Here is a 230,023-nt window from a genome sequence, read left to right as displayed (position 1 = left end):
GTCAGCTGCGGGCAGGCCGCGAGCAATTCGATGACCAGCGTCCCGCACGCGTCCAGCAAGTGCTCACAATTGTCGAGCAGCAGCAGCATCTTTTTTTCGCTGAAGAACCGCTGCAGCAACTCCATCGTGGAGCGACCCGGCTGATCGGGCAGGCCTAGGCTACGGGCCACGGTCACCGGTGCTACCGCCGAATTGGTGATCGGTGCCAGGTCGATGTACCACACCCCGTCATAAAACTCGCGCGTCAGCAGTGAGGTGAGTTCCATCCCAAGACGGGTCTTGCCCGCTCCTCCGGCACCGGTCAAGGTCACCAGCCGGTTCTCGACCACCAACTGACGCAACTCCGTCACCTGTGCCTGGCGCCCAACAAAAGTCGTCAGCTGGGCCGGCAGGTTGTGCGACACCGCGATCTGGCGGACCCGAAGCGGCGGGAAGTCGTTGCGCAAATCCGCGTGGCACAGTTGCACGACGCGTTCGGGGCGTGGCAGATCACGCAGCGGATAACTGCCCAAGTCGGCCAGCCACACACCGTCGGGTAGCCGATCGACAATCAACGATTCGGTCGCGCTCGACAACACCGTCTGCCCGCCGTGGGCAAGGTCGCGCAGTCGCGCCGTGCGGTTGATGGTGGGGCCCGCGTAGTTGGTGTCGTCGCGCAACTGTATTTCGCCGGTATGTATCCCGATGCGCACCTGGATCGGCGCCAATGGGGCCCGCTGCAGCTCCAGCGCGCATGCCACCGCGTCGGACGCCCGGGCGAACGCGGCCACAAAGCTGTCACCCTCGCCCTGTTCGAGCGGCCGCACCCCGTCATGAAGGGCGACCGATTCGTTCACAGCCGTGTTCAGCCGAGCGAGCGCATCGGTCATCTGCGCGGGCTGGGTTTCCCATAGCCGCGTCGAGCCCTCGACATCGGCCAACAGCAACGTCACCGTTCCGGTCGGCAGCAAATCGCTCACGCCAAAATCGCTCCAGGTTAGCGGAGGTTTCTTCACACTTTGGCTCATGCTAGCCAGGATCGCGTCCTCGGCGAGGCAAAACATCGGCCATAGCGCGCAGTGCAGCATCGACCAGCACCGGGATCTACGACCCCCCGGGCGCACATTTACGCGCTGCGGCGGATGGTCTTCGTCTCCCGCTCCCCGATAGTCGACTCAACGCCGACCGAGGAGACCGCCATGACCACCGTCCAAACCAGCGAGTGCCCGAGCGTGTTCGACGCCGGGGTGCCCTTCTTTTGCTATGACCACCTCACCGATCCCGACGAGGCGCACCGCGCCATCGCCGCCGCCCGTGAGCAGTCCCCGATCGCCATGGGGCCGCGTGGGCCGGAGGTACTGGGCTACGAAGTGGTCCACCAGGTGCTGCGGGATCCTCGCTTCATCACCGCCCACGGCCTCGGACTCGACCTGCAAGGCGTCACCTCCGGCCCGTTATGGGACAGGGCGACCGCCAACATCCTCGGACTCGACGGTGCCCAGCACCACCGGCTGCGCCGGCTGGTATCCAAGGCGTTCGCGCCGCGTGGTGCCGAGCGGCTGCGTTCGCTGATCGTCGAGGTGATCAACGGCTTGGTCGATCCGCTGACCGAGGTCGGGCACTGCGACGTCGTCTCCGACATCTCCCGCCGCTACCCCACCCCGATCATCTGCGCCCTGCTCGGTGCGCCGCCCGAGGACTGGCAGCTGTTCTCCGACTGGACCGACGACATCAAGAAACTGTTCGACTGGAACGTCGCCGAGGACGGTCCGGCGATCCTGGCCGCCTGGGACCAGCTCGACGCCTACCTCGAAGACCTGATCGCCCGCCGGCGCGCATCACTGACCGACGACCTCGTCTCAGACCTCATCCGCGCCGAGGACGACGGCGACCGGCTCACCCACGACGATCTACTCATGCTGTGCGGCACGCTGCTGGGGGCCGGCACCGACACCACGCGCAACCAGCTCGCGGCGGCGGTGCAGGCGCTCTGCGCACACCCCGACCAATGGGCGTTGCTCGCCCGGCGTCCCGAGCTGGCGGCCAACGCGGTTCACGAACTGATGCGTTACTGGCCGATCATTCTCGGCACCATCCGGCGGGCCGCCGAAGACGTCGACCTGGCCGGTATTCGCATCCCCGCAGGCACGCTCGTGCTGGCCAACACCGCCGCGGCCAACCGCGACCCGAGTGTCTACGACCGCCCGGAGCACCTCGACATCACCCGCGAGGGCGCCGCGCCCATGCTCACCTTCGGCGGCGGCGTGCACTACTGCCTCGGCGCCCACCTGGCGCGCTTGGAACTGACAGAGGCGCTTCGCGTCATCACCCAGCGCATGCCCAATCCCCGCGCAGCCGGCCCCGCGCGGTGGAGGGCCATCACCGGCATCACCGGGCCGACCACGGTGCCGCTGGAGTTCGACACCGGGCACTGAGGGAGTCCTATTAGGCTCGTCAGCCATGACCAACTGGACCGCCGCAGACCTGCCGTCGTTCGCCGGGCGCACCGTGATCGTCACCGGAGCCAACAGCGGGCTCGGCGCGGTGACCGCCCGCGAGCTGGCGCGGCGTGGCGCCACGCTCGTCATGGCGGTCCGCGACGTTCGCAAGGGCGAGAAGGCCGCGCTGCAGATCCGGGGTTCGCACACCGGCCCGGTCGAGGTGCGCGCACTCGACTTGCAGAATCTGTCGTCGGTGCGGGAGTTCGCCGACGGCGTCGACAAGGTCGACGTGCTGATCAACAACGCGGGCATCATGGCCGCCCCGTACGCCCGGACCGTCGATGGGTTCGAGAGCCAGATCGGCACCAACCACCTCGGCCACTTCGCCCTGACCAACCTACTGCTGCCCAAGCTCACCGACCGGGTGGTCACGGTGTCGTCGATGGCGCACTGGCCGGGGCGGATCAGCCTCGACGACCTGAACTGGGAGCGGCGGCGATACTCGCCCTGGCTGGCCTACAGCCAGTCCAAGCTCGCGAACCTGCTGTTCACCAGCGAGCTGCAGCGACGCCTGGACGCGGCCGGTTCGACGCTGCGCGCACTGGCCGCCCACCCGGGCTACTCGCACACCAACCTGCAAGGCGCCTCGGGCCGCAAGCTGGGCGACGCGCTGATGTCGGCCGTCACCCGGGTGGTGGCCACCGACGCCGACTTCGGCGCCCGGCAAACGCTGTACGCGGCCTCGCAGGACCTGCCGGGCGATACGTTCGTCGGCCCGCGGTTCGGTCAGACCGGTCGCACCCAACCGGTCGGGCGCAGCCGTCGGGCGCAGGACCCGGCGATGGCGGCGGCGCTGTGGAAGCTGTCTGAGCAGCTCACCGGCACCAAATTTCCGCTCTGAGGTGCGGATGCGCTAACCTGACCGGGCGTCACGGCGAGGGTGGCTGGCCAGCCAGCACCGTTATCGACGGAGACCGACGAACTGTCGCGACCCCGGCCGTGCCCCCACACTCAGGCATTGAGCACACAGGAGCGACACGATGGCCAAATCCGCAGGCAACCAACTCACCGCCACGGTGCGAACCGAGACCGGCAAGGGTGCGTCCCGCCGGGCCCGCCGCGAAGGCAAGATTCCCGCCGTGCTCTACGGCCACGGCGCCGACCCGCAGCACCTCGAGCTGCCCGGCCACGACTTCGCGGCCGTGCTGCGCCACGCGGGCACCAACGCGGTGCTGACCCTCGACATCGAAGGCAAGGAACAGCTGGCGCTGACCAAGGCGCTCGACATCCACCCGATCCGCCGCACCATCCAGCACGCCGACCTTCTCGCAGTGCGCCGCGGCGAGAAGGTCGTCGTCGAGGTCAACGTCGTCGTCGAGGGCGACGCCGTTCCCGGCACCCTGGTCACCCAGGACACCAACACCATCGAGATCGAGGCCGACGCCATGTCGATTCCCGAGCACGTGACGGTGTCGGTCGAGGACGCCGAGCCGGGCACGCAGTTCACCGCCGGGCAGATCGCCCTGCCGCGGGGCGTCAACCTGATCTCCGACCCCGAGATGCTGGTGGTGAACGTGGTCACCGCGCCGACCGCCGAGGACCTCGAGGAAGAGGGTGCGGGCGAGGTCGCCGAAGCCGAAGCGGCCCCCGCGGAAGAGGAAGCGGGCGAGACCGAGGCCGCCGCGGACGAGTCCGAGTAGGCGGACCGCAACGTGGCCGAGCCGTTGCTGGTGGTCGGCCTCGGCAATCCAGGAGACAACTACGCCCGCACCCGGCACAACCTCGGGTTCATGGTCGCCGACCTGCTCGCCGAACGGCTCGGCTCAAAGTTCAAGGTGCACAAGCGTTCCGGCGCCGAGGTGGTCAGCGGCCGGCTGGCGGGGCACTCGGTGTTGGTGGCCAAGCCGCGCTGCTACATGAACGAGTCCGGCCGCCAGATCGGGCCGTTGGCGAAGTTCTACTCGGTGACGCCGGCTGACATCGTCGTCGTGCACGACGACCTCGACCTCGACTTCGGCCGCATCCGGCTCAAGATCGGCGGCGGCGAGGGCGGCCACAACGGGCTGCGCTCGGTGGCGTCCGCGCTGGGCACCAAGGAGTTTCAGCGGGTCCGCATCGGGATCGGCCGACCGCCGGGACGCAAAGACCCGGCGGCGTTCGTGTTGGAGAACTTCACCGCCGCCGAGCGCGGCGAGGTCCCCACCATTTGCGAGCACGCCGCGGACGCCACCGAGTTGCTCATCGAGCTGGGGCTGGAGCCGGCGCAGAACCAGGTCCACGCCTGGTAAACGTCCCGCCGTGTGGGCGGTCGGCGCGGCCTAGGTGACCAGGGTGGCGGAGTGGGACCGGCGCAGCTTGCCCGACGGTGTCTTCGGGATGGTGCCCGGCCCGAGCACCACGACGTTGCGCGGCCGCATGTCGACCTCGGCCACCACCTCGCGGGCGACCTGGTGCTCGATGCGGCGCACCTCGGCGGGGTCCTGCCAGGCGTTGGACTCGACCGCGACGGCGAACGTCTCGCGTGAGTGGCCGGCGTCCAGGCGCACCGCGACGGCGCAACCGGGCCGCACCCCCTCGACGCGGCTGGCGGCCCGCTCGATGTCGGTGGGGTAGATATTGCGGCCCGCCATGATGATGACGTCCTTGACGCGGCCGCACACCACGACGTGACCGTCCTCGGTCATGTAGCCGAGGTCGCCGGTGTCATACCAGCCGTTTTCGTCCTGCGCCGGGATGAAACCGCCCATGGTCAGGTAGCCGGGCGTCAGCGACTCCCCGCGCAGCTCGATGACACCGACGCCGCGCGGCGGCATCACGTCACCGTTCTCGTCGATGATGCGCGCCTCGAGGTCCTGCAGGAGCGGGCCCAGTGTGGCCAGCCTGCGGGTGTTGCCCTTGGTGGCGGGCACGGCGCGGCGCAGGGCGGCAAGCAAGTCGGCGTCGACCTCGTCGACGACCAGACCAGCGTCGCACTCCGAGAACGACACGGCCAGCGTGGTCTCGGCCATCCCGTAGGCCGGCAGGATCGCCGACGGCCGCAGCCCGTACGGCTTGCCGGCGTCGAGCAGGTCCTCCACGTCGGCGGGTTCGACGGGCTCGGCACCCGAGAGCGCGAAACGCAGGGTGGACAGGTCGAAATCGCCGGGCTTGGCGTTGCGGCGCAGCCGCTTGGCCAGCAGCGCGTAGGCGAAGTTGGGCGCCGCGGTCATGGTGCCCTTGTACTTGTCGATCAGCTTGGCCCACAGCAGCGTGTCGCGCAGGAAGTCCATCGGCGTGACCTTGACCAGCTCCGCGCCGAAGTACATCGGGATGGTGAGGAAGCCGACCATGCCCATGTCGTGGAAGCAAGGCAGCCAGCTGACCATGACGTCCTTGTCGACGTCGTACTGGGCGCCGATGAACATGGCCTCGGCGTTGGAGTGGATGTTGCGGTGGGTGATCTGCACGGCCTTGGGCGATCCGGTCGATCCGGACGTCAGCTGCATCAGCGCCAGGTCGTCCTCGCCGACCTCGATCGGGTCGATCGGCTCCGAGGCCAGCAGGTCGGCGACGGTGAGGACCTTGACGCCCTTCTCCTCGAGCACCGGGATGGCCATCAGGAAGGGCTCGGAGACGATGACGGCCTTGGCCTCGATCATGCCGATGACGGTCATGGTGTCCTCGGCCCACACGACCAGGTCGGTGCGCGGCGTGGGCTGGTGCAGCATGGTCAGGCTGGCCCCGCGCATCCACAGGCCCTGGGCCGTCGGGGCGATCTCCACCGGGAAGCCGGCGAGCACGCCGACCGCGTCGCCCAGGCCGATGTCGGCGGCGGCCAGGCCGCCCGCGATGCGACGGGCGCGTTCGTGGACCTCGCCCCAGGTGTGCCGGACCGGTTCGTGCGGTTCACCGGTGACCATGCCCGTCGTCGCGTTCCGGGCATTGCGATACATCTTCGCGGTAAACCTGCTCACGCAAACCTCCTCGATTCCGGCGCTTGGCGCAACGCCCGGGATTTCATATTCCGCCCACTGGGTAACGCTTCGGAACAGGCGCGCAAACACAGTCGGGCAGCGGTTAGGTCTCGAATCGGCGATGAGTCGGCTACCTGCCGTTCGGCCGGCGCATAAGCGCGAAGCGGGCCCGAAAACCGCCGGTGGGCCCGAAGCATCAGTCGCCCGCCGGAGACCCCGGCGGACGACGATAATGAGTGATCTTGCTCAGCGCGACTCGTCACCGCGCATATCTTAAACTCCTCTTAGGGAACAGCCCAAACGAATGCAAATTTTGGGTTGTTTTTCACACTTCGGTGGGCGTCGGCACCACACGCGCCCCCACGACCGGCCCACTGGCGACCCGTACCGTGCGGCAGACGCCCGCCCCGGACAGCTGGGCGCCCACGTCGACCGCCGAGGCGGCCGAGGCGCACAGGAAGGCGCATGTCGGGCCCGAGCCGGACACGATGCTCGCCAGCGCACCGGCCTCGACCCCGGCGTGCAGGGTCCGGCGCAGCTTCGGATTCAGGCTCACCGCGGCCGCCTGCATCTCGTTGCCCAGCAGTGACGCCAGCTGTTCCGGGTCGCCCGCGGCCAAGGCCGCCAGCACCGGGCCCGGGCCGGCAAGCCGCGGCGGGTCCCCCGCCTCCCGCAGCCGGTCCAGCTCGACGAACACCGCCGGGGTCAGCAACTCGCCGTCGGCGAAGGCCAACACCCAGTGGAAGGTGTTGCGCGACAACACGGTGGCCAACTCCTCGCCGCGGCCGGTGCCCAGCGCGGTGCCGCCGTGCAGGGCGAAGGGCACGTCGCTACCCAGCCGTGCGGCAAGCATGCGCAGGTCGCGCCGGGGCACGTTGAGCTCCCACAGCGAGTTCATCGCGACCAGCACCGCGGCCGCATCGGCACTGCCGCCGGCCATCCCGCCGGCCACCGGAATGGATTTGTCGATCATGATCGACACGTCGGGCGCCCGGCCGACGTGTTCGGCCATCAGTTCGGCGGCCTGCCAGGCGAGGTTGCGTTCGTCGGTGGGCAGTGTGTCGGCGCCCTCGCCGACGAGCTCGAGCGACAGCACGTCGGCGTTGCGGACCGTCACCTCGTCGAGCAGGGAGATGGCCTGGAAAACGGTGGTGAGCTCGTGATAGCCATCTTCGCGGCGGTCGCCGACCGCCAGATAGAGGTTGACCTTTCCGGGCACCCGAACGGTGACCGACCCGGTGGGCACCCACTGGGCGGCGGTATTGCCGTCAGATGCGGACACCGCAGCAGACTATCGCTGCCGCCGGTCAACTACACGCAGCGGCGCCGCAATCAGCTCGGGGAATGCTGCTGTTCGGCCGCGGGCGGCCCGGCGGTGGCGGTGGTGTCGGCCGGGTCGGCCGATCGCCTCAACAGCCGCACAAAGTCCTCAATGGACAGGGTCTCACCGCGACGGGCCGGGTCGATGCTGGCGGCCAACAGCCTGTTCGCCGACTCGTTGCCCGAGCCGGCCCACTCCGCGAACGCGTTGCGAGTCGTCTTGCGCCGCTGCGCGAACGCGATGTCCACCAGCTGGAATACCTGACGCCGGAAGGCTTCGTCGGTGGGCCACCGCGGGGTGGCGTGGCGGTCGATGCGAACCAGCCCGGAATAGACGCGCGGAATCGGCCAGAAGACCGTCGGCGACACCATGCCGCAGCGCCGAACCGCGCCGAAGAAGCGGACCTTGACGCTTGGCACGCCGTATTCCTTGCCACCCGGATCGGCGGCCAGCCGTTCGGCTACCTCCGCCTGCACCATGACGGTCACGGTCTGAATGGACGGGAATTCGGCGAGCAGATGCAAGATCGCCGGCACCGCGACGTTGTAAGGCAGGTTGGCGACGACGGCGTTGGGCTGGGCGGCCAACTCGTCATTCCGAAGTGTCAGGACGTCGCGGTTGAGCACGGTGAGCCGGTTGATTTCGCTGCGCGAGTGCTCGGCGACGGTTTGCGGCAGCCGATCGGCCAGCACCGGGTCGATCTCGACGGCGGTGACGGTGGCGCCGCGGTCGAGCAGGGCCAGCGTGAGTGAGCCCAGTCCGGGGCCCACCTCGAGGACGTGGTCGGAACGGCCGATCCCGGAAGTCGAGACGATCCGGCGGACCGTGTTGGCGTCGTGGACGAAGTTTTGCCCGAGGGATTTCCGTGGGCGAAGGTCAAGTTCTTTGGCAAGCCGCCTGATCTCGGTGCGACCGAGCAGCCGGATGGTCAGTTGGCACCAGCTCTTCCGCTGCACACCGGCCACGCGCCCCAACCCTGGCGCTCTCGGGTCACCTCGGCGATGGTGATCTGTTCTTCGCGGGTGGCCAGGTCGGCGCGCGAAGCGAACCGCAGCCCGCCGTTGCGCTCCCAGGTGCCCTGGTCGAACTGGACACCGCCGTAGTAGCCGTTGCCGGTGTTGATCGCCCAGTTCCCGCCGGCCTCGCAGCCCGCGATCGCGTCCCAGATGGATCCGTTGGTGACCGGTGGCACATCGGTGCCGGGCCGGGTGCCCACCCGCACCACGGCCTCACGGGCCGGGGTGATCACGGTGTTGGCGATCGGCAACCGGCCGGTCTCGACCCCGTTGACCGTGGCCACCGCGAACGTGACGTCCTGGGTGCCCGGGGCGCCCGGGTCTTCGACCACCTGGCGACTCATGTTCATGTCCGGGTCCTCGACCCGACGGGCATTCGGCGGCAACGGCATCCGCTCGGTAACCCGCTGGATCCGGTTACGGGTCACCTGGATTTCCATGCCGTCGACGATGGGCGACGCCGCGTTGGGCACCGCCTGATCCCCCTCGAGGAGCGGCGCGCCGGCGGCGCTGAGCAGCCCCCCGACGTTCGGTGCCGGCAGGTGGACCGTGCGGGTCGCGCCGCCGTCGTTGATGCGGACCGTCTTCGCGCTGACGACGGGCAGCGCCATCCCGGCCAGCGGGACCCGGCTGCCGCGGGAGGCCGCCGCGGGTGCGGTGTCGGTCATGGCGAGTTGGGCCAGCGCCTCGTCGACGGTCGACGCCGTCGTCCACACCTGCCTGGTGTCGTGGCCGTCCAGCGAGATCTGCAGCGGCCGGCTGCGCCGCAGCACGATGTTGGCGGCGTCGTGCACCTTGACGTCTCCGGCGGGGTACAGGTCGTCGCGCTCGTCGACGGCGAAGCCGTTCTCTTGGACGATGTCGATCACCCGCGACTTCATGGTCGTCACCCGCATCGCGATCCCGTCGACGGTCAGCGTCACGGTCTTAGCCGCGGAGACCGCGTACCCACCGGCGAATGCCAGAACTATTAGCAGTCCTCCGACAACGAGCCGCAACATCGGAGATGGGGTCTGATGAAGTTTTGTTAATACAGTCAACGCGCGTCTATCCCGACCACAGCAAGCTCTCCAACGACCTAATCAGCACCAAGCGACAAATAAGGGCCCGTAGGCCCTACCCTTTCGATCACAAGACGGTAACGAACCGGCCAATGTTGAGCAACTCCGGCGCGAGTTTGCTTACGGAATCGCCAAGTTCGGCGTGTTAACCGTGGTCCAGTCCGTAGACCCGCCTCGCGTTGTTCGTGGTGGCCTGTGCCAGCTCTTCGGCTGGACGACCGACCAGTTCTGCGACCGCTCGCACAGTATAAGGAAGGCAGTACGGCTCGTTCGGCGCCCCGCGGTAGGGGTGCGGCGTCAGGAACGGCGCATCGGTTTCCACCAGCAGCTGTTCCAGCGGTATCAACGGAACGGCTTCCCGCAGGTCGCGGGCGTTGCGGAAGCTCGCCGTCCCGGACAGGCTGAGCCACCATCCGGCGTCCACGCAGCGGCGGGCCATCGCGGCATCCGACGAGAAGCAGTGGAAGATCACGGCGTCGGGGGCGCCCTCGGCCGCCAGCACGTCCAGCACCTCGGCGTCGGCGTCCCGGTTGTGGATCATCAGGGGTTTCCCGCACCGCTTGGCCAGGTCGATATGCCATGCGAAGGCTTCCCGCTGCGTCTCCGGGGCCGCGCAACCGTCCAGGCGCCCGGGCCAATACAGGTCCAGGCCGGTCTCGCCGACGGCCACCACCCTGGGATGCGCCACCAGCCGCTCGATCTCGGCGCGCGCGTCGTCGTCCAGCGCGTCGGTGCGGGTCGGATGCAGGGCCACCGCGGCATACACCCGCGGATCCCATTCGGCGGCCCGGGTCACCCACCGCGCCGAGTCCAGGTCGTCGGCGATGCTGACCACCGCCCTCACCCCGACCGCCGCGGCGCGGTCCACGATGGCGCGCACGTCCTCCGCGTCGCGCGCACCGCAGGCGTCGAGGTGGGTGTGGGCGTCGACCAGGGGTGCCAGCGGTTCCGGCGCGGGCGGGGCTTCTCGTTCTCGTCGGTTGGAGCTCACGCGCACACAATAAGGTGGACTCTCGATGAGGCCCTTCTACGTCACGACCGCGATCACGTATCCCAACGGCGATCCGCACGTCGGGCATGCCTACGAGTACATCGCCACCGACGCCATCGCCCGGTTCAAGCGACTCGACGGCTTCGACGTGCGTTTCCTGACCGGCACCGACGAGCACGGCCTGAAAATGGTCGAGACGGCGGCCGCGGAAGGCGTACCGACCGCCGAGCTCGCGCGGCGCAACTCCGACGCGTTCCAACGGCTGCAGGAGAAGCTGAAAATCTCCTTCGACCGGTTCATCCGGACCACCGACGCCGACCATCACGAAGCGTCCAAGGCGATCTGGCGGCGGATGGAGGCGGCGGGCGACATCTACTTGGACAGCTACTCCGGCTGGTACTCGGTGCGCGACGAGCGTTTCTTCGTCGAATCCGAGACCGCCCTGGTCAATGGGACCCGGGTCGCCGTCGAGACCGGCACGCCGGTGACCTGGACCGAGGAGCAGACCTATTTCTTCCGGTTGTCGGCGTATGCCGACAGATTGTTGGCCCACTATGACGCGAACCCGGATTTCATCGCCCCCGAGGTACGGCGCAACGAAGTGGTCAGCTTCGTCTCCGGCGGCCTGCGCGACCTGTCGATCTCGCGCACCTCATTCGACTGGGGCGTGAAGGTGCCCGATCATCCCGACCACGTCATGTACGTCTGGGTCGACGCGCTGACCAATTACCTGACCGGGGTGGGCTACCCCGACACCCAGTCGGATTTGTTCCGGCGCTACTGGCCCGCCGATCTGCACATGATCGGCAAGGACATCATCCGTTTCCACACCGTCTACTGGCCGGCGTTTCTGATGTCCGCCGGGATCGAGTTACCGCGAAGGGTTTTCGCGCACGGGTTCCTGCTTAACCGTGGCGAGAAGATGAGCAAATCGGTGGGCAATATCGTTGACCCCGTTGCCCTGATCGATACCTTTGGCGTGGACCAGCTCCGCTACTTCCTGTTGCGGGAGGTCCCGTTCGGCCAGGACGGCAGCTACAGCGAAGACGCCATCATCACCCGGATCAACACCGATCTGGCCAACGAGCTGGGCAATCTGGCCCAACGGTCGCTGTCCATGGTGGCCAAGAATCTGGACGGAGTGGTGCCGGTCCCCGGCGAATTCACCGCCGACGACACCGACCTGCTCGACATCGCCGACGGCCTGCTCGATCGTGTTCGCGCCGAATTCGACAGTCAGGCAATGCATCTGGCGCTGGAGGCGATCTGGCTGATGCTGGGCGCGGCTAACAGATACTTCTCGGCTCAGCAGCCGTGGGTGCTGCGCAAGAGCGAATCGGAAGCGGACCAGAAGCGATTCGCGACAGTGCTTTACACCACGTGCGAAGCGGTTCGCATCGCGGCGCTGTTGATTCAGCCGGTGATGCCCGGCTCGGGGGGCAAGCTACTCGATCTGCTCGGCCAACCGCCCGAGCGGCGCAGCTTCGACGCCATCGGCACCCGGCTGGCCCCCGGCACGGCACTGCCGGCGCCGACCGGCGTCTTCCCGCGCTACCAAGTCGACTAGCCGCCCCGGCTCCGGCCGCTGTCAGCAATACCAACTCGCACTCACGTTCGTGCCAATAGCAACGCTAGCGCTCATATCGGCGCTAGCATGGGCGTATGGCTATCGAAGACCGCAGGGCACGCGAACGGGCCGCCCGCCGTCGGCTGATCACCGCCACGGCGCGCAAGCTGGCCGAACAAGAAGGTTGGGACGCCGTCACCACCCGCCGGCTGTCCGCCGAGATCGAATACAGCCAACCGGTGCTCTACAAACACTTCTCGGGCATGGAAGACATCGCGGCGTCGGTCGCCGTCGAGGGATTCGGCGAACTCGCGGACGCGCTCCGCACCGCGCGACAGGGCGCCACCGACGGCCGGGACGCACTGGCCCGAGTCGCCCACTCGTTCATCGGGTTCGCCCGTGACAATCCCGCACTCTTCGACGCGATGTTCACCCGCACGACAACGCTGCGGTTCGCCGCCGCGGACACCCCTGCCGAGCTGACCGCGGCCTTCGCCGAACTGCGGGCGGCGGTCGATATGGTCGCGGGCACACGGGACCCCGACACGCTGACCGAGGTGGTGTGGGCCGCCCTGCACGGCCTGGTCACCCTCGACCGCAGCGGCCGGTTGCGCCCGGACCAGCACGCCGGCCGGGTCGACATGCTGATCAGCGGGTTCTGCGACGCCAGCACACGGACGAGGTGAGGCGGTCACGCCGGCTCCAGACGCCGTCGCAGCTTTCCGAATCGAGTGCCCAAACAGGACGGCCCGCCATGTTCTGCGCGCTCATCTGGGCGAAGACCTCGTGTATAGCCTATGTTATGCGCCATAATCGGCCGGTGGAGCGACGACGTAATCGGCAACATGAGGATTCGCCGATGACGACCTTGAAGCAGCTGCCGGCACTTGTTGTGCTCGAGCGGATCCCGATTCCCGTCCTGGCCATCGAACATGACGGCGCCATCTTGTTTTCCAACGCCGCGTTCGCCGAGATGATGGGCTACGAGCCCGAGGAGGTCTTGTCGCTCCGGTTCCATCAGATCTTCCATCAGGCACCGGCCTCGGAATCGTTGTTATCGGTCGTTCACTCCCTGGCGAACATGGTCGTCGAACTGGCGCACAAGGACGGCTCGGTCGTGCGGGCCCTGATGAGCAAGTCGGCAGCGATGCGAGCCGACGACCAATTCGTCCTCGCGGCATTCCAGGATCTGACCGAGCAGTTGTGGCAAGACGACCGCTAGCCCTTCAGCAGCTGGTCGCGGCGGCCGTCTCGCGCCGTCGCGGGTAGTGGCCCGGCAGGCCGCCGGAGACCATCAGCCGGAAGTGGCCGAACGAGGCGTCGCTGGCCACCGCCAGGCGCGGCAACGCCAGCGGGTCGCACCGGCGATCCGCGAAGCCCGCCGTGGTGGACAACGCCCAGCGGATGCCGCGACGACGCAGCACATCCTTGGCCCGGTTGTCGAAATCCTGCGGTCGGCCGTTGGGGTAAGCGAAGACCCTGGCCGCACAACCGATCTCGCGTTCGAGCGCCGCGCAGGAAGCAGCGATCTCCCGCTCGACCTTGTCGTCGTCGCAGCGGGCCAGGATCGGGTGGGTCACCGAGTGCGGATGCAGCGTCACCAGGCCGTCGCCGACCATGGCCCGCGCTTCGTCCCAGGTGAGCATCCGGAACGGACCCCCGTCGCCGTCGTCGCGGTGCCCTAGGGCACCGAGAATCCCGTCCAGGGCCGCGATGCGGTCCCCGTCGGCCAGGTCTTTCAATCCCTCAACCGCGGCGGCGTAGGCGTTGCCGCGGTTAGCGCTGCCGTCGAGCGAGCAAACACCGCGTCCCAATGCGGCTAGGTCGATCTCGTTCGCGGCGGTGCGGGCGATCGCGAGCCAAAGCCGGTCGGGCCACAAGGTTTCGCCGCTGTCCATCGAGCCGGTCGCCACGAACACCGCCGCGGGCAGTCCCAGCTCGCGCAGCACCGGGACCGCGTGCGTGGCGAGGTTGCGGGTGCCGTCGTCGAACGTGATCGCCAGCGCGCGCGGTGGCAACGTCCCTTCGGCAAGCCGATCGAGCGCCTCCTCCAGCGGAAGAACGTTGAAATACCTACGGATGTACTCCAATTGACGGCGGTATAGCGCCGAGCCGAGCACGTGCCGGCAGACCGGTGAAAGCGGTTCGTCTTCCACTCCGTGGAACATCACGATGGCGACCGCATCGCGGTGCCGCCGGCGCGCGAACGCCGGCACGCCGGCGGCGCAGAGCAGTCCGGCCGCCACGTTCTTGACGGCCGGGCGCGCCGCCAAGTCTCTCACTCGTGCCATCAGGCGCCAAACGCTAGCGGCGCCGCCATGATTCGCGCCTGGTGCGCCACACGATCACGCCTGCGCCGACGATGGCTACGGCGATCCAGCCTGCGCCGAACCACCACAACCAGCCGAGATCGGAGTGGCTCTGCGACCCCGCGGCCGGACTGGCCATGGGCGAGTGTTCGACGGTCACCGGGTCCTGTCCCCCCGGTGCGGACACCACTGCGACGCCTTTGAGTCGTTGCCAGCGCTTGTTATCGGCGTTGAGCCATCGGAGCAGCTCGTCGAGCTGCGCCGGCGCGCCGTTCGAAGTCGCCACCAACAGGGACCTGCCCCGGTCGAAAACCGTTTGGAGAGAGGCAAACCGAAGATTCGGGTCCAAAGCGAGCTTGGCTGGCTTACCGTCGGATTGGACGGCGTTGACGGTGATCGGCCCGCTGGGCCCCGCGGACACCGGCAGCACAACATTGGAGTGGTTCCACCCGTCGGCGGAAATCAATATCGCGGGATCCGACGAGTCGATCGCCTGCTGCACACTCGTGACCGTGGTGTAGATCGGCACGGAGCTTATTCGCTGTAGGCCCACCACGAGATTGATCGCCCGCACGGTGTCGATCAACGAGTGCGGCTCGATGCCCACCTGCACCCGGGGCATCAATGACTGTGGCACCGACTGAAAGCCGTCCGGCACCGGCGGTGCGGCGGGACTGCTCTGTATCGTGCTGTCGCCGTTGATGTTCAACGTGAGGAGCTGATTGCCGGGCCCGGCAGTGTAGAAGTCACCGCAATGTCCGACGTTGGCCGCGACGTCGAGAACCAGGTCAAGGCTGGTGTACCGCTGCAGGAGTCGGTCCGGCACGTCGACCCAGCGGTCGATGGTGCCATGGCCGTCGGTCGGCCAGTGGTCGATGGTCTCCGGGCCGACCGCCACGGCAATCTGGCCGGCGACATTGCCCGGTGTCGGGGTGTAGGAGCCCTGGAGATGCACTCGCAGGTCGTGCACGGATCTGCCGAACCTGGTCTGGTCCAGTCCAATCGACAGCCGCGGTTGTAGCGACGTCGCATTGACGGCGGGCTGCCCCAATTCGCGCAGCGCGACGCTGTTGCCGGGCTGCTGCAAGCTGGGCTTCAGTTGTTCCACCGCCGCCTTGGAAGACAGGGCCAGCTGCGACACGTCGTTGAACAGCACGGCAGTGTTCGATTCGTCGGACTGGCCGAGCGGACCCGACATCAATAGCCACGGCACACCGGCGGCGCCCTGCAGGGAAAGCCCGTTGTCGGGGCCCTCTTTGACGACGATCTGACGTTCCAGCGCTTGCGGCGGCGTCGGCGGCGCCGCCTGTCCTTCGGGCAACGGCGTCACGGAAATCTCGGGGGTTTGCCTGCCGTAGTGGCTGGCCACGGACGCGGCCAGTTGAATGGCGGTGTCGGACTCGTTAGCGGATGGCGATTGCGGCAGAAAGATGGACAGCTTCCGCAGCACCGGTGGCAGGAAATGCGCCACCGTGGTGGGCGGCAGTTCGACCCCCGTGTAGGTGATCGATCCGTTGGTCAGGCGCAGCGGGCTTTCGGGGTACAAGCAATACCCGTCGAGCGGCACCAGGTAGGAGCGCAGTGTCACCGTCAGCCAGTTGTCGTTGACTTCCGCTCCGGCCAGCGGAATGACGAGCGGCGTCTGATCGGCGGAGGGCAGGTTCAGTCGCGCAATGGTGCGCTCGCCCTGCGTCACGGTGATCAACCCCGACCGCATGTTGATCGGAAGCTCGACGGTGGTGTTCACCGCTGTGGGTGTCAGCCCGTGCAGCACGGGCACGGTCAGCTGCTGGCTGCTCGTCAAACCCCAGAACTCCAGGGTGGGGGCGGACCCGATGTCGGTCAGCGACAGGGTCGGCGAGTCGGCCGCCGTAGCCGGGTCGCCGGGCGCACCCCACGATGCCGGGGCGCTGATCACCAAAAATCCAGCCACAGCGGCCAGCGCAACCGCTTTGCCCAGACGTCTCGGGTACATCACCGAAACAGTATGCATCGTTGGATGCGCGTCAAGCCCCACTTACCGAATCACCGTCTACAGGACCGCGAAAGAGGGTGTGGCACATCCGGCCCGACCTTCGGCACGCGGAGCTCCAGCCGATCAGGCCTCCGTGGGGGCGTCGGTGCGGGCGGCAACGGCCGGGGCATGGCGCATCATTTCGCGACCGAGGAATTGCTGGAAGTAAGGGAGTGACGCTTCCGTGACGGTGCCGGGCAGCAGGAGTTCCAATATCTGGCGCAGGCGCCCGGCGATGTCGACGCCGACGCCCCTGTTCGCGTCATGACGCGCTATCGCATTGGACACCAACCGCGTTCCGAACATCGCCCCGACGAGGAACTCGGAGAGCACTTCGGGGTCGACATCCTGGCGAAGGTCTCCTTCGCTGATCGCTCTCCTGGCCTCCTCAGCGATCTTCGCTGCCAGGTCGGCGTAGAAGACTGCGGCGGCCTCGTTCAATCCGCTTAAGGCAGAGGCCAATTGCTCGGCGGTGCGAACCATCTTGTCCGAATTCAGCACTTCGACGATGGTGAAGGCGCCGTGCAATAGGTTCTCCAGCCCCGGCGATGACGACCCACACACGTTCCGGAAAGCGGCGAGAAGAGCGTCGGAGCCCTCCTTGAGGATGTCCGAAGCCAGCGATTCCTTCGAATCAAAGTGGTGATACAGGGCGCCCTTGGTCATGCCCGTCCGCTCGATGATCGCCCCCCACCCCGCGGCCGCATATCCGACTTCGCCGAACACCTCGATCGCGGCATCGAGAATCTTGCGCCGAGTGGCTTCGGATCGGACCTGGCGCGGCATCGTATTGCTCCTCCAGATCCGCGATGAATGCGAGAACGCCGTCACTCTGGTCTCACATCGACCGGCAAGACGTCCAAGATTAGCAGCCGCGGCCACCGCGAGCGTGCCGTCCGGCCGGCCTCGCTGCTGTTACGGCGAATCCTCTTCGGTCGAACTGGCGTTGACGGCGAGCGCCGCACGCCGCCTTAGGAATTGGCGGAAGTAATCGGTTCGGTCCGGTTGCAGGATGCCGCCCAGGATGAGGATCCAGCATTTCTCCAGGTCGAGCAGGAATCTTTCCGGGTCGTCCAGATTGCTGGTTTTCCGCAGCCCCATATGCAGGGACACCATCAGGCGGCCGACGTCGTGGGGATCGCAGTTCTCGCCGATGTCGCCCTCGTCGATGGCCTGCTGGACGACCCCCGACAGGGCTTCCACCCATCCGCTCAGCAACGTGTCCTGCAGACCCTCCGGCTGCCCGACCGACTCGATCAAATTCAGGCCGGCCCTGACCAGATCCGTCTTGATGTCTTGAACCGCGATCAGGTACGAGAAGTCGATGAGGGTTTCCAGGCCCGAAAGCCCCCTCGTCAACAGGTCTTCCACCGCTACGGTGGCCGCGGCGATCTCCTTGTCGATGAGCTCCACCGCCAGGGCGTGTTTCGACTTGAAGTGGAAATACATCGCGCCTTTGGTCAGCCGAGCCTCGGCCAGGATGTCGTCGAGACCGACGTCGTGATACGGCCGGCGCGCGAACTGATGGGAAGCGGCCCGCAGAATCTGTCGCCGCGTCGCGTCGGCGCGTCCGTCGGTCGAGTGGGTCGTCATCGGGAACCGAGCTCAGTTCTCATCGGCCGCGCAGACGCGGCCCTCATGTGAAGGCGTGAACCCGGCAGGAATGCCGGGGCCTCCCACGTCGGGCCGGACAACGCGAGCGTCCTCGTCGGGGGTTGCGACCCTGACCTGGTCGATCGCCATCAGGTTGATGAGCAGGGCATACACCTCGGTTCTTCGGCGGTCTGAAGCGAAACCGACCGGCCACCCCCGGGCAGTATTTGGGCCGTTTCTGAGATTAGCAGCCGGAGGCGCCCGACTTGACGGTCCCGTAAATACCTGTAGTACTGATCACAGTAGCTTTACAAACTATTAGTATGTTTTATACGCTATTATCAGTTTGTCAGTTTGTAGCCTGGAACGCCCCAAACCCACGATTCAGGCACTTGAGCAGCCAATACGCCCCGTCCCGGGCCACCTGCAGGTTGTGAGGAGACGTAGATGCCGGTCGTGACCACGAGGCCACGTGCGCGGGCAGCGTCAACAGGTGGACCACCAGGGAAAGGACTAAGTGCCTTCGCCACCGCAGGCGAAATACTCTTCGCTAGCCGCATGGTCTTATTCCATACTTTAAGTATGTTTGGTTGCGGAATGCCGGTGCTGCAGTATGGTGCGCCCACCGCCGAAGCCGATCTGCCTCCTTCTGGAGTCAGCGGGGCTTCGCGCGCGGCGAGCGGGGCCGCCGATCAGGGCAGGGCCTGAAGTGATCGATTTCGGCGCGTTTCCCCCGGAGTTCAACTCCGCGCGGATGTATGCCGGTCCCGGTCCCGTCTCGCTGGTGGCCGCCTCGGTGGCCTGGGACGGCCTGGCCGCCGAATTGCATTCCGCCGCAAGCTGTTACCGGTCGGTGATCGCGGGATTGACGACCGGACGCTGGATGGGTCCCTCGTCGTTGACCATGGCGTCCGCCTTCGCTCCCTACATGGCGTGGACCGCCGGCGCGGCCGCGCGGGCGGCCGAGGCGGCGGGTCAAGCCAGGCTCGCCATCGAGATCTACGAAGCCGCCTTCGCGATGACCGTTCCTCCCCCTGCCGTCACCGCTAACCGGGTCCAGCTCGCGACGCTGATCGCCACCAACTTCTTCGGCCAGAACTCGGCGGCGATCGCGGCCACCGAGGCCGAATACGGCGAGATGTGGGCGCAGGACGCCACGGCCATGTACGCGTACGCCGCGGGTTCGGCCACCGCGTGCGAGGTCACCCCGTTCAGCCCGCCGCCGGACGTCACCAACCCGGCGGGGGTGGCCAGCCAGAGCAGCGCCCTCGCCCAGGCCGAAACGTTGACGGCGACCCATACTTCGCTCTCGAACGTGGTGTCATCGGTGCCCAACGCCCTGCACGGGCTTTCGTCGCCGATGATCGCCAGCACCCTCAGCGACGCTGGTGCCGGGACCGCGAGCACCGTGACCAACTCGGCCAGTTCGTCGCTCATGTCGAGCCTCGTATCCAGCCTCCCCAGCTCCCTTCCCACCTACTTCATGGCCGCAGCGACCCCGCTGTACGGCATGTCATCCATCCTCGGCATGGCTCAAACCGGGCAGGGCTTGGCGAGCGGCGCGATGGCGGCCACCAACGCTGCGGGCGCTGCCGCCTCGGGGGCCGCGAGCGCCGCCGCGGGCGCGGCAAGCGCGGGCGCGGGCGCGGCAAGCTCGCTCGGATCCGGCGTGATCGGCAGCCTGGGCAGCGCGGCCTCGCTGGGCCCGCTGGCGGTGCCGGCCAGTTGGACCAGCGTGATCCCGGCGGCGCACAGCGCCGCTTCCGCTTTGCCGACCATCAGTCTCGCTGGTGCCAATACCCCGCCCAGCATCATGGGGTCGCTGCCGCGCCTGGCCGCCGCGTCGGGCAAGAACCTTGGGCCCCGGTACGGGGTCATCCCCACCGTGATGACACGCCCGCCGTCCGGTGGATACGCATAGGCCAACACATGAACCGACCAAGCACTCGTTACGGAAGGAGCGGTGAGTGAAGTACACGCCCACCCAGATCGCCGGCGTGACGATCGTTGACCTCGAACCGCAACGCGACCACCGCGGCTTCTCCTCCCGTTCCTTCTGCGCCGACGAATTCGCCAGCCGCGGGCTAACTTTCGATGTCACCCAGACGAATATCTTCTTCAACTACACCCGTGGCACCGTGCGGGGCCTGCACCATCGAGTGCCGCCGTACGCCCAAACCCAACTGGTCCGCTGCACCCGCGGCGCGATCGCCGCCGTTGCGGTGGACATCCGCCCCGGGTCGCAGACCTACGGCGACCACGTGATGGTCGAGCTGAGCGCGGACAACTACCGGGCGCTGTTCCTGCCGCCGTTTGTCGCGCACGGCTTCCAAACTCTGATCGACGACACCGAGGTCAGCTACCACATCAGTGGTGAGCGGGCGCCGTCCGACGAGCAGGGATTCCACTGGAACGACCCGGAATTCGGGGTTGTGTGGCCGCTGCCGGTCACGGTCATCTCCGAGCGAGACGCCAGTTGGCCATCGCGAACGCCGACCTTCACGCCAATCGAGAGGGCAGCGTCATGTCTAAGCCGTTGATGACCCGGGAATTGGTGGATGTCGTGCACGCCGAACCGGGGCCGCACAAGCGGGGGCCTGCCGGCATGATGCCGTCGGCTCGCCACCAAACCAGCGCTTTACCCATCACCGCCGCTCCGGCGCCCTCCCCCGCGGGGAATGCCGTCCGGCGCTGGCAGCACCAGTATTCGCAGCACCTGCGCATCAGCGACACCGTGATCGTGTGCGCGTCGGTGTTGCTCGCGCAGTACGTCCGATTCGGCGAAATCGCCAACACCTCGGGTTACTCGGACGTCGTGATGACGATGTTGTCATTCCTGTTCGCGGCGCTGTGGCTGTCATCGCTGGCGGTATTCCAAACGCGCTCACCGCGAGTCATCGGTGCCGGCATCGACGAGTACCGGCGCATCGGCAGCGCGTCATTCTGGACGTTCGGAATCATCGCGATGGTGACTTTGCTCGCAAAGGTCGACCTGGCCCGCGGTTATCTCGCCATCGCGCTTCCCGTCGGTACCATGGGCTTGCTGGGGAGTCGCAGCCTGTGGCGCAAGCACATCCGCCAGATGCGCGCGAACGGCCAATGCCAGACGACGGTCCTGGCGATCGGGGACCGCCAGGCGGTTTCCCACCTTGCCCACGAACTGGCGCGCAACCCGCTCGACGGTTACGTCGTGGTCGGTGTCTGCATTCCCGGCTACGGGAGACCGCGGGGCAATACCCTCACCCTCAGTGGCCGCGCGGTGCCGATTCTCGGTGACGTCACCGACGCGGTGGCCGCGATTCAGCGCTGCGGCGCGGACACCGTGGCGGTCACCCAGACGGATCACTTTGGGATGCACGGCATCCGAGAGCTGATGTGGCAGTTGGAGACGATGGACGTCGACGTCGTGGTGTCGCCCGGGGTGATGGACGTGGCGGAGACGCGGTTGACCCTTCGGCCCACCGCCGGCATGCCGTTGCTGCATGTCGAGAAGCCGCAATACGAAGGGACGCAACGCTTTCAGAAGCAGGTCTTCGATTTCCTCTTCTCGCTGGCGGCCCTCATCGGGACAGCGCCCATTCTCATCGCAGCGGCTATCGCCGTCAAGCTCACCAGCAAGGGTCCGGTGTTCTACCAATCCGAACGGATCGGCATCGACGGTAAGCCCTTCAGAATGCTCAAGTTCCGGACCATGATCGACGGTGCTGACACACAGGTCGAGCACCTATTGGCGCTGAACGAAGGCGCCGGCGGCATGCTGTTCAAGATGCGCCAGGACCCGCGCGTCACTCCCGTCGGCAGGATTCTGCGCAGGTTCAGCATCGACGAGCTGCCGCAGTTCATCAACGTGCTCAAAGGCGAGATGAGCGTCGTCGGGCCACGCCCACCGTTGCGGCGCGAAGTCGAGAACTACGACGGTGACGTCAAGCGGCGGCTGCTGGTGAGGCCGGGCGTCAGCGGATTGTGGCAAGTGAGCGGCCGATCCGACCTGTCCTGGGAAGAGTCGGTGCGGTTGGACCTGTCCTATGTCGACAACTGGTCGATGTCGGGTGATCTCATGATCATCGCCAAGACGATTAAGGCCGTTCTCACCAGTCACGGCGCATACTAGGGAGTCATGACTGAGCCGACGACCCCTGGTGCGGTCGTCCCATCGGTACCGCTCTCGCGGATGGCTCACGCGTTCTCGATTCAACTGATCTGCCGGGCACTGGGGATGCTGGCCTCGGTGGTCTCGGTGGCGATGACGGCGCGTTATCTGGGTCCGGGCCGCTACGGCCAGCTCTCCATCGCGGTGCTCTTCATCGCCGTGTGGACCAGCATGGCCGATCTCGGTATCGCGACCGTGATCGTGCGACGCGTGACCTCCGGCCAAGGTGACCTCGAGCGTCTGGTGCGCGTCAACAGCGGCATGGCCCTGATCTATTGCGTTCCGCTGGCGTTGTTGGCGGCCGGGTCCGGCTTGCTCATCTATCACGACGCCGACGTCCGAGTGATGCTCGTTGTGCTGTCCGGCGCGCTGCTGATGCAGACCATGACGACGCGGTTCGAGCCGGTGTTCTTGGCCACCGTCCGGTTCTCCGCGGTGGCCATCTCCGACGTCGCCGGCCGTCTGGCCGCGCTGGCCATGGTCGCCTGCCTGGTCGCGGCGCGGGCGGACGTCATCTGGTTCGCTGTCGCGCAACTGATTCCGCCCGCCCTGCAATTGGTGATCCAGGGCACCGCGGCGATGCGGCAGATTTCGGTGCGCCCGGTCTTCGCGCCGCGGGAGGCCGCAGATCTGTTGCGGGAAAGCCTGCCGTTGATGGGCTTTCTGGTCGTCGGACTTCTGTACTGCCGCGCCGACGGGGTGATCCTGTCCCTGCTGAGCACCCACTCCGAGGTGGGCGTGTACGGGTTGGCCTTCACGATCGCGTTCAACACGATCGTGGTGTCGCTGGTCTTCCTCAAGTCGACGCTGTCGACGGCGACCGAGCTGTTCTCGCGTGACGTCGCCGCGTTCGCCGCCTTCCTGCGCCGCAGCGTGGAGCTGATGTACTTCGTGGCGGTCCCCGTCGCGGTTGTCGGCGCGCTGTTGGCCGGACCGTTGATCGGATTGTTCGGCGACAAGGCGTTCGTCGCCCGCGGGACGCCGACGCTGGCGTTGCTGTTCGTCGCGGCGGCCCTGCGATTCGTCAGCGGCACGCTGGGCCAGGGTTTGGTCGCCAGCCATCACCAGCGGGTCTTGCTCTGGCTGACGGTCGCCACCCTCGCGCTCAACGTCGCGCTCAACGTCGCGCTCGCCGGGCGGTTCGGCGCCGTCGGCCCCGGCATCGCGCTGGTGTGCACGGAGCTCTTCAACCTGGCGGTCAGCAGCTGGTGGCTGCGCCGGCACTGCGGTTACCGTACGCCCGTGATGTTCTTGCTGCGGGTGCTGATACCGACGGGAGCCAGCGTCGCGGTGGTGCTGTTGCTCCGGGGTCACCACGTGGTTCTCGTCCTCGCGATCGCCGCCGTTGTCTACCTGGCCACCAGCGCCGCGGCCGGCCCGCTGCGCTGGTCGGACTTGGCCTCCTTGCGCCGAAATCAGCTGGCGGCATGAAGGGTGAATTGGACCGGCAATATCTGAAGAGCCCGGTCGGCGGCGCGGCCGCGCTGCCGCCCATCCGGTCGATCGCCGTGCTGATCGTGGCCGGTTGCGGCCACGACACACTCGAGAGGTGCCTCGCCGCCGTCGCCGAGCAGCTGCCCGGGCTGCACGTCTATGTCTACGAACCCGGCGACCGTACGGAACTGGCCGCCCGACACCCGCGCGTCCACTGGGTGTCGGGCACGGCGAAAATCAGCTTCGCCGAGGCCTTCAACGCCCTGGTGGAGCGTGCGCCGAGCGACGCGGATCTGCTGCTGCTCGACGCCAGAGGCCGCCTGCTGGGGGCGTTGACCCGCACCCGCGAGTTGCTGCGCCAGCCGCGGGTGGCCGCGGTTTCGCCGATGGCGCGCGACGACACTGCACCCGGCTGGAGGCCGTGGGACATCGCAACGCGCCGCCGAACCCTGGTTCGCGAGCTGGCCGCGGGCAAGCGGCGCGGCTCACCGATTTCACGCCGTTATGCCCGCCAACCGGCCGAATCACGAGGTGTGGACGGCGAATTGGATGCCACCTGTCTGGCGATCAGCCGCGCGGCCTGGAACACCGTCGGCGGCTTCGACGAAGAGTTTCTCGGCTTCGAAGCGGCGGCGGACTGGCAGGCGCGGGCCCGCGCGGCGGGCTGGCGGATGCACCTGGCCGATGAGATCGGCGTCGACCGCTCCGGTCTCGGCGACGACGAGGGCACCGCCGCCGAGCGCCGCCGCGAGCGGGATCTGGCGCGAGCCGATACCGCGCTGCTGCTCGAGCATCAGCACAGCGTGCACCACGCGGACGCGTATCTGGCCGGTACCACCGTGCTGCGGCGGTCACGGCGGACCGCTCACGCCGGCCGCCGCAAGGACCTGCCCGCGATCGTGATCACCACAAACCGCCTGGTCTACGGCGGTGCCGAAAGGCAAAAGGCGTTGCTGGCAACGGAGTTGGATCGCCGGGGTTACTCGGTCACCATCGTCTGCGTGCAACGGTTCGGCCCAATGGTCTCCGAGATTCCGGACACCGTGCGCGTGGTACGCCAGCCCTGGTGGGCGCCCGTCGTCGATATCCCCGAAGGCCCGGCGGTGCTCGTCACCGCCGACACCAACACGGAGGCGGGATTCGCCACACTGTGGCGTGCGGGCGCGGCCGGCCGACGCTGGTTGGTGGCCCCGCATGTCCCGCCCGAGGAGGACCGGCCCATCTACTCGCGGCCGCTGACCGCCGCCATGCGCCGCGCCGACGGCTTCATCGTGCTGGCCCAACGGCATTGGGACATGCTGGTGGCCCAGCACCGGCTATCGGGACGGCACTTCGTTGCGCCCAACGGCGTCGCCCTCGCCGGTGACCCGGCGCCCCGGGTCCGCACCGCCGGTGAGCCGCTGCACTTGGTCATGCTCTCGCGCATCGTCGAGCACAAAAACCCGCACCTGCTGATCGAGGCGCTCGGCGACCTGCCCGATATGCCTTGGCGGCTTTCGATTTTCGGTGACGGCCCGGATCGCGAGAGGTTGCAGGCGCTTACCCCGGCCGGGTTGTGCGATCGGGTGCAGTGGCGGGGATGGTCGGCCGGACCCGGGCCCGCGCTGGCCGACGCGGACCTGCTGTGCGTCCCGAGCCGGTCCGAGGCATTTCCGTTGGTGATTCTCGAGGCGATGGCCCGGGCGGTTCCCGTTGCGGCGTCGGCGATTTGCGCCGTGCCGGAGATGCTCGATTTCGGCAGGGCGGGATTTCTGGTCGAGCCCGTGTCGGTGGCGGGATGGCGGGAGAGCCTGACCCGAATCCTGGCGGACCCGGACGCATTGCCGTCGGTCGGGCGACGAGGCTTCGAGCGGATGCGCAAGCACTACACCGTGGAGGCGATGGCCGACGCCTACCTCGACGCGATCAACGCGGTGCTGTGAATGCGCGCCGGAGAAAATTACTCTCGCGCAACGCCCTACCGCTCGTATCGGAGGATCTTGGCCACGGTGCGGGGCGACGTCTTGTGCTGTCCGAACCCGCTGTACAGGAAATACCTGGGCTCCACGTAAAGCTGTTCGATGTCCGTCGGCACATCGGCGAAGTACTCGGACAGGGCGGTGTCGATGAAGAACGCGTCGGAACCGGAGTGGGAGTTGCAGCAGACCAGGCGGTAGTCGAAGCGGGCGAACAGCTCGGCATAACTGCTCAGTGACGCCCCGAAATAGTCGTCGGACTGCCACACGTGCTCGGGATCGTAGGCGATCTGAAACTTCACCGGCGGGGGGAACTTCCCGTTGTATTCGACGATGAAGAGTTTGGGACGGATGCCATCGGCCAGGAGTTTCTCGACCAGGTAGATGTCGTTGCCGTCCAGGTCGAGGGAAACCACGTCGACCCCCGCGGCGTCGATCCTCTGCAGGCAGGACCGGCCCAGCGCAACGATATTGTCCGCGGTTATCCACGCCTTCTCGTAGGCGAACCGCGGGTGGTTCTCGACGGCCACGGCCAGGTCCTGTCCCCCGATCCAGAAGCCCTTCCAGCCCAGGGCCGCAAGGATCAGGGTGTTGTTCTCCGTCCCGTCGCCCACACCGAACTCCGCGAAGACACCGCCGTCGAGCCGGCCGATACGGCGCAGGATCTCCAGCGTTATTCCGTCCTCATCGGTCGCCGAAAAACACTTCTTGCCCGCGCGGTTGAGCGGGTTGGGATGGTTCGCCTTCAGCGACTGGGAATGATCGAAAAGGATCAGATCCTTGAGCTGGTCCCGCGTTTCACTGCCGAGAATGCGCCGGACCTTCTGCCGGAGCGTCTCTTTCGGCGGCGGTGTAGCGCTTCTGGCCATCGGAGACCAAAGCTATCACGGCCCCGGGCGACTATTCCCGGCATTCGGTGAATAGCGGTGCTGCACAACGCCCGTCCGCGCCGAAATTCGGCGGTGATTTGCTTGCCGATAGCGTCGAAGGTGCCGTAGGTTCTCCATTGTCCCGGTGTTTGCTCAAGGCGCGGGTCATGCTCGGGAGGGTTTGATAGGCATGTTCTGCCGCATCTGCAATTCGAGCACCAGTCTGGCGTTCACTCACCAGATCCTCGCCAAATACGACTGCAAGTACTACCTCTGCGACAACTGCGGCGGTCTGCAGACCGAAGAGCCGCATTGGCTGGACGAGGCCTATGCCAGCCCCATCGCGGCGGCGGACACCACCATGCTGTGGCGCAATCAGTATCTTGCACGGGCGATGTCGGTGCTGCTGTACTTCTTCTTCGATCGCCGCGGCCGGTTTCTCGACGCGGCCGGGGGCTACGGTGTTTTCACCCGCCTGATGCGGGACATCGGCTTCGACTATTACTGGACCGACAAGCACTCCCCCAACCTGACCGCGCAAGGCTTCGAGGCGGACGCGGGTCCGGGCCCGCCGTACACGGTGGTCACCGCCTTCGAGGTGATGGAGCATCTCGCCGACCCGGTCGGATTCGTTGCCGAATTGCTGGAGACCACGGGCACCGACTCCATCGTGTTTACGACCGAACTCTTCGACGGCCGGCCCCCGCCGCCGGAGGAATGGATGTACTACGCCTTTGCCACCGGCCAGCACATCACCTTCTATCAGAGATCGACGTTGGCGTTCATCGGAAAGCAATTAGGCATGCAGTTCCACACCTCCAAAACGCGGTGGTGGCAGCTCGGGGGCATGGGGCTGCACATTTGGACCCGGGCGGAAATCAATCCGCTGGCCTGGCGGCTGCTGGCCTCGCCCCGCATCACCGGCCTCCTCGAGGGCCTGCCGCGACGCGCACTTCAGACCCGGATGTGGACCGACGCCGACGTCTTCCTGAAGGCCGACAACGAGCAATGAAATCGCCCCGGGTGCTTTGGCTTTCGCCCTGGACACGGCCGGCGGTGCGGGTGCAGGCCGAGGGGCTGCTGCGGCGCGGAGCCGACGTGTTGCTGGTGACCTCCGACCGGCACCCCGAGTCGGACGCCGCCCGTGAGTACGAGCTGGTGCTCGATCCGCGGTTCAAAAGCGCCGCGACTTGGGTCCCGACCTTCAAGGCGTGGCGCCGGATCCGTGAGTTTCGACCCGACGTCGTGATCGCCGAGATCGTCCGCGATCCCCGCTGGATCGCGTTGGCCGGGCAGGTTCCCCGCATCCAGGTGGTGCACGACGACCGGCCGCACGACCCCGACGAACGGGTCCCGTCCTACGAACGCGCGGTGTTCGACCGGTGGGGCGCCCGCTCGGCGGCCACCATCACCTACAGCCAGTACGTCGCGGCAGCCGTCGCGGCGCGCCGCGACGTCGCGGGCACCCCCGTGTATGTCGTGCCGCTCGCCAGTGATATTGACCCGCAACGCGTTCCACCATTCGTGGGCCCCGAGGGACGCCGGGATTTCGTCATGTTCGGCCGGCTCAACCCGTACAAGAACGTCGACGTCGTGCTCGAGGCGTGGCAGCGCCATATCGTCGGCGGCGGCTGGCGCGGTGACAACCTGGTGCTCATCGGCGACGGGCCCCTGGACCCCGCCGCCCTGCCCAAACACACGCGCTGGCGCAACGGCAGCTACCGCTACGCCGACGTCATTCCGATCCTGGCCGCCGCGAAAGGTTCGGTCTCGCATTATCGGCGCGCGTCGCAAAGCGGCGTGCAGGTGCTCTCCATGCAGCTGGGTGTGATGCCGATCGTGTCAACGTCCGGTGGTCTGCCCGAGTACCAGCCTCCCGGCTGTCCCCCGATCGGTGTCGACGATGTCGCCGGGCTCGCCGCCGCCTTCGACCTGCTGGCCGACCCGTCGGTCGCGGCGCAGCGCGGCGCCGAGGCGGCGCGCTACTACGCGCAGCATTGCGACGTCGACATCGTCGCGGAGCGCTTTTTGGATGTCATCGCCCGGGTGCTGGCCAGTCGGCGCTGACCTGCCTACGCCGTCCTGGGATCTGAACGCTCACAGGCCATTCGAGCCTTCTTAAGGTGATCGGCGAGCCGGACACCCAACGCAATGCCCAACAGGGTCGGGTTGGCCTGGCTCGACGTCGGCAGGACAGACGTGCTCGCCACGTACAGCCCGCGCACGCCGTGAACCTGCAAATCTGGGTCGACGACGCCGCCATCGGGAGTGTGCGACATGCGCGTCGTTCCGGCCTGGTGGTAGCCGGCGTGCCCGGCCAAGAACACGCGCACCGCGCCCTCGACGTCGTCGGTCAGCCACTCCACGCGCCCGGCGCCGTGGCGGCGGAGGTGTTCATCGATCGCGGCGATGGCCCTGCGCACGCTTTGGTAGTCGTCGTCGGAGAAGTGGATATGAGTGCGGATCCTGCGCATGCCGAGGGCGTCGCGGTCGTCGGCAAGCTCGACGCGGCTCTCCCAATGCGGAAGATGCTCGCCGTGGTAGTGCAGCAGATATCGATTGTCCGCGCTCTTCACGAAAAAGCCCGGCGCCTTGCGGCCCCTGCGGACGAAGCGGGCATAGGAGAACGTGATCGCAAACCGGATCGACGGGAACAGGTCCCGCACGATGTTGCGCAGGTGCGCGAGGATCCGCGGCGGACCGTCGGTTTGGGTGTGCTTCGCACGGATGGCCTCCGCGAGCAGGAAGCGGCCGATCGGGGAGATCAGGGTGAGATAGACGCCGGAAAGGATGCCGCTTCCATGCCCCGGGTCGCTGATCGGCGGATTGACCAGCCACACGGCGGCATTCGGCAACCCGGCGTCGCGCTGCAGACCCGGATCGAGGGTGAAGCGCCGGCGCACGTACACCCCGTCGCCGTCCCGCTCGTAGGCGTAGCTGACCTGATCGGTGGTGAATTGCACGCGCGCGACCCGGCCTTCGACGTGCGACATGTACCAGCGCCCGAGGTGGCCGCCCGCGTTTCCCAGACCCGCCGGGTGATGGCGGTCCGAGGCGAGCAGCAGGCGGGTCGCCTCCAAACCACCGGTCGCGATGACGTAATCCGCGGCGACCACGCTCCCCTCCCGGCCGTCGAGCGTCTTGACCACGAGGTGGTCAACGGAGTCACCGGCGGGTGCCGTCACGATCTCGGTGCAGGTAAGGCCGGTCCACACGGTCAGGGCGGACGCATCGTGCAGCGCCGCCCGGTACTCGCGGCCGAAACGCGTTGGTAGTGCCCAGCGCTCGAGATCGGTTGTGCGCACGTCGCCGTCGGGCAGCCCGGCGATCAGTTCCCGCTGCGCAAGCTCCGGAATCTCCCGCGCGTTGAATGCCGCCCGACCACACGCCGCCCAATCACAGGCACGCTGCAGGTAGGGCTCGACGTCGTCGTATCGGATCGGCCAGGGCGCCTGCGCGGTGAGCGGGCGGTCCTCGAAGTCGATGGGGTCGAACTTGACGCAGCGGCCACCCCAGAGCGCCGTGGTCCCGCCAACCTGCCGACGGATCATGAGCTCACTGCGCGCATGGAGATCGTCGTCCTGCCGGGAATCCAGTGCCGACAACTCCTGGGCCGCTTCGTCTTTGCCTTCCAGCCCGCTCTCGATCAACGCCACCTGGACACCGGATCGCGCGAGTTCCAGCGCCGTCGCAATGCCGATCGCACCGGCCCCGACGACCACAACGTCGGTCCGGATCGTCATGTTCGGGGCGAACTCCCGGGGGCCACGGATCACGCGGCAGCACCCCCACGCACCTCCGCCACCAGAGCGAGGAACCGCTCCAGGGTCTCCGGTTCCGGCGGCGCCGAGACCGCACCGGCCGCTTCGGCGACCCGGAGGGGGTCGGTGGTGCTGTAAAGGATTGCGCGGCAACCCGTTGCGACGGCCGAGGAGCCGAGGATCAGCTTGGACAGCGCCCCGGGAGCGAGCGGATCGAGCTGGAGGGTCTGGCGCCAGCGTCGCGCCAACTCCGCGTCGGCCCGCAACGCGTTCGAGAGTGCCGCGTACGAACGTTGCAACACGCCGAATGCGAGATCCGCTGGGCGCGGCGGCGGATGGAACAGGTCGGCGCGCACCTGGCTCACCCCTTCCGGCGCGAAGGACGCGGCGAAGTCCGTGTCGAGCCCCTCGTCCTGTGAGACACCCCAGGCGCGTATCTTGCCCTGCTGGCGGGCACGTTCAAAGAATTCGCGAAGTTCACCGCGGGCCACGGTGTCCCCCGGCCGTGGGCCGTGAACGAACAGGATGTCCACGTAATCGATGCCCAGCGCCACGAGACTCTCGTCGAGGCTGCGGGCCGCGGTGACCGCGTCGTACACGCGGGCGGTTTCGGGTGTCGCCTGCTGCCGCTTGACGGCGCGCCGCAGCGCCGGCGCCTTGCGCAGCAGTGCCCGCGCCGGAGCCTGAAACCGGCCGAGGCGCCTCGCCATCCCCCCGACGTCGATGCCGAATTTGGTTGCGACGGTGACGGTGTCGCGCGGGACCGTCCGCAGGAACGCCCCCAGTTCCGCCTCCGCCCTGCCCAGGCCATACATCCGTGCGGTGTCGAAGTGCGTGATGCCGCTGTGCACCGCGGCGCCCAGCACGGCCATCCGTTCCCGGCGGGACGGCGACTGCATCAGACCGCCGCATCCGAAGCCCACAGCGCTCACTCTCAGCTGCGACCCCTCGAGCTCAACTTGCTCTAACACCGCAGCCCTCGTAAATCCGGCGCAGCTCCGCGTCGATGATCCGCGGGCTCCGTGTCGCCGCGATGTGTTCCTGACCGCGACGCCCGTCACGCTCGGCCAGCTCCGGGTCACGCAGGTACCGGCCGATCGCCGCCGCCAACGCGGACGCGTCACCGGCGGGGACGAGCATGCCCGCGTCCGAGGCGATCTCCGGCGTGCCACCGACCGGAGTCGCCACGAACGGCCGCCCGCCGGCGAGGGCCTCGGTCAGGATCATCGGCATTGCCTCGGAGAACGACGGCAGCGTCACCACGCGGACCGACCGGAGTAGCTCGCGGACCCGGTCCGGATGTACCGGGGGCTCGACGCTGAGACGCTCGGTTGGCGGCGGCGTGTAGTCGTCGACGACACCGACTATGCGGCAACGCCCTTCGATGCCCTCGGCCAGCAGCAGCCGCCAGGCCGAGACCAGCGTGTCGACGCCCTTGCGGCGACCAATGGTGCCGGCGAAAAGCACGACGGGCGGTGTCGAGCCGGCCCCGGGCGCGTCTCGATCGATGACGACCGGGTTGGCCACGATCGACACCGGCACCGCGGGCGCAACCCATCTCGCGGCGGCACGCGCTTCCTCCGACAAGACGATGAGATGGTCCGCCTTCCTCAGCGTCGAGCCCACGAAATGGGGGTGCGACCGGGAGAATTGCGGAAAGTCGGAGCCGTGGATGGTCACGACGACCCGGAAGCCACGCGCCCGCGCGAGGCGGATCAGCGGCCCTTCGCGCAGCCAGGCGCCGCCGTTCGACATATGGAAGTGCACGACGCCCCCGCGCGGCGCCCGGGCCAGCGCGGCCCCCGCGCGCGCGGTGAGCCACAGATTCTTGGCGTGGTGGCGCCCGTTCCACGTCGACAGGACGCGAATTTCGTCGGCACCGATCCTGTTGTCGCGGATGACTCGTATCACGGACTGCGTGCCGCCGAAGCTGTACATGTCGGGCCCGACGTGAGTGACCGCAATCATTTTCCGCCGGCAGCGGCCAGCGCCGGCGCCGCGTCGGCGTCCGCCTGGTCCGCTTCGGAGTTCCTGTGCCGTAGACCGGCGAATCCCATGGCCGTTCCGAGGGCCAGCCCCAAAGCCAGTGCGTCCATGGGCATTTCGGGCAATGGCCAGACCGCGGATATCGCGAGCAGACCGGCGCAGACCGCCGCGCTGATCTTCGCCGGCATCGTCGCGCAGCGCAGCGCCCGGACAATCGGTGTCAACGCGATCCAGGCGAACGCCGCCATGCCCACGGCCCCGGCCTTGGCCAGCCACCATTGGTAGAAGAGGTGGGAGTAGGTGGGGCCCAGCGTCCAGGCGAAGGCCTTCGGATCGTTGCCGGACGGCAACTGGTAGGCGTAACCCAGGCCGTGGCCGAACACCGGCGCCTGGGCGATCGCGGCGTTGAGCCGCGCGACTTCCCGCAGCCGGTCCAGTGTCGATTCGTCGGTGGCGAGCGCACTGGCCGAAACCCCGCCGAACACCCGCTGATTGAACGCGGTGAACTGGTCGCTGAGCCACGACCCCGCCTCCGACTGCTGCAGCAGGAACAGCGACGCCGGCAATATCAGCGCGGCCACACCCGCGCTGACAGCGGCCACGGCGGCCGTACGCCGCAGGGCCCGCCAGCCGAAGTTGGCGAAGAAGGCGACGGTCGCGCCCACCGCCACGGCGATCAGCGTGTTCCGCGAGAAGGCCAGCAGCGAAATGATCAGCGCCGGCGGGCCGAAGGCCAGGAACGTCATCGGCCGGACGCGACCGATAATCGACGCGGCGACCAGCGCGGTGAGCGCTGCGGTGGCCGGCGTCTGGGTGGATAGGACGATGCGGAGGGCTTGACCTGCGCCCGTCGCGCCCTCCAGGCTTTCGGCCCGGCCGGCCAGCCGGATGGCATGCAACGAACTGAAGATCGCCATCGCCGCCGAGAACCACAGCGTCACGACCATCACGCGCATGCAGAACTTCAGGTAGCCGCCGTACACGATCAACAGCGCCAGCACGAACCCGATGACCATCTCGATCAAAGTCGTCGATTCGTGTAGCACCATCGTGGCGTCATGCCCCATCTGAAACCCGACCACAGTGAAATACACGACCGTCAGCACGAACATCCCCGGCAGCAGGAAATCCTTGAACCGCGGTCTGACGATCGGGAGGAGATAGCCGGTCGCCAGCACCGCGGCTACCTGGTACGCGTAGATCGCCACCGGCCCAATCACTTTGCCGATGTGCAATCCCTCCGGCAGCGCCGCGAACGCCAGAAACAGCGTCACCCCCGCCAGCCCCTCGCGCTTCACCCAGTAGACAACCAGGCAGAACGTTGCGGCGATGAGCAACACTCCCTCGGTGGTTCGGCGCACCGCGAGCACGCCAAAGACGAAGCAGCCGAACAGGAATACCGTCAGCAGGACACCGTCTACTGCCAGGCGGGGGCGACCGGGCAGGTAGGGAATCACGCCGGCCCGCCGACCTTCGCCCGATAGGTCTTGGCCGCGGCCCTGATGTGCAGGGACGGCCGGGCGTCGGTCAGCACGGTGCCGACCACCTGTGCACCGGCCGAGCGCAAGGCGGTCAGCGCGTCGTTGAGCTCGTCCACGGTGGTCCGGCGCGCCCGCACCACGAGGACCGTGGCCGACACGGCGCCCGCCAGCAGGCCGCTGTCCGGCGTCGCCAGCACCGGCGGCCCGTCGACCACGATCCGGTCGAAGCTTGACGACAAGTCCAGCATCACCCTGTCGATCACCTCCGGCAGAAACGCGCTGCAGGGCGGGGTCTCGCGGCGGGCGGACCGGGACGCGAGGATGAACAGCTTGGCGATCGGCGTCGGCTTCACGGCTTCCGCGGCGATCTCGGGGCTGGCCAGCGCGTTGGCCAGCCCCTCCCCCGACTCGACCCGCAGCAGACCGGCGATCACGTGCCGGCGAGTATCGCCCTCGACGAGCAGGACGTCCTCGCCGACCTCGGCGAGGGCCAGCGACAGGTTCAGTGCCGTGGTCGTGGTCCCCTCCCCACCGAACGGCGCCGCCACCAGCACTCGGCGGGCGTCGGGGCCGATCGCCCTGAGCAGCCGGGCGCGCAAGCCCCGCACGGCGTCGTCGAGGGCGGAGTCGACGCCGAACCGCGGGGTGTTCCCGCGCCTGCCGGGCAGCTCGGCCAAAGTCGGCAGGCCCGAAAGCTGTTCCAGCTTCTCCCGGGATCGCACAGTGCGATCGCTGGCCTCGCGGGCCACCGCCACCGCGATGGCCAGCAGGATTCCGGCGACAAATCCCATCGCCATGTTGCGCACCGGCACCGGCGTCACGGGGTGATCGGGCACGCGCGGCGCTTCCACCACCCGCGCCCTCGCCACCGGCATGGGCTTGGCCGCCGGTTGGCCGGGCGTTTCCGACGGTGGGGCCGCGGGTGGATTCGGCTCGCCGACGTCGGGCCGCGAACCGGGCGTCACCGGCACGGGCCGGCCGTTCGGACCCGTGGTCGCGCCGAGCGTCGGCACCAGCGCGGCGAACTGATCGGCCATCGCTCCCGCCAGGGCCGCGGCGCGGTTCGGGTCGGTGTCCTTGACGGTGATCGTGAAAAGCTGGGACTTGGCGGTGTATTTCACCTGAGTTTGGGTCACCAGGGCGTCCGCACTGATCGGGGCTTGCAGCTGGTTGACCGCGCGCTCCGCCACCGTCCGGCCGCCCGCGATCTGCGCGTAGGACGACAACCGTTCCTGCGCGGTCAGCGTGCCGTTGTACAACTCGGTGAGGTCGGTGGCACCGGGAAAGGAAATGAGGATGGTGGCCGTCGACTGGTAGTGCTTCGTCTGCAATGCCGTGACCGCCGCAGCGCCGATTGTGCACGCCAGCAATGCCCCCAAGGCGAGTTTCCAATGCGTGAGGAGGGTCCGGACAAAGGTGCGGAAATCCATCCACTAACCTCTCTGGGGCGACGCCACGCCAATAGCGTCGAATTGATTTGCCTTACACCCGCCGCGCAAAGCCCAGTGCACATTATGCAGCACTCGCCACGCAGCATCGTCCTAATCGCAACCCGTTCTCGCCCCCCGCTTGGAAGCATTTGCTGGCGCCCACGATCATTGGCGCGGGGCGGAAGTCAGCGCCTCGCGCGGGATGTCGAGGGTCGCGAGCGGATACCCCCCGGATTCATCGCGTCCGGAGCGGGCCAGCCGCATGGGTGGATAGTTCACCACATGCGACGCGTCCGGCTTGTGCTGTTGCCAATCCACGGATGCGCGCAGCGTGTAGTGCCCAGGCGCCAACCCCGCCAGGTCGACGGTCACCGATTCGGTGAACGACGCCGGGACAGGTTGATTACCCGAGTTCTCCCCTGAGGGGACCAGTTTGTGCAGGGCCACGGCTGTCGGCAGCGTGCGGACCACCGCGCCGGAGAAATCCACCAGCCGGTAGCTGGGCACCCATTTCTCCACCGCCCCGGCGCTGCCGTAGTTGGTCCAAACCACCGATATGGTCGCCACGCGATCGCGAAACGATTCCGATCCCGGCCGCGCTTCCACGGAGTAGCGATAGCCGGCCGACACGTTGGCTTGTGCCCACAGCAGGTACAACGCCGGGTCCATCGGGGTGTTCGAATCCACGGCCGGGAAGTTGAAACTCGACGTCATCGACACGTGGTACTTCACGACGTCGCGCAGGCCCTTCTCGTAGTACGACCGCGCAGTCGTCCCGTCGGGCAGCTGGCACCATTCGGTGATCACCAATGCCGAGGCCAACCGGTCTTTCAGCTGGCCGACGACCGGATCTTTCGTGTGCACGTAGTACGAGCCATCCGACTCCGCCCACACGGGCAACGGCGCGTACACGCCGAGGCAATCCGAGCGGATGCCCACCGGCGCGGACACCTTCTTGGTGACATCGTCGGCGAGCAGCTCGCGAACGATCTCGGGATTCAGGGCGGTGGTCACTAATCGCGTATGGGGGAACGCGTTCACGTTCGCAGCGACGAGCTGTCCGATGGCCGCTTTGGTGATGCTCTGATCACGAAACTGGCTGTAGTAACCGAGCTTTGCGATGCTCTCTTCCGGAGAGGGACCCGGTGCCCCCAGCGTGTCGCGCAGATAGGCGATGTGATTCTCGCTGAAGTCCCCGTAGCCGGAGAACTCGAAAACGCTGAGCCGCTCGTCGCCGTCATAGCGGCGACCGAGCGCGGCGAGCAGCTGCCCGAAGGCGTTCAGGTACGCGGGGTCATTCCAGTTCGGCACCACGTGCGCCACCCCGGGTGTCCACCAGTATCGTTGCGGCCCCGTGTAGCTGGTGGACGCGGAGCGCATCCAGTCCGGGATGGCGATGTTCGTGTTGTTCGCATAGGTGGCGTCGCAACAGGAGTTGTAGGCGAACACGCGAAGCGTGAGCCGCATGTTCCTGCTCGCGAGCTTCGCCAGCGCGTCGTCGATCACGCTGAAGTCGAACTTGCGATCGTCGGGCGCGTCGGCGGGCAGCGTGTTCGGGTCGGTGGGCTGCAGCTGCCGCCACGAAACGCGCAAGCTGCCGTCGTACGAGGCCGGCCACGCCGGATACCGCTGCTGCGCGGAATTGCCTTGCGGGAAAAGCGGCATCATCAGGTCTTCGTACTGCCCGCGCAGCGGATTCGCTACCTCCTGCACGCTGAGCGGGATGGCGGGACTGATCACGGCGGACAGCGGATCGGGGGCGCTGTGGCCACCGCATCCGCTCAGCACGAGCGCCGAGCACGCGACGATCACCGCCGTCCACTTCCTCAGTTTTCGGACCATCGGTGCGATGCTAGATGGCGCTCGTCGGCAACGCCTTGAGGTCGGCCAAAAACGGCATCGGCAGCCACCGCGCGGCCAGCAGCGCTTCCATCTCGTCGCCGGGGACGGGGCGCGACAGCAAAAAACCCTGCGCCCGGCGACACCCGTGCTGCATCAAAATCATTGCCGCGTCCGGTGTTTCAACTCCCTCGGCCACCACTTCCAGGCCGAACGCCTCGGCCAGCCCGATGATCGCGCGAACGATCGCCAGATCACCGGCGTTGTTGCCCAGATCCCGCACGAATCCGGTGTCGATCTTGAGCATGTCGACCGGCAGGGATTTCAGATGCGACAACACCGCATAACCGGTGCCGAAGTCGTCGATGGCCAGCTGGACCCCGACTTCCTTGAGCTCCGCCAGGGTTTTTCGAGTGGTATCGATGTCGTGGACCACGGCGCGTTCGGTGATTTCCAGGCACACCGAGCCGGCTCCGATGCCGAACTCGTCTATGGTGTCGGCGACGCCGCGCACGAAGCCGCGGCTGATGAGCTGGATGGGCGACACGTTGACCCGCATGACGGCCTCCCGGCCGACACCGTTGGCCTGCCAGCGACTGAACTCGGCGCATGCGTTGCGCAGCACCCAGCGGCCCAACTCCATCGCCAGGTTGGTCGATTCGGCGATCCCGATGAACGAATCCGGCAGCAGCAGCCCCCAAATCGGGTGCCGCCACCGCACCAGCGCCTCCGCGCCCACGATGGCGCCCGTCGACAGGTCGACCTCCGGCAGGTAGTGCAGCAGCAACGCCTCGCTGCCGATGTCGCCCTGCAGATGCAGCTCGATGTCGTTGCGGAACGCGCGTTTGAGGGACATGTCATCGGTGGACACCGCAATCTGGTTACCGCCACCGCGTTTCGCCGTCAGCACGGCCTCGTCGGCCCGGCGGAGCAGGTCGGTGCAGTTGTCCAGCCCCGGAACACCCACCGCGAGCCCGATGCTGACCGTCCGGCTGATCACGTGGCCGCCGATGGCCAGGCGCTCGCACAGCATCGCCGAGAGGCGACGGGCGAACGACTCGGCGGCTTCCGGCGCCATCGGCTGGTCGGGCACGACGACGAACTCGTCCCCGCCCAGCCGGGCGATCGTGCTGTTGGGAGCGCAGATCCGGATGCGTTGCGCGAAGACCCGGATGAACCAGTCACCGGCGGTGTGGCCGAGGTAGTCGTTGATCGGCTTGAGCCGGTCGAGGTCGAGGTACAGCACCGCGATGGGCCCGGGGCGTCCCGCCAACAGCCGTTCGGTCAGGTGCGCGACCAGGGCACGGCGGTTGTACAGGCCGGTCAGATCGTCGTGCTCGGCGAGATAGCGGAGCTTTTCTTCGGCCGCGATGCGCGCTTGCACCTGCGCGAACAGCGCGGCGACGGCCTCGAGCGTGTTGATCTCGTCTTGCTCCCACTTGCGGGCGCCGAACTTGACGAAGCCGAGCAAGCCGGTGGTGGTCTCACCCGAGACCAGCGGTGCGGCCGCCACCGAGGGCGAGGCGGCCACTTTGGCGCCGCCCAGCCGGCGCCGAACATAGCGTTTCGACTGCGCCGGCCGGATCACCACCGGTTTGCGGCCGTGCCCGCACTGTGCGAGGACCGACTCCGCGATGTCCAACTGGGCGAAGGCCGTCGGATCCGGATCCGCGGCGTCCGGCCGGGGTGGCCACTCGGCGACCAGCGCCGAGGCCCGGGTCTGCGGGTCGAGGTGTCGCAAGAAGCTGGCGTCCACGTCGAACTGCTCGACGAGTTGCGCGAGCACCTTTTGGCTCACCAGGGTGGCCGTGGCTGCGGTGGCTTCCATCAGCTGCGTGGCGACGGAGGTGACGACCAGGTCCAGGCTGCGCGGCACGGTCTCCTCCGATACGGGCATGCATCCCAGCCGGGCGGGGGACGGTCTCGATGCGTATCCCGTGTTTACGCGGACCCGGGCAGGTCACGATCGGTTTCAGTCAGCAAAAACGTATCACGCAATACCCGCTTCATCCGGGCTAACGAGCAACTTGTGCGGCGCTGGTAGACGGTGACAAAGGCGCTCCTTGCGGGCCGCTGCGCGTCATTGACCGGCGGTGGAGGCGTCGCTCGCGATGTCGAGCGTGGCGATCGGATACAGGCCGGAACCGTCGCGGCCGTCGCGGGCCAGCGCCATCGGCGCGTAGTTCACCACGTGCGAGGCGCCCGGCTTGTGCTGCTGCCATTCCACGGACGCGCGCAGCGTGTAGTGCCCGGGCGCCAGGCCCGTCACGTCGACGCGCACCGACTCGGTCGACGACTCGGGAACCGCCTCCTCGCGTGACTGGCTGGAGTCGTCGTGCGACAGCGTCTTGAGATTGACCGTCGCCGGAATGGAGCGGACCACCGCTCCCGAGAAATCGACCAGCTTGTAACCGGGCGCCCATTGCTCGGTGGCCGCCGCCGAGCCGTAGTTGGTCCAGACGACCGAGATGGAAGCCACCTTGTCCCGGATGGACTGCGATCCCGGCTTGGCCTCCACCGAATACCGGTAACCGGCGGAGGTGTTCGCCTTGGCCCAGAGGAGATAGAGCTTGGGGTCCATCGCCGACGTCGCATCCCGGTCGGGGAAGTCGGCGCTCGCCGTCATCGAGACGTGATACCTGACGACGTCGTGCAGGGCCTTCTCGTAGTACGACCGCGGGTCGGTCCCGTTCGGCAACCGGCACCACTGGCTGATCACCAGCGCCGAGGTGAGCCGCTGCTTGATCGTGTTGACGGCGGCGTCATTGAACCGCACGTAGTGCGAGTCGCTGGACTCGGCCCATTCCGGCAGGGGGGACTGCACCCCAAGACAATCCGCGCGGACGCCGACCGGTGCGGACAGTTTTTTGGTCACGTCGTCGGCGAACAACTCGCGGACGATCTCCGGATTCTCGGCGGTGACCACCAGTTGGGTGTGGGGGAACGCGCCGACGTTCGCCGCGACCAGTTGCCCGATGGACGCTTTGGTGATGCTCTGATCACGGAACTGGCTGTAATAGCCCAACTTCGGCATGCTCTCGTCCGGCGCCGGCCCGGGGGCACCGAGCGCGTCACGCACGTACGCGAGGCTGGTCTTGCCGAAATCACCGTATCCGGAGAACTCGAACACGCTGAGGCGCTCATCGCCGTCGTAGCGCCGCCCGAGCGCGGCGAGCAACTGCCCGAAACCGTTCAGGTAGCCGGCGTCGTTCCAATTCGGGACCACCTGTGCCACACGGGGTCCGGAACCGTTCGGCGTTGCGGGATAGCTGGTGGCCGCGGGGCGGATCCAGTCCGGAATCGCGATGTTGGTGTTGTCCGGATAGGAATCTTCGCAACAGGATTTGTAGGCGTACACGCCAAGGGTCAGCCTCATGTTTCGGCTGCCGAGTTTCGCCAGCGTGTCGTCGATCACGCTGAAGTCGAACTTGCGGTCGTCGGGAGCGTCGGCGGGCAGCGTGCGCGGGTCGACCGGCTGCAACTGCCGCCACGAAACCCGCAAGCTGGCGTCATCCGAAGCGGGCCAGGCAGCGTACCGCTGCTGCGCGGAATTGCCTTGCGGGAAAAGCGGATTCAAGCCTTCTTCGTACTGGCCGCGCAGCGGGTTTGGGATTTCCTGAGCGGTGGGCGGAATGGCCGGACTGACCATCGCGGACAGTGGGCCGGGATCGCTTTTGCCACCGCATCCGCTCAGCACCATCGCCGTGCACACGACAGCGGCCAGCGCGCTCTTCCTCGTCTTCACGCTTGCTTCTCCCAACACACACCGGTGCCCACTGAAGTGGCCCCATACTGCCTGGGTTTTCCGGTGCGTGTATCCGACGCGGGGCAGGTCACGAATTGGCGTAGCGCAGCCTAACACGCACGGCCCGGGCCGCCCCGGGTCCGACGCAGTGCGGCCCTGCCCCGGAAGCGGCTCCCGTGAGACGCGTCACAATGTGGGCGGGCCTGTCACGCTCGGCCGGCCTGCGGTGTCTCGAGGGCATCAGGCCCGTGAGAACAGGAGACAGCAATGACCGAGGTGGCCGCCCAGAAAATTCATGTCGTCGTGGTCGGAGGCGGATACGCCGGAACACTGGCCGCGAACCATCTACGTCAACGTCCGGACATCGACATCACCCTGGTGAACTCCCGCCCGGTCTTCGTGGAGCGAATCCGCCTGCATCAGTTGGTCACCGACACCGGCGCCGCGACCGCCGACTACGCCACGTTGCTGGGCGAGGGCATCCGATTGGTCGTCGACACCGTCGACCGCATCGAGGCCACCGCGCGGCGGGTCCTGCTGTCCTCGGGCGCCGAGCTCGACTACGACTACCTGATCTACGCGGTCGGCAGCACCGGCGCGACACCGGTGGCGGTGCCCGGATTCGCGGACTTCGCGTACGCCGTGGCCGACCTGGAAAGCGCGCAGCGGTTGCGCTATGCGCTCGTCGACCTGCCGCTGGCCGCGCCCGTCACGGTCGTCGGCGGCGGCCTGACCGGAATCGAAACCGCTGCCGAGCTGGCCGAACAGGGCCGCCAAGTGACCCTGGTGTGCGGCGCCGCGCTCGGGCCGTCGCTGAGCAAGCGGGGCCGGCGCTCGGTCGCCAAGCGCCTGCGCGGCTTCGGCGTCAACGTGCTGGAGTCCGCGGTGGTGACCGAGGTGCGCTGGGACGCGGTGGTGCTCGCCGACGGCGCTGTGCTGCCGAGCGCGGCGACCATCTGGACGGCCGGATTCGCCGTGCCGGACCTGGCCGCGCGCAGCGGGCTGAGCACGGACGCGGTGGGCCGGCTGCTCACCGACGAGACGCTGACCAGTGTGGACAATCCCTACGTCGTCGCGGCGGGGGACGCGGCCGCGCCGTCGGGACAGCCCCTGCGGATGAGTTGCCAGGCCGCCGGGCCGTTGGGCGCGCAAGCCGCCAACACCGTGCTCAGCCGCATCGCCGGAACCGCCCCGGCCCCGCTTAGCCAGGCGTTCGTCGGTCAGTGCATCAGCCTCGGCCGCACCTACGGCACGGTGCAGCTGTCGCGCACCGACGACACCCCGGTGAACATGGCGCTGGGCGGCCGGACGGGCGCGTCCATCAAAGAGGCCATCTGCAAGGGAACGCTATGGGCCATCCGGCGCGAGGCCGCCAAGCCCGGCTCCTACCTCTGGCTCAAGGGCGGCAAGAGGCCCGCGCAGGCACCGGCCGAGATCGCCCTGCGATGACGCGCCCACCGGCCGGCAGTGAGCACGCGGAAAGGTTCACCGTGCTGCGGCCGCTGCTGTTCACCATCGCCTACGAGATGCTGGGCTCAGCCACCGAAGCCGACGACGTGCTGCAGGACAGCTATCTGCGGTGGGCGGCGGTCGACCTGTCGACGGTGCGCGACACCAAGTCGTATCTGGCCCAGCTGGTGACCCGCCAGGCGCTCAACGCGCTGCGCGCCGACGCGCGTCGCCGCGAGGACTACGTGGGGCCGTGGCTGCCCGAGCCGCTGCTGCTCGACGAGCAGGATCCCTCCACCGATGTCGTTCTGGCGGAATCGATTTCGATGGCGATGCTGGTTCTGCTGGAGACGCTGAGCCCCGACGAGCGGGCGGTGTTCGTATTGCGCGAGGTGTTCGGCTTCGACTACGGCGAGATCGCCGAGGCGGTGGGCAAGCCGGCGCCGACGGTCCGGCAGGTGGCGCACCGGGCGCGTGAGCACGTACGGGCGCGGCGGAAGAGGTTCGACGCGACGGACCCGCAACGCAACGAGCAGATCACCGCCCAGTTCCTCGCGACGGCCGCCAGCGGCGACGTGGAGACGCTGATGACGATGCTCGCGCCCGACGCCACCTGGACGGCGGACAGCGGCGGCAAGGTGTCCGCGGCGCGCCGGCCGGTGGTAGGCGCCGATCGGGTGGCCCGGGCCATCGTCGGCCTGATCCGCAAGGCGACGGAGCTCGCGGAGTTCCGCGTCGACATGGTGACGTGCAACAGCGCGCCGGCCGTGCTGCTCTACCTCGGCGATCACCTCGAAGGGGTGATCACGCTGGAAATCGCCGACGACAAGATCACCAACTTCTACGTGACGCGCAACCCGGACAAGCTGGTGGCGCTGGCGACCGCCCGTGACGTCAGCCGCGGCTAGGTGACCGCACTTCTGTCAAGCTAGGGCGGTGCGTATCGACCGGCTCGGCGACCTTGGCGCCGCACCCCAGGTGCTGCGCGCCGTGGGCGACGCCACGGCACGCCTCGGGCTGCCGCCGCCGGCCGCGCTGACCGGCGACTGGTTCGGCGCGCTGGCGGTGATCGCCCCGAGCGTGCCGGCGCAGCCGGTCGATCCCGGCGCCGCCTTCGCGGTCCAGCTCGACTCGCAAACGGTCGACTCGCAAGCGGTGGGCGGCGGCTGGATCGGCTACCTCTCCTATCCCGATCCCGGCGCCGAGGGCGGGCCGAACCGGATCCCCGAAGCCGCGGGCGGTTGGACCGACTGCGTCCTGCGCCGCGACCGGGACGGGCGGTGGTGGTACGAAAGCCTGTCCGGCGCGCCGATGCCGGACTGGCTGGCGGCCGCGCTGGCGACGGCGCCGCCACCGGGGCGCGACTGCCGGATCGACTGGGGGCCCGCCGATCGGGCGGCTCACCGCGACGGGGTGCTGAACTGCCTGGAGGCCATCCGCGCCGGCGAGGTCTACCAGGCGTGCGTGTGCACGCACTTCACCGGTACGGTCTCGGGCGCCCCGCTGGACTTCTTCGCCGACGGCATCGCCCGCACCTCCCCGGCGCGGGCGGCGTATCTCGCCGGGCCGTGGGGCGCGGTGGCGTCGCTGTCCCCGGAGCTCTTCCTGCGGCGGCGCGGCACGCTCGTGACGTCCAGCCCGATCAAAGGCACCCTGCCCCTGGACGCCTGGCCGTCGGCGCTGCGGGCGTCGGCGAAAGAGGTGGCCGAAAACATCATGATCGTGGACCTGGTGCGCAACGACCTCGGCCGGGTGGCGCTCGTCGGCACCGTGACCGTGCCCGAGTTGTTGGTGGTCCGGCGCGCCCCCGGCGTGTGGCACCTGGTGTCCACCGTGTCGGCGCGGGTTCCCGTCGAACTGCCGACGTCGGCGCTGCTCGACGCCGCCTTCCCGCCGGCCTCGGTCACCGGGACACCCAAACACCGGGCCCGCCAACTGCTCTCGCAATGGGAACCGCATCGTCGCGGAATATATTGCGGCACAATCGGTTTGGCATCCCCCGTGGCCGGGTGCGAGCTGAACGTCGCCATCCGTACGGTCGAGTTCGACCCCGCGGGTGGCGCCGTGCTCGGCGTCGGCGGGGGAATCACCGCCGACTCCGATCCCGACGCCGAATGGGCCGAATGCCTGCACAAGGCGTCCCCCATTGTCGGGCAGCCGCGCATCGCCGCCGCGTTCTCGGCCGGCTGACCCTCACGCGCGGCGCGACTGCAGGACCGCGTCGTAGAGCTGGCGCGAGCGCACGCCCGGATTCGCGTCGGCCACCTCACCGCAGGCGTCCTTGACGCGCGCGCCGTCGGCGACCAGCTCCTCCACCTGTGCCACCAGCGACGGCAGGTCGGCGCGTGGGGTGGCGCCGGCCAGCACGACGGTGATCTCGCCAAGCACCCCGTCGTCCGCCCACGCCGCCAGCTCGTCGAGCGATCCGCGCACCACCTCCTCGTGCACCTTGGTCAGTTCCCGGCAGATCGCCGCGCGACGGTCACCGCCGAGTCGGTCGACGGCGTCGCGCAGACACGCGGCCAACCGGCGCGGCGATTCGAAGAACACGCACGTGCGCCGCTCGTCGGCCAACGAGTCCAGCCAGGTCCGCCGCGCGGCCTTCTTGCGCGGGGTGAAGCCCTCGAAACAGAACTTCTCCGCCGGCAGGCCGGACAGGGCGAGCGCGGTCATCACCGCCGACGGGCCGGGGAGACAGGTCAGCGGAAGGTCGGCCTCCACGCACGCCGCAACCAGCCGGAAGCCGGGGTCGCTGATCAGCGGCATCCCGGCATCGCTGACCACCAGCACCGTCGCGCCCGCCTTGAGGGCGGCGATCAGCGAGTCCACCCGGGCCGCCTCGACCCGATCGAACAGGCTGATCACCCGGCCGGAAATGACGACGTCCAGCGCTTTCGCCAGCGTGCGCACCCGGCGGGTGTCCTCGGCCGCCACCACGTCCGCGCCGGCGAGGGCGGCGATCAGGCGGGGCGAGGCGTCCGACGGCTGGCCCAACGGGGTCGCGCCCAGCAACAGGCGGCCAGTGGTCATGACGGACAGCCTACGATCGACACCGATGTCCGCCCCGCCCCGCGAAGCGTCCTTGAACGTAGAAGATGCCGGCCCGGAGCGTGTCGTGCCCGTCGTCAGCCCGGGTCCGATGGTTCCGGTGGCCGACTTCGGGCCCACCGATCAAATCCGCGGCTGGGTCGTCACGGGCGTGATCGCCGTACTGGCGGCGATCACCCGATTCCTCAATCTGGGTTCGCCGACCGATGCCGGCACACCCGTCTTCGACGAGAAGCATTACGCGCCGCAGGCCTGGCAGGCGCTGCACAACCACGGGGTGGAGGACAACCCCGGGTTCGGCTTGGTGGTCCATCCGCCGGTCGGCAAGCAGCTGATCGCGATCGGCGAGGCGATCTTCGGGTACAACGGCGTCGGCTGGCGGTTCACCGGCGCCCTGCTCGGTGTGGTGCTGGTGGTTTTGGTGATGCGGACCGTCCGGCGGATCAGCCGCTCAACGCTGGTCGGCGCCATCGCCGGCGTGCTGGTGATCTGCGACGGTGTCAGCTTCGTTGCCGCGCGGACCGCGCTGCTCGACGGCATCCTCACCTTCTTCGTGGTCGCGGCGTTCGGCGCGCTGATCGTCGACCGGGATCAGGTGCGTCAGCGCATGCACGTCGCGCTGCTTGAGGGGCGCGCCGCCGAGACGGTGTGGGGCCCGCGGCTGGGGGTGCGCTGGTGGCGCTTCCTGGCGGGCGTCCTGCTCGGGTTGGCTTGCGGGACAAAGTGGTCCGGGCTGTATTTCGTGGTGTTCTTCGGCGCGATGTCGTTGGCGTTCGACGTGGCGGCGCGGCGCCAGTACCAGGTGCCCAACCCGTGGCGGGGCGTTTTGCGGCGTGACCTGATCCCCACCGCGTACGCGCTCGCGCTCGTCCCGTTCGCGGTGTACCTGGCCAGTTACGCGCCGTGGTTCGCGTCCGAGACGGCGATCGATCGGCACGAGGTGGGCCAGTCGATCGGCCCCCACTCGGTGGTGCCGCTGCCCGACGCCATCCGCTCGCTATGGCACTACACCGTCAAGGCTTTCGATTTTCATAAAAGCCTGACGAACGCCGCCGGGAACTACCACCCGTGGGAGTCCAAGCCGTGGAGCTGGCCGATGTCGTTGCGGCCGGTGCTGTACGCGATCGATCAGCAGAACGTCTCCGGGTGCGGCGCGCAGTCGTGCGTCAAGGCGGAGATGCTGGTGGGCACTCCGGCCATGTGGTGGTTGGCGGTGCCTGTTCTCCTATATGCGGCCTGGCGCACCTTCGTCCGGCGCGACTGGCGTTACGCCGTTGTGCTCACCGGGTATTGCGCCGGGTGGCTGCCCTGGTTCGCCGACATCGACCGCCAGATGTACTTCTTCTACGCGGCGACGATGGCGCCGTTCCTGGTGATGGGGATCGCGCTGATTTGTGGGGACATCCTCTATCAGCCGGGCCGCGCCCGCGGGCTCAGCTCGGAACGACGCACGCTCGGGCTGATCGCCGTCTGCTGCTACGTCGCGTTGGTGGTCACCAACTTCGCCTGGCTCTTCCCGGTACTCACCGGCCTGCCGATTTCGCAGCAGACCTGGGACATGGAGATCTGGCTGCCCAGCTGGCGGTAGGGCGTGCGCGGCAATCTCGACGTTAAAGCGGGTCGCGGGCGACCGGGCAGGACATGCAGCGGGGGCCGCCGCGGCCGGTGCCCAACTCGGACCCCGCGATGGTCAGCACCTCGATGCCCGCGTCCTGCAGGCGGGCATTGGTCTGCGCGTTGCGCTCGTAGGCGACGACGACGCCTGGCGCCAACGCCAACGTGTTGTTGCCGTCGTCCCACTGTTCCCGTTCGGCGATGACGGGGTCCAAGCCCGTGTCGATGACGCGGAGCTGGTCGATCTCCATCGCCTTGGCGGCGGCCTCCAGAAACGGCGCTTCGTCGCTGATGGCAACGCCGTCCGGGGTGCGCTCGATCGTGAACGCCGAAAGCGTGTCGACGACGTTGGCGTACATCACCACGGTGTCGGTGTCGACCATCGTGCACACCGTGTCCAGGTGCATCTGCGCGCGCCGCTGGGCGATCGGCACGGCCAGCACCTTGTGTGCGAGGTCGTCGTCGAAAAGGCTGCGGGCCAACGCTTCCGCACCGGCCGGGGTGGTGCGCTCGCCCACGCCGACCGCGACCACTCCGGGGGCGAGCATTAGCACGTCACCTCCCTCGACCGGAGCGGTGCGCGACTCGTAGGCGCGCCGCACCCCGGTGAACCGTGGGTGATGGGCGTAGATGAGATCGGTCAACGACGCCTCGCGCACCCGGGCGCGCAGCGCCAGCGTGGGGATGACCACCCGGGGGCCGATCCAAATCGACGAGTCACGGGTGAACACCAGGTTGGGCAGTGGCTCGATGACGAAGTCGGCCCCGTGGTGCATGCGCAGCACCAACGACACGTCGGTGCGGATGTCCGATGGCAATTCGTTGAACGTCATGCCGGCCATCAGCACCTGGGCCAGCCTGCCCGCGTCCAGTCCCCGTAGGTACGCCGAAAGAGATTGCGCCAGCGGCACTCCGAGCCGGCGCGCGTCGACCGCGGCGGCGACGCCCTGCATCCGCGCGGCCCCGCTGTGGGTCAGCGCCTCGGCCAGCAGGTCCGACAACAGCAGCACCTGCACGCCGCGGGAACGCAGCAGCTCGGCGAACTTGTCGTGTTCGTCTTGCGCGCGGGCGACCCAGGGCAACCCGTCGAAGAGCAACTGGTCCATGTTGCGCGGATTGAGGCGACGCAGCTCGCCGCCGGGGCGGTGCAGGATGACGACCCGCAGCGTGCCCACCTCGGAATTGGTGCCCAGCTCAACCACACCCACAGTGAAAACGGTAGCCGCTCACGCCGCCGTCCCCTCTTCATCGAACGGATGTGCGATAGACTCGGCGTCGTGGAGATGGCGGTACAAGGCTCCCTGTTCCAGCACACCGAGCGCAGAGAACTCGGTGACGGCGCCTTTATCGAGATCCGCGCGGGCTGGCTCACCGATGCCGACGACCTGCTCGAAGGCCTGCTATCGGCCGTGCCCTGGCGGGAGGAACGCCGCCAGATGTATGACCGGGTGGTCGACGTGCCGCGGCTGGTCAGCTTTCACGACCTCACCGTCGACGAGCCGCCCCATCCGTTGCTGACCCGGCTGCGGCGCCGGCTCAACGACATCTACGCGGGCGAGCTCGGCGAGCCCTTCACCACGGTCGGGTTGTGCTGCTACCGCGACGGCTCCGACAGCGTCGCCTGGCACGGCGACACCATCGGTCGCAGCAGCTCCGAGGACACCATGGTCGCGATCATCAGCCTGGGTGCCACCCGTACCTTCGCCATGCGCCGGCGCGCACGTCCTGCTAAGGGCCCGTCGTTGCGGCTGCCGCAGGCGCACGGGGATCTGCTGGTGATGGGCGGATCGTGTCAACGCACCTGGGAGCACGCCGTGCCCAAGACGTCGGCATCGGTGGGCCCGCGCGTCAGCATCCAGTTCCGACCCCGCGGCGTGCGCTAGGTCAATTGCGCGATTCCTTGTTCGCGCCGTTCCGGCGCTCACCGTCATCGCGCTAGGTCCAATTGCGCGATTCCTTGTTCGCGCCGTTCCGGCGCTCACCGTCATCGCGCTAGCTGCGGACCGCCTTCACCGCGCTGACGAGCAGATCGCGGGCGCGTTGCGTGTCGACCGGGGCGACCGGCTGCCCGGGGATGACCAGCGGATTGGCGGTGACGATCACCTGGTAATCGCCGAATTGGGCGGAGTAGTCGTAGAGCTCGCCCGTGCGGGGGCCACCCGCGACCAGCGCCTGCAGGACGCGGTGCACCCCCAGCGTGTGGGTTCCGTCGATCTGCGGCGCGTCGACCACCTCGAGGCCACCCCGCAGTTGCGGACCGGAAAACGCCACCTTGGCGCAGTCCTTACCGGGGTCGTTGAAGGGCAAGGCTTTTGAGGTCTCCACGGCTATGACCACGAACCGGTTGCCCTTGCCCTCGGCAGAGATCGCGGCCATGTTGCCCTGCAGGTCCGACGGCATTTCCGGCCCCGCCGCCGCTTTCGCGCAATTGGCGGGGTCGAACGTCAGCCCGTCGGGGAGCTTGCGGCCGGACAACACCTTGGGATCGATCCCCCGTTCACCGATGTCGGTGACCTTGTAGTCGGGCCCGAAGCTCGACTTGACCTCGGAGACCTTCTTGATGTCGACCTTGGCCGAGGTGACCCCCGATGAGCAGCCGGCGAGCACACCCACCACCGCGACTGTGAACGCCAGCTTGAACACCGTGGCCAATCTACCCAAGGCCGATGCGTCAGCTGCGCAACGTGGACACCGTTTTGACGAGCAGATCGGCGGCGAACTGCGGCGGCAGTGCGGCCACCACCGAACCCGGGTCGGTGGTCAATGTGGTGAACGCGTAGAAGTTGCCCAGGTAGGCGGTGAATGTGTATGTGCGCGAATCGATCTCGGTGCCCGACTCGACGGCCGACTTGACGTCGGCCACCATCCCGACGGTTTGGGCGCCATCGATGTGCGGGGCGTCGACGAGGTGCACGCTTGCCGTGGTGCGCCCGGCGGTCATCGTCCACTGGCCACACGCTGCGACGACCTCGCCGGGCAGGTCAACCGGCACCGGCAAAGCCACCACCACCGCGTCGACGATGCCGCCGCTGCCCGAACCGGACACGCCCTGCGCCGACTGGTCGCGTCCGCTCCCGGGGTCGGCAAGGGTCCCGCACTGGGGCGGCCTCGCCTTGCTATCCGACGTGTCGGGCCCCAGGCTCCAGATCACTCCCGGGGAGGCTCCGCTGGGAATGCCCGTGGTCGCCTCGTAACCGGGCGGCAGGTCGCGAACCACCCGTTTGATGTTGGCGGGGTTGACCGCCGTCGGCGGCGGCGCCTTGGCGGGCGCCCGCGACGGTGTGGGCGCCGGAGCGTGAGCGCACGCCGCCACCAGCAGCACGATCGCGGAAGTTGTCACCGGGCCAAACCGGAACGGCCGCATGCCCGTTGATAGCACAACGAGCGGGCTCAGCCGACCACCTCGATCATCTGGCGGGCGACGTGCTCGATCTTTGCAGCCACGTCATGCCGAAACCCGTGGCCGCGCCGCTCGGGCACGTCGATGACGGTGGTGATGACGCCGACGTCTTCGCGCTGCCAGACCGCTCCGTAGTGGTCCATGATTGTGCGCATCGGCAGATTGTCGGAAAGCATTCGCGCGGAGAACTTTTCGACCCCGGCGACCCGGGCCGCGATGGACAGCGCGTTGATCAGGAACGTGCCGATCCCACGTCCCTGGTAGGCGTCGGCGACGGTGAAGGCGATCTCGGCGACGCTGCGGTCACCTTCGTCGCGCACGAATCGCGCGTCGGCCACCGGGTCCTTCCCGTCGATCACCACCCAGACGAAGTGGTCGACGTAGTCGACCTCCGAGAGGTAGTGCATCAACGCCGGTGTGGGAAGGCGCGGCGTCATGAAGCGCCGGTACAGCGTCTCGCTGGAGAATTCGATGTGTCCGTGCACGGTCCGCTCGCTGTCACCGGGCAGGACCGGTCGCAGCATCAGATGCGTTCCGTCGCGGACCCGGACCGGGATCGGCGTGATGAACGCGGCGAGACGCTGGCGCACCGTGCGCAGCAGACGCTCCATGACCCCGGGTATGTGGACCATGCGGGCGAAGGCGTCGTTGTCGCCGATCCATCCGGTCAGCGGCCCGGCGGTGGTGACCGTCGCGGTCCGCGGGATGTGGCGAAGCAGGGCGATCTCACCGATGAGCATGCCCGGGAACGCGTGTTCGACGATGACCACGGCGTCGTCGCCGACGTGGGTGATCTCGACGATGCCCGACGAGATGAGCAAAAAGGAGACCGCTTCTTCGCCCTGCTGCATCAGCACCTGGCCGGCCGTGGCGCGCAGCGGTTGCAGCGAGGCGGCCAACGGCACCAGATCGGAGGCGGGACATCCCTCGAAGATGTCCATCGTCGCCAGCTCGTCCGCTCGCGCCCCGGTCAAGGCCACTGCGATAGCCCGCCGATCCCACCGTCGCGCCGTGGGTCTGCGCATCGCGGTGACCGCTGTGCCATGACCTGCCCGCCTGCGTTGCCGTCGTCTACCGCGCCAGGCCCGACAATCCCGGCCGCGGTCGGATGTTGCCCAGGTTATGGGCTGGGTTCCGGCCGCGGCAAGGATGCGCGGGCGGACGCTTCGCCAGGGTGATGCCGCGGGGCATGATGTTCGGGTGAGCGCGGGCCCGGACAAGATCGAGGTCGGCGGTCTCTGGTTCGACGCCCTGACCGAAGAACAGGTCGTCGACGTCGTGCGCGAAGCGTGGGCGGCCGGCCGCGGCGGCTCGATCGTCCCGGTGAACGTCGATGTGGCCCGGGCGGCCGCACGCGGCCCCGAGCTGGCCGAACTGATAGCCCGGGCATCCCTCGTCGTCGCCGACGGGATGCCGCTGGTGTGGGCGGCGCGGGCCAAGGGCGACCGGCTGCCCGAGCGGGTCGCCGGCTCGTCGTTGATCTTTCCGTTGAGTGCCGCGGCGGCCGCCGACGGGAAGTCGGTGTACCTCCTGGGCGGCGCCGAAGGGGTGCCGGAGCGGGCGGCCGGGGCGCTCGTGGCGCGGTCCGCCGACCTTCGCATCGCCGGCACCCTGTCGCCGCCGTTCGGCTTCGACGACACGGAGGACGGGGCGCGGCGGGCGGTCGCCGCCGTCGCGGCCAGCGCACCCGATCTGGTCTTCGTGGGTTTGGGCTTCCCCAGGCAGGAACGCCTCATCGAGCTGGTGCGCCAAGAGCTCCCCCATACCTGGTGCCTCGCCTGCGGCGGCGGCATCGCGATGACCGCCGGGGTCGTCCGCCGGGCCTCCCCCATGCTGCAACGGCTCGGATTCGAGTGGGTGCACCGGCTGGCGCTCGAGCCGCGCCGCCTTGCCCGCCGGTACCTGCGGGACGATCTACCGTTCGCGCTGGCGTTGGTGATTCGCTCTGCGGCCCAACGGTTCAGGCGAGACTAGATTCCTTGGCGCTCAAGATGAGTCGCACGGCGGCGGCGAGGTCATCGACCACCACGTCGGCGCCCGCCGCCTCTGTGTCACCGGCGCGGAGCAGGACGGTCGCCGTGCCGGCCGCTCGGCCCGCCTCCACATCGCTCTCGCTGTCGCCGATCATCACCGCCTCGGCCAGGGCGAAACCATGCTCGTGTGCCGCGCGCACCAACATGCCCGCACCCGGCTTGCGGCAGTCGCAGCTGGCCGCGGCGTGCGGGCAGTGGTACGCGGCGTCGAGGCGGGCGCCTTCGGCCGCCAGGAGTTGTTCCAGGCGGTCGTGGACGGCGGCGAAACGCGCCGCGTCCGCGGCCGGCTCCGATAGCCAACGCTGATTGGTCACCAGGATGGTGCGCAGACCGGCCGCGTTCAGGGCGGCCACCGCCCGGGCGGCGCCCGGCAACAACACCAGCTCTTCGGGGGACCGGATGTACTCCCCGTCGGCGGCCTTGACGTTGAGGGTCCCGTCCCGATCCAGGAAGACAGTGCTCACTTTCCGCAGATCGGGCATCAGTCGCGACGGTCTCAGCAGGGCCGGGGAAACAACGCCGCTTCGACCATCTCGCAGATCGAGTGGCCCAGGTGCAGGCAGGCCTCCTGGACCCGTCCGGTGTTGTCGCTCGGTACCCGGATGCAGAACTCGGCCACATCGGCCACCTTTCCCCCGCGCGCACCGGTGAGCGCCACCGTCGTCATCCCGGCATCGGCGGCCGCCTCGAGCGCACGAACGACATTCGGTGAGTTGCCCGACGTGGTGAGGCCGACCACGACATCCCCCGCGCGGCCGGCGGCGAGCACCTGACGGGCAAACACCTCGTCATAGGAGTAGTCGTTGCCGATCGCCGTCATCGCCGCCGTGGCGTCCGGCAGGCTGAACGCGGCGAGACCGGGACGGTCAAAAGCGAAGCGCCCCATCAACTCTGCGGCCAGATGCCCCGCGTCTTGGGCGGACCCGCCGTTGCCGAAAAAGATCACCTTTCCGCCGGCTCGCAACGACTCGATCATCAGCCTTGCGATCTCGACGGTCTGCTCGGCGATGGCGCCCGACAGCATCTGCTGCTTGACCGCGATGGTGTCGGCCAGCCGCTCCTGGACCACCTCGACGCTTGGCGTGACGACATCCGAGCGGCTCATGCCTGCCATGTGGTCAATCCCTTGCTCTCGAAAGCGAATTCGGTGATGGTGGCCCCGGCCGACTCGAGGCTTTCGATCAGGCGGTGCTTTTTCGCGAAGTCGCAGAACAGCAGGATGTAACCGCCGCCACCCGCCCCGGTGATCTTGCCGCCGAGGGCACCGTTGCGCAGGGCCAGGTCGTAGAGCTCGTCGATGCGCGCATTGGTGATGTACGGGGACATGCGCTTCTTCTGGGTCCAGGCCTCACCCAGCAGGGCGCCGAAATCGTTCAGCTTGTTCGTCAGCAGGGCGGCCTTCATGGCAACGGCCAGCTCCTTCTGTGCCCGGAGCCCGGCCAGGGTGTCGTCGGCGCCGGTGGTGGCGCGCCTGGTTTGGTCCTCGATCACCCGGGCGGAGTCCCGCGTGATGCCCGTAAAGCACAGCAGCAGGCTCAGTTCCAGCTCGAACGCGGTCTCCTCGCGGATGCGCAGCGGGTTGACGATCACCCGGTCGGTGAACTCGATGAAGTTGAATCCCCCGAACGTCGCCGCGTACAGGTCCTGCATGCCACCCGTGATGCCCAGGTCCTCACGCTCGATGGCACAGGCCAGCTGCGCGGTCTCGTATTCGCCCATCGGCACGCCGTAGTGCTCGGCGAGCAGGCCGGTCAGCGCGACCATCATCGTCGACGACGAGCCCAAACCCGATCCCGGCGGAGCGCTCGAACGCAGCACCAGGTCGTAGCCCTCCGTGCCCTCCTTGCCGAACCTGCGCACCGCAGCCTTGATCAGATCCAGGCTGCCGTCGTAGAGGATCTCGCTGTCGAGCGTCATTTCGTGGGTGGTCTTGAAGTCCACCGACTCGATCGTGACCCGCCGATCGGTGCGCGGGGACAGCGATCCCTGCGCGTACCGATCGATGGTCGCGGAAAGGACGCAGCCGCCTTCGGTGGTCGGGAATGGCGGTACGTCCGTGCCGCCCCCCGCGAATGAAATCCGCAGCGGGGCACGTGCGCGGATTCGGGGCCGGGGCAGGTGATTCACTGTCGACGTACTCCGCTCAGCCTGCCGACGCGCGTCCCGCGATCGTCAGCGAAAAGTGCGCCACGTCCTAACCCCATCCGTTGCCTGCGCGAGGCCCCAATGCATCGCCTCTCACGAAGAGCCCTAGCGTAACAGCCGGATCGGCAGAAAAATCGGGATTCACCTGCGGATTATGCCAACCCGTCCAAGCCTTCACGAAAGCGATGAAATGAGCCAGGATGCAGTCGAATTGACCCGTGGTCTGCTCACCGAGGCCGCGGAACCGCGGCACGGTTTCCTCGACGTATTGGGCGAATCGACGAGTTCCCCGGCCCCGACGTTCGCGCAGCGCGCCATGAACAGCCCCCTCGTCGCGACGGTCTACGAGCGGCTGTGGCGCCCGGCCGCGTTCTATGCGGCCAGCGGCGTCACCACCGGCGCCGAGCAGCGGCGCGCGGCCACGGCGTTGCGGCTGTCGACCGCGGGACGATTGCTCGACGTCGCCTGCGGCCCAGGCAATTTCACCGGATCGCTGGCGGAACAGCTACCGGATGGCGGCCTCGCCGTCGGTTTCGACATCTCCGAGCCGATGCTGACGCGCGCCGTCCTGGACAACAGCACCCCGCGCACCTGCTATGTCCGCGGAGACGCCCGCGCGTTGCCGTTCGCCGACGCGACATTCGACGCGGTCTGCTGCTTCGGGGCCCTGTACCTGATGCCTGAGCCGTTCCGCGTGGCCCGCGAAATGGTGCGGGTGCTCAAGCCCGGGGGCCGCATCGCGGTCCTCACCAGCTACGTCCCGGACCTGCCGCCGGTCCGGCATGCGATGACCGCCGGCGCCCGCGTCATCGGGCTCACCATGTTCGACCGGCACGCCTTCGTCGACCTGTTCTGCACGGCCGGGCTGGTCGATGTCGAGCAACAGACCCAGCGGGCGCTGCAGTTCGTCGCCGCCGCAAAGCCGGGCTGAGGGGACTAGGAGGCCACCTTGCACACGCCGAGGACCCGGACGACGGGGGTGCCCGCCGCGCATTCCAGCACCCAGGGGTCGCCGCCGTCGATGGGCTCCGACGCCAGGGTGAACAGCACCGGCTGCCCGCTGCGCTGCGTCATCTGCGTGCATTCGACCCGGAACAGGCGATAATCACCACCCTGATCGATGGCGAGCGAGAACCCTGGCCGCACCGACTCAACCGGCACCTTTTGCAGGTAGTAGTCAACGTTCATCCGTCGACCGTAGGACCGGTATTCCGGCGCGCCGGGGGCCGCCACGCGCCTCTTAAGCAATGTTCAGGCAAATTTTGGGACCGTATTAATCTTCGTCGCGCGCATGCGCACCGGGCTGCAGGACGAACTGGGCGATGACGGCCGCCATGTCGTCGATCGCGCGGCGGGGTATGACTTCGTAACCATGCGTGCTCAGCGTGGGCACGCACAGCAGGCCCGCGCGCGGTGTCAGCCCGTTGGCCTTCGAGTGCGACGCGTCGGATTCGAACGCGCCCAGCACGGCGGCCTGGGGCGACAGACCCAGCTCGGTGGCGATGCTCATCAGCCGGTCGGCGACGTCTTTGTCGTAGACGCACAAAGCGTCGCTATAGCCGACGATCGGGCCGCCGGTGACGGTGGTGCCGTACTCCTGCTCGGTGGGGCCCACCTCCAGCGCGAGGGTGAGGGTGCCGGGCAGCGACCCGCTGGCGTAGGTGCCGCCCACGCCGCCGATCTCCTCGTTGGTGGTGAACACGAGGTAGACGTCGTCGACGGGCCGCTGGCCGCGTTCGCGCAGCTGGGCGGCCGCGCGCAGCAGGGCGGTCACCGCGGCCCGGTCGTCGAGGAAGTAGCAGCCCAGGTAGCCGCCGAACTCGACCAGCGTCCTCTTGCTGCGATCGACGCACACCCGGGTACCCGGGCGCACGCCGGCGACTTCGAGCTCGTCGGTGCTCAGGCCGGTGAAGACGTAGACGTGATCCCAGTCCAGGGCCTTGTCGCCCTGGTCGGGCTTGGTCTGCCAGATCCGCTGGCTCTCCTGCGTGGTGTGCTCGGAACCGAGCGTGAGCACCGCGGTCAGCGTCTCGTGCTGGCCGAGCACGGCGACCGGCCCGAGGCCGAAGTTGCCGGGATACATCGTGCCCAGCTGGGTCAGGTGCAGCGTGCCGTCCGATTCCACCCGCTTGACCAGCATGGACAGTTCATCCATGTGCGCCATAACCCGCGTCGCCACGCCGGGTTCGGCCGCCGAGGACACCCGGTGCCGGTGCGCGCGCCCAACGCCGTCGGCGGGAGGGTCGGCGGCGATGTACCCGATCAAATTGCCGGCATCGTCGGTCCACATGTCGTCGACGGCGGGTCGCAGTTCGCGGGCACACACGGCGCGTACGTCGGCCTCCTGGCCGCACGGCCCGTAGGCCCACAGAAGTTCTTGCAGCAGGCCGTCGGGGGCGTTGTCCTCGCGCGTCGCCATTCGGTCCTTTCGGGTTCGCGGCTCGTCCGAAAGGATCAGTACCCGCCTCAAGTGGTGTGCAACCGCGGGCCCGCTCGACGCGCCGGTTACGCGTACGCGAGTTCCAGTCGTTCGAGGCGGCGCACCAGCAGACTGGGGAGCCACCTTCCGACGGCGGCGGCCGTGACGTTCGAGGTCCGCTCGAGGAGGTGGCCCAGCACGATGGTCGCCTCCAACCTTGCGAGGGCGGCTCCGACGCAGAAGTGGATTCCCTTCCCAAAGCTGATGTGGCCCTTCCCCGCAGGCCGGTCGAGCCGAAACTCTGCTGGGTTGTCGAAGTGCGAGGGGTCCCTATTGGCGGCTCCCCACAACAGAATCAGCCGCGAACCCGCCGGCAGTTCGGCGCCGCATAGTTCGGTGTCGTTGACGACGTGCCGGTAGTGACCACGGAAGGGCGGTTCGTAGCGCAGCACCTCTTCCAGGAACGCCCCGACCGCGTCCGGCCGATCGCGCAGCTGCCGCTGGATATCCGGCCGAGTCGCTAAAACCCAAGCGGCAGAACCGATCAGGGAAGCCGTGGACTCACCGCCCGCACTGAACAGTGTGATCATCATGGCGAGTGCCGCTAAGTCGTCCAAATCGCCGGAAGCACAGGCGGTAGCGAGATCACCCAGCAGATTGTCTTGCCGGTTGCCGGCCGCGTCCTGGAACCGTTCGGTGATGTAGCCGCCGAGTTCCATCACCGCGATGCCCGCGGCGTCCAGCTGATCTTGGGTGACCAGCCCTTCGACCACTTGGGTCGCGGAGTAACCCCACTGGATGAGCTTGTCGATGTCCGCGTCGGGAACGCCGATGATCCTGCCGACTATCATCATCGGCAGCCGGTTCGCCATTGCGCTCATCCATTCGATGCGTCCGTCTCGCGCCCGGGCATCCCAGATCCGCGCTGCGGTCTCGGCGATGAATGGTTCGAAGGCGCGGATGCGCTTCGCCGCGAGTTGTGGCAGCAACGCCTTCCGATGCACGGAGTGGACCGGCTCGTCAGCGGTGGCCAATGCTTGGGTGGGTCCGCCGAGTTCTCCCATCGGCAAAGCTGCGACCGCTCCTCCGGGCTGATACATCATCGTCGCGGTCAGGTTCGACGAGAAATCGGCGCAGCGTGTGACCGCCTCGCTCACACCAGCCCAACTGCTCACCGCGTAGAAGTCCGAAGCTCCGATGCGATGGACATGTCCGGCCTGATGCATCCGCTCGTAGAGCGGATGCGGGTTCTGGATGAACTCGTCGTCGAATAGCGCCAGGCCAAGACCACCGTCTCTCGATGTCATTCCTCAACGCTGAGCGGCGAAGACCTGCGGAGTCAATCGTGGTCGACGAAGTTGCAATCCCGGACACCCGCCTGCTGGCCGCGTCGTCTCACTAGGGCGACATGAACTGCGACGACGGTGAAAGGTATCGCCAAGATCGTCTCAATTCTGAGAAGATATACGTCCAACGACTCAAGGGGGTGGAGGCCGTGGCCCGAGACGACTGGGTCGTTGGTGGCGATCGCCGGGCCGCGGCGGCTGAACGTATCTACGCCGCGGCAACCGACCTCGTGCTTCACGAGGGGCTAGATGCTTTCGACATCAACACCCTGGCGACGCGGGTCCACTGCTCGCGAGCCACCATCTACCGCTACGCGGGCGGCAAGACCCAGATACGAGACGCGGTGCTGATCCGCCTGTCAGCGGGGATCGTCGACACCGTTCGCGGTGCCGTCGAGGGGCTGATTGGCCCCGAACGCGTCATCATCGCTGTCACCGTCGCGCTCGAAGAGATCAGGTCAAATCCACTGCGGCGACTGATGATTAGCCCCGGCATCTCCCCTGACTGGGGCGAGTTGCATTCCTCGGCGGTGCTCAGTCATCTTGCCGCCGAACTCACGGGAATCACTGACGACCCGGAGGCGGCACAGTGGATCGTGCGTGTGGTGCTCTCCCTGACGTACTGGCCACTCGCGAGCAGCCGCGTCGAACGAAAAGTACTGCAGCGGTTTTTTGCTCCCGGCTTCACCGAAGGGTGAATCAGCCGGCCGCTAATGACAGGCGTCCAGGCTCCTCGATCGCCCCCTCGATTCGTTGACGGCCGTCATTGACGAGCGTCAGCAACTGTCGTACCGTGCAGCGATGGAGTCACAGGCCCCTACCGAAGCCGCAACATCGGCGCGGGGCGTCCGGGAGGCTCGGCGGCTCGAAACCCGGGCACGCTTGTTCGACGCCGCGCTGGCTGAGATTGCCCAGCGCGGGCTGGCCGCTGCCGACGTGAGCGCCATCGCCGCCGCGGCGGGCGTGGTGCGGGGAACGTTCTACTTCCACTTCCCGACGAAGGAGCACGTTCTCGCCGAGTTGGAGCGCAGCGAGGAAACGCGGATCATCAGCGAACTTGGCGCCTCCAACGGCGACCTGTCGTCGATCCTCTCGCAACTCGTCACCCACGTCCTCGATGCCGAAAAGCGTTTGGGCGCAGCGGTTTTCCGCGACATGCTCGGCCTACATTTCTCGTCGTCCCGGCCGGTCGAAGACGAGTTCGCGCAACACCCGCTCGCACGGTTTCTGGTGGGCCTCATCAGCCGGGCGCAATCCGCGGGACAAGTCTCGGCCGAGGTAGACGCCGCGGAACTCGGGACCTTCTTTCTCACCGGACTCTTCGCCCTGCTGGCCACCGGAACACACGATCCTGCGCAGTTAAGCCGTTACGTGACAACGATTGTCAAAGGAATGGAGAAACGATGAACGGCATCGAAGGATACCGAGATTTTCTGGCCCGCCGTGACGGCGAAGCCGACCTGCTCAACAGGCGGTTGGCCAATCGCGAGCAGTTCTTCAACGATCTCGAGGCCAACCCCGTCCGGTCAGCCCACCCCGCCGACCGAGACACCTTCCTTCGCAACCTGCGCCGGCGGCGACCGGAAGCCGGGCTGGATCCGAAGATGCTGTTCCTGCTGGCAACGGCCAAACTGAACCAGGCTGAGAGGTTCGGCGTCGGACTCGGCGAAACCTACGGCCGCAACAGCGATCAGAACCTGCCGCCCGAGAACGTCTACCTCGAACTCGAAGAGCACTACCACACGCGGCTGCTCGCGTACGCGCTCGACATCTTCGATCTGACCTTTCAAGTCGTTCCCCCGCCATTCGTGATGCGCCAGTTCGTGAAGACCGGCGTGTTCCTCCCCGAACGGCTGAGCTTTGCCTTCGTCGGAGCCGCTGAGATGGCGGGCTGCATCATGTTCGACGAACTACGCCGCGCCGGCATCAAGCTATTCGCGGACGAACCGGAAGTCGCCGAGCGAATAGAACTGCTGTACAGCGAGATCCTGACGGACGAGATCGGACACGTCGGCTACTGCGCGTCACGCTGCACCGCCGGGGAGCGGGCGATGATGCGGCGCCTCTATCCACTCATTGGACGAATGTTCGCTCGCCAGACCGCCGAGATCAGCCTCCTGATCGACCCGAAGGCGTTGCACGCCCGGCTCGACCGCCCCTTCAACGTCGACGAACTGACCGCCGACCTGGACAACGAAACGTATCTCGTCGCCCACCCGTGACGAGTTGAGTGCTTGAACACGGGATCCCAATTCGGGGAGTAACGTCATCAGCCTGTCCGGGGAACGAATGGCGAACTTTCTGGCGGTGCGATGCAGCTGGTCTGGCTCAACGTTGCCGATCTGATCGGCCAGGCCGGCGGTGACCCGTGGGCGATCAACCGGAGTCTGCAGGCCGGGAACCCGTTCGAGATTTCTCAATTGGCGGACGCCTTCCACCAGGCCGGCGTGTGCACCGCCGAGGCGGACCATGCGTTCGACCAAGCCCGTAACCGATTCGACGGAGCCTGGAACCACCAGAACGGCGACCACCCGATCAACGACTCGGCCGAGGTGCAGCGGACGGTCAAATCGCTTGGGGCGCAATCCCTGAAGCTGCCCAAGATTGGGGTCGACCTGGAGAACATCGCGGCCGCCCTGGCCGAGGCTCAGAAGGCCGGCGCCGCCCAAATCGCCGCGCTGGAACGGCAGTTACAGCTGCTCGACAAGCTCATCGGCGCGGCGATAAAGGATCTGGAGGACCCCAAACTCGACCCGAGCAGTCGTTCCCAGCTGGAGTCGTTGATCAAAGACGCCCGCGCCGACGCCGCCGACGAGACCAGGGATGCTCTGCACCAGCTGCAGTCGATCCGCGACGGCTACTCCAACACGCTGCAGAGGTCACTGGGCGCCCTGCACGGCGACGGATACGACCAGTCGGGCATCCAGGCGGTCGAGGGTCCGCTGTCGCCGGTACCGGACCTGCCGGATGACCCCAAGCAATTTGCGGACGTCTGGAACACTCTTACGCCGGCGCAGAAAGACCGGGAGTACCAACGGAACCCATTGATCGGAAATCACAATGGGATGCCCACGGTGGACCGGGACCATTACAACCGGCTCGACCTGGCCGACGAACTGGGCCGCGCTCAGGCGGCCGCTGCACAGGCCGACGCGCTGAAGGCCCAGCATCCCGATTGGGCAGCGGGCAAGAACATTCCGCCGCCGAACGAGCCGGGGGCGATCTTCGACGACCGCCTCGCCTACGAGGCGTGGCAACGCCAATACGATGCCGCCCGGGACGGGGCCAAGTACCTGCCCGACCTGCAAGCCGTCGACAGAACCGTCAAAGCGAGCCCCGATCGCAAGCTCATGCTGCTCGACACCAAAACCGGCAAGCAGGCCCGCGCCGCGATCGCGGTCGGAGACCCCGACACGGCCACCCACGTATCGGTCACCGCGCCCGGCTTGAACACCACCGTTCACGGCGCCATCGGGGGCATGGTGTCCGAGGCGACCGACGCGAGAAAGGAAGCGCTCCGCCAATTGAGCCTGACCCCTGGGCACGAACACGACACCGTCTCGGCCGTCGCGTGGATCGGTTATGACCCACCGCAGGTGGCGGGCTTCGACGACATCGGCAGATCGCTCGCCGGCGGGTGGGACGTCAGCCACGACGCCGTCGCCAGAGCCGGTGCCCATGACCTGGCCGGCTTCTACGACGGGATCCAGGCCGCCCACCACGGCGGCCCCGCCGACCTCACGGCGATAGGACACTCCTACGGCTCACTGACCACCGGCCTTGCCCTGCAAGAGCCCGGCGATCACGGGGTGTCGCGGGCGCTGTTCTACGGCTCCCCCGGCATCGAAGCCTCCACACCGCAACAACTCCACCTGCAGCCCGGGGATGTGTTCACCATGGAAACGCCCGACGACCCGATCCAGTGGACGTACGACGGCCCCGCCATCGCCCACGACGTCGCCCCGTTCCTGCCTCCGCCCTTCCGAGACCTCGCTACAAGTGTCCTGGGCGCGGCGGACGCCTCCGGCGCCGGCCACTTCGGCCCGAACCCGGCGACCAACCCCAACTTCACCCACCTGGCCACCGGTTCCGCCACCGTGCCTGACGGCCACGGCGGCACCCTCACCCTTCAAGACGCGCACGGCCACAGCGACTACCCCCGCTTCCCCGACGGCGGCGGGCTCAGAACGACCAACTACAACGTCGCGGCCGTCCTCGCCGGACTCGGAGATAAGGCGGTTCCCACGAAGTGAGCAATTACCAGACCAGCCCCCGGAACCTGCAACGCCACGGCATTTCGTGCATCGCCATGGCCGCAATCGCACTAGCCGCAGGAGGATGCCACGTGAACCACCCCTACGCGCCTACCCCACCCAACGACGCGACCAAGGCCCTCCAGGTGCTCAAGTCCCTGCCCTCGTTCGAGGACACCCAAACCCAGGTGCAGGCCGCGATGAACGAGATCACCGCCGCCGCAAGTAAATTGATCCCCTCAATCACGTGGGAGACACCGCACGAGGGCTCGGGCGACAATTGCGAGCGACCGTACGAGCAAACCGACGGCAAGCGGTACTTCCTCCCCGACGCCGTTGCCCCCAACGTGCCAGTCTCCGAGCAACAGTGGGCGACGATCCAAGAGACCGCCAAACAGGCGGCCGCCAAGCTCGACGCCACCGAGCTGCAGGTGATGCAGAACAGCCCCGGGAACCACGATGTGGGGTTCTACGGCCCCACCGGGATCTTCATCAAAGTCGGATACCGGGGAAACCTTGTCGTCGCCGGCTACACCGGCTGCCGGCTGCCCCGCGACAAGAAATAGATCGGATCGGCGCCGAGCGTGCCTGACCTGCCCAAATCCTTTGGGACTAAGGGGATTCGAACCCCTGACCCACTCGATGCGAACGTGTGAACTAGGGCGTTTGCGGCCATCGACGGCGTTGGCCACGACGTAAACTGGCACGCCACAGCGTTGACGGCGTCGGCGGGTAAAGACAGAAGGCGCTGGCCGTTCCAGGCTTTCAGGAGGAAGGCCGAGTGGCACCCCCCCACCCCTATCGGAATGTTGCGTCGTGTCCGTGGATCGACAGCGACGTCATTCGTGGATGGAGGATTGCTGGGCCTAGCCATTGAGCAACGAAGCGGCGTAGCGCGAGTCCTTCGCGTGGCGGTTGCCCAGGATCGGTCAGAAGGGACTGAACTGTGCGTAAGGTCATTTCGGCGAGTTGTGTAAGCGCGGTGGAGTCGAAGCCGTGAAGCTTCCAATCGACATCGAGGCGATGGAAGGCCGACAAGCAGAAAGTGATTGCCGTATCGGAGGTGAGCGAGGTGGCAGCTTCGCCCCCTGGCGGTTTGGCGAGCAGGCTCTCCAACTGCGGATCGCCGGTGAGTTTCTCGACTGCGAACGAAATGATCTCGACTACCGCAGGAACCGGGTCGTTGAGGCCACCGACATGGTCAAGAACTTGATCGATGAACCCGTTGACCGAACGCATTGCGCTGGCGATGAGCAGCGCGTCGGCGTTCGGAAAGTAGCGGTACACCGTCTGACGAGTGACTCCGAGCCTGCGGGCGACGTCGGCCAGGCGTAATGCCGAACCGTGCTCAGCGATCACCTCGTCGACCGCATTCAGAATGCGGGCGATTGCCTCCTCGTCCGAGGCGGGTGTGGCGCCCGCCCAGCCGCGACTACGCACCCGCCGTCACGAGCCTCTCGGCCTCGAACTCGATCTCAAGTGATGTGGGGCCTGTCATTCCCAGCAGAGATTTCCACGGGGCCGGCGCGATGCGATGGGGTGCGGTGAGACGTCGGGTGAGGATTGTGAGTGCCTCCGCCAATTCCCGACGTGCAAGGTTCGCCCCGAGGCAGTAGTGCGCACCTCCGCCGAAGGTCAGAATTGCGGGTGCCTCCTTGCGTGCGATGTCGAAGCGGTCAGCATCGTCGTAGATGGCTGGATCGCGGTTGGCTGCAAAGGTGTTCACCAGTACGAAGGTCCCCGCCGGGAACGTGTAACCGCCAAACTCGGCATCCTCGGTGGCGGCTCTCGGCGCGATACAGACCGCCGGTGAGTGGCGCATGCTCTCCTCGACCGCCTGCATCGCAAGCTCGGGCTGGTCGCCCAGTTTCGCCCATTGATCCGGATGCTCGCACAGCACCTGCACCGACGCGGCCAGTTGATGTCGCGTCGTGTCCGTTCCCGCCATCAAGAAGCCGGCCACCAGCATGCGCAGTTCGTCGAGATTCAGCCGGTCGCCGTCGCTTTCGGCTCGGATAAGCTCAGAAAGCAGATCATCGGTTAGATGGTTCCGGCGTGCGCCGACCATGTCATCGACGTAGGCGTCCAGTTCGCTCCAAGACCGCATGATTGCGGATTCATCGAAAGTGGCGTCGGGCTGAAAGTTGAAGGCCTTGAAGATTTCGTCGGTCCATTGCGAGAACTGCTCCCAGTCCTGCTGCGGCGCTCCGATCAGCGCGCACATGATCGGGGTGGGGTAGGGCCGCGCGATGTCGGTCACGACGTCGCACCGACCGGCGTCTACCACTCGATCGATCAGCCCGTTCACCACCTCATGAATTGTGTCCTTGAGGCGTGACGTCGCGCGGGGAGTGAACGCCCTCGAAACCAGCTTGCGTAAGCGAGTGTGTGGCGGGCCTTCGAGACCAAGAAGACTGCTCATCATCTTGTCGTATAACGGACCTGAGGTGACGCCCTGCGCTGCCAGCGTGATGCCGGGTGGCATGCGGAACCTGTTGTCGCGCAGGATATCTCGAGCCATATCGTAGGACAGGATTTCCGGGCCGAGCGGCCCGATGGCGATGGGCGCACACGATTGCGCAGCTCGGACATCTTCGCGGATGTCATGCGGAGTGGCGGTGAGGTCGTAGCTGAACGTGGGGAGGCCAGCGTCGAAGACGCTGGGAGCGGCGCTGTTCACATTCATCGTTGTCTCAACTTCCGCGGAGGACTTGGCAGACATCGTTTGGACATTCTCGCAATAAGCGTATGACCTTCATCTCCTGCTCGTCAATGATCTCTGATATTTGCCCAGCTAGAGTTATAGGCTACCTCCTACGGTCATACGTTTTTCTGAGATATGTCGGTATGGTGGCTCGCAGCAGCAGCTGCGAAGGACCGCGCCGCGTGGCCCGCCAGCAACCGCCTCATATTCGCGTGTTCGGGATCCGCAGTAAGACGGCTCACCGCCCGCGATGGGCCAGTCGGATTAGTCGGCGAGTACCCGGTAAATCGTGGCCGTGCTGACACCAAGAGTCGCCGCAATTGTGTTAGCGGACTCCCGGCGGCATGCATACGTTGCGCGAGAGCCGTTTTCGAGGCGTCCAACGCCTTCGGGCGGCGTCCTGCGGAACTCAAACCGGCGAACGCGTGTGTTCCGTCCCGCTGTCCGGAAGTGTCAGGCGGCGGACGACAGGTTCCCAACCATCACTCCGCACGATCTACGCCACACGGCAGCCAGCCTCGCGGTACGTGAGCGGGCCAACGTGAAAGCCGTGCAACGGATACTCGGCCACGGGGAAGGCATCAATGACTCGACACTTATGCCGACCTGTTCGATGAGGACCTGGATGAAGTTGCGGACCGTCTCGATGCGGCTATCCAAGCCGCTGCGGACGCTCTGCGGACGGCGGAAGTTCCCTCGCGGGCGGCAAGCGCCTGACCTGCTCAAACTCTGTGGAGCTAAGGGGATTCGAACCCCTGACCTACTCGATGCGAACGAGTCGCGCTACCAACTGCGCCATAGCCCCTGACCGCTAGCAGGCTACCAGCCGCGCCGCGAACCGCCGAACTGCCGGCACTACTCGCCGACGGCGCGCGGCAGGTCCCGGGGCCAACCGAAGTTCCGCATCGGCATCGCGTAGTCCAGGTGCTCGAAGATCGGGTCCTCGTCGTCGATTTCCAGGACCACCGCGCCGGGGCGCCGCAGCCGCGATGGGACCACGTCGTAGTCGCGGTCGTAGGCGTTCTCCACGCCCATCCGCGCCCGCGCCATCCGCTGCATGCGGCGGCGGCGCACCCTCTCCTCGATGCGGGTCTGGCGGCGCAGGTACGCCAGGTACAGGAGCGTCACGGCGGTGGCGGTGCCGCACGCCCACCAGGCGCTCGGCGAAATCTTGAACGCGGCGGTGGCCGTGCCCACCAGGACGACGGCCATCACCATCAGCACCCGCTTGCGGAAGGCGAACTTGCGGGCGCTGACCGCGGCCGCGGTCTGGGTGTCGAACCGGCGGCGGCGCGAGGCGTTCCGGGGGGCCGGCGCCGGCATTTCCTCGTCGTCGGATTCGGCCTCCGGCTCCAGACCCGAAGAGTCCTCGACGTATTCGTAGCCGTCGTCGTCCTCCTCGCCGCTGTGGGCGACCACGTCGGTGTCGGAATCCTCGTCGTCCTCGCCGGCCTCGGCCTCCTCGACCGCCACGCCCACCGGGAGCGCCTGCGAGTCCTCGACGACGTCGACGTCGAGATAGTCGGGCTCGGTGAGCTCGGGAGCCGCGACCTTCATGACCACCGGGCGCAACTGGCGCAGCTCGTCGGTGTCGTGTTCGTCTCCGTGCTCTTCGTCCTCATCCTCGGCGAGGTCGCGGTCCTCGTCGAGCTCGGTTTCGGCCGACTCTTCCGGCGGCTTCCAGTCGGGGTCGCTGCGGTGACCGGCGGCCGGAGCGCTGCGTTTGATCAGGCGCGAGTTCCCGCCACCGTTGAGGACCCGGGTCGCCAGGGCCACGTCGCTGGTGCGCCGCACGGCGTCGCGTTTGCTGACCAACATCGGCACCAAGACGAACAGCCAGAGCACTACGAGCGAAATCCACAACAGTGACTGCGGAATGCTTGGCATGACGACCTGCTCTCTTCGGTTCCGATCCCCGCCGGGCCCACCGGGGCCAGCGCGGCCGGGTCTTTTGTGACCAGGACAATTACACACCTGTAATTTGCCTCTCACAAGCACCACGAGTCACTCGTGTCGCGGTAGCCACATAGCGGGCCGCCACTCGGGGCGGTCAGGCCCAGCTGGCGTGCCCGCCCCGGACCAGGGTCGAGGTCACCGATCCGGACACCTCTTCGGCCGTGATGGCCATCAGCAGATGGTCCCGCCACGCCTTGTCCACCTCGAGGTAGCGCTGCAACAGCCCCTCCTGGCGGAACCCGACTTTCGCCAATACGGCCCGGCTGGCGGCGTTTTCGGGCCGCACCGTGGCCTCCACGCGGTGCAACATCACCGGGCCGAAGCAATGGTCCAGGCCCAGCGCCAACGCCGCCGTGGCCACCCCGCCACCGGTCGCCGACCGCGGCACCCAGTAGCCGATCCACGCCGACCGCAGCGCCCCATGGGTGACGTTGCCGATGGTCAGCTGGCCACAGAACTGCCCATTGAGCTCGATGACGTAGGGCAACATGCGGCCCGCACGAGCCTCGGCCCGCAGGCCGGAGCACAGCGCCGGCCACGCGGCGACCGTGTGCCGGGTCGTCCAGTCGCCCTCCGCGCTGGGCTCCCACGGCTCGAGGTGCGCGCGGTCGGCCAACCGGATGCGGCTCCACTGGGCGCCGTCGCGCATCCGCACCGCCCGCAACCGGACCACCCCCGCCGGGACGCGCAACGGCCCGACGTCCAGCGGCCAACCCGGATGACGGGCGTTGGTACGCAACAGGTTCACGAGCGCGCGGAGTCGTTGCACTTAACCGCGCTGAGCCAAGAAGGCGACGTCGACGATCTCGCCGGTGCGGATTTGTTCGGCGCCGCTGGGCACCACCACGAGGCAGTTCGCTTCGGCGAGGGTGGCCAGCAGGTGCGAGGACGCCCCCGGGGCCCCGCCCAGCGCCTGCACCAGATATTCACCGGTCTCCTGGTCGCGCATCAGCTGGCCGCGCAGGTAGCCCTTGCGCCCGGCAACCGACGTGATCGGCGACAAGGTGCGGGCTTGCACGATCCGGCGCATCGGCTGGCGCTTGCCCAGGGAAAGCCGGATCAGCGGCCGCACCATCACCTCGAAGACCACCAGGGCGCTGACCGGGTTGGCGGGCAGCAGGAAGGTCGGGACACCGTCGCGGCCCAGCTGCCCGAATCCCTGGACGGACCCGGGATGCATCGCGACGCGGACGACTTCCATCTCCCCGAGCTCGGAGAGGACCGACCGCACCGGCTCGGCCGCCGCGCCCCCGACGCCACCGGCGATCACCACCACCTCCGCCCGGTTGATCTGGCCCTCGATGACTTCGCGGAATTCGCCGGGGTCGCCGCTGACGATGCCGATGCGGTTGACCTCCGCGCCGGCATCGCGGGCTGCCGCCGCCAACGCGTAGGAATTGACGTCGTACACCTGGCCGTTGCCGGGGGTGCGCGAGATGTCGACCAGTTCGCCGCCGACGGCCACCACCGTCACCCGCGGCCGCGGATGCACCAGCACCCGTTCGCGCCCGACCGCCGCCAGCAGGCCGACCTGGGCCGCGCCGATGACCGTGCCGGCACGCACCGCGACGTCACCGGGCTGCACATCGTCCCCGGTGCGGCGCACGTACGCGCCGGATGGCGCCCCGCGCAGTATCCGCACCCGCGAGCTGCCGCCATCGGTCCAGCGCAACGGGATGACGGCGTCGGCCAGCGTGGGTAGCGGGGCCCCGGTGTGGACGCGGGCGGCCTGGCGGGGCTGCAGGCGGCTGGGCGTGCGCGCACCGGCCTCGACGGTTCCCATCACGGGCAGGACCAGGCCCTCGCGCCGGTCTTCGTCGAGCTCCGCATCGCCGGGCGGCTCACCCAGACTGTCGGCGCCCACTTCGCCGATGCCCAGCACGTCGACGCTGCGCACCGCGTAACCGTCGATCGCGGCCTGATCGAACCCGGGCATGGGGCGCTCGGTGACTACTTCCTCGGCGCACATCAGCCCCTGCGCCTCGGCGATGGCCACCCGGATCGGCCGCGGAGCCACCGCGGCGGCCGTTATCCGGGCCTGCTGCTCCTCCACAGAACGCACAGCGCGCCTCTCTGCCCTAGACGGGCGCCTTCTTGGGGCGGGCGCATCGGCCGGCTACTTCTCGGCCAGGCCTAACCGCGCCACCAACCATCGCCGCAAATCCGGGCCGTAGTCGTCACGATCCAATGCAAAGTCAACCGCAGCCTTGAGGTAGCCGCCGGGATTTCCCAAGTCGTGTCGGGATCCGTGATGCACGACGACATGCACGGGGTGGCCCTCCGAAATGAGCAGGGCGATCGCATCGGTCAGCTGCACTTCGCCGCCCACCCCACGGTCGACGCGGCGCAACGCGTCGAAGACGGCGCGGTCGAGCACGTAGCGGCCCGCCGCGGCCAACATCGACGGGGCGTCCTCGCGCTTGGGCTTCTCGACCATGCCGTTGACCTTCAGCACGTCGGGGTTGTCGTCGCCGGGCACCGGCTCGACATCGAAAACACCGTAGGCGCTGATCTCCTCGGGCGTCACCTCGATGGCGCACAACACCGTGCCGCCGTGGTCCGCCCGCACCTTCGCCATCGTCTCCAGCACGCCGGTCGGCAGCACCAGGTCGTCGGGCAGCAGCACCATCACGGCGTCGTCGTCGGACGTCAGCGCGGGCTCCACGCAGCTGATGGCGTGCCCCAGGCCCAGCGGCTCGGCCTGCACCACGGACTCGACCTTGATCAGCTGCGGCGCGCGACGCACCTTGTCGAGCATCGCCTTCTTGCCGCGGGCCTCCAGCGTGCCCTCAAGGACCAGGTCCTCGACGAAGTGCGCGACGACGCCGTCCTTGCCCGCGGAGGTGATGATCACCAGGCGGTCGGCGCCCGCCTCAGCCGCCTCGGCGGCGACCAGCTCGATGCCCGGGGTATCGACGACCGGCAGCAGCTCCTTGGGAACCGTTTTCGTCGCGGGCAGGAAGCGGGTACCAAGACCGGCAGCGGGCACGATCGCCGTGTGTGGGACCACCACTTTTGGGCTTGACATTGTTCACACGATAACCCGAACACGGTTTGCCGAGTCGATGTGGCGCGGCCGAACACCCGGCTGCAATGGTTGAGGCATGGCGACCACCGGCAAGGCCGTGTTGCGGGGACAGTTGCAGGCGGCCCGGCGCCGCGTTGCCGACGCCGTTCGGGCCGACGAGGCGCGCATGTTGTGCGAGCGACTGGAGGCCGCGGAAAACTTCGTGAGCAGCGGCAGCACGGTCTGCGCATACGTGCCGGTCGGCGCCGAGCCCGGCTCGATCGACATGGTGGACGTGTTGCGGCGGCTGGCCGGGCGGGTGCTGCTGCCGGTTGCGCGCACCACCGCCGACAACGCGCCGCTGCCGTTGCGCTGGGGCGAATACCGGCCCGGCACGTTGACATCGGCGCGGTGGGGATTGCTGGAGCCTCCGGAGCCGTGGCTGCCGGCATCGGCGATCGCGGAGGCGACCCTGATCCTGGTGCCGTCGCTGGCCGTCGACCGCTCCGGGGTGCGGTTAGGCCGGGGTCGTGGTTTCTACGACCGCTCCCTGCCCGGCCGCGACCCCCACGCCCGGCTGATCGCGCTCGTGCGCGACGCGGAGTTGGTGGACGAGTTGCCTGCCGACCCGCACGACATACCGATGACCGATGCGCTCACGCCGCGGGTAGGACTGATACCACTCAATCTGGGGTAACAGATCGGGAATGAGCGGCGTCACGTGGCGGTTCTAGCACTTGAGACGCTAGAGTGCTAACAGACTTTGCAATCATCCGGAGGTTTTTGTGCCGACTTACAGCTATCAGTGCACCGAGTGCGACGATCGCTTCGACATCGTGCAGGCCTTCACCGACGATGCGCTGACCACCTGCAAGAGCTGCTCCGGGCGGCTGCGTAAGCGCTTCAACTCCGTGGGCGTGGTGTTCAAGGGCAGCGGCTTCTACCGCACCGACAGCCGCGACTCCGGCAAGAAGTCCACGAGTTCTACCAACGGGTCCTCGTCGAGCGACTCCGGGTCGACCTCGGGATCCGCTGACAAGTCCGGATCGAGCGAGAAATCCGGCTCGGGCGAGAAGTCGAGCAGCGCCTCCACGGCGTCCGCCGCCGCTGCCTCGAACTAACGGGTTATCCACAAACGCATTTGCCGCCGGCATGCGCCGTGACCGCGTTGCGCTTACGTTCGCGGCGTGGGCGAATCATCGCTGAATCCAAGCCTGTTCGGCCGCCTCTTGATGCTGCGTCCGGATTGGACCAAGACCGTGCTGGCGCGGCGTGTCGCCGCCGGCGGGCTCGTCGTGCTGGCCGCCCTGGCGGCGTTGCGCTCCGACCCGGCCGGTGACTATGCCGAGGTGGTGGTGGCCGATCACGACCTGCGGCCGGGTGCCGCGCTGACCCCCGCCGACGTTCGTCTCGAAAAACGTTTGGCCTCAACCGTTCCCGATGGGTCACTGGCCGACGTCAGCGCCGTGGCCGGTTCGACGTTGGCCGGCCCGGCGAGGCGCGGCGAGGTGCTCACCGATGTTCGGCTATTGGGTAGCCGGCTGGCCGAAGCCGCGATCGCGTCGAAGGCGGGGCCCGGCGCCCGCATCGTGCCGCTACGGCTGGCGGACGGCGCCCTGATCGACCTCGTCCGCGTCGGCGACGTCGTCGACGTGCTGGCCGCACCGACAACCGGCTCACCGGAGACTCCCCAGGCCGCTCCGAAGGTGGTGGCCACCGACGCCGTCGTGGTGCTCGTGTCGGCCAAGCCAAAGGTCCAGGGCGCGGACGGTGACCGCGTAGTGTTAGTTGCGCTGCCGGCCCGCGTGGCGAACACGGTGGCGGGCTCGGCGCTGGGTCAGGCGGTGACCCTCACCCTGCACTGAGTGCCTCGCCGCCGTCGGCTACGCACCCGACAGCAAACTCTGTCCAATCCCAGGAAGGACATCTCAATGTTCAAAGGGTTCAAGGAGTTTCTCTCGCGGGGCAACATCGTCGACCTGGCCGTCGCGGTGGTCATCGGTACTGCCTTCACCGCACTGGTCACGAAGTTCACCGACAGCATCATCGCGCCGCTGATCAACCGGATCGGCGTCAAACAGCAATCCAACGTCGGCGCCTTGAAGATCAGCATCGGCGGCGGCCAGACCATCGACCTGAACATCCTGCTGTCGGCCGCGATCAACTTCGTGCTCATCGCCGCGGTCGTTTACTTCTTCGTCGTGCTGCCGTACAACACGCTGCGTAAGCGCGGTGAGGTCGAGCAGGCGGACGACGCCCAGGTCGTTCTGCTCACCGAAATCCGGGACCTGCTCGCCCAGACCAACGGAGATTCGTCGGGCAAGCACGGCGGCACGACCACAACGCCCCCACCCGAGCACGGCCCGCGCGCCGACGCCGAGTCACAGACCTAAGCGGTCAGATCTCCAGGCTCGACAGCTGCCCGATGATTTGAGCGGCCAGCGGGTTCAGCGTCGCCATTCCGTCGCGCACCGCGTACCGGGAACCGGCCAGGTTCACCACCAAAGTGCTTCCGGACACCCCGGCCAGGCCGCGTGACAGTCCGGCGTCGATGATCCCCGCGGACAGCCCCGAGCCCCGAACGGCTTCGGCAATGCCGAGGATTTCCCGGTCCAGGATTTCGCGGGTGGCCTCCGGGGTGACGTCGCGCGGCGTGACACCCGTACCGCCGACGGAGACCACCAGGTCCACGCCGCCAATCACCGCGGTGTTGAGCGCGTTGCGAATCTCGACCTCGTCCGCCGCGACCGCAACCACACCGTCGACGACGAATCCGGCCTCGGTCAGCAGTTCGGTTACCAGCGGCCCGCTGTGGTCCTCGTCCCCGTGGGCGGTGCGATCGTCGACCACCACGACCAGGGCCCGGCCGACTACCAACTCCGCACCCGTTTCCATGGGTGCCACGGTATAACCGAGCTCCGACAATCCCGCCGCCGAGGGTTCTTCGACTCGCATTACTGATCCGCCTTCCCCAGGGTCACCGGCACGGTACGGCTGCCACCAGCGGGATCCTGGAAGGTCAGCGAGATCTTGTCGCCGGGCGCCTTGGACCGCACGGCCGCGACCAGGGCGTCAGCGCTGCTGATCGGACGATCGTCGACCTTGGTGACGACCACATTCTTGGGCACGCCGGCGCTCGAGGCCGCACCCCCCGGCACGACGTCGACGACCTTGGCGCCCGGGGAGCCCTTGTCGTTCGTCACCTGCACGCCGAGCGAGGCGTGGGACGCCTTGCCGCTGCTGATCAGCTCGTCGGCGATGCGCTTGGCCTGATCGACCGGGATCGCGAAGCCGAGCCCGATCGAACCGCTCTGGGCATCCGGCGAGTCGGCACCCAGGGTGGCGATGGCCGAGTTCACGCCCACCAGCTGGCCGTTCATGTTGACCAGCGCGCCGCCGGAGTTACCCGGGTTGATGGCGGCGTCGGTCTGGATCGCGTCGAGCACGGTGTTCTGGTTGCCCGACTCACCCGTGGTGGACACCGGCCGATTCAGCGCACTGACGATCCCGGTGGTCACCGTGCCCGACAGACCGAGCGGCGACCCGATGGCCACCACCGGTTGGCCGACGCGGAGGTCCGATGAGGAGCCCAGGGAGATCGGGGTGAGGCCGGAGACGCCCTGCACGCGGATCACGGCGATGTCGCTGGTGGGATCGGCGCCCAGGACCGTGAAGGGTGCGGTGCGGCCGTCGGCGAAGGTCACCGTGGTCTTGGGGGCCGGACCGCCGGGTCCGCCACCGGGGCCTCCGGGCGGGCCGCCGGGGGGAGCCGCGGGGCCCTTCGGCGGCCCCGCGGCCGCCGCGACAACGTGGTTGTTGGTCAGGATCAGCCCGTCGGCGGAAAGGATGATGCCGGAGCCCTCTTCGGACTGGCGGCCCAGATCCGTCTCCAGCATGACGACGCTGGGCACCACCTTGGAGGCGACCTGTTCGACGCTGCCCGGCGGCATGTTCGCCGCCGGGACGGTGGGCGCGCCGATGACGCTGCGCCCATTGCCGCTGGTGGTGTGCGTGCCCAGCTCGACGGCCGTCGCCGCGGCCCCGCCGATGCCCGCCGACACCACCGCGATGGCCAATGCGCCTACGGTCAACAGTCCTGCGCGGGACCGCTTTTGGGGGCCCGGCGGCAGCATCGGCGGCATCATGCCGGGAATCGGTCCGGTCCCGGTGGCCCCGGGCAGGGGGCCTGCCCCGGTTCCCCCCGGCGTCCGGCCCGGACCGGTGCCGTTGTACGGGTCGTAGGGCTGCCGGAATTGGTGGGTCTGCGATTGATGCCGCCAGTCGAATGGCTGGCTATACGGCTGCTGATGCCCCTGGCCGTAAGCAGAGGTCCCCGGGTGGGTCGGGGTGGGCGCAGGCTGATTCGGCGCGGGACGATATCCCGGCTGCTGCGGCGGTGGCGAATACCTCGGGTCATTCGTCATGTCGCTAGGTCGCACTTCCTCTATCTCAGTATCGGCTCGTCGGCTCGACTGGGTTCTTCAACAGTAGCTGCAGACCTACCTTGCCCGCGCGGACTGAGAGTCCACTGAGATAACGTTCGCGGGTTCCCGAGAGTTCGACCGGGCCCCGGCCGCGGGGACCGTGGCGTCGGTGCCGGACTCTTCCTCGGAATTACCCGCGGCGGGTGTCGGATACCGCGACGGGGGCATCCGCCGACCGGGCAGCAGCACATAAAACGAGGTTCCCGGCGGCTGTCCGCCGGGCACGGTGTCCTCGACACGAAGCAATCCACCGTGATTCAGCACGACCTTTTTGACGATCGCCAGACCAAGCCCCGAGCCGGGCATGGCGCGTGCGGTCGTTGAACGGTAGAACCGCTCGAACACCAGCCGGCGTTCGTGCGGCGGAATGCCGGGCCCGTGGTCGGACACCACCAACTCTGCGTGCGACGCGTCGAGTTGTCGCATGGTGATGCCGACACGCCCGCCCGGTGGGCTCCACTTGGCCGCGTTGTCCAAGAGGTTGAGCACCGCGCGTGACAGCCCCGCGGCGTCGCCGTACATCTGCCAGGGCGTGATGTCGACGTTGAAGTGAATGTCGTTGCGGCGCCGCCTGACTCGCTCCAGGCTGCGATCGACCACCTCGGACATGTCGACCGGTTCGTGCACCACCTGACCGGCATCGTCCCGAGTGAGGTCCACCAGATCGCCCACCAGCGTGGACAATTCCTCGATCTGCGCCAGTACGTCGGCGCGGAGCTCGACCATCTCCTGGTCGGGCAGCCGCGGCGCCCCGGGTTCCATCGATGCCATCAGCAGCTCGACGTTGGTGCGCAGCGACGTCAGCGGGGTGCGCAATTCGTGTCCGGCGTCGGTGACCAGCCGCGCCTGCCGCTCGCGGGACTCGGCCAGCGCCCGCAGCATCAAGTTGAATGCCTCGGTGAGCCTGGCTAATTCGTCGCTACCGAACACCGGAATGGGCCGCAGGTCGTCGGTGCGCGCCACCCGTTCGGCCGCTTCGGTGAGGCGGGCCACCGGACGTAGCCCCGCCCTGGTGACCATGCCGCCCGCCACCGCGGCGACCGCGACGCCGACGCCGCCGACGATCAACAGCACCCAGCGCAGCTTGGTCATCACCGCCTCGGTGGGTTTGAGGCTCTTGGAGATCAGCAGCGAACAACCGTTGGGCAGGTGGATGGCAAGGACGCGCTGATCCGAGGCGGTGCGGCGGGACATGAACAGATCACCGCGGATCACCGCCTTTTCCGGCGCGCCGACCGGCAGCGTCTGGCCCGGCTGCTGCGCCGTGTAGATCGAGTGACCCGGGTTCACCAGCATCGCGTTGACGTCCGAATAGGCGGTGCCTTCGATGGCCTTTCCGGGGTCGGCGGCCAGTGAACCGCTCGCGATCAACAGCTGCGCACGGCTTTGCAGCTGGTTGTCGATATCGCTGTACAGCGCAGCCGAAATCACCGCATACACGGCGAATGCCATCAGCACCACGACCATCGCCACCATCGACATCGCCAGCAGCATGACGCGCCACCGCAGCGACAACGAGCTGGTGGCACGCAGCGGTACGCGTTGCGGTCGTTGGTACCGGATCATCGTTGCAGGTGAGTCGTCACGGCGGCGTCTCCCGAAGGACGTAGCCCACGCCGCGCACCGTGTGGATCAGTCGTGGCTCGCCGTCGGCCTCGGTCTTGCGGCGGAGATAGCCGACGTAGACCTCCAGCGCGTTGCCGGAGGTGGGGAAGTCGAATCCCCACACCTCCTCGAGGATCCGGCTGCGGGTGAGCACGCGGCGCGGATTGGCGATCAACATTTCGAGCAAGGCGAATTCGGTACGCGTCAGGCTGATTTGGCGCTGCCCACGAGTCACTTCCCGGGTCACCGGGTCCAGCGTCAGGTCGGAGAACTGCATGGCCACCGATTCGGCGTCATCGTCATCCGGCTTGGTGCGGCGCAGCAGCGCCCGCATCCGGGCCAACAGCTCCTCCAGGGCGAACGGCTTCGGCAGGTAGTCATCCGCGCCTGCGTCCAACCCGGCGACCCGCTCGGAGACCGAATCGCGGGCGGTGAGCACCAGGATCGGCAGGTCGTCGCCGGTGCTGCGCAGCTGACGGCACACCTCGAGGCCGTCCAGCCGCGGCATCATCACATCGAGCACGAGCGCGTCGGGACGGTCGCTGGCGATCATGTCGAGCGCCTCCAGCCCGTCATGGGCCAACTCGACCGAGTAGCCATTGAAGGAAAGCGACCGACGCAGCGACTCACGCACTGCGCGATCGTCGTCGACGACCAGTATCCGCACGGGCCTAGTGTCGTCCCGACGCCTGAGAGCGGGCTGAGAGGCGCGCCGGGTGTTTGCCGAGATTAACTAACGCCGGTCCAGGTCGATCAGACCGAGACGGGCGGCCTTGAGCAGCCGGCGGGGCACCTTGTGCTTCTGGCCTGCGACCGTCACGCCGACGAGCTCCGTCTTGGTGGCCTTCCACTGCGCGCGACGGCTTCGGGTGTTCGCGCGCGACATCCTGCGCTTGGGTACGGCCATGGTCGGGCCTAACTCCTCGTGTCGGGGGCTTGTCGCGCGGCGTGGCCCATGGGGCCGAACGTGCGACGATTGCCATCAGGATAGTCGGTGGCCTGCTGCTCACCAAAACGACGCCCACCGGCGCCGAGATTGCCGTGATGGCCGTGATCCCGGTGTGTCGACGACCACGACGGCAATCTCGCCGCCGGGGCCGAGTGGGCGTCCTTGACGTGACACCGGCGCGACCCGCTAACCTACCGGTTGGTTGGTTGGTTTGCGCTCACCGGTGAAACGCAGATTGGAGGACTGCATGGCCTCTGCTCCTGGCCCCAACGCTGTCCGGATCGCGAACTGCTCCGGGTTCTACGGCGACCGGCTGTCGGCGATGCGCGAGATGCTCACCGGCGGTGACGTGGACTATCTCACCGGCGACTACCTGGCCGAACTGACCATGCTGATCCTGGGCCGCGACCGCATGAAGCATCCCGAGCGCGGCTACGCCAAGACGTTCCTGACCCAACTCGAGGACTGCCTGGGCGAGGCCCGTGACCGGGGCGTCCGCATCGTTGCCAACGCCGGCGGCCTCAACCCGGCCGGGCTGGCGGACGCGATACGCGCCCTGGCCGAGCGCCTCGGCATCCCGGCGAGGGTCGCCCACGTCGAAGGCGACGACCTGCTGGCGCGCGCCGCGGACCTGGGGCTGGGCACACCCCTGACCGCGAACGCCTACCTGGGCGCCTGGGGCATCGTCGACTGCCTGGGTGAGGGCGCCGACGTGGTCGTCACCGGACGGGTGACCGACGCCTCGGTGATCGTCGGGGCCGCCGCCGCGCACTTCGGCTGGGGCCGCACCGACTACGACCGGCTCGCCGGCGCCGTGGTCGCCGGCCACGTCATCGAGTGCGGCGTGCAGGCCGCCGGCGGCAACTACTCCTTCTTCACGGAGGTGCCCGACCTGACCCACGCCGGCTTCCCGCTGGCCGAGGTCCACGCCGACGGCTCGTCGGTGATCACCAAGCACCCCGGCACCGGCGGGCTGGTCAGCGTCGACACCGTCACCGCGCAGCTGCTCTACGAGATCACCGGCGCGCGCTACGCCAACCCCGACGTCACCGCCCGGATGGACACCGTGGAGCTGTCCGCCGAAGGCCCCGACCGGGTGCGCATCAGCGGCGTGCTCGGCGAACCGCCGCCGCCCACCTACAAGGTGTCGCTGAACAGCATCGGCGGATTCCGCAACTCCATGACCTTCGTGCTGACCGGCCTGGACATCGAGGCCAAGGCCGACCTGGTGCGCCGGCAGCTCGAGGCCGCGCTGACCGTCAAGCCCGCCGAGCTGCAGTGGTCGCTCGCCCGCACCGACCACACCGACGCCGACACCGAGGAAGCCGCCAGCGCGCTCCTGCACTGCGTGGTCCGCGACCCCGATCCCGCGAACGTCGGGCGCCAGTTCTCCTCGGCCGCCGTCGAATTGGCGCTCGCCAGCTATCCCGGTTTTCACGTGACCGCCCCACCCGGCGACGGCCAGGTCTACGGCGTGTTCACCGCCGGCTACGTCGACGCCAACGAGGTGCCGCACGTCGCGGTGCACGCCGACGGCACCCGCACCGACATCCCCTGCGCCACCGACACTTTGGAGTTGGCACCCGCCGATGCCCCGGCGTTGCCCGAGCCGCTTGCCGCCGGGCCGGTGCGCAGGGCGCCGCTTGGCCGCATCGCCGGGGCCCGCAGCGGCGACAAGGGCGGCTCGGCCAACGTCGGAGTCTGGGTCCGCACCGACGACCAGTGGCGCTGGCTGGCCAACACGCTGACCGTCGAGCTGCTCAAGGAGCTGCTGCCCGAAGCGGCGGAGTTCGAGGTCACCCGCCACGTGCTGCCGAACCTGCGCGCGGTCAACTTCGTCATCGACGGCATCCTGGGCCAGGGCGTTGCATATCAGGCCCGTTTCGATCCGCAGGCCAAAGGGCTGGGCGAATGGCTGCGCGGCCGGCATGTCGACATCCCCGAAAGGCTGCTATGAATCTGTGGACGACGCCCGAGCGCGAACAGTTGCGAAAGACGGTGCGCTCCTTCACCGAACGCGAGATCCTGCCACACGCCGACGAGTGGGAGCGTATCGGCGAGTTGCCGCGCGACTTGCACCGGCGCGCCGGGGCGGCCGGCCTGCTGGGCGCGGGCTTCCCCGAGGCGGTCGGCGGCGGCGGTGGTGACGGCGCGGACGCGGTGATCATCTGCGAAGAGGTGCATCAGGCCGGCGCTCCGGGTGGAGTCTTCGCCTCGTTGTTCACCTGCGGCATCGCGGTGCCGCACATGATCGCCTCCGGCGATCAGCGGCTGATCGAGGAGTTCGTGCGGCCGACGTTGGCGGGCGACAAGATCGGCGCGCTCGCCATCACCGAGCCCGGCGGCGGCTCGGACGTCGGGCACCTACGAACCTCGGCGGTGCTCGACGGGGACCATTATGTGGTCAACGGGGCCAAGACCTACATCACCTCGGGCGTCCGCGCCGACTATGTCGTCACCGCGGTGCGCACCGGCGGCGCCGGCGCGGCCGGTGTTTCGTTGCTCGTGATCGAGAAGGGCACACCGGGTTTCGAGGTGAGCCGCAAGCTGGCCAAGATGGGCTGGCGGTCCTCGGACACCGCCGAGCTGTCCTTCGTCGACGCGCGGGTGCCGGCGGCCAACCTGGTCGGCGTCGAGAACAGCGGATTTCTGCAGATCGCGCAGGCGTTCGTCGCCGAGCGCATCGGCCTTGCCGCACAGGCCTATTCGAGCGCACAGCGGTGCCTGGACCTGACGCTGCAGTGGTGCCGCGACCGGGAGACCTTCGGCCGCCCGCTGATCTCGCGGCAATCGGTGCAGAACACGCTGGCCGAGATGGCCCGGCGCATCGACGTCGCCCGGGTCTACTCTCACCACGTGGTCGAGCGTCAGCTGGCCGGCGAGACCAACCTGATCGCCGAGGTGTGTTTTGCCAAGAACACCGCCGTCGAGGCCGGCGAATGGGTGGCCAACCAGGCCGTCCAGCTGTTCGGCGGCATGGGCTACATGGCCGAATCCGAAGTCGAACGCCAGTACCGGGACATGCGGATCCTGGGCATCGGCGGCGGGACGACCGAAATCCTGACCTCACTTGCAGCCAAGACCCTGGGATTCCAGTCATGACGAGCCTCCAGTCCACGCTCGATCCCAACTCCCCCGCCTACGCCGACGCGGCGTCGACGGCAACCTCCAGGCTCGAGGAGATCGACGCCGAACTCGCCAAAGCGCTTGCGGGCGGCGGCCCCAAGTACGTCGAGCGCCACCACGCCCGCGGCAAGCTGACCGCGCGGGAACGCATCGAGCTGCTCGTCGACCCCGACTCCCCGTTCCTGGAGCTCAGCCCGCTAGCCGCGTGGGGCAGCGCGTTCACAGTCGGCGCCAGCACGGTCACCGGGATAGGCGTGGTCTCCGGTGTGGAATGCCTGATCGTCGCCAACGACCCGACGGTCAAGGGCGGCACCAGCAACCCATGGACCCTGAAAAAGATACTGCGGGCCAACCAGATCGCATTCGAGAACCGGCTGCCCGTCATTTCGCTGGTGGAATCCGGCGGGGCGGACCTGCCCACCCAGAAAGAAATCTTCATTCCCGGCGGGCAGATGTTCCGGGACTTGACCCGCCTGTCGGCGGCCGGGATCCCTACAATCGCCCTGGTTTTCGGCAACTCCACCGCCGGTGGCGCCTACATTCCGGGCATGTCCGATCACGTCGTGATGATCAAGGAACGTTCGAAGGTGTTCCTCGCCGGTCCCCCGCTGGTGAAGATGGCCACCGGCGAAGAATCCGACGACGAGTCGCTGGGCGGTGCCGAAATGCACGCCCGCATCTCGGGTTTGGCCGACTACTTCGCCGCCGACGAGCTCGATGCGATCCGCATCGGCCGCCGCATCGTGGCCCGGCTGAACTGGGTCAAGCAGGGTCCGGCACCGGGGCCTGTGACCGAGCCGCTGTTCGACGCCGAGGAGCTCATCGGCATCGTGCCCGCGGACCTGCGCGTCCCGTTCGACCCGCGCGAGGTGATCGCCCGCATCGTGGATGGCTCGGAATTCGATGAATTCAAGGCCATGTACGGCTCGTCGCTGGTGACGGGATGGGCCCGGCTGCACGGCTACCCGTTGGGTATCCTGGCCAACGCGCGCGGGGTCCTGTTCAGCGAGGAATCGCAAAAGGCCACCCAGTTCATTCAGCTGGCCAACCGCTCGAACACTCCACTGTTGTTCCTGCACAACACCACCGGCTACATGGTGGGCAAGGACTACGAAGAAGGCGGGATGATCAAGCACGGATCGATGATGATCAACGCCGTCTCCAACTCAACCGTCCCGCACATCTCGCTGTTGATCGGCGCCTCCTATGGCGCCGGCCATTACGGCATGTGCGGCCGGGCTTACGACCCCCGGTTCCTGTTCGCGTGGCCCAGCGCCAAATCGGCGGTGATGGGTGGCGCCCAGCTTGCGGGCGTCTTGTCCATCGTGGCCCGCGCCGCCGCCGAGGCCCGCGGCCAGCAGGTCGACGAGGAAGCAGACGCCGCGATGCGCGCGGCGGTCGAAGGGCAGATCGAGGCCGAGTCACTGCCGCTGGTGTTGTCCGGAATGCTTTACGACGACGGCGTGATCGACCCGCGCGACACCCGCACGGTGCTGGGAATGTGTTTGTCCGCCATCGCCAATGGCCCGATCGAGGGGACGTCGAACTTCGGCGTCTTCCGGATGTGAGTCCCATGGTCACTCGAGTGCTGGTCACCAACCGAGGCGAGATCGCCCGGCGGGTGTTCGCCACCTGCCGCCGACTGGGCCTGGGCACGGTCGCCGTCTACACCGACCCCGACGCCGCCTCGCCGCACGTGGCCGAGGCCGACGCGCAGGTGCGGTTGTCCAAGACCAACGACTATCTGAACGCCGAGGCGATCATCGCCGCGGCCCGCGCGGCGGGTGCCGACGCGGTGCATCCCGGCTACGGGTTCCTCTCGGAGAACGCCGATTTCGCCGCCGCCGTGCAGGGCGCTGGCCTGACGTGGGTCGGGCCGCCGGTGGACGCGGTACGGGCGATGGGTTCCAAGATCGAGGCCAAGAAACTGATGGCCGCCGCCGGGGTTCCGGTGCTCGACGAACTCGACCCCGACGCGGTCACCGAGGCGCAGCTGCCCGTCCTGGTCAAGGCATCCGCGGGCGGCGGCGGCCGCGGGATGCGGGTGGTCCGCGAATTGTCCTCTCTCGCCGGCGAAGTCGAGGCGGCCCGGCGCGAGGCGCAGTCGGCGTTCGGTGACCCGACCGTCTTCTGCGAGCGCTACCTGCCGACCGGGCATCACATCGAGGTTCAGGTCATGGCCGACACCCACGGCACCGTCTGGGCCGTCGGGGAACGGGAATGCTCGATTCAGCGCCGGCATCAGAAGGTCATCGAGGAGGCCCCCTCGCCGCTGGTGGAGCGCACCCCGGGCATGCGGGCCAAGCTGTTCGAAGCGGCGCGGCTGGCGGCGAGCGCGATCGGTTACACCGGCGCCGGGACGGTGGAGTTCCTCGCCGACGACGACGGAGAGTTCTACTTCCTGGAGATGAACACCAGGCTGCAGGTCGAGCATCCGGTGACCGAGGAGACCACCGGGCTCGACCTCGTCGAACTGCAGCTCATGATCGCCGAGGGCGGCCGGCTCGATGCCGAACCCCCCGCCGCCCAGGGGCATTCGATCGAGGCCCGGCTCTACGCCGAGGACCCGGCACGCGGCTGGCAACCCCAGGCCGGCGTGATGCACAGGATCGACGTACCGGCGGTTCGGACCGAGTTCGCCTCACTCGGCCACCGGACCGGAATCCGCCTCGATTCGGGCATCCTCGACGGTTTCACGGTGTCGATCCACTACGACCCGATGCTGGCCAAGGTCATCTCCTACGCCCCGACCCGCCGGCAGGCGGCGCTGGTGCTCGCCGACGCGCTGGCCCGCGCCGGCCTGCATGGCGTGCGCACCAACCGTGAGCTGCTGGTCAACGTGCTGCGGCACCCCGCATTCCTCGAGGGTGCCACCGACACAGCGTTTTTCGACACGCACGGCCTGGACAAGCTATCGGCGCCGCTGGCCGACGCCGCGGTCGTCCGGCTGTCCGCGATCGCCGCCGCGCTGGCCGAGGCGGCCCATAATCGCGCGGCGGCGCGCGTCCTCGGAGCCGTCCCCAGCGGCTGGCGAAACCTGACGTCCGGCTATCAGGTCAAGACCTATCGCGACGACAGTGACACCGAGCAAAACGTCGAATACCGGTTCACCAGAACCGGATTGACACTGCCGAATGACGCGGCGGTGCAGCTGGTTTCCGCCGCGGCGGATCGGGTCACCCTCGCGGACGACGGGGTGGCGCACACCTTCGCGGTCGCGCGATACGGTGACGACGTTTACGTCGACTCGGCGCGCGGCCCCGTTCACCTGGTCGCGCTGCCGCGGTTCCCGGAGCCGGGTTCGACCGTCGAAAAGGGTTCCCTGGTAGCGCCCATGCCCGGCAACGTCATCCGCCTCGCCGCAGCGGTCGGCGACACCGTCACCGCCGGGCAGCCACTGATCTGGCTGGAGGCGATGAAGATGGAACACACCATCACCGCACCCTCCGACGGAGTGCTCGCCGAGCTCAACGTCGATACCGGTCAGCAAGTCGAGGTGGGCGCCGTCCTGGCAAGGGTGGAAGCGCCCCAAGCAGAAGGAGATTCGTAAATGACCGACACCAGCTTCATCGAGAGCGAGGAGCGGCAGGCCCTGCGTAAGTCGGTCGCCGCATGGGCCGCCAACTACGGCAGCGAGTACTACCTCAAGAAGGCGCGCGCGCACGAGCACACCGACGAATTGTGGTCGGAGGCGGGCAAGCTCGGCTTCCTCGGGGTGAACCTGCCCGAGGAATACGGCGGTGGCGGCGCCGGCATGTACGAGCTGTCACTGGTGATGGAGGAAATGGCGGCGGCGGGCAGCGCGTTGCTGCTGATGGTCGTGTCGCCGGCGATCAACGGCACCATCATCAGCAAGTTCGGCACCGAAGAACAGAAGAAGCGCTGGATTCCCGGCATCGCCGACGGAACCCTGACCATGGCCTTCGCGATCACCGAGCCGGACGCCGGCTCCAATTCGCACAAGATCACCACCACCGCCCGGCGCGATGGCGGCGACTGGATCCTCAAGGGCCAGAAGGTGTACATCTCCGGTATCGACCAGGCGCAGGCGGTCCTGGTGGTCGGCCGCACCGAGGAGGCCAAGACCGGCAAGCTGCGGCCGGCACTGTTTGTGGTGCCCACCGATGCCCCCGGATTCTCGTATACGCCAATCGAAATGGAGCTGATCAGCCCCGAGCGGCAGTTCCAGGTCTTCCTCGACGACGTCCGGCTGCCGGCCGACGCGCTGGTCGGTTCCGAGGACGCGGCGATCGCGCAGCTCTTCGCCGGCCTGAACCCCGAGCGAATCATGGGCGCCGCCAGCTCGGTCGGGATGGGACGGTTCGCCCTCGACAGGGCCGCCGACTACGTCAAGACCCGCCAGGTTTGGGGCACGCCGATCGGTGCGCACCAAGGGCTCTCGCACCCGTTGGCCCAGTGCCACATCGAGGTGCAGCTGGCCAAGTTGATGATGCAGAAGGCCGCCGCCCTCTACGACAGCGGCGATGACGCGGGCGCGGCCGAGGCCGCCAACATGGCTAAATACGCTGCGGCCGAGGCGGCTACCCGTTCGGTCGACCAGGCGGTGCAGTCGATGGGCGGCAACGGGTTGACCAAGGAGTACGGTGTCGCCGCCATGCTCGCCTCGGCCCGGCTCGGGCGGATCGCCCCGGTGAGCCGGGAAATGGTGCTCAACTTCGTGGCGCAGACGTCGCTGGGCCTGCCCCGAAGCTACTGATGGAAACGCTGGTCGAATACGCAGGGCCCGCCGATACCGGCGGCCCGTTCGCGCGGCTGACGCTGAACTCGCCCCACAACCGCAACGCGCTCTCGACCGCGTTGGTCACCCAACTGCACCAGGGCCTGCGCGAGGCGCAGGCGGATCCGGCGGTGCGAGCGGTGGTGCTCGGTCACACCGGCGGCACGTTCTGCGCCGGTGCCGATTTGAGCGAGGCCGCCGGGGGCGACCCCTTCGACATGGCGGTGGCGCGCGCCCGGGAGATGACCACGCTGCTGAAGGCCATTGTCTCCTCGCCGCTGCCGGTGATCGCCGCCATCGACGGACACGTGCGCGCGGGCGGGTTCGGCTTGGTCGGTGCCTGCGACATCGCCGTCGCGGGCCCCCGCAGCACCTTCGCCCTGACCGAGGCCCGGATCGGCGTCGCACCGGCGATCATCTCGCTGACGCTGCTGCCGAAACTGTCGCCGCGGGCCGCGGCGCGCTACTACCTGACCGGCGAGACATTCGACGCCGGCATAGCGGCGGACATCGGGCTGATCACCATGGCGGCCGAGGACGTCGATGCCGCGGTGGCGAAGCTGCTCGCCGATGTGGGCCGCGGTTCGCCCCAGGGGCTGGCGGCGTCCAAGGCGCTGACCACGGCGGCGGTACTGGAAGGGTTCGACCGCGACGCCGAGCGGCTCGCCGAGGAATCGGCCCGGCTTTTCGTATCCGACGAAGCCCGCGAGGGCATGATGGCGTTTCTGCAGAAGCGCGCCCCGAGCTGGACGAGTTAGCCAGGTGTCAAACAAACGCCGCCGGCCGAACCGGCCGGCGCGGGGCAAGGTTGCAGTTTGACCAATCCTCTTGCGGCAATAGCCGGACGTCGTAGGCTCGTGGGTGATGAGCAACTCTGCGCAACGCGATGCGAAGGACACGCGCGACGAATCGTCGCGCGCTGCCGACACTGATCGCATCCAGCTCGCACAGTTGCTGGCGTACGCGGCCGAGCAGGGCCGGCTGCAGATGAAGGACTACGAAGACCGGTTGACCAGGGCCTATGCGGCGACCACGTACGAGGAGCTGGACCAGCTCCGGGCCGATCTGCCGGGTTCGCCGATCAACCCGCGCCGGGGCGGCAAGCCCAACCCGGCGCCGTCCACTCTGCTGCTGGCCCTGTTGAGCGGCTTCGAGCGGCGGGGCCGGTGGAACGTGCCCAAGAAGCTGACCACCTTCGCGTTGTGGGGCAACGGCGTGGTGGATCTGCGCTACGCCGACTTCACCTCGACCGAGGTCGACATCCATGCGATGTCGATCATGGGGGCGACAAAGATTTTGCTGCCGCCCGAAGTCAACGTCGAGATTCACGGCCGCGGCGTCATGGGCAACTTCGACCGCAGCGTCCTCGGCCAGGGCACCCCCGGCGCACCGAAGGTGAACATCCGCGGCTTCTCCCTGTGGGGTGCCGTCGGCATCATTCGCAAGGCCCGCAGGCCTCGCGGCTAGCGTCAGCCGGGCACGTAGTCGAACTTATCGGGGTTGGGCCCGTTCCTACCCGCTTCACCCTTGTCCAGGGCTGAGATCGCGTCCATGTCGGAATCATCCAACTCGAAGTCGAAGAGCTGGAAGTTCTCTTTGACCCGTTCCGGGGTCACCGACTTGGGGAAGACGATGTCGCCGCGCTGAATGTGCCAGCGCAGCACCACCTGCGCCGCCGATTTGCCCCGCGCCTCGGCGATGCGGTTGATCACCGGATCGTCGAGCACCTTGCCCTGCGCGATCGGTGCCCACGCCTCGGTGGCGATGCCATGCTCGCGCCCATACGCGCGGACCTCTTTGTTCCCGAAGTACGGGTGAAGCTCGATCTGGTTGACCGACGGCACGGTGTCGGTTTCGGTGGCGAGCCGCGCCAGGTGTGCGACTTGGAAATTCGAGACGCCGATGCTGTGGGCGCGCCCGTCGCGGGCGAACTCTTCGAACACCTTCCAGGTCGAGACGAAGTCGCCGTCGTAGAGGGTGGGCAGCGGCCAGTGGATGAGGAACAGGTCGACGTAGTCGGAGTCCAGCGCCTTCAGCGTTCGGTCGAAGGCGCGGCGCGCGTCGTCGGGTTTGTGAAATCCGTTGTTGAGCTTGCTGGTGACGAACACGTCGCCGCGGTCGAGACCGGCGTCGCGGATGCCTTGTCCAACTTCCTTTTCGTTGCCGTACATTTCGGCGGTGTCGATGTGCCGGTAGCCGATGTCGAGCGCCGTCTTGACCGCCGCAGCGGTCTCGTCGGGCTTGATCTGAAACACGCCGAAGCCCAGCTGCGGAATGCCGACACCATCATTGAGTTCGATCGTTGGAACCTTGCTCATGCATCTCCTCCTTCTCGCTCCGTGTACCCGGTCGAGTGAGCAGCTATCCGTTGGGGGCTAGCGGCGGCGGGACCGGAGGTAATCGCCCACCACGGCCGCGCCCAGGCCGTCGAGATCGGGCACCACGACACGCCCCTCGACGCGCCGGGCGACCTGGTCGATGAACCGGGCCAGCCCGGGGTCGCTGCCCAGCCGGAAGATGGTGATCTGCGCGCCGAGGCGGGCCATTTCGTCGAACCCGCGCACGGTGTGGGCGATGGTCCGCGGGTGCGGGGGGTAGTCGAAGAAGACGGTCGAGCCGTCGCCGTCGAAGTCCTCCAGGTGTGCGGTGGGCTCACCATCGGTCACCACCAGCACGACGGGCTGCGCGTTGGGATGCCGCCGTAGGTGACGGCCGGCCAGCGCCAGGGCGTGATGCAGGTTGGTGCCCTGCTCATAGACGCCCTCGAGACCGGTGAGCTCGGCCGCGGTCACCGTCCGGGCGTAGCGGCCAAACGCGATGATTTGCAAGGCATCCGAGCGAAACCGGGTGCACACGAGATGGTTGAGGGCCAGCGCCGTCTGCTTCATCGGCAGCCAACGGTTCTCCATCACCATGGAGAACGAGGTGTCGACCAGCAGCGCCACCGCCGCCCGCGTGCGCGTCTCGGTCTCGGAGACCTCGACGTCGTCGACGGTGATCTTCAGCTGTCCGACGGCGCCGTCCGGCGTGGCCGTTCCCGCCTGCCGCAGTACGGCATTGGTCAGCGTGCGGGAAATGTTCCACGGCTCGGTGTCGCCGAACTGCCACGGCCGGGTGGCGCCGGTGAGTTCGCCGGCCGCTCCCGCGCGCCGATGGTCGCGCTCCCCGCGCCGGCCGGAAAGCTGTTGCGCCACATCGCGTAGCGCCGTCTCGCCGAGCCTGCGCATCGCCTTCGGCGAGAGGCGCCACTGTCCGTCGGAACCCCGGTCCAGGAATCCCTGATTGACTAGTGCGCGCTCCAATTCGGCGAGCGTGCGGGCGTCGACGGCGGCCTGGTCGCCGAGTTGGCGTGCCAGCGCGTCGAGATCGACGTCGTCCATCGTGGCGCCCGGATAGCTTTGCGAGAGCTGCTCGGCCAGCTGCTCGAGCTCGGCGATGTCGGCCAGCGCCTGGGTGCCCTCGCCCATCCCGAAGGGGTTGTCGCCGGAGAACTGTTCGGACCCTGTCCAGTCCTCCCCCGGCCGAGCTGCCTGCAGATGCGCGTCCAGCCGGTTCAGCGCCTGCATCAGCGAGGGTGACCCGAATGCCTGCTGCGCCAAGGCATCCAACTCAGCACGCTGGTCCGGGCTCAGGCTGTTGCGGAAGCGTTGCGCGGCGGCGGCGCGCTTGGCCAGGGAGTCCAACAGCTCGTCGACATTGCGCGGGTTCTCCGGGAAGAACTCGCCGTGCTTGTCCATGAATTCTTCAAAGTCCTGCTGGCTGTCCTCACCGCGGGCATGCTTGTCCAGCAGCTCGTTGAGGTCGTTCAGCATTTCGTTGACGCGCTGGCGGTCCTCGTCGGTGGCGCCCTGGAGCGCCTCCTTCATGCCGGCGAACCGCTGATCCAGCATCTCGCGGCCGAGGAGATCCTTGATCTGGTCGTACTTCTCGCGGGCCTCGTTGCTGCGCCAGTTGTAGTCGGAGAGCTCCTGAACGGCCTTGGCCGGCGACGCCGGCAGGGCGTCGAGCTGCAGTTCGCCGAATCGGGCGTCGTCGTCGAGTGCGCGGGCCAGTTCTTTGCGTTCGGCGAGCACGGCCTCGTCGAGCAGCTTCTTGATCTCCTGCAACGTGCCGTCTAAATTGTTGCGGCGCAACAGTTCCCGTCGGCGCCGGTTCGCCTCGGCCGCCAACCGGTCGGCGCCGGGCATGTCCTTGGTGCCGCGGCGCAGCAACTCGGACAGCGCGCGGCGCGGCGACGTGCCGGCCATGACGTCCTGCCCGATCTGCTCGAGGGCCTCGCGCAGATCCACCGGCGGGGCCAGCGGGTCCGGCCCGCCGGTGTACGCCGAGTATCGCGACGAATGGCCTCTAGCCATAGACGGTTTGGCCCTCCCCGGATACCTTGTCGATCCGCTTGGCCAGGTACAAGGCCTCCAGCGCGAGTTCGAGCGCCGCGGCGCGCTCTCCCTCCGACTGGGCGTTGACCTTGGCGGCGATCTTCTCCACCACCGGCAGGGCCGGAACCGCGGCCAGCACGTCCTTGGCCGACACCCGCTCACCCGTCGTGACCGCCGAGCCGCCCTCGACCGCCGACACCAAAGATCCGACGTCGATCCCGCCGAGCACCCGCGATGCGGTGTCGGCCGTCGCGCGGCGCAGCAGGTGTTCGAGCACGGCCTGCTCGCGGCCTTCCTCGCCGGACTCGAATTCCAGCTTGCCGCGCAGGACGTCGATCACCGTGCCCAGGTCGACCACCCGGGCCACCGGATCGGTCTCCCCCAGCATCGCGCCGCGGTGCCGGGCGGCGGCCGCGACAGTTTCGGCCGCGGCGATCGCGAACCGCGCCGACACCCCGGAGCGTTGGTCGACGGAGTTGGACTCCCGCAGGTACCGGGCGAACCGGGCGATCACCTGCATCAGGTAGTCGGGCACCTGCGCGGACAGGTGCGCCTCCTGCACGATCACGCCCACCTCCGCCTCGAGTTCCAGCGGGTAGTGGGTGCGGATCTCCGCACCGAACCGGTCTTTGAGCGGGGTGATGATGCGGCCGCGGTTGGTGTAGTCCTCGGGGTTGGCGCTGGCGACCACCAATACGTCCAGCGGCAGGCGCAGCGTGTAGCCACGGACCTGAATGTCGCGCTCCTCCATCACGTTGAGCATCGACACCTGGATGCGCTCGGCGAGGTCGGGAAGCTCGTTGACCGCGACGATGCCGCGGTGTGCGCGGGGGATCAGGCCGTAGGCGATGGTTTCCGGGTCCCCGAGGCTGCGGCCCTCCGCAACCTTGATCGGGTCGATGTCACCGACGAGATCCGCGACGCTGGTGTCGGGGGTTGCCAGCTTCTCGGTGTAGCGCTCGCTGCGGTGCTTCCACTCGATCGGCAGGTCGTCGCCCAGGGTGGCGGCCTTGCGGATCGACTCCGGCGTGATCGGCGAATAGGGATGCTCGCCCAGTTCCGCCCCCGCGATCACTGGCGTCCACTCGTCAAGCAGCCCGGTCAGCGCGCGCAGGAGCCTGGTCTTGCCCTGACCACGTTCGCCGAGCAGGACGAAGTCGTGCCCGGCGATGAGCGCCCGCTCCAGTTGGGGTAGGACGGTGTCCTCAAAACCCAGGATTCCCGGCCAGACCTCATCGCCCTCCGCCAACGCGGTCAGCAGGTTTTCCCGGATTTCCTGTTTGACTCCCCGTTCACGATGGCCGGCGGCACGCAGTTCGCCGACGGTGCGGGGCAGATTGCTGGGTGATGGCACCACTCCACGCTACGCGGTGGGTAATGGCCCCACGCGCTGAGCGTTCAGTGAGCGAAGTGCCGAGCCCCGGTGAGGTACAACGTGACGCCGGCGCTGGCCGCCGCCGCGGTCACCTCGTCGTCACGCACCGACCCACCGGGGTGCACGATCGCTTTCACCCCGGCGGCGGTCAGCGTCTCGAGTCCGTCGGGGAACGGAAAGAACGCGTCCGATGCGGCCACGGCGCCGCCGACAGCTCTGACTCGATCGCCGCCGCGCTCGACGGCCAGCCGGGCGGCGTCCACCCGGTTCACCTGTCCCATGCCGACGCCGATGGTCGCGCCGCCGCCGGCGATCACGATGGCGTTCGACTTGACCGCCCGGCACGCCCGCCACGCGAAGACCAGGTCGGTCAGCGTGGCGGGATCGGCGGGTGATCCCGTCGCCAGAGTCCAATTCGCCGGGTTGTCACCGTGCGCGTCGAGCTCGTCACGTTGCTGCACCAGCAGCCCACCGCTGATCGGCCGCAGCTCGGTGCCGCCGGTCAGCGGTTCGGATGCCACCAGCACCCGGATGTTCTTCTTGCGCGTCAAGGCTTCCAAAGCCTCCGGCGCGTACGCCGGCGCGATGATGACCTCGGTGAAGATGGTGCTCACATACTCGGCCATCTCGAGACTAACTTCGGTGTTGGCCGCGATGACGCCGCCGAAGGCGCTCAGCGGATCGCATTCGTGGGCCTTGCGGTGCGCGTCGGCCACCGATTCCGACGAGATGGCGATCCCACATGGGTTGGCGTGCTTGATGATTGCAACGCAGATCTGTTCGTGGTCAAAGGCGGCCCGCCAGGCCGCATCCGCGTCGGTGAAGTTGTTGTACGACATCTCTTTTCCGTGCAGCTGCTCGGCTTGCGCCAGTCCCGGCCAGGCGGCGGGGTCGCTGTAGAGCGCCGCCTGCTGGTGCGGGTTCTCGCCGTAGCGCAGCATCGTCGAGCGGTTCCAGCTGCGCCCCAGCCACTTGGGGAACGCCGTCGGCGGGTGCTCGGGTGCCAGCGTCGACTCCATCCAGCCCGCCACGGCGATGTCGTATTCGGCGGTGTGCTGAAACGCCAGCGCCGCCAGCTTTTTGCGCTCGGCGAGGGTGAAGCCGCCGTGTCGCACGGCGGCGAGCACGCCGTCATAGCCGCGCGGGTCGGTGATCACCGCCACGCTGGGATGGTTTTTTGCGGCCGCGCGGACCATCGACGGCCCACCGATGTCGATCTGCTCGACGCATTCGTCGATGCTGGCGCCGGAGTCGACGGTCTCGCTGAACGGGTACAGGTTGACCACGACGAGTTCGAACGCCGCAACGCCAAGTTTCTCGAGCGCCGCGGCGTGCTCGGGTTTGCGGAGATCGGCGAGCAGGCCGGCATGTACCCGCGGGTGCAGCGTCTTGACCCGCCCGTCGAGCACCTCGGGGAAGCCGGTCAGCTCCTCGACCCGCGTGACCGGAATCCCTTTTTCGGCAACGGTCTTCGCCGTCGACCCGGTCGAGACGATCTCGACGCCCGCGTCCGCCAACCCCGTGGCGAGTTCGACGAGCCCGGTCTTGTCGTAGACGCTGATCAACGCGCGCCGGATCGGCCTTTTCGCCGTCTCCGGCCATTCGTCGGTGCTCATCGCTTGGTCGCCTTTCGTCCGATCGTCGCTGTTCTTCCGACCAGGGTCAGGCCGCCGGTCGCGATCTCGGCCACCACGTCCACCAGGAGCTTCCGTTCGGTGACCTTGATGCGTTCATGCAGGGCGTCTTCGGTGTCGCCGTCGAGCACCGGCACGGATTGCTGCGCCAGGATCGGCCCGGTGTCCGTCCCGGCGTCCACCAGGTGCACCGTACAACCTGTGACCTTGACGCCGTAGGCCAACGCATCGGCCACGCCGTGCGCGCCGGGAAACGCCGGCAACAAAGCCGGATGGGTATTGATGATCCGGCCGTAGAATCGCGAGAGGAACTGGGGCCCAAGTATTTTCATGAAGCCCGCCGACACCACCAGATCGGGCGAGTGCGCGGCGGTGGCTTCGGTGACGGCCGCATCCCAGGCGGCGCGGTCGGGGTGATCGCCGAGCCGGGCGGTGAACGTCGGCAGCGATGCCCTCGCGGCGATCTCGGTGGCCAGGCACTCGCGATCGGCGCCGACCGCGACCACGCGGGCGGGGTAGTCGGCGACGGCGGCGTCGAGCAGGGAGCTCAGCAGCGATCCGGTTCCCGATGCCAGTACCACCACCCGCGCCGGCGCGCTCGGGGGCACATGGAGCGGTTCGGCCACAAGCAGAGAGCCTAGTGGGAGCTACTCGCCGGGCTCGCGGTCGGTCGCGGTCGGCCGCGCTTCGTCGGGGGGCGGCGCGCTGTCGTCGCCCACCGCCTCGTCGTCGCTGTCCAGCGTGTCGTGCGCGGCGAACTCGTCGGGATCGGCGAGATCCGGCGGCGGTTCGTCGTCCGCCTCGTCGAAGGCTCCGGCAAAGTCCGCCGGTTCTTCGGCCGCGGCGGGCGCGGGCTTGGGTCGCCGGGGCCGGGCCCGGACGCCGCCGCTCATCACCAGGGTGATCCCGCCGACGACCGAGAACCAGAAGAACACCCCGATGAGCAAGGCGCCCTGGTCGACGCCGACATCACCGAAGTTTCCCAGCCGGCCGCTGCCGCCGTATGCGAGCAGGGACATCGCCAACGCCCCCGCGACGGAGGCGACGAGAAGCTTGGCCGTCGCCGGAATCAGCGGGAGCGCCCGACGAGCGCACTGTTGCCCGACCGCCACCCCGGACGACGCGCCGATGATGAGCAGGGCGACCCACGCCGGCCCGAGCGGCGGGTGGGGGGCGGCGGCCAGGATCGGCAGCGCCGGAATGTCGCCGCCGAAGACGGTGAACGAACTGAACGTCGCGAAGCCGAGGTGGGCGCTGGATCCGACCGCCATCGCCGAGGTGCCGACGATGACGTTGGGCGCGTACAACATTGACAGCACCGTGAGGCTGAACTGTCCGAATATCGAATCGGTGATCCCGTAGAGGTCTTGCATCGTCGCCCAATGCACCACCAGCGACGCCGCGGTGACCAAGCCGGAAAGTCCGAGCAACGCCAGGACACCGGCCGACGCGGCGCGCAGGGCATCGCCGAGCCAAAACGGCAGGGACGACGCCGCCAACGCCCTTCTCCCCACCCGGGACCACACACCGATCGCGGCGCCGAGGGCATGCACGACGAGCACGCTGGTGAAGGCGCGCAGAGCGCTGGGCGTCTGCAGCTCGGTGATCACCGACGACGCGTCGTGGATGACGGCCAGGGCGATCGCCGCGATCAGCAAGGGACCGCCCAGCGCCGACGCGACCACCCAGCGGACGACCAACCATGAGGAATACGGAGAGATCGCCCGCGCCGTGCTGCGCGCGGTCGCCCAGATCATGAGCAGCACCGGCAGCAGCGGCATCACGCCCAGTTCGCGGCCGCCGATCGAGATCGGCACCTGGTGCACGCCCAGCCACATGCTGGCGGTCGCGCCCAGCGCGCCGGTCATGTCGCTGTTGGCGATCAACAACTGCAGCAGCGTGACCGCGGCGATGATGACCAAGGCCACCACTGCCGGGCCGAACGCGACTCGGACGAGGTCACGCGCCTGGCGAGCACCCGCTGGCCGGTTGTCCGCGCCTTCCGACACCCTTTTCACTCTGCGGCGTACGTCCCGACTAGGCGCGAGGGCGCACGGTTAGGAGGGCGCTGGACCAGACGGCGACGAGGGCGGCTGCTGCTCCTGCCCGTACGGCTGCTGGCCCCCGCCCTGGTTGGAGTAGTTGGGCGCCGAACCCTCGGAGCCCGAGCCGGCCGCGGGCGGCGGACTGAAGCTGGGGAAGCCGGTGGGCGGCGTGGACGGTCCTTGTTGCGCGGTCGCTTGGGGCCCGGACTGCGGCTGGGCACCGAAACCGCCGGTCGGAACCGCGCTTTGGGTCGGGGCCTGGCTGGCGGGATAACCGCCGTACTGCGACCCGTATCCGGGGTGCTGCGGCTGCTGCTGGCCAGGCTGACCGTAGTAGGGCTGCTGCCCGTACTGCCCGTACTGGCCGTATTGGCCGTACTGGGCGTAGGGGTCGTACTTGGGCCGCGGCGCCGGCGCCGTGATGACGCCCGCCTCCAGCAGGACGACCACGACAGCGGCGATCGCCTGGAGCACGCTGCACGCCACCAGGGGCCACATCGCCCAGCCGATCGCGACGCCGGCCGGCAGGTTGATCGTCTCGGTGACGGCCAGCAGCGCACCGAGGACCGCGATGACCGCGACGACTCCGGCGTAGCTCTTGGCCTTGGGCAGCAGGCTCAGCCCCGCAAGCAGCGTGGCCAGCACCGCGACGATGACCGCTGTACCAGCGTCACCCGCCCGGCCGCCGACGCCCGGGCCGAGCTCGGAGCCGATGGTGAACGTCGGCCCGAAGTTCAGCAGATACACCGCCAGGCCGAGCACGACCACCGCGATGTTCAGGTAGAGCGGGAGCTTCGTCGTGCCGTCGTCGTCCTTGGTGAACGACGGCGTGGCGCCTGAGTAGGAGCCCCCGGGTGATGCGGGCTGATATCCGGGGCTACCGGGCGAGTAGGTCATGGCTCCTCCTGTTGCTTCCAGTGCCTTGAAGTGCCTTTGCGGGCGCCACAGTTGCGTCGCGACGCTGTGCTTGCGGGCGCGCCGTTCCATAAACGCCGTGCCCGGCGGTTGCGTTGCGACGCGATCGATCAACCACGCTAGCGCACTTCGGAACGCCGGTGCCGTGGCCACCGGCTTGGGCGCCGATCCGTGCCGCCACGACGGCAGCTTGCTCAGCGCAGGTAGAACACGTTCTAATTCTCTCCATGGATTACGGGCTTGTGCTTTTTACCAGCGACCGTGGCATCTCTCCGGCGTCGGCCGCGAAGCTTGCCGACGAACACGGCTTCACGACCTTTTACGTGCCGGAACACACCCACATCCCGATCAAGCGCGAGGCGGCGCACCCGACGACGGGCGACGCGTCGCTGCCCGACGACCGCTACATGCGGACGCTAGACCCATGGGTAAGCCTGGGCGCGGCGTGCGCCGTCACGTCACGGGTGCGGCTGTCCACCGCGGTGGCGCTGCCCGTCGAACACGACCCGATCACGCTGGCGAAAAGCATTGCCACCCTCGACCATTTGTCCGGCGGACGCGTCAGCCTCGGCGTCGGGTTCGGGTGGAACACCGACGAGCTCGCCGATCACGGCGTGCCGCCCGCGAGGCGCCGCACCATGCTGCGCGAATACATCGAAGCCATGCGGGAGCTGTGGACCAAGGAGGAAGCGGCCTACGACGGCGAGTTCGTCAAGTTCGGGCCGAGCTGGGCGTGGCCCAAGCCCGTGCAGCCGCACATTCCCGTGCTGGTCGGGGCTGCCGGTAACGAGAAGAACTTCAAGTGGATCGCCCGCAGCGCCGACGGCTGGATCACCACCCCGCGCGACTTCGACATCGACGAACCGGTGAAGTTACTGCAGGACACCTGGGCGGCCGCCGGCCGCGACGGCGCCCCGCAGATCGTCGCGCTCGACTTCAAGCCGATTCCCGAGAAGCTCGCCAAATGGGCCGAGCTCGGGGTGACCGAGGTGCTGTTCGGCCTCCCCGACCGCCCCGAGGACGAGATCGCCGCCTACGTCGAGCGGCTAGCCGGCAAGCTGGCCGCCCTCGTCTGAGACCCCTTCGTACGGCGAGACGTAAACGACGGCGGCCGTCCGCGGCGTGTCGTGTGCGTGGTTTCAGTGTCGCGGAAGGATCCGAACCTCAGGCCAGCGTGCAGCGGTTGCCGTAGTCGAAGGAGCGCACCCGCACCGAGTTCCCGAGTGGGTCGCCGTCGATCAGCAGCGCGATCAAGTCGTCGTCCTCGGTGGTGGACAGGAACCGGCTGCCGTCGTCGAGTCGGCCGACGATGATCCCGGTCGGGCGGCCATCGTCGCGCCGTACCGTGTAGGTCTCGACGGTGCCGGCGCCGTCGGCGTGCTCGGTCACCGACAAGGTCGGCCAGTCGGCGACCTGAGCCTGCGCCTGCGCGCTGCGGTCGGGCTTCCACTCCGCCGGGGTGGTGGAGTACACGCCGACCGAATACTTGCTCAGGATGCCACCGTTGGCGCCCACCAGTCCGAATTCCCCTGGTGCCCTTCGCATTTGCGCGACGGTCTCGGCGACGGCATGCATCGAATAGTTGTTGCCCGCGCCTCCGAAGAACGGCAGCCCGCCGGTTAGGGTCAGGCCGCGCGGATCGTCGGGCGCGATGCCCATGCCGTCGCAGATGTTGAACACCGGCACCGGAAAGCAGCTGTACAGATCGAAGGCGGCGACGTCGTCGATGCCGATGCCGGCCATCGCCAGCGCCTCACGCACCGCCAGCACGTGCGACGGCGCATGCCCGAGATCGGGCCGCTCGAGCAGCGCCTGTTCCTCGATATCGGCGTGGCCGTGCAGGTACACCCAGTTCTCCTCGGGCACCCCGAGACGACGCGCCGCGTCGACCGACATCAGCAGCGCGGCCGCGCCCTGGTTCACCTGGTCGCGGGCGACCATCAGGCGCGGGTACGGCTCCGCGATCATCCGGTTGCGGTCGGTCACGGTGATCAGTTCGTCGACCGTGCGCTCCACCGGCGCGGCGGCGAACGGATTGCTGGCGGCGATCTTGGTGAACGGCGCGAACAGCTCGCCCATCCGCCGCCGGTATTCCGCCGGGCCCAGGCCGGTCCCGGCCCGCCGTGCGTTTTCCAGCAGCGCGTACTGGATCGGCGCGCTGGTCAGCCCGTGCATGACGGTGTAGCGCGAGACAAGCTTCTCGATGCCCTGGCCCCGGTCTTCCAAGTCCCCGTCGACCGTCTCGGTGAAGTCGGGCTTGGCTTCGGCTTTCGCGAAGTAGCGCAGCGTCGAGGTGGCATCCGAACCGAACACCATCGCGACCCGGGAGCGGCCCGCCGCGATCTCCGCCGCCAGCTCGCTGATCAGGCGCTGCGGCCCCTGGCCGCCGACGATCTCGAGGATCGCGCGAGCGGGCGCCGCACCGATGCGGTTGGCCACGGATCGCGGGTAGTTGTTCGACCGTCCCAGCGGGGCGTTGATGACACCGGAGATCTCGAACTGCCGGACGCCGGCCACGGTGTCGATGGCCGACGCGGCGTCCTCGACGCCGCAGTCGCCGACGGCGGCCCGGGCCGCAGCGGCGGCCAGCTCGACCGGCGACATCCCGCGGTAGTTCGGGTCGTCGATGCGTTCGGCGGCCTGCCCCACACCGACGACGACGGGGGTGTTCGGGTCGAGATTCATAGACCAACTATCTACCGCAGGTCCGTCTCCCGGCCTAATCGGGGGTCGCCACGGCGGTTCGATGGTGGCGACCCGCTTCACCCGGCTATGCCGCGCTCGCGATCACCACGACCGCTACAGGCTCTGCAGGATCTCCCTGGCCAGCGCCGCGGTCTCCGACGGCGTCTTGCCCACCTTGACGCCGGCCGCCTCCAAGGCCTCCTTCTTGGCGGCCGCGGTGCCCGACGAGCCGGACACGATCGCGCCCGCGTGGCCCATCGTCTTGCCTTCCGGCGCAGTGAATCCCGCGACGTAGCCGACAACCGGCTTGGAGACGTTGGCCTTGATGTAGTCGGCCGCGCGCTCCTCGGCGTCGCCACCGATCTCACCGATCATCACGATGACCTTGGTGTCGGGGTCCTTCTCGAAGGCCTCGATGGCGTCGATGTGGGTGGTGCCGATGACCGGGTCCCCGCCGATGCCGATCGAGGTGGAGAAGCCGAAATCGCGCAGCTCGTACATCATTTGGTAGGTCAGGGTGCCGGACTTGGAGACCAGCCCGACGGGCCCGGGGCCGCTGATGTTGGCGGGCGTGATGCCCGCCAGCGCCTCGCCCGGGGTGATGATGCCGGGGCAGTTCGGCCCGATGATGCGCGTCTTGTGACCCTTGTCCAGGTTGTAGGCCCACGCGTATGCGGTGTCCTGCACCGGAATTCCCTCGGTGATGACCACCAGCAGCGGGATCTCGGCGTCGATGGCCTCGATGATCGCGTCCTTGGCGAATTTCGGCGGCACGAAGACGACGGACACGTTGGCGCCGGTCTCCTTGATCGCTTCCGCGACCGTGCCGAACACCGGGAGTTCGACGTCCTTGCCGACGGGGTCGACGTGCGAGACGGTGGTGCCCGCCTTGCGGGCGTTCACCCCGCCCACCACCTGAGTGCCGGCTTTGAGCATGAGTGCGGTGTGCTTGGTGCCCTCGCCGCCGGTGATGCCCTGGACGATGACCTTCGAGTCCTTGTTCAGGAAGATCGACATTGCTTGGCTCCCTTACTTGTTCGCCAGCTCGGCGGCTTTGTCGGCGCCGGCGTCCATGGTCTCGGCCTGGATCACCAGCGGGTGGTTGGCTTGGGCGAGGATGCGGCGACCCTCGTCGACGTTGTTGCCGTCGAGGCGGACGACGAGCGGCTTATTGGCCTCGTCACCGAGCATGTTCAGCGCCGTCACGATTCCGTTGGCGACGGCGTCGCACGAGGTGATGCCCCCGAACACGTTCACGAAGACGCTCTTGACCTGCTCGTCGGTCAGAATGACGTCCAGCCCCGCGGCCATGACTTCGGCCGATGCGCCACCGCCGATGTCCAGGAAGTTAGCCGGCTTGACGCCGTTGTGCTTTTCGCCCGCGTACGCGACGACGTCGAGCGTGGACATCACCAGGCCCGCGCCGTTACCGATGATGCCGACCTGGCCGTCCAGCTTCACGTAGTTGAGGTCGTGCTCTTTGGCCTTGAGCTCAAGCGGGTCGGTCGAGGCACGGTCTTCGAATTCCGCGTGCTCGGGGTGGCGGAAGTCGGCATTCGCATCGAGCGTGATTTTGCCGTCCAGCGCCAGGATTTGGTCTTTCGGGTCGCGCACCAGCGGGTTGACCTCGACCAGCGTGGCGTCCTCGGCGACGAAGAGCTCCCACAGCTTGTTGATGGTCACCGCGGCCGCGTCGAGCACCTCGGCCGGCAAGTGGCCCTGCTCGGCGATGGAACGCGCGGTCTCCAGGTCGACCCCGTCGACGGCGTCCACCGCAACCTTGGCCAGCCGCTCGGGCTTGGTGGCGGCGACCTCCTCGATTTCCATGCCGCCCTCGACCGAGCACATGGCCAGGTAGGTCCGGTTGGCCCGATCCAGCAGGAAGGAGATGTAGTACTCCTCGGCGATGTCGCTGGCCTCGGCGACCAGCAGCTTCTTGACGACGTGACCCTTGATGTCGAGGCCGAGGATGTTCTTGGCGTGTTCGTAAGCGTCCTCGGGCGTCGCCGCGTACTTGACGCCACCAGCTTTGCCGCGCCCGCCGACCTTCACCTGCGCCTTGACCATCACCGGACGGCCGATTTCGGTGGCGATCTCCCGAGCGCCCTCGGCGGTGTCGGTCACCCGCCCCGGCGTAGTCGGTACGTTGTGCTTGGCGAACAATTCTTTTGCTTGATACTCGAAAAGGTCCATGGTCTCTCTGTCTTCGCTCGACTCAACTACTAGGCCTCTTGGTGGGCGGTGCCGCGTTCGGCAACTCGCACGGACGAACTGTATCGACCCTCCTACCGGCCTTTACCGGCGCGTCGGGCGATGTGGCACAGCTCACGACATCGCGGCGTACCCCGTTCGTGACCCAAATCACAATTTCAATCGGATTGCGCGACGAGGTTGCCAGCTCCGCACGTCAGCGGATACCGTCCTAGGGTCCAGATAACGGTATGGTCACGATACGAGGACATTTCAGCTTGCCCCAGCATCGTTTGGCTCCTTCTACTGCTGAAACAGCAGGTGTGGTGCGGGTTGGTCGCGCGGCCGGCGGCCGAGGGATTGAGCCCCATCGCAACGAGGTCACCGAGATCCTCCCGCTCGACGGCTTCGACTTCGATGATCTGGATTGGCGCGAAGAGGTCAGGGATCTCGGCGACCTCGACTACAGCAACGACTCGACCTTCGACAACGAAGCGCAGGTCTTGCTGGCCCCCGAACTCGACGACCTGAACGAGGCCGACGACCCGGCCCCGCTGTGGCTGGCCGCCCCGGTCACCGAGGTGCTGCCGCGGGTGATCGTCAGGTCCGCCGCCGAGCCCCGCATCGGTCGCGCGCACGACGTCGTCGGTGTGGCACGACGCGGCGGGCAGCATCGCAAGGAACCGACCAGCGCGGCCCGGGGCCGCCTGCTGATCTCGGCGATGGCGGCCGGCGCGGCCGCCGCGGCGGCCCACACCGCCACCAGCCATGCCGACACCCCCAAGACCGAGGCCGTGCTGACCGCGAACGCGTCGGCGCTCACCGGCGGATCGGGCAACAGCAACACCATCCGCGGCCCCCAGGTGGTCGCGCTCGAGCCGGCGGCGACCGCCGCCCTGCACAACCAGGAGCTCGCCAAGGGCGTCGCCTACGCCAACGATCGCGCTCAGCGTGAGGCGCGATTGCAGCAGCCGCTCTATGTGATGCCGACGAAGGGCATCTTCACCTCGAATTTCGGTTACCGCTGGGGCGTGCTGCACGCCGGCATCGACCTGGCCAACTCGATCGGCACACCGATCTACGCGGTGTCCGACGGCGTCGTCATCGACTCCGGGCCGGCCGCCGGTTACGGGGCGTTGGTCAAGCTCCGCCACGCCGACGGCACGGTCACGCTCTACGGCCACGTCAACACGACGCTGGTCAGCGTCGGCCAGCGCGTGATGGCCGGGGACCAGATCGCCACCATGGGCAACCGCGGCAATTCCACCGGCCCGCACCTGCATTTCGAGGTGCTCCAGGGCGGCACCGAACGGATCGACCCCGTCCCGTGGCTGGCTAAGCGGGGTCTTATGGTCGGTAACTACGCTGGTTGAGGTGACCGCGCCGAATCAACCACCTCCCGGTCCGCAGCCGCCCGAGTCCACGTCGCCGTCGGACTCCAAGACGCGGATCATCCGCCGCGCACCGACCGGGCCGATCCCGATAACACCGGAATCCCCGACCAGCCTCATCCCCCCGCAGCCACCGCCGTACCAGGGCGCCGCTCGCGCGGGACGCCAAGCCACTTCGGGTGAGCCGAGTGACCGGACGGCCGTCGCCGCCTGCGCCGTCAGCATCATCAGCGGGTGGGCCACGTCGGTGGTGGCGACCGACCTGATCGCCGGCTGGTGGCGAACCGATCGTCTCTTTTGCATCGCCGTCGCGTTTCTGACCCTGGTGTTCGCCACGACCACCGTTTCCGGCGTGATCATGTTGCTGCAGCGCCGGCCTTTTGGGCGTTACCTCATCGTGGCCGGCGCCGTGGTCGCTGTGCTGACCTACCTGGGGGTGTTCATCGCCGGTGCCCGCGTCGCGTGGATAGTGCACCTGCTGCCGCTGCTCCCGATCGCCAGCGTGGTGCTGGCGATGCACCCGCGAACCAGACGCTGGCTGGAAGCCTGACCCGCGCCGAAGCGGGTGCCGGCCCGGCGCCCGACCATTAGGCGACTTTCAAATCCGATACCACCAGCGATATCAAAATCCCGAGTCGCCAAATGGTCCGCAGACGCCATGCGGTTAGAGCTTGCTGATCGGGGCGTGGTTGTGCATCAGCTTCACCCGCCCGGCGCTGCCGAAGTCGATGAGAGACATGGCCGATTCGCCGACGCCGGACACCTCTTCGACGCGGCCAAGCCCGTACTTGTCGTGAGTCACCCGGTCGCCGGGCTCGAGCACCAGCAACGGGCGCTTGCCGGCACCCGAGCGGGTCGGGGCCGCGCGTGGCGCACCGAACCGGCCGGCGCCGCTCACCGGCGCGCTGAACGACGGGGCCGGCGCAGTGCGCCGCCACTCGATGAGTTCCTGCGGAACCTCCCGCAGGAAGCGCGACTCCGGGTTGAGCATCGGCTGCCCCCAGGAGGACCGGACGATGGCCCTGCTCAGATACAGCCGCTGACGGGCGCGGGTGATGCCGACGTAGGCCAGCCGCCGCTCCTCGGACAGTTCGGTCGGGTCGTCCAGCGCCCGCATGTGCGGGAACATGCCGTCCTCCCAGCCGGTAACGAACACCACCGGAAATTCCAGTCCCTTCGCGGTGTGCAGCGTCATCAAAGTGACCATGCCGGCGTCGTTCTCGGGGATCTCGTCACTGTCGGAAACCAGCGAGACGCGCTCCAGGAATTCCGCGAGCACGCCGGTGTCCGGCACGTCTTCGTCGTCGGGGGTCTGTAACGACTCGCCCAGCGCGGCGGCGTTGGCCCGGTCAGTGCTGAATTCGTGTGCCACACTGACAAGTTCGTTGAGGTTGTCCAAGCGGGCCAGATCTTGCGGATCGGTGGAGGATTCCAGCTCCCGCCGGTAACCGGTACGTTCGAGCACCGACTCGACCAGATCGCCGAGATCCTCGTCGAGGCGGCCCCTGAGCTCGTCGAGCAGCTCGACGAAACCGGCGATCGCCTTCTCCGCGCGCGAATTGAGCATCGGCACTTTGCCTTCGGCCGCGGCCACCAGCGCGTCGGCGAAACTCGCGCCGGTGTTCTCCGCGTACACCGCCACGCACGCCTCGGCCCGATCCCCGATGCCCCGGCGCGGGGTGTTGAGGATGCGCCGCATGCTGACCGCGTCGCCGGGGTTGTCCAGCACCCGCAGATAGGCGACGATGTCGCGAATCTCTTTGCGCTCGTAGAACCGCACTCCCCCAACGACTTTGTAGGGAATGCCGGCGCGGATGAACACCTCTTCGAACGACCGCGACGAATTGTTGGTGCGATAGAACACGGCCACGTCGTTGTAGGTGATCTCACCCCGGTCGGCGAGCGCGTCGATCTCCTCGGCCACGAACCTGGCCTCGTCATGCTCGTTGTCCGCGACGTAGCCGACGATCAATTCGCCGGCGCCGGCGTCGGTCCACAGCCGTTTGTCCCGCCGCCCGGAGTTGCGCGCGATCACCGAGTTGGCCGCCGACAAGATGTTCTGCGTGGAGCGGTAATTCTGTTCCAGCAGAATGGTTATCGCGTCCGGATAGTCGCGCTCGAAGTCCTCGATGTTGCGGATGGTGGCGCCGCGGAACGCATAGATCGACTGATCGGCGTCACCCACCACGCACAATTCCGCCGGCGGCACATCGTCGGGCGATCCCGTCGCGTCGTGACCGACCAGTTCCCGCACCAGCACGTACTGCGCATGGTTGGTGTCCTGATACTCGTCGACCAGGACATGACGGAACCGCCGCCGGTAGTGCTGGGCGATCTGCGGAAAGGCCCGCAGCACCGCGACGGTCTCGCCGATCAGGTCGTCGAAGTCCAGCGCGTTTGCCGCGCGCAGCCGCCGCTGGTATTCGCCGTACACGGACGCCACGGTGCGCGTCAGGTCGTCGGAGTCGTCCGTCAGTTTCGCCACCGCCTCAGCGGGGTCGATCAGCTCGTTCTTCAGGTTGGAGATGGCGTTGGCCAGCAGCCGGGGCGAGTAGCGCTTGATGTCGAGCCCCATGTCGCGACCGATCATCTGCAGCAGGCGGCGGGAATCGTCGGCGTCGTAGATCGAGAAGTTGGAATTGAGGCCTTCGATCAACGACGCCTGGTTGCGCAGGATCCGCACACACGTCGAGTGAAAGGTGGACACCCACATGGCGCGGGCCCGGTTGCCGACCAACCGCACCACCCGTTCGCGCATCTCGGCCGCGGCCTTGTTGGTGAAGGTGATGGCCAGGATCTGGCCGACCCCCGCGCCGCGCGCCGCGATCAGATAGGCGATGCGGCGCGTCAACACGGCGGTCTTGCCGGAGCCGGCCCCTGCCACGATCAGCAGCGGCGAGCCCTCGTGCACCACCGCCTGGCGCTGTTGCGGGTTGAGGCCTTCGAGCAACTGATCTGCTTCGGAGGCCAGGTTGGCATCGGTTGCGTACACACTCATGTTGGTCCAAACTTACCGCCGCCCACCGACGCAACGCGCCCAGGCGTGACAACAGGCTAGTGCCCCGACCGCCCTCCGCCCGGCAAAAACGGGGCGGCGAAAGGCGTGTTTCGCAGACAAATGCGCCCCGATTTCAAATGGCGACTAATTAGACTCGAGTAAAAAAGCCGCGCATAATCGCGGCCCGAGTTTGCGCCGCCGTCAATCTCGCGCAATCTCCTATAACACCGAATTTCGCGCCCTGTTAATGGATTCCGTACCCGGCAAGCAGACCCGGGGTTGGCGGTCACCGCAACCGAACACCGGCAAGTCTCACGCGGACGTCGACCGGGTAATGGCCAGCTCACGAACGCCTTTTTGCGCGAGAGCCGATTTTAGTGGCACACTCGTTTGGTGCTCAACACGCAGCGCCGTCGGCGGCCTCGCACCCCGAACTGCCGCCGATTTTTCTACGGGTACCGATTAGCGGTCCCCGTGGTCTAGCTGCTTTCGTCAGAGCCCCGTGGTCCGCTTCCGGAGACCGGGGCTCGTCTCTTTTGTGAGGCCCGAAACCGGATGAGACCACAACCCCCACATCCCGAGAATGCGGAGTCAGCAGAGATGAAGGTTGAGACGGTGGAAACCCCACAGACGGCCGCCGAAGAGTTGAGTATCGACGACTTGCGTCACGAGATCGACCGGTTGGACGCCGAGATCCTGGCCGCGGTGAAGCGCCGCACCGAGGTCTCTCAGGCGATCGGCAAGGTCCGGATGGCATCCGGCGGCACGCGGCTCGTGCACAGTCGCGAGATGAAGGTGATCGAGCGCTACAGCGAGCTCGGTCCCGACGGCAAGGACCTGGCGATCCTGCTGCTGAGGTTGGGCAGGGGCCGGCTCGGTCACTGACCCGTCGCACCCGGGCTGGGCCGCGGCGCACCGGCCGCCCCGACGGTGACGGCCCGTCCCCCGCCCCGCTACGCGGCGCTTGCGACCGTCACTAGCCCAACGGTGACGGCCCGCCGCGCCCCGCTACGCGGCGCTTGCGACCGTCACTAGGGTCGAACTATGACCTCCGTGCAAAGCCTCCCCGACATCACCGTCACCCCAGCGTGGGACGCCCTGCGCAGGCATCACGAACAAATCGGCGCGACCCATCTGCGCCAGTTCTTCGACGAGGATCCCGACCGCGGCCGCGAACTCACCGTATCGGTCGGCGACCTCTACATCGACTACAGCAAACACCGCGTCACGCGAGAGACGCTGCGGCTGCTGGTCGATCTGGCGCGCACGGCTAACCTCGAAGAGCGCCGCGACCAGATGTTCGCCGGCGCGCACATCAACGTCTCCGAGGACCGGGCGGTATTGCACACCGCGCTGCGACTGCCCCGGGACGCCGAACTGATCGTCGACGGCCACAACGTCGTCGAGGACGTGCACGCCGTGCTCGACCGGATGGGCGACTTCACCGACCGGTTACGCAATGGTGAATGGACCGGGGCCACCGGGAAAAGAATCAGCACGGTGGTCAACATCGGCATCGGCGGATCGGATCTGGGGCCGGTGATGGTCTATCAGGCGCTACGCCACTACGCCGACGCCGGGATTTCCGCACGCTTCGCCTCCAACGTCGACCCGGCCGACCTCATCGCCACGCTGGCCGACTTGGACCCCGCCACAACGCTTTTCATCGTCGCCTCCAAGACGTTCTCCACGCTGGAAACCCTGACCAACGCGACCGCCGCGCGCCGCTGGCTGACCGACGCGCTCGGCGACGCCGCGGTCTCCAAGCATTTCGTGGCGGTCTCCACCAACAAGCGCCTGGCCGACGACTTCGGCATCAACACCGACAACATGTTCGGCTTCTGGGACTGGGTCGGGGGACGGTATTCCGTCGATTCGGCGATCGGCCTCTCGGTGATGGCCGCGATCGGCAAGGAGGCCTTCGCCGATTTTCTGTCCGGATTCCACATCGTGGACCGGCATTTCAAGACCGCCCCGCTGGAGTCCAACGCGCCGGCGCTGCTCGGGCTGATCGGGCTGTGGTACTCCAACTTCATGGGTGCCCAGTCGCGCGCGGTGCTGCCCTACTCCAACGACTTGGCGCGATTCGCGGCCTATCTACAACAGCTGACGATGGAATCGAATGGTAAGTCGACGCGCGCCGACGGCACTCCGGTCACCACCGACACCGGCGAAATCTTTTGGGGCGAGCCGGGAACCAACGGCCAGCATGCCTTCTACCAATTGCTGCATCAGGGCACCCGGCTGGTGCCGGCCGACTTCATCGGCTTCAGCCAGCCTCTGGACGACCTGCCCACCGTCGAGGGCACCGGCAGCATGCACGACTTGCTGATGAGCAACTTCTTCGCCCAGACCCAAGTGTTGGCGTTCGGTAAGACCGCCGAGGAGATTGCCGCCGAAGGCACGCCGGCCGACATCGTGCCGCACAAGGTGATGCCCGGCAACCGGCCGTCGACCTCGATCCTGGCCGACCGGCTAACGCCGTCAGTGCTGGGCCAGTTGATCGCGCTCTACGAGCATCAGGTCTTCACCGAGGGCGCCATCTGGGGCATCGACTCGTTCGACCAGTGGGGCGTGGAGCTGGGCAAGACGCAGGCGAAAGCGCTGCTCCCCGTGATCACGTCCGACGGCTCGCCGGCTCCGCAGTCCGACAGCTCGACCGACGCGCTGGTGCGCCGCTACCGGACCGAACGCGGGCGCACCAGCTAGTAGCCCTCAGCCGGTCCGGCTCATGACGTCCGACCCGAGTCGGCGCACGAAGGTGCGCAAGCGTTCTACGGTCGCGGTCTGCGGCTCACTGAGGTGCAGCTGCAGCAGTTCGCGTCCGGCGGCGTGCAGGATCCGCGCGGTGTACTCGGGGTCGTGCACTCCGGGATTGGTGCGCAGCAGTTCGGCGACGAAGAACTCCAACACGACGGCCTGCGATTCAGCCAGCCGCGCATACAACTCCGGGGGAGCACCCTGCGGCGGAAACAGGAACAGCCGCCACGTTGCCGGGTGGGCGTCGACCGCGGCCAGCACGCCGTCGAAGGCAACCACAAGCGACTGGTCCTCGGAGACGGCATCCAACCCGGAGACCGCCTCGGCGAACTGGGCGCCGGCGCGGGCCGCCTCACGGTCGATCAGCGCGACGAACAGTCCCGCCGGGTCGCCGAACAGCTGATAGATCAACGACCGATTGATGCCGGCCGCCTCGGCGATGCGATTGGGTGTGGCCGCGTGGAACCCCTCGGCGTCGACGATCGCGTGCGTGACGCCGAGGATCTGCTCGCGCCGACCTTCGGCGGTCATGCGCCGCTTAGGGTTGCCCGCACTCATGCTTGACAGCATAACTAACAACTTGTGAGTATTTACTCACGAACTGTTAGTTAATGGGAGGCAGCGATGGTCACGTACTACCCCGAACTCGCCGAGCGAGTCCGCAGCCAGCGCGCATTGCAGCCCGACCTGTATGGAGACTTCGACTTCGACCGGCAGCCGGATCGTCTGGCCACCGAGCCCGGCGTCGACTCGGCCCTGCCCGCCTGGATCGCCGACCGCGCACCGATCCTGGAAGACGACCGCGTGGTCGAGTTGATGAGCACGGCCACCCTGCTCGGCGACGTCGTCGCCGATCCCTATGCGGCACTGATGGCTTCGCACAGCGCCGTCCAGCTGATCGACATGCTCAAGACGGCCTGCCGGGAGGGCGTCGAGGCGGTGTCCGACGCGCCCCCGGAGCTGGTTTCGTTCATCGCCGCCATGGAGGCCACTCCGGAGTGGATCGACTTCGACCTGGTCCGTGAGGGCGCCCGCCAAGAGCGGATCCCCGCAGCGCTGCTGGCCCCCTTCATCACGCGAGGGGCCTTCATCGCGACCTTCACCAACACCTACGCCGCGCTGCCGATGGCGCTCACCGGCGCACTCTCGGGCAAGCGGGCCGCCCGGCGGGTAAACGAGACCGCGAGTTTCTTCGCCGTCACCACCCTGCCCGGTGCGCTGGACCGTTTCGGCCCCGGTTTCGAGGCGGCCGCCATGGTCCGGCTGATGCACTCGATGGTCCGCTACAACGCCCTCAAGAAATCCGACAAGTGGGATGCCGCCGTGTACGGCATGCCCGTGCCGCAGGTCGACCAGATGCCGGCCGGAATGATCGGCCAGTACCTGCTGGCCCGCAAGGCGCGCCAACAGGGCCGGACAGAGTTCACCGCCGAAGAGCGCGCCGTCGTCGAATTCGCCAGGTATCGCTGCTTTTTGCTCGGCCTGCCAGAAGAGCTGTTGCCGGCCGAACCGGCCGACATCATCCACGTCATGCACGCGCGCTCGGCACTGCTGCGCGACGGATTCGACAGCATCTGCCAAGAACTCGTCCGCGGCACGATGGCGGCCTATTTGCGCCCCGACACGACGCTGTTCGACCGTTGCGCCGAAGCGGTCGAAAAGAGTTTCAGCAAGCTCACTTTCGTTCGCACCTTCTGCAATGGGAATCGAGAGATCGCCGAGGCCATGGGCGTCTCAATGGGGCCGACGGACCTCATCCGGGTCGCCCTCACCGCGCCCTTCATCATCGGGCGTTTCACCGCCGTGAGCCACGCCAGCCGCATCCGCGTGCTTCGGGAAATCACCGACGCCTACGTCATCGGGCTCCTCAAGCTACGGCTGGCGACCTACGGCAAGCCCGAATTCACCAGCGACGCAGAACATTACACGCCGGTGCCGCACTGACTCAGGCGAACCACTTGGTGAGCGGGGGCGGGAGCACCCGCATCACCTGCACCAGCGGCGCCCACGGCCACCACGGCACCGCCGCCCGGCCGGGCTCACGTTCCATGGCGGCGACGAGCGCGTTGACGCCGGTCTCGTTGTCCACCATCAACATTGTGCTGTTCGACTTGGCCGTCATCTCCGACTCGATGTAGCCGGGTTCGATGACCGAAACCTTGATGGGGCCCTTGGCATATTCGGCGCGCAGGGATTCACCCAGCGAACTCAACCCGGCCTTGCTTGCAGCGTAGGCGGCCTTGACACCCGGCACGCCCTTGTTGCCGAGCACCGACGAGATGAGCACCAGATGGCCGGAACCGGTGTTGTTGAACATCTCCAACGCCGTCTCGATCTGCACCAGCGCGGCCACCAGGTTGGTCTCGAGGGTCGCCTTGTTGGCCCATACCTTGCCCGAGCCGAGCTTCGCGCCCTTGCCGATGCCGGCGTTGACGATGACGCGGTCGATGCCGCCGAGCTCGTCGCTGAGTTCGCCGAAGACCTTCGGCACCTGCTCGTGGTCGTTGACGTCCAGCGCCGCCACAGCGATCTTGATGCCCGGGTACTGTTGTGACAGTTCGGCTTTCAGCTCGTCCAGCCGGTCGGTGCGCCGCGCGCACAATGCCAGGTCGCGGCCCTTGGCGGCGAACGCTCGCGCCATGCCGGCGCCCAGGCCGGAACTGGCACCCGTGATGAGGATCTTCTGACGAGTCATCCGGGCAGCATATCGACAGGTGTCAAGTCGCGGGCCGCCGCCTACTTGAGCAGCCGTGACATCCGCCGGTCGGCGAGCACTTTGCCGCCGGTCTGGCACGTCGGACAGTATTGAAAAGACTTGTCCGCGAAGGAAACTTCACGCACGGTGTCCCCGCACACCGGACAGGGCATGCCGGCGCGGGCATGCACCCGTAGGCCGGAGCGTTTCTCGCCTTTGAGCGTGGCCGCCCCCTGGCCCACGGACCGGCTCACCGCGTCGCGCAGGACGGACACCATCGCGTCGTGCAGCGTGGTGAGCTGCTCATCGGTCAGCTTGCCCGCGGTGGCGAACGGCGAGATCTTCGCGACGTGCAGGATTTCGTCGCTGTACGCGTTGCCGATGCCGGCGATCACCTTCTGATCGGTGATGACCGTCTTGATCCGCCCGGTGTTGCCGGCCAACAGCCCGGCAAGATCGTCGACGCTGAGCTCCAGCGCGTCGGGGCCGAGGGCGGCGATGCCGGGCACCGACTGCGGATCGTCGACGAGCCACACGGCCAGCCGCTTCTGGGTGCCGGCCTCGGTCAGGTCGAAGCCGGGCGCCTCGCCGGGCGTGCCCAGGTGCACGCGCAGCGCGATCGGGCCCTTGCCGGGCCGAAGTGGCGCCGCGGCCAGCTTGTCGGACCACCGCAACCAGCCCGCCCGGGACAGGTGAGTGATCAAGTACAGCTCTCCAGCCTGCAACCCCAGGTACTTGCCCCACCGGTGAGCCCCCGTCACGGGTTGGCCGTGCAGCACGCTGAGTGGCGGGTCGAAGGTTTTCAGGACGGAGAGCGCGCCGACGTCGACGCGGCCGATCGTCAGGCCGACGGCATGGCGGCGCAGATGGTCGGCCAGGGCTTCGACCTCGGGCAGTTCGGGCACGCCCTTCAGTCTGCCGGTCTGAGTAAATAGGTGTCCATGATCCAGCCGTGCCGCGCACGCGCCTCGGCCCGCAGCGCCCCGATGCGCGTGGCGACCTCTCCGACGGTGCCCGCCACCAGCAGCTCGTCGCCGGTGCCCAGGTAGGCGCCCCACCAGATGCGGGTGTCGGGCGGGCACACCTGAAAGGAGCACTCGGCGTCGAGCATCACGACCGCCGATCCGTCCAGGCCGTGCGCGCGCAACTTCCTGCCGGTGGTGATGAGGACCGGTTCCCCGACGTCGTTGAGCGGGATGCGGTGTCGAGCCGTCAGCGCCTGTACCGCGGTGATGCCGGGGATGACGTCGAACGTGAACTCGAGCCCGGCCGCATCGGTCTTGATGGCCTCCAGGATGCGCAGCGTGCTGTCGTACAGCGACGGGTCGCCCCAGGCCAGGAAGGCGCCGACGCCGTCGCGGCCCAACTCGGCGGCGATCGCGGCCGCCCAGACCCGGGCCCGTGCCGCATGCCAGTCCGAGACGGCGTCGCGGTAGTCGGAGTCGGCCGACCGTTTGGGGTCGGGCAGCTCGACGAAGCGGTAGCCCGGCTCGCGGATGAACCGGGCGCAGATCTCGCGCCGCAGCGCCACCAGGTCGCTTTTCGCCTCGCCTTTGTCCATCGCGAAAAACACCTGGGTGTCGTTGAGCGCCTCGATCGCCTGAACCGTCACGTAGTCAGGGTCGCCGGCGCCGATGCCGATGACGTGGATATGCCGGCCCAAAAAACCCTCCTCGTTGCTTGCATCAGATTGCCGAATCGAAACCGCAAGGGCCTAGTCGGGACCAAAAGTACCCAGTACCATTGGTACCGTCTGAAGCACCCAATGAAGGGACGCCAGCACCATGACTTCCGCGGTGAAACCAGGTGGGCCGAGTCGTGAAGAGTTCTCGGAGCGGCTGCTCAGGGGCTCGGTGAAAAAGTCCTACGAACCGATCGTCGACATCGACTGGGACGCCCCGCTGGATCCGGACAAGTTCTTCCTGCCGCCGCGGTTGGTGTCGCTGTACGGCACCCCGATGTGGGACGAGATGACCCGCGAGCAGCAGATCGAGCTGTCCCGCCAGGAGTTGGTCAACACGCTCTCGGCGGGCATCTGGTTCGAGAACATGCTCAATCAATCACTGCTGCGGACGATCCTGCACGAGGACCCCACGAGCCGGTCGACCCATTACAAGCTCACCGAACTGGGTGACGAGACCCGCCACATGGTCATGTTCGGCAAGGCCATCGAGCGCATCGGCGCAAAGCCGGTGCGACCCAGGCTGTTTCACCGGATGATCATCAACGCGCTTCCGCTGGCGTTTCAGCGCGGCTCGATGCTGTGGGTGGCCGCGCTGATCGGCGAGGAAATCTTCGACTCATTGCAGCGGCAGATGATGGACGACCCGGAATTGCAGCCGATCATCCAGCGGCTCATGCGCATTCACGTCACCGAGGAAGCGCGCCACATCCAGTTCGCCCGCGACGGCGCCCGCAAACGCGTGGCCGAAATGCCCCGGATGAACCGCTGGTTCATGGCCAACATCAACGGGCTGGGCGGGTACTTCTTCAACTACTTGTTCAGCAACCCGATCCCGTATGCGCGCACGGGCCTGGACCCGAAGAGGGCGCGACGAATCGCACGGACCAGCCCGCATCGCCGTGAGACGCAGGTCGCCGGTTTCGCCCCGCTGGCGGCGTTCCTGTCCGAGGTGGGTCTGCTGGGTCCCATCGCCCGCCGCGGCTGGAAGCGCAGCAGATTTCTGTGACGCGGCCGCGCGGCCTTCGCGAGCCCCGCCATCCCGTAGCCATCTTGGGTGCGCACGCCGGCGCAAGCGCGGCATTGTCGGGGGCCGGCGTCACCGACTATGTGGTCCTGGACGGGCCGGCGTCGGCGCTCCAGGCAAGGTTCGACGACGTCACGGATTGCTGGCTGCTGACGACGGCCGCGGGCGGGGATGTGCGGGCGCGTGCCGTCATCGCCGCCGATGAGGCGTCCTTCGTTCCCTGGCTGCCGAACATCGCGGGCCGCGACCACTTCCTGGGCGCGTCGTTTCACGCGGCTGCCTGGGACCCCGACTTCGATCCGTCCGGTAAGCGCATCGCGGTGGTCGGCACCGACACCGCCGCCGGTCACCACCTCGGCCGGCTGATCGAGGCGGCGGCGTCCGTCACCGTCTTCGCCCACTCGCCCCGCCGGGTGGTCACCGAACTCCCACTGTGGCCAACCCGGGCCACGCGCTGGCTGCGTCACCGCATCCGGCCAACCGCCGCGCGCCCTCGCGTCAAGCTGGCCGGGTCGGCGATCGAGGCGGTGACCGCATCGAGCATCCGCACCAGCGATGGCGCCGAGCACCGCGTCGACGCCATCGTCTACGGCACCGGCTTCTCCATCCCCGAAGAGCCGGCCGATCGCACGCTGATCGGTGCCGGCGGGATGACCATCCGGCAGGCCTGGCACGACGGCATGGAGCCCTTCTACGGCGTGGCGGTTCGCGGCTTCCCCAACTACTTCTTCATCACCGGGCCCGACACCGACGCGCAGGAACGCTACATCGCCGACTGCCTGCGGCTGATGGAGCGCACGGGCAGCACCCGCATCGAGGTGCGCGCCAGCAGCCTGGGGGTGTTCAACGAGCGGGCCCAGCTCACACCCGACCAGGCTCCTCCGGTGGCATCCGCGTTCGACCTGTCGGCCGCCGCGCCCGAGCGTGGCGACACCTATGACGGTGCGGCGACGCTGGAAATCGGCGGCGCCAGCCATCCGGTGCGGGTCCGGCTCACCGGCCACCTCGACCCGATCGACGGCCGCTACCACTGGCAGGGAACGGTATTCGGTTCGCCATCGCGGCCGCTGACGGACGAGGCGCTCAGGCAAGCGCGGACCGCGACGTTGACCGTGGGCCGGCGCAGCGCCGCCGCGCGCATCGTCGAACAGACGCCGTGGGGGACGCACTCGGTCGCCGGAGTGGGCGCCCCGCCGTACGCCCCCAACTGATCGACGGTTTTCCGCTGCTTGTCGCGCGATTTTTCGAACACAATGCCGCGTTTGGGGGTCCGCGGTAGGTGGTAAACCCGGGGGATGCGCGTGCAGCGCAGCGAATCGAACAATGTGTTCGGCGCGGTAGAGGCGGGGGCCTCGAACGGGTGGGGACGAGCACGCGCCTCACTCATGCCGGGCCGCCGATGGCGTGTGCCCCGGCCGCGGCCCCGGTGGGCTGCGATTTCTGGCGGCGTCCAACCCGGTCGACCCGAATTAGACTTTTGCCGCCGAGGGCGGATACTCAAGCAGTTGGCCCGGCAGAAATTCGAGGAGCAGCGATGAAACCGGACGACAAGACCCAGCTGAAAAGCCGGATTGCGACGTCGCCTCCGTTTCGGACACCGCCGGGAACCCGTGCGCCTCGACTTCCTGGGCCCGCGAAGGCGAAGGGGTTGCGGTGGTGAGCTCGGTAGCTGAGTCCCCCAGCTCGCTGGCCGTCGCGACGCGGACGGATCAATCGGTGGCGATTTTGACCGTCGACGGCGTGCTCGACACCACCAACTCCTCGGCGCTCCGCGACCACATCCTGCAGGCCACACTGGGCGAGCCCGCGGCCGTCATCGTCAACATCTCCGCGCTCAAGGTGCTCGCCGAATTGGCGTGGTCGACCTTCATCGGCGCGCACTGGCAGGTTCGCGGCAACCCCAACGTTCCGATCGTGCTGGTATGCGCGCACCGCGGGACACGCGAGGCGATCACCCGCAGCGGCGTCGCCTACTTCATGCCGGTCTACTCGACCGAGAAGGCGGCGATGAAGGCGCTGGGTCAGCAGAGCCGGCGCGCCGTGCGCCGCGCCGACGCCCAGCTGCCCGCCGACCTGACCAGCCTGCGTGAATCGCGTCGCCTGGTCCGCGAATGGCTCACCGCCTGGTCGCAATCAACACTCATCCCGGTCGCGTTGGTGGTGGTCAACGTGTTCGTCGAGAACGTGCTGGAACACACCGCGAGCTTCCCCGCAATGCGGATCGAGAGCCATGGCGCGACGGCCACGATCGCGGTGTCCGACAGCAGCCGCGCCGCGGCCGTGCGGCTGCCGTCGCCGACGAACGGCATCGACGTGTCCGGCCTGGCGATCGTCGACGCGTTGTCACGCGCGTGGGGCAGCACGCCCACCGCGGCCGGCAAGACGGTGTGGGCGGTCATCGGGCCCGAAAACCAGCTCTGAAGCCTTATTGTGCTGGGAACCCGGGCACGGGTAGAACTAGAACACGTTCTAATCTCGTGTGACGACCCGGTTCAGGAAGGCAGATGACGTGCGGTTCACCTACGCGGAGGCGATGACCGACTACAGGTATTACATCCCGCTGGCCCAGGCGGCCGAGGCGGCCGGGTACCACGCCATGACGATCGCCGACAGCATCGCCTACCCCTTCGAATCCGACTCGAAGTACCCGTACACCCCCGACGGTGATCGCGAGTTCCTGGACGGCAAGGAGTTCATCGAAACCTTCGTGCTGACAGCGGCATTGGGGGCGGTGACGACGAAGCTGCACTTCAACTTCTTCGTCCTCAAGCTGCCCATCCGGCCGCCGGCGCTGGTGGCCAAGCAGATCGGTTCGTTGGCCGCGCTGACCAACAACCGGGTGGGCTTCGGTGTCGGCACCAGCCCATGGCCGGAGGACTACGAACTGCTGGGTGTCCCGTTCGCCAAGCGCGGCAAGCGCATGGACGAATGCATCGAAATCATTCAGGGGCTTACCAGCGGCGACTACTTCGAATTCCACGGCGAGTTCTACGACATCCCGAAGACCAAGATGACGCCGGCTCCCACCGAGCCGATCCCGGTCCTGATCGGCGGGCATGCGGACGCCGCGTTGCGCCGCGCGGCCCGGCTGGACGGCTGGATGCACGGCGGCGGTGACCCGGAAGAACTCGACGGGCTCATTGCCAAGCTCAAGCGGTATCGCGAAGATGCCGGCAAGACCGGGCCGTTCCAGATCCACGTCATCTCGGCCGACGCGTACACCGTGGACGGCATCAAACGGCTCGAAGACAAGGGCGTCACCGACGCCATCGTCGGATTCCGCATTCCCTACATCAAGGGCAAGGACACCGAGCCGCTGGAGAACAAGATCCGCAACCTCGAGATGTTCGCCGAGAACGTCATCGCGAAGGTCTAAGCGGCGGTCACAGCGGATCCCACTTCGGAGCCCGCTTCTCGCGGTGCGCCTTGGCCGCCTCGGCCGGGTTGCTGGTGAAACCGCTGAGGATCTGGGTGCGGTTCTCGATCTCGATTGCATGCCGCAAGCTCGGCGCGTCCAGTGCCGCGTTGAGCCCGATCTTGGTCTGCCAGACGCCGTAGGCGTTGTTCTCGGCGATCGACCGGGCCACCTTCAGCGCGGCCGTCATCAGCTCGTCCGGGGCCACCACCTCGTGCACCAGCTTGATGCGGTAGGCCTCGGCCGCGTCGATGATGCGGCCGGTCAGCATGAGTTCGCGCGCCACGCCCGCGCCGACGATCTTCGGCAGCAGATAGCTGGTGCCCATGTCCATCGACGAGAAGCCCGCCTTGATGAACGCCGAGGAGAATCGGGCCTGGTCGGAAGCGACACGGATGTCGGAGACCAGTGCGAACGCCAGCCCTCCCCCGACGGCCACGCCGTTGACGGCGGCGATCACCGGGATGGGCAGCTCATAGATCCGGGTGAACAGCTCGGCCAGGCGGACCTGGGAGTCGTAGTTGACCTTGAACGGCGGGGTCGACGGCCTGGGCGTGGTCCACGGTTCTCCGGTGCCGCTCAAGTCGGCCCCGGCGCAGAATCCGCGGCCGGCGCCGGTCAGGATCGCGGCCCTGAAGTCGCCGCCGGCGAGGACGTCCAAAGCACGCTCCACGCCGTCGATCAGCGATCCGTCGATGGCGTTCAGGCGCTCCGCGCGATTCAAGACGATGCGGGCGATGTCGCCTTCGAGGGTTTCCAATTCCACTGCGGGCATGCGAGAACCGTAAGCGACGCGATATTCACCGGCGGGGCATACCGTGGTTTGGCCGCCACATCGAAGGAGAAACCATGGCACGAACCGAAGGTGACAGCTGGGACTTGGCCAACAGCGTGGGAGCGACGGCAACCATGGTCGCCGCCGCCAGGGCCGCCGCGAGCAAGCGTCCGCAGCCGGTCGTCACCGACGACTTCGCCGAGCCGCTGGTGCGTGCCGTGGGATTGGACGTGTTCACCAGGCTCGCCAGCGGCGAACTGGATTCCGACGAGCTCGGGCAGAGCGTCGGATTTCATCGGATGGTCGACACGTTCGCCGCCCGCGCCCGGTACTTCGATGATTATTTCGCAGCGGCCGGCCAAGCGGGGCTGCTGCAGGTGGTGATCGTGGCTTCGGGACTGGATTCCCGCGCATACCGGCTGCGCTGGCCGATCGGCACGACGGTGTACGAAATCGATCAGCCCGAGGTGATCGCGTTCAAGGCGGCGACGATGTCCGAGATCGGGGCGGCCCCCACCGCCAAGCTTCGCGAGGTGGGGATCGATCTGCGCGAGGACTGGCCGGCGGCGCTGCAGGAGCAGGGTTTTGATCCGGCCCATCCCACGGCCTGGCTCGCCGAAGGCGTGCTCATCGGGTGGCTCCCGCCGGAGGCCGAGATTCGGCTGCTGGACTCCATCATCCCGCTGTCCGCCGAGGGCAGCCGGTTCGCCGCCGACTACGGCACCGTGACCGGCACCTCGCCGGCGGCCCAGGAACAAGCGCGGCTGATGACCGAGGGCTGGCGACGGTGGGGGCTCGAGATGGACCTGACCAGCTTGACGTATCCGGGCGAGCACACCGACGTCGCGGCGTATCTGCACGAGAATGGTTGGGAAACAACCGAATCCAGGCTCACCGATCTGTTCACCGCCGCCGGGTTGCCGGAGTTGGGGCCGGCGGCCGAGCAGGTCCCGGCGACCACGATCAAATTCGTCCGGGCCGTGCGGCTCTAGCCCCGCTTGGCCAGCCACTCGGCCTGCATCACCAGCAGGGCCATGACCTCCAGCTGCGGGGTATCGGGGTCCAGTTCGCGGTAGCGCTGGTAAACGTTGACGACCACGCGCTCCGCGTCCAGCCAGGTCGCATACTCACCGAGGTCGATGGTGTCGGCCGCTTCGGACCACGACAGCCCGCGGCGGTAGGCGGCCTCAGCTTGTTCGGAGACGTGCGCGAGATATCCACGGACCGCACGGATTCCGTCCGGGTCGCTGACGGGGCCATGGCCGGGCACCACTGTCGGCGCGTCGAGCGCGATCATCGCGTCGCACGCGGCGATCCAGTTGGCGATCGGGCCGGCCCACACAATCGGGGTACAGCCGATGAACAGCAGGTCGCCACCGAAGAGGACCCCCGCGTCGGGTACGTGGACCACCGAATCCGCGGCGGTATGCGCGGGCCCCAGGTTCAGCAGGTCGATGCGCCGCCCACCCACCTCGATGGTCAGCTCACGGTCGAACGTCTGATCCGCGTTGCGCACCGTGATTCCGCTGAAGTCGAAGTACCCGAAGCGGTCTCGCGTGTAAGGGGTGGCAACCGGCCCGAGGTTCGCGGTCTGCGCCATCGCCAGCATCTCGGGCGCCATCCCGTGCGCGATCTCGTCGGCGGTACCCTGTGCGGCGATGATCCGCACCGAGGCGTCGAGCAGTTGGTTGCCGTGGGTGTGGTCACCGTTCGAGTGGGTGATCACCGTGTCGGTGATGGGCGCCGACGAGGTGATATCCCGCATCGCGGTGAGCATTTCGCGCGTCAGCGCCAGGTCGAACAGGGTGTCGACGAGCAGGGACGCCCCCTCGCCGGCGACCAGCCCGGCGTTGCTCCACCCGTAGCCGCCGTCCGGCAGCGTCCACGCCCATACCCGGTCGGCGACCTCGTGCAGGCCGCGGGTGTAGGGCACCTTCGCGGGTGCCCGGTTCACCCGCCGCGGGGCGGGCGCCGCGTCCGGGTTGGCCCGGGCCGCCAGGGGGTGCGGTGCGCCGCTGGCGCGCACGGTTTGCCGGGTCTCGCCGAGCCCCTGGACCTGGAGCGTGACGACGTCGCCGTCGTGCAGCCAGCCGGGGAACGAGTCCAGCGCCGTCGGGTTCAGGTGCTCGACCAGCGTGCAGGTCGGCACGGTGCCGGAGCCGATGACGTCGCCGGGGACGAGCGTCACGCCGCGCGACGCGTAGGAGATGACTTCGCCGAAGGTCCAATCCATTTGGGCGGTCGATCCCGACCCGATCACGGCGTCGTTGACCAGGGCGGTCACCCGCAGGTCGAGCCTGCCGTCCCGCCGGTAGGGCTCGAGCTCGTCTGGCGTCACCAAGTACGGGCCCAGCGTGACGCCGCTGTCTTTGCCCTTGCCCTGCCCAATGCCGAGTTGGCTTTCCATTTGTTGGAGGTCACGCGCGGACCAGTCGTTGAAGATGGTGTAGCCGATGATGGCGCGTTCGGCTTCCTCGACCGAGAGGTCCCGCCCACCGGTTCCGATGACCGCGGCGATCTCCAATTCGAAGTCCTGCCAAGCACTCCCGGGCGCGGTGGGGGCGTCGTCGTAGGGCCCCAGAACCGTTGCCGGACAGGCGAAGTAGAACGCCGGTATCCGGTACCAGGTGTCAGCGAGCGTTCGCCCGGCGCCGAGCGCGGCCTGGCAGTTGCGCATGTGGTCCAGAAAACACAACGAGTCGCGGATGGACGGCGGCCGTGGGATCGGGGCCAAGAGCCGCACCGTCCCCACCGACACGGCCGCCGCCGGTGCGCGCAGCGCCTCCTCGCCGGCCGCACGCAACCCGTCGGCGCCACGGCCGATCAGGCCGAGCAGCGTCACGCCGGCCGGCATCGCGTGGATGGCGTCACCGGAGAGCACCCCGGTGCGTTCACCGTTGGCATCCAGGTAGGTCACCCATTTCATTCGCGCACCACCTCACTCGGTTCCTTGTCCGGCCGCAGTCCGCGCCAGCTCGATTGGCGTAACCGGTCATCGGGGGTCCACTCGCTGTAGCGCACCTCCCCCACCAGCACCGGCTCGACGTAGGTCACGCCCCTGGCCTCGCTGCGGGGAAGCGGTGGGGTGAAGGGGGATTGGTCGGTGTGCAGCGGCGCCAGGGTCTTCTTCAGGTTCGCCAGGTCACGTTCGGTGAACCCGGTGCCGACCCGCCCGGCGAAATGCAGGCCGTTGTCGGTGGGAATGCCCATCAGCAGCGAGCCGATGCCGCTGCTGCGGCCGCCCTCTCCCGCCTTCCAGCCGCCGATGACGACTTCCTGGGTGTTCCAATGCTTGTCCTTGATCCAGGACGCCGAGCGTCGCCCCGGCTGATAGGTGGAGTCGCGCTTCTTGGCGACCACGCCCTCCCACCCGTGCTTGCCCGAGTGCTCCAGCGCCTGTTTCCCATCGCCCGGCAACAGCTCGGGGACGATGAGGTCACTGCCGCTCGCGAGAGTTTCCAACAACTTTCGGCGGTCCTGGTAGCGGGCCCTCAGCAGCGAACGACCGTCGAGATACAGCACATCGAACGCCCAGAATTCCACTCGGCTGCCGCGGCCGCGGTTCTGCATCGCGTGAAAGCTCGGCACCCCGGCGGCGTCCAAGACGACGGCCTCCCCGTCGAGCACCACGTGATGATCGGCGAGATCTGCTGCGAGCGAACCTAATTGGGGATATTCGTTGGTAACCTCGCGGCCGCGCCGCGACCTTACCCGCAGGGCGCCGTGGTCGATTTCGACCAGCAGCCGGTAGCCGTCCCATTTGCCTTCGAAGGCCCACTGGCCCGCCTTGCACGCCGACACCGAGCCGTGGGTGGCGAGCATGGGCGCTATTCCGTCGAAGTCGAAGACCTTCTGGTCTTTCATCCGGTGCGCCAGCCACTGGTCACCGTTGGTCTGGATCAGCGCATAGCGGCCGGAAACCTTGCTGCCATGCAGATTGACGATGACCTCGTCGTCGAGAAATTTCTCCGCCTCATAAGTCCCGGAGTCCCAGATGATCACCTTCCCGGCCCCGTACTCCCCCTTGGGGATGTTGCCCTCGAAGCTGCCGTACTCCAGGGGATGATCCTCGGTGTGCACCGCCAGGTGGTTCACCGAGGTGGTTTCGGGCAGGTTCTTCGGCACCGCCCACGACACCAGCACGCCGTCTTTCTCCAGCCGGAAGTCGTAGTGCAGCCGGCGGGCATGGTGTTCCTGGATGACGAAGGAATTGCCTTGGCCCGTGGTCGGTTTCGTCCGGGGAACCGGCTCCGGAGTTTTCGACGCGTCCCGCATGCTGCGGTACTTGGTCAACCGGTCCGGGACGGCGACGTCGTTGTCCAGCGCCGCCAGCAGATCGCCGTCACGCGCCACCCGGTCCAGCACCTCGTCGTAGCGCAATTGACTCAGCGCCGCCGGGGCGGCGAGTTCCTCCCAGGTGCGCGGCGCCGCGACCGTGGGATGTTCGCGCCCGCGCAACGAATACGGCGCGATGGTCGTCTTCGCCCCGTTGTTCTGGCTCCAGTCCAGGAACACCTTCCCCGCGCGCAGGCTCCGGGTCATGGTCGACGTGACCAGCTTGGGCATCGACTTTTCCAGTTGCTGGGCAACCCGTTTCGCCAACACCGTCGCCCCCTTGCTGCTCACCGGCTCCGCCAGCGGCGCGTAGAGGTGCAGGCCTTTGCTGCCGCTGGTGAGCGGAAACAGGGTCAGCCCGATTCCGCCAATGAGATCGCGCACGGCATGGGCCACCTCGGCGAGCTGGCCCATGGTCACGCCTTCACCGGGATCGAGGTCGAACACCAATCGGGTTGCGGGACCGGGCTTGAGCTCTTCCGCTTTGCTTCGGGTCCACTCGGCGACGAACCGCCATTGCGGCACGTGCACTTCCAGCGCTGCTTGTTGCGCGATCCAGGCCAGTCCTTCGGGGCTGTCGATGATCGGATACGTCGTGGTTCCGGACCGGTGCGTGACGCTCGCGCGCGGCAGCCAGTCCGGCGCCGACGAAGCCAGTTGCTTCTCGAAGAACGAATCCTGTTCGACGCCATTGGGCCAGCGTTTGCGGGTGGCCGGGCGCCCCGCGATGTGCGGGATCATCACCTCGGCGATCCGGGTGTAGTAGTCGAAGACGTCCCGCTTGGTGGTGCCGGTGGCGGGGTAGAGCACCTTGTCGGCGTTGGTGAGCTTCACCCGCGGTGCCATGGTGTCAACTTACGCGTTTGAGCAGCGATCATGGCTTCCCACCACGGATTATGTCTCAAACGTAAATTTATGTGACATCGATTACGAAGGCGTTAGACCCGCGGGCACTCCGGGCACGGAGTACCGATGCGCATATTGTCCCGGCGTCCAGAAGGCGGCGTCCCCCTCAGCAATGCCACCCTGCAACTGCACTCCCAGCGAATCGCAATACCCACTTACGAGAGGTCGGCCCTGCAACGCGGTGTCGTGCACATCGGCGCGGGCAACTTCCACCGCGCACATCAGGCCGTTTACTTCGACGACCTTGCCCGCTCAGGCATTTCGCATCGTTGGGGTGTTACCGGCGTCAGCCTGCACTCCCCCGCCGCCAAAGACTTGCTGTCGGCACAGGACGGGCTTTACACCGTCGTGCAGCGCGGCCATGACGGCCAGACCGCCCGCGTGGTCGGATCGATCGGCTCCGTCCATTACGCACCGAATGACGGCGCCGCGGTCCGTGCCGCCCTGGCCGATCCCCAAACCCGAATCGTCAGCCTGACCATCACGGACAACGGATACTTCCTGGATCCGATCACCGACGAGTTCGACGTGAACCACCCCGACGTGCGCGCCGACCTGGTCGCGTCCGATGGCTACGCCACCGCATGGGGATATCTGGCCGAAGCTCTCGATCGGCGCCGCCGCGCGGGCTTCGCGCCGTTCACCGTGCTCTGCTGCGACAACATTCCCGGCGACACCCGACCGGCGAGAACCGCGCTGGTGTCGTTCGCCGCGTGCAAGGATCCGGGGCTTGCCCGCTGGATCGAAAAGCACGTCGCGTTCCCGTCGACCATGGTCGATCGCATCACCCCGCAAACCTCGAACTCGGAGCGCAAATTCGTCGAGCAGACGTTCGGCGTGGCCGACAGGTGTCCGGTCGTGACCGAGCCGTATCGCCAATGGGTGATCGAGGATTCGTTCAGCAACGGGCGGCCGCCGCTCGAGGAGGTCGGTGCCGAGTTCGTTGCCGATGTCAGCGACCACAAGCTGATCAAGACACGTCTTCTCAACGGAACCCATATCGCGCTCGCGTGCCTGGCCACGCTGGCCGGTTACCAGCGCACCGACGAAGCGATGCGGGACCGCGTCCTCTTCGATTACGTCGAGAGGCTGCTGCGCGACGAAATTCAACCGCTGCTGCCCGCAATCCCCGGGATGAACACCCCCGAATACCGGGCCACCTTGCTCGATCGGCTCGGCAATCCCCGTATGAGCGACCAATTGTCGCGGCTGGCCCGGCGGGGAACGAGCAAAATCACCTCGTTTGTGCTGCCCTCCCTGCAGGAGGCGATCGCGCAGGGTCGACCGCACACGCTGCTGATGTTGGCCGTTGCCGGATGGGCCAGGTATATGCGCGGCCACGACCTCCACGGCCGCAAGCTCCGCCTCGACGACTCGCAGGCGATACCGGTGGCTAAGTTGGCCAACATGGCGGGCAACAACCCTGATCCGCTGCTGCGGCATGCGATGTTCGCCGAGCTGCGCGCGGTTCCCGGTTTTGCGGAGCGCCTCGGCGAGATGATCGCGCAAATCGACACGCGCGGCGTGGTGCCCACGCTGCGTGACGCGATGCGCAACGACGAGCGAGAGTTGGTGGCACGATGACCGATGAGCTGACCTTTGTGCGCACGTTCGACCCGGCGCCGATCACGACTTTGCTGTGTGACGCCGATGACAACCTGTTCGCTTCGGAGAGGCCGGCGTTCGAAGCGTCGACCGAGGTGATGAATCGCTTCCTGGCCAGGTTCGGGGTGACCGCTCCGCTCGACTCGGAGGAGTTGCGTAAGCGGGCCGTCGGGAAGAACTTCCGCGCAATGGCTCTGGGCCTGGCGGTCCAATGCCAACTGCCGCTCGACCCAGCGCTGGCCGACGGCCTTCCCGCAGCGGTGGTCGCCTTAGACGGTGACCTGGCGAAGGGCAACGCGTTGTCCGCCGACGAACTCGAGCAGTGGGTGCTCGAAGAGCGCGAACGGGTCACCGCTCATCTCGCTGTCACGCTGACCCCCGACCCGCAGGTACTGGAACCGCTGCGAGACCTCGCACCGCACTACGCGCTGGCGGCCGTCAGCTCCAGCGCCACCAAGCGTCTGCGTGCCTGCTTCGCCGCCACCGGCATCGACTCGCTGATACCGGAGGCCGTGACTTTCAGTGCGGAGGACTCACTTCCGGTGCCGACAAGCAAACCCGACCCGGCGGTGTATCTGCATTCCGGCGAGGTCATGGGCGTCGCAGCGGAACAAGGGCTGGCCATCGAAGACTCCGTGGCCGGCGTGAGTTCCGCGGTCGCGGCCGGCTTCGCCACCGTGGGCAACCTGATGTTCGTGTTACCTGACGAACGGGATTGCCGCCGAGCGGAATTGATCGATGCCGGCGCAGTCGCAATAACCGATTCGTGGCGTGCGCTTGCCGATGTCCTGCTGTTGTCGGCGGTGCCGACCGGAGGTTCCCCCCTCGCGTAGGGCATCGACTGGTCCGCGACTGCGCTTCGGCCCGCGGCCGTCATACCGTCGAGAGGTGCTGCGAGCCCGGTAACGATCCGGGCTGTGGCCCGGTGAGGAGTTGGCCAATGGTGGCTAGCGCGATCAACCTGAACAATGCGTCGCTTTCCGAACTGCCGATCGAGGCGCCGAACTATGACCGCGGCAGCGTGACCGTCGGTATTGCGCATATCGGTGCCGGTCATTTTCACCGCGCGCATCAGGCTGCCTACCTCAACCTGCTGATGCAGCAGGGCCTGGCACACAACTGGGGCATCTGCGGCGTCGGGGTGATGCCCGCCGACTGGACCATGCGCGACGTCCTCAACGGTCAGGACGGGCTGTACACGTTGATCTTGGAGAATCCCAACGGCAGCCGGGATGCCCAAGTCATCGGGTCGATCGTTGACTACCGCTACGCCCCGGACGATCCGGAATCAGCGTTAGAGGTGCTCGCCGCGGCATCGACCCGGATCATCTCGCTGACCATCACCGAGGGCGGGTACCGCGATCCCGATGGGCCGGCGTTCGCGTTGATCACCGAGGCGCTCGCCAGGCGGCGCGATCGAGGAGTCCCCGCGCCGACCGTGGTCTCCTGCGACAACATCGAGAACAACGGTGAAGTCGCCAGGCGTACCGTGCTGGCCAGTGCCGAACGCAGAGATCCCGCGTTGGCCGAGTGGGTGGCGGAACACGCCCGGTTCCCTAGTTCGATGGTTGACCGCATCACTCCGGCAACGACTTTGGAGATGGCCGCGGAAGTACGGCGCGACTTCGGCGTCGACGACCGGTGGCCGGTGGTTGCCGAACCCTTCACCGCCTGGGTAATCGAAGACGACTTCGCCGATGGTCGGCCGCCGCTGGAACAAGCGGGGGTGCTGATGGTCGACGACGTGCGCCCGTACGAGCTGATGAAGCTGCGGCTGCTCAACGCGGGGCATCAGTGCCTGGCCTACTTCGCCCATCTGTGCGGCTTCCAGTTCGTCCACGAGGCGGCACGCGATCCCCTATTCGCCGAATTCTTACTCTCTTACTTCGACACCGAGGCCATCCCCACCCTGCCGCCGGTGCCGGGAATCGATTTGCACGAATACGGCCGCACGCTGGTCGAGCGGTTCGCCAACCCGGCCGTGCGCGACACCGTCGCGCGCCTCTGCGCCTACTCGTCGGACCGCATCCCGAAATGGCTGTTTCCCGTCATCTGCGACAACCTGGCCACCGACGGGCCGGTTCGCCTGGCGGCCGCGGCGGCGGCCAGCTGGGCGCGCTACGCCGAGGGCACCGACGAATGGGGTAAGCCCTACGAGGTGGTGGACCAGCTCGCGGATTCGCTCATCCCGATCGCCCGGTCGCAACACCAGAATCCCACCGCGTTCATTGAGGTGACCGCCGTGTTCTGCGATCTGGCCCACCAACCGCGGTTTGTCGAGGCGTATTGCTGGGCGCTGGATTCGTTGCACAGCAAGGGAGCTCGGGCGACGCTGGAGGCTTTGGTGCGATGACCCGCGGGCTGGTGATCGGCGAGTCACTGATCGACATCGTCGACGGCGACGAGCACGTCGGTGGCAGTCCGCTCAACGTCGCCGTCGGACTCGCCCGGCTGGGCCGCGACGTCGACTTCCTGACCCACATCGCCGACGACCCCTATGGCCGGCGCATCGTCGACTACGTGAAAACTGCTGGCGCACAGCTTGTCCCGGGCAGCATTTCGGCTATCCGGACACCGACGGCGGTAGCGACTCTCGCCGAGGACGGGTCGGCTGACTACGTGTTCGATCTGGACTGGCGACTCTCCGGCACCCCAGAAGTTCGGCTACCGCTGTTCGTCCACGCCGGATCCATCGCCGCCGTGCGGGAGCCGGGCTGCCTGGCGGTCGCGGCGCTGATCGAGACCTACCGCGTCTCGGCTACGGTCACCTTCGACCCGAACGTGCGGCCGTCGCTGATCGACGACCCGGCCGTGGCGCGCGCCCGCATCGCACGTCTGGTGGAGCTCAGCGACGTCGTCAAGGTCAGCGACGAGGACCTGCGCTGGATCGACCCCGATCACGAACCGGAGCAGACCGCTCGAAGCTGGCTGGCGTCGGGACCGGCGATCGTGGCGGTGACGATGGGCGCCCGCGGCTCGCTGGCCGTGTGCTCGGCCGGCGAGGCACGCGCGGCCGCCAGGCCCGTCCGGGTGGTGGACACCGTCGGCGCAGGTGACGCCTTCGCGGTAGGCCTGCTCGATGCGCTCTGGGGGATGAACTTATTGGGCGCCGACCGCCGGGCCGCCCTGCGCAACATCCCGATCAGTGTCCTCGCGGAAGCGCTCGAGGCCGCCAGCCTTTCGTCGTCCGTGACCGTGGGCCGCGCCGGGGCGGACCTCCCCTATCGCGCCGACCTGCGGGACCGGGCAAACCGGCCGTAGCTTCTCGGCAGGCTTCGATGCGGTCACGAGCTGCGGCGCAACGGCCCCGCGTCCTGTTAGCCGGCGAACAGTATGGGCATACTGACTTACATGCGCTCCATCTGGAAGGGCTCGATCGCGTTCGGGCTGGTCAACGTCCCGGTCAAGGTGTACAGCGCCACCCAGGACCACGACATCAAGTTCCATCAGGTGCACGCCAAGGACAACGGCCGCATCCGATACCAACGCGTGTGCGAGGTGGACGGCGAGGTCGTCGAATACCGCGACATCGCCCGGGCGTTCGAATCCGACGACGGGCAGATGGTCATCATCACCGACGACGACATCTCCACCCTGCCCGAAGAACGCAGCCGCGAGATCGAGGTGCTGGAATTCGTTCCCGCCGAAGAGGTCGACCCCATGCTGTTCGACCGTAGCTACTTCCTGGAGCCGGATTCCAAGTCGTCGAAATCCTATGTGCTGCTGGCAAAGACGCTCGCCGAGACCGATCGGATGGCGATCGTGCACTTTACGCTGCGCAACAAGACGCGGCTGGCAGCCTTGCGGGTCAAGGACTTCGGCAAGCGCGACGTGATGATGGTGCACACCCTGCTGTGGCCCGACGAAATCCGCGACCCCGACTTTCCGGTGCTGGACAAGGAAGTCGAGATCAAGCCGGCGGAGCTCAAGATGGCCGGTCAGGTGGTGGAGGCGATGGCCGAAGACTTCAATCCGGACCGCTACCACGACACCTACCAGGAGCAGCTGCAGGAGCTCATCGACGCGAAACTCGAAGGCGGCGAAGCCTTTACCACCGAGGAGCAACCGAAGGAACTCGACGAGACCGAGGACGTCTCCGACCTGTTGGCCAAGCTGGAAGCCAGCGTGAAGGCGCGCTCCGGTAACGGGAAGGCTCCCGCGAAGAAGGCCCCGGCCAAGAAAACGGCCGCCAAGAAGACCACCGCGAAGAAGACACCGGCGAAGAAGGCGCCAGCCAAGAAGGCCGCATCGAAATCCTGACGCGGAACCGCTGCGTGGTCAGCGCCGGCGGGTCGCCAGGAACCGGGTCGCCGCCGCGATCAGGTTGATCACGGCGACGATGATGATCAGGCTCAGCGCCGCACCCCAGATGCGCAGGAAACCGGCGTGTTCGGGATTGGTGAGTTCGGTGTAGATCAGCAGCGGGAGCGAGGCCATGTTGCCGTGGAAGATGTCGACGTTGATCGACCGGCTGTAGCCGACCAGCACCAGCACCGGGGCGGTTTCGCCGATGACCCGCGCGACGGACAGCAAGACGCCGGAGACGATGCCGGGCATCGCGATCGGGAACACGATCCGCATGATGGTCTTCCACTTGGGAACCCCGAGCGCGTAGCTGGCTTCGCGCAGATCGTCGGGCACCAGCCTGAGCATCTCCTCGGCAGACCGCACCACCACCGGCAGCATCAACAAGACCAGCGCCAGCGACACGGCGAACGAGCTCTGCTGGAATCCCAGGGTGGCGATCCAGAGGCTGAAGATGAACAGCGCCGCCACGATGGAGGGCACCCCGGCGAGTACGTCGACCATGAACGTCGTGAGCCGCACCAGCCGCCCGGAGCCGTATTCCACCAGGAAGACGGCGGTCATCAGCCCCAGCGGTACGGACAACAGGGCGGCGACGCCGGCCTGCACGACGGTTCCGTACAGCGCGTGATAGATGCCGCCGGCAAACTGCTCCGGCAAAATCCCGTGCAGCGAGTGGGTCCACCAACCCGTTCGGGTGACCGCGTACCAACCCCGGGCCACCACGACCGACAGCACCCAGACCAGCGGCACCAGCGCGATGAGGAACGAGGCGACGAAGAACACGGTGGCCGCGCTGTTCGTGAGCCGGCGCCGGATGCTGACGGGCCGGAACGCCTGGGTTTTGACCGGCCGGTCGAACACGCTGGCCGTCATCCGTTGACCTTCCCGCCGGCGATGGCACGCGCGAGCGCGTTGACGACGAACGTCAAGACGAACAACGCGAATCCCGCGGCGATGTAGGCCCCGGTGGGCAACGGTTCACTGAATTCTGCTGCCGCGGAGGCGATCTTCGAGGCGAACGTGTAGCCGCCGTCGAACAGCGACCAATTTCCCGGACGTGCGGCGGAGCGCAAAATGATCAGGACCGCCACCGTCTCGCCGAGTGCCCGGCCCAACCCCAACATGGACGCCGCGATAACGCCGCTGCGGCCGAACGGCAGCACGGTCATCCGCACCACCTCCCACTTGGTGGCACCAAGCGCTTGCGCCGCTTCCATCTGGATCTGCGGGGTCTGCCGGAACACTTCCCGGGAGACCGACGTGATGATCGGCAGGATCATCGCCGAGAGCACGATGCCCGCGGTGAAGATGGTGCCGCCACCGGCCAGCGAGACGTTGCCCTGCTTGAACAGAAACAACCAGCCCAGGTTGCGATTGAGGAATGCCGCGACCGGCTCGATCCGGGGCGCCAGCACGAAGATGCCCCACAACCCGAAGATGATCGAGGGCACCGCGGCTAGCAGGTCGACGATCGCGCCGAACGGGCGCGCCAGCCGCTTGGGCGCGTATTGGGTAAGGAAGACCGCGATCCCGACCGCGACCGGCACCGCCACCACCAGCGCGGTGAGCGAACTGAGCACCGTAACCATCAACAGGTCACGAATCCCGAAGGCCAGCTTCCCCGGATCCGTGGTGCTGAACTGGGCGCTGGTGAAGAAGTTCGCGTGGTTGACCCGCAACGACGGAACGGCACGGATCAGCAGGAACACCGCGATCAGCAGGATCGCGACCACGATCGTCGAACCGGCAGCGGCAGCCGTCAGCTTGAACAGCCGGTCACCCCGCCGAGCTGACGGCGCGCCCAGCGCCTTGAGCTCGGGTTTTTTCGGAGTCGACGGGCTGGCTACCGCTCCTCGGGTCACGACCACCTCAAATCACGTGATGGCGTTGATCGAAGCCGACAGCCTGGACTTGAACGAATCCGGGATGGGGATGTACCCATTGTCGGCGAGGCCACTCTGCCCCGCACCGATCGTACTTTGCAGGAACGCCTTCACCGCGGTGCCGACCTGCGAATCGGGATACTTCGAGCAGACGATCTCATATGTGGCGAGCACGATCGGGTACGACCCGGGTTGGGTCGGCTTGTAGAAGGAGAGCGTGTCGAGCACCAGGTCGTTGCCCTGCCCGCTGATCTTGGCCCCGGAAATCGTCTTGCCGACCGAGTCGGAGCTGATCGCGACCGCGTCGGGACCGGCGGACGTGACGACCTTGGCCATGTCCAGTTTCTGCGCCTGAGCGAACGACCATTCGTTGTAGGTGATGGATCCCTCGGTGGCCTTGATCGCCGCCGACGTGCCGTCGTTGCCCTTGGCCCCCTCACCGACGCCGCCCTTGAACGTCTTTCCGGCGCCCTTGCCCCACGCGCCGTTGGAGGCGGCGTCGAGGTACTTCTGGAAGTTGTCCGTGGTGCCGGATTCGTCGTTGCGGAACACCACGTGAATCGGCTCGGCGGGCAAGGTCGCACCGGAGTTGAGCGCCGCAATGGCCGGGTCATTCCACGTCGTGATGGCGCCGTTGAAGATCTTCGCCGCCGTCGGGCCGTCGAGGCTCAGCGAAGTCAGGCCCTTGACGTTGTAGGTGATGGCGATCGGACCGAACACCACCGGCAGATTCCATGCCGGTGAGCCGCAACGCTGCTGCGCCGCCGCGTACTCCTTGGCAGCAAGTGGCGAGTCCGATCCGCCGAAATCGGTTTGGTTGCCGTTGAATTCACTGATTCCCGCGCCCGAGCCATTGGCGGTGTAATTCAACGTCTGACCGGAGCAGGCTTGCTCGAAGGCGTTGACGAAGCGCGTCATCGCGTTGGCCTGCGCGGTTGACCCGCTGGACTTCAAGGTCTTCTTTCCGCCACAGGCGACCTTGCCCGACGACGAACCGCTCGTGGCGCTTCCGCGACCGGCGTTGTTGTCACTTCCGCACCCCGACAACGCCAGCGCACCAGCGGTCACAACGCTCATCGCGACACCGAATCGGTTGAGTTTCAAGTCACTTCCTAACGGTAGGGATGAAACATGATTGCCGGCGTTATTCCAGCCGCTGCGCGGCGACCAGCGTCTCTCGCAGCAACGAAGCTAACAGCAAGAAGGTTAACGTTGGGCAAATTGCTGTCGGCCGATTGTCGCTGGCCAAGGCGGCTTGCGGGCGGCCGCGTGCAGCTGCGGGGAGGCTCACGAAATGGCGTCGATCGCCGCCGACAACCGGGCCTTGAAGGATTCCGGAACGGGAATGTAGCCGTTGTCCGCCAGGCCGTTCTGCCCCGCACCGACGGTGCTCTGCAGGAACGCCTTCACGGCAGCAGCGACCTGGGGATCCGGATATTTCGAGCAGACGATCTCATATGTCGCGAGCACGATCGGATACGAGCCGGGTTGGGTCGGCTTGTAGAAGGAGAAGGTGTCGACGACCAAGTCGTTGCCCTCCTCGACGAAGTCGGCACCGGCGATCGTCTTGCCGACCGAGGCGGCGCTGATCGCCACGGCATCCGGGCCGGCCGATGTGACGATCTTGGCCATGCTGAGTTTCTGCGCCTGGGCAAACGACCATTCGTTGTAGGCGATGGATCCCTCGGTGGCCTTGACCGCCGCCGACGTGCCGTCGTTGCCCTTGGCCCCCTCACCGACACCGCCGTTGAACGTCTTCCCGATGCCCTTGTCCCAGGCGCCGTTGGCGGCCGAGTCCAGGTACTTCTGGAAATTGTCCGTCGTACCGGACTGGTCGTTGCGGAAGATCACCCGAATCGGCTCGGCGGGCAACGCGACGCCGGGGTTCAGCACCGCAATCGCCGGGTCGTTCCAGGACGTGATGGCGCCCTTGAACACTTTCGCGGCCGTCGGGCCGTCCAGATTCAGCGAAGTCACGCCCGTGACGTTGTAGGTGATCGCGATCGGCCCGAACACCACCGGCAAATTCCACGCCGGCGAACCACAGCGCTGCCGCGCGGCGAAGTATTCGATGGGAGCCAACGGTGAGTCCGAGCCGGCGAAATCCGTTTGGTTCCCGGTGAATTCGCCAATACCCGCTCCGGAGCCGTTGGGCGTGTAGTTCAGCGTCTGGCCGGGGCAGGCCTGCTCGAATGCCTTGATGAAGCGGGTCATCGCGTTGGCCTGGGCGGTCGACCCGCTGGCCTTCAGCGTGTTCTTCCCGCCGCAGCTCACCTTGCCGGGCGGCGCGCCCGGCCCACCCCCGTTGTCATTGCTTCCGCAACTCGACAACGCCAGGGCGACGACGGTCAGGACACTTAGCGTGGCGCCAAATCGATTCAGCCCCAATACGATCCCCATCGGGAAAGCTCAAACATGATCGCCACCATTCAGTAGCCGCTGCGCGCCGACAAACGGTCAGCACTAAGGCTAGCGCCGCCCGTATGTTCTCGCAGTGGACGCGAGACGCGGCGCGGTTACCCGTTCCAACGGGCCCGGAAGCGGACGCGGGGCGTTACATCGCCCCGTCGATATGCAAAAGTAGAACCTGTTCCAGAAATGCCGCATCCGAGACGGCGAGGCTTGCTACCGTGTCGGCTGACAACTTGGGCGAAGAGAGGCCGCAATGATCCTTGACAGATTTCGTCTCGACGACAAAGTCGCCGTCATCACCGGTGCCGGCCGCGGCCTCGGGGCGGCTATCGCACTGGCTTTCGCTGAGGCCGGCGCCGACGTCCTGATCGCCTCGCGAACGGAATCGCAACTAGAAGGCGTCGCAGAACAGGTCCGCGCGGCCGGTCGGCGGGCGCACATCGTCGCCGCCGATCTGTCCCACCCCGAGGTGACCGCGCAGCTGGCCGGCCAGGCCGTCGAGGCTTTCGGGAAACTAGACATCGTCGTCAACAACGTCGGCGGCACCATGCCCAACACGCTGCTGACCACCTCGACCAAGGACCTCAAGGACGCATTCACCTTCAACGTCGCCACCGCCCACGCGCTGACCGTTGCGGCGGTACCCCTCATGCTCGAGCACTCCGGGGGCGGCAGCGTCATCAACATCACCTCGACCATGGGCCGGCTCGCCGGACGCGGCTTCGCCGCCTACGGCACCGCCAAGGCCGCGCTGTCCCACTACACCCGGCTGACCGCCCTGGACCTTTGCCCACGCATCCGGGTCAATGCGATCGCACCGGGATCGATCCTCACCTCCGCGCTGGATGTCGTCGCGTCCAACGACGAGCTGCGCGCGCCGATGGAAAAGGCCACGCCCATGCGCCGACTCGGTGATCCCGTCGACATCGCCGCCGCCGCAGTCTATTTGGCGTCTCCGGCGGGCAGCTTCCTGACCGGCAAGACGCTGGAGGTCGACGGCGGCCTCACCTACCCCAACCTCGACATCCCCGTCCCGGACCTGTGACCCCCGACCGCTAAGGAGCCCGCCATGGCAATCCCCGTCGTTCAATTGGGCACCGGCAATGTCGGCGTCCACGCGCTGCGAGCGCTCATCACCAATCCCGAGTTCGAGCTCAGGGGCGTCTGGGTGTCCTCGGACGCCAAGGCCGGCAAGGACGCGGCGGAGCTTGCCGGGCTTCCCGATTCGACCGGCGTGCTGGCCAGCACCGACCTGGACGCCGTGCTCGCCACCGGACCGCAGTGCGCCGTCTACAACGCGTTGGCGGACAACCGGTTGCCCGAGGCGCTGGAAGACTACCGGCGCGTCCTGGCCGCCGGCATCAACGTCGTCGGGAGCGGCCCGGTCTTCTTGCAGTACCCGTGGCAAGTGATTCCCGAAGAGCTCATCAAGCCCATCGAAGATGCTGCGCGCGAAGGGAATTCGAGCGTATTCGTCAATGGGATCGATCCCGGCTTCGCCAACGACCTGCTGCCGCTGGCGCTGGCCGGCACCTGTCAGAACATCCAGCAGATTCGCTGTATGGAGATCGTCGATTACGCCACCTATGACAGCGCCGCGGTCATGTTCGACGTGATGGGATTCGGGAAGCCGCTCGACGACATCCCCATGCTGCTGCAGCCCGGCGTGCTCAGCCTGGCGTGGGGATCGGTGGTTCGGCAGCTGGCGGCCGGCCTGGGGATTTCGCTCGACTCGGTCGCGCAGGAGTACGTGCGCGTGCCGGCGCCGGAGGACTTCGACATCGCCTCCGGGCACATCCCCAAGGGCAGCGCCGCGGCGCTGCGGTTCGAGGTGTTCGGCATGGTCAACGGCGACCCCGTCGTCGTCCTCGAACACGTCACCCGGCTGCGCGAGGATTTGTGCCCGGACTGGCCGCAGCCCGCCCAGCACGGCGGGTCGTACCGCATCGAGATCACCGGCGAACCCTCCTACGCGATGGATGTCTGCCTGAGCAGCCGCAAGGGCGACCACAACCACGCCGGGCTGGTCGCCACCGCGATGCGGGTGGTCAACGCGATCCCCGCGGTGGTGGCCGCCCCGCCGGGAATCGTGACGACGCTGGACCTGCCCCTGATCACCGGCAAGGGCCTTTACCTCCCGGGCTGATCGGCGGCGCGGCATGAAGCGCCGGCGCCATTGACCGCTCCTGCCCGAATGGTGGGTGGCCTCCGGGTCCGTCTGGAGTCTTCGGCTAACCTCACTTTCTTATTCGGACGTGTGAATCGAGGGCGACACTTGACGCAGAGCAGCCAGGACTCGCTGAAAAGCAGTTGGTATCTGCTCGGGCCTGCCTTCGTCGCCGCGATCGCCTATGTCGATCCGGGCAACGTCGCCGCCAACGTCAGCTCCGGCGCGAAGTTCGGATACCTGCTGCTGTGGGTCATCGTGGTGGCCAATGCGCTCGCCGGTCTCGTGCAGTATCTGTCGGCCAAGCTCGGCCTGGTGACCGGACGATCGTTACCCGCGGCCATCGGCAAGCGAATGAGTCGTCGGGTCCGGCTGGTCTACTGGGTCCAGGCCGAACTGGTGGCGATCGCAACCGATATGGCCGAAATCGTCGGCGGGGCAATCGCCTTGCGGATTCTGTTCGATTTGCCGCTCCTGCTCGGCGGCGTCATCACCGGGCTGGTGTCCCTGCTGCTGCTGGCGATCCAGGACCGGCGCGGGCAGATCATCTTCGAGCGCGTCATCACCGGACTGCTGCTCGTCATCGCCATCGGCTTCGCGGCCAGCTTCTTCGTGAAGACGCCTCCGCCGGACGCCGTGCTGGGCGGGCTGCTGCCGAGATTCCAGGGCACCGAAAGCGTGCTGCTGGCGGCCGCCATCCTGGGCGCCACCGTGATGCCGCACGCCGTGTACATGCATTCCGGGCTGGTCCTCGATCGACACGGGCATCCCGCCGAGGGCGCCGCACGACGCCTGCTGCTGCGGGTCACCCGGCTGGATGTCGTCCTGGCGATGGCCGTCGCGGGAACGGTGAACGCCGCGATGCTGTTGGTCGCCGCGATCAACCTGCAGCACCGCGACATCAACGCGTCCATCGAGGGCGCCTACTCCGCGATTCACAACACCCTGGGCGCAGCCATCGCGGTGCTGTTCGCAATCGGGTTGCTGGCGTCCGGGCTGGCGTCGTCGTCGGTGGGCGCCTACGCGGGCGCCATGATCATGCAGGGCCTGCTGCACCGTCGGATCCCGATGCTGGTGCGCCGCTTGGTCACCGTGTGTCCCGCCCTGGTGATCCTCGCGGTCGGGTTCGACCCCACCCGGGCGCTGGTGCTCTCCCAGGTGGTGCTGTCGTTCGGGATACCGTTTGCGGTCCTTCCGCTGGTGAAGCTGACCAGCGACCGCGATCTGATGGGCAGCGACACCAATCATCCCGTCACGACGATTGTTGGCTGGGCCGTCGGCGTAATGATTAGTCTGCTTAACGTGGTACTCATCTGGCTGACGGTGACCGGCTAAATGCCGGCCCGCCGGCACGCCTACTTCGCATACGGGTCGAACCTGTGCGTCAGGCAGATGGCGCTGCGGTGTCCGGACGCCGCCGATCCGCGGCCGGCGGTCCTCTCCGATCACGACTGGCTGATCAACCAGCGCGGCGTGGCCACGGTCGAAGCGTGCACCGGCACACAGGTGCATGGCGTGGTCTGGCAGATCTCCGATGGTGACCTGGCCACCCTGGACAGCGCCGAGGGCGTGCCGGTGCGCTACCGGCGAGACCGGCTGACCGTGCACACCGACGACGGGTCGTCGCCGGCCTGGGTGTACATCGACCATCGGGTGACACCGGGCCCGCCCCGACCGGGCTACCTGCCCAAGATCATCGACGGCGCCGTGCAGCACGGGTTGCCGCAGCGCTGGATCGACTTCTTGCGGCGCTGGGATCCGTCGCACTGGCCTCGCCGGGTGCCGCCGTCAGGGCCCGCGCCGCAATCACTTTCAGCGTTGCTGAGCGAGCCCGGCATAAGTGAGGCCAGCCAATTGCGTTCGCGTTTCGGCTTTCTGGCCATCCACGGCGGCGGGCTGGAAGAGATGACCGACGTGATCGCCGAACATGCCGCCGACGCCGCGCACGCCTCGGTGTATGTGCTGCGTCATCCCGACCGCTACCCGCACCATCTGCCGTCGGCGATGTTCGACCCGGCCGAGTCGCCACGGCTCGCCGAATTCCTCGACCATGTCGACGTTGCGGTGTCGCTGCACGGCTACGGCCGCATCGGGCGCAGCACGCAATTGCTGGCCGGCGGCTGCAACCGCGCGCTGGCCGCACACCTGGCCCGCCACATTCAATTGAACGGGTATCGGGTGGTCACCGAACTCGAGGACATCCCGCCGGAGTTGCGCGGTCTGCATCCGGGCAACCCGGTGAACCGCGTGCGCGACGGCGGGACCCAGCTGGAGCTGTCTCCCCGCGTCCGCGGCCTGAGCCCGCGCAGCCCACTGCCCGGCGAAGACGGCCTGTCGCCGGTCACCACGGCGCTGATCCAGGCATTGGCGGAAGCGGCACGTTGTTGGTAATTGTCCTCATCTGTTGAACGGAGTTGTTGGTGGCCAAGGAATTTCGCTTTGGAATGAGCATGCGCTTCATCAAGTCGCGCGCAGCTTTCGTCGACAAGGTGAAGCAGGCAGAAGACATCGGATTCGATGTGCTTTGCGTGCCAGACCATCTCGGTGCGGTTGCCCCGATTCCGGCACTGACCGCGGCCGCCATGGTCACCGACAAACTCAAGCTGAGCATGTATGTGCTCAACGCCGCCTTCTACAAGCCCGCCCTGCTCAGCCGGGACCTGGGCGACTTGGACAAGCTCAGTAACGGCCGCCTCGAAATCGGGCTCGGCACCGGGTATGTCAAGGAAGAGTTCGACGCCGCAGAGCTCCCCTATCCAAGTGCCGGCGCCCGGGTGGACTACCTCAACCACATGACGAAATATCTGAAGGAGCATCACCCGACGACACCGATCCTGATCGCCGGCAACGGCGACCGGGTGCTGACCATCGCCGCCCAGCACGCCGACATCATCGGGCTGACCGGTTCGAGGGTGAAAGAGGCCGACGACCCGCTGACCGAACGCGTCGAGTTCGTCCGCAACGCCGCCGGTGACCGATTCGACGCGCTCGAATTGAACCTCGCCGTCACGGCGGTCCCGGCGGAGGGCGAGAGCATGCCCGACCTGACGATGACCCGCCGCTACGCGGCCGGGTTGTCCGACGAGGAGATCCTGGCAATGCACTCCGTGCTGACGGGCTCACCCCGCGAGATGGCCGACACGCTGCTGGAGTACCGGGAGAAGTACGGAGTCACGTTCATCACCGTCCAGGACAACCACGTCGACAACTTCGCAAAGGTAATCGCGGAACTGCGCTGACTGGTTTAGCTGCGGCCGCGCGGTGACCTCGGCGAGCAGTCAGGAGGCGTTGGTCCCCCGGTAAGTGGCCTTCCGGCCCTTCGACGCACCGGCGGGTCGCGACACACTCGGGGGATGACACTGAGGGACCGCGGTGGCGATCGGGGGCGCTCACTGGGGCAACGGCTGGCTTCGCTGCGCGGCGATTCGAGACTCTTCGACGATCGTGTTGACGCCGGACGAGAGCTGGGCAAAAGCCTGGAATCGTTGCGCGGTCACGATGTTCTGGTGCTGGGCCTCCCACGCGGCGGTGTGCCGGTGGCCTTCGAGGTCGCGAAGGCCCTGCAGGCCCCGCTCGACGTACTGGTGGTGCGCAAGCTCGGGGTCCCGTTCCAGCCCGAATTGGCCTTCGGTGCGATCGGCGAGGGCGGGGTGCGGGTGATCAACGACGCCGTGCTGCGCGAGGCCAGGTTGTCCGCGGACGAAGTGGCCGCCGTCGAGGCGAAGCAGCGGGCCGAGCTGGCTCGTCGCTCGGAAAAATTCCGCAGCGGGCACGACCGGATCCCGTTGGCGGGACGGACCGCGGTGATCGTCGATGACGGCGTCGCGACCGGCGCGACGGCCAGAGCCGCCTGCGAAGTTGCTCGCGCCCAGGGCGCGAGCAGGGTTGTGCTGGCCGTTCCGATCGGCGGACGCGATGTCTTCGAACGATTCGCCGGGTACGCCGACGACGTGGTTTGTTTACATACGCCCGAGTTCTTCTTCGCCGTGGGCCAGGGCTACCGCAACTTCACCCAGACCTCCGACGACGAGGTGGTCGCGCTCCTCGACCGCGCCCGCGACGGTTCTCGCGGGCCGGTCGCCGACGCCGCCGCGGACGACCCGCCCTTACGCGACGAGGAAGTCAGGGTCAGCGCCGGATCGGTGGTGGTGGCCGGACATCTGACGATTCCCGAAGATCCGGTCGGCGTTGTGCTGTTCGCGCACGGCAGTGGGAGCAGCCGGCACAGCCCCCGTAACCGCTACGTGGCCGACGTGCTGAACGGCGCGGGTCTCGCCACGCTGCTGTTCGACCTGCTCACCCCGGAAGAGGAACGAAATCGCGCCAACGTGTTCGACATTGAGCTTTTGGCGCGACGACTGGTCGATGTGACCGGCTGGCTGAGCCGCCAGCAAGACACCGCCGCCCTGCCGGTCGGTTACTTCGGTGCCAGCACCGGCGCGGGCGCTGCCCTGGTCGCTGCCACCGACCCGCGGGTAAACGTCGCGGCGGTGGTGTCCCGGGGCGGGCGGCCTGATCTGGCGGGCCCGTTCTTGGCCAGGGTTTACGCGCCGACGCTGCTGATCGTGGGGGGCAACGACGACGTGGTGCTGGAATTGAATCGGCAAGCGCGGGCCGCAATCCCCGGCAAGTGCGAACTCGCCGTCGTGCGGGGCGCCACCCATCTCTTCGAAGAACCTGGGACGCTCGAGCGGGCCGCGATGCTGGCCCGCGACTGGTTCATCGAACACCTGAGCCCGGCAGCTCTCACCGCGAATCCTTAGTCCAACGGCTCCGACGTCTAGCTCGGCGGCACGTGCTCCCCGGCCCGCGGGCACTCGTCGGGTAGATGGATCAGTACCGCGTCGTCATCGGCCGGCGCGGCCTGGCCGCGGCGATGTGCAGTCAGGTAGAGCCATCCCGGTCCGATGGTTTGTTTGCAGCGGGCGCATTGTGGGTCTGCGGCCATTGCTTCCTCCCTTCCCGAAGTAACGATCCCGGTTGCCATTCTCCGCGTCTTGGCCAGTCGCGGGCTGTCGTTTGAGGACATCCGTTGCCGCGTAGCGTGATTCGGGACGTGCCCGGTGCCCGGACCGACGCGCACGAACCCTTCATCCGGTCAGCGGTGAGCTCGAAACAGCGGCGCCAACGGCATCGCGAATTGGGTAAAGGCATTGAACCGCAAGCTGACACAGCGCGGCCCGCGGAAACCCACCCCGCGAGGGCCGCTGCCAGACCGAATCCACCCGACAAAGGTGGACTCAAGACATGACTTTCGACCCTCGCCGGCAACGGGTCAGCCGCGCAGACTGCAGAGCATGACCACATCTGACGACACCGCCCAAACCTGGCGCGACGTGGCCGACCAGCTCACCGCTGCGCAGATCGCTCAGCTCGAGCGCCTCGAACGCGACGAACCGCAGACGCTGCTGGACATGGCGCGGCAGTGGGCGACCAAGAATGTGTCCGCTGGGATGCCTTTCGACACGATCGCGCCCCCCGACGGTGCGGTTCGCACCTTCGACTGGCAGCTCGACAGGAACTGGTTTCGCGACTTTGAGGGCACCACTCGGCGAGGTGGGCGGGCGCGCGTTCAGATCTATGGTCGACAGCAGGTCGACGGCTCGACGCGGCGGTGGATCGCCGTGCATGCCCGCCACCTGGATGCGCTGGACGGGATCGCCGCGCGCGAACTCGCCGCGGCGTTGACCGACTCGGCCGACGAGATCGAGCGGCTCAGCTGAGGGTGTTTTGGATGGAACTTCGGGCCCTATCGCTCGACGAGACATATATTGCGGCAGAACACGTATCGAGGAACGGCGAACACATGGCAGGCAAATCGTGACTTTCCACTATGAGACCGGCCCTGCGGCCGGCGAATACAGCGTCGAGGACGACAACCAGCTTCAGCCAGAGGACACCCTGATAGATCGCGGTGTGGAGGACGTCCTCGACGAGGGCTATTCGCCACCCGAGCGGCCTTACGGACGAGGCGCATTCGGCCCGGGCGAGACCATGGATCAGCTCCTGGCGGAGGAAGAGCCGGACCCGGCAGCGCGCATCAATGTCCCGCTCGACGAAGCCGAGCAGCAACGCTCCGATGCATCCGAACGCGAGTGCGAATTCCCCCAGCGGCGCGAGGTGGGCAGCGCACGAGCCGGCCGGCTTATCGCGCCGGACTTGGGTTTTGGCGAAGATGCCGACGAGGAGCTGTTCGCCACGGATGTCGGAATCAGCGGGGGCGCGGCGTCCGCCGAGGAGGCCGCCATGCACATCATCGACGAGGAAGAGTAAGTCCTACCTCCGTTGGCGGCACTCCTTGGCGAGGAACTTCCACAGCTGGTGCCGCTCAGGACCTCCGGCTCCCCAGCTCGCCGCCGCAGCGGTAGCCTCGAGAATTCGATCGGCGGACGCGGAGGGTTTTTGGCATGAAAATGTGGATCCAGATTTGCGGCCGGGACGACGACGAATATCCGGACGGCGCCACCTATGCAGTACTCACGGGCGGCGTGCTGAGGGTCAACAGCGGCAAAGACATTCACCTCTACAGTCCGGCGTACTGGCAAGAGGTCACCATTGATACCGGCCCCGCAGCCGAACTCGACGAACGAGCCCAACAACTCGACGAAGATCTCAGATGGCAATAGTCGCTGCAGCGCGACGGTAGGCGCGGCGGCTCCTCGACGCCGTTTTCGTCTCGGAATGCTCGAGCAGAGGTGTGCGATGAGCAAAAGTGGGGCCACGGCCGGCCCGGATAGCGAGGCCGCGGCGACTGCCGTCAAGAGCAAAGGCCTCAGGGGTGGCGCGCTCGGCCTGGTCTCCGGCGTCGTGGTCGGCCTGGCGTCAATGGCGCCCGCCTACAGCCTTGCCGCGACACTGGGTCTCATCGTGGCCAGTGGTGGTGGGCAGCTCGCCGGCGTCAAAGCCCCGGCGATTGTTCTCCTTTCATTCATCCCGATCTACCTGATCGCCGTCGCCTATCGAGAACTCAACGAGGCCGAACCGGATTGTGGCACCACGTTCAAATGGGCGTCGCGAGCATTTGGACCTGTCGTCGGATGGCTCGGCGGCTGGGGCATCATCGCCGCAGAAGTGATTGTGATGGCCAACCTGGTGGATATCGCCGGGAAGTACTCGTTCAGGTTGGTCGGCGATATGGGGTGGCATTCGGTTGCGGACCTGGCCAACAGCAGGCTCTGGTCGACGGCCGCGGGCGTCTTCTGGATTGTCGTGATGACGTATATCTGTTATCGCGGCATCGCGGCGTCGGCCAGACTGCTGTACGCCCTGCTGTCCATTCAAATCGTGGTGCTGGTTGCCTTCTCGATGGTCGCGCTGCTCAAAACGTATACCCGTGACGCCCAGGCCTTTTCGCTGCATCCGTCGCTGTCCTGGTTCTGGCCGGGCGGTCTTGATTTCGGGACGACCGCCGCCCCCGCAATTCTGATGGCAATCTTCATGTACTGGGGCTGGGACACCGCCGTGTCTTGCAACGAGGAGTCCAACGACCCCGGCCGCACGCCTGGCCGCGCCGCCGTCATCTCGACTTTCCTGCTGTTGGCGACCTACACCCTGGTGACCGTGTCGGCCGTGGCGTTCGCCGGTGTCGGGACGGCGGGCATCGGGCTGGGCAACCCGCACAACTCGAAAGACGTGTTTGCATCCATCGGTCCGGAACTGTTCGGCAACGGCGTCTTCGGGAAGGTTGCACTGCTGTTGCTGGCGGCATCGATCCTGACGTCGGCCTCCGCGTCAACGCAGACGACGATCTTGAAGACAACGCGCACCACCCTGTCGATGGGGGCGTACCAGGCGCTGCCGAACTCGTTCGCGAAGACCCACCCCCGCTACCTGACGCCGACCACATCCACACTCGCGGCCGGCGGGGTCTCCGTCCTCTTCTACGTGCTGTTCACACTCGTCAGCGAGAACCTGCTGGCCGCGCTGATCGGATCGGTCGGGTTGATGATCGCGTTCTACTACGGGCTTACCGGGTTTGCGTGCGCCTGGTACTACCGCCATACCCTTACCGCGTCCGTGCGGGATTTTGTGATGCGCGGCGCCGTCCCGTTGCTGGGCGGCGTGGTCTTACTGCTCGTTTTCGTCTACGGGCTCATCCAGTACGCCAGGCCCGAGTGGTTGACCGATGACGAGGGCCACCACATCACGATCCTTGGGTTCGGCGCCGTCGCGGCGGTCGGTATCGGGGCGCTGGTGCTCGGAGTGATCCTGATGCTGGCCTGGTGGGCGATCGCCCCGGGTTTCTTCCGCGGCCGCACCATCACTCGCGGCGCACCGGAGCGGATTCCGGTGGGAGCATCGTTCAACCAGTAGGCCCATGAGCTTTGTGGGGAGCGAACCGCCTAACGCCAGCCGGCATGAACGCTCGCCCTCGGGCGTCCGTTCACCTCTGTACGCCACGTAGTTATCGCCATACCAGCTACACTCACACCCGCCAGATCAGGACGACTAGGCCAATCGCCCGGAATGGCACCAGGACGCCGCTGAACCCGCCCAGCTACGTTGTAGTCAGGCATTCAAAGACGTCCCTCGCCCTCGTAGCTCAGGGGATAGAGCACGGCTCTCCTAAAGCCGGTGTCGCAGGTTCGAATCCTGCCGGGGGCACGTCAGACGCTATTTTCGCTGCCACCTAAATCAGCCGATGTTTATTCGTCGTTTGCGATTCGAAATCCGGTGCCCCTCAAGGGAGCATCACACGTTCAAATCGCTCAACTCTCTTACTAAGTTGCGGTTCAGCTCCGAGCTGGCAGGGCGCTGGCCCCGGGACCGCGGGCGTCGTCGACGTACCTGCTCGTCAATACGAGCCACGCGACGAAGCTCGACGACGCACCATAGCGCTCCGGCGGTCGTGCCGAGTACGGCGACCAACACCGTGATCGCGAGCCATTCGTAATGTCCGTAGGCCGCGACTGCCGCAGTGCTTATCATCCCGGACACCCCGACGGTGACCAGGATGAGCCCCGGCCATAACAGGTTGTCCTTCATCGTCATGCCAGCGTGCGGTTGCGTGGTCCGAAAATGATCGGTCGGATCGTGATGCCTGTCTCCCATCACCCTCTCCCTCGGTCGTCGGACGAGATAGCGGCATGTGTTACTCATAAATACGATCGTCGTCGGCATAAGGTTCGGCGGACCTGGGGAGAATTCTCAGTTTCGAGGCAGTTGCCCGGAAAAGACCGGCCCTCAATTCGGGCATTTGCCCGTCGAATCCTTCGAGAAAATTGGACCTCAGTCCGGATCGCCGACTACACGCTCAATAAAATGCTGGGTATCCCCGCGCAGCGCCGGGAGCCAGGGGGCCGGCCGCCGGATATGGCCCGGATGCGGCAAAATCCTCTCGCTACGCAGGGACCGCGGGGTCGAAAGCGCAGTCGCCATCGAGCATCCAAAGCGCTAACTCTAAGCATCCCAACGAAGAGCCGAGCGCTGTGTCGTCTAGTTAAGGTCTGACTCCGTAACCTTCGCCGTCGTCGGCCAGATAGATCACGTCGTACCAGCGTTGAGGCGGTTGGGCGCCGGTGTCGTACTCCTCGGTGGCGGTTGCCCGCTCCAGCCGAACATCCGTCAAAAGCGGATGGTGCACGCGGATGTAGTCTTCGAGCTCAGCAAGCAGCGCGTCGCCCGTCAGTGTCATGTCCGCAAGCGCCTTTGCTTCACGCTTCGCCCAACTCACGCGTACATATTGCCCCGGCCGTTGCGGCCGGCGCCGTCGCGCTGGGTTATGTTGCCATCCGCCCGTCGAGCATGATGCCGAGCCGGACGGCGCCGTCGCGGCGGCGCACGCCCTCGATGCGGACCTCGATGTCTGGCCGCCGCGGCTTAGCGGCAGTCGACGTGGCCGGGTTCTCGAAAGTGATCATCGTCGATCTCCTCTCTCGCTAGGTCCCCGCTTCATTCAGGGTGCGACATCTTTACCGACTATTCGGGGTGCGACACGATCACGATTAGGGCAAGACGGTGTGCATCAGCATCACGTCGTATGCCGACCACAGCGACAGGTTGAAGTACAGGTCCCGCCCCGACGACCAGGGGTGAATCATCGGCGCATAGATGCCGCCGGGCATAGAGAACGCCGACACGAGCGGTTGCTCGGGGCTCCACGGCCCCTGCGGCGTCGGCGCGGTGCGTGCGACCACGTCGTTGCTGCCACCGTTGGTGTAGAGCACCAGGTATTGCTTGAGATAGCTGTTGTATTGGGCCGACATTTCGCCCACCGGTCCCGGGAAGATCGGCGTCGCCGCGCCCGGGTTGTTGGGCACCCAGCGGCCGCCGTTGTCGCCGTTCCAGTACTGGTACTTGGTGATGTCGGGCAACTGACCCGGCGGCACCCGCGACAGGAATGCCGCACCGCCCCGTCCCGACGGGGTCCCGAATTGATACAGGTAACCGTCGTTGCCTTTCATGAAGGCACCCATTTGGAAATTTTCATTGCCGGGGGTGAACCCGGCTCCCGGAATGGCGTCCGCGGAGGCCGTGCGGATCGAGGTGGGGAAGATTCCCCAGTTCTGGCCGTTGTCGTTGGACCGCGCGATCGCCGAGTAGTTCGTACTCCATTCGCCGTCTCGGCCCCACTGCCGGATCGACATGTAGCTCATGTACTGCGTTCTGCCGATCGAGATGCCGGCCGTCGGAATGATCCCCGTCTCGTGGCCTGCCTTGTGGATGGTGTTGACGACCTGCTTGGACAGGCTCGTCGCCCACACGGGTGAACCGGAGTACCGGTCGTTGGGGATGCCGTCCGCGATGTGGATTCCGTGTGACAGATCCCGGTCCGAGCTGCGGAACAGCGTGTTGTAGCGCCACTGCTGACCCTTGACTTTGCAGTAGCCGAAGGTGTCGCCGAAGGCCATCAGGACCTGACGGTTCACGGGATCCCCGTTGTCCCAAGCGATACCGAGGTCGGTGCCGGAGATGCTGAAACGCTGCAGGGTCTTGTTCGGGCCGTCGGGTCCGGTCACCCAGTCGACGAGCGACGTGGGCGCCCCGGCAATCGAGACGGGCGGCGCCTCCGCCGGCGGCTGCGGCGGCGGGACCGGGGCCGCGTTGGGCTGCAGCTGACCGGCGTTGGGCGGTTGCGGCAGACCGGGGACGGGAGGATTCGGCCCGGGCGGAAGGACCTCCGCTTGCGGTCTCATCGGCGCGACCTGTCGAGGGATCGCCGGCTTGAGGAATGAGGAGATCAGCGGTCCCAACTTGGGCAGCGGCGCCTGGTCGTTCGTGTGGGTGGGTCTGCGCCCGGTGGGCGGTTGAACGACCGGCTGGGGTGCAGGCATCGCCGGCGGCGCGGCGGGCGGCTCCACATTCGCTTCCGGCGCTCCGCACGGGGTGGCATTGGCCGTCGGCGCCGGGCCGACCACGTAGACGAGTCCGACAGCGGCCGCCGACGCCATCGATAGCGACACACTTCGAAGAATCGCCGACATGTAACACCTTTCGAGCTGCGGGGACACCGCATTGACGTCCGTAGTTGGCTCATGTGACGATAGTGATTAGTGCGACTGTTGTGACTAGTGATGCGGCGATAGGTACGCATCCGTGACCGCGTCGAAACCCGCCGGGCGGGCACCACGGTCCTGGTCACCCGCTCCCCAGCGATGGCCGGCGCGGCCCTTCCGCCCGGACGGCTCCCGCCCGTGGCATCCGCCGCGGAAGGCGCCGCGCGAGTGTTGGCCCGCGTCGCAGCGATCAGCCAACCCGGCCGTCGCCCAAGGGGACGGGCACGTCCGCACGCGCCCGATTCGCGGTGACGGGTGCGGCCCACAAACCCGGGTGCGAGACGCCGGCGAGAAACCCGAAGACCTCAAAATGTTTTCGCCCTCACGCGATCAGGTTGAGTCCGCATGTTTGTCTGCCGCCGTACGGGGCAATGTTCCATGAGAGGCGAACGCGTCGGCCGGCCTTCGCGTACGCCTAGGTCCCGTCGGTTCAGCCCGAGAGCCGACGGGGCCGCCCTCATTTCGGGCACCTTTTCGACCGCGACCGCCCGCGATACGCCTGAACGACGAGGTTTTCCAGGAGTACCGTGCGGCGTATGGATGACTCGGCGGGTGTGTGGATCCTGGGCGGCTGGCAAACCGATTTCGCCCGCAACCTCACCAAGGAGGGCCGCGACTTCGCCGACCTCACCGCGGAGGTCGTCGAGGGCACGCTCGCCTCTGCCAAGGTCAACGCAGCCGACATCCAAGTGGTCCACGTCGCGAACGCCTTCGGGGAGATGTTCGCCGGCCAGGGCCACCTTGGGGCGATGCCGGCCACGGTTTGCGCCGACCTCTGGGACACTCCGGCCTCCCGGCACGAGGCGGCGTGCGCGTCCGGCAGCATCGCGACGCTGTCGGCGATGGCCGACCTGCGCTCGGGCGCCTATGACACCGCACTGGTGGTGGGGATCGAGCTCGAGAAGACGGTGCCCGGCGACACCGCGGCCCAGCACCTGGGTGCGGCCGCGTGGACAGGCCACGAGGGCGCCGACGCCCGTTACCTGTGGCCGTCGATGTTCGCCGAAGTCGCCGACGAATACGACCGGCGCTACGGCCTGGACGACGCACACCTGCGGGCGATCGCGCAGCTGAACTTCGCCAAAGCGCGGCGCAACCCCAACGCCCAGACCCGCACGTGGACCGTCCCCGACCCCATTACGGACGACGACACAACCAACCCAATCACCGAGGGCCGGTTACGGCGCTTCGACTGCAGCCAAATGACCGACGGCGCAGCGGGATTGGTTTTGGTCGGCGACGCCTATCTGCGCGACCACCCCGATGCGCGCCCCATCGGCCGCATTGAGGGCTGGGGACACCGGACGGTGGGACTGGGTCTGCGGCAGAAACTGGACCGAGCCGTCGATAACCCTTACGTCCTTCCCCATGTGCGGGCCGCGGTGCGCGACGCGCTGGGCCGCGCCCGCCTGACCTTGGACCACCTCGACGGCTACGAGGTGCACGACTGCTTCACCCCCAGCGAGTATCTGGCCATCGACCACATCGGGCTGACCGGCCCCGGAGAGTCGTGGAAGGCCATCGAAAACGGTGAGATCGAGATCGGCGGCCGGCTGCCGATCAACCCCAGCGGCGGACTGATCGGCGGCGGCCATCCGGTCGGAGCCTCCGGCGTGCGCATGCTGCTCGATGCGGCCAAGCAGGTCAGCGGCGCGGCCGGGGAGTATCAGGTCGAGGGCGCCAAGACATTCGGCACCCTCAACTTCGGCGGCAGCACCGCCACCACGGTGAGTTTCGTTGTCAGCACGGCAGAAAGCGTGTGACATGGATGTTGAGATCGTCGGCAAATTCCTGTCCACCCTGCCCGAAGACGACGACCACCCGTACCGGACCGGACCGTGGCGTCCCCAGACCACCGAGTGGGACGCCGACGACCTCACCGCCGTCGAGGGGGAAATCCCGCGCGACCTGGATGGCATCTACCTGCGCAACACCGAAAACCCGCTGCACCCTGCGCTGAAGACCTATCACCCGTTCGACGGCGACGCCATGCTGCACATGGTCGGCTTCCGCGACGGAAAAGCCTTCTACCGCAACCGCTTTGTTCGCACGGACGGCTTCGTGGCGGAAAACGAAGCCGGCGGACCGCTCTGGGCGGGGCTGGCCGAACCGGTGCAACTGGCCAAGCGCGAGGACGGCTGGGGCGCCCGTACCCGGATGAAGGACGCGTCGAGCACCGACGTCATCGTGCATCGGGGCGTTGCACTGACCAGCTTCTACCAGTGCGGCGACCTGTACCGGGTCAATCCGTACTCGGGCGAAACGCTGGGCAAGGAGAGCTGGAGCGGGCGCTTTCCGACCGACTGGGGTGTGTCCGCGCACCCGAAGGTGGACGGCAAAACCGGTGAGTTGCTGTTCTTCAACTACAGCAAGCGAGAGCCGTACATGCGCTACGGCGTGGTCGACGACAACAGCGAGTTGGTCCACTACGTCGACATCCCGCTGCCCGGGCCGCGCTTGCCGCACGACATGGCGTTCACCGAAAACTACGTGATTCTCAACGACTTTCCGTTGTTCTGGGATCCCGCCCTTCTCGAGCACGACGTGCACGTGCCGCGCTTTCATCCCGACATCCCGTCGCGGTTTGCGGTTCTGCCCCGTCGGGGTGGAACCGGCGACATCCGATGGTTCGAAGCGGACCCGACATTCGTGCTGCACTTCGTCAACGCCTACGAGGACGGCGACGAGATTGTGCTCGACGGCTTCTTCGAGGGCGATCCTTCGCCAGCTGACACCGGTGGATCGAAGTGGGACAAGCTTTTTCGGTTCCTGGCGCTCGATCGCCTGCAGTCGCGGCTGCACCGTTGGCGTTTCAACCTCGCCACCGGGGCGGTACGGGAGGAGCGGCTTTCGGAGTCCATCACCGAGTTCGGCACCATCAACCCGGACTACGCCGCAGGCGACTACCGCTACGCCTATGCCGCCACCGGCAAGCCGGGCTGGTTCTTGTTCGACGGGCTGGTCAAACACGACCTGCGCACCGGAAACCAACAGGAATTCCGCTTCGGCGACGGCGTCTATGGAAGCGAAACGGCAATGGCGCCACGGGTCGGAGCCACCGGCGAGGACGACGGTTACCTGGTCACCCTCACCACAGACATGAACACCGACGCCTCCTATTGCGTGATCTTCGACGCCGCCCGGATCGCTGATGGCCCGGTGTGCAAACTCCAACTGCCGGAGCGCATTTCGAGCGGAACCCATTCGACCTGGGCGCCCGGCCACCAGCTGCGGCGCTGGGATACCGCCGAGTCGGCGGCAAGCGCGGTCGGGTTGTGATGGGCGCCCAGAATCCCCGCCGCACCACGCACTGGCCGATGCAACTGGCGTCGATCGGCGGCTTACGTTTCGCGCGCCGGTCGGCGAACTTCCACGAGACGGTGCGGTTCTACCGCGACCTGGTGGGCTTGCCGCTCTTCGAGACCTTCGGCGAGAGCTACGGCAGCAACGGCGCCATCTTCGGACTGCCCAGCTGGAACCTGACCCTGGAGATCGTGGAATCCGTCGAGCCCGTCGCCGTGGACCACCACGAACAGCTGTGCCTGTACTTCCCCGACCAGCAGGCGCAACAGACGGCGATCGCCCGGCTGCAAGCGGCGGGCATCGAACCCGTCGAACAGCATCCGTACTGGGCGGCGACGGGTGCCGTCACGTACCGCGACCCGGACGGTCGCGAAATCGTGTTCGCGCCCTTCGTGTTCGGCGTCAACGAGCCGAGCGACAGCTCGGCCTCGGGAACGCACGAGTTCCCGTCGCCCTGAGGCCTCAGCGGCCGGACCGACCGGAAGCCAGGGCCGCGATGACCGCCGCAATCGAGCAGACCACCGCACAGACAGCCGCGACCGCGCCGACGTACAGGCCATATTGGGCCGATACCGGCGGATTCACGTTGAGCTTGTAGTACCACGCCGTCAGCGCGACGATCAGCAGCGAAATCACCAGCGCGCCAACCGAAGCAAGCCTGACCGACAATCCGCGGCCCACCATCGCCCCGGTGACCAACAGCGCGGAGGAAAGCAGCACGATGAGCTGGCCCGCGCCGAACCCCCGCGGCAGTTCCAAGTTCCCGTGGGCGCCTCCGATGGCGTTTGCCCAGCCCCCGCCGTTGACCGCCGTCGTCAACCACGGCAGCCACGCGCTGGCCGAAATCACCAACGCGAAGAGCGCCACCAGCCAACCAGGGCGCAGCCGGCGAGTCATGCAAGCGAGATTAGCCGACGTGGGACCGACCTCGGCGCCGTCACGCTCGCGTGGCGCCCGTCGGTCAGCGACGACCGCCAGAGCCGTTCATCCCGGGGTCGGGGCGGGTGAATACCGTGACGAAGTTCTGCAGCGACATGTCGATGTCGCCACGCAGCGCGGCGGCGACGATCATGCCGATCGGCCCGAACAGGGCGGGGCCACCGAGGTGGACGTCGAAGCTGACGACCGAGCCCTCTTCCGCGGGCTGAACTTTGGCCATCAGCTTGACCTTGACGCCGCCGACGCCGTCACCGTTGAGCGTCATGCCTTCCGGCGGCTTGTAGCGCACGACCGTCCACCTGATCCGGTTGTACATGCCCTTGACTTCGACGATCGACTCCACGACGGTGCCCTTGTCGATGTCGTCGGGCAGTTTGCTGCGCCATACCCGGTGGATGGTCAGCCAATCCTTAAACCGGGATAGGTCGGAGGCATGCTTCCAGGCCACCTCGGGTGGCAGCGGGACGTCGATGGATCCGGAGAGTTTCGCCATGAGCTCAGTTCTGGTCGTCGCCTTTAGCCGCGGTCCCGGCCGCTTTCTTGGCCTCTTCTTGCACTTTGTGGATGGTGTCGGAGTACTTGCCCTGCGTCTTCTCGTCGACGAATTCGCCGGCCTTGTCGATCGCGGTTCCGACCTTGTCGGCATTCTGCGACAAAAGGTCTTTGGCCTTGTCCAGGAATCCCATGTACCCGTCCTTTCCCCGCCGAAATCCTACTTGGCGCCCGTTAGCGCCACAGTCGCGGCTGCACGCCCAGCACCCGCGCCCGGATCCACCACATCGCCTCGATGGCGCCGGCGCCCAGTAGGCCGATTCCCACTGCGGTCGACGTCACCACGACATCGGAGGGATCGAGCAGAAACGCCCGGCGGGCCAGCGGGATGCTGAAGATCACCACGTAGGCCAGGCCGGAGCCGAGCACCAGCGCGACCCGCCACCACTGGTAGGGGCGCGCGACCACCGCGAGCACCCACAGCGCCGTCATCAGCAGCGTGATTAGGGCCGCGGTCGACGCCTGCGCCTGTTGCTGGAACGTCGCGTGCCGGCCGTGATAGGCCAACAGGTAGGACCCGAAAGTCGCGGTGCCGACGATGAGCCCGGAGGGCAGCGCCGAGCTCAGCACCCGCCGCACGAAGCCCGGGTAGGCGCGTTCGTTATTGGGGGCGAGCGACAGGATGAACGACGGGATCCCGATGGTGAACCACGCCGCGATGGTGACGTGTATCGGCTGAAACGGGTACAGCAAGGGATCGGCTTTGAGCGGTTTGGCGAACAGGCATTCGATGCCGACCAGCAGCGCCAGCAACACCGAGTAGACGGTCTTGGTCAAGAACAGGTTGGCGACCCGCTCGATGTTGCCGATCACCCGCCGGCCCTCGCCGACGACATACGGCAGGGTGGCAAACCTGTTGTCCAGCAACACGATCTGCGCGACCGCGCGCGACGCCGGGCTGCCGGCACCCATCGCGACACCGATGTCGGCATCCTTGAGCGCCAGCACGTCGTTGACGCCGTCACCGGTCATCGCGACCGTATGCCCGTGCGATTGCAGGGCGTGCACCATCGCCCGCTTCTGGTCGGGCCGCACCCGGCCGAACGTGGTGTAGGCGTCCAGCGTGTCGGCCAATTGCGCGGGCTCCGCCGGCAGCCGCCGCGCGTCCATCGTCTCCCCGCGCAGCCCGAGCTTGTCGGCGACGGCGCCGACCGACACCGCGTTGTCGCCGGAAATGACCTTGACCGAAACACCCTGCCCGGCAAAATAATTCAGTGTGTCCGCGGCATCGGGGCGCACCCGCTGCTCGAGCACCACCAGCGCGACGGGGGTGACGCGGCCCGGCGCGTCCGGATGGTCGACGGCGACGTCGCCGGTGCCGACCAGCAGCACCCGCAAACCCTGCGCGCCGATCCGCTCGGCCTGTTCGGCCGCCGCCGACGCCGGATCGAGCAGCACATCCGGCGCTCCGATCACCCAGTTGCCGTTATCCCCGAAGGACACCCCGCTCCACTTGGTGGCCGACTTGAACGGCGCGGTGGCCGTGGCGATCCAGCCGGGTGGACGCCCATAGCTCTCGGCGATCGCCTGCATGCTCGCATTGGGGCGCGGGTCGGCGGCGGCCAACGCCGCCAGGGCGTCGGTGACCCTGTGCCGCTGTGCCGCTTCGAGTTCCTCGACACCCGCGACACGCATGCCGTTCTCGGTCAGGGTGCCCGTCTTGTCCGCGCAGACCACATCGACCCGGGCGAGTCCCTCGATCGCGGGCAGCTCCTGCACGAGACACCGGCGCTGCCCGAGCCGGACCACCCCGACGGCGAACGCGACCGACGTCAGCAAGACCAGGCCTTCGGGCACCATCGGGACCAATGCACCCACGGTCCGGAGCACGGACTGCCGCCAGCCCGCGTGCGTGGTGAAGAACTGGGTGTAGATCGTCAGCAGGCCGGCCGGCACCAACAGGTAGGTGATGAACTGCAGGATCCGGTTGATCCCGTTGCGCAGTTCGGATTTGACCAACGTGAACTTACTGGCCTCTTCGGCGAGCTTGGCGGCGTAGGCCTCCGGCCCGACCTTGGTGGCGCGGTAGGCGCCCGCGCCGGCGACGACGAAGCTGCCCGACATGACCGCATCACCGGTGGCCTTGGCCATCGGGTCGGCCTCGCCGGTCAGCAACGACTCGTCGACCTCCAGATTCGCCTCTTCGACGATCTGGCCGTCGACGACGACTTGGTCCCCGGGCCCGAGTTCGATGATGTCGTCGAGCACCACCTCGGAGGGCAACAGCGTGCGCGTCCCGGATTGCCTGCGCACCAACGGTTTCGCCTGCCCGACGATGGCGAGCGCATCCAGCGTTCGTTTGGCACGAATCTCTTGGACCATGCCGATGACGCTGTTGGCGATGATGAGCAGGCCGAACATCCCGTTGATCAGCGAGCCCGTCGCCAGCACGATCAGCAGCAACACCCCCAGGATCGCGTTGATCCGGGTGAAGACGTTGGCCCGCACGATGTCGGCGATGCTGCGGGTGGCGCGTTCGCGGACCGCGTTGCTCTTGCCCTCGGCGACCCGCTGCGCCACCTCGGCATCGGTCAGACCGGCGATCATCGGGTGAACGTTCCCAGCTTGTCCGAGTCGTAGTACTCCAGGTTGAGCGTCCGTCCCGCGAAGGTGGCCTTGGAAATCGTTCCGGGCGGGGCGTTTTCGTCGGTCAGACCGAAGGTGAAGGTGTCGCCGTCCCAGTGCGTCAGCGTGACCGTCCGGTTCTTGGGGCCCATCGCCAGCTGCAGGGAGCCGTCGTGTTCGGTGACGACGGCCGGGCCCCAGTAGTCGCTGGCATACACGCCCGCGTAGTCGCTGAGCGGCCTGGCCGGCGCGGGGTTGGCCGGCGGCTGCTTGCCGACCAGCGACCCCTCCGGGTTGTTCAGCCAGCCGATCGCCTTCCGGTACAGAGCCCCCCAGTCCTCACGAATCTGGCCGTACTGGACAACATCCATGAATTCGGCGGTCAACGTCTCCGGGATGCCATAGGGCGCGCCATTCGTCAGCGCGATGATGCCCAAGTCCTCCGAGGGCATCACCACGAAGTTTGTCGCCGCCCCCAAATCGAAAGCGCCGGAATGACTGTATTCGGTGCGGCCCGACGAGTCGACCGACGCGTTGAAGCCGTATCCGTAGAACCCCGAGCGCGCCTTGGGCGTCTTCGCGGGCACCGAAACCGTCTGCGGGCTGGTGGCGGCCAGCAGGGCTTCCGGCGACGCGATCCGCTGTCCGTTGTACGTTCCGTTGCCCAGCAACATCATCAGCCAGTGGGCCATGTCGTTCACCGACGAGCTCACCCCGCCCGCGGGTGACTGTGGATCGGGGTCCCGCTGGAATCGGGCCTCCCATCTGTCGGCGATCTTGATGTGGTTGACCGCATGGTTGGGTCGTGCGACGAAGTCGGCGAACCGCGAACTGGTCGATGTCATCCCCAGGGGGCGGTAGAGCACCTCGTTGGACAGGTCCTCCCATGACTTGCCCGCCGCGGCGGCCACCGCCTCGGCCGCCGCGGTTACCCCATAGTTGGTGTAGGCGTAGCTGGTTCGAAACGGAGCCAACGGCAAGTACTTCAGCCGTTCGAGGGTCTGCCGACGGTCGTAGCCCAAGTCTTCGAGTTTGTCACCGGCATGGTCGGGCAGCCCGGAGCGATGCGAATACAGGTCGGCGACGGTGACGTGGCCCGTGACGTAGGGATCGCTCAGCGTGAACCACGGTAGCTTCGACGCCACCGGGGTGTCCCATGCGACGACGTTGTCACTGACTTCGTGCGCGACCACCGTCGAGCCGACCGACTTGGACACCGAAGCCAACTGGAAAACGGTGTCGGCGTCCACCTTGTTGTCCTGGCCCTGCCCCTTGCTCACATCCTTGATGCCGAACCCCTTGACGTACAGCACCTTTCCGCCGTGGACGATGGCCACGGCCATGCCCGGGACGCCGGTACTCTTCATCAGGTCGCCGACGAGGCCGTCGACCTTGGCGACCGCTTCGTCGACGCGGCCGGCGGGGATCGCGAGACCCGACACCTCGTTGGGCGGCGCGTCAGAGAGCGCGGGCGGGCTGGATACCGGTTGGGCGGGCCCGCATCCGGTCAGGCCGAGCAGCACCGTGGCAACGGCCGCGGCCGCGCGTTTCGTCATGGCGGAACTTTAGCGTGGGGAGGTTGGCGGACCCCTGAATCAGAGCCGCCACCAGGGGTTCGATTTCGGCGGCGCCGCGGGATCGATGCGTTGGCCGGGGGCGGGGACCGCAACTTTGACGTGTTCCGGTTCCGCGGCGGCGAGCAGGCGTTCAACCGGCTCGGCCCACGGGTGGGGGGCCAGCCGGAATGTGCCCCAATGAATCGGCACTAGCAGTCCGTCACCTGTGAGGTCCAGGTGCGCCCGTACCGCTTCCTCGGGGTTCATGTGGACGTCGGGCCACGCGGTGTTGTAGGCGCCGATGGGCAACAGCGTCAGGTCGAACGGCCCATGGTCGGCGCCGATCTGCGCGAAGCTCTTGGTGTAGCCGGTGTCGCCGCCGAAGTAGGCGCGATGATTCGGACCGATGAATGTCCACGACGCCCACAGCGTGGTATTGCGATCCAGGAAGCGACCCGAAAAGTGCCGCGCCGGCAGGCAAGTCACGGTCAGCTCGTCGACCAGGCCGCTCTGATGCCAGTCGAGCTCGACGATGCGGTGCTCCGGCATCCCCCACGCGCGCAGGTGAGCGCCGACACCGAGCGGCACGAAGAACGGGGCCCGCTGCGTGCGGGCCAGCGCCGTCACCGTGTCCATATCGAGGTGGTCGTAGTGGTCATGGCTGATCACCACCGCGTCGACGGCGGGCAGCCCTTCCAGTTGCACCGGCGGCGGGTGCAGCCGCTGCGGTCCGACGATGTCCGACGGTGAGCACCGGTCGCTCCAGACCGGGTCGGTGAGCACCCGGTAACCGTCGATCTCCAGCAGCGCCGTCGAGTGACCGAACCAGCTGACGGCGAGCCGGCCGGGGTCACCGTCGAAGATCGCGGGAGCGGCCAACGGGATTGGCGCCGAAGGCCGGCTCACGCCCCGACTGCCGATGAGCTCCCAGGCGACGAGCCGCAGTTCTTCGCGATCCATCATGAAATTGGAGGCGGGGTCGAGGTTGACGAACGCGCCGTCGCGGTAGTTCGGTGACCGCTCCGCCATCGCCCTGATCGCGGCGGGGTGGGCGCCGAGGGCCGCCGGTGCGCCGTGCAGCGCCCGCACCACCCAGCTGCCGGCCACCAGCGAAGCCGTGCCGGCGGCCAGTCGCAGCGCCCCCCGCAGCATGACGGTCAGGCCCCCTGGAACTTCGGCGGTCGCTTCTCGATGCGGGCGACCTGGGCCTCGATGACGTCCTGGCTGCCCCACGCCCTGTCGAACAGCTCCTTGTGCACCGGCCCGGCCTCCTCGATGGCGCCGTCGTCGTTCAGCACGCGCTTGGCATGCTGAATCGCCAGCGGTGCCAGGCCGGCGATCTCGGCGGCCCACGCTTGGGCGTCGGCCAGCGTTCCGATGCGGTTGGCCATTCCGGTCTGCAGCGCGGCGTCGGCGGTCAGCTTCTCCGCGGCCAGCAGCATCGCGCGGGCTCGCCCGTGCCCGACCAGCGAAGACAACCGGCGGATGCTCCAGTTATCAAGCGCCAGACCGTATTTCGATGTCGGGAACTGGAAGAACGCGTCCGGTGCGACGACCCGCAGATCGCACTGCATGGCCAGCTGCAGGCCCGCGCCGATGGCGGGGCCGTTGATGGCGGCGATCACCGGGATCAGCGTGGTATCCATCACCTTGTGCAGCTCGATGAGCCGGTCCGGATAGTCGGCGGCAAACGCGTCGCCGCTCAGGTCGGCGCCGGCGCAGAACGCGGTGCCCTGGCCGGTCAGCACGATGGCACGGACGGAGCCGTCGCTCGCCTTCTGGAACGCCTCCCGCAGCTCCTCGACGAGCTGGGAATTCAGCGCGTTGCGGCGCTCGGGCCGCTGCAGCTCAATCGTCAGCACGGCTTCGGCCTGGGTAACACCGATCATGGCAGCCACCCTATATAGCCTCGTGTCGTGAGTCGTATCACGGCTGCTCAGCTGCGCGACGCGGTGCTGGACGAGGGCTCCTTCATCCGGTGGGACAGCGAGCCGCTCGCGGTGCCGGTCAGCGAGGCCTACGCGCGAGAGCTGGCCGACGCGCGGGCGGCCACCGGCCTGGACGAATCGGTGCTGACCGGCGAGGGACGCATCTACGGACGCCGGGTCGCGGTGGTGGTCTGCGAGTTCGGCTTCCTCGGCGGCTCGATCGGGGTGGCCGCGGCCGAACGGATCACCGCCGCGGTGCAGCGAGCGACCGCCGAAGGCCTGCCGCTGCTGGCCTCGCCGAGCTCCGGCGGCACCCGCATGCAGGAGGGCACCGTCGCCTTCCTGCAGATGGTGAAGATCGCCGCCGCCGTCCGCCTGCACAAGCAGGCCCACCTGCCCTACCTGGTCTACCTGCGCAATCCCACCACCGGCGGGGTGTTCGCGTCGTGGGGTTCGCTCGGCCATGTCACCGTCGCCGAACCGGACGCGATGATCGGCTTCCTCGGGCCCCGGGTGTACCAGCTGCTCTACGGCGAACCGTTCCCCGAAGGCGTCCAGACGGCGGAGAACCTGCAGCGCCACGGCGTGATCGACGGGGTCGTCCCGGTTGGCGAGCTGCGCCGGACGCTGGATCGCGCGCTGACCGTCATCGCCGACCCACCCGATCCCCTACCGGCGGCGGCGCCGGCCGAACCGCTCCCCGACGTGCCGGCGTGGGACTCGGTGGTGGCGTCCCGCCGCCCCGACCGGCCGGGTGTCGGGCTGCTGCTACGCCACGGCGCCACCGATCGGGTACTGCTGTCGGGCACGGGGCAGGGAGAAGCGGCGACGACCCTGCTAGCGCTGGCCCGTTTCGCCGGTCAGCCCGCGGTGGTGCTCGGACAGCAGCGGGTGACGGGCGGGACGGTGGGGCCCGCGTCGCTGCGCGAGGCCCGGCGCGGCATGGCGCTGGCCGCCGAGCTGCGCCTTCCGCTGGTGCTGGTGATCGACACCGCCGGTCCCGCGCTGTCGGCCGAGGCCGAACAGGGCGGGCTGGCCGGCCAGATCGCCCAGTGCCTGGCCGAGCTGGTGACCCTCGATACCCCGACGGTGTCGGTGCTGCTCGGCCAGGGCAGCGGCGGGCCGGCGCTGGCGATGGTGCCCGCCGATCGGGTGCTGGCCGCGCTGCACGCTTGGCTGGCGCCGCTCCCGCCCGAAGGCGCCAGTGCGATCGTCTTCCGAGACACCGCCCACGCCGCCGAACTTGCCGCGGCGCAAGGCATCCGGTCGGCCGACCTGCTGGCGTCGGGCATCGTCGACGCCGTCGTGCCGGAGCATCCCGACGCCGCCGACGAGCCGGTCGAGTTCTGCCAGCGACTCTCGCGCGCCATCGCCGCCGAGGTGCACACGCTGCGGGCGCTCCCCGCGGGCGAACGGTTGACGGCCCGCTTGCAGCGCTACCGCCGCATCGGATTGCCCTGACATTTCGCCGAGCGCTTCACGACACGTAAGCCACGCACACGACACGCCGCAAAACGTCACCGTGGTTTACGTCTCGCGAGTCAGCCGTCCGGCAGCCCGAGGTAGCGCTGAATGGTCGGGCCGAGCCAGTCGACGATCTCGTCGCGGGTCATCTCCACGATCGGGGGTAGCCGTAACACGAAGCGGCACAACGCCATCCCCAGGATCTGGGTCGCGATCAGCCCTGCCCGCACAGCGGAATCTTGCGGCGGCACGAAGGAAGCCACCAGCGGCTGGATCTGGCTTCCGAAGATTTCCTGCATCCGTTGGGCCGCTTCGCCGTTGGTGGCGCTGGACCGCAGCAGGATGACGAGCGCCTCGTCGCCCTCCCAGCGTTCGAGAAAGTGCCGGACAAGCGACCGCCCGACCTGCGCCGGGTCGGTCGAGGCGAGGTCGGGAAACCGCAAGTCGAACTCGGCCGCCGCGGCGAACAGCTTGTCCTTGCTGCCGTAGTACCGCATGACCATCGCGGGATCGATGCCCGCGTCGGCGGCGATCGCCCGAATGGTCGCGCCCTGAAAGCCGGCCGCGCCGAACCGCTCGCGGGCCGCCGCCAGAATCACCGCCTTGGTCTCCTCCGACGACCTTCTCATGCCAACGAGTGTAGGCCAACAACTGTTGACATTGCGCCAGCGGCGCGCAAGCATGGAGGTATGCCAACAAGCGTTGACTTAACTCACCAGGGAGAGGAGCGGACCATGAAAGACACCGATGTCCTGGTGGTAGGCGCGGGCCCCACCGGCCTCACGCTCGCCGCCACACTGCTCAGCCGCGGAATTCGGGTAGTGGTGGTCGACAAGTTGGCCGAGGGCGCGAACACGTCCCGCGCCGCCGCCGTCAACGCCCGCACCCTCGAGGTGCTCGAGGAGCTCGACGTGGCCCGGCGCATGGTCAAGGCGGGGCTGATCGCGCCGCGATTCACCATGCGGGAGGGCCGGCGCATCCTGATCCCCGTCGACTTCAGCGAGCTGCCGACGGACCATCCCTACACCCTGATGCTGTCCCAGGCCGACACCGAGCGGCTGCTGCTCGAGCGGCTCCAGGAGTTGGGCGGCGACGTGGTCCGCCCCAAGACACTGAGCCGCATCAGCCAGGACGCCACCAGCGTGACGGCCACATTCGACGACGGCGACACCATCAGGGCCGCCTACGCCGTCGGGTCGGACGGCATGAACAGCACGGTCCGGACGCAAGCCGGAATCGGCTTCACCGGTGGGGAATTCGCCGAGGCTTTCACGCTCGCCGACGTGCGAGTGACCGGCGAAGCGCCCCGCAACGAGGTGATCCTGTTCTACGCCAAAGACGGCCTGACGGTGCTGGCCCCGCTGCCCGGCGACATTTTCCGTGTCGTCGCGCCGACCGCCGACGCGCCGCAGCTGCCGTCGGCGGAATTTGTGCAGGCACTCCTGGACACCCGGGGCTTCGGGCCGGGGCAGACGGTCGTCACCGAGCTGGTCTGGGGGTCGCGGTTCCACATCCACCACCGCGTCGCCGACACGTACCGCTCCGGCCGACTGCTGCTGGCCGGCGACGCGGCGCACGTGCACAGCCCGGCCGGGGGCCAGGGCATGAACCTCGGGATCACCGACGCAGTGGCGCTGGCCGGGGCGCTCGCCGAGGTTCTGGGGGACGGCCCGGACGCCGCGCTGGATGCCTACAGCACCGCGCAGCGCCGCCGCGCCGAGCGGGTGCTGAAACTGACTGGACGGCTGACCCGGGTCGCGACCCTGCCGCGCCCGTTGCGCCCCCTGCGCAACACGGGAATGCGCCAGGCCGCAGGGGTTCCCGCGGTGCGCCGGCAGCTGGCGGTGCGGCTGAGCGGACTCTCCACGGAATGACCCAAACCCTCACGGGGGCAACATCAATCGGACACAAATCGCCCCGGACGCGAATGCCGCGTCACACCAACCGATCTCGGGGTGACCCGCCCATCCCAACGGGCAGTCGCGGCCCAGCGTCGAAAACGTAACCTTTTAGGCATCGACGGCCCGGCCAGGGCACCGCCGCGATCAACAATCAGGCAAGATGGGCGGCATGGACACTGGTGGCATCTCACCCCGCGTCTTGGTCGTCGACGACGACTCTGATGTGCTCGCGTCGCTGGAACGCGGCCTGCGGCTGTCCGGATTCGAGGTGTCGACCGCGGTCGACGGCGCCGAAGCCTTGCGCAGCGCCACCGAGACCCGGCCGGACGCGATCGTGCTCGACATCAACATGCCGGTGCTGGACGGCGTCAGCGTCGTCACCGCGCTCAGGGCGATGGACAACGACGTCCCGGTCTGCGTGCTGTCCGCCCGCAGCTCGGTCGACGACCGGGTCGCCGGACTCGAGGCCGGCGCCGACGACTACTTGGTCAAACCGTTCGTGTTGGCCGAGCTTGTCGCGCGGGTGAAGGCGCTGCTTCGCCGTCGCGGCGCGACCGCCACCTCCTCCTCGGAAACCATCACGGTGGGCCCGCTCGAGGTGGACATCCCCGGCCGGCGCGCCCGCGTCAACGGCGTCGACGTCGACCTGACCAAGCGGGAGTTCGACCTGCTGGCGGTGTTGGCCGAGCACAAGACCGCGGTCCTGTCCCGCGCGCAGTTGCTGGAACTGGTGTGGGGTTACGACTTCGCCGCCGACACCAACGTCGTCGACGTGTTCATCGGGTACCTGCGCCGCAAGCTGGAGGCCAATGGCGGTCCCCGGCTGCTGCACACCGTCCGCGGAGTAGGGTTCGTGCTGCGTATGCAGTAACCAGGCGGGCCCCATGAACTTTCTATCCCGCATCCTGACCCGTACGCCTTCGCTGCGCGCCCGGGTCGTGGTCGCGACCGCCATCGGCGCCGCCATTCCCGTGCTCATCGTCGGGATCGTCGTCTGGGTGGGCATCACCAACGACCGCAAGGAACGGCTGGACCGCCGCCTCGACGAGGCCGCGGGATTCGCCATCCCTTTCCTGCCGCGCGGCCTCGACGAAATCCCGCGCTCCCCCAACGACAACGACGCCATCATGACGGTCCGCCGCGGCGACCAGGTCAAGTCGAACTCCTATGTGACGCTGCCCAAGCTGGACGTCGATTACGCCGACGCTTACGTCAAAGGCGTGCGCTACCGGGTGCGGACGGTGGAGATTCCCGCGCCGGAGCCCACGTCGCTGGCCGTGGGTGCGACGTATGACGCGACGCTCGCCGAAACCAACAATCTGCACCGGCGAGTACTGCTGATCTGTGGCTTCGCCATTGGCGCGGCGGCTGTGTTCGCCTGGTTGCTGGCCGCGTTCGCGGTGCGCCCGTTCAAGCAGCTGGCGCAGCAGACCCAATCGATCGATGCCGGCGACGAGGCACCGCGGGTCGAGGTGCACGGCGCCACCGAGGCCGTCGAGATCGCCGAGGCCATGCGGGGCATGCTGCAGCGCATCTGGGATGAGCAGATCCGGACCAAGGAGGCGCTGGCGTCGGCCCGCGACTTCGCCGCCGTGTCGTCGCACGAGCTGCGCACGCCCTTGACGGCGATGCGCACGAACCTCGAGGTGCTGGCCACCCTGGACATGCCCGACGACCAACGCAAAGAGGTGCTGAGCGACGTCATCCGCACCCAGTCGCGGATCGAGGCCACCCTGAGCGCCCTGGAGCGGCTCGCCCAGGGCGAACTGTCGACATCCGACGATCAGGTGCCGGTCGACATCACCGAGCTGCTTGACCGCGCCGCCCACGACGCGATGCGCATCTACCCCGACCTCGACGTGTCACTGGTGCCGTCGCCGACGTGCATCATCGTCGGATTACCGGCCGGACTGCGCCTGGCGGTGGACAACGCGATCGCCAACGCCGTCAAGCACGGCGGCGCGACCCGGGTCCTCCTCTCGGCGGTCAGCTCGCGCGCCGGGGTGGAGATCGCCATCGACGACAACGGCAGCGGCGTGCCCGAAGACGAACGCCAGGTGGTGTTCGAACGGTTCTCCCGCGGGTCGACCGCCTCCCATTCCGGGTCGGGCCTGGGGCTGGCGTTGGTGGCCCAACAGGCCCACCTGCACGGCGGAACCGCTGCACTGGAAAGCAGCCCGCTTGGCGGCGCCCGCCTGGTGCTGCGCCTCCCCGGCCCGAGCTAGCGCTTCGGGTGCCGGAGCGCGAGCGACACCGTCGGGATCTTCGTCGTGGCAGGCTCTGAATCGGCTATGGCACAAGGGTTTCGCCTCCGTCGGTTCGTTGGCCTGTGCTGCGCGCCCGGCGGGCGATGGGCAACCTAGCGATTCGGCCCACGCCCGGTCGGGCACACTGGAGCGATGGCCAACGGCAAGAAACCGACCGACAACGAAACCCTGGCACACATCCGCGACCTGGTCGCACAGGAGAAAGCCCTGCGGGAGCAGCTGCAACACCGCGACATCGCCGAATCGGAGGAACACGACCGCCTGCGCCGGCTGGAGGTCGAGCTGGACCAGTGTTGGGACCTGCTGCGACAGCGGCGGGCGCTGCGTGAAACCGGCGGTGACCCCCGGGAGGCCGAGGTTCGTCCGCCGGGCGAGGTGGAGGGCTACCTGAACTGAGCCATCACGCGGCAGATGGCGGTGCCTTGGACGCCATAGTGATTGGTGGCGGTCACAACGGCCTGGTCGCGGCGTCGTACCTGGCTCGCGCGGGCCTTCGGGTGCGGTTGCTGGAGCGGCAGGGTCACATCGGCGGTGCCGCGGTTTCGGCGCAGGCCTTCGACGGTGTCGGCGTCCGGCTCTCCCGCTACTCCTACCTGGTCAGCTTGTTGCCGTCCCGCATCGTCGCCGACCTGGGTGCGGCGGTGCGGCTGGCCCGGCGGCAGTATTCCTCGTACACGCCCGACCCCGACGCCGATGGCCGCAGTGGGCTGTTGATCGGTGCTGCCGGCGACACGTTCGCCGCGATCGGCGCCGGCCCCGATGAGCAGGGGTTCGCCTCCTTCTACCGACGCTGCCGACTGGTGACCCAACGGCTATGGCCGACACTGCTGGAACCGCTGCGCACCCGCGAGCAGGCCCGCCTCCATGTCTCGGGAAGCGGTGACCCCGAGGCGGCGGCCGCGTGGCACGCGATGATCGACGAGCCGATCGGGCATGCCATCACCGCCGCCGTACGCAACGACGTGGTCCGCGGTGTGATCGCGACCGACGCGCTGATCGGAACGTTCGCGCGCCTTGACGACCCGTCGCTGATCCAGAACGTCTGCTTCCTCTATCACGTGCTGGGCGGCGGCACCGGCGACTGGGATGTTCCCGTCGGCGGGATGGGCGCACTGACCGATGCCCTGGCAACGGCCGCCGTCGGCCACGGTGCCGAAATCATCACTGGCGCAGAGGTTTACAACGTCGAACCCGACGGCCTGGTGCGCTACCGCACCGGCGACGAGGACCACCTGATAAAGGGCCGGTTCGTCCTCGCCGGCGTCACACCCGCGGTCTTGGCAGGCCTGCTCGGCGAACGGCCGCCGACCCCCGCCCAGGGCGCGCAGGTCAAGGTGAACATGGTGCTGCGGCGACTGCCCCGATTGCGTGACGACGGCGTCAGCCCCGAACAGGCCTTCGCCGGGACGTTCCATGTGAACGAGACCTGGACCCAACTGGACGCCGGATATTCGCGCGCGGCCAACGGGAATATCCCGAATCCGCTACCGTGCGAAGCCTATTGCCATTCGCTGACCGACCCGAGCATCTTGTCGGCCGACCTGCGCGAATCGGGCGCCCACACGATGACGGTGTTCGGTCTGCACACCCCGCACTCGTTGTTCGACGGCAGCTACTCCGGCGCCCTGCGTGACCGGCTGACCGAGTCGGTACTGGCGTCACTGAATTCCGTTCTGGCCGAACCCATTCAGGACGTGTTGATGAGCGACGCTCAGGGCCGGCCGTGCATCGAGACGACGACCACCCTGGACTTGCACCGCACGCTCGGGATGACGGCCGGCAACATCTTCCACGGCGGCCTGTCGTGGCCGTTCGCGGACGACGACGACCCGCTGAACACGCCCGCACGACAATGGGGGGTGGCGACCTCCCACGAGCGGATCATGTTGTGCGGCTCCGGTGCCCGCCGCGGCGGCGCAGTGTCGGGCATCGGCGGGCACAACGCCGCCATGGCGGTATTGGCCTCGCTCTGCTGATGACCTGATCGGTGGCGACCCGCAGCGCCCGGCTACGCCGCGCTCGCGATCGCCACTAGCTCATCGGTGGCGACCCGCAGCGCCCGGCTACGCCGCGCTCGCGATCGCCACTAGCGCGCGTCGATGGTGGTGTAGTCGCGCTCGGTGTAGCCGGTGTAAATCTGGCGCGGGCGGCCGATCTTGCTGTCACCCTCGTCGTGCATCTCACGCCAGTGCGCGACCCAACCGGGCAGCCGGCCCAACGCGAACAGCACGGTGAACATCCGGACGGGGAAGCCGAGGGCCCGGTAGATCAGCCCGGTGTAGAAGTCGACGTTCGGGTACAGCTTGCGCTCGATGAAGTAGTCGTCGGTCAGCGCCGCCTCTTCCAATTCCTTGGCGATCTCCAGCAGCGGGTCGCCGCCGAGCTTGGCCAGGATCTTGTCGGCCTGTTCCTTGACGATGCGGGCGCGGGGGTCGTAGTTCTTGTAGACCCGGTGGCCGAAGCCCATCAGCTTGACGCCCTCTTCGCGGTTCTTCACCTTGCGGACGAACTCGCTGACGTCGTCGCCACTTTCGCGGATCTGCTCGAGCATCTCGAGCACCGCCTGGTTGGCTCCGCCGTGCAGCGGCCCCCACAGCGCGTTGATGCCGCCGGAGATCGAGGTGAACAGGTTGGCCCGCGACGACCCCACCAGCCGCACCGTCGACGTCGAGCAGTTCTGCTCGTGGTCGGCGTGCAGGATGAGCAGCATGTCCAGCGCCCGGACCACCTCGGGGTCGGCTTGATAGGGCTCTGCGGGCAGCCCGAACGTCATTCGCAGGAAGTTCTCCACCAGCGTCAGCTTGTTGTCCGGGTAGAGGAACGGCTGGCCGACGGACTTCTTGTAGGCGTACGCGGCGATGGTGGGCAATTTCGCGAGCAGGCGGATCGTCGACAGCTCGACCTGGTTGTTGTCCATCGGGTCGAGCGCGTCGGGATAGTAGGCGCTCAGCGCGTTCACCACGCTGGACAGCACCGGCATGGGGTGTGCGTTGCGGGGGAAGCCGTCGAAGAAGCGCTTGAGGTCCTCGTGCAGCATGGTGTGCAGCTGGATCCGCTTGGTGAACTCGGCGAGCTGGTCCTTGTCCGGCAGCTCGCCGTAGATCAGCAGGTAGCTCACTTCGATGAAGGTCGACTTCTCGGCGAGCTGCTCGATCGGGTAGCCGCGGTACCGCAGAATCCCGGCGTCACCGTCGATGTAGGTGATCGCGCTCTTGCACGCGGCGGTGTTGACGAAGCCGTTGTCGAAGGTGGTGTGCCCGGTTTTGGACAACAGGGAACCGAGGGCAATCCCGTCCGCACCTTCGGTGGCGCGAACGATCTCCAGGTCGATCTCGCCCCCCGGGTACTTCAGAGTTGCGGTGTCGTCGGTGTCGGCCACGAGAACCCCTTTGCGCTCTGGCTGGTATGGCTGCCCTGACTAGGTGCTTATAGGTGAAGGTAGTCGTTGTCGCGTTCGCATGCCTGCCCGGGGTCGGGTCTGTCCCGGCGCACCGACCCCCGGGGCGGGCTAGGGCTGGAGGCGCTCGACGTGAGCGCCGGCGACCCGGATCCGGTTATGCAACCGGTTCTCCCGGCCCTGCCAGAATTCGACCGACTCCGGAGCAAGCAGATAGCCGCCCCACCCCGGTGGCACCGGAATCTGCTCGCGGTCGGCGAAGCCCGCGGTGACCTCGGCCAGCTGGTCGAGCAGCGCCGCGCGCGACGCGATCGGACGGGACTGGTGCGATGCCCACGCGCCAAGCTGGGAGCCGCGGGGCCGCTTGGACCAGTAGTCCCCGGTGGCCTCCGGCGTGACCTTGCTCACCGGTCCGCGGAGGTGAACCTGCCGGCCCAGCTGGTACCAGGGAAATGTCACCGACGCGTACGGCGTCGCCGCGAGATCGGCGCCCTTGGCCGAGTCATAGTTGGTGAAAAATGTGATCCCGGACTCGTCGACGCTCTTGCACAACACCGATCGGCTCGTCGGCCTGCCGTCGGCGACGGTGGCCAGCACCATGGCGTTCGGTTCGGCGACACCGGACCGCTCGGCTTCATCGATCCATTTGCGCAACAAGGCAACCCAACCGTCGTCGAGCCAGTCCGCGTCGAGATCGGGACTGCCGTCCTTCTCCGCCGATCCGTATTCCACGCGCATCCTCTGCAGGCGCTCGGAGTCTGGTCCTGCCATCGCGCCAACGCTACCGGGGCTTGCTACCGGCCGGTAGCGTCGGCCCGAACGTGGGGTGCGAGAATTTTCGCATGACTGTGGTCCCCGAAGACTTCGTCCCCGGCCTCGAGGGCGTCGTCGCCTTCACCACCGAGATCGCCGAACCGGATAAAGACGGCGGCGCGCTGCGCTACCGCGGTGTCGACATCCAGGACCTGGTGGATCAGCAGGTCACTTTCGGCGACGTGTGGGCCCTGCTGGTCGACGGTAAGTTCGGCCACGGATTGCCGCCCGCCGAGCCGTTCCCGCTGCCCATCCACACCGGTGACGTGCGCGTCGACGTGCAGGCGGGTTTGGCGATGCTGGCCCCGATCTGGGGGTATCGGCCCCTGCTCGATACCGACGACGCAACCGCCCGCGATCAGCTGGCCCGGGCATCGGTGATGGCACTGTCCTACGTCGCGCAGTCCGCCCGCGGCATCTATCAGCCCGCGGTACCGCAGCGGGTGATCGATGAATGCGACACCGTCACAGCCCGTTTCATGACCCGCTGGCAGGGCGAGCCGGACCCCAGGCACGTCGAGGCGATCGACGCCTACTGGGTCTCGGCCGCCGAGCACGGCATGAACGCCTCGACGTTCACCGCGCGGGTGATCGCCTCGACCGGCGCCGACGTGGCCGCGGCGTTGTCCGGGGCGATCGGGGCCATGAGCGGGCCGCTGCACGGCGGCGCGCCGGCGCGGGTCCTGCCGATGATCGAAGAGGTGGAGCGCACCGGTGACGCCCGCGGGCTGGTCAAGAAGATCCTGGACAGCGGCGACAAGCTGATGGGCTTCGGACACCGCGTCTACCGCGCCGAGGACCCGCGCGCGCGGGTGCTGCGCGCGACCGCGGAGCGGCTGAAGGCTCCGCGCCACGAGGTCGCGGTCGCCCTGGAGCAGGCCGCCCTGGCCGAGCTGCGCGAGCGACGTCCGGACCGGGCCATCGAGACCAACGTCGAGTTCTGGGCGGCGGTGATCCTCGACTTCGCGCAGGTGCAGGCCAACATGATGCCGGCGATGTTCACCTGCGGACGCACCGCCGGCTGGTGCGCGCACATCCTCGAGCAGAAGCGGCTCGGCAAGCTGGTGCGCCCGTCGGCCATTTATGTCGGACCGGGCCCCCGCAGCCCGGAATCGGTCGAGGGTTGGGACCGCAGCCTCACCAACGCCTGAGGCGGGGCCGGTTGTCGGTGCCCGGCGATTAAATGAATGTCGCCGCGATGAGTTTTCGTCGCGGGCGCAGTCATAACTCGCGAGCCTGCCCGGTTCGGGCCGGCCTGGGAACCGACAACAAGGAGAACCACAATGGCGCTCAACATCGAACCCGCCCTGTCCCCGCACCTGGTGGTGGACGACGCCGCCGCCGCAATTGACTTCTACGTCAAGGCTTTCGGCGCCGAGGAGCTGGGGCGTGTGCCCCGGCCCGACGGAAAACTCATCCACGCCGCCGTGCGCATCAACGGCTTTCTGGTCATGCTCAACGACGATTTCCCCGAGATGTGCGGCGGCAAATCGATGACGCCCAAGTCATTGGGCGGCACCCCGGTCACCATCCACCTGACCGTCACCGACGTCGACGCCAAGTTCCAGCGGGCGCTGGACGCGGGCGCCACCGTGGTCGCTCCCTTGGACGACCAGTTTTGGGGTGACCGCTACGGCGTGGTCGCCGACCCGTTCGGCCACCATTGGTCGATGGGTCAGCCGGTACGCGAGGTCGGCTACGACGAAATTCAGGCCGCGATGGCCGGGCAGGGCGCCGGCTAGCCGAGCAGGCGGTCCAGCAGCCCGCGTCGCGGCGGCGGCGCGGGCTCGGCGGCGGCAGCGGCGGCGAGCATGTCGGCCACCTCGGTGAACTTGTTCCGCGGCCGACCGTCGGCGCTGCCCCGCGCGATCTCGGCGGCGTCGATGGCTCGCCAGCCGCGGGCATCGACGGCGTGAGGCTGCCGGGCGTGCACCAGCTTGGCCAGCGCCTCCGGCTCAGCCACCGGATCGCTCAGGTGGCCGGCGTTGAAATCGGCTACCAGGGCCTGAACGGTTTGCAGGGAGCACGACTTGTTCGTGCCGATGAAACCGCTGGGCCCCCGCTTGATCCAGCCCGCGACGTATGCCCCCGAGACCGGCGCCCCATAGTCGGGATCGACCACGCGGCCGCCGTCGTTGGGGACCACCGCGGTCGCCTGGTCGAACGGCAGGTCGCGAATCGGCATGCCGCGGTAGCCAATCGATGTCAGCAGCAGACCTGCGTCCAGTCGGCACAGCTCGCCGGTTCCGGTGACGGCGAACTCCACCCCCGTGACGCGCTCATCACCAAGCACACGGTTCGGGGTGAGCCGATAGGCCAGCCGGATACGCGGGCCCCCGGAATTGCGGGGCGGCCCCGAATCGTCACCGAGTGTGCTCAGGATTTCCAGCTTGCGCCTCGTCAAGCCGTCCGTGGCGGCCGCGAGATCGGCCGCCACCAACTCGTGGTCGGCAGCGCTGAGCACGACGTCGGATGAGCCCGTGAGCCCGACGAGTTCGGGCAAGGTGAATGCCGACTGGGCGGGGCCGCGGCGGGCGGCGATCACCACTTCGCGGACGGCGGAAGCGCGAAACGCCGCCAATGCGCGATCGGAGATGTCGGTGCGGGCCAGGTCGTCAGGGTTCGCCGTGAGCACACGGGCCACGTCGAGCGCGACGTTTCCGTTGCCGACGATCACCACCCGCTCGTGGCTGAGATCGACTGGCAGATCGGCAAAGTCGGGATGCCCGTTGATCCACGCGACCAATTCGGTAGCGGTTCCGGTACCCGGGAGCCCCATGCCCTCGATCTCCAGCCGACGGTCGTCGGGGGCGCCGACGGCGTACATCACGGCATGGTGGTGGGCCAGCAGGTCGGCGTGGCTCAGGTGCCTGCCGACCTCGACGTTGAGGTAGAACCGAAAGCGGCGATGACCGGTGACCCGGTCGAACAACCGAGTGACCCGTTTGGTGTTCTGATGATCGGGCGCCACCCCGGCACGCACCAGTCCATAGGGCGTGGGCAGCTTCTCAAAGACGTTGACCTGCACCCCATGCTGGGTGAGCAGTTCGTCGGCGGCATACATGGCCGCCGGCCCGGATCCCACGATGGCCACGGTCAGCGGCCGGCGGCGGGCGCGCACCTGGGCGGCCGGAATCACCGGGGCCAGCTTCGACGTGGGCGGCACCTTCTCACCCTCGGGCCGCTCGGGGTAGAAGGATGCGTTGATCTCGACGAACGGCAGCTGCTTGGTATCCAGCCGGCCGTCCGGCGCGATGGCGCCGACGGGGCAGGCGCTCACGCACGCACCGCAGTCGACGCAGGCCACCGGATCGATGTAGAGCATCTCCGAGGTGGCGAAGCCCGGCTCATCGGGCGTGGGGTGAATGCAGTTCACCGGGCACGCGAAAACGCAGGACCCGTCGTTACAGCACGACTGGGTAATAACATGCGGCATAAACGATTACCCGCGCGGTCCTAGGCTGCCGGCGCCGCGGCCAGGTGCTGGCGTTGCGGCTCGCTGCGGTAGCGCGACGGCTTGCCGTCGATCTTGCACAGCCGCCACATGAGCCGCGCCGAGCGCGTCTCCATCAACCCGGTGTCATGGGCCAGCATCCGAACGTCACCGAACATGTCGCTCAGCCACTTTCGTGACTCCGGCGACCGGAAGAAGAGTTCCTTCTTGACCTCGCGCGGAATGTCGAAATCCTGCCAGAACGCCTTGGGCGGCACCACGATTGCCCGGCACAAGGTCTTCATCGTCAGCGGCAGGTACAGCGCGGTCCAGAACCGCTGGCGCTTGGTCAGCTCCGGCACCCGCCTGCGTAAGAACTCGTGAGCGAAGGAGATGTGGCGCGCTTCCTCGGCCACGTGGATGGCCATCACCCGCTCCATGATGGGATGCAGCGACTTTCCTTCGCGCAGAACGTTTTTCTGCGTGTGATCGATCGGTTCCTCGCCCGCGAGCACCCCGATGAAGAACGCGACCGGCAGCGGACCGGCCACCAGCGGCACCAGCGGCGAGAGCCACTTGAGCGCCCGGGGCATGCCCGGGACGTCGGCGCCGATCCGGTTGACCATCTCCTGAAACATCATGGTGTGGTTGCACTCTTCGACCGATTCGTGCAGGCAGTACCGGTATTCCGGGGACCCGTTCGGCACCCAGAACGTGTAGTTCATCAGACCGCGGATCAGGATCGACTCGAAGTGCAGGCCGACCTTGGCGACGTTGGCCTGGCGCCACATCCCGATCTTGATCTTGCGCTCGTCGGACTGCGCCAGGTACCAGGGATGCCGTCCCAACGGGTCGGTCCCTGGCAATATCCACCGAGCGTCGTTCTCCGTGACGGCGAATTCGGCCGAATCCCAGTCGATGTCTGTGTACGGGTTGAAATTTCGGCGCACCGACCCCTCGGACAGAGTGGCGAGCGTGTTGACGTACTCGGTGTCGTCGCGCACTTCCATGTTGCGGCGCCAACGTCGAACCATGCGTGTCCTGGCCATATCCAAGCCTCCCCAGCGAGGTTTACATTAGGACGTGCTGTGTCCAGACAGTACCGCAGGTACCGCATATCTTCTAGGCCCCTTGTCGGCGCTGTGGGCTGACCAGTGGTCAGCGCTTTGATGTGCCCCGCGTCACAGCGCGTGAAACCCAGCGAGCCGCGCGGCCAGGCGTTTTGCCGTGGCCCGCGGCGTCGGCAGCCGGACCGCCGTGCCGGGCGTCACGCCCGCTCACTACCCTGATGAGCATGGCTGACCAGCTCGAGGTTCCCGCTGACATCAAACCCCGCGACGGCCGCTTCGGATGCGGTCCTTCCAAGGTCCGGCCCGAACAGTTGCAGGCCCTGGCGACCACCGCGGCCCCGCTGTTCGGCACATCGCACCGGCAGGCACCCGTCAAGAATTTGGTGGGCCGAGTCCGGTCGGGGGTGGCCGAGCTGTTCTCCGTGCCAGACGGTTACGAGGTCATCCTCGGCAATGGCGGCGCGACGGCGTTCTGGGACGCCGCGGCGTTCGGGTTGATTGACAAGCGGTCGCTGCACCTGTCCTTCGGAGAGTTCAGCTCGAAGTTCACCTCGGCGGTCGCCAATAACCCCTTCGTCGGCGAACCCATCGTCATCAAGGCGGATGCCGGCAGCGCGCCCGAGCCGCAGAGCGATCCCTCGGTCGACGTGATCGCCTGGGCTCACAACGAGACCTCGACCGGGGTGGCGGTGCCCATTCGCCGTCCCGCCGACTCCGGCGAGGCCCTGGTAGTCATCGACGCCACCAGCGGCGCGGGCGGCTTGCCGGTGGAGATCACCGACACCGATGCCTACTACTTCTCGCCGCAGAAGAATTTCGCCAGCGATGGCGGCCTGTGGCTTGCCGTCATGAGCCCGGCCGCGCTGGCGCGGGTCGAGTCCATCGCCGCGTCCGGCCGCTGGGTTCCCGACTTTCTGTCACTGCCGATCGCCGTGGACAACAGCCTGAAGAACCAGACGTACAACACCCCGGCGATCGGCACCCTGGCGCTGATGGCCGAGCAGCTCGACTGGATGCTGGGCAACGGCGGGCTGGAGTGGGCCGTCAAGCGCACGGCCGACTCCTCGCAGCGGTTGTACTCCTGGGCAGAGGAGCGGCCGTACACCACGCCGTTCGTCGCCGACCCCGCGCTGCGGTCTCAGGTGGTGGGCACCATCGATTTCGTCGACGATGTTGACGCGGCGGCCGTCGCGAAGGTTTTGCGGGCGAACGGCATCGTCGACATCGAGCCGTACCGCAAACTCGGCCGCAACCAGTTGCGCGTCGGGATGTTCCCGGCAGTCGAGCCCGACGACGTCAGCGCTCTGACGCAATGCATCGACTGGGTGGTCGAGCGGCTGTAACTCCCCCGCAATCAGCACGCAACCGCCCAGCGTGTCAGCACCGCTTGTGGACGTTGGCGCACTAGAGTGCGCACGAGATGGGTCCATCGACCTGCGCACGGAGCCTGCGAGGAGAAGCCATGCGGGAACTCAAAATGGTTGGGGTCGATGCCGACGGCAAACACATCATCTGTGAGGCCGGCGACGCCGGCGAACCGTTGAAGCTCGCCATCGACGATCAGCTGAAGGCCGCCGTGCGCGGCGAGGCCGCGCCCCCGAACCAACCGCTCCTCGACATCCAGGTCACCAACATGCTGAGCCCCAAAGAGATTCAGGCCAAGATCCGGGCCGGTGCGTCCGTCGAGCAGGTTGCCGCGGCGTCGGGCTCCGACGTCTCGCGGGTCCGGCGGTTCGCACACCCGGTGCTGCTGGAACGTGCCCGCGCCGCCGAGTTGGCAACGGCCGCGCATCCGGTGCTCGCCGACGGCCCCGCGGTGCTCACCCTCCTGGAAACCGTGAGCACGGCACTCGTGACGCGCGGTCTGGAACCCGACCGGCTCAGTTGGGATGCGTGGCGCAACGAAGACAGCCGCTGGACGGTGCAGCTTGCGTGGAAGGCTGGCCGGTCCGACAACATCGCGCACTTCTGCTTCGCCCCGGGCGCCCACGGCGGAACGGTCACGGCTGTCGACGATGCGGCCAAAGAACTGGTGGACCCGAACTTCGACCGCCCGCTGCGGCCGCTCGCGCGGGTCGCCCACGTCTCGTTCGAGGAGCCGGCGAAGCCCGCCGCCCCCGAACCGCAAGAGCAACCCGCGCCGCAGGAGCAACCGGTACACACCCGTCGGGGTAAGCCGGTCATCCCGGCCTGGGAGGATGTGCTGCTCGGCGTGCGCTCGGGCGGACAGCGCTAGTTTGATCGCGGCGACCCGCCGCGCCCGGCTACGCCGCGCTCGCGATCGCCACTAGCCGCTAGCCGCTACCGCGCAGCGTCAGCGCGATCAGCGTCAACCAACCGCCGGCGACACCGATTCCCGCGCCCAGCAGGAACCAGCGCAGCACCAGCTTGTGCCGCCATCCCCACAGCGTGGGCGCCAGCCCGCCGGCGGCGACGACGTTGAGACCGACCGCCAGGAGCGGATGCACCCTTATCAGTCCCAAAGTCAGCACCACAATGGCGGCCCCGGTCACTGCGGCGACGAACCCGGCGACCGTCAAACCCGTTGCCCAGGGCACGGAATCGTCGGTCACGAGCCGAGCCTAGCCCGTTCGTAGAACGCCAAAGCGGCCGCAGTCGCGACGTTGAGGGAGTCGGTGCCGCGCGACATCGGGATGCGCACCCGCACATCGCTCAAGCGCAGGGTCGCCGGCGTAAGCCCCGGCCCCTCGGCGCCCACGGCCACCGCGATGCGCTGGTCGTGCGCGGCCGCCATGGCCTCCGGCAGGGCGCACGCCTTGCTGTCCGGGGTCATCGCCAGCAGCCGAAATCCGTTCTCTTTCAGCATTACCAGCTCCGCGGGCCACTCCGTCGCCCGCGCATACGGGACGAGCAAGGCGTGCCCCATGGACACCCGGACGGCGCGCCGGTAGAGCGGGTCGGCGCAGCCGCTGCCGAACACCACCGCGTCCACGCCCAATCCGGCGGCGTTGCGGAAGATCGAGCCCAGGTTCTCGTGATCGTTGACGCCCTCGAGCACGGCGACCGTCCGCGCGCGCTCGACCAGTTCGGCCACGCTGGGTTCCGGCACCCTGCGGGCCGCCGCCAGCACGCCGCGATTGAGGTGAAAGCCCACCACTTGCGCCATGACGTCGGCGGAGGCCCGGTAGAACGGCACGGCACTAGCCGCCAGGTCGTCGGCGAGTTCGGCGAGCCGGCGGTCCGTCCCCAAGAGGGCATGCGGAATGAATCGGGAGGCGAGCATGCGCTGAACGACCAGCACGCCTTCGGCGATCACCAAACCTTTGCCGGACGGCAGATCGGGTCGACGATCGACACTGTTCAGGTCGCGGAAATCGTCGAGCCGGGGGTCGTCGGGATCGTCCACGTCCTGGACGTTCAGGGCATGCGTTCCGTCGCTCACGGGCCTTCGTCGACCAAGGCCAGCATCAGGTCGGCCGCGTTGCGCAGAGTGTCACGTTGCTGGCTGTCCAGCGTGGCCAGCCGTTTGGCCAGCCACTCCTGGCGGGCGCGCCGGGTCGCCTTGACCAGCTCGGCGCCGGCGTGCGAAACCGAGACCAGCACCTGCCGGCCGTCGACGGGATGCGGGGCACGGTCCACCAGGCCCATGTCGGCCAGCGACGCGATCACCCGTGTCATCGACGGCGGCCGGACCCGTTCGCGAATCGCCAGCGCGCCGGGCGTCATGGGGCCCTCGTTAGCCAGCGTGGCCAGCGCGGACAGCTGGGACAACGACACCGGCGACGACGGGTTCCGGAACCGGAGTTGGCGGGCCAGCCGCATGACCGCCAGCGACAGATCGCTGGCCAGCCGCGCATCGCTGTCAGGCATGGCGCGAGGTTACACGCAACCTCCAGAAATCGGGATACGAACCGGTGAACCACGGACTTTGGTCCGTAGCGCTGCGCGGATCGGTCATCGTCGAACCGCTTGACCCGCGGCCCAGGCATTTTCGCTCGGCCTTCCCGCGCATGGGGGTGGTACCGGCGGACCGCACCGGCGGCTATGTTAATCGCGATGTCTGTCGAACCCGGCCAGTACCGCGAGGCGCCGCCGCTGCCGCCCGCACTCCTCAACGCCTGGCCGTTCGTCGCACTCGGCGCGCTCGGCTGGCTGGTCGCGGCGGCCGCCGCGTTTCTCGTGCCCGCCCTGCAGAGCTGGCGCCCCCTGACACTGGCCGGGCTCGGCGTCGGAGTGCTCGGGACGAGCATCTTCGTGTTGCAACTCGCCGCGGCCCGCCGCGGCGCACGGGGCGCACAAGACGGACTCGAAAACTATTTCGATCACGACTAGATTTCGCAACCAGCACCGACCCGGGAGGATCGATGGTAGCCCCACTACTGCAAGCGCAAATCGATATTGACGCACCGGTCTCCACGGTGTGGGGGTTGATCTCCGATCTCCGGCGGATGCCGGAGTGGAGCCCCCAGTGCCGTTGGATGAAGACCTTCGGTCCGCTGCGCCAGGGCATGCGCAGCCTCAACATCAATCGCCGTAACCGCATGTACTGGCCGACCACTTGCACGGTCGTCGAGGTCATCCCCGAGACCAAGCTTGCGTTCCGGGTCAACGCCAACCACACGATCTGGAGCTACGAGCTCCAACCCACCGGCGAGGGCACCCGGGTGATCGAAAGCCGTCACGCCGAGAACGGCGTGACCGCGATTTCCAATCTGACGGTGAATGCCCTGCTCGGCGGGACCACCAACTTCGAACGCGAATTGGTGGACGGGATGAACACCTCGTTGGCCAAGATCAAGGCCGCCGCCGAAAAGGGCTAGTCCGCCCCGGGCTGCGACTCCGCCTCGGGCTGGGACTCCGCTGTGTCGGGCTGCTGCGACTGCGGCGCCTCGGGCTGCGACTCCGCTATGTCGGCGCCGGACTCCGCCGCCTCGGGTGCCGCCGCCTCGGGTGCTGACGCCGACACTTCGACATCCGCGCTGCCGCCCGGCTGGGCCTCCACGGTTTGGGATTCCGGCGGCTGGGTCGGCGACTCCGTGGGTTCCGACTGTGCCTCGGATGCCTCTGCCGGCTCGGACGGCTCGGACGGCTCGGGCGGCGCCTCGACGACGTCGAGCACGCCGTCGTCGTATGGCTCGTACGCGGGCGAACCCGTACCGGCCGGGGCGGGCGTATCCGAATGCGCGCCGCAACCGTACTGCTTGTCGACGATCTGCCCGTCGGCCGACAGTTCGTTGCCGCACACGCCGAACATCGCGCCGAGCGATCCCGCCAACGGCAGGAAGAAACCGCAGTCGCGGCACACCCGCTTGGTGGACCGCGCCATCGGGGAGTCGGGCCCGTGGTCGCCGGTGTGCCACCGTTCGGCCGCCTCCGCGCGGCCAAGGGTGCTCATCACCCAGCGCCGGCCCAGCCCGACCTCTGCGGCGGTCTCGTCGACCTGCGCGTCACCGCTGGCCGCGTAGCCGGGCACCAACCGCGGATCGTCGGCCACGGGCGCCAGGAGGTCACCGGGGCTCAGGTCCCCTGGACGCACCCGCTGATCCCACGGAACCCAGTGCGGCGCGAGCAACGCCGTCGGACCCGGGATCAGCACCACTTCGCTGACGGTGGCGTGGTCGGCACCGGGATATGCGGCCACGACGACAGCCCATTGCCAGCCCTGATAACCGGGTAGATGCGCCAGGAACCGGTGGGTCGCGGCGGCCGGATCCTCGTAGCTGACGCCCAGGTAATCGCCGACTGCCTCCGCCCCGCTGAACTCCACGACGGCGGCCCTGGCCTGGTCTACCGCGCCCGTAAGCATGGCCGCCAGCCCCTCGGGCCACTCGGCCACGGTAGCCACGGCGGATTCCTCGATGGACCCGGTCACGCTGTCCCCTTCCTGCATTGCGTATCCAATACTAGGTTGGCGTGCCACGCCCCGTTACCTGCAGACGCATGTCGTCGGCATAGGGGAGAATCGGAACGTGTCTGGACGGCGGCGTGACGATCCGGGCCGCGTGGCCCCCACTCCCGGCCGCCGGCCCCGCAATGGGGCTTCCAACCAACACCCGGGCATGGCCAATTACCCCGCCGATGACACCGACCATCGCCGAACGCGCCGCCCACAGCCGATGCCGAGCGCCAATCGCTACCTTCCGCCTATCGGCCAGCCCCCGGAACCCGATCGAAGCGATAGCGCGCCACCACGGGCCGCCGCCGGCGAACGGATCACCGTCACGCGCGCCGCGGCGCAGCGAAGCCGCGAGATGGGTTCGCGGATGTATTGGATGGTGCAGCGCGCCGCCACCGCCGACGGCGCAGACAAATCCGGTCTGACCGCACTCACCTGGCCGGTGGTGGCCAACTTCGCAGTGGACGCCGCGATGGCGGTGGCGCTGGCCAACACGTTGTTCTTCGCCGCGGCCACCGGAGAAAGCAAGGGCCGGGTCGCGTTGTATCTGCTGATCACCATCGCGCCGTTCGCGGTCGTCGCGCCGCTCATCGGCCCGGCGCTGGACCGGCTGCAGCACGGTCGGCGGGTCGCGCTCGCCGGATCGTTCGTTTTGCGGACGGCCTTGGCGCTGGTGCTGATCACGAATTACGACGGCGCCAGCGGGAGCTACCCGTCGTGGGTGCTCTACCCGTGCGCGCTGGCCATGATGGTGTTCTCCAAGTCGTTCAGCGTGCTGCGCAGCGCCGTCACGCCGCGGGTCATGCCGCCGACCATCGACCTGGTGCGGGTGAACTCACGGCTGACGGTGTTCGGTCTGCTGGGCGGCACCATCGCCGGCGGGGCAATCGCGGCCGGCATCGAGTTCGTCTGCACCCACCTGTTCAAACTGCCCGGCGCGTTGTTCGTCGTCATCGCGGTCACCATCGCCGGGGCGGCGCTGTCGATGCGCATCCCGCGCTGGGTCGAGGTGACGGCGGGCGAGGTGCCGGCCACTTTGAGCTACCGCCAGGACAGCGAACCGCAGCGGCGGACCTGGCCCGAGGAAGTCAAGAGAGTCAGCGGAACACTGCGACAACCGCTGGGCCGCAACATCATTACCTCGTTGTGGGGCAACTGCACCATCAAGGTCATGGTCGGCTTCCTGTTCTTGTACCCGGCGTTCGTCGCCAAAGCGCACCAAGCCAACGGCTGGGTTCAGCTGGGCATGCTGGGCATGATCGGGGCAGCGGCCGGCATCGGCAACTTCGCCGGAAACTTCGCCGCCGCACGCTTGCAGCTGGGCCGGCCGGCGGTCCTGGTGGTCCGCTGCACGCTGGCGGTCTCGGCCGTCGCGCTGGCCGCGTCGGTGGCGGGCACCCTGGCGGCCGCCGTGATTGCCACCCTGGTCACGTCGGGCTCCAGCGCCATCGCGAAGGCCTCGCTGGACGCCTCGCTGCAAAACGACCTGCCCGAGGAATCGCGGGCCTCGGGATTCGGGCGATCGGAGTCGACGCTGCAGCTGGCCTGGGTGCTGGGTGGCGCCGTGGGCGTCTTGGTCTACACGGAGCTGTGGGTTGGCTTCACCGCGGTCACTGCGATACTCATCCTGGGGTTGGCGCAGACGCTGGTCAGCTTCCAAGGGAATTCACTGATTCCGGGCCTCGGAGGTAATAGGCCGGTCATGGTCGAGCAAGAGGGCGTGCGCCGCGGCAGCCCGGCGGTGGTGCCTGAGTGAAACGCGGCGTGGCCGTGCTGCTCGCCGGCCTGATGATTCTGTTGTGCGTGGCCGTCGGGGTCGGCACCTGGTTGCTGGCCCGCCCGTCCGGTCCGCAGCGCCCGGAGATCAGCGCGTATTCACACGGCCACCTCACGAGGGTGGGGCCCTACCTGTACTGCAGCGTGCTCAACCTCGACCAATGTGACACGCCCCAAGCCCAGGGCGAGCTGAAGGTCAGTGAGCGCTACCCGGTGCAGCTCTCGGTGCCCGACGCGATCTATCGGGCGCCCTGGCGGTTGCTGCAGGTGTACGAGGACCCCACCAACACCACCAGCACCATCTTTCGGCCGAACACCCGCTTCGCGGTCACCATCCCCCCGGCCGACCCGCATCGCGGGCGGCTGGTCGGGATAGTCGTGCAGTTGCTGACCCTCGTGGTGGACCCGGCCGGTGAGCTGCGCGACGTGCCGCACGCGGAATGGTCAGTGCGCCTCAACTATTGAGCGCCGACGCCAGGCCCCCAGCCTGGTCAGGCGCCGTGCCCGGCGGGCACCCGCTCCCCTTCGACCGGTGGCCCGGGAGGCGTCCCATCCCCGAACGGCTTGCCGCCCAAGGCTTCTCGACCATGCGGCGACAGCCAGCCCGTCAGGTCCGGCCCCTTGGGCACGATGCCGGTGGGGTTGATGTCGGCGTGCACGATGTAGTAGTGCTGCTTGATCTGAACGAAATCGATGGTGTCGCCGAACCCAGGCGTCTGGAACAGGTCGCGCGCATACGCCCACAGCACCGGCATCTCGCTCAGTTTGCTTCGGTTGCACTTGAAGTGCCCGTGGTAGACCGGGTCGAAGCGGGCGAGTGTGGTGAACAGCCGCACGTCGGCTTCAGTTATGGTGTCGCCCACCAGATATCGCTGATCGGCCAGGCGGTCGCTGACCCAATCCAACGCGGCGAACAGCCGATCGTACGCCGCGTCATAGGCCGCTTGTGAGCCGGCGAAGCCACACCGATACACGCCGTTGTTGATCTCGGTGTAGACCCGCTTGTTCACCTCGTCGATCTCGGCGCGCAGCCGCTCGGGGTACAGCTCGGGTGCACCGTCGCGGTGGTACTCGGTCCATTCCGTCGAGAAATCCACGGTCATCTGCGCGAAATCATTTGTGACGACCGCACCGGACGGGACGTCGACGATGGCGGGGACCGTGATGCCTTTCGGGTAGTCGGGGAAGCGCTTGAAGTAGGCGTCCTGTAGCCGCTGGATCTTCAGCACGGGGTCGACGCCCCCGGGATCGAGATCGAACGTCCAACTGCGTTCGTCGTGGGTCGGGCCGCAAAACCCAATGGAGAGAACGCTTTCCAATCCCAGCAACCGCCGGACGATGATGGCGCGGTTGGCCCACGGACACGCGCGGGCGACGACCAGCCGGTACCTGCCGGGCTCCACCGGGTAGCCGTCGCGTCCGTCGGCCGTGACGCGGGTGGTGATGTAGTTGGTGTCGCGGTTGAAGTCACCTTTTCCGGCAACGTAGGCGGCCATATCTCCCTTGTCTCGTTCGAATGTCGGCTAGGAACCCAGAAATCGCCGAGCCAGGTTCGTCTCGGTTGATGCGCCCTGCTCCCAGTGGGCGATCCACGGGCCGGTTCCCTCCGACTGGTCGATGATGCCGTCCTCGAGCCAGGTGTAGCGGCTCTGAACCACCTCGCGCGTCAGCCGGACATCGCAGTCGTCGGTATTGGTCCACAACGCGTCGAACAGCGCCTCGACCCGCAGGGCGGCCTGCCGGCAAAAGGTATCGGCCAGCTCGTAGGCCTGTTGACCGACCGTCGGGTCCACGGCGCGCTGGGCCTCGGCCCGCACGCAGGCCGCGGACATCGCGAACAGCTCCGCACCGATGTCGACGATGCGCCCGAGGAACCCCTGGCGCTGCTCCAGTTTGGCCTGCCAGCGCGCCATCCCGTAGAAGGTGTTGCGGGCCAGCTTGCGGCTGGAGCGTTCGACGAACCGCAGGTGCGACGCCAGCGGTCCGAATTCGCTGTAAGCCCTGGGGCGCTGTCCTTCTCCAAAAACGAGCTGGGGCAACCACTTTGCGTAGAACCCGCTGGCGCCGACGGCCGCCGCGGCTTTCTGCCGCAAACCGGTGTCAGGTTTGGCGAGATCGCCCGCCGCGGACAGGTGGGCGTCGACCGCCTCCCGGGCGATGAGCAGCTTCATGATTTCGCTGGATCCTTCGAAGATGCGGTTGATCCGCAGGTCCCGCAGTATCTGCTCGACGGGCACCGCCCGTTCGCCGCGCGCGGCCAGGGACTCCGCCGTCTCGTAGCCGCGACCGCCCCGGATCTGCATGACCTCGTCGGCGATGATGCACGCCATCTCGCTGGACCACAGCTTGGCCAAGGCCGCCTCGATCCTGATGTCGTTGCGCCCTTCGTCGGCCATCTGCCCGGACAACTCGAGCACGGCATCGAGCGCGTAGGTGGTCGCGGCGATGAACGAGATCTTGTGGGCCACCGCTTCGTGCTCGGCCAGCGGCTTGCCCCATTGCACGCGCTCCCCTGCCCACTCGCGCGCGATCTTCAGCGCCCATTTGGAACCCCCTGTCGCCATCGCGGGGATCGACAGCCGCCCGGCGTTAAGCGTGGTCAGCGCGATCTTCAATCCGTCGCCCTCGCGGCCGATCAGGTTTTCGCTCGGCACCCGAACGCGGTGCAGCCTGGTCACTCCATTCTCGATGCCGCGCAACCCCATGAATTTGTTGCGCCGCTCCACGGTGATCCCGGGCGAATCGGCCTCGACGACGAAAGCGCTGATGCCACCGCGGTGCCCATCGCTGCGGGGCACCCGGGCCATCACGACCAGCAGTTCGGCGACCACGCCGTTGGTGGTCCACAACTTCACGCCGTCGAGCTCGTAGGCGGTCCCGTCTTCGACGGGTGTCGCTGTTGAGGCCAGCCGGGCCGGATCGGAGCCCACGTCCGGTTCGGTCAGCAGAAACGCCGATATGGCGCCCGCGGCACACCGGGGCAAGAACTTCTTCTTCTGCTCCGGGGTTCCGGCGAGTTTGAGCGGCTCCGGCACCCCGATCGACTGGTGGGCCGACAACAGCGCACCGAGGCTGGGATGAACGGAGGAAACCATCATCAGCGCCCGGTTGTAGGCCACTTGTGACATGTTCAGGCCGCCGTATTCCGACGGGATTTTCATGCCGAAACAGCCCAGCTCGGCTAGACCCTTCACGTACTCGTCGGGAATTTGCGCGTCGCGTTCGATGACGCTGCCGTCAACGCTGCGAACGAAGTCGCGCAACTTGTCGAGAAACGCGCGGGTGCGCGCCTCGTCGGCATCGGATGGTTTGGGAAAGGGATGGATGAGCTCCAACGGAAAACGGCCGAGGAACAGCTCTTTTGCGAAAGATGGCTTATCCCAACCGGTTTCGCGAGACTCCTCGGCCAGTGCCCTGGCTTGCTCCTCGGTGACGTGCGCTTGTTGTGCCATCGCAGCCTCCTTGCTCGACGACCGTGGCGAGGTGGGAGTACCCCGTGACCGGCACTTCATCACCCCTTCTGCGCAAGCGGGCGGCACTCTTGGCGCGCGGCGGTGACCAGCTAGGCGTCGAGCTCCCGGGCGACCGCCCGCACCACCTCGGAAACCCGTCGGGCCGTCTTGCGGTCCGGGTAGCGGCCCTTGCGCAACTCGGGCTGCACGGCGCCCTCCAGCAGCGTGATCATGTCCTCGACCATGCCGTGCAGCTCATCCGGGCTGTGTTTGTGCTCGGCGGGCGCATCGCGGCGGCCCTGGGCCTTGGTGAGGCTGGGCGGCGGCTCAATCAGCTTGAGGCTCAGCGCCTGAGGCCCGCGTCGCCCGGAGGCGATGCCGAACTCCACGCGCTGGCCCGCTTTGAGCCCCTCGACCCCAGCGGGCAACGCCGACGAGCGGACGTACACGTCTTCGCCGTCCTCTTGCGACAGGAACCCAAACCCCTTGTCGGCGTCGTACCACTTAACCTTGCCGGTCGGCACTGGTCTCACCTGCTTGTCTAACGGATCAATAGAATGGCCAACACAATAAGCGTCCCGCCTGCGCAGGACGCCGTTTGGTCTGTAGATCCTACTCGGGTGCTTGCCTCGCGAGCACCCCCGTTATTGCCTACTCGGTACGCTGGGCATTACCGGTGGAGGAGATATGCGCCTGATCCTGAACATCATCTGGCTCGTGTTCGGCGGCCTGTGGATGGCCGCCGGATACGTGGTTGCGGCTCTCGTCAGCTTCCTGCTGATCATCACCATCCCCTTCGGCTTCGCGTCGCTGCGCATCGCCTCGTACGCGTTGTGGCCGTTCGGCCGCACGATCGTCGACAAACCGACTGCCGGAACGGGGGCCCTCATCGGCAACGTCATCTGGGTGCTGTTGTTCGGCCTATGGCTGGCGATCGGTCACCTGGTCAGCGCGCTGGCGATGGCGGTCACCATCGTCGGCATCCCGCTCGCGTTGGCCAACCTCAAACTGATCCCGGTTTCATTGATGCCCCTGGGCAAGCAGATCGTCCCGGTCAGTTCGCCGTCGCTCTACCCGGGGGTGGTCGCATGACGGCGACCGCTTTGGGTCTGCCGACGGTGCCGGGCCGCACCGACGGTGACGCCGCGCGGGGCGCGCCGACCGCGGGCCCATTGGTGGACACCTACGGGCGCGTCGCCACCGACCTGCGCGTCTCGCTGACCGACCGCTGCAACCTGCGTTGCACGTACTGCATGCCGGCGGAGGGCCTGGACTGGTTGCCCGGTGAGCACCTACTCCGCTCCGATGAGCTGGCGCGGCTGATGCGCATCGCCGTCACCCGCTTGGGTGTGACCAGCGTGCGGTTCACCGGCGGCGAGCCACTGTTGGTGCGGCACCTCGAAGAGGTGGTCGCGGCGGCGGCCGGCCTGCGACCGCGCCCCGAGATTTCCCTGACCACCAACGGCGTCGGACTGGCGCGGCGGGCCGCCGCGCTCGCCCGGGCAGGCCTGAATCGCGTCAACGTCTCGATGGACACCGTGGATCCCGACCATTTCGCGGCGATCACCCGACGGGACCGGCTCGACGATGTGCTCGCCGGCCTGACCGCCGCCCACGACGCGGGCTTGACGCCGGTCAAGGTGAACGCCGTGCTCGACCCCGTCACCGGTCGCGAGGACGTCGTCGCGCTGCTGCGGTTCTGCCTCGATTACGGCTACCAATTGCGGGTCATCGAGCAGATGCCGCTGGATGCCGGCCACCAGTGGCGCCGGGGCGCGGCGCTGAGCGCCGACGATGTGCTCGACGCGCTGCGCCCGCACTTTCGGCTCCGTCCGGACCCGGCGCCGCGCGGATCGGCGCCCGCCGAGCTGTGGCTGGTCGACACCGGCCCAGGCACGCCGAGCGGCAAGTTTGGTGTGATCGCGTCGGTTTCCCACGCGTTCTGCTCGGCGTGTGACCGCACCCGCCTCACGGCTGATGGCCAGGTCCGCAGTTGCCTGTTCTCGGCCGTGGAAACCGATCTGCGAACCCTGCTGCGCAGCGGTGCGTCCGACGACGCGATCGAGACCGCGTGGCGCGTCGCGATGTGGGGCAAGCCGGCCGGTCACGGCATCAACGACCCGAACTTCATCCAGCCCGACCGTCCGATGAGTGCGATCGGTGGCTAGCCCGATGGGTCAGGCCGCCGTCCAGCAAGACGGGATTCAGGTGACCGTGCGCTATTTCGCGGCCGCGCGGGCGGCCGCTGGGGCCGAGTCGGAGACGCTGGTGGTGCGCCCGGGAACGACGGTGGCCGACCTGGTCGGGCGCCTCACCGTCCGGGGCTCTCGACTCGCCGACGTGTTGAGCAGATGCTCCTACTTGTGCGACGGGGTCGCGGTCCGCGACGAGACCGCGGCGTTACGCGCCGGCAACACGATCGACGTTCTACCGCCCTTCGCCGGCGGCTAAAACTGTGAAATGCATCACGTAACGGAATGATAACGGCGCAATCACGCTCCGATATCGGGCGTGGTGACCTGCGTGGATGCCGCGTGTTCCTCGGGTTTTCGCACATGGCCGAGGGGGAAACGCCGGGTGTCGCCCAACGTGACGGGACCAACAGAAACCGCTACGTTTCTCCGAAGGCTCGCCAAGACAACCGAATTGGCGGACCTCCCCTCCCTATCGCGCCGAGCTCCATCCAATAGGCAGGGGCCCACCGACCTACGTGGATGGAGGCGGGGGACCCACCGGTCCACCGTGATCGGACCGGGGCCGCATGCGGCCCCTTGGGGTGAAGCCGACGTCGTTTCGCAGTGGATATGCACTGAGTTCGATGACGGCCGGGTGGCCTCTCCAACCCGAACCCGACAGCTGACCTCGCAGGCGCGTGACACGAGAGGATCCTTCACGGCCTATGAGTGGACGTCACCGTAAGCCCAGCACGTCAAACATCAGCGTCGCCAAGATCGCCGTCACCGGCGCGGTCCTCGGTGGCGGCAGCATCGCCCTGGCCGGCCAGGCGGCCGCGGCCACCGACGGCGAATGGGACCAGGTAGCCCGTTGTGAGTCGGGCGGCAACTGGGGAATCAACACCGGCAACGGCTACCACGGTGGCGTGCAGTTCAGCTCGAGCACCTGGGCCTCGCACGGCGGCGGCCAGTACGCGCCGTCGGCCGAATTGGCCACCAGGGACCAGCAGATCGCCGTCGCCGAGCGCGTGCTGGCCACTCAGGGCCGCGGCGCGTGGCCCGTGTGCGGTGGCCCGCTGTCGAGCCCGACGCCCCGCGAAGTTCCGGCGCCCGCCGCCCTCGACGCTCCGCTCGACGCGCCCGGACTCAACGGCCAGCCGGCACCGCTGGCTCCCCCGCCAGACGCCCCGCCGCCCCCCGCGCCGGTGCAGCTGACGGGATTCGACCAGCCGGCGCCCCCGGCGGACCTGCCGCCCGCGCCCCCGGCCGACGTGCCGCCCGGGCCCCCGGCGGACCTGCCGCCTGCGCCCCCGGCCGACGCCATGCCGCCGGCGCCTCCCGCCGACGTGCCGCCCGCGCCTCCGGCGGACCTGCCGCCGGCACCCCCGGCGGACGCGCCCGTCGTTGACAACGACTTCCGCGGTTTCGTGCCGGCCAACATGCCGCAGCAGGTTTCCACGGTGGGCTACACGAAGCAGCTGTGGGAGGCCATTCGGGCGCAGGACATTCAGGGCAACGACGCGCTGGACGCTATCGCGCAGCCGTCCGCCTGAGTTCCGCCCGTCAGACTGCCCGGCACGCCTCGAACGTTTTCGCTTCGGGGCGTGCCGGCATTCCAACCGCTGCGGCGTTACGCCGAGCCCACCCACTCTTCGGTTCCGTCGTCGAAGAACTGGTGCTTCCACACCGGTAGCCGCGCCTTGATGGTGTCGACCAGAAGCGCGCAGGTGGCGAAGGCCTCCTGTCGATGGTCGGCAGCGACCGCGGCCACCAGCGCCGCCTCCCCGATGCGCAGCACCCCGGTCCGGTGGCTGGCCGCCACGGCGCGCACCCCGCTCGACTGCTCCGCGACATCGGCCACGACCTCCGCCATCACCTGTTCGGCCGACGGATGCGCGGAGTACTCCAGCCGCACCACCCGCCGGCCGCCGTCATGGTCGCGAATCATGCCGACGAAGCCGACGATGGCGCCGGCCGACTGATGGCCCACGAGCTCTTCGTGCTCGGCCAGCACGATCGGATGATCGGTCATGGCCGCGCGGACGACGAGCGTCATCGCTGGTGGTCTCCACCGGCGAGCTGATCGAGCGCATGGTCGATCACATCGGCGAGCACGCCCAGGCCGTCGCGCACGCCGCCGGGCGAACCCGGCAGGTTGACGATGAGGGTCCCTCCCGCCACGCCACACACACCGCGTGACAGCACCGACGTCGGCACCTTCGGCAGGCCGGACCGGCGGATGGCGTCGGCCAGCCCCGGGATCATGTAGTCCAGCACCGCCACCGTCTGATCGGGCGTGCTGTCGCTGGGCGAAATGCCGGTGCCCCCGGAAGTGATGATGACGTCGACGCCGTCGTCGACTGCCTTGCGCAGGGCCGCGCCGACCGGCTCACCATCGGCGACCACCTCCGGCTCGGCGCACGAAAATCCACGCTGTCCAAGCCATTCGGCGATGATCGGCCCGCACCGATCGTCGTACACCCCGGCCGACGCGCGGGTCGAGGCAATGATGATGCGGGCGGATCGGGCGCTCATCACCGCACCCACGTTCCGGTTTTGCCGCCTTCCTTGCGCAGCACCCGAATGTCATCGATGCGCGCGGCGGGGTCAACTGCTTTGATCATGTCGTAGAGCGTCAGACCGGCCACACTGACGGCGGTCAGCGCCTCCATCTCCACACCCGTGCGGTCGGTGCTGCGTACCGTTGCCGTGATCTCGATGTCCGACTCCCCTACGGTGAAATCGACGTCGACCCCGGTGAGCGCCAACTGGTGGCAGAGCGGGATCAGGTCACTGGTGCGCTTGGCCGCCAGAATGCCCGCCACCCGGGCCGTCGCCAACGCGTCGCCCTTGGGCAGGCCCCCGGCCGAGATCAGCTCCACCACGTGCGGCGACGTATGCAAGGAACCCGCGGCGACGGCGGTTCGCTTGGTGGCTCCCTTGCCGCTGACATCGACCATGTGCGCCGCCCCACGATCGTCCAGATGTGACAGCGCGCCCGAGGGGGATTCTCCCGACGCCCAGGTCGCCGCGGGCTTGGCGGCCTCAGAGGCGCTAGCCATCCTGGCGCCTACCGGTTAACGACGGTGACCGGGTGCAGGTAGGGCAGGTCAGTGGAGGGCAGCGGAAACGCCAGCTCGCCGAAGGGCGACAACGCACCCGTCCGGTCGGTCGCGAGTTCGCTCACCGCGTGGTCGTCGTGGTCCGTCGTCGGCCAGCCGTTGTCGACATACCTGGTTTTGCGCGCTTTAGCCTCAGCAGTGTCAGCCACGCCATCCATTCTGACAGGTCGCTCTCGCGCGCGTCCCGCAAGACCGCCAGTTCGACCGCTCCTTCGTTGCCTGCTTGCGACCCGCCGACTGTTTTACGCTGGTCAGCAATGACCGACAACACCCCGGATATTCCGCTGGGGTCGTGGTTGGCCGACTTGCCCGACGAGCGGCTGATCCGACTGCTAGAGCTGCGGCCGGACCTCGCCCAGCCCCCGCCCGGCAGCATCGCCGCGCTCGCCGCGCGCGCTCAGGCCCGTCAGTCGGTGAAGGCCGCCACCGACGACCTCGATTACCTGCGGCTGGCGGTGCTCGACGCGCTGTTGGTGCTGCAGGCCGATGCCGCGCCGGCGCCGACGCCGAAACTGCTGGCGCTGATCGGTGAGCGTGCCCCCGAGGCCGACGTGGTCGAGGCGTTGGACGATCTCCGGGAGCGCGCGCTGGTGTGGGGCGACGCCGCGCTCCGCGTGGCACCCGACGCCGGCACGGCCCTGCCGTGGCACCCGGGCCAGGTCACCCTCGAGGACGCCTCGCGCAGCGGCGAGGAGATCGCCGACCTCATCGACGGCCTGAGCCAGGCTCAGCTCGACGTGCTGGAAAAGCTTCTGGAGGGTTCCCCGATGGGCCGCACCCGTGACGCCGCGCCCGGCGCACCCGCGGACCGGCCGGTGCCCCAGCTGCTGGCGATGGGGCTGTTGCGACGCATCGACGCCGAGACGGTGATCTTGCCCCGCCACGTCGGGCAGGTGCTGCGCGGCGAACAGCCCGGTCCCATGCAGCTGACGGCGCCCGATCCGGTGACGTCGACCACCACCACCGACGACGTTGACGCGGCGGCGGCCGGGGCCACCATCGACCTGCTGCGAGAACTCGACGTGCTGATCGAAACGCTCGCCGCCACACCGATTTCCGAGCTGCGCAGCGGCGGACTGGGAATTCGTGATGTCAAACGGCTCAGCAAGGTGACCGGCATCGACGAGTCCCGGCTGGGCCTGATTCTCGAGGTGGCGGCCGCGGCCGGCTTGATCGCCAGCGGAATGCCCGATCCGGAACCGGCAACGGGTGACGGACCGTACTGGGCACCGACGGTGGCCGTCGACCGGTTCACCGCGCTGTCCACCGCCGAGCGCTGGCAGTTGCTGGCCAGTAGCTGGCTGGACCTGCCGAGCCGGCCGGCCCTGATCGGAAGCCGCGGACCTGACGCCAAACCCTATGGCGCCCTTACGGATGCGCTGTACTCGACGGCGGCGCCGCTGGATCGCCGGCTGTTGCTGAGCACGCTGGCCCAGTTGCCGCCGGGCGCCGGTGTCAGCGCGGTCGAAGCGTCGGCGGCACTCATCTGGCGGCGCCCCCGCTGGGCGAAGCGGCTGCAGCCCGGGCCGGTGGGTGATCTGCTGGCCGAGAGCCACTCGCTGGGTCTGGTGGGGCGGGGAGCGCTGAGCACCCCCGGCCGCGCCCTGCTGGGCGAGGGCGCCGACTCCCAGACCGCTATCGACGGCATGGCGCGGGCCCTGCCCAAACCGATCGATTATTTCCTGGTCCAGGCCGACCTGACCGTGGTGGTGCCGGGCCCACTGCAACGCGACCTCGCCGAGCAGCTTGCCGCGGTGGCCACCGTCGAGTCGGCCGGTACCGCGATGGTGTATCGCATCAGCGAACAGACGATCCGGCATGCGCTCGACGTCGGGAAGACCCGCGACTGGATGCATGCCCTGTTCGCCAAGCACTCCAAAACACCTGTCCCACAGGGCCTTACTTACCTCATCGATGATGTCGCGCGCCGGCATGGCCAGCTGCGGATCGGTATGGCAGCCTCGTTCGTGCGGTGCGAGGACCCGGCGCTGCTGGCCCAGGCCGTGTCCGCGCCCGCCACCGAACGGGTGCAACTGCGTGCCCTGGCCCCGACGGTCGCGGTGTCTCCTGCGCCGATCAGCGAGGTGCTGGTCGCGCTGCGCGCGGCGGGCTTCGCGCCGGCGGCCGAGGACTCCACCGGCGCCATCGTCGACGTCCGTCCCCGGGGCGCCCGGGTGGCCACGCCGCAACAGCGGCGGCCCTACCGACCGATGCCGCGGCCCAACAGCGAGAGCCTGAACGCGGTGGTGTCGGTGCTGCGGAAGGTGACCGCCGCGCCGTTCGGCAACAATCGCGCCGACCCAGCGGTCACCATGTCGTTGTTGCAGCGCGCGGCGAGGGAACAAGACACCTTGGTGATCGGTTATTTGGATGCCGCGGGCGTCGCCACCCAGCGGGTTGTGTCGCCAATCACCGTTCGGGGCGGTCAGCTGACGGCCTTCGACTCGGCGTCGGCGCGACTGCGCGACTTTGCCATCCACCGCATCACGTCGGTGGTGTCGGCCGACGGCCGATAATGATGACATGACTCGCGCCTGCGACGATCAAGACGAAGCGATGAAAAGGAGCGGCGCCATTGACTGACGGCCCGTTGATTGTGCAGTCCGATAAGACGGTGCTGCTCGAAGTCGACCACGAGCTGGCCGGCGCGGCGCGTGCCGCCATCGCGCCGTTCGCCGAGCTGGAACGGGCGCCCGAGCACGTGCACACCTACCGCATGACACCGTTGGCGCTGTGGAACGCCCGCGCCGCCGGCCACGACGCCGAACAGGTCGTCGACGCGCTGGTCAGCTTCTCGCGCTACGCGGTGCCCCAGCCGTTGCTGGTCGACATCGTCGACACCATGGCCCGCTACGGCCGCCTGCAGCTGATCAAACACCCGGCGCACGGCCTGATGCTGGTGAGCCTGGACCGGGCGGTGCTCGAGGAAGTGCTGCGCAACAAGAAGATCGCACCCATGCTCGGCGCCCGGATCGACGACGACACCGTCGTCGTCCACCCCAGCGAGCGTGGCCGCGTCAAGCAGATGCTGCTCAAGATCGGTTGGCCCGCAGAGGATCTCGCGGGCTACGTCGACGGCGAAGCACACCCGATCAGCCTGGCGCAGGAGGGCTGGCACCTGCGCGACTACCAGCAGATGGCCACCGATTCGTTCTGGTCCGGCGGGTCCGGGGTAGTGGTCCTTCCGTGCGGGGCCGGCAAGACGCTGGTTGGCGCGGCCGCGATGGCAAAGGCCAGCGCGACGACCCTGATCCTGGTCACCAACATCGTCGCGGCGCGGCAATGGAAGCGCGAGCTGGTGGCGCGCACCTCGCTGACCGAGGACGAGATCGGCGAATATTCCGGGGAGCGCAAGGAAATTCGGCCCGTCACCATCTCGACCTATCAGATGGTCACGCGTCGCACCAAGGGCGAGTACCGGCACCTGGAACTCTTCGACAGCCGCGACTGGGGGCTGATCATCTACGACGAGGTCCACCTGCTGCCGGCGCCGGTGTTCCGGATGACCGCCGACCTGCAGTCCAAGCGCCGCCTCGGGCTGACCGCCACACTGGTCCGGGAAGACGGCCGCGAGGGCGACGTGTTCTCGCTGATCGGCCCCAAGCGCTATGACGCGCCGTGGAAGGACATCGAGGCCCAGGGCTGGATCGCCCCGGCCGAGTGCGTCGAGGTGCGCGTCACCATGACCGACAACGAGCGCATGATCTATGCCACGTCGGAACCCGAAGAGCGCTACAAGGTTTGCTCAACCGCGCATTCGAAAATCGCCGTGGTGAAGTCGATCCTGGACAAGCATCCCGGCGAGCAGACCCTGGTGATCGGCGCCTACCTCGACCAGCTCGACGAGCTGGGCGCCGAGCTGAACGCCCCGGTGATCCAGGGGTCGACCCGAACCAAGGACCGCGAAGAACTGTTCGACGCTTTCCGCCGCGGCGAGGTGTCGACGCTGGTGGTGTCCAAGGTCGCCAACTTCTCCATCGATTTGCCGGAAGCCTCTGTGGCGGTACAGGTTTCGGGAACGTTCGGCTCACGCCAGGAGGAGGCGCAGCGGCTGGGGCGGCTGCTGCGGCCGAAGGCCGACGGTGGTGGCGCCATCTTCTACTCCGTGGTGGCGCGCGACAGCCTGGACGCCGAGTACGCCGCGCACCGGCAGCGTTTCCTGGCCGAGCAGGGCTACGGCTACATCATCCGCGACGCGGACGATCTACTGGGCCCGGCGATCTAGATCATGGCCGGGTCATCTTGTTTCGATGCCCCGTGATCACCGAGTTCTATTGCGGCTTCTGACATTCTTCAAAAGGACTAACCCGCCCAGGCTCACCAGAGCCGCGCCACCCCCGCCGATGTAGGCCTTGGCCAAATCGCGGCCCGACCCGTCGGCGCGTTCCGGTAGCGATGTCAGCCATCCGACGGCGTCATCGCGTTCGTCGTCGTCGTATAGCCGAAGTGGGCATGGCATCCAGGCGGCGATGGCGCGGCTTGGTGCACGAATCCAGCCGATATCACTCACGACAGCACACCCGTCGATCAACCGCACATAACGCGCTCCGAGCCGCGCGTCCGCCAACAGCGCACCCGCCGTGATGCGCTGGAAGCCCGGGCCGAACTGGTACAGGAGCCGCATCCGGCCCCCTGCGCGCGCCGCCCGTTCGATCATCGGCGCAAAGACCCGTTCGTAATCCGCCGCGGTCAATGTGCCGACGGCCTCCAGCGCCTGGATGCCCGCGGGCATGCCCGAAAGTTCCATCAGCACAGCCGTCTCCTCTCCGATCGCCCCGCACAGTAACTTATATGTCCTATTGCAACTATTGCATAGTGCTATGATAATCAGGACGTCACCCCTTATACGGAGGTCGCAAGTGAAGATCGCGATAGTCGGCGCCGGCATCGCCGGCCCCACACTTGCATATTGGCTGGCACGCTACGGGCACGAACCAACCCTGATCGAGAAGGCGCCGCGCCTCCGCACCGGCGGCTACGTGGTGGATTTTTGGGGCGGCGGGTATGCCGTTGCCGAACGCATGGGGCTCACCGCCGAGCTGCACGCCGCTGGCTACGCGGTGCGCGAGGTCCGACTCGTCGATCGGAACTCGCGCAGGGTGGGCGGCTTTTCGGCCGAAGCATTCAAGCGCAACCTCGACGGCCGGTTCGCCACGGTACCCCGGGGTGATCTGGCGGCCATGATCTATCGCTCCATCGACGATCAAGCCGAAACCCTGTTCGGGGAGAGCGTTTCGGCTGTCGAGCAAGACGACGCCGGCGTGCGGGTGACACTCGAGCACGGCGCGTCGCGGCAATTCGACCTGCTCGTCGGCGCGGGTGGCATCCATTCGCCCGTGCGGGACTTGGCATTTGGGCCGCAATCCAGATTTGAGAAGGACCTGGGCTACCGAGTCGCGGCGTTCGAAGCCGAGGGCTATCAGCCCCGTGACGAACTCGTCTACCTCGCCTACACCATGCCGGGTCGCATGGTCGCCCGATTCGCAATGCGCGACGACAAAACGATGTTCCTCTTCATCTTCAGGCCCGAACACATGAGCGGTCCCGATCCGCAGGATGCGTCACAGGTCAAGAAGACCCTGCGTCAAGTCTTCGGCAACGCCGGGTGGGAATGCCCGGAAATACTGCGCAGACTTGATGAGGCCGCCGATGTGTACTTCGACCGCGTCAGCCAGATCGTCATGGACGGTTGGTCGGACGGCCGGGTCGCGCTCATCGGCGACGCCGCGGGCGCGGTCTCGCTGCTGGCTGGCGAGGGGACGGGTCTGGCAATGGTGGAGGCCTACACACTGGCGGGCGAGCTCAGTCGCGCCGGGGCCGATCACGGGGATGCGTTTCGTCGCTATGAGCGTCGGCTGCGTCCGATCGTGGAGGCCAGGCAGCGGTCGGCGCGAGGATTCGCCGCGACGTTCACACCAAAGACGGCGCTGGGTCTGTGGATGCGCAATCAGGCGTCCAAACTGCTGAACATGGAGCCACTGGCCGACCGCATCGTGCGGAGTGAATTCCTTGACGACATCGCGTTGCCCGAATACGTCGCGTAGGCCATCGAGCCGGCGCTCTCCCGAACCATGTGACGCTTCTGGAATTGATATCACCCGCGATATCAATTCCGGGGACGCACGCATGGTCCCGGCGCAGCTGCCGCCCGATTCAGAGCGACAGGATGGTCGCCGACGCGGTGCCGGGCGCCCCATACACCTGGGCCAGGCCGACGCGCGGGTTGCCCGGCACCTGACGCTCGCCCGCCTCACCGCGCAGCTGACGCACCAGTTCGTGCATCTGCCGTAGCCCCGACGCGCCGATCGGCTCGCCGTTGGCGATCAACCCCCCGTCGGTGTTGACCGGCATCGAGCCGTGGATCTCGGTGGCGCCGTCGGCCAGCAGCTTCTCCTGCTCACCGTCGGCGCACAGCCCCGTCTCGGCCATGTGGATGACCTCGTTGCCGGCGTCGGTGTCCTGGAGCTGGGCGACGTCGACGTCCTCGGGGCCGATGCCGGCCGCCTCGTAGGCCGCCTTGGCCGCGTAGACCGTCGGGGAGACGTCCTCGTCGAGCGGCGCGAAGGTGGCATGCACTTCGTAGGCGCCGTAGCGGCGGGTGCGGATCTCGCAGGCTCGCACGTACACCGGCTTGTCGGTGAACTTGTGCGCCATGTCGGCGCGGCACATGATCACCGCCGCGGCCCCCTCGTCGGGCGCACAGAACATGTATTGGGTCAACGGGTAGTTGAGCACGGCCGAATTGAGAATCTCTTCCTCGGAAATCGGCTTGCGCCGGAACGCATTCGGGTTCAGCGCGCCGTTGCGAAAGTTCTTTGCCGCCACCTTGGCCAGGGTGGCCTGCGAAATGTTGTGGTCGTGCAGGTATTTGTTGGCCTTCATCCCGAAGAACTTGGTGGTGACGAACTGCCCGTTCTGGGCATACCACTGCGGCAGCGCCAGCTTGGCGGGGTCGTCGGTGAACGCGCCGCGCGGGTGCTTGTCCAGCCCGATGGCGATGCCGATGTCGTACTTGCCCAGCCGGATGGTGTCGGCGGTCTGCTGGATGGCGCTGGCCGCGGTGGCGCACGCGTTGAACACGTTGGTGAACGTGATGCCGGTGAGACCGACCAGGCGAGTCACCGCGTCGGGGTTGGACACCTCGTGGCTGCCGCCGAAACCGAACTGGATGTCCTTCCAGTCCACTCCGGCGTCGCTCAGCGCCGACTGAATCGCCTCGGCGCCCATCTGCATCGCGGTCTTGTCGAACCTGCCGAACGGATGCAGGCCCACGCCGATGATGGCGACATCGTTGGTCATCTCAGCTCCTTATGCGACCGGCTGGAACGCGAACGTCATGATTTCGGCGCCCTCGTCGTCGGTGGTCAGCGGAATCATGGTGAGCTCGACCTCCTGGCCGAACTGCAGCTTGGCCGGGTCGTTCTCCGTCAACCGCCCTTCGACGCGGATGACGTCATCGAGCTGGACCAACCCGACGCCGAACGGAACGAAGTCCTTGCCGGTCGGGCCGGCATAGGGCGCGCCCGGCGGGAAGCCCTGCGTGGTCCAGGCGACGAGGGTTCCGCGGCGCGGCAGCAACACGTCGGTCATCTCGCCAAGGCTGCAGCGCGGGCACCATTGCTGCACCGGAAAGGTGGTGGCGCCGCAGCTGCCGCACCGGCTGCCGATCAGCTGTGGGCTCTCGTCGGGCCAGGTCGAGATCTCGGGTGCGAGCGCCTTTTGCATCGGGGGATCCTCCAGAAGCGTCCACGGTGTGCCGACAGAATGTTGCTCACTGAACCGTATAACAGCTTTCCGAAAAGTGGAAACCGCATTCTCATTCTTGGCCTCGCCGGGCAGATATGTTGGGATCGCCGCCGCAACCGAGGAGACGACCATGCCAGTCACGGTGATACTCGAACTGAAATTCAAGCCCGACGCGGTGCCGCAGGCGCGCGACGTCATGGGCCGGGCTTTGCAAGACACCCGGGCGTTTGCCGGGAACCTGGGTACCGATGTGCTCGTCGACGAGGACGACGAAACCCACTGGCTGATCTACGAACTGTGGGACACGGTCGAGCAGGACGAGGCCTATCGCGCGTTTCGCGCCGGCGAAGGCCGTCTCACCGACCTGCCGCCGCTGCTGGCCGAGCCTCCCGTCAAGAAGAGGTACGCCACCTCCGACATCTGACGGCTAGCTGAGCGCGGGAATCACCTCGCGCTCGAACAACTCGATGCCGGAACGGTCGTACGCGGCCTCCGGGAAATAACAGATGGCGTATTCGCACCCGAGGTCGCGGAGCTTGGCGATCCGCTCGATCACCTGTTCCGTTGTGCCCGTTGCCGAATCGGGTCCGCTGCCGGCGGCCAGCATCGCGTCGGCGGCCGCCTCGGGCACGTACCGGACGACGCGGTCGCGGACGCGCCGCAACCTGTCCTTGACGTCGGCGTCGGAGGTCCCGACGACCGCGTTGACGTTGGCCGACCGCACAATGGCATCGAAGTCGGTGCCCACCTGCTGACAGTGCCGCGCCAGCACTTCCGACTTGTGCGCGAACGCCTCGGGCTCGGGCGCGAAGTTGGTGTACTGCGCGTATTTCGCGGCGATGCGCAAGGTCACCTTCTCACCGCCACCGGCGATCCACAGCGGAATCCCGTTGTCCTGCAGGGGCTTAGGGGAGACGATGGCGCCGTCCACCTGGTAGTGCTTGCCGTCGAAGCTGACCTTGCCGTCGCGCCAGGCATCACGCATGATCTGTACGCCCTCGTCCAACCGGGCCAGCCGCACACCGGCCGACGGGAAACCGTAACCGTAAGCGCGCCACTCATGTTCGTACCAGCCGCCGCCGATGCCCATCTGGATCCGCCCACCGGAGATGATGTCGGCGGTCGCCGCGACCTTGGCCAGGTACACCGGATTGCGGTAGCTCATCGCGGTGCACATCTGGCCGAGTTTGATCCGCGACGTGACGGCGCCGTATGCGGCCATCAGCGACCACGCCTCGTGCGTGGCCTCACCCGTCGGCAGCGGGACGGTGTGGAAATGGTCGTAGACCCACAGCGAATCCCACGCGCTGCTGTCGGCGTAGACAGCCAGGTCGCGCATCACCGCCCAGTGCTTCTCCGGTTCGATGTCGACCAGATCCATTCGCCAGCCTTGCGGGATGAAGAGACCGAAGCGCATAGCAACGGACTCTAACCCGCCGCCGACCACCACGTCGCAGAAGGCAATTCCCCCCACTGCCGCGGGCAGCCCTTCCCCAGACCCCCGCTAGGCTTACCCATCGACAAGCAAGCGGGAGGTCGCCGTGCGCGTACTGGTCTCCGGCGCCAGCATCGCCGGCCCGGTGCTGGCCTACTGGCTGACCCGTCGCGGCTTCGACGTCACCGTCGTCGAGCGCGCGCCCACCCTACGTAAGACCGGCGGCCACGCCGTCGACCTGTTCCGTCCCGCTATGGAGATTTCGGCGGACATGGGTGTCCTGCCTCAGATCGAGGCGCTCGCCACCGGAACGAACCGCATGACCATGCATCGGGAAGGCCGGGCGCGGCCCATCGAGATCGACCTCACCAAGATCTACGCCGCCACGTCCGACCGGCACGTGGAGATCATGCGCGACGACCTCAGCGAAATCTATTACGCCGCCGGTCGCGATGACGTCGAGTACCTGTTCGAGGACTCGATCACCTCGATCGACCACGACGGCGAGGTGACGTTCGAGCATGCCCCCGCCCGCCGGTTCGACGTCGTCGTCGGCGCCGACGGGCTGCACTCCAACGTCCGGCAGCTGACCTTCGGCGACGAAGCCAACCTCACCCGATTCCTCGGCGGCTATCTGGCGGTGGCATCGGCGCCCAAGGCGCTGGCCGGCCGCGGCGAGATGACCTGCCACGTCGGCGTGGGCCGCCTCGCGGCCATCTACACCGCCGAGCACCTGGACGACGCGCGCGCCGTCTTCCTGTTCCGCACGAAGCAAGAGCTCGACTACGACCATCGGGATGCGCTGCGGCAGAAGGCAATCCTGCGCGACACTTTCGCCGACATGCACGAGCAGGTGGACGGCTGGCTGGGCGAACTCGACGACACGCCCGCTTTCTACTTCGATTCGATCAGCCAACTGCGGCTGGACCGATGGTCCCGGCGGCGGGTGACCCTCGTCGGCGACGCGGGATACTGCCCCGGCCCCGCGGTGGGCGGCAGCACCAGCCTTGCCGTGCTCGGCGCCTACGTGCTGGCCGGGGAGCTCGCCGCGGCGGACGGCGACCACCTGCGCGCGTTCGCGGCCTATGAATTGCAGATGCGTGAACCGGTGCATCGCAGCCGGGCCTTCGCGCGCGGCGCCGCCAAGGGCATCATCCCCGGCTCGCGACTCGGGGTGTGGGCATTGACCCGTGGCGCCCGGCTGGTCTCGCTGCTACCCGCGTCGCTTTCGCGATCACTGGCGAAGCTGAACGCCAATGGTGTCCGGATGCACGATTCGATGCCGGTGCCCGACTACAGCGCGACCGACCTGCAAGCGAACGAAAGGAAAGACCGCCGATGGAACTAGCCGGTGTGGGAATCTGGAGCAGTCAACTGCGATATGGCGATCCGTCTGAATCCGCCGAGGCGGCAGCGGAATTGGACGAATTGGGCTTTCCGGCGCTGTGGATACCCGACGTCGGCGGGCCGGTCTTCGACGCGGTCGGCAATTTGCTCGCCGCGACCAAGCGGACCGTGATCGCCACCGGAATCCTCAACCTGTGGATGCATGCGCCCGGCGACGTCGCTGAGTCCTATGTGACGTTGACCGCCGAGCACGGGGACCGCTTCCTGCTGGGCATCGGCGTCAGCCACGCACCGCTGATCGACGCGGGCCAACCCGGGCGGTACCGCAAACCGCTGGCGGCCACGGCGGCGTTCCTGGACGGGCTGGATGCCGCCCCACGTCCCGTACCGGCCGAAAGTCGGGTTCTCGCCGCGCTCGGCCCGAAGATGCTTACCCTGGCCGCGACCCGTGCCCGCGGGGCCCACCCCTACCTGGTCACCCCCGAGCACACCGCCTCTGCCCGTTCGACATTGGGCGACGGCCCCCTGCTGCTGCCGGAACAGACGGTGATCCTGACGGAAAGCGCCGACGAGGCGCGACGCATCGGAACCGACTGGCTGCGAGCGTATTTGGCGTTGCCCAACTACGCCAACAACCTGCTGCGCACCGGGTTCTCCGAAGAAGACCTGGCGCAGGTCAGCGATCGGCTCTTCGACGCCATCATCGCGTGGGGCGACGAAGACGCGATCATGCGCAGGGTCGCCGAGCATCGTTCGGCCGGCGCCGACCACGTGTGCGTCCAGGTGCTGCTGGCCGACCCGAAGGCCTTCCCGCGCGAGCAATGGCGCCGAATCGCCGCCGCCTCCACGTAACCCCGCGGCGATCCCGCTTAGGGTGAGGTATGGCTTCCAAGCAGACGCTGTTTCGGATCTTCTACCGCATCGGCTTCACTCCCTGGGACGGTCACCCGCTCGCGCAGAGCGTGCGGAACCTGGTCGAGGGAACGGCCGACACACCTGCGCTCCCGCCGGGCTCGGCCCTCGAACTCGGGTGCGGAACCGGTGACTGCTCGATCTATCTCGCCCAGCACGGCTGGAAGGTCACCGCGGTCGACTTCGTCGCCAAGCCCCTCGAGCGGGCACGCGCCAAGGCCGGGGCCGCCGGCGCGGCGGTCGACTTCGTCCAGGCCGACGTCACACAGTTGAGCCGGGCCGGCATCGGCTCGAACTTCGAGCTGATCGTCGACAACGGTTGCCTGCACAACATGAGCGACGACGACCGCGCGGCCTATGTCCGGGAGATCAGCGCCGTGGCGGCCCGCGACGCGCGACTGCTGATCGTCGCATTCGTTCCCGGGGGCAGGGTGGGAGTGCGCGGCATCGACCACACCGAGATGGAACGACGCTTCGCGCCCACCTGGACGATGCTGTCGGCCGGCGACGAGCGCGAGCTGGACCGCGCCGAGAAGACGCCGGCGCGGTACTACCTCTTTCAGCGTCGCGACACATAACCAGGTGCGACGACACGCCGTACGCCCTCGCAACGGTCTATGTCTCGCGTGCGCTCCGGGGCGTGCCAGCCCACGCAAAAGCCCCCGAAGACAACCGCTTCGGGGGCTTTGCGACTAGGGAACCTTAGGTCAGCGAGTCCGGCGGCAGGAAGCGGTCGCCGTACTTGGCGGCCAGTTCGCGGGCACGGGCCACGAAGGCTTCCTTGCCCGTACCGCCCGCGCCCTCGTAGCCGACGATGAACTGCGCGCTACCACCGGTGTACGGCGGGAAGCCGATGCCCATGATCGACCCGATGTTGGCGTCGGCCGTCGATGTCAACACGCCCTCGTCGAGGCACTTCTGCGTCTCGAGCGCCTCGGCGAACAGCATCCGGTCGATCATGTCCTGCAGCGGCGGCTCCGACGAACCGGACTTGAACGTCTCCCGCAGGCCCGGCCACAGCCCGGTGCGCTTGCCGTCGACGTACTCGTAGAAGCCCGCGCCCTTCAGCCGCGACGGGCGGCCGATCTCGATCATCTTCTCCACGACGGCCTCGGCCGGGTGCGGCTCGTAGTTACCGCCCGCGTCCTCGACGCCCTTACGGGTGGCGGCCGCGATCTTGTGCATCAGTTCGAGGTTCAGCTCGTCGGACAGCTGCAGCGGCGGGGCCGGGTAGCCGGCCTGCGAGCCGGCGTGCTCGATGCTGGCGGGTTCGACGCCCTCACCGAGCATCGCCAAGGCCTCGTTGACGAAGGTACCGATGACGCGGCTGGTGAAGAAGCCGCGGCTGTCGTTGACCACGATCGGGGTCTTGCCGATGGCCAGCGTGTAGTCGAACACGCGGGCCAGCGCCTCGTCAGAAGTCTTCTCGCCCTTGATGATTTCGACCAGCGGCATCTTGTCGACCGGTGAGAAGAAGTGAATCCCGATGAAGTCCTCCTGCCGCTTGACGCCGGTCGCCAGACCGGTGATCGGCAGCGTCGAGGTGTTGGACCCGAGCAGCGCGTTCGGCTCGACGATGTCCTCGATCTCCTGGAACACCTTGTGCTTCAGTTCCTGGCTCTCGAACACCGCCTCGATCACGAAGTCGACGCCCTTGAAGTCCGCGGGGTCGGCCGACGGCGTGATGCGGTCCAGCAGCGCCTTGCTCTTCTCCTCGGTGGTCTTACCACGCTGAAGCGCCTTGGCCTCAAGCTTTTCCGAGTAACCCTTGCCCTTCTGTGCGGCCTCGAGGCTGACGTCCTTGAGCACCACGTCGAACCCGGCCTTGGCGGATACGTAGGCGATCCCGGCGCCCATCATGCCCGCGCCCAGCACACCGATCTTGTTGATCTTGACCGGCTCGATGCCGTCGGGCCGCGAGCCGCCGCCGTTGATGTGCTGCAGGTCGAAGAAGAACGCCTGGATCATGTTCTTGGCGACCTGGCCGGTGACCAGAGAGGTGAAGTAGCGGCTCTCGATGCGGGTGGCGGTGTCGAAGTCCACCTGCGCACCCTCGACGGCCGCGTCCAGGATGGCTCGCGGCGCCGGCATCGGCGCACCCTTGAGCTGCTTCTTGAGCAGCGCAGGGAACGACGGCAGGATGCCGGCCAGCCCGGGGCTCGACGGGGTGCCGCCGGGCATCTTGTAGCCCTTGGCATCCCACGGCTGCGTGTGCGAGTCGGGGTTCGCCTTGATCCACGCCTTGGCGGCGGGCACCAGTTCCTCGGCGGAGCCGACGAGCTCGTCGATCAGCCCGATTTCCTTGGCCTTGTCCGGCTTGAAGCGAGTGCCCTGCGACAGGATGTTCATGAACGCGTTCTGGATGCCGAACATCCGCACCGTGCGCGCCACGCCGCCCCCGCCGGGCAGCAGGCCCAGCGTCACCTCGGGCAGACCCACAACGAGGCCCTTGACGTCCGCGGCGATGCGGTGGTGACAGGCCAGCGCGATCTCCAGGCCGCCGCCGAGCGCGGCGCCGTTGATGGCGGCCACCACCGGCTTGCCCAGGGTCTCCAGCGCCCGCAGGTCGCGCTTGATGTCCTCGACCTCGGTGAAGACGTCGCCGGCGTTCTCCGGGCCGGCGTTGATCATGCTCTTGAGATCGCCGCCGGCGAAGAACGTCTTCTTTGCGCTCGTGATCACCACGCCGGTGACCGAATCCTTCTCCGCGACAAGGCGTTCGACGGCTTTGTGCATCGACTCCTTGTAGTGCTCGTTCATCACGTTCGCCGACCCGGTCGGGTCGTCAAGCGTCAGCGTGACGATGCCGTCGGCATCCTTATCCCACTGGATTGTGTTCTCTGCCATGGTCCTAAACCCTCTCGATGATGGTGGCGACACCCATGCCGCCGCCGATGCACAGCGTGATCAGCGCGCGTCGCGCGTTGCGGCGCTCGAGCTCGTCGACCATGGTGCCGGTGATCATGGCGCCGGTGGCGCCCAGCGGGTGGCCCATCGCGATGGCGCCACCGTTGACGTTCAGTTTCTCGTCGGGAATGTTGAGGTCCTTCTGGAACTTCAGCACCACCGACGCGAACGCCTCGTTCAGTTCGAACAGGTCGATGTCGTCGACGGTCAGTCCCGCACGGTCGAGGACCTTCTGGGTGGCCGGGGTCGGGCCGGTCAGCATGATGACCGGGTCGGAACCACTGGTCGCGGTGGCGACGATGCGTGCCCGTGGGGTCAGGCCCTGCGACTTTCCGGCGGCCTCCGAGCCGACCAGCACCAGCGCGGCGCCGTCGACGATGCCGGAGCTGTTGCCCCCGGTGTGGACGTGGTTGATCTTCTCGACGTAGTGGTACTTCTGCAGCGCGACGTCGTCGAAGCCGCCCATTTCGCCGATGCCGTCGAACGCGGTCTTCAGCTTGGCCAGGCCCTCCATTGTGGTGTCGGGCCGCATGTGCTCGTCGTGGTCGAGGATGACCAGACCGTTCTGGTCGCGCACCGGCACCACCGACTTGGCGAAGTAGCCGCCCGACCAGGCCTCGGCGGCCTTCTGCTGCGAGCGCAGCGCGTAGGCGTCGACGTCGTCGCGGGAGAAGCCCTCGATGGTGGCGATCAGGTCGGCGCCGATGCCCTGCGGCACGAAGCCGATCCGGTAGTTGGTCTCCGGGTCGAGCGCCCAGGCGCCGCCGTCGGAGCCCATCGGGACGCGGCTCATCGACTCGACACCGCCGGCCAGCACAAGGTCGTCCCAGCCGGAGCGCACCTTTTGCGCGGCGATGTTGACAGCTTCCAGCCCCGAGGCGCAGAACCGGTTGAGCTGCACCCCACCGGTGGTCTCGGGCAGGCCAGCCACCAGCGCCGCGGTCCGGGCGATGTCGCCGCCCTGGTCACCGACCGGGGACACGACGCCGAGGATCAGGTCGCTGATCAGGCTCTCGTCGAGGTCGGGGTTGCGCCGGCGCAGCTCGTCGACCAGCCCGACGACCAGGTTCACCGGCTTGACCTCGTTCAGCGAACCGTTTCTTTGCTTGCCGCGCGGGGTGCGGATGGCCTCATAGATGAAGGCTTCTTCGGACATGTCGAGTTCCTCTTCGCAAGTGGGTTTCGGATCCGTATTAAAGGTAGGTCCAGATACCGCACCCTAACAAAGTGCCCGGCCAACCTGTTGGTTGGGCCGATCGCCGCTGGTCAGTGAGCCGAGCCGGGGAACCCCCGCTTGCAGGGGACACGCCGGCGTGACGCTGGACGGCGAGCGCCACACTGGCGTGACGTTCGAGCACCGAAGCCCCCTAAGCTCGACCAGCATGACGGTGTCGCGACTGCGTCCGTACGCGACGACGGTGTTCGCCGAGATGTCGGCGCTGGCCGCTCGGGTCGGCGCGGTCAACCTCGGCCAGGGTTTCCCCGATGAGGACGGGCCCGCGGCCATGTTGAAGGCCGCCCAAGACGCCATCGCCGAGGGAAACAACCAGTACCCGCCCGGCATCGGCGTCGCACCGCTGCGGCACGCCATCGCCGCCCAGCGGCAGCGGCATTTCGGCATCGAATACGACCCCGACACCGAAGTGCTGGTGACGGTCGGGGCGACCGAGGCCATCGCGTCCGCGGTGCTGGGCCTGATCGAGCCCGGCTCGGAGGTCCTGCTGATCGAGCCGTTCTACGACTCCTACTCGCCGGTGCTGGCGATGGCCGGCGCGCACCGGGTGGCCGTGCCCCTGGTGCCCCATGGTCGTGGCTTTGCCTTGGACGCCGACGCCCTGCGCCGGGCGGTGACACCACGGACCCGTGCGCTGATCGTCAACTCACCGCACAACCCGACCGGCACGGTGCTCAGCGCGGCCGAGCTGGCCGCCATCGCCGAGGTCGCCGTCGCCGCCGACCTCTTGGTGATCACCGACGAGGTCTACGAGCACCTGGTGTTCGGGGACCACCGGCATCTGCCGTTGGCCGGCTTCGACGGCATGGCCGAGCGGACGATCACCATCTCCAGCGCGGCCAAGATGTTCAACTGTACCGGCTGGAAAATCGGATGGGCTTGCGGCCCAGCAGAACTCATCGCCGGGGTGCGTGCGGCCAAGCAGTACCTGAGCTACGTCGGCGGCGCGCCGTTCCAGCCCGCGGTGGCTCTCGCGCTCGACACCGAGGACGCGTGGGTGGCCGGGCTCTGCAGCTCTTTGCAGGCCCGCCGCGATCGGCTGGCCGCCGGGCTGTCCGAGATCGGCTTCGAGGTGCACGACAGCGCCGGCACCTACTTCCTGTGCGCCGACCCCCGCCCCCTGGGCTACGACGACAGCACAGCGTTCTGCGCGGCGCTACCGGAAAAGGTCGGGGTGGCGGCCATTCCGCTGTCGCCTTTCTGCGATCCGGCGGGCTCACATCCTGACGTGTGGAATCACTTGGTGCGGTTCACCTTCTGCAAACGCGAAGACACCCTTGACGAGGCGATCAGGCGGCTGGCCGCCTTGCGGTGACGGGCCGGCTACCCGGTCGAGCCGAAGCCCTCGACCACGCGCTTGCGCAGCCCCTCCAGCGCGGAATCGAGGATCTTCTTGCGGGCCCGGTTGACCCAGAACTCGGGCAGCGGGGCAAATGGTTCGACGGTGATGGCGAACCGCACCCTGGTCTTGTCGTAGCCCTCCCTGGTCAGGGTGTACTCCCCGTGCTGGCCACGTTGCTGGGCAGTCTTCTCGGCGTCCCACACCATCCAGTCCGGCCCCCAGTGGTATTCGAGCAGTTCCGTGTCGTGGATGCCGGTCACCGCGATGGTGACCTTCACGTGGTGCGGTCGGCCGTCGGGGTGCTTGTCGACGACTTCGACCCGCTTGTGCACCGACGACCATGACGGCACGGCGTCCATGTCGGCCAGCGCCTCCATGATCACTTCCGGAGGCGCGTCAATGACGATTTCCGACGATGCTTGAACGGCCACTGCTAATAAGTTAGCAACCGCTCAGCCGCTGACGAAGGCAAACCCGCGAGCCGTTGACTATTCCGGCTCCGTCGAACCTCTGAAGTGCTTTACCAATTCGCACAAGCCCTTTACCGATGAGTCAAGAACGCTTTCGCTGGCCCGCCGGACAATGAAGGCGGGCATCGGCCGGCCGGGCTCGACCGTGACGTCGAAGCGCACCCGGGTCTTGTCGAGACCTTCGGGTTTGAGGTTGTACTCGACGTGCTGACCGTGCTGCTGGGAAGTCCCTTTGGCGTCATAGACGACCCAATCGGGACCCCAGTGATATTCCAGGATCTCCTTGTCGACGAGCCCGAGAATCTTGATCGTGGTTTTCACATGGTGGGGCCGACCGTCGGGATAACGGTCGATCACTTCGATGTGTTTATGGAGCGGTGACCACGATGCCAGCACGCCGACATCGGTCAGCGCCTCCATGACCACTTCTGGCGGCGCGTCGACGACAAATTCCCGTGATGCTTTTACGGCCACTGCGCTCAACCTAGCAATGCCGGCCCCGGCGCGGAATGGTTCGGCGTAACAGGCTGGCTACCAGTCGATTTCGGCGAGGGGCGTGGTGGCCGCCGGTGGCCGACCCACCGGTGCGGCCGGGGTGCGCGAGAAGCGCGGACCGGGCGCCGCCTGATCGACGCCGTGGGCGGTGATCACCGTGGACCGCGTCCGCAAGTGTTCGTCGGCCGCCGCCTCGCTCCACGTCAGCACCGGAGTGACGCACGCATCGGTGCCGGCGAAGATGGTCGTCCACTCGTCACGGGTCCGGCTGCCGAACCGTTTCGCGAAGACCTCGTACATCTGCGGGTAGGAACCGATGTCGAGCTGGCCGGGCACCTCCTCGGGCGACAGGCCGAGGCCGGTCAGCAGCGCCGCGAAAAATTGCGGCTCGATGGCGCCGACGGCCAGGTACTTGCCGTCGGAGGTCTCGTAGCAGCGGTAGAACGGGGCACCGCCGTCGAGCAGGAACGACTCGCGCCGGTCACGCAGCGCCCCGGTCGACTTCATCGTCCACATCATCTGGGCGAGCAGGCTGACGCCGTCCACCATCGCCGCGTCGATGACCTGCCCCTGGCCCGAACGTTCACGCTCGTACAGGGCGACCGCGACGCCGAGCAGCACCAGCATCGAACCGCCACCGAAGTCGGCCACCAGGTTCAGCGGCGGCATCGGCGGCCGGTCAGCGTAGCCCAGTGCCGAGAGCGCGCCGGTCCGCGACAGGTAATTGATGTCGTGCCCCGCCGTCTGGGCCAGCGGCCCGTCCTGCCCCCAGCCGGTGATCCGCGCGAAGATCAGTCGCGGATTGACCGCCGCGCACTCGTCGGGGCCGATGCCGAGTCGCTCGCAGGTGCCCGGCCGGAAACAGTCCAGCAGCACGTCGGCTTTGGCGGCGAGATCCAGCAGCGCCTGCGGCTGCGTCTTGACGTCGAGGTCAACGATCCGCTTCCCGCGATGCAGCAGATCGCGGTCCTCGGGCGGCATGGTGAGGCCGCCGGGGCGCCGCACCCGAACCACGTCCGCCCCGAGGTCGGCGAGCATCATTCCCGCGTGCGGCCCCGGCCCGATGCCGCCGAGCTCGATCACTTTCACCCCGGCGAGGGGCCCGCCGCCGCCCACCGCGATTATTTGCCCTTCTTCACTTTCAGCACCTGCTCGCGCAGCGCCTTGGTCGCGGAGTCGATCGTCCCCTTGACGGCCCGTTTCAGGACGAAGCCGGGCAGCGGCACATTCGGGTCCGCAAGAAGCTCGAACTTGACCAGGGTCGCCTCGCCCTGCGGTATCAGGGTGTACTTGCCGTCCTGCGCCTTCTGCTGCGAGGAGCTCACCAGCGTCCAGCTCACCGCGTCGTCCGACCAGGTGTAGGCCACCACCTGTTCGTCGGTGATCCCGGCGACCTTCACCTTCATCTTCACTTGGCTGGGCCGCCCGTCGTCGCCGGTCGAGAGGACCTCCGCACTCTGATGGGGTTCGGACCATTCGGGCATCGCCTCGAAATCGGCGATGACGTCCAGAATCTCCTCCGGACTGGCTTCGATGACGATGTCGCGGGATTCCTTGAGTGCCATGGCCCGCACGATACTGAAACGACGACCCGCCCGGAACGGATTCGGCCGAGGTACCGTCGTGCTTGTGCCTGAGGCAGCGACCGAGCCCGTCTACACCGTCGGCGACTACCTGTTGGACCGCCTCGCCGAACTCGGCGTCACCGAGATCTTCGGCGTTCCCGGCGACTACAACCTGGAATTCCTCGACCACATCGTCGCCCACCCCACCATCCGCTGGGTGGGCAACGCCAACGAGCTGAACGCCGGCTACGCCGCCGACGGGTACGGTCGGCTGCGCGGAATGTCGGCCGTGGTAACGACTTTCGGCGTGGGCGAACTGTCCGCGGCCAACGCGATCGCGGGCAGCTATGCCGAACAGGTGCCCGTGGTGCACATCGTCGGCGGGCCGTCCAAAGACGCGCAGGGCACCCGGCGCGCGCTGCACCACTCGCTCGGTGACGGCGATTTCGAGCACTTCTTCCGGGTCAGCCGCGAGATCACCTGCGCCCAGGCCAACCTCATGCCCGCGAACGCCCGCCGGGAGATCGACCGGGTGCTCTCGGAGGTGCGCGAGCAGAAGCGGCCCGGGTACATCCTGCTGTCCACCGATGTGGCCCGCTTCCCCACCGAGCCGCCCGGTGATCCGCTGCCCCGCTACGCCGGTGGCACCAGCCCGCGCGCGTTGTCCCTGTTCGCCGAGGCCGCCTCCGAGCTCATCGCCGACCACCAGCTGACCGTGCTGGCCGACTTGCTGGTGCACCGGTTGCAGGTGGTCAAGGAACTCGAGGCGCTGCTGGCGGCCGACGTGGTGCCCTACGCCACGCTGATGTGGGGGAAGAGCCTGCTGGACGAAAGCTCGCCCAACTACCTTGGGATCTACGCCGGTTCGGCCAGCGTCCCGGCGGTGCGCACCGCGATCGAGGAGGCACCGGTGCTGGTGACCGCCGGCGTGGTGTTCACCGACATGGTCAGCGGTTTCTTCAGCCAGCGGATCGACCCGGCGCGGACCATCGATGTCGGGCAGTACCAAAGTAGTGTGGCCGGCGAGGTCTTCGCGCCGCTGGAGATGGGCGCCGCGCTGGAGGCGCTGTCGACCATCCTGACCCGGCGCCCGATCACGTCGCGGCCGGTGGCGGCGCCGCCCGCCGATGATCTGCCCCCGCCCCCGCCGCGCGATCAACCGCTGACGCAAGAGATGCTGTGGGACCGCCTCTGCACAGCCCTCACACCGGGCAACGTCGTCCTCGCCGACCAGGGCACCTCCTTCTACGGCATGGCCGACCACCGCCTGCCCCAGGGCGTCACATTCATCGGCCAACCCCTTTGGGGCTCAATCGGTTACACGCTGCCCGCCGCGCTGGGCGCCGGGGTGGCACATCCGGACCGCCGGACTGTGCTGCTGATCGGCGACGGCGCCGCGCAACTGACCGTCCAAGAGCTCGGCACCTTCTCGCGGGAGGGGCTGTCTCCGGTCATCGTGGTGGTCAACAACGACGGCTACACCGTGGAACGGGCGATCCACGGAGAGACGGCGCCCTACAACGACATCGTGAATTGGAAGTGGACGGACATTCCCAACGCACTGGGGGTCGCCGATCACCTGGCGTTTCGGGTGCGGACCTACGGCGAGCTCGATGACGCCTTGACGGCGGCCGCGCAGCACCGCGACAGCATGGTGCTCGTCGAGGTGGTCCTGCCGCGGCTCGAAATCCCGCCGCTGCTCGTCGAACTCGTCCAGCCGACATCGCCGGACGGCAGCGTTCGCCGCTAGGGCCGCCGGGTCAAGAGGGTGTGGGTGCGCCGTTCGGGTCCGCCGAGCGCAGGATCGCCTGGACGGTGCGCCGGCAGCGGCCGCAGTCGGCGCCCGCCCCGCAGGCCTGGGCGACATCCTTGGTTGTACACGCCCCGGCTTCGACCGCCTCGGTCACGGTTTGGCTGGTGACCCCGTTGCACAGGCACACGAACATTTCCGGGTGGCCGCTCAGTCCGCCTCGATGCGCATCATGTTGGTGAATCGGCCGACGAATATCGGTGGGTAGGGCCCCATTCCGGCGCCCGACATCCACTCGGCCGCGGCATCGGGATGCTCGATCCATCGCCGCGCGCTCTCTTCGTCGGGCAGCTCCGACATGATCAGCACCTCGTGCTCGTCGTCGAAGGCCTGGAAGATCCAGGTCTTACGGATCCCGGCCGCGACGAATCTGTCTGTGGCCGACGCGACTTCGGCGGTCAGGGCCGCCACATCGTGGACCGAGGCGATCGTGGCGACGACGACGCCCGGCGCGTCCGGGGTCGCGGTGGGCGCCGGGACGAACCTGTCGACGATCTCGCCGGCGAAGACCGCCGGAATGTCGTCGACGCCGGCCGCGTCGAACCAATCGAAGAAGACCCGCGAGCGCAGGAGCTCCACGATCGGCTCGCGGCTGTGGACCCCGATCATCACCAACACGCGGCCGTAGTCATGCGTCGAGGTGTAGACCAGGACGTGGTGGGCGCCGATGTCGGACAGCGCCGCCTTCCTGCGCTCGAGCAGCGGCCATACCCGGCTGGGATCCGGAACGCGGTAGTCCGACGCGATCACCATCGAATGAATGTCGCCGTCACTCAACGGAGTTGATCCTTCATCACTTTCCCGGTGGCATTGAGCGGCAGCTCGACGAGAAACTGGATGGATCTCGGCGCTTTGAATCCAGCCATCCGCTCTCGGCACCATATCAGCAGGTCATCCTCGGACACCTGTGTTTTCGCCACCACGAAGGCCTTGCCCACCTGGCCGAGCCGGTCATCGGGGACCCCGATGACCGCGGCTTGCGCCACGGCCGGATGCTCCAGCAGGTAGCCCTCGATCTCCGCCGGGTAGGCGTTGAACCCGCCCACAATGAACATGTCCTTTTTACGCCCGTCGATCCGCAGCCGCCCCGCCGCGTCGAGGCGGCCCAAATCGCCGGTGTGCAACCAACCGTCCGTGTCGATCGCCTCGGCAGTAGCCGCCGGGTCGTCCAGGTAGCCCTGCATGACGCCGTAGCCGCGGACCAGCACCTCGCCGTCGTCGGCGATGCGCACCTCGACGCCCTCGCACGGCAGCCCGGCCGTGGTGGCCACGTCCTCAAACGAATCACCGGGCCGGGACAGGGTGACGTTGCCCGCCTCGGTCAGTCCGTACCCGGTCATCAACGTCTGGAACGGCAGCTCGTCATGGATGCGCCGGACCAGCTCGACGGGGATGTCGGCGGCGCCGGTCACGCCGGCGCGCAGCGTCGACAGCTTGGTTTTGTCGCCGATCGTCAGCAACGAGTGGTACAGCGTCGGCGGACCGGGCAGCATCGTGACGCGTTCGCGCTCAATGAGATTCACCACCGTGTCGACGTCGAAAACCGCGACCGGCAGCATGGTCGCACCGCGGAGAAACGACGTGATGAGCCCGGCTTTCAGGCCGAACGTGTGGAAATACGGGTTGATCTGCAAATAGCGGTCACCCTGGCGCAGGTCCGCGAGCGTCGCCCACTCCTCGTACATCCGCAGTGTCTGGCGATGATTCATCATGGCGCCCTTCGGGCGGCCGGTCGTGCCCGAGGTGAAGATGACGTCGGCGATGTCGGTGCCGCTCACCGCGCATTCGAACGGCGAGCCGCCGGAAAGGAAACCGGATTTCATATCGATGACCGGTATCCCGGCGGGCGCGGTGTAGTCCTGCCCGAGAAAGCCCTTCTGGACCAGGACGGCCTTCGCCTTGCTGCGGGTGATGATGTCGCCGGCTTCGTCGGCCTTGAACCGGGTGTTGACCGGAACCAGCACGCCGCCGGCGGTGAGCAGCCCAAAAGCCGCGATTATCCACTCCGCCGAATTGGGCGCCCAGATGGCGACGCGGTCGCCCTTGCCCACCCCGAGTTCGGCGAATGCGCCTGCGGTGCAACGGATTCGCTCCACCACGTCGGAGAATGTGAAGCGCAGCGGACCGTCCACGATCGCTTCCGCGTCGCCGAAGCGGTCCGCCGCGCTCAAGACCATCTCGGGGATGGTCTGCCAGTCCCGATTGGCCGACGTCACACCGTGACGAGTCGACCGAGGTTGCCGCCCATGATCTTTGCCTGGTCGTCGACGGACAGGTGCGACAGCGCGTTGACGTAGAAGGTCGGCTCGGCCAGCCCTTCTGGGTGCGGCCAGTCCGAGCCGTACAGCACCCGGTCCACGCCGACGAGGTTGACCAGGTCGTCGATGCCGTCCTCGAAGAACGGGCTGACGTGAATGCGGCTCTTGACCATCTCGACGGGGTCGCTCGGGAAAACTTCCGGGGCCTTGCGGTAGACCTCGGCCAGGCCGTCCAGCAACGGGGTCATCCACTTCGAACCGGCCTCGACGATCGCCACCTTCAGCTTCGGGTGGCGGTAGAGCGCGCCGTGGATCACCCACGAGCCCACCGCGTCCTGGATCGGCCGCCACTCGTTGAGGATGCCCATCGCATTGGTCTGGAACGGCAGCATCTCCTGCTCGGCGCCGTCCCATTCGGAGGTGTACCGGGAGTAGCCGCTGTCGCTGGAGTGCATGCCGACCAGCACGTCGTGCTCGACGACCCGCTCCCAGAACGGGTCGAACTCGGGCACCGCGAACGACCGCGGACCGCGGAAGCCGGGGACGGGAGCCGGGCGGACCAGGATGCAGCGGGCACCGCGCTTGACCGCCCACTCCAGCTCCTCGATCGCCTTGTCGACGATCGGCAGGGTGATGACCGGGGTGGTGAAGATCCGATTCTGGTAGTTGAAGCCCCAGACCTCATCCAGCCATTCGTTCAGCGCATGGATCAGGACGTGGATGGCGACCGGGTCGTCGCGCAGCCGTTCCTCGAGCAGGCTGGCCAGCGTCGGGAACATCAGCGTGCGGTCCAGGCCCAGCTCGTTCATCTTTTCCAGGCGCGGGCCGGGCTCGAAGAACGCCGGGATCGCGCGCATCGGCTCACCGAACAGCTCGCGCTTGCTCTTGCCGTCCGGGTTGCCGTACTTGAAGTACTCCTCCCACGCGCCCGGCCGGGCGACGACCTCGAAGGTCGGGTTGGGAATGTAGTTGCTGATGTGGCCACGGATCGCGATCTTGGTGCGGCCGTTGATCTGCACGTACTGGACGAAGTCCTTGTACTCCTTGGGCAGGAACTTGGTCAGCGCCTCCGGCGGCTCGTAGAGATGGTTATCCGCGTCAAAGATCGGAAACGGGACGTCCTCCCGGTGCGACAACTGGCCCATGAAATCCTCCTTCGCAATTTACGAGAATTGTATTCTCTGCAGGCGTCGAACCGCAACGTACCCCCTGGTTCGCCAAGGGGCGGATCAGCAAGCGATGACGATTTTGAAGGTGGCCGTGGTGGGTTCGGTGGGTTTGTCGGCCTTGGAGCCGTGTGCGGTGCCGGTGATGGTGAACCTGCCGCCGCTCAGACTCATGTCCGCATCACCCTCGCCCTCACGCGAGTACATGCCGGTGAAGTTGCCCACATTGCGGATGTGGACGGACTCGGCGGAAGCCGGTTCGGCTCGCTCGTCGACGACGACATTAGCTCCGGCGAAGTCGCCGCCGATGTCGATCGTCCGGGTCCACTCCCTCTGACTGCATTTGACGACGTTGAACTTCGTGTCGCTTCCGTTGACGGTCACGGAGGCAGTGCTGGAGATTTGGGTCGGCGGCCGCGGGGTGCATGCGCCGAGCATGCTGACGGCGAGTGACGCCGCGAGCATTGCCGCAATTCGATCCCGCATGGGCGCCCCTGTCTTCGCTGACGATAGCTCTTCGGCCTGCGGCGACGATGTTATTCTCGCACCGAGAGAATGCCAATATCGGCTGTTCTCGTCCAAGGAGCGATAACGCATGGTGGACCTGGAGATCGACGACGGGTTGGCGGTGCTGACGATCGATCGGCCGCACGCGCGCAATGCCATCGCGCTGGACACCATGCAGCAGCTGGAGAAGGCGTTGGACGCCGCGGCGGGCGCCAAGACCCTGGTCATCAAGGGGGCGGGCGATCGGGCTTTCGTATCCGGCGGTGACCTCAAAGAGCTGCGCGCGCTGCGGACCGAAGAGGATGCCGCGGCGATGGCCAAGCGGATGCGCGCGATTTGCGACCAACTGGCCAGCTTCCCGGCCCCGGTGATCGCCGCGCTGAACGGCCACGCCTTCGGCGGTGGCGCCGAGGTCGCGGTCGCCGCCGACATCCGGCTGGCAGCCGACGACATCAAGATCGCCTTCAATCAGGTGGAGCTCGAGATCATGCCGGCCTGGGGCGGCGCCGAGCGGTTGGCCGAGCTCGTCGGAAAGAGCCGGGCACTGTTGTTGGCCGGCACCGGTACCGCCCTCACCGCGGACGAGGCCGAGCGAATCGGTTTGGTGGACCGCGTGTTCCCCCGCGCCTCGTTCGACGAAGGATGGCAATCCATCGCGAGGTCGCTGGCTCGCCACCCGGCGACCGAGATAAAGCGCGTGATCAGCGGAGTTTCGGCGGACGAAGCGATAGCATCCTTCGCACGGCTGTGGGTTGCCGACGCACACTGGCGGGCCGCAGAGCGGGTGATGAACCGCACCACGAGTGCGCGACGGGCGGCCGGAGGAGCGAAATGACGGTCAGACGATTGGGTGTGGGCGCCGTGACTTTGTCGGCGGTGCTGGCGGGTGCGACCGGTTCACTCGCGAGTGCCGGCCACGCCGTGGCCGATCCGGTCATGCATCACGTCACGTACACGGTCACCGCGCAGAATCCGATCTACACCGACATCTACTACCTGGATCACCAGCCGGAGAAATTCTCCGATTACAGCCACAACCCCTACTCGTTCACGCCGCATGTCGATATCGACCTCGCCCCGGGCAAAGCGTGGAGCTTCGATTTGGACATGTCGAACCCCAACGATTACGCGATGGTCGTGGCGAGCACGGGCACCGAGCCCGGCACGCCGGGGCTTCACTGCGATCTGGCGGTCGACGGCGCCGTCGTCGTATCCAAGGACGGCCCCAAGGGCGTGCTCTGTTCGCTGCGCAACTGGTGAACCACCCAGGCACGCGGCATACCCGCGATGGGTTGCGGCTCGCCTTCCAGGCGGCGCAGGTGACTCTCGACCAGCGCCATGGTCTCGGCGTGCCCGCCGGACATGCCGATAGCCTGCTCGAGAACCAGCATCCGCGACAGGCTGGTCATCAGCACCGTCCAGACCACCGGCGGCATCTCCGAGGTGTCCTCGCCGTAGCGTTGCAGCGCGGCCGCCACCGCTTCGCGCTGTTCCTCACGGAAACGCTCGGCGTAGTAAGCGATTTCGGCTCGCATCTCCTTGCGATGGTTCGCCAGCGCCATGAATTCCATGGAGATGCGGGTGAATCCCGGGTCGGTGCCGAATCTCCACAGCGCCCACAACGGCTGAGGCGACTGCAGCGCTGTGGCCTGAAACCGCAGGCCCTCCTCTGCACGGCGCCGGAAGACTTCGAGGAACAGGTCCTCCATGGTGCGGAAGTAATAGTGCACCAACTGCGGCTTCAGTCCGGCCTTGCCGGCGAGGCGACGCGAGGTCACGGCGGCGTAGCCCTCTTCGAGCATCAGCTGTTCGGCCGCGTCGAGCAGCAGGCCGCGATTCTTCGCGTCCGGCGCTCCGATCCTGCGAGCCGATGTCATGTCCCTGCTCCGTACTGTGTGCCATCCCGTATCGACCACACGGATCGTATCGCGGCGCGGCGTTGCGATCTTGACCCTGACATTACCGCCATGCTAAGCAGGTGCTCAGCACAGTTCGGTTCTCGAAATCGGGCGGCGCGACAACCTGCCGCCGAACACAGCCGGTAATCCAGCCCTGGGGAGACGCAATCCGATGAGTGACTACGAGTCGATCGACTTCTTCACCGATCCGTCACTGGTCCCAGATCCGCACCCTTACTTCGACTACCTGCGCAGTCAGAACCCCGTGCTGCGGCTGCCGCACTATGGCGTCGTCGCGGTCACCGGCTACGAAGAAGCCACCGAGGTCTACAAGGATCCGGAGACGTTCTCCAACATCGTCGCGCTTGGCGGGCCGTTCCCACCGCTCCCCTTTACGCCCGAAGGCGACGACATCGGTCCCCAGATCGATGCGCACCGCAGCTCTTTCCCGATGAACGAGCACATGGTCACCATGGATCCGCCGGACCACACTCGGGCCCGCTCCGTGCTGGCCAAGCTGCTGACTCCGAGCCGGCTGAAGCAGAACGAGGAGTTCATGTGGCGGCTCGCCGACCGCCAGCTCGACGAGTTCCTGCACAACGGCGAGTGCGAGTTCATCGCCGAATACTCAAAGCCGTTCGCCACGCTGGTGATCGCCGATCTACTCGGCGTGCCGGAATCCGACCACAAGGAGTTCCGCAAGGTTCTGGGCGCCGATCGCCCCGAGGCGCGGGTCGGCGCGTTGGATCACGAGTCGGTCGGGATCAACCCGCTGGAGTGGCTCGACGACAAGTTCTGCAGATACATCGAGGATCGGCGGCGCGAGCCGCGCGGCGACGTGCTGACGTTCCTGGCGGAAGCGAAGTATCCGGACGGCTCGACGCCCCCGGTCATCGAGGTGGTCCGCTCGGCAACGTTCCTCTTCGCCGCCGGACAGGAGACCACTGCCAAGCTGCTCAGCGCCGCCCTGCAGGTTCTCGGCGATCGGCCCGACATCCAGCAACAGCTGCGCGAGGACCGCAGCCTGATCCCCGCGTTCATCGAGGAATCGCTGCGCATGGACAGCCCCGTCAAGAGCGATTCGCGTTTGGCCCGCAGGGCAACGAGCATCGGCGGTGTCGAGATCCCCGCCGGCACCGTGGTGATGGTGCTACCGGGCGCCGCCAACCGCGACCCGCGCCGGTTCGATAACCCGCACGAGTTCGACCTGCACCGCAAGAACGTCCGCGAACACATGGCGTTCGCGCGTGGCGTGCACTCGTGTCCCGGTGGGCCGCTCGCCCGCGTCGAGGGGCGTGTCTCGATCGAACGGATCCTGGACCGGATGCCACACATCGAAATCAACGAAGTCCATCACGGGACGGCAGCCGAACGTCGCTACACCTACGAGCCGACCTATATCTTGCGAGGCCTGAGCGAACTGCACCTGAAATTCACCACCGCGGACGCGATCGCGTCCGTGGGCTGAGTCAAAGCGTCATGCCGACGAAGTAGCAGCCGAGCAGGGCGGCGGCCATCAGCACGACCCACCCGTCGGTAAGCCGGCACAGCAGCACCGGAGCGTTTCGCACCTCCATGAACTCACGAAAGATGATGCGCACCTTGACAAGTGCGATCACGATGACGCTCGACGTGACCACCGCACTGGACTTCAGCGCGCCGCCCCGGCCTCCCGCGGAGTGGTCTATCCACAGGTAGCCGAGGGTGAGGGCCGCCAGGATCGTCCACACCGCCAGCAGTCGTTTGTTGAATTTGATTCCGATCACCTCACCACGTAGAGCAGCGCAAAAATCAACACCCACAGGAAATCAACGGTGTGCCAATAGGTAGCGCAGGTCTCGACGAGCCGCTGAGATTCGGTTGACTCATGGGTCTTTCGTGCCTTTTCACGAAGCTGGTAGACGATGACGCCGAGGGCGACGAAGCCGATCAGCAAGTGCACGAAGTGGATACCGGTGAGAAAAAAGTAGTAGGTGAAGAAGTCGTTGCTTTCCAATCCATTGCCCATGCGCACCAAGCGGGCCCACTCGAAGACCTTGAAGAAGAGGAAAACCGCGGCGAATGCGGCCGTGATGAACACCTCTCGCAACGCCGCGCGGTGGGCGCCGGCCCGCGCCGACTGGACACAACGCGCCACCGACCAGGAGCTCAGCAGCAAGACAAGGGTGTTGACAACCCCGACGCGTAGGTCGAGGTGGGCTTGCGCGTGCAGGAAGAGCTCGGGGCTACGGGCGCGGTAGAACAGGTAGAAGCCGAAATATCCGGTGAACACCAGTGTTTCGAACAACACGAAGGCCCACATGTCGGGTTGACCCGGCACGAATCGGGCACCTTGGGTCGCTTCCCTGAGTTCAGACATCAGGCCGCGGCCCTGACACCGGCGTGCCCGGCTTTCCGTGTCCCCGGCAGCTCGGGCAGCGGCCCGGTGCCGAAGTCCTCGCGGCGGATCATTTGAAAGAGCATGACAATGAAGGTGACCTGGTAGACGCCGAACACGACCATGTCCAACCACCAGGCTATCTGACCATTCCAGGCCAACACACCCCGCTGGAAGATCCAGCACGGTGACACGACAACCTCGGTCAGCGCGTTGCATAGGTTGAGATAGCCGAACCACTTGGGGAACACCCGATTCTTGTCGAGCAGAATTGCGACCATCCAGATCAGCGAGCCGATCAGGAACACCCCCATGGTCCCGTCGAAGGACAAGAAGGCGAAGTCGTAGAGCCATCCGATCGCTTCGGGGTCACGCTCCGGTCGAAGGGTCCCGACGATCAACGCGATGCAGAGCAGGAGCATCCCGGGAACCGCACTGAGCGAATAGATGATCAGATACGAATAGCCGAACGCGCGGCTGACGGACATACGTCGCATCGAGTACGCCATGAGGGCATTGTTGATCGCGATCATGCCGCTGATGGCGAAGATGACGCCGAAGCCAAAAGGTATGCCGAGGTGGCGTTCAGAGAACCAGTGGACCTGCGTCGCGAGGTCCCATGTGGGCTGCGGTGGCGGCTGGACTTGCGCCACGATGAAGAACATCGGGAAGAAGACGTTGTAGAACACGATCATCGTCCACCACGCCAACCAGAGTTCGCGCTTGGGATTGTGCCGCAGATGCCATGCGATTCGTTGATGCGGTAGGCCGTGGGGCGGCGGCGCCGGAGACTTCGGCGGCGCGGTCACGCTGCTCACGCGTTGACCAGTTCATCTGGATGCCCTGGGTTTTCGGCGCGTTCCCGATAGATGGCTTGCCCCAACACCACGCCCATCACCACGATCCAGACCGCAATGGCAACGTTTTTCACCCAGAAGGACAGGAAGCCGTCCCACGCCAGCGGGCCGGTCAGTGAGATACCGACGAAGGCCGCGGGCACCAGCGCGACCGCCACCAGCAGGTTGAAGTGGGCCACCCAGCGGTTGAAGACCGGACGCGGTTGATCGTCGAAGTAGATTGCGAGGGCGAGGATTACGCTTTGCCCGATCAAGAACGGGACCAGGATGGTGAAGGTCATCCAGCCGAAATCATTGAGTAGCTGGGTCAGCTCCGGGCTGCGTCCCGGGCGGAAGGCGGCCAGCAACCAGCAGACGTTCGCGACGAGGAAAAGAGTCGGGCCGCCGGCCACGCAACCCAGCATCGCGTAGGAGAAGATCGGTGTGCGATGGGCCATTCGGCGGATCTGCAGGACGATCAGAGCCAGGATCGGCACCAGGCACACGCCGAACCAGTTGAACAGGATCATGCTGTACCGGATCTCCGGGAGGTGCGCCGGATCGCGATAAAACGCGGCAACCTGTTCCGCCGGCATCGTGGGTGACATCGGCGGATTGAAGCCCGGAAACAGGAAAAACGAGGCGATCCATAGGAGCAGCGCCACTGGCAACGTCCAGAGCAGGATCAGCTCGCCGTCGGTCCGGCGCAGCGCGGCCCGCGTCAACCCCCCGCCTTGTGCATCGCCACCGTCGACGTCGGACATCAGCGCTCCCTCCCGCACGAGATCCGTCACCTTTAGGGCTAGTCAGCGAAGCTAGCCGATCGGCTAGCTTCGGGTCAATAGCGTCGTCTAGTCTCGGTGCGTGGGAACAGCAAGGCGGCCGGTCACCGGTGGACAATTCTGGCTGATCGAGCACAGCGCGGCCCGGACGCGAGTACTCGATGCCGCGTTGGATCTGTTCGCCACACACGGTGTCAGCGCTACGTCGCTGCAGATGATCGCGGACGCCGTCGGTATAACGAAAGCCGCGGTCTACCACCAATTCCGGACCAAAGAGCAGATCGTCATCGCCGTGACCGAGCGCGAGCTCGGCCGGCTCGAGCCGGCACTCGAGGAGGCCGAAGCATACGGCGACGGGACTCAAGCGCGAGATGCCTTGTTGGTACGTGTGATTGAGATGGCCGTTCGCGACCGCCGGTTGGTGCGCACGCTGCAATTCGATCCCGTGGTCGTTCGATTGCTGGCCGAGCACAAGCCGTTTCAGCTCTTCATGGACCGCCTGTACCGGGTGCTGCTGAGCGATGCGGGTCTGGACGGGCGGATCGAGGCGGCCATGTTCTCCGGCGCGCTCGCCACCGCTGTCATGCATCCGCTGGTTGCCGACATCGACGACGGCACATTGCTCGCCAGGGTTACCGACTTGAGCCGGCGCCTGCTAGGTCTGCCCCGGGAAGCCCCCGACTGACCAGCGCACTACGTGTCGGCGCGGATCCAAGTCATAACACCGTCGTGGGCAAAACAGATCAGGAACAGGCCATCGGGCGCCTGCGCGACGTAGTTCTGGTAATTCTGGCAGTCGGAGCCTTCGTCCTTGACTCCCGCCATCGGAGGTGACCGGAACCAACGCGGCTGGTATTTCCTCGGCGAGCCGCAGAACATCAGACGTCCGGGCTCCGAGGCGAACGAAACGTAACCGTCGGCGACACCGAAGGCGTAGTAGGTGGTGTTGTCACACGGCGCCCCTAGAACCTGATGCGGCATGATGCCCGGGGTGCAGGCGGGGTAGTCACAAACAGTCGGCCCGGCCGAGGACGGCGGCGCCGCCAGCACACCGGCGCCGACCAACGCGGCAGCCATCGCCACGAGGAATCGCACCCGATCACTTTGCCACACCTGAAAAGAAAATTCTCCTGGTTGGAGAAGATCACCCGGACCGAACAGCGTCGGCGCCGGGCCGCCCCGGCGGGGCGCCGTCCCGCTCCCCGGCAAACGCGCATTTCCGCATGTGGGAGGCACCATGGCGGCGGCCGATGACGCAGTTGAGGCCGGGCCGAAGTGATAAGCTGCTTCTCCGTGCACGATCCGGAGGGGCCCGACGCCGACCAGTGTGATGAACCGGCGGACGCGACCGATCCCGAAGGAACACAGTCGCGCTCAGGGGTCGCCTACGGAGCGATAGGTTCCGTCTCGGACGCCGACCCAGAAGACGAAGTTGCCAAGGCTGAAGCGCGCGCCGAGGCGGCTCGGGCACGCCTGTCCAGGCTGCGTGGGGCAGCCGAACCCGGGGACGCGGACGACCACGCCGCTTCCCAAGATGCCGAGCAGCGGCCCGCAAAGTCGACCCGGCCCCGACTACGGTTGCCGCGGCGTCCCAGGCGGCCGCGGTGGCTGCGACGCCCTAGGCGGAAGACCGTAGCCGTCGGCGTCGGCATCGCGCTCGCGTCCGCTTCCCTCGCGGCGAGCGGTTACATGGTGTCCCAGCACCGCGCCATCGTGCACAAACAACGGCTCGCGGCGGAGTTCACTGCCGCAGCCCGGCAAGGGGTCACGGCGCTGATGTCCATTGACCCCGATCATGCCAAGAGGGATGTCCAGCGCATGGTCGATGCCTCGACCGGCGACCTCAACAGCCAACTGTCGGCGATGTCACTCCTCATGGTCAAGAAGGCAGAGGATACGAGGGTCGGCAGCAAGGTCACCGTGGAAGCCGTCGCCGTCGAGTCGTTGGGCGACAATTCGGGAGTCGTGCTCGTGGCGGCGAAAACCGATGCCACTGGGCCGGATAACGCCAAACCGCCACCGGCCTTATTTCGGCTCAGCGTCAAGATGGACCGCGCGGGCGGCCAGCTCAAGATGTCGAAAGTTGATTTCCTGTCATGACTGTCGAGCCTGGCTCGCCGCTGGAAAGCACCGATACAGCGATTGACGGCGTGGAAACTCCGCCCGCCGACGAGAGCACGGGACCGCCCGCTTCCCCGGGACCGGCTCGCACCAACGGACCGGTCACGATCAAGCGCTGGATCCGCCGGTGTGTGGCGAGGTGGCGTTCGATGGTTGCGACCGTGTTGGTCGTTAGCGCGATGGGCGTCGCCGCGGGTGCGTACTTCCATCTCTACCGGCCGGATCAACAGGTCGGCGACGCGGCGGCGCACCGGGCTATCCAGGCGGCATCAGAGGGTTCCGTGGCGGTGCTGTCGTACGCTCCCGACAACCTGAACCGCGATTTCAGCAAGGCGAAGTCATATCTCACCGGTAATTTTCTCGCCTACTACACCAAGTTCACCGAACAGATCGCCGCGCTGGCACAGCAGAAGCGCGTCACGGCGACAGCCAAGGTGGTTCGGGCCGCTGTTATGGAGTTGCACCCGAATTCAGCTGTGGTGCTGGTGTTCATCAACCAGACCGCCACAAGCAAGGAAAAGCCAGAACCGCAGACAACCGGGAACGGCGCCCGGGTGACGTTGACGAAAGTCAAGGGTTCCTGGCTGATCTCGGAGTTGGATCCGCTGTCGTGACCGCTTTCCATTTTGGTTCGATCGCCATTTTGTCGGAGCCGAAGCGGTGTTAATCTCATTGCACGAAAAGCCGCAAGCAATGTTGATACCGCATTAATAACGGCGGTTAGTTGAAGCGGATCGAGGAGCACCTGATGCGATCAGTTCGAACACTCACCACCGCAACGCTGGTCGCTGCCACCGTAGTCGGTGGTGTGGGCACGGCATCCATTGCGCGGGCGACAACCAAGGAAGAAGTGGCCGTGAACGGGACGTTCCGCGCCACGTCCATCGGCGATTGGGCCCAGAGGAATGACCAGTACTTCGGCGAGCCGACGGTCGTTCAGACATGGACGATCAGCTCGACGTGCGTCACCTTTCAGGAATGCCACGGCACGGTGACCAGCGACCAGGGATGGAGCGCGCCTGTCTATATGAATGACGGGGAGATGTGGAAGGTCAAACGCGAAGTGCCCAACTGGGAGCGGTGCGAGGACGGTACCGCATTCCCCGGACAGCAGACCTTCTATTTCTATCCGGTCAACGAGTACGGCGGATATCAACTCGGGTCGTCGACCTACTCCGGAAAGGACAAGACGATCGGCCCGTCCGGTGCCTGCGGCCAAAACCAGTGGCTTGATATCGCGATGCCGCTGCGCCTGGACAAGCTGAGCTGACCGGACGTTCGTAGCTTTACTTCCCCGGCAAGCCTCAGGTGGGAAGCATGTCCTGCCACGTCTTGGGCGCTTTCGGGGCAACGAGATCCGACTGCTGGTACAACTTCCCGTCCGGACCGACATAACGGCCCGTATGCGGGTCGTACCGGGCGATGGTGACGGACGGCACCGGCTTGCCCGCTCCACCACCGAATGAGCTTGGCGCAGCCTGCGGCCCTCCGCCGCCGGCCGCGTCGGCGGGCGGTGCAGCGTCGGGAGGAGTGGGTGCGGCGGGTGGCGGGGGAAGTTCGCCGGTCGCAGGGACGTCGAGCGGCGCTATGGGCGGAAGGTCAGCCGACATTCTCGACATGGGCGCCAGCGGAGGTGGTCCCGACGACGGCACGGGCGGTACCGCCGCCCCAACCGTCCCCGGTGGTGGATTCTCTCCCCGCGGCCCCGCCGGTGTACCGCGCGGCACCGCCCCCGGCGGCAACGGCGTTCCCTCCACGGGGCCGAAAATCCTGTCGTTGGAGGTGATCCGGTCGTCGGGTGGGACGCCCTGGGAGAGCAGATTCGGATCCAGCGGATAGGGACCGAGGACGTGCTGACGCATCGCCAGCGGCATGTACGGTTTGTCGCTGTTGCAGATTTCGACGGTGGGTGCGCGCTTGCCCGGGTGGCCCATGCAGGGGTAGTTGCGGGCACCGCGAACCCCGATCGGTGAATCCTGCGGGAGTTTGCAATACAACCCGTCCGGTGTGTCGATGTCGGTGAGGTCGTCCGGGGATCGCCACGTGTTGGGTGGCATGAACCCGACCGTGCAAATTGGCGGATCGTCGATCGTGAGTGCGAAGTCGCCCTGGGCCGTTCCCTCGGGATGGTTCGGCGCCGCGGCGGCCTGCTCGATAGCAACCGCAGACGGCAGCAACACCAGCAGCTGCTCCAGGGAGGGGTGGTAGGTGACGCCGATCTGCCCGATGGTGGTCAGGTTGGCAAGCAGCACCGGCAGCGTCGGTTTGACTTGTTCGAGCAGCCGGGACGCTTCGTTGGCAGCCTCAGGGCCGTTTTGCAGGATGGTCCGGAAGTGAGAATCGTTGTTCACCAGCACATCCGAGATGCCGGCGAGGCTACGTGCCCACGTCCTGATCGAATCGGTGGTCTGCGCCTGGGTGTCCAGTAGCGGCCCGGTGTCTTCGGTCAGGGCTCGGGTGCGATCGACTACGCCATTGGCATCGCGGGACAATGTCTGTGATGAATCGATCAGGGATCCCAGGTCGTAACCGGTGCCGTTGAAGCCCTGGAAGGACTCGTCGAGCAGTTGGCCGAGTTTCGTCTTCGGGATGCTTTGGACCAAGGCGTTGAGCTGGTCGAGCATCGGCCCGACCGGCTGCGGAATCCTGCTGTCGCGCACGGAGATTACCGAACCGTCGTGCAGGTAGGGCGGCGAATCGGTTTTGGGCCGCAAGTCCACGTACTGTTCACCCACCGCGGAGACACTGAGCACCTCCGCTGTCAGGTCCGCGGGAACCTTCGGTGAAGTGCTAAGCGACAGTGTCGCTTTCGCGCCGGTCGGCGTCAGGCCCACCGAGGTGACCTTACCGAGCTGAACCCCACGGTAGGTCACGTTGGAAAACCGGTACAGGCCGCCGGTGGCCGGCAGCTCCAGCGTCACCGTCATCCGTCCGATGCCCAGCAGGGTCGGCGCTTGGACGTAGAAGAGGACCATCGCGATCACGCCAATGGTCCCGGCGATCGCGAAGACCGCCAGCTGGATCCGAACGAAGCGAGTCAGCATCTATCCACCCGCTCCCGTCGCAGGCGCCTCTGCGGGGGGTGCCGTTTGAGCAAGACCAGCGTCAGGCGTCGGTGCCGCACCAGGCGGAGGCCCGGGCAACGGGGCCGCAGCCGGCGGAGGCCCGGGCAGCGGGGCCGCGCCCGGCGGAGGTCCGGGCAGCGGCGGAAGGCTCGCCGGGTCGACCCACGGTGGCCTCACGGGGTCATGCATCGGATCGTGGGTGTATTGCAGGTAATACGGGTCCCCGGGCGCCGGTACCAACGGCTGGTCCAGCTGCCCCCAGTGGGTTCCCAGCATCAGTCCTCGCTTGAGCCGCGGAATCGACAGGTCCAAATCGACGTGCAGGTTGAAGTAGTCGCCCCGGACCGCTCGGTCGACGAAGTTCTGGGTGAACGGGAACACGAATGCGGCCGCGATCGCCATGCCCAGCTCCGGCCCGACGTCGGAGAGCGCCTTTATCGTCGGCTCCAGGTTTTCCAGATTCTTGACCAGGTCGGCCTGCGAGTCGTTGATCAACCGGGTGGCGGTGTTGCTGAAGACGCGAAGTTTGTCCAGGGCGGCAGTGAGCCGTGGGCGCTCCTTGATCAGCACATCGAGAGCGGGCGGAATCTTCTGCAGCGCCTGGGTGAGAACGTCGCGCTGGTCGGCGAATGTGCCGGCAAGCCGGTTCAGCGCCTGGATGGAGTCGACGAGGTTGTCCCGCTGATCGTCCAGCGTTCCGACGAACGTGTCGAGGCGAGTGATCAGGTCACGTACTGCGCCCTCTCGCCCGGACAGGGCGGCGGAGAAATTGTGGATGATCTCCCCGATCTGTCCCAGCCCCCCGCCATTGACGACCGCTCCCAGCGACGAAAGCGTCTGCTCTGTCGACGGATAGGCCGATGACCGACTGAGCGGGATGGTGGCGCCCGGCTGCAACCGTCCGCTTCCCGGCTGGCCGAGCGGCGTGTTGAGCTCCACATGCATCGACCCCAGCAGGCTGGTCTGGCCGACCGTGGCTACCACGTTGGCCGGCACGACGACATCGCGCTTCACCGAGATCTCGACGTCGGCGTGCCAGCCGTGCACCTTCATCGCGCCGACACTGCCGACTACGACATCGTCGATCATCACCGGCGAATTCGACTCCATCGTACCGACATTCGGGAGTTCGACGTGGTAAATGGTGGCTCCCGGCCCGCGTCCGACCGCGCCGGGCAGCGGTAGCGAATTCAGGCCGTGGAATGCGCATCCCGTCGACGTCACCGCCACGCAACAGCCGATGGCCAACACCCGCCGCGCCGCTACCCGGGCGATCATTGTTGCGGCCCTTCGCCCGGCAGCAGCATGTTTGACAGACTCGGTTCCGCCGGGGGCGGTGGTGGCATCGGGGTGGACGGCGGGGGCGGCAGCGGCATCGCTGCGCCCGGAATCCGTGCCGGCGGCACCGCCCCCGGCGGTCCAACCGGATCGCCGGGCAAGCCGGTGTAGGCCGACACCGCGGGCGGGATCTCGGGTGGTCCGGGTTTCGGGCCCTCGCCGCCGGGCGCCAGCCGCGGTTCGGTGTAGAGGATCTTGGAGGGATCTATCGACTTCTGCAGGAAGATATTGATGGGGATCGGCAGATTGTTGAAGTTCAGCAGTCGCAGGCCGGGTCCGAGGAACAGGGCACACAGCTTCCCCGATTCAACCGCGGTGACGTTCTCGATCGCGCCGATTTGGTCGCAACCCGGGAAGGACAGCAGTAGCTGACCGCCCCACGTCGGGTTCGCGAAGTTCATGATCCCGAACCCGCCCACGATGGTTCCGGTATCGGCGTTGTAGTCGTTGAAGAAGTTGCCGAGCGCGTTCGGCGCTGCGTGCAGGATGTTTTCCAGATCCATGTGGTGATCGACTAGGTTCTGCGTCACGTCGGCCAGCCGGGCAATCTGCTCACTGGTCTGGTTGCGTGTCCCGGCGATGAAACGCTGCACCTCGCCGACCGCCGTCGACAGATCGGTCAGCGCCGCGTCCAGCTCGGACTTGCTGTCGTCGACCACGCTGGTGAGGGTGGCCAGGCGGTCGTTGAACTGCACGATCTGCACGTTGCTGTCGCGCAGCGCACCGACGAAGGTCTGCAGGTTCTTGATGATGTCGACGATGTTGCCGCTACCGTTGGCGAGGATGCGGCCCACCCCGGACAGCTGACCGAGGGTTTGCCGCAGCTTGTCGCCGTTGCCGTCGAGCGCATTCGCGGCGCTGTCGATGAACCGGCCCACCGACGTGCCCGATACCCCACTTTTGGGCCCCAAATCCGTTGCCAGCCGCATCAACTGGGCTTTGACCTCGTCCCACTCGACCGGCACCGCGGTCCGTTCGACCGGTATGACTGCCCCGTCGCGCATGACCGGCCCAGTGTCTCGATACGCGGGCGAGAGTTGGACGTAGCGGGCGGACACCAGGTTCGAGGCGACGATCACCGCCTTTGCGTCGGCCGGAATGGGTACATCGCGGTCGACCTTGAGGGTCATCTTGGCCTGTGTGCCTTGCGGCTGAATGGATTTGATGTTGCCGACTTTGACACCCGACACCCGCACCTCGTCATTGGGATAGATCGCGGTGGCCGTGGTGAAGTAGGCGGTGATCGTCTTCGGGCCGAAGAACGTGTTACGGACGAGCACGGCTGCGCCGGCAGCGATGAGGCAGACCAGGACGACCGCCCCCAGGGTGGCCACCCTTTTGCGGGGAATCCGAGCAATCATTGCGACCCTCCGATCCTGCCGCCCAAGGTGCACCCGGGGCACACCGGGATGCCGTTGTACGGCCAGGGCGTCAGCGCCCGCGGTATCGGCGACGGGTGGCCAGGACCCTTCGAGGTGTCGAAGGTGCGGAATCCCCACAGGTAGTCGAAGATCGGTTGGAAGAGTTGCGGGACAAGGAAGTTCGGGACGAACGCCTGATAAGCGTACATACTGGAGATGCCCTCACCGACCGTGACCTGGAATTTCTTGAGGCCCTGCAGCGCTTTTCCGATGTTGTCGCGGTTCTTCTCCAGCATCGCGTTCACCGAATTCAGCTTCTCCAGCGTCGGTGCCAACTTGCTTTCATTTTCGTGCACCAATGCCGTCAGCTGTTTGGCCACCGCCGACGTGTTCGCCAGGAGGTCCACGATCTCTTGTCGCCGCGCCACCAGCACTTGGAGCAGCGAGTCGGAGTTGAGGATGAGCTTGTTGACCTGCTGACTGCGTTCGGAGAGGATCCCGGTGACGTCGCCGGCGCTCTTGAACAGCTCGCCCAGGTTCTTGTTGCGGCTGTTGAGGCTGCGCGACAACCGGGTGAGTGCGTCGAAGGCCGGCCCCATCTGCGGGGCGATCTGGTCGAGCGTCGCCGACAGAGTGTCCAACGACTGGTTCAGCGCCGTGGTGTTGGTTCCGGCGGTGTCGGTCGTCAAATCGCTGACCGCTTCCGTCAGTGAGTACGGCGACGACGTGCGCGAGACGGGAATGAGAGCCATCGGATGCATCGTGCCGCTGCCCGCGGACTCCACCGTCAGCATCCGCTCACCCAACAGCGTGCCGGTGCGGATGTGCGCGGACGTCTCCGACCCGAGCAGGACGTTGCCCTTCATCGCGAACGTGACCAGCGCATCGCCGTGGCGCAGCTTCACATCCGACACCGTGCCGACCTTCACGCCCGACACGATCACGGGGTTGCCCGTCGCAAGGCCGCCGGCTTCCGTAAACAGCGCCTGGTACCTGACCATCGTCGCCCACGAAATGAAACGGTCGGGCGACAGGCCGACGAGGATGACCATCACCGCCAGTACGACGCCGATGAGTCCGGCCTTGACGAGCCCAGCTCCGCGATACTTGAGCATCAGGGTTCCGTGCACCTTCCAGCGTCTGACCTAAATATGGGAGCCTTCACCGTCTTGCCCTGAAGATCCGTGCCACGAAGCTCCAACTGGCACAGGTAATACGGGATGGTGGCGCCGGCCACGCCGAGTCGAACCAGCTTGCGGTAGTTCCTTGGCGCCTTCCCGATGGCGGCGTCGAGGCGGTCCTTGTCGTTGTCGAGAATCGGCGCCAGCCGACTCAGCTGATCGATGGTGCCGGACAGCGAAGGCCGGGCACTGCTCAGCAGATCCGCCAGCGAGGCGGTTCCCCTGTCGAGGGCGTCGATGGCGGAGCTGATGGTGTTGCGGTCGTCTGACAGCCCGCTGACAAGCCGCTCGAGGCGATCGATAGCGCCGGAGAACTTGGTGCCGTCCTTGGAGATCGTGCCGATCACGATGTTGAGGTTGTCGATCAGTTGCCGCACGGTTTGATCGTTGTCCGCCAAGGCGTTTGAAAACGACGTCGTCTTGACGAACAGGGAATCGAGAGTCCCGCCCTGCCCCTGGAAGACCTGCAACAATCCTGATGTCAGCGCGTTGACGTCACGCGCATTCAGGCCCTGGGTAACGGGTTTCAGTCCGCCGAGGAGCAGATCGAGGTCGAGCGCCGGCGCTGTGCGGTTGACGGGAATCTGACCGCCGGCCGGCAGGTGCTTTGTCGAGCCCGGACCGTCGACGAGTTCGAGGTAGCGATCGCCCACCAAGTTCAGGTAGCGCACCGCCGCCCTGGTGCCCTCGGTGAGGACGACGTTGCGGTCGGCGTCGAACTGCACGACCACTTTCTTGTCCGGCTGCAGCGAAACGCTATTGACGGTGCCGACCCGAATACCGGCGACCCGTACCGACTGCCCCGCCTTGAGCCGCGACACGTCGGAGAACACCGCCGAATACCCGTTCGTGGCACCCGTCCGATATTGGCCGAAGATGAAGAACAGGAAGGCGGTCAGCATCGCCATCACGACCGCGAAGATGGCGAACTTGATCAGCGTGGCGCGCGTTCTCATCCGGGCATTCCAACCATGGCGGAGTTGCGTGGCGGGCCGGCGATCGGCCCGTACAACAGCTGTTTGAGGAGGTCGGAGTTGATCAGCAGCTGTGGGTTTCCGTATCCCGCCGGGTTGGCGCCGATATCTGCAATCAGCTGCTTCGGATTCGTGTTGAACGGCAGGTTCGGCAGACCCATGCACTGGGGGCCGCCCGTCGCCGCAACCTTCGGCAGGTTCGTCGGATAGCGATAACGTTCGCCGCCCCACGTGAGGCTCGCCGAGATGTTGATGCTCGGTTCCGACAGCGGCGGACCGTGTGCGACGTTGATCATGCCGCCGAAGCCGCAGGTGAATACCTCGTGGTACTCGTTTGTGAGGTCGGTGGTCGGCACCAGCAGGTGCAACACGTTCGTCAGCGGTTCGCGGTTCGTCGACAAAACGTCGTTGCCGATGTCGGCCAAGCCGATCGCGCTGATCAGCAATGCATCGAGGTTGCGCTGCTCGTCGACGATCGTCTTGCTGATCCGGGTCGCGTTCGCCGCGGTCTTGACAAGGTTCGGTGCCGCGTCGGCGTAGGCGTTGGACACCACCGGCAAGACCGAGAGGTCATGCCTGAATGCCGGAAGGCTCGGCTCCAGCCTGGCCAAGAACGAATCCAGGTCGCTCAGCGCCTGACCAAGCTGTGGACCCCGCCCACTGAACGCTTGGGCGAGCGCACCCAGCGACTCGTTGAGCTTCGGCGGGTCGATGTGCGACAGGACAGACACCAACTGCTGGAACACCGTGTTGATTTCGACCATGACGTGCTGGCCCTGCAGCGTCTGGCCGGCGTGTAGCCGCTGAGCCGAGGGTTGCGCCGGTTCTACCAGCAGGACGGATTTCGCGCCGAATACCGTCGATGACGCGATGTCGACCAGCACGTTGCCGGGGATGAAGCGCAATTGCGACGGGTCCATCGCCAAGTGGATGGCCGCTTGGCCGTCGGGCAGCGGTTCGACCGACGCGACCTTGCCCACCTGCACGCCGCGCAGCTTGACCTTGGCATCCGGGTTCATGACCAGACCGGCGCGTTGCGAGATCACGGTCACCGGCACGGATTCGGTGAAGGAGCCCTGAAAC

At 67.3% G+C, this 230,023-nt stretch carries 216 protein-coding genes, 2 tRNA genes, 5 pseudogenes and 1 riboswitch (2 of these 224 only partly in view); of the genes and pseudogenes, 102 read left to right on the top strand and 121 right to left on the bottom strand.

Going from position 1 to position 230,023, the window contains the following annotated elements; genetic code table 11:
• Positions 1-1,007, bottom strand: the 5' portion of a protein-coding gene (locus A5758_RS02675; protein ID WP_067736178.1) for a LuxR family transcriptional regulator. The gene continues 2,314 nt to the left of window position 1, outside the view; only the first 1,007 of its 3,321 coding nucleotides appear in the window; its start codon is at positions 1,005-1,007; its stop codon lies off the left edge, out of view.
• A gap of 171 nt (positions 1,008-1,178) precedes the next feature.
• Here A5758_RS02675 and A5758_RS02670 point away from each other — a divergent pair, with 171 nt between their 5' ends.
• From A5758_RS02670 to pth, 4 genes are all read left to right on the top strand, one after another.
• A complete protein-coding gene (locus tag A5758_RS02670) occupies positions 1,179-2,414 on the top strand; it encodes a cytochrome P450 (protein ID WP_067736174.1) in 1,236 nt (411 codons plus the stop codon).
• A gap of 25 nt (positions 2,415-2,439) precedes the next feature.
• Positions 2,440-3,321 (top strand): oxidoreductase, encoded by an 882-nt coding sequence (locus tag A5758_RS02665; protein WP_067735975.1) that lies wholly within the window; start codon positions 2,440-2,442, stop codon positions 3,319-3,321.
• Positions 3,322-3,460: 139 nt separating this feature from the next.
• A complete protein-coding gene (locus A5758_RS02660) occupies positions 3,461-4,120 on the top strand; it encodes a 50S ribosomal protein L25/general stress protein Ctc (RefSeq protein WP_067735971.1) in 660 nt (219 codons plus the stop codon).
• A 12-nt stretch (positions 4,121-4,132) separates the two neighbouring features.
• Positions 4,133-4,708 carry an aminoacyl-tRNA hydrolase gene (gene pth / locus A5758_RS02655; protein WP_067735969.1) on the top strand — a complete coding sequence of 192 codons (576 nt, stop codon included), beginning with the start codon at positions 4,133-4,135 and terminating at the stop codon, positions 4,706-4,708.
• 30 nt (positions 4,709-4,738) lie between these two features.
• Here the strand turns inward: pth and A5758_RS02650 are convergent, their stop codons facing one another.
• The 5 genes from A5758_RS02650 to A5758_RS02630 form a co-directional block, all read right to left on the bottom strand.
• On the bottom strand, positions 4,739-6,373 hold the full coding sequence (locus A5758_RS02650; protein ID WP_067735967.1) for a fatty acyl-AMP ligase: 1,635 nt from the start codon (positions 6,371-6,373) through the stop codon (positions 4,739-4,741).
• Positions 6,374-6,698: 325 nt separating this feature from the next.
• The gene (locus A5758_RS02645) at positions 6,699-7,655 is read right to left on the bottom strand and encodes a 4-(cytidine 5'-diphospho)-2-C-methyl-D-erythritol kinase (RefSeq protein ID WP_067735964.1); all 957 of its coding nucleotides are present in this window, start codon (positions 7,653-7,655) and stop codon (positions 6,699-6,701) included.
• Between the two features lie 50 nt (positions 7,656-7,705).
• A complete protein-coding gene (gene rsmA / locus A5758_RS02640; RefSeq protein WP_067200423.1) occupies positions 7,706-8,659 on the bottom strand; it encodes a 16S rRNA (adenine(1518)-N(6)/adenine(1519)-N(6))-dimethyltransferase RsmA in 954 nt (317 codons plus the stop codon).
• Positions 8,623-9,750 (bottom strand): resuscitation-promoting factor, encoded by a 1,128-nt coding sequence (locus A5758_RS02635; RefSeq protein ID WP_197503691.1) that lies wholly within the window; start codon positions 9,748-9,750, stop codon positions 8,623-8,625. The genes rsmA and A5758_RS02635 overlap by 37 nt, the downstream gene beginning before the upstream one ends.
• Positions 9,751-9,916: 166 nt before the next feature.
• Positions 9,917-10,768, bottom strand: a complete 852-nt coding sequence (locus tag A5758_RS02630) for a TatD family hydrolase (protein WP_067735958.1) — start codon at positions 10,766-10,768, stop codon at positions 9,917-9,919.
• A 19-nt stretch (positions 10,769-10,787) separates the two neighbouring features.
• On the opposite strand from A5758_RS02630, the gene metG reads away from it, so the two are divergent.
• The 3 genes from metG (at position 10,788) to A5758_RS02615 (ending at position 13,551) form a co-directional block, all read left to right on the top strand.
• Positions 10,788-12,329, top strand: coding sequence for a methionine--tRNA ligase (metG, locus tag A5758_RS02625; protein ID WP_067735955.1), 1,542 nt, complete (start codon positions 10,788-10,790; stop codon positions 12,327-12,329).
• A gap of 95 nt (positions 12,330-12,424) precedes the next feature.
• Positions 12,425-13,015 (top strand): TetR/AcrR family transcriptional regulator, encoded by a 591-nt coding sequence (locus A5758_RS02620; protein ID WP_067735952.1) that lies wholly within the window; start codon positions 12,425-12,427, stop codon positions 13,013-13,015.
• 173 nt (positions 13,016-13,188) lie between these two features.
• Positions 13,189-13,551, top strand: coding sequence for a PAS domain-containing protein (locus A5758_RS02615; RefSeq protein WP_067735949.1), 363 nt, complete (start codon positions 13,189-13,191; stop codon positions 13,549-13,551).
• Between the two features lie 4 nt (positions 13,552-13,555).
• On the opposite strand, the gene A5758_RS02610 is transcribed toward A5758_RS02615, so the two are convergent.
• The 4 genes from A5758_RS02610 to A5758_RS02595 form a co-directional block, all read right to left on the bottom strand.
• Entirely contained in the window at positions 13,556-14,611 is a 1,056-nt protein-coding gene (locus A5758_RS02610) for a polysaccharide deacetylase family protein (RefSeq protein WP_067735946.1), read from the bottom strand.
• A 22-nt stretch (positions 14,612-14,633) separates the two neighbouring features.
• Positions 14,634-16,631 carry a hypothetical protein gene (locus A5758_RS02605; RefSeq protein ID WP_067735943.1) on the bottom strand — a complete coding sequence of 666 codons (1,998 nt, stop codon included), beginning with the start codon at positions 16,629-16,631 and terminating at the stop codon, positions 14,634-14,636.
• A gap of 105 nt (positions 16,632-16,736) precedes the next feature.
• Entirely contained in the window at positions 16,737-17,438 is a 702-nt protein-coding gene (locus A5758_RS02600; protein WP_067735940.1) for a TetR/AcrR family transcriptional regulator, read from the bottom strand.
• 129 nt (positions 17,439-17,567) lie between these two features.
• A complete protein-coding gene (locus tag A5758_RS02595) occupies positions 17,568-18,245 on the bottom strand; it encodes a TetR/AcrR family transcriptional regulator (RefSeq protein WP_067735937.1) in 678 nt (225 codons plus the stop codon).
• Between the two features lie 709 nt (positions 18,246-18,954).
• Between A5758_RS02595 and A5758_RS02590 the strand changes: the two genes are divergently transcribed.
• The 5 genes from A5758_RS02590 to A5758_RS02570 are packed head-to-tail and all read left to right on the top strand — an operon-like array spanning position 18,955 to position 25,751.
• Positions 18,955-20,166, top strand: coding sequence for a PPE family protein (locus A5758_RS02590; RefSeq protein ID WP_067735934.1), 1,212 nt, complete (start codon positions 18,955-18,957; stop codon positions 20,164-20,166).
• Positions 20,167-20,212: 46 nt separating this feature from the next.
• Positions 20,213-20,785 carry a dTDP-4-dehydrorhamnose 3,5-epimerase family protein gene (locus tag A5758_RS02585; RefSeq protein ID WP_067735931.1) on the top strand — a complete coding sequence of 191 codons (573 nt, stop codon included), beginning with the start codon at positions 20,213-20,215 and terminating at the stop codon, positions 20,783-20,785.
• The gene (locus A5758_RS02580; RefSeq protein ID WP_067735928.1) at positions 20,770-22,356 is read left to right on the top strand and encodes a sugar transferase; all 1,587 of its coding nucleotides are present in this window, start codon (positions 20,770-20,772) and stop codon (positions 22,354-22,356) included. The genes A5758_RS02585 and A5758_RS02580 overlap by 16 nt, the downstream gene beginning before the upstream one ends.
• Positions 22,357-22,362: 6 nt before the next feature.
• Positions 22,363-23,826: an oligosaccharide flippase family protein gene (locus A5758_RS02575; protein WP_067735925.1), complete on the top strand. Its 1,464-nt coding sequence runs from the start codon at positions 22,363-22,365 to the stop codon at positions 23,824-23,826.
• Positions 23,823-25,751 (top strand): glycosyltransferase, encoded by a 1,929-nt coding sequence (locus tag A5758_RS02570; protein ID WP_067735922.1) that lies wholly within the window; start codon positions 23,823-23,825, stop codon positions 25,749-25,751. Before A5758_RS02575 ends, A5758_RS02570 begins: the two co-directional genes overlap by 4 nt.
• Before the next feature lie 35 nt (positions 25,752-25,786).
• On the opposite strand, the gene A5758_RS02565 is transcribed toward A5758_RS02570, so the two are convergent.
• Positions 25,787-26,653 (bottom strand): hypothetical protein, encoded by an 867-nt coding sequence (locus A5758_RS02565; RefSeq protein ID WP_067735919.1) that lies wholly within the window; start codon positions 26,651-26,653, stop codon positions 25,787-25,789.
• Positions 26,654-26,843: 190 nt separating this feature from the next.
• Between A5758_RS02565 and A5758_RS02560 the strand changes: the two genes are divergently transcribed.
• Both A5758_RS02560 and A5758_RS02555 read left to right on the top strand, forming a co-directional pair.
• Positions 26,844-27,665: a class I SAM-dependent methyltransferase gene (locus tag A5758_RS02560; protein ID WP_067735915.1), complete on the top strand. Its 822-nt coding sequence runs from the start codon at positions 26,844-26,846 to the stop codon at positions 27,663-27,665.
• An 11-nt stretch (positions 27,666-27,676) separates the two neighbouring features.
• A complete protein-coding gene (locus A5758_RS02555; protein WP_197503707.1) occupies positions 27,677-28,720 on the top strand; it encodes a glycosyltransferase family 4 protein in 1,044 nt (347 codons plus the stop codon).
• Between the two features lie 5 nt (positions 28,721-28,725).
• Here A5758_RS02555 and A5758_RS02550 read toward each other — a convergent pair whose 3' ends face one another.
• From A5758_RS02550 to A5758_RS02515, 8 genes are all read right to left on the bottom strand, one after another.
• Positions 28,726-30,429 carry an FAD-dependent oxidoreductase gene (locus A5758_RS02550; RefSeq protein WP_067735909.1) on the bottom strand — a complete coding sequence of 568 codons (1,704 nt, stop codon included), beginning with the start codon at positions 30,427-30,429 and terminating at the stop codon, positions 28,726-28,728.
• Entirely contained in the window at positions 30,426-31,352 is a 927-nt protein-coding gene (locus A5758_RS02545) for an aldo/keto reductase (RefSeq protein ID WP_067736171.1), read from the bottom strand. The genes A5758_RS02550 and A5758_RS02545 overlap by 4 nt, the downstream gene beginning before the upstream one ends.
• A 16-nt stretch (positions 31,353-31,368) precedes the next feature.
• On the bottom strand, positions 31,369-32,382 hold the full coding sequence (locus A5758_RS02540) for a glycosyltransferase family 4 protein (RefSeq protein ID WP_067735906.1): 1,014 nt from the start codon (positions 32,380-32,382) through the stop codon (positions 31,369-31,371).
• Positions 32,379-33,857, bottom strand: a complete 1,479-nt coding sequence (locus A5758_RS02535) for an O-antigen ligase family protein (RefSeq protein ID WP_067735902.1) — start codon at positions 33,855-33,857, stop codon at positions 32,379-32,381. Before A5758_RS02535 ends, A5758_RS02540 begins: the two co-directional genes overlap by 4 nt.
• On the bottom strand, positions 33,854-35,311 hold the full coding sequence (locus tag A5758_RS02530; protein ID WP_067735900.1) for a polysaccharide biosynthesis tyrosine autokinase: 1,458 nt from the start codon (positions 35,309-35,311) through the stop codon (positions 33,854-33,856). The genes A5758_RS02535 and A5758_RS02530 overlap by 4 nt, the downstream gene beginning before the upstream one ends.
• Positions 35,312-35,476: 165 nt before the next feature.
• Positions 35,477-37,153, bottom strand: coding sequence for a hypothetical protein (locus A5758_RS02525; RefSeq protein ID WP_067735898.1), 1,677 nt, complete (start codon positions 37,151-37,153; stop codon positions 35,477-35,479).
• Between the two features lie 10 nt (positions 37,154-37,163).
• Entirely contained in the window at positions 37,164-39,026 is a 1,863-nt protein-coding gene (locus tag A5758_RS02520; RefSeq protein ID WP_067736168.1) for a bifunctional diguanylate cyclase/phosphodiesterase, read from the bottom strand.
• Between the two features lie 204 nt (positions 39,027-39,230).
• Positions 39,231-40,850, bottom strand: coding sequence for a hypothetical protein (locus A5758_RS02515; RefSeq protein WP_231987207.1), 1,620 nt, complete (start codon positions 40,848-40,850; stop codon positions 39,231-39,233).
• A gap of 312 nt (positions 40,851-41,162) precedes the next feature.
• On the opposite strand from A5758_RS02515, the gene A5758_RS02510 reads away from it, so the two are divergent.
• The 3 genes from A5758_RS02510 to A5758_RS02500 are packed head-to-tail and all read left to right on the top strand — an operon-like array spanning position 41,163 to position 44,534.
• Positions 41,163-42,344 (top strand): NAD(P)/FAD-dependent oxidoreductase, encoded by a 1,182-nt coding sequence (locus A5758_RS02510; protein ID WP_067735895.1) that lies wholly within the window; start codon positions 41,163-41,165, stop codon positions 42,342-42,344.
• Positions 42,341-43,252: an RNA polymerase sigma-70 factor gene (locus A5758_RS02505; protein WP_067200341.1), complete on the top strand. Its 912-nt coding sequence runs from the start codon at positions 42,341-42,343 to the stop codon at positions 43,250-43,252. Before A5758_RS02510 ends, A5758_RS02505 begins: the two co-directional genes overlap by 4 nt.
• A gap of 28 nt (positions 43,253-43,280) precedes the next feature.
• Positions 43,281-44,534 carry an aminodeoxychorismate synthase component I gene (locus A5758_RS02500; RefSeq protein WP_067735892.1) on the top strand — a complete coding sequence of 418 codons (1,254 nt, stop codon included), beginning with the start codon at positions 43,281-43,283 and terminating at the stop codon, positions 44,532-44,534.
• A gap of 3 nt (positions 44,535-44,537) precedes the next feature.
• Here the strand turns inward: A5758_RS02500 and rsmI are convergent, their stop codons facing one another.
• A complete protein-coding gene (rsmI, locus tag A5758_RS02495; protein WP_067735889.1) occupies positions 44,538-45,374 on the bottom strand; it encodes a 16S rRNA (cytidine(1402)-2'-O)-methyltransferase in 837 nt (278 codons plus the stop codon).
• 25 nt (positions 45,375-45,399) lie between these two features.
• Here rsmI and A5758_RS02490 point away from each other — a divergent pair, with 25 nt between their 5' ends.
• Positions 45,400-46,980, top strand: coding sequence for a dolichyl-phosphate-mannose--protein mannosyltransferase (locus A5758_RS02490; RefSeq protein ID WP_067735886.1), 1,581 nt, complete (start codon positions 45,400-45,402; stop codon positions 46,978-46,980).
• A 22-nt stretch (positions 46,981-47,002) separates the two neighbouring features.
• On the opposite strand, the gene arcA is transcribed toward A5758_RS02490, so the two are convergent.
• Positions 47,003-48,214, bottom strand: a complete 1,212-nt coding sequence (arcA, locus tag A5758_RS02485; protein ID WP_067735883.1) for an arginine deiminase — start codon at positions 48,212-48,214, stop codon at positions 47,003-47,005.
• Positions 48,215-48,283: 69 nt separating this feature from the next.
• On the opposite strand from arcA, the gene A5758_RS02480 reads away from it, so the two are divergent.
• Complete coding sequence (locus A5758_RS02480; RefSeq protein ID WP_197503689.1) at positions 48,284-48,889, top strand: alpha-ketoglutarate-dependent dioxygenase AlkB; 606 nt, start codon at positions 48,284-48,286, stop codon at positions 48,887-48,889.
• Positions 48,890-48,998: 109 nt separating this feature from the next.
• On the opposite strand, the gene A5758_RS02475 is transcribed toward A5758_RS02480, so the two are convergent.
• Genes A5758_RS02475 through A5758_RS02465 form a run of 3 tightly spaced genes read right to left on the bottom strand, consistent with a single transcriptional unit; the run spans position 48,999 to position 51,431 of the window.
• On the bottom strand, positions 48,999-49,658 hold the full coding sequence (locus A5758_RS02475; protein ID WP_369816363.1) for a DUF5642 family protein: 660 nt from the start codon (positions 49,656-49,658) through the stop codon (positions 48,999-49,001).
• Between the two features lie 19 nt (positions 49,659-49,677).
• A complete protein-coding gene (locus A5758_RS02470; protein ID WP_067735874.1) occupies positions 49,678-50,370 on the bottom strand; it encodes a DUF5642 family protein in 693 nt (230 codons plus the stop codon).
• Between the two features lie 26 nt (positions 50,371-50,396).
• Entirely contained in the window at positions 50,397-51,431 is a 1,035-nt protein-coding gene (locus tag A5758_RS02465) for a GNAT family N-acetyltransferase (protein WP_067735871.1), read from the bottom strand.
• A gap of 175 nt (positions 51,432-51,606) precedes the next feature.
• Between A5758_RS02465 and A5758_RS02460 the strand changes: the two genes are divergently transcribed.
• Positions 51,607-52,380 (top strand): WecB/TagA/CpsF family glycosyltransferase, encoded by a 774-nt coding sequence (locus A5758_RS02460; RefSeq protein ID WP_067735869.1) that lies wholly within the window; start codon positions 51,607-51,609, stop codon positions 52,378-52,380.
• On the opposite strand, the gene A5758_RS02455 is transcribed toward A5758_RS02460, so the two are convergent.
• From A5758_RS02455 to A5758_RS02445, 3 genes are read right to left on the bottom strand one after another with little or no spacing between them, the layout of a single operon-like run.
• Positions 52,367-52,921 carry an HAD-IIIA family hydrolase gene (locus A5758_RS02455; RefSeq protein ID WP_067735866.1) on the bottom strand — a complete coding sequence of 185 codons (555 nt, stop codon included), beginning with the start codon at positions 52,919-52,921 and terminating at the stop codon, positions 52,367-52,369. The two genes, A5758_RS02460 and A5758_RS02455, sit on opposite strands and share 14 nt — an antisense overlap.
• A gap of 14 nt (positions 52,922-52,935) precedes the next feature.
• The gene (locus A5758_RS02450; RefSeq protein ID WP_197503681.1) at positions 52,936-53,553 is read right to left on the bottom strand and encodes an SIS domain-containing protein; all 618 of its coding nucleotides are present in this window, start codon (positions 53,551-53,553) and stop codon (positions 52,936-52,938) included.
• Positions 53,541-54,557, bottom strand: a complete 1,017-nt coding sequence (locus A5758_RS02445; RefSeq protein ID WP_067736163.1) for a GHMP kinase — start codon at positions 54,555-54,557, stop codon at positions 53,541-53,543. The genes A5758_RS02450 and A5758_RS02445 overlap by 13 nt, the downstream gene beginning before the upstream one ends.
• A gap of 217 nt (positions 54,558-54,774) precedes the next feature.
• Here A5758_RS02445 and A5758_RS02440 point away from each other — a divergent pair, with 217 nt between their 5' ends.
• Positions 54,775-55,515: a class I SAM-dependent methyltransferase gene (locus A5758_RS02440; protein ID WP_067735860.1), complete on the top strand. Its 741-nt coding sequence runs from the start codon at positions 54,775-54,777 to the stop codon at positions 55,513-55,515.
• A gap of 5 nt (positions 55,516-55,520) precedes the next feature.
• Here A5758_RS02440 and A5758_RS02435 read toward each other — a convergent pair whose 3' ends face one another.
• From A5758_RS02435 to A5758_RS02425, 3 genes are all read right to left on the bottom strand, one after another.
• Entirely contained in the window at positions 55,521-55,772 is a 252-nt protein-coding gene (locus A5758_RS02435) for a hypothetical protein (protein ID WP_067735857.1), read from the bottom strand.
• An 85-nt stretch (positions 55,773-55,857) separates the two neighbouring features.
• Positions 55,858-57,003, bottom strand: coding sequence for a M42 family metallopeptidase (locus tag A5758_RS02430; protein WP_067735854.1), 1,146 nt, complete (start codon positions 57,001-57,003; stop codon positions 55,858-55,860).
• A gap of 86 nt (positions 57,004-57,089) precedes the next feature.
• A complete protein-coding gene (locus A5758_RS02425) occupies positions 57,090-58,310 on the bottom strand; it encodes a cytochrome P450 (RefSeq protein WP_067735851.1) in 1,221 nt (406 codons plus the stop codon).
• A gap of 188 nt (positions 58,311-58,498) precedes the next feature.
• Between A5758_RS02425 and A5758_RS02420 the strand changes: the two genes are divergently transcribed.
• The 5 genes from A5758_RS02420 (at position 58,499) to A5758_RS02400 (ending at position 63,168) form a co-directional block, all read left to right on the top strand.
• The gene (locus tag A5758_RS02420) at positions 58,499-59,047 is read left to right on the top strand and encodes a TetR/AcrR family transcriptional regulator (protein WP_067736160.1); all 549 of its coding nucleotides are present in this window, start codon (positions 58,499-58,501) and stop codon (positions 59,045-59,047) included.
• Between the two features lie 103 nt (positions 59,048-59,150).
• The gene (locus A5758_RS02415) at positions 59,151-59,756 is read left to right on the top strand and encodes a TetR/AcrR family transcriptional regulator (protein ID WP_067735848.1); all 606 of its coding nucleotides are present in this window, start codon (positions 59,151-59,153) and stop codon (positions 59,754-59,756) included.
• Positions 59,753-60,571: a hypothetical protein gene (locus A5758_RS02410; protein WP_067735845.1), complete on the top strand. Its 819-nt coding sequence runs from the start codon at positions 59,753-59,755 to the stop codon at positions 60,569-60,571. The genes A5758_RS02415 and A5758_RS02410 overlap by 4 nt, the downstream gene beginning before the upstream one ends.
• A 90-nt stretch (positions 60,572-60,661) precedes the next feature.
• Positions 60,662-62,602, top strand: a complete 1,941-nt coding sequence (locus tag A5758_RS02405) for an alpha/beta hydrolase (RefSeq protein WP_067735841.1) — start codon at positions 60,662-60,664, stop codon at positions 62,600-62,602.
• Positions 62,603-62,694: 92 nt separating this feature from the next.
• Positions 62,695-63,168 (top strand): LppA family lipoprotein, encoded by a 474-nt coding sequence (locus A5758_RS02400; RefSeq protein WP_067200283.1) that lies wholly within the window; start codon positions 62,695-62,697, stop codon positions 63,166-63,168.
• A 232-nt stretch (positions 63,169-63,400) separates the two neighbouring features.
• Here A5758_RS02400 and A5758_RS02395 read toward each other — a convergent pair whose 3' ends face one another.
• The 3 genes and pseudogenes from A5758_RS02395 to A5758_RS26440 all read right to left on the bottom strand — a co-directional run.
• A complete protein-coding gene (locus A5758_RS02395) occupies positions 63,401-64,042 on the bottom strand; it encodes a TetR/AcrR family transcriptional regulator (RefSeq protein WP_067200279.1) in 642 nt (213 codons plus the stop codon).
• A complete protein-coding gene (locus A5758_RS02390; protein WP_067735839.1) occupies positions 64,035-65,288 on the bottom strand; it encodes a cytochrome P450 in 1,254 nt (417 codons plus the stop codon). The genes A5758_RS02395 and A5758_RS02390 overlap by 8 nt, the downstream gene beginning before the upstream one ends.
• Positions 65,289-65,570: 282 nt before the next feature.
• Positions 65,571-65,701: pseudogene (locus A5758_RS26440) on the bottom strand (helix-turn-helix domain-containing protein); the annotation flags it as partial.
• Between the two features lie 32 nt (positions 65,702-65,733).
• Here A5758_RS26440 and A5758_RS26160 point away from each other — a divergent pair.
• A pseudogene (locus A5758_RS26160) lies at positions 65,734-65,817 on the top strand (hypothetical protein); the annotation flags it as partial.
• A gap of 221 nt (positions 65,818-66,038) precedes the next feature.
• Here A5758_RS26160 and A5758_RS02385 read toward each other — a convergent pair.
• From A5758_RS02385 to A5758_RS02365, 5 genes are all read right to left on the bottom strand, one after another.
• A tRNA-Ala gene (locus A5758_RS02385) sits at positions 66,039-66,111 on the bottom strand.
• 50 nt (positions 66,112-66,161) lie between these two features.
• Complete coding sequence (glpR, locus tag A5758_RS02380; protein WP_067735836.1) at positions 66,162-67,193, bottom strand: gephyrin-like molybdotransferase receptor GlpR; 1,032 nt, start codon at positions 67,191-67,193, stop codon at positions 66,162-66,164.
• A gap of 163 nt (positions 67,194-67,356) precedes the next feature.
• On the bottom strand, positions 67,357-68,010 hold the full coding sequence (locus A5758_RS02375) for a GNAT family N-acetyltransferase (RefSeq protein WP_197503705.1): 654 nt from the start codon (positions 68,008-68,010) through the stop codon (positions 67,357-67,359).
• Between the two features lie 21 nt (positions 68,011-68,031).
• Complete coding sequence (gene glp, locus A5758_RS02370; RefSeq protein WP_067200263.1) at positions 68,032-69,324, bottom strand: gephyrin-like molybdotransferase Glp; 1,293 nt, start codon at positions 69,322-69,324, stop codon at positions 68,032-68,034.
• Positions 69,325-69,378: 54 nt separating this feature from the next.
• Positions 69,379-70,290, bottom strand: coding sequence for a UTP--glucose-1-phosphate uridylyltransferase (locus tag A5758_RS02365; RefSeq protein ID WP_067200261.1), 912 nt, complete (start codon positions 70,288-70,290; stop codon positions 69,379-69,381).
• 76 nt (positions 70,291-70,366) lie between these two features.
• On the opposite strand from A5758_RS02365, the gene A5758_RS02360 reads away from it, so the two are divergent.
• The 4 genes from A5758_RS02360 to mscL all read left to right on the top strand — a co-directional run bounded on the left by A5758_RS02360 (position 70,367) and on the right by mscL (position 72,662).
• On the top strand, positions 70,367-70,966 hold the full coding sequence (locus A5758_RS02360; RefSeq protein ID WP_067735833.1) for a 5-formyltetrahydrofolate cyclo-ligase: 600 nt from the start codon (positions 70,367-70,369) through the stop codon (positions 70,964-70,966).
• Positions 70,967-71,054: 88 nt separating this feature from the next.
• Positions 71,055-71,390 carry an FmdB family zinc ribbon protein gene (locus tag A5758_RS02355; RefSeq protein WP_067735830.1) on the top strand — a complete coding sequence of 112 codons (336 nt, stop codon included), beginning with the start codon at positions 71,055-71,057 and terminating at the stop codon, positions 71,388-71,390.
• A gap of 66 nt (positions 71,391-71,456) precedes the next feature.
• Positions 71,457-72,134 (top strand): SAF domain-containing protein, encoded by a 678-nt coding sequence (locus tag A5758_RS02350; RefSeq protein ID WP_067200250.1) that lies wholly within the window; start codon positions 71,457-71,459, stop codon positions 72,132-72,134.
• Positions 72,135-72,200: 66 nt separating this feature from the next.
• Positions 72,201-72,662, top strand: a complete 462-nt coding sequence (mscL, locus tag A5758_RS02345) for a large-conductance mechanosensitive channel protein MscL (protein ID WP_067200246.1) — start codon at positions 72,201-72,203, stop codon at positions 72,660-72,662.
• 4 nt (positions 72,663-72,666) lie between these two features.
• Here the strand turns inward: mscL and A5758_RS02340 are convergent, their stop codons facing one another.
• The 5 genes from A5758_RS02340 to rpmF form a co-directional block, all read right to left on the bottom strand.
• Positions 72,667-73,224, bottom strand: a complete 558-nt coding sequence (locus tag A5758_RS02340) for a molybdenum cofactor biosynthesis protein B (RefSeq protein ID WP_067200243.1) — start codon at positions 73,222-73,224, stop codon at positions 72,667-72,669.
• Complete coding sequence (locus A5758_RS02335; RefSeq protein ID WP_067735827.1) at positions 73,224-74,693, bottom strand: S1C family serine protease; 1,470 nt, start codon at positions 74,691-74,693, stop codon at positions 73,224-73,226. The genes A5758_RS02340 and A5758_RS02335 overlap by 1 nt, the downstream gene beginning before the upstream one ends.
• Positions 74,694-74,768: 75 nt before the next feature.
• Positions 74,769-76,319: a HAMP domain-containing sensor histidine kinase gene (locus tag A5758_RS02330; RefSeq protein ID WP_067735824.1), complete on the bottom strand. Its 1,551-nt coding sequence runs from the start codon at positions 76,317-76,319 to the stop codon at positions 74,769-74,771.
• Positions 76,320-76,335: 16 nt separating this feature from the next.
• A complete protein-coding gene (gene mprA, locus A5758_RS02325) occupies positions 76,336-77,025 on the bottom strand; it encodes a two-component system response regulator MprA (protein ID WP_067200233.1) in 690 nt (229 codons plus the stop codon).
• Between the two features lie 66 nt (positions 77,026-77,091).
• Complete coding sequence (gene rpmF, locus A5758_RS02320) at positions 77,092-77,265, bottom strand: 50S ribosomal protein L32 (RefSeq protein WP_007168835.1); 174 nt, start codon at positions 77,263-77,265, stop codon at positions 77,092-77,094.
• Positions 77,266-77,554: 289 nt separating this feature from the next.
• On the opposite strand from rpmF, the gene A5758_RS02315 reads away from it, so the two are divergent.
• From A5758_RS02315 to A5758_RS02285, 7 genes are all read left to right on the top strand, one after another.
• A complete protein-coding gene (locus tag A5758_RS02315; RefSeq protein ID WP_067735821.1) occupies positions 77,555-79,264 on the top strand; it encodes an acyclic terpene utilization AtuA family protein in 1,710 nt (569 codons plus the stop codon).
• A complete protein-coding gene (locus tag A5758_RS02310) occupies positions 79,261-80,409 on the top strand; it encodes an acyl-CoA dehydrogenase family protein (protein ID WP_067735819.1) in 1,149 nt (382 codons plus the stop codon). Before A5758_RS02315 ends, A5758_RS02310 begins: the two co-directional genes overlap by 4 nt.
• A complete protein-coding gene (locus tag A5758_RS02305; protein WP_067735816.1) occupies positions 80,406-82,001 on the top strand; it encodes an acyl-CoA carboxylase subunit beta in 1,596 nt (531 codons plus the stop codon). The genes A5758_RS02310 and A5758_RS02305 overlap by 4 nt, the downstream gene beginning before the upstream one ends.
• Before the next feature lie 5 nt (positions 82,002-82,006).
• The gene (locus A5758_RS02300) at positions 82,007-83,983 is read left to right on the top strand and encodes a biotin carboxylase N-terminal domain-containing protein (RefSeq protein WP_067735812.1); all 1,977 of its coding nucleotides are present in this window, start codon (positions 82,007-82,009) and stop codon (positions 83,981-83,983) included.
• The gene (locus A5758_RS02295) at positions 83,984-85,150 is read left to right on the top strand and encodes an acyl-CoA dehydrogenase family protein (RefSeq protein ID WP_067735809.1); all 1,167 of its coding nucleotides are present in this window, start codon (positions 83,984-83,986) and stop codon (positions 85,148-85,150) included.
• Positions 85,150-85,929: an enoyl-CoA hydratase family protein gene (locus tag A5758_RS02290; RefSeq protein ID WP_067735806.1), complete on the top strand. Its 780-nt coding sequence runs from the start codon at positions 85,150-85,152 to the stop codon at positions 85,927-85,929. The genes A5758_RS02295 and A5758_RS02290 overlap by 1 nt, the downstream gene beginning before the upstream one ends.
• A 106-nt stretch (positions 85,930-86,035) precedes the next feature.
• Positions 86,036-86,638, top strand: coding sequence for a DUF1707 domain-containing protein (locus tag A5758_RS02285; protein ID WP_067200208.1), 603 nt, complete (start codon positions 86,036-86,038; stop codon positions 86,636-86,638).
• A 2-nt stretch (positions 86,639-86,640) separates the two neighbouring features.
• Here the strand turns inward: A5758_RS02285 and A5758_RS02280 are convergent, their stop codons facing one another.
• From A5758_RS02280 to A5758_RS02250, 7 genes are read right to left on the bottom strand one after another with little or no spacing between them, the layout of a single operon-like run.
• Entirely contained in the window at positions 86,641-87,489 is an 849-nt protein-coding gene (locus tag A5758_RS02280; protein ID WP_067735803.1) for an aldo/keto reductase, read from the bottom strand.
• Between the two features lie 57 nt (positions 87,490-87,546).
• Positions 87,547-89,526, bottom strand: coding sequence for a VWA domain-containing protein (locus A5758_RS02275; RefSeq protein ID WP_067735800.1), 1,980 nt, complete (start codon positions 89,524-89,526; stop codon positions 87,547-87,549).
• Complete coding sequence (locus A5758_RS02270) at positions 89,519-90,904, bottom strand: ATP-binding protein (RefSeq protein WP_067735797.1); 1,386 nt, start codon at positions 90,902-90,904, stop codon at positions 89,519-89,521. The genes A5758_RS02275 and A5758_RS02270 overlap by 8 nt, the downstream gene beginning before the upstream one ends.
• A gap of 41 nt (positions 90,905-90,945) precedes the next feature.
• Entirely contained in the window at positions 90,946-92,538 is a 1,593-nt protein-coding gene (gene purH / locus A5758_RS02265) for a bifunctional phosphoribosylaminoimidazolecarboxamide formyltransferase/IMP cyclohydrolase (protein WP_067735794.1), read from the bottom strand.
• Entirely contained in the window at positions 92,535-93,182 is a 648-nt protein-coding gene (purN, locus tag A5758_RS02260) for a phosphoribosylglycinamide formyltransferase (protein WP_067200190.1), read from the bottom strand. Before purN ends, purH begins: the two co-directional genes overlap by 4 nt.
• Positions 93,183-93,203: 21 nt before the next feature.
• Positions 93,204-94,574, bottom strand: a complete 1,371-nt coding sequence (locus tag A5758_RS02255) for a DUF6350 family protein (RefSeq protein ID WP_082939537.1) — start codon at positions 94,572-94,574, stop codon at positions 93,204-93,206.
• 39 nt (positions 94,575-94,613) lie between these two features.
• The gene (locus tag A5758_RS02250; RefSeq protein ID WP_067736149.1) at positions 94,614-95,498 is read right to left on the bottom strand and encodes a DUF5336 domain-containing protein; all 885 of its coding nucleotides are present in this window, start codon (positions 95,496-95,498) and stop codon (positions 94,614-94,616) included.
• A 245-nt stretch (positions 95,499-95,743) separates the two neighbouring features.
• On the opposite strand from A5758_RS02250, the gene A5758_RS02245 reads away from it, so the two are divergent.
• Positions 95,744-96,592: an LLM class F420-dependent oxidoreductase gene (locus A5758_RS02245; protein WP_066957480.1), complete on the top strand. Its 849-nt coding sequence runs from the start codon at positions 95,744-95,746 to the stop codon at positions 96,590-96,592.
• 88 nt (positions 96,593-96,680) lie between these two features.
• Here A5758_RS02245 and A5758_RS02240 read toward each other — a convergent pair whose 3' ends face one another.
• The 3 genes from A5758_RS02240 to sucC form a co-directional block, all read right to left on the bottom strand.
• Positions 96,681-98,201: an acetyl-CoA acetyltransferase gene (locus tag A5758_RS02240; RefSeq protein WP_067735788.1), complete on the bottom strand. Its 1,521-nt coding sequence runs from the start codon at positions 98,199-98,201 to the stop codon at positions 96,681-96,683.
• A 114-nt stretch (positions 98,202-98,315) separates the two neighbouring features.
• On the bottom strand, positions 98,316-99,218 hold the full coding sequence (gene sucD, locus A5758_RS02235; RefSeq protein WP_067200182.1) for a succinate--CoA ligase subunit alpha: 903 nt from the start codon (positions 99,216-99,218) through the stop codon (positions 98,316-98,318).
• Between the two features lie 12 nt (positions 99,219-99,230).
• The gene (gene sucC / locus A5758_RS02230) at positions 99,231-100,394 is read right to left on the bottom strand and encodes an ADP-forming succinate--CoA ligase subunit beta (protein ID WP_067200178.1); all 1,164 of its coding nucleotides are present in this window, start codon (positions 100,392-100,394) and stop codon (positions 99,231-99,233) included.
• A 323-nt stretch (positions 100,395-100,717) separates the two neighbouring features.
• Here sucC and A5758_RS02225 point away from each other — a divergent pair, with 323 nt between their 5' ends.
• Positions 100,718-101,764 carry a M23 family metallopeptidase gene (locus A5758_RS02225; protein WP_067736143.1) on the top strand — a complete coding sequence of 349 codons (1,047 nt, stop codon included), beginning with the start codon at positions 100,718-100,720 and terminating at the stop codon, positions 101,762-101,764.
• A gap of 1 nt (position 101,765) precedes the next feature.
• A complete protein-coding gene (locus A5758_RS02220) occupies positions 101,766-102,332 on the top strand; it encodes a hypothetical protein (RefSeq protein ID WP_067735785.1) in 567 nt (188 codons plus the stop codon).
• A gap of 114 nt (positions 102,333-102,446) precedes the next feature.
• Here the strand turns inward: A5758_RS02220 and pcrA are convergent, their stop codons facing one another.
• A complete protein-coding gene (gene pcrA, locus A5758_RS02215; protein ID WP_067735782.1) occupies positions 102,447-104,780 on the bottom strand; it encodes a DNA helicase PcrA in 2,334 nt (777 codons plus the stop codon).
• Between the two features lie 555 nt (positions 104,781-105,335).
• Here pcrA and A5758_RS02210 point away from each other — a divergent pair.
• Positions 105,336-105,665, top strand: a complete 330-nt coding sequence (locus A5758_RS02210; RefSeq protein WP_082939175.1) for a chorismate mutase — start codon at positions 105,336-105,338, stop codon at positions 105,663-105,665.
• 159 nt (positions 105,666-105,824) lie between these two features.
• Positions 105,825-107,489 carry a glucose-6-phosphate isomerase gene (gene pgi, locus A5758_RS02205; RefSeq protein ID WP_067735780.1) on the top strand — a complete coding sequence of 555 codons (1,665 nt, stop codon included), beginning with the start codon at positions 105,825-105,827 and terminating at the stop codon, positions 107,487-107,489.
• A 6-nt stretch (positions 107,490-107,495) separates the two neighbouring features.
• On the opposite strand, the gene A5758_RS02200 is transcribed toward pgi, so the two are convergent.
• On the bottom strand, positions 107,496-108,071 hold the full coding sequence (locus A5758_RS02200; RefSeq protein WP_067735777.1) for a TetR/AcrR family transcriptional regulator: 576 nt from the start codon (positions 108,069-108,071) through the stop codon (positions 107,496-107,498).
• A 93-nt stretch (positions 108,072-108,164) separates the two neighbouring features.
• On the opposite strand from A5758_RS02200, the gene A5758_RS02195 reads away from it, so the two are divergent.
• A complete protein-coding gene (locus A5758_RS02195; protein ID WP_067735774.1) occupies positions 108,165-109,484 on the top strand; it encodes an oxygenase MpaB family protein in 1,320 nt (439 codons plus the stop codon).
• 1 nt (position 109,485) lies between these two features.
• Here the strand turns inward: A5758_RS02195 and A5758_RS02190 are convergent, their stop codons facing one another.
• From A5758_RS02190 to cobF, 4 genes and pseudogenes are all read right to left on the bottom strand, one after another.
• Positions 109,486-110,235: an SDR family oxidoreductase gene (locus A5758_RS02190; protein ID WP_067735772.1), complete on the bottom strand. Its 750-nt coding sequence runs from the start codon at positions 110,233-110,235 to the stop codon at positions 109,486-109,488.
• 41 nt (positions 110,236-110,276) lie between these two features.
• Entirely contained in the window at positions 110,277-110,744 is a 468-nt protein-coding gene (locus A5758_RS26155) for a zinc finger domain-containing protein (RefSeq protein ID WP_231987206.1), read from the bottom strand.
• 153 nt (positions 110,745-110,897) lie between these two features.
• Positions 110,898-111,140, bottom strand: a pseudogene (locus A5758_RS26150) (DNA-formamidopyrimidine glycosylase family protein); the annotation flags it as partial.
• Between the two features lie 5 nt (positions 111,141-111,145).
• Positions 111,146-111,898 carry a precorrin-6A synthase (deacetylating) gene (cobF, locus tag A5758_RS02180; RefSeq protein ID WP_067735767.1) on the bottom strand — a complete coding sequence of 251 codons (753 nt, stop codon included), beginning with the start codon at positions 111,896-111,898 and terminating at the stop codon, positions 111,146-111,148.
• A 121-nt stretch (positions 111,899-112,019) separates the two neighbouring features.
• Here cobF and A5758_RS02175 point away from each other — a divergent pair, with 121 nt between their 5' ends.
• From A5758_RS02175 to A5758_RS02160, 4 genes are all read left to right on the top strand, one after another.
• Positions 112,020-112,925 (top strand): diiron oxygenase, encoded by a 906-nt coding sequence (locus tag A5758_RS02175; protein ID WP_067200142.1) that lies wholly within the window; start codon positions 112,020-112,022, stop codon positions 112,923-112,925.
• Between the two features lie 242 nt (positions 112,926-113,167).
• On the top strand, positions 113,168-114,154 hold the full coding sequence (locus A5758_RS02170) for a DUF4873 domain-containing protein (protein ID WP_231987205.1): 987 nt from the start codon (positions 113,168-113,170) through the stop codon (positions 114,152-114,154).
• 445 nt (positions 114,155-114,599) lie between these two features.
• Positions 114,600-115,364: an STAS domain-containing protein gene (locus A5758_RS02165; RefSeq protein ID WP_067200466.1), complete on the top strand. Its 765-nt coding sequence runs from the start codon at positions 114,600-114,602 to the stop codon at positions 115,362-115,364.
• An 88-nt stretch (positions 115,365-115,452) separates the two neighbouring features.
• On the top strand, positions 115,453-116,319 hold the full coding sequence (locus tag A5758_RS02160; protein ID WP_067200139.1) for an LLM class flavin-dependent oxidoreductase: 867 nt from the start codon (positions 115,453-115,455) through the stop codon (positions 116,317-116,319).
• A 7-nt stretch (positions 116,320-116,326) separates the two neighbouring features.
• On the opposite strand, the gene A5758_RS02155 is transcribed toward A5758_RS02160, so the two are convergent.
• Complete coding sequence (locus tag A5758_RS02155) at positions 116,327-117,124, bottom strand: enoyl-CoA hydratase/isomerase family protein (RefSeq protein ID WP_197503703.1); 798 nt, start codon at positions 117,122-117,124, stop codon at positions 116,327-116,329.
• Between the two features lie 83 nt (positions 117,125-117,207).
• Between A5758_RS02155 and A5758_RS02150 the strand changes: the two genes are divergently transcribed.
• Entirely contained in the window at positions 117,208-118,125 is a 918-nt protein-coding gene (locus A5758_RS02150) for an SAM-dependent methyltransferase (protein WP_067735761.1), read from the top strand.
• Here the strand turns inward: A5758_RS02150 and A5758_RS02145 are convergent.
• Positions 118,122-120,059 carry a fumarylacetoacetate hydrolase family protein gene (locus A5758_RS02145; RefSeq protein WP_067735758.1) on the bottom strand — a complete coding sequence of 646 codons (1,938 nt, stop codon included), beginning with the start codon at positions 120,057-120,059 and terminating at the stop codon, positions 118,122-118,124. The two genes, A5758_RS02150 and A5758_RS02145, sit on opposite strands and share 4 nt — an antisense overlap.
• Positions 120,056-122,314, bottom strand: a complete 2,259-nt coding sequence (locus A5758_RS02140; RefSeq protein WP_067735755.1) for an ATP-dependent DNA ligase — start codon at positions 122,312-122,314, stop codon at positions 120,056-120,058. Before A5758_RS02140 ends, A5758_RS02145 begins: the two co-directional genes overlap by 4 nt.
• Before the next feature lie 126 nt (positions 122,315-122,440).
• Here A5758_RS02140 and A5758_RS02135 point away from each other — a divergent pair, with 126 nt between their 5' ends.
• The 5 genes from A5758_RS02135 (at position 122,441) to A5758_RS02115 (ending at position 128,239) form a co-directional block, all read left to right on the top strand.
• Entirely contained in the window at positions 122,441-123,958 is a 1,518-nt protein-coding gene (locus tag A5758_RS02135; RefSeq protein ID WP_067735753.1) for a mannitol dehydrogenase family protein, read from the top strand.
• Entirely contained in the window at positions 123,955-124,812 is an 858-nt protein-coding gene (locus A5758_RS02130) for an HAD family phosphatase (RefSeq protein WP_067735750.1), read from the top strand. Before A5758_RS02135 ends, A5758_RS02130 begins: the two co-directional genes overlap by 4 nt.
• A 107-nt stretch (positions 124,813-124,919) precedes the next feature.
• Positions 124,920-126,332, top strand: a complete 1,413-nt coding sequence (locus A5758_RS02125) for a mannitol dehydrogenase family protein (RefSeq protein WP_067735747.1) — start codon at positions 124,920-124,922, stop codon at positions 126,330-126,332.
• Positions 126,329-127,240, top strand: coding sequence for a carbohydrate kinase (locus A5758_RS02120; protein ID WP_067735743.1), 912 nt, complete (start codon positions 126,329-126,331; stop codon positions 127,238-127,240). The genes A5758_RS02125 and A5758_RS02120 overlap by 4 nt, the downstream gene beginning before the upstream one ends.
• Before the next feature lie 90 nt (positions 127,241-127,330).
• A complete protein-coding gene (locus tag A5758_RS02115; RefSeq protein WP_067735740.1) occupies positions 127,331-128,239 on the top strand; it encodes a Ku protein in 909 nt (302 codons plus the stop codon).
• An 18-nt stretch (positions 128,240-128,257) separates the two neighbouring features.
• On the opposite strand, the gene pstA is transcribed toward A5758_RS02115, so the two are convergent.
• The 4 genes from pstA to pstS (A5758_RS02095) all read right to left on the bottom strand — a co-directional run bounded on the left by pstA (position 128,258) and on the right by pstS (A5758_RS02095) (position 132,558).
• On the bottom strand, positions 128,258-129,160 hold the full coding sequence (pstA, locus tag A5758_RS02110) for a phosphate ABC transporter permease PstA (protein ID WP_067200102.1): 903 nt from the start codon (positions 129,158-129,160) through the stop codon (positions 128,258-128,260).
• The gene (gene pstC, locus A5758_RS02105; protein WP_067200099.1) at positions 129,157-130,155 is read right to left on the bottom strand and encodes a phosphate ABC transporter permease subunit PstC; all 999 of its coding nucleotides are present in this window, start codon (positions 130,153-130,155) and stop codon (positions 129,157-129,159) included. The genes pstA and pstC overlap by 4 nt, the downstream gene beginning before the upstream one ends.
• A 6-nt stretch (positions 130,156-130,161) precedes the next feature.
• The gene (gene pstS, locus A5758_RS02100) at positions 130,162-131,274 is read right to left on the bottom strand and encodes a phosphate ABC transporter substrate-binding protein PstS (protein ID WP_067200096.1); all 1,113 of its coding nucleotides are present in this window, start codon (positions 131,272-131,274) and stop codon (positions 130,162-130,164) included.
• Positions 131,275-131,457: 183 nt separating this feature from the next.
• Positions 131,458-132,558: a phosphate ABC transporter substrate-binding protein PstS gene (gene pstS, locus A5758_RS02095; protein ID WP_067736135.1), complete on the bottom strand. Its 1,101-nt coding sequence runs from the start codon at positions 132,556-132,558 to the stop codon at positions 131,458-131,460.
• 277 nt (positions 132,559-132,835) lie between these two features.
• On the opposite strand from pstS (A5758_RS02095), the gene A5758_RS02090 reads away from it, so the two are divergent.
• The 6 genes from A5758_RS02090 (at position 132,836) to A5758_RS02065 (ending at position 139,512) form a co-directional block, all read left to right on the top strand.
• Entirely contained in the window at positions 132,836-133,627 is a 792-nt protein-coding gene (locus tag A5758_RS02090) for an SDR family oxidoreductase (RefSeq protein ID WP_067200090.1), read from the top strand.
• Between the two features lie 24 nt (positions 133,628-133,651).
• Positions 133,652-134,728, top strand: a complete 1,077-nt coding sequence (locus tag A5758_RS02085; protein ID WP_067735737.1) for a diacylglycerol kinase — start codon at positions 133,652-133,654, stop codon at positions 134,726-134,728.
• A gap of 48 nt (positions 134,729-134,776) precedes the next feature.
• Positions 134,777-136,084, top strand: coding sequence for an Nramp family divalent metal transporter (locus A5758_RS02080; RefSeq protein WP_369816362.1), 1,308 nt, complete (start codon positions 134,777-134,779; stop codon positions 136,082-136,084).
• A complete protein-coding gene (locus A5758_RS02075) occupies positions 136,085-137,140 on the top strand; it encodes a poly-gamma-glutamate hydrolase family protein (protein ID WP_067735731.1) in 1,056 nt (351 codons plus the stop codon). It begins immediately after the preceding gene.
• 23 nt (positions 137,141-137,163) lie between these two features.
• Positions 137,164-137,988 (top strand): LLM class F420-dependent oxidoreductase, encoded by an 825-nt coding sequence (locus tag A5758_RS02070; RefSeq protein WP_082939535.1) that lies wholly within the window; start codon positions 137,164-137,166, stop codon positions 137,986-137,988.
• A 114-nt stretch (positions 137,989-138,102) separates the two neighbouring features.
• Positions 138,103-139,512: a phosphoribosyltransferase family protein gene (locus tag A5758_RS02065; RefSeq protein WP_082939534.1), complete on the top strand. Its 1,410-nt coding sequence runs from the start codon at positions 138,103-138,105 to the stop codon at positions 139,510-139,512.
• A 17-nt stretch (positions 139,513-139,529) separates the two neighbouring features.
• On the opposite strand, the gene A5758_RS25570 is transcribed toward A5758_RS02065, so the two are convergent.
• Complete coding sequence (locus tag A5758_RS25570; protein ID WP_156622464.1) at positions 139,530-139,697, bottom strand: hypothetical protein; 168 nt, start codon at positions 139,695-139,697, stop codon at positions 139,530-139,532.
• A 349-nt stretch (positions 139,698-140,046) separates the two neighbouring features.
• Between A5758_RS25570 and A5758_RS02060 the strand changes: the two genes are divergently transcribed.
• The 5 genes and pseudogenes from A5758_RS02060 to A5758_RS02040 all read left to right on the top strand — a co-directional run bounded on the left by A5758_RS02060 (position 140,047) and on the right by A5758_RS02040 (position 143,353).
• Positions 140,047-140,472 carry a hypothetical protein gene (locus A5758_RS02060; protein WP_067735725.1) on the top strand — a complete coding sequence of 142 codons (426 nt, stop codon included), beginning with the start codon at positions 140,047-140,049 and terminating at the stop codon, positions 140,470-140,472.
• 97 nt (positions 140,473-140,569) lie between these two features.
• Positions 140,570-141,022, top strand: a complete 453-nt coding sequence (locus A5758_RS02055) for a DUF5709 domain-containing protein (RefSeq protein WP_156622463.1) — start codon at positions 140,570-140,572, stop codon at positions 141,020-141,022.
• A gap of 134 nt (positions 141,023-141,156) precedes the next feature.
• Complete coding sequence (locus A5758_RS02050) at positions 141,157-141,375, top strand: hypothetical protein (RefSeq protein ID WP_067735722.1); 219 nt, start codon at positions 141,157-141,159, stop codon at positions 141,373-141,375.
• Positions 141,376-141,451: 76 nt separating this feature from the next.
• A pseudogene (locus A5758_RS02045) lies at positions 141,452-143,035 on the top strand (APC family permease); the annotation flags it as partial.
• A gap of 245 nt (positions 143,036-143,280) precedes the next feature.
• A tRNA-Arg gene (locus tag A5758_RS02040) sits at positions 143,281-143,353 on the top strand.
• Between the two features lie 87 nt (positions 143,354-143,440).
• Here the strand turns inward: A5758_RS02040 and usfY are convergent.
• From usfY to A5758_RS02025, 4 genes are all read right to left on the bottom strand, one after another.
• Positions 143,441-143,800 carry a protein UsfY gene (gene usfY, locus A5758_RS24910; protein WP_067200062.1) on the bottom strand — a complete coding sequence of 120 codons (360 nt, stop codon included), beginning with the start codon at positions 143,798-143,800 and terminating at the stop codon, positions 143,441-143,443.
• A 388-nt stretch (positions 143,801-144,188) separates the two neighbouring features.
• Complete coding sequence (locus A5758_RS02030; protein ID WP_067200058.1) at positions 144,189-144,422, bottom strand: hypothetical protein; 234 nt, start codon at positions 144,420-144,422, stop codon at positions 144,189-144,191.
• 46 nt (positions 144,423-144,468) lie between these two features.
• A complete protein-coding gene (locus A5758_RS25565; RefSeq protein ID WP_156622462.1) occupies positions 144,469-144,609 on the bottom strand; it encodes a hypothetical protein in 141 nt (46 codons plus the stop codon).
• Positions 144,610-144,693: 84 nt separating this feature from the next.
• Entirely contained in the window at positions 144,694-146,172 is a 1,479-nt protein-coding gene (locus A5758_RS02025; RefSeq protein ID WP_067735716.1) for a DUF4185 domain-containing protein, read from the bottom strand.
• A gap of 608 nt (positions 146,173-146,780) precedes the next feature.
• Between A5758_RS02025 and A5758_RS02020 the strand changes: the two genes are divergently transcribed.
• The 3 genes from A5758_RS02020 to A5758_RS02010 are packed head-to-tail and all read left to right on the top strand — an operon-like array spanning position 146,781 to position 150,005.
• A complete protein-coding gene (locus A5758_RS02020) occupies positions 146,781-148,007 on the top strand; it encodes an acetyl-CoA acetyltransferase (protein ID WP_067735713.1) in 1,227 nt (408 codons plus the stop codon).
• Position 148,008: 1 nt separating this feature from the next.
• Positions 148,009-149,523 carry a carotenoid oxygenase family protein gene (locus A5758_RS02015; RefSeq protein WP_067200049.1) on the top strand — a complete coding sequence of 505 codons (1,515 nt, stop codon included), beginning with the start codon at positions 148,009-148,011 and terminating at the stop codon, positions 149,521-149,523.
• The gene (locus A5758_RS02010; protein ID WP_067200044.1) at positions 149,523-150,005 is read left to right on the top strand and encodes a VOC family protein; all 483 of its coding nucleotides are present in this window, start codon (positions 149,523-149,525) and stop codon (positions 150,003-150,005) included. Before A5758_RS02015 ends, A5758_RS02010 begins: the two co-directional genes overlap by 1 nt.
• Before the next feature lie 4 nt (positions 150,006-150,009).
• Here the strand turns inward: A5758_RS02010 and A5758_RS02005 are convergent, their stop codons facing one another.
• The 7 genes from A5758_RS02005 to A5758_RS01975 all read right to left on the bottom strand — a co-directional run bounded on the left by A5758_RS02005 (position 150,010) and on the right by A5758_RS01975 (position 157,048).
• Entirely contained in the window at positions 150,010-150,444 is a 435-nt protein-coding gene (locus tag A5758_RS02005) for a hypothetical protein (RefSeq protein WP_067200041.1), read from the bottom strand.
• A 64-nt stretch (positions 150,445-150,508) separates the two neighbouring features.
• Entirely contained in the window at positions 150,509-150,979 is a 471-nt protein-coding gene (locus tag A5758_RS02000) for an SRPBCC family protein (RefSeq protein ID WP_067735710.1), read from the bottom strand.
• A gap of 4 nt (positions 150,980-150,983) precedes the next feature.
• Positions 150,984-151,172 (bottom strand): antitoxin, encoded by a 189-nt coding sequence (locus tag A5758_RS01995; protein WP_067200035.1) that lies wholly within the window; start codon positions 151,170-151,172, stop codon positions 150,984-150,986.
• Between the two features lie 40 nt (positions 151,173-151,212).
• Positions 151,213-153,585 carry a cation-translocating P-type ATPase gene (locus A5758_RS01990; RefSeq protein ID WP_067735707.1) on the bottom strand — a complete coding sequence of 791 codons (2,373 nt, stop codon included), beginning with the start codon at positions 153,583-153,585 and terminating at the stop codon, positions 151,213-151,215.
• Positions 153,582-155,159, bottom strand: coding sequence for a serine hydrolase (locus tag A5758_RS01985; RefSeq protein ID WP_067735704.1), 1,578 nt, complete (start codon positions 155,157-155,159; stop codon positions 153,582-153,584). Before A5758_RS01985 ends, A5758_RS01990 begins: the two co-directional genes overlap by 4 nt.
• A 39-nt stretch (positions 155,160-155,198) precedes the next feature.
• Positions 155,199-156,311, bottom strand: a complete 1,113-nt coding sequence (locus A5758_RS01980; protein WP_156622461.1) for an MBL fold metallo-hydrolase — start codon at positions 156,309-156,311, stop codon at positions 155,199-155,201.
• Between the two features lie 5 nt (positions 156,312-156,316).
• On the bottom strand, positions 156,317-157,048 hold the full coding sequence (locus A5758_RS01975) for an enoyl-CoA hydratase (RefSeq protein WP_067735701.1): 732 nt from the start codon (positions 157,046-157,048) through the stop codon (positions 156,317-156,319).
• A 27-nt stretch (positions 157,049-157,075) separates the two neighbouring features.
• On the opposite strand from A5758_RS01975, the gene A5758_RS01970 reads away from it, so the two are divergent.
• Positions 157,076-158,548, top strand: a complete 1,473-nt coding sequence (locus A5758_RS01970; protein ID WP_067735694.1) for a carboxyl transferase domain-containing protein — start codon at positions 157,076-157,078, stop codon at positions 158,546-158,548.
• A gap of 80 nt (positions 158,549-158,628) precedes the next feature.
• On the opposite strand, the gene A5758_RS01965 is transcribed toward A5758_RS01970, so the two are convergent.
• Positions 158,629-159,180 (bottom strand): TetR/AcrR family transcriptional regulator, encoded by a 552-nt coding sequence (locus tag A5758_RS01965; RefSeq protein WP_067200017.1) that lies wholly within the window; start codon positions 159,178-159,180, stop codon positions 158,629-158,631.
• 105 nt (positions 159,181-159,285) lie between these two features.
• On the opposite strand from A5758_RS01965, the gene A5758_RS01960 reads away from it, so the two are divergent.
• From A5758_RS01960 to A5758_RS01940, 5 genes are all read left to right on the top strand, one after another.
• The gene (locus A5758_RS01960) at positions 159,286-160,425 is read left to right on the top strand and encodes an FAD-dependent oxidoreductase (RefSeq protein ID WP_067735690.1); all 1,140 of its coding nucleotides are present in this window, start codon (positions 159,286-159,288) and stop codon (positions 160,423-160,425) included.
• A 187-nt stretch (positions 160,426-160,612) separates the two neighbouring features.
• Positions 160,613-161,323, top strand: coding sequence for a two-component system response regulator PrrA (gene prrA, locus A5758_RS01955; RefSeq protein WP_156349628.1), 711 nt, complete (start codon positions 160,613-160,615; stop codon positions 161,321-161,323).
• Positions 161,324-161,336: 13 nt separating this feature from the next.
• Entirely contained in the window at positions 161,337-162,677 is a 1,341-nt protein-coding gene (locus tag A5758_RS01950) for a HAMP domain-containing sensor histidine kinase (protein ID WP_067735687.1), read from the top strand.
• A gap of 174 nt (positions 162,678-162,851) precedes the next feature.
• The gene (locus A5758_RS01945) at positions 162,852-163,115 is read left to right on the top strand and encodes a DUF2630 family protein (protein WP_067200006.1); all 264 of its coding nucleotides are present in this window, start codon (positions 162,852-162,854) and stop codon (positions 163,113-163,115) included.
• Between the two features lie 26 nt (positions 163,116-163,141).
• Positions 163,142-164,695, top strand: a complete 1,554-nt coding sequence (locus A5758_RS01940) for an NAD(P)/FAD-dependent oxidoreductase (protein WP_067735684.1) — start codon at positions 163,142-163,144, stop codon at positions 164,693-164,695.
• A gap of 110 nt (positions 164,696-164,805) precedes the next feature.
• On the opposite strand, the gene A5758_RS01935 is transcribed toward A5758_RS01940, so the two are convergent.
• Together A5758_RS01935 and pdxH are read right to left on the bottom strand one after the other, a co-directional pair.
• Positions 164,806-166,098 carry a citrate synthase gene (locus A5758_RS01935; protein ID WP_067200000.1) on the bottom strand — a complete coding sequence of 431 codons (1,293 nt, stop codon included), beginning with the start codon at positions 166,096-166,098 and terminating at the stop codon, positions 164,806-164,808.
• A 129-nt stretch (positions 166,099-166,227) separates the two neighbouring features.
• Positions 166,228-166,887 (bottom strand): pyridoxamine 5'-phosphate oxidase, encoded by a 660-nt coding sequence (pdxH, locus tag A5758_RS01930; RefSeq protein WP_067735681.1) that lies wholly within the window; start codon positions 166,885-166,887, stop codon positions 166,228-166,230.
• Positions 166,888-166,958: 71 nt separating this feature from the next.
• Here pdxH and A5758_RS01925 point away from each other — a divergent pair, with 71 nt between their 5' ends.
• Positions 166,959-168,080 (top strand): citrate synthase 2, encoded by a 1,122-nt coding sequence (locus tag A5758_RS01925; protein ID WP_067199994.1) that lies wholly within the window; start codon positions 166,959-166,961, stop codon positions 168,078-168,080.
• A gap of 132 nt (positions 168,081-168,212) precedes the next feature.
• Positions 168,213-168,671, top strand: coding sequence for a VOC family protein (locus tag A5758_RS01920; RefSeq protein WP_067199990.1), 459 nt, complete (start codon positions 168,213-168,215; stop codon positions 168,669-168,671).
• Here the strand turns inward: A5758_RS01920 and A5758_RS01915 are convergent.
• Positions 168,668-170,365, bottom strand: a complete 1,698-nt coding sequence (locus tag A5758_RS01915) for an FAD-dependent oxidoreductase (RefSeq protein ID WP_067735679.1) — start codon at positions 170,363-170,365, stop codon at positions 168,668-168,670. The two genes, A5758_RS01920 and A5758_RS01915, sit on opposite strands and share 4 nt — an antisense overlap.
• 20 nt (positions 170,366-170,385) lie before the next feature.
• Positions 170,386-171,411 carry a diiron oxygenase gene (locus tag A5758_RS01910; protein WP_067735676.1) on the bottom strand — a complete coding sequence of 342 codons (1,026 nt, stop codon included), beginning with the start codon at positions 171,409-171,411 and terminating at the stop codon, positions 170,386-170,388.
• Between the two features lie 245 nt (positions 171,412-171,656).
• Between A5758_RS01910 and serC the strand changes: the two genes are divergently transcribed.
• Complete coding sequence (gene serC, locus A5758_RS01905; RefSeq protein WP_067736123.1) at positions 171,657-172,775, top strand: phosphoserine transaminase; 1,119 nt, start codon at positions 171,657-171,659, stop codon at positions 172,773-172,775.
• 119 nt (positions 172,776-172,894) lie between these two features.
• Positions 172,895-173,668, top strand: a complete 774-nt coding sequence (gene sepH / locus A5758_RS01900; protein WP_067199976.1) for a septation protein SepH — start codon at positions 172,895-172,897, stop codon at positions 173,666-173,668.
• 58 nt (positions 173,669-173,726) lie between these two features.
• Here sepH and A5758_RS01895 read toward each other — a convergent pair whose 3' ends face one another.
• From A5758_RS01895 to A5758_RS01885, 3 genes are read right to left on the bottom strand one after another with little or no spacing between them, the layout of a single operon-like run.
• Entirely contained in the window at positions 173,727-174,005 is a 279-nt protein-coding gene (locus A5758_RS01895) for a DUF2537 domain-containing protein (protein ID WP_066957593.1), read from the bottom strand.
• Positions 174,002-174,835 (bottom strand): RNA methyltransferase, encoded by an 834-nt coding sequence (locus tag A5758_RS01890; RefSeq protein ID WP_067735673.1) that lies wholly within the window; start codon positions 174,833-174,835, stop codon positions 174,002-174,004. Before A5758_RS01890 ends, A5758_RS01895 begins: the two co-directional genes overlap by 4 nt.
• A complete protein-coding gene (locus A5758_RS01885; protein WP_067735669.1) occupies positions 174,832-175,263 on the bottom strand; it encodes a MarR family transcriptional regulator in 432 nt (143 codons plus the stop codon). Before A5758_RS01885 ends, A5758_RS01890 begins: the two co-directional genes overlap by 4 nt.
• A gap of 186 nt (positions 175,264-175,449) precedes the next feature.
• Here A5758_RS01885 and A5758_RS01880 point away from each other — a divergent pair, with 186 nt between their 5' ends.
• Together A5758_RS01880 and A5758_RS01875 are read left to right on the top strand one after the other, a co-directional pair.
• Positions 175,450-175,725 carry a DUF2530 domain-containing protein gene (locus A5758_RS01880; RefSeq protein WP_067735666.1) on the top strand — a complete coding sequence of 92 codons (276 nt, stop codon included), beginning with the start codon at positions 175,450-175,452 and terminating at the stop codon, positions 175,723-175,725.
• A 32-nt stretch (positions 175,726-175,757) separates the two neighbouring features.
• Positions 175,758-176,213 (top strand): SRPBCC family protein, encoded by a 456-nt coding sequence (locus tag A5758_RS01875; protein ID WP_067735663.1) that lies wholly within the window; start codon positions 175,758-175,760, stop codon positions 176,211-176,213.
• Positions 176,214-176,482: 269 nt separating this feature from the next.
• Here the strand turns inward: A5758_RS01875 and A5758_RS01870 are convergent.
• Positions 176,483-177,265, bottom strand: a pseudogene (locus A5758_RS01870) (DUF3027 domain-containing protein); the annotation flags it as partial.
• Between the two features lie 130 nt (positions 177,266-177,395).
• On the opposite strand from A5758_RS01870, the gene A5758_RS01865 reads away from it, so the two are divergent.
• Complete coding sequence (locus tag A5758_RS01865; protein WP_156622470.1) at positions 177,396-179,045, top strand: MFS transporter; 1,650 nt, start codon at positions 177,396-177,398, stop codon at positions 179,043-179,045.
• Positions 179,042-179,530: a DUF2771 domain-containing protein gene (locus A5758_RS01860; protein WP_082939531.1), complete on the top strand. Its 489-nt coding sequence runs from the start codon at positions 179,042-179,044 to the stop codon at positions 179,528-179,530. The genes A5758_RS01865 and A5758_RS01860 overlap by 4 nt, the downstream gene beginning before the upstream one ends.
• A 26-nt stretch (positions 179,531-179,556) precedes the next feature.
• On the opposite strand, the gene A5758_RS01855 is transcribed toward A5758_RS01860, so the two are convergent.
• The 3 genes from A5758_RS01855 to A5758_RS01845 all read right to left on the bottom strand — a co-directional run bounded on the left by A5758_RS01855 (position 179,557) and on the right by A5758_RS01845 (position 183,041).
• Positions 179,557-180,561, bottom strand: a complete 1,005-nt coding sequence (locus A5758_RS01855; protein ID WP_067735654.1) for a glutathione S-transferase family protein — start codon at positions 180,559-180,561, stop codon at positions 179,557-179,559.
• A 27-nt stretch (positions 180,562-180,588) separates the two neighbouring features.
• A complete protein-coding gene (locus A5758_RS01850; protein ID WP_067735651.1) occupies positions 180,589-182,517 on the bottom strand; it encodes an acyl-CoA dehydrogenase family protein in 1,929 nt (642 codons plus the stop codon).
• Positions 182,518-182,627: 110 nt separating this feature from the next.
• The gene (locus A5758_RS01845) at positions 182,628-183,041 is read right to left on the bottom strand and encodes a cold-shock protein (RefSeq protein ID WP_067199948.1); all 414 of its coding nucleotides are present in this window, start codon (positions 183,039-183,041) and stop codon (positions 182,628-182,630) included.
• Between the two features lie 163 nt (positions 183,042-183,204).
• Between A5758_RS01845 and A5758_RS01840 the strand changes: the two genes are divergently transcribed.
• The 4 genes from A5758_RS01840 to A5758_RS01825 all read left to right on the top strand — a co-directional run bounded on the left by A5758_RS01840 (position 183,205) and on the right by A5758_RS01825 (position 186,244).
• Positions 183,205-183,609 (top strand): YccF domain-containing protein, encoded by a 405-nt coding sequence (locus A5758_RS01840; protein ID WP_067199944.1) that lies wholly within the window; start codon positions 183,205-183,207, stop codon positions 183,607-183,609.
• Positions 183,606-184,685, top strand: a complete 1,080-nt coding sequence (gene moaA, locus A5758_RS01835; RefSeq protein ID WP_067735648.1) for a GTP 3',8-cyclase MoaA — start codon at positions 183,606-183,608, stop codon at positions 184,683-184,685. Before A5758_RS01840 ends, moaA begins: the two co-directional genes overlap by 4 nt.
• Before the next feature lie 4 nt (positions 184,686-184,689).
• Entirely contained in the window at positions 184,690-184,968 is a 279-nt protein-coding gene (locus A5758_RS01830; protein WP_067735645.1) for a MoaD/ThiS family protein, read from the top strand.
• A gap of 209 nt (positions 184,969-185,177) precedes the next feature.
• A riboswitch (cyclic di-AMP (ydaO/yuaA leader) is annotated at positions 185,178-185,404 on the top strand.
• Between the two features lie 12 nt (positions 185,405-185,416).
• On the top strand, positions 185,417-186,244 hold the full coding sequence (locus tag A5758_RS01825; protein WP_067735642.1) for a transglycosylase family protein: 828 nt from the start codon (positions 185,417-185,419) through the stop codon (positions 186,242-186,244).
• Positions 186,245-186,321: 77 nt separating this feature from the next.
• On the opposite strand, the gene A5758_RS01820 is transcribed toward A5758_RS01825, so the two are convergent.
• Genes A5758_RS01820 through A5758_RS01805 form a run of 4 tightly spaced genes read right to left on the bottom strand, consistent with a single transcriptional unit; the run spans position 186,322 to position 187,962 of the window.
• A complete protein-coding gene (locus A5758_RS01820) occupies positions 186,322-186,747 on the bottom strand; it encodes a molybdenum cofactor biosynthesis protein MoaE (RefSeq protein ID WP_067735640.1) in 426 nt (141 codons plus the stop codon).
• Positions 186,744-187,226, bottom strand: a complete 483-nt coding sequence (locus tag A5758_RS01815) for a molybdenum cofactor biosynthesis protein B (RefSeq protein ID WP_067736117.1) — start codon at positions 187,224-187,226, stop codon at positions 186,744-186,746. The genes A5758_RS01820 and A5758_RS01815 overlap by 4 nt, the downstream gene beginning before the upstream one ends.
• Positions 187,226-187,753, bottom strand: coding sequence for a cyclic pyranopterin monophosphate synthase MoaC (gene moaC / locus A5758_RS01810; RefSeq protein WP_082939530.1), 528 nt, complete (start codon positions 187,751-187,753; stop codon positions 187,226-187,228). Before moaC ends, A5758_RS01815 begins: the two co-directional genes overlap by 1 nt.
• A gap of 8 nt (positions 187,754-187,761) precedes the next feature.
• The gene (locus A5758_RS01805) at positions 187,762-187,962 is read right to left on the bottom strand and encodes a hypothetical protein (RefSeq protein ID WP_156622460.1); all 201 of its coding nucleotides are present in this window, start codon (positions 187,960-187,962) and stop codon (positions 187,762-187,764) included.
• 108 nt (positions 187,963-188,070) lie between these two features.
• Here A5758_RS01805 and A5758_RS01800 point away from each other — a divergent pair, with 108 nt between their 5' ends.
• Together A5758_RS01800 and A5758_RS01795 are read left to right on the top strand one after the other, a co-directional pair.
• A complete protein-coding gene (locus A5758_RS01800) occupies positions 188,071-190,329 on the top strand; it encodes a helicase-associated domain-containing protein (protein ID WP_067735631.1) in 2,259 nt (752 codons plus the stop codon).
• A 59-nt stretch (positions 190,330-190,388) separates the two neighbouring features.
• Entirely contained in the window at positions 190,389-192,038 is a 1,650-nt protein-coding gene (locus tag A5758_RS01795; RefSeq protein ID WP_067735628.1) for a DNA repair helicase XPB, read from the top strand.
• A 36-nt stretch (positions 192,039-192,074) separates the two neighbouring features.
• On the opposite strand, the gene A5758_RS01790 is transcribed toward A5758_RS01795, so the two are convergent.
• A complete protein-coding gene (locus A5758_RS01790) occupies positions 192,075-192,560 on the bottom strand; it encodes an STAS/SEC14 domain-containing protein (protein ID WP_231987204.1) in 486 nt (161 codons plus the stop codon).
• A gap of 112 nt (positions 192,561-192,672) precedes the next feature.
• Between A5758_RS01790 and A5758_RS01785 the strand changes: the two genes are divergently transcribed.
• The gene (locus A5758_RS01785) at positions 192,673-193,857 is read left to right on the top strand and encodes an FAD-binding domain (RefSeq protein ID WP_067735622.1); all 1,185 of its coding nucleotides are present in this window, start codon (positions 192,673-192,675) and stop codon (positions 193,855-193,857) included.
• Positions 193,858-193,966: 109 nt separating this feature from the next.
• Here the strand turns inward: A5758_RS01785 and A5758_RS01780 are convergent, their stop codons facing one another.
• Both A5758_RS01780 and A5758_RS01775 read right to left on the bottom strand, forming a co-directional pair.
• Positions 193,967-195,112: a thiolase family protein gene (locus A5758_RS01780; protein ID WP_067735619.1), complete on the bottom strand. Its 1,146-nt coding sequence runs from the start codon at positions 195,110-195,112 to the stop codon at positions 193,967-193,969.
• A 9-nt stretch (positions 195,113-195,121) separates the two neighbouring features.
• Positions 195,122-195,538, bottom strand: a complete 417-nt coding sequence (locus A5758_RS01775) for a Zn-ribbon domain-containing OB-fold protein (RefSeq protein ID WP_067735616.1) — start codon at positions 195,536-195,538, stop codon at positions 195,122-195,124.
• Between the two features lie 151 nt (positions 195,539-195,689).
• Here A5758_RS01775 and A5758_RS01770 point away from each other — a divergent pair, with 151 nt between their 5' ends.
• Positions 195,690-195,983, top strand: a complete 294-nt coding sequence (locus A5758_RS01770; RefSeq protein ID WP_067736114.1) for a putative quinol monooxygenase — start codon at positions 195,690-195,692, stop codon at positions 195,981-195,983.
• A 3-nt stretch (positions 195,984-195,986) separates the two neighbouring features.
• On the opposite strand, the gene A5758_RS01765 is transcribed toward A5758_RS01770, so the two are convergent.
• Positions 195,987-196,976: an LLM class F420-dependent oxidoreductase gene (locus A5758_RS01765; protein WP_067735613.1), complete on the bottom strand. Its 990-nt coding sequence runs from the start codon at positions 196,974-196,976 to the stop codon at positions 195,987-195,989.
• 124 nt (positions 196,977-197,100) lie between these two features.
• Between A5758_RS01765 and A5758_RS01760 the strand changes: the two genes are divergently transcribed.
• Genes A5758_RS01760 through A5758_RS01750 form a run of 3 tightly spaced genes read left to right on the top strand, consistent with a single transcriptional unit; the run spans position 197,101 to position 199,831 of the window.
• Complete coding sequence (locus A5758_RS01760) at positions 197,101-198,342, top strand: FAD-dependent monooxygenase (protein ID WP_067735610.1); 1,242 nt, start codon at positions 197,101-197,103, stop codon at positions 198,340-198,342.
• Positions 198,333-199,193: an LLM class F420-dependent oxidoreductase gene (locus A5758_RS01755; RefSeq protein ID WP_067735607.1), complete on the top strand. Its 861-nt coding sequence runs from the start codon at positions 198,333-198,335 to the stop codon at positions 199,191-199,193. The genes A5758_RS01760 and A5758_RS01755 overlap by 10 nt, the downstream gene beginning before the upstream one ends.
• Positions 199,194-199,222: 29 nt before the next feature.
• On the top strand, positions 199,223-199,831 hold the full coding sequence (locus tag A5758_RS01750; protein ID WP_067735604.1) for a class I SAM-dependent methyltransferase: 609 nt from the start codon (positions 199,223-199,225) through the stop codon (positions 199,829-199,831).
• A gap of 124 nt (positions 199,832-199,955) precedes the next feature.
• Here A5758_RS01750 and A5758_RS01745 read toward each other — a convergent pair whose 3' ends face one another.
• Positions 199,956-202,100 (bottom strand): 3-hydroxyacyl-CoA dehydrogenase NAD-binding domain-containing protein, encoded by a 2,145-nt coding sequence (locus A5758_RS01745; RefSeq protein ID WP_067735601.1) that lies wholly within the window; start codon positions 202,098-202,100, stop codon positions 199,956-199,958.
• 4 nt (positions 202,101-202,104) lie between these two features.
• Positions 202,105-203,316 (bottom strand): acetyl-CoA C-acetyltransferase, encoded by a 1,212-nt coding sequence (locus A5758_RS01740; protein WP_067735598.1) that lies wholly within the window; start codon positions 203,314-203,316, stop codon positions 202,105-202,107.
• A 226-nt stretch (positions 203,317-203,542) separates the two neighbouring features.
• On the opposite strand from A5758_RS01740, the gene A5758_RS01735 reads away from it, so the two are divergent.
• Entirely contained in the window at positions 203,543-204,709 is a 1,167-nt protein-coding gene (locus A5758_RS01735; protein WP_067735595.1) for a pyridoxal phosphate-dependent aminotransferase, read from the top strand.
• A gap of 8 nt (positions 204,710-204,717) precedes the next feature.
• Here A5758_RS01735 and A5758_RS01730 read toward each other — a convergent pair whose 3' ends face one another.
• From A5758_RS01730 to A5758_RS01715, 4 genes are read right to left on the bottom strand one after another with little or no spacing between them, the layout of a single operon-like run.
• Positions 204,718-205,167 (bottom strand): SRPBCC family protein, encoded by a 450-nt coding sequence (locus tag A5758_RS01730; RefSeq protein ID WP_067735592.1) that lies wholly within the window; start codon positions 205,165-205,167, stop codon positions 204,718-204,720.
• 57 nt (positions 205,168-205,224) lie between these two features.
• Entirely contained in the window at positions 205,225-205,680 is a 456-nt protein-coding gene (locus tag A5758_RS01725) for an SRPBCC family protein (protein ID WP_082939529.1), read from the bottom strand.
• Between the two features lie 57 nt (positions 205,681-205,737).
• Positions 205,738-206,817, bottom strand: a complete 1,080-nt coding sequence (locus A5758_RS01720) for a CaiB/BaiF CoA-transferase family protein (protein WP_067735584.1) — start codon at positions 206,815-206,817, stop codon at positions 205,738-205,740.
• Positions 206,818-206,822: 5 nt separating this feature from the next.
• Positions 206,823-207,266: an SRPBCC family protein gene (locus A5758_RS01715; protein ID WP_067736111.1), complete on the bottom strand. Its 444-nt coding sequence runs from the start codon at positions 207,264-207,266 to the stop codon at positions 206,823-206,825.
• Between the two features lie 64 nt (positions 207,267-207,330).
• On the opposite strand from A5758_RS01715, the gene A5758_RS01710 reads away from it, so the two are divergent.
• Positions 207,331-209,016 (top strand): alpha-keto acid decarboxylase family protein, encoded by a 1,686-nt coding sequence (locus A5758_RS01710; protein ID WP_067736108.1) that lies wholly within the window; start codon positions 207,331-207,333, stop codon positions 209,014-209,016.
• 10 nt (positions 209,017-209,026) lie between these two features.
• On the opposite strand, the gene A5758_RS01705 is transcribed toward A5758_RS01710, so the two are convergent.
• The 5 genes from A5758_RS01705 to A5758_RS01685 all read right to left on the bottom strand — a co-directional run bounded on the left by A5758_RS01705 (position 209,027) and on the right by A5758_RS01685 (position 212,986).
• Positions 209,027-209,212, bottom strand: coding sequence for a bacterioferritin-associated ferredoxin (locus tag A5758_RS01705; RefSeq protein WP_067735581.1), 186 nt, complete (start codon positions 209,210-209,212; stop codon positions 209,027-209,029).
• Positions 209,213-209,226: 14 nt separating this feature from the next.
• Positions 209,227-209,853 carry a fatty-acid--CoA ligase gene (locus A5758_RS01700; RefSeq protein ID WP_067735578.1) on the bottom strand — a complete coding sequence of 209 codons (627 nt, stop codon included), beginning with the start codon at positions 209,851-209,853 and terminating at the stop codon, positions 209,227-209,229.
• Complete coding sequence (locus A5758_RS01695; protein ID WP_369816360.1) at positions 209,850-211,292, bottom strand: FadD3 family acyl-CoA ligase; 1,443 nt, start codon at positions 211,290-211,292, stop codon at positions 209,850-209,852. The genes A5758_RS01700 and A5758_RS01695 overlap by 4 nt, the downstream gene beginning before the upstream one ends.
• Entirely contained in the window at positions 211,289-212,479 is a 1,191-nt protein-coding gene (locus A5758_RS01690; protein ID WP_067735575.1) for an amidohydrolase family protein, read from the bottom strand. The genes A5758_RS01695 and A5758_RS01690 overlap by 4 nt, the downstream gene beginning before the upstream one ends.
• Positions 212,480-212,563: 84 nt before the next feature.
• Entirely contained in the window at positions 212,564-212,986 is a 423-nt protein-coding gene (locus tag A5758_RS01685; RefSeq protein ID WP_067735572.1) for a lipoprotein LpqH, read from the bottom strand.
• Between the two features lie 109 nt (positions 212,987-213,095).
• Between A5758_RS01685 and A5758_RS01680 the strand changes: the two genes are divergently transcribed.
• The gene (locus tag A5758_RS01680) at positions 213,096-213,842 is read left to right on the top strand and encodes an enoyl-CoA hydratase/isomerase family protein (RefSeq protein WP_067735569.1); all 747 of its coding nucleotides are present in this window, start codon (positions 213,096-213,098) and stop codon (positions 213,840-213,842) included.
• Positions 213,839-214,267, top strand: coding sequence for a hypothetical protein (locus A5758_RS01675; protein ID WP_067735566.1), 429 nt, complete (start codon positions 213,839-213,841; stop codon positions 214,265-214,267). Before A5758_RS01680 ends, A5758_RS01675 begins: the two co-directional genes overlap by 4 nt.
• Here A5758_RS01675 and A5758_RS01670 read toward each other — a convergent pair.
• The gene (locus A5758_RS01670) at positions 214,183-214,884 is read right to left on the bottom strand and encodes a TetR/AcrR family transcriptional regulator (RefSeq protein WP_067735563.1); all 702 of its coding nucleotides are present in this window, start codon (positions 214,882-214,884) and stop codon (positions 214,183-214,185) included. The two genes, A5758_RS01675 and A5758_RS01670, sit on opposite strands and share 85 nt — an antisense overlap.
• Positions 214,885-215,077: 193 nt before the next feature.
• On the opposite strand from A5758_RS01670, the gene A5758_RS01665 reads away from it, so the two are divergent.
• Complete coding sequence (locus tag A5758_RS01665; protein ID WP_067735559.1) at positions 215,078-216,373, top strand: cytochrome P450; 1,296 nt, start codon at positions 215,078-215,080, stop codon at positions 216,371-216,373.
• A gap of 1 nt (position 216,374) precedes the next feature.
• On the opposite strand, the gene A5758_RS01660 is transcribed toward A5758_RS01665, so the two are convergent.
• The 4 genes from A5758_RS01660 to A5758_RS01645 are packed head-to-tail and all read right to left on the bottom strand — an operon-like array spanning position 216,375 to position 218,882.
• Complete coding sequence (locus tag A5758_RS01660; protein ID WP_067736102.1) at positions 216,375-216,668, bottom strand: cytochrome C oxidase subunit IV family protein; 294 nt, start codon at positions 216,666-216,668, stop codon at positions 216,375-216,377.
• Positions 216,668-217,264, bottom strand: a complete 597-nt coding sequence (locus A5758_RS01655; protein WP_067735556.1) for a cytochrome c oxidase subunit 3 family protein — start codon at positions 217,262-217,264, stop codon at positions 216,668-216,670. The genes A5758_RS01660 and A5758_RS01655 overlap by 1 nt, the downstream gene beginning before the upstream one ends.
• On the bottom strand, positions 217,264-218,100 hold the full coding sequence (locus A5758_RS01650) for a hypothetical protein (RefSeq protein WP_067735553.1): 837 nt from the start codon (positions 218,098-218,100) through the stop codon (positions 217,264-217,266). The genes A5758_RS01655 and A5758_RS01650 overlap by 1 nt, the downstream gene beginning before the upstream one ends.
• A complete protein-coding gene (locus A5758_RS01645) occupies positions 218,097-218,882 on the bottom strand; it encodes a hypothetical protein (protein WP_067736099.1) in 786 nt (261 codons plus the stop codon). The genes A5758_RS01650 and A5758_RS01645 overlap by 4 nt, the downstream gene beginning before the upstream one ends.
• 100 nt (positions 218,883-218,982) lie before the next feature.
• On the opposite strand from A5758_RS01645, the gene A5758_RS01640 reads away from it, so the two are divergent.
• Entirely contained in the window at positions 218,983-219,585 is a 603-nt protein-coding gene (locus A5758_RS01640) for a TetR/AcrR family transcriptional regulator (RefSeq protein ID WP_067735550.1), read from the top strand.
• Positions 219,586-219,593: 8 nt separating this feature from the next.
• Here the strand turns inward: A5758_RS01640 and A5758_RS01635 are convergent, their stop codons facing one another.
• Entirely contained in the window at positions 219,594-219,977 is a 384-nt protein-coding gene (locus A5758_RS01635; RefSeq protein ID WP_197503701.1) for a hypothetical protein, read from the bottom strand.
• Between the two features lie 216 nt (positions 219,978-220,193).
• Here A5758_RS01635 and A5758_RS01630 point away from each other — a divergent pair, with 216 nt between their 5' ends.
• The 3 genes from A5758_RS01630 to A5758_RS01620 all read left to right on the top strand — a co-directional run bounded on the left by A5758_RS01630 (position 220,194) and on the right by A5758_RS01620 (position 222,291).
• The gene (locus tag A5758_RS01630; protein WP_067736093.1) at positions 220,194-221,000 is read left to right on the top strand and encodes a hypothetical protein; all 807 of its coding nucleotides are present in this window, start codon (positions 220,194-220,196) and stop codon (positions 220,998-221,000) included.
• A complete protein-coding gene (locus A5758_RS01625; RefSeq protein ID WP_067735547.1) occupies positions 220,997-221,635 on the top strand; it encodes a hypothetical protein in 639 nt (212 codons plus the stop codon). The genes A5758_RS01630 and A5758_RS01625 overlap by 4 nt, the downstream gene beginning before the upstream one ends.
• Before the next feature lie 134 nt (positions 221,636-221,769).
• The gene (locus tag A5758_RS01620) at positions 221,770-222,291 is read left to right on the top strand and encodes a hypothetical protein (RefSeq protein ID WP_067736090.1); all 522 of its coding nucleotides are present in this window, start codon (positions 221,770-221,772) and stop codon (positions 222,289-222,291) included.
• Between the two features lie 34 nt (positions 222,292-222,325).
• On the opposite strand, the gene A5758_RS01615 is transcribed toward A5758_RS01620, so the two are convergent.
• The 6 genes in view from A5758_RS01615 to A5758_RS01590 are tightly spaced (each overlapping or abutting the next) and all read right to left on the bottom strand, a layout consistent with a single transcriptional unit that may run on beyond the window.
• The gene (locus A5758_RS01615) at positions 222,326-224,065 is read right to left on the bottom strand and encodes an MCE family protein (protein ID WP_067735544.1); all 1,740 of its coding nucleotides are present in this window, start codon (positions 224,063-224,065) and stop codon (positions 222,326-222,328) included.
• Positions 224,066-225,364, bottom strand: coding sequence for an MCE family protein (locus tag A5758_RS01610; protein ID WP_067735541.1), 1,299 nt, complete (start codon positions 225,362-225,364; stop codon positions 224,066-224,068).
• Entirely contained in the window at positions 225,361-226,785 is a 1,425-nt protein-coding gene (locus A5758_RS01605; protein WP_067735538.1) for an MCE family protein, read from the bottom strand. The genes A5758_RS01610 and A5758_RS01605 overlap by 4 nt, the downstream gene beginning before the upstream one ends.
• On the bottom strand, positions 226,782-227,900 hold the full coding sequence (locus tag A5758_RS01600; protein ID WP_067736087.1) for an MCE family protein: 1,119 nt from the start codon (positions 227,898-227,900) through the stop codon (positions 226,782-226,784). Before A5758_RS01600 ends, A5758_RS01605 begins: the two co-directional genes overlap by 4 nt.
• The gene (locus A5758_RS01595) at positions 227,900-228,922 is read right to left on the bottom strand and encodes an MCE family protein (RefSeq protein WP_067735535.1); all 1,023 of its coding nucleotides are present in this window, start codon (positions 228,920-228,922) and stop codon (positions 227,900-227,902) included. Before A5758_RS01595 ends, A5758_RS01600 begins: the two co-directional genes overlap by 1 nt.
• Positions 228,919-230,023, bottom strand: the 3' portion of a protein-coding gene (locus A5758_RS01590; RefSeq protein ID WP_067735533.1) for an MCE family protein. The gene runs 152 nt beyond the window's last position; only the last 1,105 of its 1,257 coding nucleotides appear in the window; the start codon falls outside the window, past its right edge; its stop codon occupies positions 228,919-228,921. The genes A5758_RS01595 and A5758_RS01590 overlap by 4 nt, the downstream gene beginning before the upstream one ends.

The organism is Mycobacterium sp. 852014-50255_SCH5639931, assembly GCF_001665605.1.
Lineage (GTDB): Bacteria > Actinomycetota > Actinomycetes > Mycobacteriales > Mycobacteriaceae > Mycobacterium > Mycobacterium paraffinicum.
The sequence above is the reverse complement of the archived record's forward strand: the minus strand, read 5'-3'. Positions and strand labels throughout refer to the sequence as shown.

Coding starts and splice junctions, on each gene's coding strand:
- A5758_RS01875 (WP_067735663.1), top strand. CDS start 175,758: ATGGTAGCCCCACTACTGCAAGCGCAAATCGATATTGACGCACCGGTC.
- A5758_RS01775 (WP_067735616.1), bottom strand. CDS start 195,538: ATGCAAAAGGCGCTCGCACCCGAGATCTCGACCTGGCCCGACGAGAGC.
- rsmI (WP_067735889.1), bottom strand. CDS start 45,374: ATGACCACTGGCCGCCTGTTGCTGGGCGCGACCCCGTTGGGCCAGCCG.
- A5758_RS02425 (WP_067735851.1), bottom strand. CDS start 58,310: ATGACATCGAGAGACGGTGGTCTTGGCCTGGCGCTATTCGACGACGAG.
- A5758_RS02465 (WP_067735871.1), bottom strand. CDS start 51,431: ATGCGCAGACCCACGGCGCGACGGTGGGATCGGCGGGCTATCGCAGTG.
- A5758_RS02565 (WP_067735919.1), bottom strand. CDS start 26,653: ATGGCCAGAAGCGCTACACCGCCGCCGAAAGAGACGCTCCGGCAGAAG.
- A5758_RS01595 (WP_067735535.1), bottom strand. CDS start 228,922: ATGAGAACGCGCGCCACGCTGATCAAGTTCGCCATCTTCGCGGTCGTG.
- A5758_RS02090 (WP_067200090.1), top strand. CDS start 132,836: ATGATCCTTGACAGATTTCGTCTCGACGACAAAGTCGCCGTCATCACC.
- A5758_RS01620 (WP_067736090.1), top strand. CDS start 221,770: ATGCGATCAGTTCGAACACTCACCACCGCAACGCTGGTCGCTGCCACC.
- A5758_RS02240 (WP_067735788.1), bottom strand. CDS start 98,201: ATGAATCTCGACCCGAACACCCCCGTCGTCGTCGGTGTGGGGCAGGCC.
- A5758_RS02200 (WP_067735777.1), bottom strand. CDS start 108,071: ATGACCGCCGAAGGTCGGCGCGAGCAGATCCTCGGCGTCACGCACGCG.
- A5758_RS01830 (WP_067735645.1), top strand. CDS start 184,690: ATGGGTCAGGCCGCCGTCCAGCAAGACGGGATTCAGGTGACCGTGCGC.
- A5758_RS01910 (WP_067735676.1), bottom strand. CDS start 171,411: ATGGCCAGGACACGCATGGTTCGACGTTGGCGCCGCAACATGGAAGTG.
- A5758_RS02280 (WP_067735803.1), bottom strand. CDS start 87,489: ATGAGCAAGGTTCCAACGATCGAACTCAATGATGGTGTCGGCATTCCG.
- A5758_RS01790 (WP_231987204.1), bottom strand. CDS start 192,560: ATGGAACTTTCGGGCATGCCCGCGGGCATCCAGGCGCTGGAGGCCGTC.
- A5758_RS01625 (WP_067735547.1), top strand. CDS start 220,997: ATGACTGTCGAGCCTGGCTCGCCGCTGGAAAGCACCGATACAGCGATT.
- A5758_RS02000 (WP_067735710.1), bottom strand. CDS start 150,979: ATGGCGAAACTCTCCGGATCCATCGACGTCCCGCTGCCACCCGAGGTG.
- A5758_RS01950 (WP_067735687.1), top strand. CDS start 161,337: ATGAACTTTCTATCCCGCATCCTGACCCGTACGCCTTCGCTGCGCGCC.
- A5758_RS01925 (WP_067199994.1), top strand. CDS start 166,959: ATGACTGTGGTCCCCGAAGACTTCGTCCCCGGCCTCGAGGGCGTCGTC.
- A5758_RS01850 (WP_067735651.1), bottom strand. CDS start 182,517: ATGGCACAACAAGCGCACGTCACCGAGGAGCAAGCCAGGGCACTGGCC.
- pcrA (WP_067735782.1), bottom strand. CDS start 104,780: ATGAGTGTGTACGCAACCGATGCCAACCTGGCCTCCGAAGCAGATCAG.
- A5758_RS01750 (WP_067735604.1), top strand. CDS start 199,223: ATGGCTTCCAAGCAGACGCTGTTTCGGATCTTCTACCGCATCGGCTTC.
- A5758_RS02290 (WP_067735806.1), top strand. CDS start 85,150: ATGGAAACGCTGGTCGAATACGCAGGGCCCGCCGATACCGGCGGCCCG.
- A5758_RS02595 (WP_067735937.1), bottom strand. CDS start 18,245: ATGACGACCCACTCGACCGACGGACGCGCCGACGCGACGCGGCGACAG.
- A5758_RS02115 (WP_067735740.1), top strand. CDS start 127,331: ATGCGCTCCATCTGGAAGGGCTCGATCGCGTTCGGGCTGGTCAACGTC.
- A5758_RS02340 (WP_067200243.1), bottom strand. CDS start 73,224: ATGCGAGTCGAAGAACCCTCGGCGGCGGGATTGTCGGAGCTCGGTTAT.
- A5758_RS02305 (WP_067735816.1), top strand. CDS start 80,406: ATGACGAGCCTCCAGTCCACGCTCGATCCCAACTCCCCCGCCTACGCC.
- A5758_RS02605 (WP_067735943.1), bottom strand. CDS start 16,631: ATGCATACTGTTTCGGTGATGTACCCGAGACGTCTGGGCAAAGCGGTT.
- A5758_RS02080 (WP_369816362.1), top strand. CDS start 134,777: ATGGTGGGTGGCCTCCGGGTCCGTCTGGAGTCTTCGGCTAACCTCACT.
- A5758_RS02010 (WP_067200044.1), top strand. CDS start 149,523: ATGGGCGCCCAGAATCCCCGCCGCACCACGCACTGGCCGATGCAACTG.
- A5758_RS02450 (WP_197503681.1), bottom strand. CDS start 53,553: ATGGCAGGCATGAGCCGCTCGGATGTCGTCACGCCAAGCGTCGAGGTG.
- A5758_RS02300 (WP_067735812.1), top strand. CDS start 82,007: ATGGTCACTCGAGTGCTGGTCACCAACCGAGGCGAGATCGCCCGGCGG.
- rpmF (WP_007168835.1), bottom strand. CDS start 77,265: ATGGCCGTACCCAAGCGCAGGATGTCGCGCGCGAACACCCGAAGCCGT.
- A5758_RS02075 (WP_067735731.1), top strand. CDS start 136,085: ATGCCGGCCCGCCGGCACGCCTACTTCGCATACGGGTCGAACCTGTGC.
- A5758_RS01655 (WP_067735556.1), bottom strand. CDS start 217,264: ATGTCTGAACTCAGGGAAGCGACCCAAGGTGCCCGATTCGTGCCGGGT.
- A5758_RS01770 (WP_067736114.1), top strand. CDS start 195,690: ATGCCAGTCACGGTGATACTCGAACTGAAATTCAAGCCCGACGCGGTG.
- A5758_RS25565 (WP_156622462.1), bottom strand. CDS start 144,609: ATGATCACTTTCGAGAACCCGGCCACGTCGACTGCCGCTAAGCCGCGG.
- A5758_RS01815 (WP_067736117.1), bottom strand. CDS start 187,226: ATGAGCGCCCGATCCGCCCGCATCATCATTGCCTCGACCCGCGCGTCG.
- A5758_RS01610 (WP_067735541.1), bottom strand. CDS start 225,364: ATGATCGCCCGGGTAGCGGCGCGGCGGGTGTTGGCCATCGGCTGTTGC.
- A5758_RS01915 (WP_067735679.1), bottom strand. CDS start 170,365: ATGCCGCATGTTATTACCCAGTCGTGCTGTAACGACGGGTCCTGCGTT.
- A5758_RS02050 (WP_067735722.1), top strand. CDS start 141,157: ATGAAAATGTGGATCCAGATTTGCGGCCGGGACGACGACGAATATCCG.
- A5758_RS01715 (WP_067736111.1), bottom strand. CDS start 207,266: ATGGCACTCAAGGAATCCCGCGACATCGTCATCGAAGCCAGTCCGGAG.
- pgi (WP_067735780.1), top strand. CDS start 105,825: ATGACCTCCGTGCAAAGCCTCCCCGACATCACCGTCACCCCAGCGTGG.
- A5758_RS02250 (WP_067736149.1), bottom strand. CDS start 95,498: ATGACCTACTCGCCCGGTAGCCCCGGATATCAGCCCGCATCACCCGGG.
- A5758_RS01800 (WP_067735631.1), top strand. CDS start 188,071: ATGACCGACAACACCCCGGATATTCCGCTGGGGTCGTGGTTGGCCGAC.
- moaC (WP_082939530.1), bottom strand. CDS start 187,753: ATGGCTAGCGCCTCTGAGGCCGCCAAGCCCGCGGCGACCTGGGCGTCG.
- A5758_RS02515 (WP_231987207.1), bottom strand. CDS start 40,850: ATGGTGCTGAGCGGATGCGGTGGCAAAAGCGATCCCGGCCCACTGTCC.
- A5758_RS02005 (WP_067200041.1), bottom strand. CDS start 150,444: ATGACTCGCCGGCTGCGCCCTGGTTGGCTGGTGGCGCTCTTCGCGTTG.
- A5758_RS01855 (WP_067735654.1), bottom strand. CDS start 180,561: ATGGCCGCCTACGTTGCCGGAAAAGGTGACTTCAACCGCGACACCAAC.
- mscL (WP_067200246.1), top strand. CDS start 72,201: ATGTTCAAAGGGTTCAAGGAGTTTCTCTCGCGGGGCAACATCGTCGAC.
- A5758_RS01670 (WP_067735563.1), bottom strand. CDS start 214,884: ATGACATCGGCTCGCAGGATCGGAGCGCCGGACGCGAAGAATCGCGGC.
- A5758_RS01780 (WP_067735619.1), bottom strand. CDS start 195,112: ATGACCAACGATGTCGCCATCATCGGCGTGGGCCTGCATCCGTTCGGC.
- A5758_RS02660 (WP_067735971.1), top strand. CDS start 3,461: ATGGCCAAATCCGCAGGCAACCAACTCACCGCCACGGTGCGAACCGAG.
- A5758_RS02060 (WP_067735725.1), top strand. CDS start 140,047: ATGACCACATCTGACGACACCGCCCAAACCTGGCGCGACGTGGCCGAC.
- A5758_RS02405 (WP_067735841.1), top strand. CDS start 60,662: ATGCAGCTGGTCTGGCTCAACGTTGCCGATCTGATCGGCCAGGCCGGC.
- A5758_RS02455 (WP_067735866.1), bottom strand. CDS start 52,921: ATGCCCGATCTGCGGAAAGTGAGCACTGTCTTCCTGGATCGGGACGGG.
- A5758_RS01680 (WP_067735569.1), top strand. CDS start 213,096: ATGGTGGACCTGGAGATCGACGACGGGTTGGCGGTGCTGACGATCGAT.
- A5758_RS02330 (WP_067735824.1), bottom strand. CDS start 76,319: ATGATCCGGTACCAACGACCGCAACGCGTACCGCTGCGTGCCACCAGC.
- A5758_RS02020 (WP_067735713.1), top strand. CDS start 146,781: ATGGATGACTCGGCGGGTGTGTGGATCCTGGGCGGCTGGCAAACCGAT.
- A5758_RS01975 (WP_067735701.1), bottom strand. CDS start 157,048: ATGATCGGTGTTACCCAGGCCGAAGCCGTGCTGACGATTGAGCTGCAG.
- A5758_RS02670 (WP_067736174.1), top strand. CDS start 1,179: ATGACCACCGTCCAAACCAGCGAGTGCCCGAGCGTGTTCGACGCCGGG.
- metG (WP_067735955.1), top strand. CDS start 10,788: ATGAGGCCCTTCTACGTCACGACCGCGATCACGTATCCCAACGGCGAT.
- A5758_RS02175 (WP_067200142.1), top strand. CDS start 112,020: ATGACTTCCGCGGTGAAACCAGGTGGGCCGAGTCGTGAAGAGTTCTCG.
- A5758_RS02615 (WP_067735949.1), top strand. CDS start 13,189: ATGACGACCTTGAAGCAGCTGCCGGCACTTGTTGTGCTCGAGCGGATC.
- A5758_RS02315 (WP_067735821.1), top strand. CDS start 77,555: ATGGCCTCTGCTCCTGGCCCCAACGCTGTCCGGATCGCGAACTGCTCC.
- A5758_RS01995 (WP_067200035.1), bottom strand. CDS start 151,172: ATGGGATTCCTGGACAAGGCCAAAGACCTTTTGTCGCAGAATGCCGAC.
- A5758_RS01985 (WP_067735704.1), bottom strand. CDS start 155,159: ATGACGAAACGCGCGGCCGCGGCCGTTGCCACGGTGCTGCTCGGCCTG.
- purH (WP_067735794.1), bottom strand. CDS start 92,538: ATGAGCACCGACGAATGGCCGGAGACGGCGAAAAGGCCGATCCGGCGC.
- A5758_RS02295 (WP_067735809.1), top strand. CDS start 83,984: ATGACCGACACCAGCTTCATCGAGAGCGAGGAGCGGCAGGCCCTGCGT.
- A5758_RS02195 (WP_067735774.1), top strand. CDS start 108,165: ATGGTCACGTACTACCCCGAACTCGCCGAGCGAGTCCGCAGCCAGCGC.
- A5758_RS02145 (WP_067735758.1), bottom strand. CDS start 120,059: ATGAAATGGGTGACCTACCTGGATGCCAACGGTGAACGCACCGGGGTG.
- A5758_RS02130 (WP_067735750.1), top strand. CDS start 123,955: ATGACCGATGAGCTGACCTTTGTGCGCACGTTCGACCCGGCGCCGATC.
- A5758_RS02135 (WP_067735753.1), top strand. CDS start 122,441: ATGCGCATATTGTCCCGGCGTCCAGAAGGCGGCGTCCCCCTCAGCAAT.
- A5758_RS02245 (WP_066957480.1), top strand. CDS start 95,744: ATGGATTACGGGCTTGTGCTTTTTACCAGCGACCGTGGCATCTCTCCG.
- A5758_RS02410 (WP_067735845.1), top strand. CDS start 59,753: ATGAACGGCATCGAAGGATACCGAGATTTTCTGGCCCGCCGTGACGGC.
- A5758_RS02085 (WP_067735737.1), top strand. CDS start 133,652: ATGGCAATCCCCGTCGTTCAATTGGGCACCGGCAATGTCGGCGTCCAC.
- serC (WP_067736123.1), top strand. CDS start 171,657: ATGGCTGACCAGCTCGAGGTTCCCGCTGACATCAAACCCCGCGACGGC.
- A5758_RS01960 (WP_067735690.1), top strand. CDS start 159,286: ATGAAAGACACCGATGTCCTGGTGGTAGGCGCGGGCCCCACCGGCCTC.
- A5758_RS01945 (WP_067200006.1), top strand. CDS start 162,852: ATGGCCAACGGCAAGAAACCGACCGACAACGAAACCCTGGCACACATC.
- A5758_RS02560 (WP_067735915.1), top strand. CDS start 26,844: ATGTTCTGCCGCATCTGCAATTCGAGCACCAGTCTGGCGTTCACTCAC.
- A5758_RS02065 (WP_082939534.1), top strand. CDS start 138,103: ATGACACTGAGGGACCGCGGTGGCGATCGGGGGCGCTCACTGGGGCAA.
- A5758_RS01675 (WP_067735566.1), top strand. CDS start 213,839: ATGACGGTCAGACGATTGGGTGTGGGCGCCGTGACTTTGTCGGCGGTG.
- A5758_RS02510 (WP_067735895.1), top strand. CDS start 41,163: ATGACCGAGGTGGCCGCCCAGAAAATTCATGTCGTCGTGGTCGGAGGC.
- A5758_RS01965 (WP_067200017.1), bottom strand. CDS start 159,180: ATGAGAAGGTCGTCGGAGGAGACCAAGGCGGTGATTCTGGCGGCGGCC.
- sucC (WP_067200178.1), bottom strand. CDS start 100,394: ATGGACCTTTTCGAGTATCAAGCAAAAGAATTGTTCGCCAAGCACAAC.
- A5758_RS01645 (WP_067736099.1), bottom strand. CDS start 218,882: ATGTCCGACGTCGACGGTGGCGATGCACAAGGCGGGGGGTTGACGCGG.
- pdxH (WP_067735681.1), bottom strand. CDS start 166,887: ATGGCAGGACCAGACTCCGAGCGCCTGCAGAGGATGCGCGTGGAATAC.
- A5758_RS02125 (WP_067735747.1), top strand. CDS start 124,920: ATGGTGGCTAGCGCGATCAACCTGAACAATGCGTCGCTTTCCGAACTG.
- A5758_RS01825 (WP_067735642.1), top strand. CDS start 185,417: ATGAGTGGACGTCACCGTAAGCCCAGCACGTCAAACATCAGCGTCGCC.
- A5758_RS02190 (WP_067735772.1), bottom strand. CDS start 110,235: ATGACTCGTCAGAAGATCCTCATCACGGGTGCCAGTTCCGGCCTGGGC.
- A5758_RS01880 (WP_067735666.1), top strand. CDS start 175,450: ATGTCTGTCGAACCCGGCCAGTACCGCGAGGCGCCGCCGCTGCCGCCC.
- A5758_RS01705 (WP_067735581.1), bottom strand. CDS start 209,212: ATGTTCGTGTGCCTGTGCAACGGGGTCACCAGCCAAACCGTGACCGAG.
- A5758_RS02140 (WP_067735755.1), bottom strand. CDS start 122,314: ATGGCACCGCGGGTGAAGCTCACCAACGCCGACAAGGTGCTCTACCCC.
- A5758_RS02435 (WP_067735857.1), bottom strand. CDS start 55,772: ATGAACGTTGACTACTACCTGCAAAAGGTGCCGGTTGAGTCGGTGCGG.
- A5758_RS01635 (WP_197503701.1), bottom strand. CDS start 219,977: ATGGCTGCCGCGTTGGTCGGCGCCGGTGTGCTGGCGGCGCCGCCGTCC.
- A5758_RS02210 (WP_082939175.1), top strand. CDS start 105,336: ATGAGACCACAACCCCCACATCCCGAGAATGCGGAGTCAGCAGAGATG.
- usfY (WP_067200062.1), bottom strand. CDS start 143,800: ATGGGAGACAGGCATCACGATCCGACCGATCATTTTCGGACCACGCAA.
- A5758_RS25570 (WP_156622464.1), bottom strand. CDS start 139,697: ATGGCCGCAGACCCACAATGCGCCCGCTGCAAACAAACCATCGGACCG.
- glpR (WP_067735836.1), bottom strand. CDS start 67,193: ATGCCAAGCATTCCGCAGTCACTGTTGTGGATTTCGCTCGTAGTGCTC.
- A5758_RS02390 (WP_067735839.1), bottom strand. CDS start 65,288: ATGAATGTGAACAGCGCCGCTCCCAGCGTCTTCGACGCTGGCCTCCCC.
- A5758_RS01840 (WP_067199944.1), top strand. CDS start 183,205: ATGCGCCTGATCCTGAACATCATCTGGCTCGTGTTCGGCGGCCTGTGG.
- A5758_RS01765 (WP_067735613.1), bottom strand. CDS start 196,976: ATGCGCTTCGGTCTCTTCATCCCGCAAGGCTGGCGAATGGATCTGGTC.
- A5758_RS02580 (WP_067735928.1), top strand. CDS start 20,770: ATGTCTAAGCCGTTGATGACCCGGGAATTGGTGGATGTCGTGCACGCC.
- A5758_RS01735 (WP_067735595.1), top strand. CDS start 203,543: ATGACGGTGTCGCGACTGCGTCCGTACGCGACGACGGTGTTCGCCGAG.
- A5758_RS02470 (WP_067735874.1), bottom strand. CDS start 50,370: ATGCGGCCGTTCCGGTTTGGCCCGGTGACAACTTCCGCGATCGTGCTG.
- A5758_RS01980 (WP_156622461.1), bottom strand. CDS start 156,311: ATGCTGCGGGGGGCGCTGCGACTGGCCGCCGGCACGGCTTCGCTGGTG.
- A5758_RS02150 (WP_067735761.1), top strand. CDS start 117,208: ATGGCACGAACCGAAGGTGACAGCTGGGACTTGGCCAACAGCGTGGGA.
- A5758_RS02275 (WP_067735800.1), bottom strand. CDS start 89,526: ATGGCTAGAGGCCATTCGTCGCGATACTCGGCGTACACCGGCGGGCCG.
- pstA (WP_067200102.1), bottom strand. CDS start 129,160: ATGACGGCCAGCGTGTTCGACCGGCCGGTCAAAACCCAGGCGTTCCGG.
- A5758_RS01920 (WP_067199990.1), top strand. CDS start 168,213: ATGGCGCTCAACATCGAACCCGCCCTGTCCCCGCACCTGGTGGTGGAC.
- A5758_RS02360 (WP_067735833.1), top strand. CDS start 70,367: ATGGCGACCACCGGCAAGGCCGTGTTGCGGGGACAGTTGCAGGCGGCC.
- moaA (WP_067735648.1), top strand. CDS start 183,606: ATGACGGCGACCGCTTTGGGTCTGCCGACGGTGCCGGGCCGCACCGAC.
- A5758_RS02015 (WP_067200049.1), top strand. CDS start 148,009: ATGGATGTTGAGATCGTCGGCAAATTCCTGTCCACCCTGCCCGAAGAC.
- A5758_RS02430 (WP_067735854.1), bottom strand. CDS start 57,003: ATGGCGACGCGCGAGGACAACGCCCCCGACGGCCTGCTGCAAGAACTT.
- A5758_RS02530 (WP_067735900.1), bottom strand. CDS start 35,311: ATGGATTTCCGCACCTTTGTCCGGACCCTCCTCACGCATTGGAAACTC.
- A5758_RS02440 (WP_067735860.1), top strand. CDS start 54,775: ATGAGCCAGGATGCAGTCGAATTGACCCGTGGTCTGCTCACCGAGGCC.
- A5758_RS01755 (WP_067735607.1), top strand. CDS start 198,333: ATGGAACTAGCCGGTGTGGGAATCTGGAGCAGTCAACTGCGATATGGC.
- prrA (WP_156349628.1), top strand. CDS start 160,613: ATGGGCGGCATGGACACTGGTGGCATCTCACCCCGCGTCTTGGTCGTC.
- sepH (WP_067199976.1), top strand. CDS start 172,895: ATGCGGGAACTCAAAATGGTTGGGGTCGATGCCGACGGCAAACACATC.
- A5758_RS02120 (WP_067735743.1), top strand. CDS start 126,329: ATGACCCGCGGGCTGGTGATCGGCGAGTCACTGATCGACATCGTCGAC.
- A5758_RS01820 (WP_067735640.1), bottom strand. CDS start 186,747: ATGACGCTCGTCGTCCGCGCGGCCATGACCGATCATCCGATCGTGCTG.
- A5758_RS02335 (WP_067735827.1), bottom strand. CDS start 74,693: ATGACGAATGACCCGAGGTATTCGCCACCGCCGCAGCAGCCGGGATAT.
- A5758_RS01745 (WP_067735601.1), bottom strand. CDS start 202,100: ATGGCAGAGAACACAATCCAGTGGGATAAGGATGCCGACGGCATCGTC.
- A5758_RS01665 (WP_067735559.1), top strand. CDS start 215,078: ATGAGTGACTACGAGTCGATCGACTTCTTCACCGATCCGTCACTGGTC.
- A5758_RS02600 (WP_067735940.1), bottom strand. CDS start 17,438: ATGCCGCGCCAGGTCCGATCCGAAGCCACTCGGCGCAAGATTCTCGAT.
- A5758_RS02310 (WP_067735819.1), top strand. CDS start 79,261: ATGAATCTGTGGACGACGCCCGAGCGCGAACAGTTGCGAAAGACGGTG.
- A5758_RS02415 (WP_067735848.1), top strand. CDS start 59,151: ATGGAGTCACAGGCCCCTACCGAAGCCGCAACATCGGCGCGGGGCGTC.
- A5758_RS02025 (WP_067735716.1), bottom strand. CDS start 146,172: ATGTCGGCGATTCTTCGAAGTGTGTCGCTATCGATGGCGTCGGCGGCC.
- sucD (WP_067200182.1), bottom strand. CDS start 99,218: ATGTCGATCTTCCTGAACAAGGACTCGAAGGTCATCGTCCAGGGCATC.
- A5758_RS02365 (WP_067200261.1), bottom strand. CDS start 70,290: ATGTCAAGCCCAAAAGTGGTGGTCCCACACACGGCGATCGTGCCCGCT.
- A5758_RS02540 (WP_067735906.1), bottom strand. CDS start 32,382: ATGATTGCGGTCACTCACGTCGGGCCCGACATGTACAGCTTCGGCGGC.
- A5758_RS02665 (WP_067735975.1), top strand. CDS start 2,440: ATGACCAACTGGACCGCCGCAGACCTGCCGTCGTTCGCCGGGCGCACC.
- A5758_RS02285 (WP_067200208.1), top strand. CDS start 86,036: ATGAGCAACTCTGCGCAACGCGATGCGAAGGACACGCGCGACGAATCG.
- A5758_RS01685 (WP_067735572.1), bottom strand. CDS start 212,986: ATGCGGGATCGAATTGCGGCAATGCTCGCGGCGTCACTCGCCGTCAGC.
- A5758_RS01990 (WP_067735707.1), bottom strand. CDS start 153,585: ATGATCGCCGGTCTGACCGATGCCGAGGTGGCGCAGCGGGTCGCCGAG.
- A5758_RS01600 (WP_067736087.1), bottom strand. CDS start 227,900: ATGCTCAAGTATCGCGGAGCTGGGCTCGTCAAGGCCGGACTCATCGGC.
- A5758_RS02505 (WP_067200341.1), top strand. CDS start 42,341: ATGACGCGCCCACCGGCCGGCAGTGAGCACGCGGAAAGGTTCACCGTG.
- A5758_RS02570 (WP_067735922.1), top strand. CDS start 23,823: ATGAAGGGTGAATTGGACCGGCAATATCTGAAGAGCCCGGTCGGCGGC.
- A5758_RS01605 (WP_067735538.1), bottom strand. CDS start 226,785: ATGATTGCTCGGATTCCCCGCAAAAGGGTGGCCACCCTGGGGGCGGTC.
- A5758_RS02490 (WP_067735886.1), top strand. CDS start 45,400: ATGTCCGCCCCGCCCCGCGAAGCGTCCTTGAACGTAGAAGATGCCGGC.
- A5758_RS01885 (WP_067735669.1), bottom strand. CDS start 175,263: ATGCCTGACAGCGATGCGCGGCTGGCCAGCGATCTGTCGCTGGCGGTC.
- A5758_RS02620 (WP_067735952.1), top strand. CDS start 12,425: ATGGCTATCGAAGACCGCAGGGCACGCGAACGGGCCGCCCGCCGTCGG.
- A5758_RS02575 (WP_067735925.1), top strand. CDS start 22,363: ATGACTGAGCCGACGACCCCTGGTGCGGTCGTCCCATCGGTACCGCTC.
- A5758_RS01615 (WP_067735544.1), bottom strand. CDS start 224,065: ATGCTGACTCGCTTCGTTCGGATCCAGCTGGCGGTCTTCGCGATCGCC.
- A5758_RS01740 (WP_067735598.1), bottom strand. CDS start 203,316: ATGTCCGAAGAAGCCTTCATCTATGAGGCCATCCGCACCCCGCGCGGC.
- A5758_RS01690 (WP_067735575.1), bottom strand. CDS start 212,479: ATGGGCCAGTTGTCGCACCGGGAGGACGTCCCGTTTCCGATCTTTGAC.
- A5758_RS02525 (WP_067735898.1), bottom strand. CDS start 37,153: ATGGTCCGAAAACTGAGGAAGTGGACGGCGGTGATCGTCGCGTGCTCG.